This window comes from Vreelandella olivaria (genome assembly GCF_023507745.1).
Taxonomy (GTDB): domain Bacteria; phylum Pseudomonadota; class Gammaproteobacteria; order Pseudomonadales; family Halomonadaceae; genus Vreelandella; species Vreelandella olivaria_A.
The window spans coordinates 1-221,037 of sequence record NZ_JALPZO010000112.1; the positions used below are offsets into that span (position 1 = coordinate 1).

The 221,037-nt window shown below is 53.9% G+C and carries 196 protein-coding genes, 16 tRNA genes, 1 pseudogene and 1 CRISPR repeat array; of the genes and pseudogenes, 105 read left to right on the forward strand and 108 right to left on the reverse strand.

The features are described from left to right. From HP566_RS09595 to HP566_RS09615, 5 genes and pseudogenes are all read right to left on the reverse strand, one after another. A pseudogene (locus tag HP566_RS09595) lies at positions 1 to 274 on the reverse strand (hypothetical protein); the annotation flags it as partial. Between the two features lie 453 nt (positions 275 to 727). Beyond that, positions 728 to 1,768, reverse strand: a complete 1,041-nt coding sequence (locus tag HP566_RS09600) for a YcjF family protein (RefSeq protein WP_249977041.1) — start codon at positions 1,766 to 1,768, stop codon at positions 728 to 730. Then, a complete protein-coding gene (locus HP566_RS09605) occupies positions 1,765 to 3,153 on the reverse strand; it encodes a YcjX family protein (RefSeq protein WP_249977042.1) in 1,389 nt (462 codons plus the stop codon). Before HP566_RS09605 ends, HP566_RS09600 begins: the two co-directional genes overlap by 4 nt. A gap of 53 nt (positions 3,154 to 3,206) precedes the next feature. Further along, entirely contained in the window at positions 3,207 to 3,398 is a 192-nt protein-coding gene (locus HP566_RS09610; RefSeq protein WP_249977043.1) for a hypothetical protein, read from the reverse strand. A 61-nt stretch (positions 3,399 to 3,459) separates the two neighbouring features. Then, positions 3,460 to 4,329, reverse strand: coding sequence for a D-hexose-6-phosphate mutarotase (locus tag HP566_RS09615; RefSeq protein ID WP_249977044.1), 870 nt, complete (start codon positions 4,327 to 4,329; stop codon positions 3,460 to 3,462). A gap of 144 nt (positions 4,330 to 4,473) precedes the next feature. Between HP566_RS09615 and HP566_RS09620 the strand changes: the two genes are divergently transcribed. From HP566_RS09620 to HP566_RS09635, 4 genes are all read left to right on the forward strand, one after another. Next, on the forward strand, positions 4,474 to 4,716 hold the full coding sequence (locus HP566_RS09620) for a GlsB/YeaQ/YmgE family stress response membrane protein (RefSeq protein ID WP_249977045.1): 243 nt from the start codon (positions 4,474 to 4,476) through the stop codon (positions 4,714 to 4,716). A gap of 232 nt (positions 4,717 to 4,948) precedes the next feature. Beyond that, complete coding sequence (locus HP566_RS09625) at positions 4,949 to 7,414, forward strand: DUF1266 domain-containing protein (protein ID WP_249977046.1); 2,466 nt, start codon at positions 4,949 to 4,951, stop codon at positions 7,412 to 7,414. A 107-nt stretch (positions 7,415 to 7,521) separates the two neighbouring features. Continuing rightward, the gene (locus HP566_RS09630; protein ID WP_249977047.1) at positions 7,522 to 8,160 is read left to right on the forward strand and encodes a C40 family peptidase; all 639 of its coding nucleotides are present in this window, start codon (positions 7,522 to 7,524) and stop codon (positions 8,158 to 8,160) included. Between the two features lie 37 nt (positions 8,161 to 8,197). Further along, positions 8,198 to 9,394 carry an MFS transporter gene (locus HP566_RS09635; RefSeq protein WP_249977048.1) on the forward strand — a complete coding sequence of 399 codons (1,197 nt, stop codon included), beginning with the start codon at positions 8,198 to 8,200 and terminating at the stop codon, positions 9,392 to 9,394. Here HP566_RS09635 and HP566_RS09640 read toward each other — a convergent pair. Genes HP566_RS09640 through HP566_RS09660 form a run of 5 tightly spaced genes read right to left on the reverse strand, consistent with a single transcriptional unit; the run spans position 9,317 to position 14,188 of the window. Continuing rightward, on the reverse strand, positions 9,317 to 9,994 hold the full coding sequence (locus HP566_RS09640; protein WP_249977049.1) for an ABC transporter ATP-binding protein: 678 nt from the start codon (positions 9,992 to 9,994) through the stop codon (positions 9,317 to 9,319). The two genes, HP566_RS09635 and HP566_RS09640, sit on opposite strands and share 78 nt — an antisense overlap. Continuing rightward, positions 9,987 to 10,811, reverse strand: coding sequence for an ATP-binding cassette domain-containing protein (locus HP566_RS09645; protein ID WP_249977050.1), 825 nt, complete (start codon positions 10,809 to 10,811; stop codon positions 9,987 to 9,989). The genes HP566_RS09640 and HP566_RS09645 overlap by 8 nt, the downstream gene beginning before the upstream one ends. Positions 10,812 to 10,830: 19 nt before the next feature. After that, positions 10,831 to 11,631, reverse strand: a complete 801-nt coding sequence (locus tag HP566_RS09650; RefSeq protein WP_249977051.1) for an ABC transporter permease — start codon at positions 11,629 to 11,631, stop codon at positions 10,831 to 10,833. Continuing rightward, positions 11,628 to 12,602 carry an ABC transporter permease gene (locus tag HP566_RS09655; RefSeq protein ID WP_425348183.1) on the reverse strand — a complete coding sequence of 325 codons (975 nt, stop codon included), beginning with the start codon at positions 12,600 to 12,602 and terminating at the stop codon, positions 11,628 to 11,630. Before HP566_RS09655 ends, HP566_RS09650 begins: the two co-directional genes overlap by 4 nt. Continuing rightward, positions 12,599 to 14,188: an ABC transporter substrate-binding protein gene (locus HP566_RS09660; RefSeq protein WP_249977053.1), complete on the reverse strand. Its 1,590-nt coding sequence runs from the start codon at positions 14,186 to 14,188 to the stop codon at positions 12,599 to 12,601. The genes HP566_RS09655 and HP566_RS09660 overlap by 4 nt, the downstream gene beginning before the upstream one ends. A gap of 110 nt (positions 14,189 to 14,298) precedes the next feature. On the opposite strand from HP566_RS09660, the gene nikR reads away from it, so the two are divergent. Beyond that, complete coding sequence (gene nikR, locus HP566_RS09665) at positions 14,299 to 14,700, forward strand: nickel-responsive transcriptional regulator NikR (RefSeq protein ID WP_249977054.1); 402 nt, start codon at positions 14,299 to 14,301, stop codon at positions 14,698 to 14,700. Positions 14,701 to 14,796: 96 nt separating this feature from the next. Here the strand turns inward: nikR and HP566_RS09670 are convergent, their stop codons facing one another. After that, the gene (locus HP566_RS09670) at positions 14,797 to 15,279 is read right to left on the reverse strand and encodes an FKBP-type peptidyl-prolyl cis-trans isomerase (protein WP_249977055.1); all 483 of its coding nucleotides are present in this window, start codon (positions 15,277 to 15,279) and stop codon (positions 14,797 to 14,799) included. A 180-nt stretch (positions 15,280 to 15,459) separates the two neighbouring features. Here HP566_RS09670 and HP566_RS09675 point away from each other — a divergent pair, with 180 nt between their 5' ends. Further along, on the forward strand, positions 15,460 to 15,741 hold the full coding sequence (locus tag HP566_RS09675; protein WP_249977056.1) for a hypothetical protein: 282 nt from the start codon (positions 15,460 to 15,462) through the stop codon (positions 15,739 to 15,741). A 70-nt stretch (positions 15,742 to 15,811) separates the two neighbouring features. Here the strand turns inward: HP566_RS09675 and HP566_RS09680 are convergent, their stop codons facing one another. The 9 genes from HP566_RS09680 to HP566_RS09720 all read right to left on the reverse strand — a co-directional run bounded on the left by HP566_RS09680 (position 15,812) and on the right by HP566_RS09720 (position 24,553). Continuing rightward, positions 15,812 to 16,279 (reverse strand): glycine zipper 2TM domain-containing protein, encoded by a 468-nt coding sequence (locus HP566_RS09680; protein ID WP_249977057.1) that lies wholly within the window; start codon positions 16,277 to 16,279, stop codon positions 15,812 to 15,814. Positions 16,280 to 16,546: 267 nt separating this feature from the next. Next, on the reverse strand, positions 16,547 to 18,145 hold the full coding sequence (locus HP566_RS09685; protein ID WP_249977058.1) for an isocitrate lyase: 1,599 nt from the start codon (positions 18,143 to 18,145) through the stop codon (positions 16,547 to 16,549). A 369-nt stretch (positions 18,146 to 18,514) separates the two neighbouring features. After that, positions 18,515 to 18,880: a GNAT family N-acetyltransferase gene (locus tag HP566_RS09690; RefSeq protein WP_284041408.1), complete on the reverse strand. Its 366-nt coding sequence runs from the start codon at positions 18,878 to 18,880 to the stop codon at positions 18,515 to 18,517. Between the two features lie 59 nt (positions 18,881 to 18,939). Next, positions 18,940 to 20,118, reverse strand: a complete 1,179-nt coding sequence (locus HP566_RS09695) for a cupin domain-containing protein (protein WP_249977060.1) — start codon at positions 20,116 to 20,118, stop codon at positions 18,940 to 18,942. Between the two features lie 42 nt (positions 20,119 to 20,160). Next, entirely contained in the window at positions 20,161 to 21,549 is a 1,389-nt protein-coding gene (gene purB / locus HP566_RS09700; RefSeq protein ID WP_249977061.1) for an adenylosuccinate lyase, read from the reverse strand. A 71-nt stretch (positions 21,550 to 21,620) separates the two neighbouring features. Next, positions 21,621 to 22,262, reverse strand: coding sequence for a high frequency lysogenization protein HflD (gene hflD / locus HP566_RS09705; protein ID WP_249977062.1), 642 nt, complete (start codon positions 22,260 to 22,262; stop codon positions 21,621 to 21,623). Then, a complete protein-coding gene (gene mnmA, locus HP566_RS09710; protein WP_249977063.1) occupies positions 22,259 to 23,401 on the reverse strand; it encodes a tRNA 2-thiouridine(34) synthase MnmA in 1,143 nt (380 codons plus the stop codon). The genes hflD and mnmA overlap by 4 nt, the downstream gene beginning before the upstream one ends. An 85-nt stretch (positions 23,402 to 23,486) precedes the next feature. Then, positions 23,487 to 23,957, reverse strand: a complete 471-nt coding sequence (locus HP566_RS09715; RefSeq protein WP_249977064.1) for an NUDIX hydrolase — start codon at positions 23,955 to 23,957, stop codon at positions 23,487 to 23,489. Continuing rightward, positions 23,954 to 24,553 carry a pseudouridine synthase gene (locus HP566_RS09720; protein WP_249977065.1) on the reverse strand — a complete coding sequence of 200 codons (600 nt, stop codon included), beginning with the start codon at positions 24,551 to 24,553 and terminating at the stop codon, positions 23,954 to 23,956. Before HP566_RS09720 ends, HP566_RS09715 begins: the two co-directional genes overlap by 4 nt. A gap of 253 nt (positions 24,554 to 24,806) precedes the next feature. Between HP566_RS09720 and HP566_RS09725 the strand changes: the two genes are divergently transcribed. The 3 genes from HP566_RS09725 to clpA all read left to right on the forward strand — a co-directional run bounded on the left by HP566_RS09725 (position 24,807) and on the right by clpA (position 30,043). Continuing rightward, positions 24,807 to 27,041 (forward strand): NADP-dependent isocitrate dehydrogenase, encoded by a 2,235-nt coding sequence (locus HP566_RS09725; RefSeq protein ID WP_249977066.1) that lies wholly within the window; start codon positions 24,807 to 24,809, stop codon positions 27,039 to 27,041. 278 nt (positions 27,042 to 27,319) lie between these two features. Beyond that, positions 27,320 to 27,628: an ATP-dependent Clp protease adapter ClpS gene (gene clpS / locus HP566_RS09730; protein WP_249977234.1), complete on the forward strand. Its 309-nt coding sequence runs from the start codon at positions 27,320 to 27,322 to the stop codon at positions 27,626 to 27,628. Between the two features lie 138 nt (positions 27,629 to 27,766). Next, positions 27,767 to 30,043: an ATP-dependent Clp protease ATP-binding subunit ClpA gene (gene clpA / locus HP566_RS09735; protein ID WP_249977067.1), complete on the forward strand. Its 2,277-nt coding sequence runs from the start codon at positions 27,767 to 27,769 to the stop codon at positions 30,041 to 30,043. Between the two features lie 189 nt (positions 30,044 to 30,232). Here the strand turns inward: clpA and infA are convergent, their stop codons facing one another. The 3 genes from infA to aat all read right to left on the reverse strand — a co-directional run bounded on the left by infA (position 30,233) and on the right by aat (position 32,106). Next, positions 30,233 to 30,451, reverse strand: coding sequence for a translation initiation factor IF-1 (gene infA / locus HP566_RS09740; protein ID WP_007111068.1), 219 nt, complete (start codon positions 30,449 to 30,451; stop codon positions 30,233 to 30,235). 139 nt (positions 30,452 to 30,590) lie between these two features. Beyond that, positions 30,591 to 31,325, reverse strand: coding sequence for an arginyltransferase (locus HP566_RS09745; RefSeq protein WP_249977068.1), 735 nt, complete (start codon positions 31,323 to 31,325; stop codon positions 30,591 to 30,593). A 34-nt stretch (positions 31,326 to 31,359) separates the two neighbouring features. Further along, positions 31,360 to 32,106 (reverse strand): leucyl/phenylalanyl-tRNA--protein transferase, encoded by a 747-nt coding sequence (aat, locus tag HP566_RS09750; protein WP_249977069.1) that lies wholly within the window; start codon positions 32,104 to 32,106, stop codon positions 31,360 to 31,362. Between the two features lie 118 nt (positions 32,107 to 32,224). On the opposite strand from aat, the gene HP566_RS09755 reads away from it, so the two are divergent. Both HP566_RS09755 and lolA read left to right on the forward strand, forming a co-directional pair. After that, entirely contained in the window at positions 32,225 to 35,335 is a 3,111-nt protein-coding gene (locus tag HP566_RS09755) for a DNA translocase FtsK (RefSeq protein ID WP_249977070.1), read from the forward strand. Positions 35,336 to 35,554: 219 nt separating this feature from the next. Further along, the gene (gene lolA, locus HP566_RS09760; RefSeq protein ID WP_249977071.1) at positions 35,555 to 36,208 is read left to right on the forward strand and encodes an outer membrane lipoprotein chaperone LolA; all 654 of its coding nucleotides are present in this window, start codon (positions 35,555 to 35,557) and stop codon (positions 36,206 to 36,208) included. A gap of 31 nt (positions 36,209 to 36,239) precedes the next feature. Here the strand turns inward: lolA and HP566_RS09765 are convergent, their stop codons facing one another. After that, positions 36,240 to 37,574: a replication-associated recombination protein A gene (locus HP566_RS09765; RefSeq protein ID WP_249977072.1), complete on the reverse strand. Its 1,335-nt coding sequence runs from the start codon at positions 37,572 to 37,574 to the stop codon at positions 36,240 to 36,242. 281 nt (positions 37,575 to 37,855) lie between these two features. On the opposite strand from HP566_RS09765, the gene HP566_RS09770 reads away from it, so the two are divergent. From HP566_RS09770 to HP566_RS09790, 5 genes are all read left to right on the forward strand, one after another. Then, positions 37,856 to 38,401 carry a hemerythrin domain-containing protein gene (locus tag HP566_RS09770; protein WP_249977073.1) on the forward strand — a complete coding sequence of 182 codons (546 nt, stop codon included), beginning with the start codon at positions 37,856 to 37,858 and terminating at the stop codon, positions 38,399 to 38,401. 124 nt (positions 38,402 to 38,525) lie between these two features. Next, the gene (gene murI / locus HP566_RS09775) at positions 38,526 to 39,350 is read left to right on the forward strand and encodes a glutamate racemase (RefSeq protein WP_249977074.1); all 825 of its coding nucleotides are present in this window, start codon (positions 38,526 to 38,528) and stop codon (positions 39,348 to 39,350) included. Positions 39,351 to 39,414: 64 nt separating this feature from the next. Continuing rightward, positions 39,415 to 40,530 carry a tRNA (uridine(54)-C5)-methyltransferase TrmA gene (gene trmA, locus HP566_RS09780; RefSeq protein ID WP_249977075.1) on the forward strand — a complete coding sequence of 372 codons (1,116 nt, stop codon included), beginning with the start codon at positions 39,415 to 39,417 and terminating at the stop codon, positions 40,528 to 40,530. A gap of 185 nt (positions 40,531 to 40,715) precedes the next feature. Continuing rightward, on the forward strand, positions 40,716 to 45,539 hold the full coding sequence (locus HP566_RS09785; RefSeq protein WP_249977076.1) for an NAD-glutamate dehydrogenase: 4,824 nt from the start codon (positions 40,716 to 40,718) through the stop codon (positions 45,537 to 45,539). A 186-nt stretch (positions 45,540 to 45,725) separates the two neighbouring features. After that, positions 45,726 to 46,739: a quinone-dependent dihydroorotate dehydrogenase gene (locus HP566_RS09790; RefSeq protein WP_249977077.1), complete on the forward strand. Its 1,014-nt coding sequence runs from the start codon at positions 45,726 to 45,728 to the stop codon at positions 46,737 to 46,739. Between the two features lie 76 nt (positions 46,740 to 46,815). Here HP566_RS09790 and rmf read toward each other — a convergent pair whose 3' ends face one another. Beyond that, on the reverse strand, positions 46,816 to 47,025 hold the full coding sequence (rmf, locus tag HP566_RS09795) for a ribosome modulation factor (protein WP_249977078.1): 210 nt from the start codon (positions 47,023 to 47,025) through the stop codon (positions 46,816 to 46,818). A gap of 366 nt (positions 47,026 to 47,391) precedes the next feature. Here rmf and rlmKL point away from each other — a divergent pair, with 366 nt between their 5' ends. Then, positions 47,392 to 49,623, forward strand: a complete 2,232-nt coding sequence (rlmKL, locus tag HP566_RS09800) for a bifunctional 23S rRNA (guanine(2069)-N(7))-methyltransferase RlmK/23S rRNA (guanine(2445)-N(2))-methyltransferase RlmL (RefSeq protein WP_249977079.1) — start codon at positions 47,392 to 47,394, stop codon at positions 49,621 to 49,623. A gap of 20 nt (positions 49,624 to 49,643) precedes the next feature. Then, on the forward strand, positions 49,644 to 49,979 hold the full coding sequence (locus HP566_RS09805; RefSeq protein WP_249977080.1) for a glutaredoxin family protein: 336 nt from the start codon (positions 49,644 to 49,646) through the stop codon (positions 49,977 to 49,979). Here the strand turns inward: HP566_RS09805 and HP566_RS09810 are convergent. After that, entirely contained in the window at positions 49,976 to 50,257 is a 282-nt protein-coding gene (locus tag HP566_RS09810) for a hypothetical protein (RefSeq protein ID WP_249977081.1), read from the reverse strand. The genes HP566_RS09805 and HP566_RS09810 overlap by 4 nt on opposite strands. A gap of 84 nt (positions 50,258 to 50,341) precedes the next feature. On the opposite strand from HP566_RS09810, the gene pdxB reads away from it, so the two are divergent. After that, entirely contained in the window at positions 50,342 to 51,487 is a 1,146-nt protein-coding gene (pdxB, locus tag HP566_RS09815; protein WP_249977082.1) for a 4-phosphoerythronate dehydrogenase PdxB, read from the forward strand. Positions 51,488 to 51,579: 92 nt separating this feature from the next. On the opposite strand, the gene htpX is transcribed toward pdxB, so the two are convergent. The 8 genes from htpX to HP566_RS09855 form a co-directional block, all read right to left on the reverse strand. Then, complete coding sequence (gene htpX, locus HP566_RS09820; protein ID WP_249977083.1) at positions 51,580 to 52,485, reverse strand: protease HtpX; 906 nt, start codon at positions 52,483 to 52,485, stop codon at positions 51,580 to 51,582. Positions 52,486 to 52,590: 105 nt separating this feature from the next. Further along, on the reverse strand, positions 52,591 to 53,838 hold the full coding sequence (locus HP566_RS09825; RefSeq protein ID WP_249977084.1) for a pyridoxal phosphate-dependent aminotransferase: 1,248 nt from the start codon (positions 53,836 to 53,838) through the stop codon (positions 52,591 to 52,593). A gap of 56 nt (positions 53,839 to 53,894) precedes the next feature. Continuing rightward, positions 53,895 to 54,848 carry a ribosome biogenesis GTPase YlqF gene (gene ylqF / locus HP566_RS09830; RefSeq protein WP_249977085.1) on the reverse strand — a complete coding sequence of 318 codons (954 nt, stop codon included), beginning with the start codon at positions 54,846 to 54,848 and terminating at the stop codon, positions 53,895 to 53,897. A gap of 95 nt (positions 54,849 to 54,943) precedes the next feature. Continuing rightward, a complete protein-coding gene (msrB, locus tag HP566_RS09835) occupies positions 54,944 to 55,342 on the reverse strand; it encodes a peptide-methionine (R)-S-oxide reductase MsrB (RefSeq protein ID WP_249977086.1) in 399 nt (132 codons plus the stop codon). 275 nt (positions 55,343 to 55,617) lie between these two features. Next, positions 55,618 to 57,204, reverse strand: a complete 1,587-nt coding sequence (locus HP566_RS09840) for a gamma-glutamyltransferase family protein (RefSeq protein WP_249977087.1) — start codon at positions 57,202 to 57,204, stop codon at positions 55,618 to 55,620. A 29-nt stretch (positions 57,205 to 57,233) separates the two neighbouring features. After that, positions 57,234 to 58,559, reverse strand: coding sequence for a TRAP transporter large permease (locus tag HP566_RS09845; protein ID WP_249977088.1), 1,326 nt, complete (start codon positions 58,557 to 58,559; stop codon positions 57,234 to 57,236). 3 nt (positions 58,560 to 58,562) lie between these two features. Further along, on the reverse strand, positions 58,563 to 59,072 hold the full coding sequence (locus HP566_RS09850; protein ID WP_249977089.1) for a TRAP transporter small permease subunit: 510 nt from the start codon (positions 59,070 to 59,072) through the stop codon (positions 58,563 to 58,565). A gap of 1 nt (position 59,073) precedes the next feature. Further along, entirely contained in the window at positions 59,074 to 60,177 is a 1,104-nt protein-coding gene (locus tag HP566_RS09855) for a TRAP transporter substrate-binding protein (protein WP_249977090.1), read from the reverse strand. 309 nt (positions 60,178 to 60,486) lie between these two features. On the opposite strand from HP566_RS09855, the gene HP566_RS09860 reads away from it, so the two are divergent. The 12 genes from HP566_RS09860 to HP566_RS09915 all read left to right on the forward strand — a co-directional run bounded on the left by HP566_RS09860 (position 60,487) and on the right by HP566_RS09915 (position 65,426). Then, positions 60,487 to 60,562: transfer RNA gene (locus tag HP566_RS09860), tRNA-Glu, on the forward strand. Between the two features lie 23 nt (positions 60,563 to 60,585). Then, a tRNA-Gly gene (locus tag HP566_RS09865) sits at positions 60,586 to 60,660 on the forward strand. Between the two features lie 7 nt (positions 60,661 to 60,667). Then, positions 60,668 to 60,743, forward strand: a tRNA-Glu gene (locus HP566_RS09870). A gap of 26 nt (positions 60,744 to 60,769) precedes the next feature. Continuing rightward, positions 60,770 to 60,844 (forward strand) — tRNA-Gly (locus HP566_RS09875). 82 nt (positions 60,845 to 60,926) lie between these two features. Then, a tRNA-Glu gene (locus HP566_RS09880) sits at positions 60,927 to 61,002 on the forward strand. A gap of 30 nt (positions 61,003 to 61,032) precedes the next feature. After that, a tRNA-Gly gene (locus tag HP566_RS09885) sits at positions 61,033 to 61,107 on the forward strand. Positions 61,108 to 61,510: 403 nt separating this feature from the next. Next, positions 61,511 to 62,476 (forward strand): ABC transporter ATP-binding protein, encoded by a 966-nt coding sequence (locus HP566_RS09890; protein WP_249977091.1) that lies wholly within the window; start codon positions 61,511 to 61,513, stop codon positions 62,474 to 62,476. Continuing rightward, positions 62,473 to 63,246 carry an ABC transporter permease gene (locus tag HP566_RS09895; RefSeq protein WP_249977092.1) on the forward strand — a complete coding sequence of 258 codons (774 nt, stop codon included), beginning with the start codon at positions 62,473 to 62,475 and terminating at the stop codon, positions 63,244 to 63,246. The genes HP566_RS09890 and HP566_RS09895 overlap by 4 nt, the downstream gene beginning before the upstream one ends. A 35-nt stretch (positions 63,247 to 63,281) precedes the next feature. Beyond that, positions 63,282 to 64,115, forward strand: a complete 834-nt coding sequence (gene queF / locus HP566_RS09900; protein WP_249977093.1) for an NADPH-dependent 7-cyano-7-deazaguanine reductase QueF — start codon at positions 63,282 to 63,284, stop codon at positions 64,113 to 64,115. A 48-nt stretch (positions 64,116 to 64,163) separates the two neighbouring features. Continuing rightward, on the forward strand, positions 64,164 to 64,724 hold the full coding sequence (locus HP566_RS09905) for a nitroreductase family protein (RefSeq protein ID WP_249977094.1): 561 nt from the start codon (positions 64,164 to 64,166) through the stop codon (positions 64,722 to 64,724). A gap of 15 nt (positions 64,725 to 64,739) precedes the next feature. Further along, the gene (locus HP566_RS09910) at positions 64,740 to 65,246 is read left to right on the forward strand and encodes a YiiD C-terminal domain-containing protein (RefSeq protein ID WP_249977095.1); all 507 of its coding nucleotides are present in this window, start codon (positions 64,740 to 64,742) and stop codon (positions 65,244 to 65,246) included. 92 nt (positions 65,247 to 65,338) lie between these two features. Next, a tRNA-Ser gene (locus HP566_RS09915) sits at positions 65,339 to 65,426 on the forward strand. 955 nt (positions 65,427 to 66,381) lie between these two features. Here HP566_RS09915 and HP566_RS09920 read toward each other — a convergent pair. The 4 genes from HP566_RS09920 to HP566_RS09935 form a co-directional block, all read right to left on the reverse strand. Continuing rightward, positions 66,382 to 68,040, reverse strand: a complete 1,659-nt coding sequence (locus HP566_RS09920; RefSeq protein WP_249977096.1) for an alpha/beta hydrolase — start codon at positions 68,038 to 68,040, stop codon at positions 66,382 to 66,384. A 71-nt stretch (positions 68,041 to 68,111) separates the two neighbouring features. After that, positions 68,112 to 68,909 carry a MipA/OmpV family protein gene (locus HP566_RS09925; protein WP_249977097.1) on the reverse strand — a complete coding sequence of 266 codons (798 nt, stop codon included), beginning with the start codon at positions 68,907 to 68,909 and terminating at the stop codon, positions 68,112 to 68,114. A gap of 446 nt (positions 68,910 to 69,355) precedes the next feature. Continuing rightward, positions 69,356 to 70,807: an SLC13 family permease gene (locus tag HP566_RS09930; protein WP_249977098.1), complete on the reverse strand. Its 1,452-nt coding sequence runs from the start codon at positions 70,805 to 70,807 to the stop codon at positions 69,356 to 69,358. 200 nt (positions 70,808 to 71,007) lie between these two features. Next, a complete protein-coding gene (locus HP566_RS09935; protein WP_249977100.1) occupies positions 71,008 to 72,267 on the reverse strand; it encodes a M20/M25/M40 family metallo-hydrolase in 1,260 nt (419 codons plus the stop codon). A gap of 240 nt (positions 72,268 to 72,507) precedes the next feature. Here HP566_RS09935 and HP566_RS09940 point away from each other — a divergent pair, with 240 nt between their 5' ends. Continuing rightward, the gene (locus HP566_RS09940) at positions 72,508 to 73,971 is read left to right on the forward strand and encodes a sodium-dependent transporter (RefSeq protein ID WP_249977101.1); all 1,464 of its coding nucleotides are present in this window, start codon (positions 72,508 to 72,510) and stop codon (positions 73,969 to 73,971) included. Here the strand turns inward: HP566_RS09940 and HP566_RS09945 are convergent. From HP566_RS09945 to HP566_RS09955, 3 genes are read right to left on the reverse strand one after another with little or no spacing between them, the layout of a single operon-like run. Next, on the reverse strand, positions 73,968 to 75,077 hold the full coding sequence (locus HP566_RS09945) for an LBF_2804 family protein (protein WP_249977102.1): 1,110 nt from the start codon (positions 75,075 to 75,077) through the stop codon (positions 73,968 to 73,970). The genes HP566_RS09940 and HP566_RS09945 overlap by 4 nt on opposite strands. Before the next feature lie 41 nt (positions 75,078 to 75,118). Further along, positions 75,119 to 76,417 (reverse strand): Y-family DNA polymerase, encoded by a 1,299-nt coding sequence (locus HP566_RS09950; protein ID WP_249977103.1) that lies wholly within the window; start codon positions 76,415 to 76,417, stop codon positions 75,119 to 75,121. Further along, the gene (locus HP566_RS09955; RefSeq protein ID WP_249977104.1) at positions 76,414 to 76,857 is read right to left on the reverse strand and encodes a LexA family protein; all 444 of its coding nucleotides are present in this window, start codon (positions 76,855 to 76,857) and stop codon (positions 76,414 to 76,416) included. The genes HP566_RS09950 and HP566_RS09955 overlap by 4 nt, the downstream gene beginning before the upstream one ends. Before the next feature lie 315 nt (positions 76,858 to 77,172). Here HP566_RS09955 and HP566_RS09960 point away from each other — a divergent pair, with 315 nt between their 5' ends. Both HP566_RS09960 and HP566_RS09965 read left to right on the forward strand, forming a co-directional pair. Further along, positions 77,173 to 78,081 (forward strand): alpha/beta fold hydrolase, encoded by a 909-nt coding sequence (locus HP566_RS09960; RefSeq protein ID WP_249977105.1) that lies wholly within the window; start codon positions 77,173 to 77,175, stop codon positions 78,079 to 78,081. A gap of 14 nt (positions 78,082 to 78,095) precedes the next feature. Next, the gene (locus HP566_RS09965; RefSeq protein ID WP_249977106.1) at positions 78,096 to 79,136 is read left to right on the forward strand and encodes a patatin-like phospholipase family protein; all 1,041 of its coding nucleotides are present in this window, start codon (positions 78,096 to 78,098) and stop codon (positions 79,134 to 79,136) included. Between the two features lie 5 nt (positions 79,137 to 79,141). On the opposite strand, the gene HP566_RS09970 is transcribed toward HP566_RS09965, so the two are convergent. Then, positions 79,142 to 79,717 (reverse strand): Smr/MutS family protein, encoded by a 576-nt coding sequence (locus HP566_RS09970; protein WP_249977107.1) that lies wholly within the window; start codon positions 79,715 to 79,717, stop codon positions 79,142 to 79,144. Positions 79,718 to 79,904: 187 nt separating this feature from the next. Here HP566_RS09970 and prmB point away from each other — a divergent pair, with 187 nt between their 5' ends. From prmB to phaC, 5 genes are all read left to right on the forward strand, one after another. Beyond that, positions 79,905 to 80,864, forward strand: a complete 960-nt coding sequence (prmB, locus tag HP566_RS09975; RefSeq protein WP_249977109.1) for a 50S ribosomal protein L3 N(5)-glutamine methyltransferase — start codon at positions 79,905 to 79,907, stop codon at positions 80,862 to 80,864. A 13-nt stretch (positions 80,865 to 80,877) separates the two neighbouring features. Further along, positions 80,878 to 81,969: a chorismate synthase gene (gene aroC, locus HP566_RS09980; protein ID WP_249977110.1), complete on the forward strand. Its 1,092-nt coding sequence runs from the start codon at positions 80,878 to 80,880 to the stop codon at positions 81,967 to 81,969. 60 nt (positions 81,970 to 82,029) lie between these two features. Further along, positions 82,030 to 82,407 carry a hypothetical protein gene (locus tag HP566_RS09985; protein ID WP_249977111.1) on the forward strand — a complete coding sequence of 126 codons (378 nt, stop codon included), beginning with the start codon at positions 82,030 to 82,032 and terminating at the stop codon, positions 82,405 to 82,407. 130 nt (positions 82,408 to 82,537) lie between these two features. After that, entirely contained in the window at positions 82,538 to 82,948 is a 411-nt protein-coding gene (locus HP566_RS09990) for a phasin family protein (RefSeq protein WP_249977112.1), read from the forward strand. A gap of 93 nt (positions 82,949 to 83,041) precedes the next feature. Next, positions 83,042 to 84,907: a class I poly(R)-hydroxyalkanoic acid synthase gene (gene phaC / locus HP566_RS09995; RefSeq protein WP_249977113.1), complete on the forward strand. Its 1,866-nt coding sequence runs from the start codon at positions 83,042 to 83,044 to the stop codon at positions 84,905 to 84,907. A gap of 91 nt (positions 84,908 to 84,998) precedes the next feature. Here phaC and lnt read toward each other — a convergent pair whose 3' ends face one another. The 5 genes from lnt to miaB form a co-directional block, all read right to left on the reverse strand. Beyond that, positions 84,999 to 86,456, reverse strand: coding sequence for an apolipoprotein N-acyltransferase (gene lnt / locus HP566_RS10000; protein ID WP_249977114.1), 1,458 nt, complete (start codon positions 86,454 to 86,456; stop codon positions 84,999 to 85,001). A gap of 36 nt (positions 86,457 to 86,492) precedes the next feature. After that, the gene (locus HP566_RS10005; RefSeq protein ID WP_249977115.1) at positions 86,493 to 87,377 is read right to left on the reverse strand and encodes an HlyC/CorC family transporter; all 885 of its coding nucleotides are present in this window, start codon (positions 87,375 to 87,377) and stop codon (positions 86,493 to 86,495) included. Positions 87,378 to 87,467: 90 nt separating this feature from the next. Next, positions 87,468 to 87,929, reverse strand: coding sequence for an rRNA maturation RNase YbeY (gene ybeY, locus HP566_RS10010; protein WP_249977116.1), 462 nt, complete (start codon positions 87,927 to 87,929; stop codon positions 87,468 to 87,470). Beyond that, positions 87,926 to 89,035 (reverse strand): PhoH family protein, encoded by a 1,110-nt coding sequence (locus tag HP566_RS10015; protein WP_249977117.1) that lies wholly within the window; start codon positions 89,033 to 89,035, stop codon positions 87,926 to 87,928. The genes ybeY and HP566_RS10015 overlap by 4 nt, the downstream gene beginning before the upstream one ends. 86 nt (positions 89,036 to 89,121) lie before the next feature. Beyond that, positions 89,122 to 90,465: a tRNA (N6-isopentenyl adenosine(37)-C2)-methylthiotransferase MiaB gene (gene miaB / locus HP566_RS10020; RefSeq protein WP_249977118.1), complete on the reverse strand. Its 1,344-nt coding sequence runs from the start codon at positions 90,463 to 90,465 to the stop codon at positions 89,122 to 89,124. A 190-nt stretch (positions 90,466 to 90,655) separates the two neighbouring features. On the opposite strand from miaB, the gene HP566_RS10025 reads away from it, so the two are divergent. The 4 genes from HP566_RS10025 to HP566_RS10040 all read left to right on the forward strand — a co-directional run bounded on the left by HP566_RS10025 (position 90,656) and on the right by HP566_RS10040 (position 91,560). Continuing rightward, positions 90,656 to 90,731, forward strand: a tRNA-Asn gene (locus HP566_RS10025). A gap of 66 nt (positions 90,732 to 90,797) precedes the next feature. Next, positions 90,798 to 90,873 (forward strand) — tRNA-Asn (locus HP566_RS10030). A 39-nt stretch (positions 90,874 to 90,912) separates the two neighbouring features. Then, positions 90,913 to 90,988, forward strand: a tRNA-Asn gene (locus HP566_RS10035). A gap of 209 nt (positions 90,989 to 91,197) precedes the next feature. Next, positions 91,198 to 91,560: a metalloregulator ArsR/SmtB family transcription factor gene (locus tag HP566_RS10040; protein ID WP_249977119.1), complete on the forward strand. Its 363-nt coding sequence runs from the start codon at positions 91,198 to 91,200 to the stop codon at positions 91,558 to 91,560. Between the two features lie 84 nt (positions 91,561 to 91,644). Here the strand turns inward: HP566_RS10040 and HP566_RS10045 are convergent, their stop codons facing one another. Next, entirely contained in the window at positions 91,645 to 93,729 is a 2,085-nt protein-coding gene (locus HP566_RS10045) for a carboxy terminal-processing peptidase (RefSeq protein ID WP_249977120.1), read from the reverse strand. A 138-nt stretch (positions 93,730 to 93,867) separates the two neighbouring features. On the opposite strand from HP566_RS10045, the gene HP566_RS10050 reads away from it, so the two are divergent. Then, the gene (locus HP566_RS10050; RefSeq protein ID WP_249977121.1) at positions 93,868 to 95,172 is read left to right on the forward strand and encodes a M18 family aminopeptidase; all 1,305 of its coding nucleotides are present in this window, start codon (positions 93,868 to 93,870) and stop codon (positions 95,170 to 95,172) included. 61 nt (positions 95,173 to 95,233) lie between these two features. On the opposite strand, the gene HP566_RS10055 is transcribed toward HP566_RS10050, so the two are convergent. From HP566_RS10055 to HP566_RS10095, 9 genes are all read right to left on the reverse strand, one after another. Beyond that, positions 95,234 to 95,310: transfer RNA gene (locus tag HP566_RS10055), tRNA-Met, on the reverse strand. 231 nt (positions 95,311 to 95,541) lie between these two features. Further along, positions 95,542 to 96,633, reverse strand: a complete 1,092-nt coding sequence (gene ychF / locus HP566_RS10060; RefSeq protein ID WP_249977122.1) for a redox-regulated ATPase YchF — start codon at positions 96,631 to 96,633, stop codon at positions 95,542 to 95,544. Positions 96,634 to 96,716: 83 nt separating this feature from the next. Further along, entirely contained in the window at positions 96,717 to 97,298 is a 582-nt protein-coding gene (gene pth / locus HP566_RS10065) for an aminoacyl-tRNA hydrolase (protein ID WP_249977124.1), read from the reverse strand. Between the two features lie 199 nt (positions 97,299 to 97,497). Then, positions 97,498 to 98,139 (reverse strand): 50S ribosomal protein L25/general stress protein Ctc, encoded by a 642-nt coding sequence (locus HP566_RS10070; protein ID WP_249977125.1) that lies wholly within the window; start codon positions 98,137 to 98,139, stop codon positions 97,498 to 97,500. A 95-nt stretch (positions 98,140 to 98,234) separates the two neighbouring features. After that, the gene (locus HP566_RS10075; RefSeq protein WP_188638138.1) at positions 98,235 to 99,176 is read right to left on the reverse strand and encodes a ribose-phosphate pyrophosphokinase; all 942 of its coding nucleotides are present in this window, start codon (positions 99,174 to 99,176) and stop codon (positions 98,235 to 98,237) included. Between the two features lie 59 nt (positions 99,177 to 99,235). Further along, positions 99,236 to 99,310 (reverse strand) — tRNA-Gln (locus HP566_RS10080). A 31-nt stretch (positions 99,311 to 99,341) separates the two neighbouring features. Continuing rightward, positions 99,342 to 100,202 (reverse strand): 4-(cytidine 5'-diphospho)-2-C-methyl-D-erythritol kinase, encoded by an 861-nt coding sequence (gene ispE / locus HP566_RS10085; protein ID WP_249977127.1) that lies wholly within the window; start codon positions 100,200 to 100,202, stop codon positions 99,342 to 99,344. A 20-nt stretch (positions 100,203 to 100,222) separates the two neighbouring features. After that, positions 100,223 to 100,870, reverse strand: coding sequence for a lipoprotein insertase outer membrane protein LolB (gene lolB / locus HP566_RS10090; protein WP_249977128.1), 648 nt, complete (start codon positions 100,868 to 100,870; stop codon positions 100,223 to 100,225). A gap of 66 nt (positions 100,871 to 100,936) precedes the next feature. Next, positions 100,937 to 102,715 carry a tetratricopeptide repeat protein gene (locus HP566_RS10095; protein ID WP_249977129.1) on the reverse strand — a complete coding sequence of 593 codons (1,779 nt, stop codon included), beginning with the start codon at positions 102,713 to 102,715 and terminating at the stop codon, positions 100,937 to 100,939. A 228-nt stretch (positions 102,716 to 102,943) separates the two neighbouring features. Between HP566_RS10095 and hemA the strand changes: the two genes are divergently transcribed. The 5 genes from hemA to HP566_RS10120 are packed head-to-tail and all read left to right on the forward strand — an operon-like array spanning position 102,944 to position 107,472. After that, positions 102,944 to 104,254 (forward strand): glutamyl-tRNA reductase, encoded by a 1,311-nt coding sequence (gene hemA / locus HP566_RS10100; protein ID WP_249977130.1) that lies wholly within the window; start codon positions 102,944 to 102,946, stop codon positions 104,252 to 104,254. Next, positions 104,251 to 105,339 (forward strand): peptide chain release factor 1, encoded by a 1,089-nt coding sequence (prfA, locus tag HP566_RS10105; RefSeq protein ID WP_249977131.1) that lies wholly within the window; start codon positions 104,251 to 104,253, stop codon positions 105,337 to 105,339. Before hemA ends, prfA begins: the two co-directional genes overlap by 4 nt. After that, positions 105,339 to 106,184, forward strand: coding sequence for a peptide chain release factor N(5)-glutamine methyltransferase (prmC, locus tag HP566_RS10110; RefSeq protein WP_249977132.1), 846 nt, complete (start codon positions 105,339 to 105,341; stop codon positions 106,182 to 106,184). The genes prfA and prmC overlap by 1 nt, the downstream gene beginning before the upstream one ends. Positions 106,185 to 106,217: 33 nt before the next feature. After that, entirely contained in the window at positions 106,218 to 106,718 is a 501-nt protein-coding gene (locus HP566_RS10115; RefSeq protein ID WP_249977134.1) for an Lrp/AsnC ligand binding domain-containing protein, read from the forward strand. Between the two features lie 4 nt (positions 106,719 to 106,722). After that, positions 106,723 to 107,472, forward strand: a complete 750-nt coding sequence (locus HP566_RS10120; RefSeq protein WP_249977135.1) for a HesA/MoeB/ThiF family protein — start codon at positions 106,723 to 106,725, stop codon at positions 107,470 to 107,472. A gap of 1 nt (position 107,473) precedes the next feature. On the opposite strand, the gene HP566_RS10125 is transcribed toward HP566_RS10120, so the two are convergent. Next, positions 107,474 to 108,043, reverse strand: coding sequence for a bactofilin family protein (locus HP566_RS10125; protein WP_249977136.1), 570 nt, complete (start codon positions 108,041 to 108,043; stop codon positions 107,474 to 107,476). A gap of 213 nt (positions 108,044 to 108,256) precedes the next feature. Between HP566_RS10125 and HP566_RS10130 the strand changes: the two genes are divergently transcribed. Next, positions 108,257 to 108,886, forward strand: coding sequence for a bactofilin family protein (locus HP566_RS10130; protein ID WP_249977137.1), 630 nt, complete (start codon positions 108,257 to 108,259; stop codon positions 108,884 to 108,886). A 90-nt stretch (positions 108,887 to 108,976) separates the two neighbouring features. Here the strand turns inward: HP566_RS10130 and ahpF are convergent, their stop codons facing one another. Beyond that, positions 108,977 to 110,533 carry an alkyl hydroperoxide reductase subunit F gene (gene ahpF / locus HP566_RS10135; RefSeq protein WP_249977138.1) on the reverse strand — a complete coding sequence of 519 codons (1,557 nt, stop codon included), beginning with the start codon at positions 110,531 to 110,533 and terminating at the stop codon, positions 108,977 to 108,979. A gap of 203 nt (positions 110,534 to 110,736) precedes the next feature. After that, positions 110,737 to 111,300, reverse strand: coding sequence for an alkyl hydroperoxide reductase subunit C (gene ahpC / locus HP566_RS10140; protein WP_249977139.1), 564 nt, complete (start codon positions 111,298 to 111,300; stop codon positions 110,737 to 110,739). A gap of 350 nt (positions 111,301 to 111,650) precedes the next feature. On the opposite strand from ahpC, the gene HP566_RS10145 reads away from it, so the two are divergent. From HP566_RS10145 to HP566_RS10160, 4 genes are all read left to right on the forward strand, one after another. Continuing rightward, a complete protein-coding gene (locus HP566_RS10145; protein ID WP_249977140.1) occupies positions 111,651 to 112,754 on the forward strand; it encodes a polyamine ABC transporter substrate-binding protein in 1,104 nt (367 codons plus the stop codon). A gap of 94 nt (positions 112,755 to 112,848) precedes the next feature. Continuing rightward, on the forward strand, positions 112,849 to 114,027 hold the full coding sequence (locus HP566_RS10150) for an ABC transporter ATP-binding protein (RefSeq protein WP_249977141.1): 1,179 nt from the start codon (positions 112,849 to 112,851) through the stop codon (positions 114,025 to 114,027). Positions 114,028 to 114,058: 31 nt separating this feature from the next. Further along, complete coding sequence (locus tag HP566_RS10155; RefSeq protein WP_249977142.1) at positions 114,059 to 114,970, forward strand: ABC transporter permease subunit; 912 nt, start codon at positions 114,059 to 114,061, stop codon at positions 114,968 to 114,970. Beyond that, positions 114,967 to 115,809: an ABC transporter permease subunit gene (locus HP566_RS10160; protein ID WP_249977143.1), complete on the forward strand. Its 843-nt coding sequence runs from the start codon at positions 114,967 to 114,969 to the stop codon at positions 115,807 to 115,809. The genes HP566_RS10155 and HP566_RS10160 overlap by 4 nt, the downstream gene beginning before the upstream one ends. Position 115,810: 1 nt before the next feature. On the opposite strand, the gene HP566_RS10165 is transcribed toward HP566_RS10160, so the two are convergent. Next, entirely contained in the window at positions 115,811 to 116,020 is a 210-nt protein-coding gene (locus tag HP566_RS10165; protein WP_249977235.1) for a CPXCG motif-containing cysteine-rich protein, read from the reverse strand. Between the two features lie 123 nt (positions 116,021 to 116,143). Between HP566_RS10165 and HP566_RS10170 the strand changes: the two genes are divergently transcribed. Next, positions 116,144 to 116,572, forward strand: a complete 429-nt coding sequence (locus tag HP566_RS10170; RefSeq protein WP_249977144.1) for a DUF3617 domain-containing protein — start codon at positions 116,144 to 116,146, stop codon at positions 116,570 to 116,572. A gap of 112 nt (positions 116,573 to 116,684) precedes the next feature. On the opposite strand, the gene HP566_RS10175 is transcribed toward HP566_RS10170, so the two are convergent. Continuing rightward, complete coding sequence (locus HP566_RS10175) at positions 116,685 to 119,822, reverse strand: efflux RND transporter permease subunit (RefSeq protein ID WP_249977145.1); 3,138 nt, start codon at positions 119,820 to 119,822, stop codon at positions 116,685 to 116,687. Continuing rightward, a complete protein-coding gene (locus HP566_RS10180; protein ID WP_249977146.1) occupies positions 119,822 to 120,889 on the reverse strand; it encodes an efflux RND transporter periplasmic adaptor subunit in 1,068 nt (355 codons plus the stop codon). Before HP566_RS10180 ends, HP566_RS10175 begins: the two co-directional genes overlap by 1 nt. A 208-nt stretch (positions 120,890 to 121,097) precedes the next feature. Here HP566_RS10180 and HP566_RS10185 point away from each other — a divergent pair, with 208 nt between their 5' ends. Further along, on the forward strand, positions 121,098 to 122,282 hold the full coding sequence (locus HP566_RS10185) for an NAD(P)/FAD-dependent oxidoreductase (protein ID WP_249977147.1): 1,185 nt from the start codon (positions 121,098 to 121,100) through the stop codon (positions 122,280 to 122,282). Between the two features lie 89 nt (positions 122,283 to 122,371). Here the strand turns inward: HP566_RS10185 and HP566_RS10190 are convergent, their stop codons facing one another. From HP566_RS10190 to HP566_RS10205, 4 genes are all read right to left on the reverse strand, one after another. Then, complete coding sequence (locus HP566_RS10190; RefSeq protein ID WP_249977148.1) at positions 122,372 to 122,671, reverse strand: YqjK family protein; 300 nt, start codon at positions 122,669 to 122,671, stop codon at positions 122,372 to 122,374. Continuing rightward, positions 122,646 to 123,050, reverse strand: coding sequence for a phage holin family protein (locus tag HP566_RS10195; RefSeq protein WP_249977149.1), 405 nt, complete (start codon positions 123,048 to 123,050; stop codon positions 122,646 to 122,648). Before HP566_RS10195 ends, HP566_RS10190 begins: the two co-directional genes overlap by 26 nt. After that, positions 123,050 to 123,382, reverse strand: coding sequence for a DUF883 family protein (locus tag HP566_RS10200; RefSeq protein WP_249977150.1), 333 nt, complete (start codon positions 123,380 to 123,382; stop codon positions 123,050 to 123,052). Before HP566_RS10200 ends, HP566_RS10195 begins: the two co-directional genes overlap by 1 nt. A gap of 75 nt (positions 123,383 to 123,457) precedes the next feature. Further along, positions 123,458 to 124,489, reverse strand: a complete 1,032-nt coding sequence (locus tag HP566_RS10205; protein WP_249977152.1) for a phospholipase A — start codon at positions 124,487 to 124,489, stop codon at positions 123,458 to 123,460. A 162-nt stretch (positions 124,490 to 124,651) separates the two neighbouring features. Here HP566_RS10205 and mscK point away from each other — a divergent pair, with 162 nt between their 5' ends. Next, positions 124,652 to 127,993 carry a mechanosensitive channel MscK gene (gene mscK, locus HP566_RS10210; RefSeq protein ID WP_249977153.1) on the forward strand — a complete coding sequence of 1,114 codons (3,342 nt, stop codon included), beginning with the start codon at positions 124,652 to 124,654 and terminating at the stop codon, positions 127,991 to 127,993. A 12-nt stretch (positions 127,994 to 128,005) separates the two neighbouring features. Here mscK and HP566_RS10215 read toward each other — a convergent pair whose 3' ends face one another. Genes HP566_RS10215 through HP566_RS10225 form a run of 3 tightly spaced genes read right to left on the reverse strand, consistent with a single transcriptional unit; the run spans position 128,006 to position 132,094 of the window. Next, on the reverse strand, positions 128,006 to 128,758 hold the full coding sequence (locus HP566_RS10215) for a TlyA family RNA methyltransferase (protein WP_249977154.1): 753 nt from the start codon (positions 128,756 to 128,758) through the stop codon (positions 128,006 to 128,008). Positions 128,759 to 128,814: 56 nt separating this feature from the next. Next, entirely contained in the window at positions 128,815 to 130,839 is a 2,025-nt protein-coding gene (locus HP566_RS10220) for a hypothetical protein (protein WP_249977155.1), read from the reverse strand. A 31-nt stretch (positions 130,840 to 130,870) separates the two neighbouring features. Then, positions 130,871 to 132,094: an ATP-grasp domain-containing protein gene (locus HP566_RS10225; RefSeq protein ID WP_249977156.1), complete on the reverse strand. Its 1,224-nt coding sequence runs from the start codon at positions 132,092 to 132,094 to the stop codon at positions 130,871 to 130,873. 211 nt (positions 132,095 to 132,305) lie between these two features. On the opposite strand from HP566_RS10225, the gene HP566_RS10230 reads away from it, so the two are divergent. The 3 genes from HP566_RS10230 (at position 132,306) to HP566_RS10240 (ending at position 134,018) form a co-directional block, all read left to right on the forward strand. Then, the gene (locus HP566_RS10230; RefSeq protein ID WP_249977157.1) at positions 132,306 to 132,635 is read left to right on the forward strand and encodes a DUF1820 family protein; all 330 of its coding nucleotides are present in this window, start codon (positions 132,306 to 132,308) and stop codon (positions 132,633 to 132,635) included. Between the two features lie 87 nt (positions 132,636 to 132,722). Further along, positions 132,723 to 133,358 carry a TIGR04211 family SH3 domain-containing protein gene (locus HP566_RS10235; RefSeq protein WP_249977158.1) on the forward strand — a complete coding sequence of 212 codons (636 nt, stop codon included), beginning with the start codon at positions 132,723 to 132,725 and terminating at the stop codon, positions 133,356 to 133,358. A gap of 27 nt (positions 133,359 to 133,385) precedes the next feature. Beyond that, positions 133,386 to 134,018 (forward strand): thiopurine S-methyltransferase, encoded by a 633-nt coding sequence (locus HP566_RS10240; protein WP_249977159.1) that lies wholly within the window; start codon positions 133,386 to 133,388, stop codon positions 134,016 to 134,018. 33 nt (positions 134,019 to 134,051) lie between these two features. Here HP566_RS10240 and HP566_RS10245 read toward each other — a convergent pair whose 3' ends face one another. The 5 genes from HP566_RS10245 to cysP form a co-directional block, all read right to left on the reverse strand. After that, positions 134,052 to 134,645 carry a YajG family lipoprotein gene (locus HP566_RS10245; protein ID WP_249977160.1) on the reverse strand — a complete coding sequence of 198 codons (594 nt, stop codon included), beginning with the start codon at positions 134,643 to 134,645 and terminating at the stop codon, positions 134,052 to 134,054. Between the two features lie 162 nt (positions 134,646 to 134,807). Further along, positions 134,808 to 135,902 carry a sulfate/molybdate ABC transporter ATP-binding protein gene (locus tag HP566_RS10250; RefSeq protein ID WP_249977161.1) on the reverse strand — a complete coding sequence of 365 codons (1,095 nt, stop codon included), beginning with the start codon at positions 135,900 to 135,902 and terminating at the stop codon, positions 134,808 to 134,810. Beyond that, positions 135,902 to 136,726: a sulfate ABC transporter permease subunit CysW gene (cysW, locus tag HP566_RS10255; protein ID WP_249977162.1), complete on the reverse strand. Its 825-nt coding sequence runs from the start codon at positions 136,724 to 136,726 to the stop codon at positions 135,902 to 135,904. Before cysW ends, HP566_RS10250 begins: the two co-directional genes overlap by 1 nt. Next, complete coding sequence (gene cysT, locus HP566_RS10260) at positions 136,726 to 137,580, reverse strand: sulfate ABC transporter permease subunit CysT (RefSeq protein WP_249977163.1); 855 nt, start codon at positions 137,578 to 137,580, stop codon at positions 136,726 to 136,728. Before cysT ends, cysW begins: the two co-directional genes overlap by 1 nt. A 9-nt stretch (positions 137,581 to 137,589) precedes the next feature. Then, positions 137,590 to 138,642 (reverse strand): thiosulfate ABC transporter substrate-binding protein CysP, encoded by a 1,053-nt coding sequence (gene cysP, locus HP566_RS10265; protein ID WP_284041405.1) that lies wholly within the window; start codon positions 138,640 to 138,642, stop codon positions 137,590 to 137,592. 205 nt (positions 138,643 to 138,847) lie between these two features. Here cysP and rpe point away from each other — a divergent pair, with 205 nt between their 5' ends. Then, positions 138,848 to 139,549, forward strand: a complete 702-nt coding sequence (gene rpe, locus HP566_RS10270) for a ribulose-phosphate 3-epimerase (RefSeq protein ID WP_249977164.1) — start codon at positions 138,848 to 138,850, stop codon at positions 139,547 to 139,549. Between the two features lie 9 nt (positions 139,550 to 139,558). On the opposite strand, the gene HP566_RS10275 is transcribed toward rpe, so the two are convergent. Continuing rightward, positions 139,559 to 140,857 carry an NAD(P)/FAD-dependent oxidoreductase gene (locus tag HP566_RS10275; protein WP_249977165.1) on the reverse strand — a complete coding sequence of 433 codons (1,299 nt, stop codon included), beginning with the start codon at positions 140,855 to 140,857 and terminating at the stop codon, positions 139,559 to 139,561. A 150-nt stretch (positions 140,858 to 141,007) separates the two neighbouring features. Between HP566_RS10275 and HP566_RS10280 the strand changes: the two genes are divergently transcribed. Continuing rightward, positions 141,008 to 141,676 (forward strand): phosphoglycolate phosphatase, encoded by a 669-nt coding sequence (locus tag HP566_RS10280; protein WP_249977167.1) that lies wholly within the window; start codon positions 141,008 to 141,010, stop codon positions 141,674 to 141,676. Positions 141,677 to 141,696: 20 nt separating this feature from the next. Here HP566_RS10280 and HP566_RS10285 read toward each other — a convergent pair whose 3' ends face one another. Beyond that, positions 141,697 to 142,611, reverse strand: a complete 915-nt coding sequence (locus HP566_RS10285) for a metal ABC transporter solute-binding protein, Zn/Mn family (RefSeq protein WP_249977168.1) — start codon at positions 142,609 to 142,611, stop codon at positions 141,697 to 141,699. Positions 142,612 to 142,982: 371 nt separating this feature from the next. On the opposite strand from HP566_RS10285, the gene HP566_RS10290 reads away from it, so the two are divergent. From HP566_RS10290 to trpC, 3 genes are read left to right on the forward strand one after another with little or no spacing between them, the layout of a single operon-like run. Then, entirely contained in the window at positions 142,983 to 143,588 is a 606-nt protein-coding gene (locus tag HP566_RS10290) for an anthranilate synthase component II (RefSeq protein ID WP_249977169.1), read from the forward strand. A 36-nt stretch (positions 143,589 to 143,624) separates the two neighbouring features. Further along, a complete protein-coding gene (gene trpD, locus HP566_RS10295) occupies positions 143,625 to 144,644 on the forward strand; it encodes an anthranilate phosphoribosyltransferase (protein ID WP_249977171.1) in 1,020 nt (339 codons plus the stop codon). An 8-nt stretch (positions 144,645 to 144,652) separates the two neighbouring features. After that, positions 144,653 to 145,456, forward strand: coding sequence for an indole-3-glycerol phosphate synthase TrpC (trpC, locus tag HP566_RS10300; RefSeq protein WP_249977172.1), 804 nt, complete (start codon positions 144,653 to 144,655; stop codon positions 145,454 to 145,456). Positions 145,457 to 145,534: 78 nt separating this feature from the next. Here the strand turns inward: trpC and ydiJ are convergent, their stop codons facing one another. The 9 genes from ydiJ to HP566_RS10345 form a co-directional block, all read right to left on the reverse strand. Continuing rightward, positions 145,535 to 148,633 carry a D-2-hydroxyglutarate dehydrogenase YdiJ gene (gene ydiJ, locus HP566_RS10305; RefSeq protein ID WP_249977173.1) on the reverse strand — a complete coding sequence of 1,033 codons (3,099 nt, stop codon included), beginning with the start codon at positions 148,631 to 148,633 and terminating at the stop codon, positions 145,535 to 145,537. A gap of 89 nt (positions 148,634 to 148,722) precedes the next feature. Further along, positions 148,723 to 149,313 carry a DUF4202 domain-containing protein gene (locus HP566_RS10310; RefSeq protein ID WP_249977174.1) on the reverse strand — a complete coding sequence of 197 codons (591 nt, stop codon included), beginning with the start codon at positions 149,311 to 149,313 and terminating at the stop codon, positions 148,723 to 148,725. 153 nt (positions 149,314 to 149,466) lie between these two features. Continuing rightward, positions 149,467 to 150,586: a CRISPR direct-repeat array (repeat unit 33 nt; unit sequence GTTTCTATCCGCACGCCCCGGGCGGGGCGCGAC). A 190-nt stretch (positions 150,587 to 150,776) separates the two neighbouring features. Beyond that, positions 150,777 to 151,067 (reverse strand): CRISPR-associated endonuclease Cas2, encoded by a 291-nt coding sequence (cas2, locus tag HP566_RS10315; RefSeq protein ID WP_113270882.1) that lies wholly within the window; start codon positions 151,065 to 151,067, stop codon positions 150,777 to 150,779. An 18-nt stretch (positions 151,068 to 151,085) separates the two neighbouring features. Continuing rightward, on the reverse strand, positions 151,086 to 152,126 hold the full coding sequence (gene cas1c, locus HP566_RS10320) for a type I-C CRISPR-associated endonuclease Cas1c (RefSeq protein ID WP_249977175.1): 1,041 nt from the start codon (positions 152,124 to 152,126) through the stop codon (positions 151,086 to 151,088). A gap of 5 nt (positions 152,127 to 152,131) precedes the next feature. Beyond that, a complete protein-coding gene (cas4, locus tag HP566_RS10325) occupies positions 152,132 to 152,770 on the reverse strand; it encodes a CRISPR-associated protein Cas4 (RefSeq protein ID WP_249977177.1) in 639 nt (212 codons plus the stop codon). A gap of 10 nt (positions 152,771 to 152,780) precedes the next feature. Further along, positions 152,781 to 153,650, reverse strand: coding sequence for a type I-C CRISPR-associated protein Cas7/Csd2 (gene cas7c / locus HP566_RS10330; RefSeq protein WP_249977178.1), 870 nt, complete (start codon positions 153,648 to 153,650; stop codon positions 152,781 to 152,783). Then, positions 153,647 to 155,452 (reverse strand): type I-C CRISPR-associated protein Cas8c/Csd1, encoded by a 1,806-nt coding sequence (gene cas8c / locus HP566_RS10335; protein ID WP_249977179.1) that lies wholly within the window; start codon positions 155,450 to 155,452, stop codon positions 153,647 to 153,649. The genes cas7c and cas8c overlap by 4 nt, the downstream gene beginning before the upstream one ends. Further along, the gene (cas5c, locus tag HP566_RS10340) at positions 155,449 to 156,117 is read right to left on the reverse strand and encodes a type I-C CRISPR-associated protein Cas5c (RefSeq protein WP_249977180.1); all 669 of its coding nucleotides are present in this window, start codon (positions 156,115 to 156,117) and stop codon (positions 155,449 to 155,451) included. The genes cas8c and cas5c overlap by 4 nt, the downstream gene beginning before the upstream one ends. Before the next feature lie 27 nt (positions 156,118 to 156,144). Next, positions 156,145 to 158,397: a CRISPR-associated endonuclease Cas3'' gene (locus tag HP566_RS10345; protein ID WP_249977182.1), complete on the reverse strand. Its 2,253-nt coding sequence runs from the start codon at positions 158,395 to 158,397 to the stop codon at positions 156,145 to 156,147. Between the two features lie 204 nt (positions 158,398 to 158,601). Between HP566_RS10345 and serS the strand changes: the two genes are divergently transcribed. After that, positions 158,602 to 159,879, forward strand: a complete 1,278-nt coding sequence (gene serS / locus HP566_RS10350) for a serine--tRNA ligase (RefSeq protein ID WP_249977183.1) — start codon at positions 158,602 to 158,604, stop codon at positions 159,877 to 159,879. Here the strand turns inward: serS and HP566_RS10355 are convergent. After that, positions 159,824 to 160,651: an SIMPL domain-containing protein gene (locus tag HP566_RS10355; RefSeq protein WP_249977185.1), complete on the reverse strand. Its 828-nt coding sequence runs from the start codon at positions 160,649 to 160,651 to the stop codon at positions 159,824 to 159,826. The two genes, serS and HP566_RS10355, sit on opposite strands and share 56 nt — an antisense overlap. Before the next feature lie 202 nt (positions 160,652 to 160,853). Here HP566_RS10355 and HP566_RS10360 point away from each other — a divergent pair, with 202 nt between their 5' ends. After that, the gene (locus HP566_RS10360) at positions 160,854 to 161,960 is read left to right on the forward strand and encodes an AI-2E family transporter (protein ID WP_249977186.1); all 1,107 of its coding nucleotides are present in this window, start codon (positions 160,854 to 160,856) and stop codon (positions 161,958 to 161,960) included. Between the two features lie 39 nt (positions 161,961 to 161,999). On the opposite strand, the gene trxA is transcribed toward HP566_RS10360, so the two are convergent. Continuing rightward, the gene (gene trxA / locus HP566_RS10365) at positions 162,000 to 162,323 is read right to left on the reverse strand and encodes a thioredoxin (RefSeq protein WP_016914369.1); all 324 of its coding nucleotides are present in this window, start codon (positions 162,321 to 162,323) and stop codon (positions 162,000 to 162,002) included. Positions 162,324 to 162,667: 344 nt separating this feature from the next. Between trxA and cysB the strand changes: the two genes are divergently transcribed. Beyond that, the gene (cysB, locus tag HP566_RS10370; RefSeq protein WP_249977187.1) at positions 162,668 to 163,642 is read left to right on the forward strand and encodes an HTH-type transcriptional regulator CysB; all 975 of its coding nucleotides are present in this window, start codon (positions 162,668 to 162,670) and stop codon (positions 163,640 to 163,642) included. An 89-nt stretch (positions 163,643 to 163,731) separates the two neighbouring features. On the opposite strand, the gene HP566_RS10375 is transcribed toward cysB, so the two are convergent. Together HP566_RS10375 and pabB are read right to left on the reverse strand one after the other, a co-directional pair. Beyond that, positions 163,732 to 164,352: a phosphoadenosine phosphosulfate reductase family protein gene (locus tag HP566_RS10375; RefSeq protein WP_249977188.1), complete on the reverse strand. Its 621-nt coding sequence runs from the start codon at positions 164,350 to 164,352 to the stop codon at positions 163,732 to 163,734. 117 nt (positions 164,353 to 164,469) lie between these two features. After that, complete coding sequence (gene pabB / locus HP566_RS10380) at positions 164,470 to 165,825, reverse strand: aminodeoxychorismate synthase component I (RefSeq protein ID WP_249977189.1); 1,356 nt, start codon at positions 165,823 to 165,825, stop codon at positions 164,470 to 164,472. 251 nt (positions 165,826 to 166,076) lie between these two features. Here pabB and HP566_RS10385 point away from each other — a divergent pair, with 251 nt between their 5' ends. The 5 genes from HP566_RS10385 to prpF all read left to right on the forward strand — a co-directional run bounded on the left by HP566_RS10385 (position 166,077) and on the right by prpF (position 172,901). Next, positions 166,077 to 166,820 carry a GntR family transcriptional regulator gene (locus HP566_RS10385; protein WP_249977190.1) on the forward strand — a complete coding sequence of 248 codons (744 nt, stop codon included), beginning with the start codon at positions 166,077 to 166,079 and terminating at the stop codon, positions 166,818 to 166,820. 42 nt (positions 166,821 to 166,862) lie between these two features. Beyond that, entirely contained in the window at positions 166,863 to 167,765 is a 903-nt protein-coding gene (gene prpB, locus HP566_RS10390; protein ID WP_249977191.1) for a methylisocitrate lyase, read from the forward strand. Positions 167,766 to 167,827: 62 nt separating this feature from the next. Beyond that, on the forward strand, positions 167,828 to 168,955 hold the full coding sequence (prpC, locus tag HP566_RS10395) for a bifunctional 2-methylcitrate synthase/citrate synthase (RefSeq protein WP_249977192.1): 1,128 nt from the start codon (positions 167,828 to 167,830) through the stop codon (positions 168,953 to 168,955). A 31-nt stretch (positions 168,956 to 168,986) separates the two neighbouring features. Next, positions 168,987 to 171,626, forward strand: a complete 2,640-nt coding sequence (acnD, locus tag HP566_RS10400; protein WP_249977193.1) for a Fe/S-dependent 2-methylisocitrate dehydratase AcnD — start codon at positions 168,987 to 168,989, stop codon at positions 171,624 to 171,626. Positions 171,627 to 171,722: 96 nt separating this feature from the next. Next, entirely contained in the window at positions 171,723 to 172,901 is a 1,179-nt protein-coding gene (gene prpF, locus HP566_RS10405; protein WP_249977237.1) for a 2-methylaconitate cis-trans isomerase PrpF, read from the forward strand. Positions 172,902 to 172,960: 59 nt separating this feature from the next. Here prpF and HP566_RS10410 read toward each other — a convergent pair whose 3' ends face one another. Further along, positions 172,961 to 173,245, reverse strand: a complete 285-nt coding sequence (locus tag HP566_RS10410) for a ComEA family DNA-binding protein (protein ID WP_249977194.1) — start codon at positions 173,243 to 173,245, stop codon at positions 172,961 to 172,963. 245 nt (positions 173,246 to 173,490) lie between these two features. On the opposite strand from HP566_RS10410, the gene pyrF reads away from it, so the two are divergent. Continuing rightward, a complete protein-coding gene (gene pyrF / locus HP566_RS10415; RefSeq protein WP_249977195.1) occupies positions 173,491 to 174,192 on the forward strand; it encodes an orotidine-5'-phosphate decarboxylase in 702 nt (233 codons plus the stop codon). Between the two features lie 12 nt (positions 174,193 to 174,204). On the opposite strand, the gene lapB is transcribed toward pyrF, so the two are convergent. The 3 genes from lapB to HP566_RS10430 form a co-directional block, all read right to left on the reverse strand. Next, positions 174,205 to 175,404 (reverse strand): lipopolysaccharide assembly protein LapB, encoded by a 1,200-nt coding sequence (gene lapB, locus HP566_RS10420; protein WP_249977196.1) that lies wholly within the window; start codon positions 175,402 to 175,404, stop codon positions 174,205 to 174,207. After that, entirely contained in the window at positions 175,405 to 175,710 is a 306-nt protein-coding gene (locus HP566_RS10425) for a LapA family protein (protein WP_249977197.1), read from the reverse strand. It lies immediately after the preceding gene. A 98-nt stretch (positions 175,711 to 175,808) separates the two neighbouring features. After that, entirely contained in the window at positions 175,809 to 176,105 is a 297-nt protein-coding gene (locus HP566_RS10430; RefSeq protein ID WP_030070297.1) for an integration host factor subunit beta, read from the reverse strand. Between the two features lie 206 nt (positions 176,106 to 176,311). On the opposite strand from HP566_RS10430, the gene HP566_RS10435 reads away from it, so the two are divergent. Together HP566_RS10435 and HP566_RS10440 are read left to right on the forward strand one after the other, a co-directional pair. Then, complete coding sequence (locus tag HP566_RS10435) at positions 176,312 to 176,605, forward strand: succinate dehydrogenase assembly factor 2 (protein WP_249977198.1); 294 nt, start codon at positions 176,312 to 176,314, stop codon at positions 176,603 to 176,605. Positions 176,606 to 176,666: 61 nt separating this feature from the next. Next, complete coding sequence (locus HP566_RS10440) at positions 176,667 to 176,963, forward strand: hypothetical protein (RefSeq protein ID WP_249977199.1); 297 nt, start codon at positions 176,667 to 176,669, stop codon at positions 176,961 to 176,963. Here HP566_RS10440 and nadB read toward each other — a convergent pair. The 7 genes from nadB to uvrY all read right to left on the reverse strand — a co-directional run bounded on the left by nadB (position 176,940) and on the right by uvrY (position 182,244). Beyond that, on the reverse strand, positions 176,940 to 178,544 hold the full coding sequence (gene nadB, locus HP566_RS10445) for an L-aspartate oxidase (protein WP_249977200.1): 1,605 nt from the start codon (positions 178,542 to 178,544) through the stop codon (positions 176,940 to 176,942). The genes HP566_RS10440 and nadB overlap by 24 nt on opposite strands. Positions 178,545 to 178,705: 161 nt before the next feature. Beyond that, positions 178,706 to 178,792: transfer RNA gene (locus HP566_RS10450), tRNA-Leu, on the reverse strand. A 42-nt stretch (positions 178,793 to 178,834) separates the two neighbouring features. Further along, positions 178,835 to 178,908: transfer RNA gene (locus tag HP566_RS10455), tRNA-Cys, on the reverse strand. Between the two features lie 12 nt (positions 178,909 to 178,920). Next, positions 178,921 to 178,995: transfer RNA gene (locus HP566_RS10460), tRNA-Gly, on the reverse strand. Positions 178,996 to 179,081: 86 nt separating this feature from the next. Continuing rightward, a complete protein-coding gene (gene pgsA / locus HP566_RS10465) occupies positions 179,082 to 179,630 on the reverse strand; it encodes a CDP-diacylglycerol--glycerol-3-phosphate 3-phosphatidyltransferase (RefSeq protein ID WP_249977201.1) in 549 nt (182 codons plus the stop codon). Positions 179,631 to 179,732: 102 nt separating this feature from the next. Next, positions 179,733 to 181,547, reverse strand: a complete 1,815-nt coding sequence (gene uvrC / locus HP566_RS10470; RefSeq protein ID WP_249977238.1) for an excinuclease ABC subunit UvrC — start codon at positions 181,545 to 181,547, stop codon at positions 179,733 to 179,735. Positions 181,548 to 181,593: 46 nt separating this feature from the next. Continuing rightward, the gene (gene uvrY / locus HP566_RS10475; RefSeq protein ID WP_249977202.1) at positions 181,594 to 182,244 is read right to left on the reverse strand and encodes a UvrY/SirA/GacA family response regulator transcription factor; all 651 of its coding nucleotides are present in this window, start codon (positions 182,242 to 182,244) and stop codon (positions 181,594 to 181,596) included. Between the two features lie 176 nt (positions 182,245 to 182,420). Between uvrY and HP566_RS10480 the strand changes: the two genes are divergently transcribed. Then, positions 182,421 to 182,496, forward strand: a tRNA-Ala gene (locus tag HP566_RS10480). 131 nt (positions 182,497 to 182,627) lie between these two features. On the opposite strand, the gene argF is transcribed toward HP566_RS10480, so the two are convergent. Further along, the gene (gene argF / locus HP566_RS10485) at positions 182,628 to 183,548 is read right to left on the reverse strand and encodes an ornithine carbamoyltransferase (protein ID WP_249977203.1); all 921 of its coding nucleotides are present in this window, start codon (positions 183,546 to 183,548) and stop codon (positions 182,628 to 182,630) included. A 221-nt stretch (positions 183,549 to 183,769) separates the two neighbouring features. On the opposite strand from argF, the gene grxD reads away from it, so the two are divergent. The 8 genes from grxD (at position 183,770) to HP566_RS10525 (ending at position 189,658) form a co-directional block, all read left to right on the forward strand. Further along, positions 183,770 to 184,120: a Grx4 family monothiol glutaredoxin gene (grxD, locus tag HP566_RS10490; RefSeq protein ID WP_249977204.1), complete on the forward strand. Its 351-nt coding sequence runs from the start codon at positions 183,770 to 183,772 to the stop codon at positions 184,118 to 184,120. 108 nt (positions 184,121 to 184,228) lie between these two features. Then, positions 184,229 to 186,127 carry a DNA polymerase III subunit gamma/tau gene (gene dnaX, locus HP566_RS10495; protein ID WP_249977205.1) on the forward strand — a complete coding sequence of 633 codons (1,899 nt, stop codon included), beginning with the start codon at positions 184,229 to 184,231 and terminating at the stop codon, positions 186,125 to 186,127. A gap of 56 nt (positions 186,128 to 186,183) precedes the next feature. Beyond that, positions 186,184 to 186,510 carry a YbaB/EbfC family nucleoid-associated protein gene (locus HP566_RS10500; RefSeq protein WP_249977206.1) on the forward strand — a complete coding sequence of 109 codons (327 nt, stop codon included), beginning with the start codon at positions 186,184 to 186,186 and terminating at the stop codon, positions 186,508 to 186,510. A 3-nt stretch (positions 186,511 to 186,513) separates the two neighbouring features. Further along, a complete protein-coding gene (gene recR / locus HP566_RS10505) occupies positions 186,514 to 187,119 on the forward strand; it encodes a recombination mediator RecR (RefSeq protein ID WP_249977207.1) in 606 nt (201 codons plus the stop codon). Between the two features lie 52 nt (positions 187,120 to 187,171). Continuing rightward, positions 187,172 to 188,305, forward strand: a complete 1,134-nt coding sequence (rnd, locus tag HP566_RS10510) for a ribonuclease D (protein WP_249977208.1) — start codon at positions 187,172 to 187,174, stop codon at positions 188,303 to 188,305. Next, complete coding sequence (locus tag HP566_RS10515; protein ID WP_249977209.1) at positions 188,302 to 188,595, forward strand: YcgL domain-containing protein; 294 nt, start codon at positions 188,302 to 188,304, stop codon at positions 188,593 to 188,595. The genes rnd and HP566_RS10515 overlap by 4 nt, the downstream gene beginning before the upstream one ends. After that, positions 188,592 to 189,170 (forward strand): ACP phosphodiesterase, encoded by a 579-nt coding sequence (locus tag HP566_RS10520; protein WP_249977210.1) that lies wholly within the window; start codon positions 188,592 to 188,594, stop codon positions 189,168 to 189,170. The genes HP566_RS10515 and HP566_RS10520 overlap by 4 nt, the downstream gene beginning before the upstream one ends. Before the next feature lie 32 nt (positions 189,171 to 189,202). Then, entirely contained in the window at positions 189,203 to 189,658 is a 456-nt protein-coding gene (locus HP566_RS10525; RefSeq protein WP_249977211.1) for a YcgN family cysteine cluster protein, read from the forward strand. A gap of 61 nt (positions 189,659 to 189,719) precedes the next feature. Here the strand turns inward: HP566_RS10525 and HP566_RS10530 are convergent, their stop codons facing one another. Together HP566_RS10530 and HP566_RS10535 are read right to left on the reverse strand one after the other, a co-directional pair. After that, positions 189,720 to 189,878: a hypothetical protein gene (locus HP566_RS10530; RefSeq protein WP_249977212.1), complete on the reverse strand. Its 159-nt coding sequence runs from the start codon at positions 189,876 to 189,878 to the stop codon at positions 189,720 to 189,722. Positions 189,879 to 190,044: 166 nt separating this feature from the next. Next, the gene (locus HP566_RS10535; RefSeq protein WP_249977213.1) at positions 190,045 to 192,135 is read right to left on the reverse strand and encodes a S9 family peptidase; all 2,091 of its coding nucleotides are present in this window, start codon (positions 192,133 to 192,135) and stop codon (positions 190,045 to 190,047) included. Positions 192,136 to 192,197: 62 nt separating this feature from the next. On the opposite strand from HP566_RS10535, the gene HP566_RS10540 reads away from it, so the two are divergent. The 8 genes from HP566_RS10540 (at position 192,198) to HP566_RS10575 (ending at position 203,225) form a co-directional block, all read left to right on the forward strand. Further along, a complete protein-coding gene (locus HP566_RS10540; RefSeq protein WP_249977214.1) occupies positions 192,198 to 192,623 on the forward strand; it encodes a hypothetical protein in 426 nt (141 codons plus the stop codon). A gap of 31 nt (positions 192,624 to 192,654) precedes the next feature. After that, positions 192,655 to 193,434, forward strand: coding sequence for a class II glutamine amidotransferase (locus tag HP566_RS10545; RefSeq protein WP_249977215.1), 780 nt, complete (start codon positions 192,655 to 192,657; stop codon positions 193,432 to 193,434). Positions 193,435 to 193,638: 204 nt separating this feature from the next. Then, positions 193,639 to 195,312, forward strand: a complete 1,674-nt coding sequence (locus tag HP566_RS10550) for an AMP-binding protein (RefSeq protein WP_249977216.1) — start codon at positions 193,639 to 193,641, stop codon at positions 195,310 to 195,312. Between the two features lie 89 nt (positions 195,313 to 195,401). Beyond that, complete coding sequence (hrpA, locus tag HP566_RS10555; RefSeq protein ID WP_249977239.1) at positions 195,402 to 199,406, forward strand: ATP-dependent RNA helicase HrpA; 4,005 nt, start codon at positions 195,402 to 195,404, stop codon at positions 199,404 to 199,406. A 126-nt stretch (positions 199,407 to 199,532) separates the two neighbouring features. Next, positions 199,533 to 200,654, forward strand: a complete 1,122-nt coding sequence (locus HP566_RS10560) for a beta-ketoacyl-ACP synthase III (RefSeq protein ID WP_249977217.1) — start codon at positions 199,533 to 199,535, stop codon at positions 200,652 to 200,654. 60 nt (positions 200,655 to 200,714) lie between these two features. Continuing rightward, entirely contained in the window at positions 200,715 to 201,515 is an 801-nt protein-coding gene (locus HP566_RS10565) for an MlaA family lipoprotein (protein WP_249977218.1), read from the forward strand. Between the two features lie 8 nt (positions 201,516 to 201,523). Next, on the forward strand, positions 201,524 to 202,717 hold the full coding sequence (locus HP566_RS10570; RefSeq protein ID WP_249977219.1) for a PP2C family protein-serine/threonine phosphatase: 1,194 nt from the start codon (positions 201,524 to 201,526) through the stop codon (positions 202,715 to 202,717). Then, the gene (locus tag HP566_RS10575) at positions 202,707 to 203,225 is read left to right on the forward strand and encodes an STAS domain-containing protein (protein ID WP_249977220.1); all 519 of its coding nucleotides are present in this window, start codon (positions 202,707 to 202,709) and stop codon (positions 203,223 to 203,225) included. Before HP566_RS10570 ends, HP566_RS10575 begins: the two co-directional genes overlap by 11 nt. Before the next feature lie 85 nt (positions 203,226 to 203,310). Here the strand turns inward: HP566_RS10575 and tal are convergent, their stop codons facing one another. Next, the gene (tal, locus tag HP566_RS10580; protein ID WP_249977221.1) at positions 203,311 to 204,249 is read right to left on the reverse strand and encodes a transaldolase; all 939 of its coding nucleotides are present in this window, start codon (positions 204,247 to 204,249) and stop codon (positions 203,311 to 203,313) included. Between the two features lie 160 nt (positions 204,250 to 204,409). Here tal and HP566_RS10585 point away from each other — a divergent pair, with 160 nt between their 5' ends. The 8 genes from HP566_RS10585 to arsJ all read left to right on the forward strand — a co-directional run bounded on the left by HP566_RS10585 (position 204,410) and on the right by arsJ (position 213,578). After that, the gene (locus tag HP566_RS10585; protein WP_249977222.1) at positions 204,410 to 205,597 is read left to right on the forward strand and encodes a multidrug effflux MFS transporter; all 1,188 of its coding nucleotides are present in this window, start codon (positions 204,410 to 204,412) and stop codon (positions 205,595 to 205,597) included. Between the two features lie 19 nt (positions 205,598 to 205,616). Further along, positions 205,617 to 206,348 (forward strand): sulfite exporter TauE/SafE family protein, encoded by a 732-nt coding sequence (locus HP566_RS10590; protein WP_249977223.1) that lies wholly within the window; start codon positions 205,617 to 205,619, stop codon positions 206,346 to 206,348. 147 nt (positions 206,349 to 206,495) lie between these two features. Then, positions 206,496 to 207,512 (forward strand): substrate-binding domain-containing protein, encoded by a 1,017-nt coding sequence (locus HP566_RS10595; RefSeq protein WP_249977224.1) that lies wholly within the window; start codon positions 206,496 to 206,498, stop codon positions 207,510 to 207,512. Between the two features lie 98 nt (positions 207,513 to 207,610). Then, on the forward strand, positions 207,611 to 208,990 hold the full coding sequence (gene pstC, locus HP566_RS10600) for a phosphate ABC transporter permease subunit PstC (RefSeq protein ID WP_249977225.1): 1,380 nt from the start codon (positions 207,611 to 207,613) through the stop codon (positions 208,988 to 208,990). Positions 208,991 to 208,996: 6 nt separating this feature from the next. Further along, on the forward strand, positions 208,997 to 210,355 hold the full coding sequence (gene pstA / locus HP566_RS10605) for a phosphate ABC transporter permease PstA (RefSeq protein ID WP_249977226.1): 1,359 nt from the start codon (positions 208,997 to 208,999) through the stop codon (positions 210,353 to 210,355). A 21-nt stretch (positions 210,356 to 210,376) separates the two neighbouring features. Then, the gene (gene pstB / locus HP566_RS10610; RefSeq protein ID WP_425348182.1) at positions 210,377 to 211,195 is read left to right on the forward strand and encodes a phosphate ABC transporter ATP-binding protein PstB; all 819 of its coding nucleotides are present in this window, start codon (positions 210,377 to 210,379) and stop codon (positions 211,193 to 211,195) included. A 135-nt stretch (positions 211,196 to 211,330) separates the two neighbouring features. After that, positions 211,331 to 212,362, forward strand: a complete 1,032-nt coding sequence (locus HP566_RS10615) for an ArsJ-associated glyceraldehyde-3-phosphate dehydrogenase (RefSeq protein WP_249977227.1) — start codon at positions 211,331 to 211,333, stop codon at positions 212,360 to 212,362. Between the two features lie 49 nt (positions 212,363 to 212,411). Then, positions 212,412 to 213,578 (forward strand): organoarsenical effux MFS transporter ArsJ, encoded by a 1,167-nt coding sequence (gene arsJ / locus HP566_RS10620; protein WP_249977241.1) that lies wholly within the window; start codon positions 212,412 to 212,414, stop codon positions 213,576 to 213,578. 63 nt (positions 213,579 to 213,641) lie between these two features. Here the strand turns inward: arsJ and arsC are convergent, their stop codons facing one another. Then, positions 213,642 to 214,052, reverse strand: coding sequence for an arsenate reductase (glutaredoxin) (gene arsC, locus HP566_RS10625; RefSeq protein WP_249977228.1), 411 nt, complete (start codon positions 214,050 to 214,052; stop codon positions 213,642 to 213,644). A gap of 162 nt (positions 214,053 to 214,214) precedes the next feature. After that, positions 214,215 to 215,402 (reverse strand): acetyl-CoA C-acyltransferase, encoded by a 1,188-nt coding sequence (locus tag HP566_RS10630; RefSeq protein WP_249977229.1) that lies wholly within the window; start codon positions 215,400 to 215,402, stop codon positions 214,215 to 214,217. 127 nt (positions 215,403 to 215,529) lie between these two features. Here HP566_RS10630 and HP566_RS10635 point away from each other — a divergent pair, with 127 nt between their 5' ends. The 4 genes from HP566_RS10635 (at position 215,530) to HP566_RS10650 (ending at position 220,771) form a co-directional block, all read left to right on the forward strand. Further along, positions 215,530 to 216,093 carry a TetR/AcrR family transcriptional regulator gene (locus HP566_RS10635; RefSeq protein WP_249977242.1) on the forward strand — a complete coding sequence of 188 codons (564 nt, stop codon included), beginning with the start codon at positions 215,530 to 215,532 and terminating at the stop codon, positions 216,091 to 216,093. A gap of 185 nt (positions 216,094 to 216,278) precedes the next feature. Continuing rightward, entirely contained in the window at positions 216,279 to 217,949 is a 1,671-nt protein-coding gene (locus HP566_RS10640; protein WP_249977230.1) for an AMP-binding protein, read from the forward strand. Between the two features lie 17 nt (positions 217,950 to 217,966). Then, positions 217,967 to 218,734 (forward strand): SDR family NAD(P)-dependent oxidoreductase, encoded by a 768-nt coding sequence (locus HP566_RS10645; RefSeq protein ID WP_249977231.1) that lies wholly within the window; start codon positions 217,967 to 217,969, stop codon positions 218,732 to 218,734. Between the two features lie 231 nt (positions 218,735 to 218,965). After that, positions 218,966 to 220,771: an acyl-CoA dehydrogenase C-terminal domain-containing protein gene (locus HP566_RS10650; RefSeq protein ID WP_249977232.1), complete on the forward strand. Its 1,806-nt coding sequence runs from the start codon at positions 218,966 to 218,968 to the stop codon at positions 220,769 to 220,771. Between the two features lie 45 nt (positions 220,772 to 220,816). Here HP566_RS10650 and HP566_RS10655 read toward each other — a convergent pair. Then, a partial coding sequence (locus HP566_RS10655) for a hypothetical protein (RefSeq protein ID WP_249977233.1) occupies positions 220,817 to 221,037 on the reverse strand: 221 nt, incomplete at its 5' end.

Below are 221,037 nucleotides of genomic sequence, written 5' to 3' on the forward strand. Positions count from 1 at the left end.
GAAGATGGAAGTCGCGGGTGATAGGCTGAAGCAGCGCATTGGCTTTTTGGCCAAGCGCCTTCCGGTCCAGGCTGGCATCGCGTTCTTCGGCACGTAGGGCGCTGTCGCTTAACTGCTGGGCCAACGTTGAAAGTTGACTGGCTGGCTTTGAAGAATCAGATGACGAGGTTGTGTTTTCGCTCTGTTCGGTTCCCTTGGCTGATACGTCCTGAGTGCGGCTACCAGACGTCGTTTGCGATATCGCCGGGGTAGTGGGTCCAATGCTGATTGTCATGGCAATACCTCCTTGTCATTTTGCTGAATCGCCATCAATGATGTGGCCGATGGTAGTGACTGAGACGTTGGTTATTTCTCGGTGCCCCACTTAGTAATCGGCAGGGAAAACTAAAACGTTAAGTAAATATTGTAATTTTTTTGTTAGCGTACTTAATCAATGTACGCACATATCCCGCCATAGGTGGTTTCATCGTCAGTCGCAGGGGGGCTTGAGATACTTGAACTCCTCGACCATCATCAAAGCCCGATAATGACAGTCGTATAGGGCTGATCCCGTTGCGATGATGTTAGCGGATTATAAAATGATCGGGGGGAGTCGTCTCACCAATCCTTAGGCGGCTGTGCTGCTATCGCTGAAGTATTATCCAGCGATAAACCCAGCTCCCACAACCAAGGCATTCGTTGCTATTGTGTGGGAGTGAGCGTTAGTTTACGTTTAGATGGTTTATGGTTACGGACGTTTGGTGGGCGCTGACTCTTTATCCAAGCGCTTAATTTGTCGCCATAAGTCCTGGCGTAGGTCGGCAAGCTTGGGTTGCTCTTCTGGGGTGAACGCCACCGGGCGGCACAGGCGTTGAGCGCGCAGCCCCAGGCGTGCGCTGAGCAGCCCGGTGGCCAAGCCCTGGCCTGCCCGCATCGAAATCCGGCTTGCCAAATCCATGGAGAGCATATCCATGCTGGCATCCGTTGCCAGTTCGCTGGCGCCAGCAAAGGCCATATTGTGCAGCACATTGCGAAACAGCCGCAGACGGCTGGCGTAGCCAAGCTCCAGCCCGTAAAGTCGGCACAGCCGGTCTACCATCGCCAAACTGCGCCAGGCAACCAGTGCCATATCAACCAGCGTAATAGGGCTTATTGCCACCATAATGGCGGTTTCACCTGACATTCTGGTGATCAGCCGCTGTGCCTCTCGGTCTCTCGGCGCAAGCAGGTGGTAGCGCAGCAGCGTCTGGATTTCTTCGCCGCTATGGTGCGGTTGGCACGCTCTCTGGAAAGCCTGCCAATGTGGATCGTCATCGGTTAGTTTCAGCTGTTTGCGCAACTGCTCTGCCATGGCCTGAGCTTGTTTGGCAGAGCGCTGTGGGAGTTCGGCGAGATTGTTACGCAGGCGGTCGTGGCGCTTTAAGCGACGTAGGCGGCCAAGCTCTTTAAGCAGCGATATCCCCCCCAGGCCAATCAGGCTGATGCCAAACAATTGCCAGGCGATAGCCATCCACTGCGACTGGGAAAGGGCGTCTGGAATACCGGTAGCCAGCTCAATGGTTCCCAGGGTGGCGGCGCCTGCCAGGGCAAACATCAGCCCCCAGCGGCGCTTGCGTGGTGTGCCAAGGCTGGCCTCGGGCAGGGCCTGCTCTTCCACTGATGGGGCGAGTGGCTGATGCTTGTCGGTGGCGGGAAAGGTTTCCCGCTGGCGTAGTGAGGGCTCGTTTGGCTGGGATGAGTCGGATGACTTATCCAATTGAAAATGCCGACGTGGCTGCGGATTACTCATGCCAGTTTATCTCCCATCAGCCAGTCGATGGCGGCGTCCATGCGAATATGAGCGAGTGCATCTGAAGTTGACAGCATAGGGCGAAAACTCGGGAAGTCGAACCCCTGTTGTTGCCAGAATTCTGCTTGCGGCAGGCGAGAGGGTACATCACCTGGGTATACCAACACATCTTCGCCCTCCATTGTGGTGCCCTTTAGTGCAGGCGTTCGTTTACCTTCGTGAAGTACTTCCCGTGCTTCAGTGGCGCGAATGGCTGCCAGGGAGAGCGCCTTCACTGGTATATCGGCAAAGCGTAGGTCTTTGAGTGGCTCTGCCAGCAAGGATTCAAGCAGTTGAACAACGTTTCCATGCTGGTCAGGCGTAACGTGGTCAGCCTTTGTCGCTGCAATGGCCAGACGGTCAATCTTGGGCGCAAACAGGCGCGTCAGCAGGCTACGCTTGCCGTAATCGAAGCTTTGCATCAGTTGCTGAAGCGCGCGGGAGAGGTCTTCGAAGCGCTCTGGCCCGGCATTAAGCGCACCCAGAATATCCACCAGCACAATCTGCCGGTCGAAACGGCGGAAGTGTTCGCGGTAGAAGGGGCGCACCACTTGCTGCTGGTAGTAGCGAAAGCGGGCTGCCAGCGTTGCGTAGACACTGCTATCAGGTAAGGCCTCAAGGGTTTCTTGCGGTATGGAGAGCGTCGGCAGCGGGAAAAACTGTAGGACAGGGGCGCCGTCCAGCTCTCCTGGTAACAAAAAACGACCGGGCTGAAGATCTGAGAAGCCAGCCTGCTTAGCTCGCCTAAGCCCCTGGGCATAAGCATCGGCAAGGGTTGCCAGCTTTGCCTCATCGGCCTCGTCGGCGGGGTCAAGATGCTCAATACCCGTGAGCCACTCTTTAAACAGCGCTTTGCGGTGCGGCCCCTCATGCAGTGATTGGGACTGGCTCCAGCTATAAAAATTGTGTTGCAGCAGGGGCAGGTCAAGGAGCCACTCGCCGGGATAATCGAACAGGTCGAGGGTTAAATGGGCAATATCTGGCGTAAACCAACCCTGGCGGGCAGGGCGATAACGTAATTGCAAACGCAGTTCGCTAATGCCGCGGGTGGGGTCTGGCCAGCGGGGAGGAGACTCGCGCAGGGCGGCCATGCCGGGGTCGTAAGGGAAACGCGGTACCCCTAGGTCGGGCTGGTTAAGCCGCTGGGCGCCCAGCAGGCGTCCTTCCCGGGCGGCGGGCAATAAGTCCAACTGAGCCTCAACGCCCGCGTGACGCAGTTGATTAACCAGCGACGTCAAAAACGCCGTTTTTCCTGCCTGGGAGAGCCCGGTCACGGCCAGTCTTAGCTGACGGTCACGGCCACGCTCCAATAAATTGCCAAGTTCGCGACTTAACGGCTGGCGCATAAAGCATGCCTCTTAAGCATTACATGAAGAGTTCTAACACCGCAGTGAACAGGCTATTGACGTAACATCAGTACTAGCTGATAAAACATGGGCATGGTGGCGATTTGAAAGCCGATGACGGCGATGACATAACCCGGCCATTTGCGGCTCATTTTTTGGGCGAGTGTCAGGCCAATCAAACATACCACCATGCCTACCAGGTTAAACGCAAGCGTAGCTGCCTCAAGCAGGTCTTGAGGGTTCATGTAAGCTCCTTACTCTAAATCATGTGGTACCCACCATACCAAGTTATGGATGAACCCAGTATTAACTGCGGCTCAATGTCGTACCGAGCAGGTGCTGTGCTCCGGGTACCAGCCAAACCGGGTCGAGGCGGGTGTTTGCGGCTTCCACGCAGAGAAAGTGACGGCCAGCGTCGGCTGGGGTATCGCTGGGCAGCTTGCTATCAGGGTGCCATACCACGGTGGAGTCGCTGGACTGCTTGGCAATGCGTAGTGTGCGCTCACCATCGTTTAGCACGACTGCTTCGTTAGTGTGGTAGATGCGGTCTATCGCCCCGCGAATCGCCAGCGTGCCTTGCTGCTCAGCTTCGGCAAAATCGCGTAACTTGTCTAAATAACGCGCACCGGACAAGCCTTCCAAACGGCACTGGTGAGCATCGCTAACCGCCAGATAGGTATGTAGCGCACCGCTGGTCTTGACCGGAGTGTCGCCAATGTTTTCGCTAATAAGCTCAACATTAAGGCGCTGTGCATTGGCTTGAATGACCACTCGGGCCGTCAACTGGCTATGCAGGCGCTCTATGGGTGAGAGATGCGCTTCAATGCCTTCCGCGTGTTCATCAACAGCGTCCAGGCGCCACTGGGCATGGCGGGCAAGCCCGTGAAAGGCACCATTACGCTCAGGACTCTCATCGGCATAGCGCTCGTCAGCAAACCAGGGCCAGCACAGTGGAATACCGCCACGAATAGCGCCAGGAAGCGCCTGGGGCGTGGGGGTAACCCACAGCCAGTTATCTTCGCCAGCAGGCTGAAAGTGCAGTACCTGCGCGCCCTGCAGGCTAATGATCATTTCTCCCCATGCCATGTTAAAGAGAACCACCTCGCGCCCCTGCCAACTAGCCTGCTGCTGGCCATCCAGGTGGCTAAGCAATTGTTTGAGAGAGTCGGGAATCATAACGTTTCCTTAGTAAGGGCTGGCATCTATTACGCAGAACAGTAGCGCTGTGTGCTATGGTAGGACAAGCACGACTCATAGGTAAAACACGTAGTTGGTACACATAGCTAAAACCCTGAAAAAAGTGAAAACCAAGGAGGTACTATGGGCTTTATTGCATGGTTGATTATTGGTGGTTTGGCTGGCTGGATTGCTGGCAACATCATGCGCGGCGGTGGCTTTGGCGTATTGGGCAACATTGGCGTCGGCATCGTGGGTGCCGTTATCGGTGGCTTTATGTTTAGCCTGTTAGGGCTTCAGGCAGGTGGTTTTGTAGGCTCATTAGTAACGGCCATCGTGGGTGCAGTTGTGCTGCTGTGGGTGATTAGTAAAGTTAGAAAAGCGTAGTATGTAAAACAGGCATCACTATGAGAGTCGTAATGTTGTTTAGCATAGCGCTCTGCACCCTTTGCTGCCCGGCCCTGCGCCGGGCAGTATCGTTTTGGTCGAATGGTTGCATATAGGCTATCGGCCTTGGCGGTACTTTCCGTTACACTATTGCGCCTTTAAAGCAGCCAACGTGATGGCCGCTCGATCTATCAGCTTTCATCGTTAGCATCATGTTTCTTCGAGGTGTCTTTTGGTCGATGCATTAAATGCCTGGTGGGCCCAACAGCTGGTGCTGTGTGATTGGGCGTTTACTCCTCATCCGCTGGCGGTGGATGCAGGGGCGGCTGAGCAACGTCTGCTGCAACTGGGTATTGCGCATCGTGGTGAGCTTGCCGAGCAGCTGTTTCATGGCCTGGGTGCGCCCGCTGGGCGGGCAGACCGGTTGTTGGGGGCACTTGAATGGGTTGCATTGGCCGGTGCGGCGGGGTGGTTAACGCCTGATCAGGCCGCTAACTGGGCACATCATGTTATACGCCGGATTACCTCTGAATACAGCGATCTGCGTGCCTGGCTGTCGGGGCTGCGTCAGGCACTGGGTAAGAAAGGCTGGGAAACAGGCGCTGATGACCGCTTTATTGATGCCTGCCAGGCATTGGCGGATTTGGAAAGTCAAGGTGAAGGCATTACCTGGGAAGCGCTTGAGCAGGTGCTTTTGCAATTACCGGCGCCTGCATCGCTGTGGCCACAAACACCTGCGGCGCAGCCCTGGCGCTTGTGCGCATTATTCCGGCCAGTGATTAGTTATCCGGCCCATGTTGCTGACTGGCCTGATGCCCGCCAGTGGCTGGAGCGGATTTGGCAGGTGCACGACCGTGAACACTTATTGGAAGTGATTTTGTGGCTAAGCGCTCAAGGAGAACGGCAGCGCTGGGATATTGAAGCCCGCGAACTGCTGGCCATGGATAATGCCCAGCGCCTGGAGTGGCAGCGTGGTGCAGTTGAGGATTCTCCTTACGCCCCCGTGCTTATCAAGTTTATCAGCCAGGGGGAGCCGCTTGATTGGGCCGCATGGGATTGGTTGCGTCTGGTTGAATTGGCCTGGGCAGGTGCCTGCTGTGGTTGGCTAAGCCAGGAAGAGAGTGATGATTTGGCTGGGCATGCTGCTGATCTCATCAGCCGTCGCTACCACGACTGGCATGCCGTGATAAAAGCCTATATGCGGGGGCAAAGCCTGTTTGAGGGGGTGGACCGGCGAGGCATGACACCCAGTACCCGCCATAAATTGCTGATGCAGGCACCCCATAGCCCCTGGACACATGCGCCCGGTGTATTGCTGGACGATACCACGCGCAACGCTTCGCGGGAGCGTATACGGCAGTGGCGCAATACCCCACACCACTGGCTATTGGCCCTGGCGGGTGTGCGTGAGCCGGATGTCATGCTGCGTCAACTGAATCCCGCTGCGCCTATCGCTGAGCAGCGTCGTGCTGACGCGGCTATCTATCTGCAGGATTCCCTCGGGCTACATGCGGACGAGGGGCCGCAAGCCCTGGCCCGTTACTGGTTACCCGCCCAGGCGCACCACCTTAATCAACTGGCTGCTGATGCAGTGCATGGGGTGATGCCCCCATCGCAGACACCGTTTGGGCAGCCCACCTCTGACGAATTAAAGCAACGCAATGCGGTGAAAGGCGTTAGCCGTCATGCCGCCACTATCCACATGGCGGAGAAATTTGCGTTTTACTTGCATATGGCGCTGGACAGTGGATTATTCGAGCATGAACCGCTGATGGAGTATGCCACTGCCTTGCGTAGCTGCCTATGCCGCTTTTATGCGTCGCCCAAGCGTCTGCTGGATGCCTGGTTTGCCTGGGAGAGTTGCCTGCCCGAGCCTGAGCACGACTCCCTGATCAATGAAATTGCCTGGCATCTGGATGACCCTGGTAGCCTGTTCCACTGGCTTGACTGGCGACATGATGCCTGGTGTGAACCCGGTGAGCGCCCAACCCTTAGCCACTTCACGGCCATGTCCCTGGTGGGCCCGCTTAATAGCGCGGTGTGGAGTGAACCTCAGCCAGAAAGTTTCCGAGAGTGTGCTGATATCCGCGAGTGGGTGGAGAGCCATTACCATCTCAGTAGCGCTGATGACATGCAGGAGTTTTTGACCTTTATGTTGGAGGCCGGTGATCGGCAGGAGTATCAGATCAATTATGCCCCTTATACCCTGAACCCTGAGCGACTAGAGGCTGAAATCGCGATTCTGGAGTCGGGTGACTGTGCAGAGGAGGAGCGCCACCATCTCCAGCGCTTGCGTCGGGTGCGGGCCAATGAGGATGGCTGTAACGAGGTCGATATGGCGGCTTGGGATATCGCTCAGCTGGTTGACCTTGCCATTGCGGCGCGCCAGCTGGGCTGGTTGGATCGGCAAGCCTTTGCGACAGTGTTGGATCGTGCGTATCTGCTGGCTGCCGACCATTACGCAGGCTGGCAAGAGTACGCTGCTGGGATGTATGCCGGTTTCTCGTTCTTTATGGGTGAGACCCCTGAGCGGGAGAGCTTTTTAGCTGGCTTTCGTCAGGCGCTGGTGGCCTGGGTATGCGGCGCGCCCATCCTGGCGGGTCCTTGGGCAAGCCTCGATTTTCCGGGTAATAAGCCACGCCATTTTGCCCCGCTGCATATTGATACGCTGCCGGGTGACCAACGTACATTACATTGATGCTCGCCAAGCATATGATAATTGGCTTATAGTTCTAGTTTTGGAAAAAATGAGTTTGCTTATATTCTGCTTACTTTCACCATCAATCTTGTTATGAGGTTAATCGCATGGTTGCGTTGCCACACCCCGCTGTGACCGCTGTCCGTGTTGTAAGTGTTTGTGTTACCGTCGCTTTTTTAGCTGGGTGTGCAGGCTCTGCCTCACGCCAGAGTATGGAACCCCCTGAGGATTATTTCTCGATGACGCTACCGGGGATGGGGCAGGGACTCAACCCGCAAATGTCCCCGGTTGATAATTCCATTGCTCAACTGCGTAGCCTGCAGACACCTCCGCCAACAGTGGTTCGACAGGCATTACTAGCACAGCATCAGCGATGGGCAGGGACGCCATATCGGATTGGTGGTATCTCGGAACGCGGCATGGATTGTTCCGGGTTTGTTAAAACCATTTTCCGTGACACCTTCGATTTAGAGTTACCCCGTTCTACCCAGGATCAAGTACATGAGGGACGCCCGATCGACCGCCAGGAACTGCAGGCGGGCGATCTGGTCTTCTTCCGCCCACCAGGACGTTATAACCATGTGGGCATTTACGTGGGGGATGGTTATTTTCTCCACGCCTCCACCTCTCAAGGGGTGATTATCTCCAGTCTGAATAACAGTTACTGGCAGCGTTACTACTGGCAATCACGGCGTGCTCTGGAACCGACTAACCTGGCACAACTGAGTAATAACTTTACCCAGTAAGTGCCAGACGGAAGCGCCGCTTAACGTTAGGAATGGCATGATTGAAGCCAAAACGCGTGCCTGGTGGCGCGCTACTGCTGCCCTTTGTTTAGGGTCGTTTCTTGTATTTATCAATTTGTATGTCCCCCAGCCGCTACTGCCTGGCCTCAAGGAAGCCTATGGGGTATCCACCCTGATGGTGAGTTTGTTGATGTCAGTGTCAACACTCTCTCTTGCGCTGGCGCTATTGGTTTTTGGGCCGCTTTCTGACGCGATCGGGCGTGAAGCCATTATGCGCATCACGCTGTTTCTGGCAGGCTGCTTTTCACTGGCGCTGGCATTTGCACCCACTTTTGAAACGTTGCTTCTGCTGCGCTTGCTGCAAGGCTTTGTATTGGGCGGCTTGCCCGCCGTCGCCATTGCCTGGATGGGGGATGAGTTCGACAAGCCCGCCCTGCTTAGTGCCGTTGGCTTATATATTGGTGCTAATACGCTGGGGGGCATTAGCGGGCGGATTGTAGGCGGCGGTGCTGCAGAGCTGGGTGGGCCTACGGCCGCGTTTTTATCCGTGGGAGCGATGACGGTGGTTGGGTGCGTTGTTTTCTGGCGCCTGTTGCCCACTAGCCAGGCCTTTACACCTAAACGCTTTCAACTGCGCCACGCCATAGGGGATTTGATAGGTCACTTGCGTACCCCGGTATTGCTGGCCGCATATTGTCTGGGTGGCATCAACTTTCTGATCTTTATTAATCAATACAGCTATATCACCTTTCGTTTAGCCAGTGAGCCTTACCAATTGGCCGCCAGCAGTTTGGGGCTGATCTTTTTAACCTATTTGGGGGGCACCTTCGGTTCCACGGTTTCGGGAAGGTTGGCAGAGCGCTTTTCGCCAGCAGGCTGCATAAGCGCTGGAATTATTATTTTAATGTTTGGCACGGCGGTGACACTGGCAGATTCACTGATGCTGATTGTGGTCGGTTTAACCATCAACGCCTTTGGGTTTTTCCTGGCTCACTCTCTGGCATCCAGTTGGGTGGGGCGCTATGCTCAGGGCGCGCGAGGCAGTGCTTCTTCACTCTATCTGGTGTTTTACTACCTGGGCGCCAGTGTGGGAGGTTTCTGGCTTGAGCCTTTCTGGCGCTGGGGTGAGTGGCAGGGGATTGCTGTTGGGTCTTGGCTATTGTTGGGTGTTACGCTGGGCATTGGTATTGGTATGTGGTGTTTCGAGCGTCGCAGCCGTCAGGTTGGTCACTAGTTGCCCATGGGTGAGGTGATAGCGCTGTGGGCATAAGCGCTCCACCAGTGCTGTATCATGGCTGATAACCAATACCCCTATCTGCCGACTTTCTGCATACGTCTGCAATGCTGTCCATAACTCCACCTGTGTGATGGGGTCCAGCATCGTTGAGATCTCATCAGCAATAAGGTAGCGAACGCCAGGAGCCAAAGCCCTCAGGACACATACCCGGTGTAACTCTCCGCCGGATAATGACTGGGGAAAGCGCTTTAGCCAGCCAGGCTGAATGCCAAAGGCTTGGAGAAGCGCCTCAGGTGGTGACCATGCTTCGTTTAGAATTTTACCCACCCGCCAGCGGGGGTTAACCGCCAGCTCAGGCGCTTGGGGTAACCACTGTACAGGGCCCAGCCCACTCGGTAAGAGGGGTATACCATCAACGGTAATATGCCCGCTCCATGGGCGGAGTTGCCCGGCCAAGAGCTTACCCAGGGTTGATTTTCCCGCACCGGAATCCCCGCTTAGCCCCAGCCATTGGCCTTTATGAAGAGTCAGTGAAAGCTCTTTTAAAAGCGGCTTGTCGGTACGAAAACCAAACGTCAGTAGGCTGGCTTCAAGCAACACTTGGCTCCTCTAAGGCATTCATGATGATAGGGCTGGTAAAGGCATTGTCAGGCAGTGCGTGCCAGAGTGCTTTTGCATAGCCACTATGCAACGCGTCACCATGGCCCTGAAAGGCAGCAGTGGTGGTGGTTTCGACACATAGCCCCTGGCGCATAATGGTCACATTATCAGCAATCGGCAGAGCATGGCGTAAGTCATGGGTAATGAGGATGACCGCCTTCCCCTGGTCGGCCAGCGCTTTGAGTGCCATCAGTACCCGGTCACGCTGCTGCGGGTCTAAGCCAACGCTGGGTTCGTCGGCAATAATCAGGTTGGCGTGGCTAACGTGGGCCATGGCGGTGAGTACCCGCCGGGCCATGCCGCCGGACAGCTCATGGGGAAATGCACGCTGGGCGTGTTCATCCAGCTGGTAGTGAGTGAGTGCCTGATGAGCACTCTGCCAGGCAGTCGCTTTGGGCTGCCCTGCTCGAAGGGCAGCCCAACTGACCTGGCGTTGGCTACGCGCTAAAGGATCAAGAGCGTTTAGCGACTGAGGTATTAACGCCAGCTCCCGTCCTCGAAGCCGCTGCTGACGGGCTGGGGTTAATGGTTCGGATTGAAAAAACAGCTGGCCGTTTGTTTTCGCGCCCTCCGGGAGCAGGCCCAGAATTGTATAGGCGAGCAAACTTTTCCCTGCGCCGGAAGCGCCCACAATGGCATGTACTTCCCCAGGCAATATGGTTAACGATATGTTTTCAAAGCAGGTGGCCCAGTCCCGTTGCCACCATCTTCGGTAGTAGGGCAGTTGCAGCGTGAGTTGATCAATATGCAGCACAGCAAACTCCTTGAGGCACCTATAATGCCCGCCGTAGATGAAAAGCCAGGCGATCAATGCATAGCACCATCATCAGCAGCCCCAGCCCAGGGAATACCCCTAACCACCAGTAGCCAGCCGTTATATAGCGCATGGCTTCAGCCAATAACACCCCAATGGCTGGCTGGCTGGGGTCCAATCCAACACCTAAAAAGGTCAGGGCGGCTTCGTGCAAAATGGCGTGGGGGAAAAGCAGTAGCGCACCGACCAGACAGTGGGGCAGCACATGGGGCAGTAAATGGTGAAATAAGATAAACCCGCGGGATTTCCCAAGTGAGCGTGAAATACGTATGTACGGGGCGTGGCGAAGCGTCAACAGCTCCGCGCGTAGCACTCTTGCCAGGCTTGGCCAGTGGGTAAGTGCTACGGCAATAATGACGGCCTGGGTGCCTCCACCTAACGCAAACGCAATTAACAGCAGCAAAATCAGGTGCGGTACGCTGAGCAGGGTATCAATCAGTAAGCTGACCAGTGCATCCATCTGGCGGGAAAGTGTTGAGAGGGCGGCGAGCGATAAGGCAATGGTGGTTCCCAGCAGAGCGGCGCTCAGGCCTACCCAAAAGCTGATCCGTAGCCCCGCCAGGGTACGTGCCCACAATTCCCGGCCCAGGGCATCGGTACCCAGCCAGTGGTTGCCTCCAGGTGGTATCAGGCGCGCATCAAACTGCATGTGTGCAGGCGTTGTGCCCAACCACCAATGGCTACTGATTAATAGCGCGAGCAAACTGCCCGAAAGCAATATATAGCCCAGTGTATACAGGTGCGGTTGTGTCGGCCTCATGAGCTAGTCTGCCCAATACGCGGATCAACCAGACGATAAAGCGTGTCTGCGATGAGGTTACCTACGCTGACAAACAGAGCCGTAAACAGAGCAATGCCCAGTAGCAGTGGTACATCGCTTCTTAACCCCGCTTCAACCGTGGCTTGGCCAAGGCCAGGATAGGCAAACACCTGCTCAATCAGAATGGAGCCACCAAACAGCTCACCCAGAGAGGCAAACGCCAGTGTCAGCGCCGGTAGGCTGGCATGGCGAAGGCCTTGGCGCCACGCCACATCAAATCGGCTGGCCCCTTGCGCGAAGGCATGGGTGGCAATATCCGAACGCATGAGTGCAACCATACGGGAGCGAGTGTGCAGGGTAATATTGGCAATACCCAACAGTGTGAGTGTGGCCACGGGGAGGGCAAGGTGGTGGAGCCGGGTCAGCGTACTGACATCCTGGCTTAAGGTACCCGTGGGGCCTGCACAACAGACGGGTGTCCAGCCGAGGTACACTGAGAATAGGAGCAGACCCAGTATGCCCAACCAGAAAGTTGGCGTTGACGCTGTAATATAGGCGTAGGCGCTAATTAATCTGTCGAGCAGTGACCCCTCTTTTGCCCCCGCCATAACGCCAAGCACAAAGCCAACCAGCGCCGACAGTAGCCAGGCGCTCCCCAGTAACGCAATAGAGCGGTAAAAGCGCTCGCCAATGACCTCGCTGACTGGCCGGTTGTATATATGGCTCCAGCCCAGATCTCCGCTAAGCAACTGGCGTAACCAGTGGCCAAACTGAGCCGCCGGTGGGGTATCAAAGCCCCAGCGGTGCGCAATGATAGCGCGTTGCTCAGGGCTAACCTGCGCCATCTGGGGGCCAAGATAAGCATCCACGGGATCGATAGGCGACAACATAACAAGCCCAAACGATAGTGTGGCAACACACAGCAGCACCAGCCCCAGGCGCAGTAAGCGAAAAGCCAGCCACTGGGTCACTCGCACGACCAGCGCCACTCCAACAGGTTCGCGGTAATCGGCCAGCCGTGCCCATGGGGAGCGATGCCTAACTCCCCAACGTCCAGGCAGGCATCCGCTGCATAAACGTGCTCCAGGTTAACCATCCAGGCCCAGCTCACATCACCACGGGAGCCGTAACCCGTTTCCCCATCCCACTGAGCAGCCTGCCAATGCTGATTGGCCTCTTCCACCGTTGCGGCTGACTGCGCTGCGTCTAAATGGCTATCGACAGTCTCATTAGCGTAATAGCCGCTGTTGTAGTAACCAAAACCGGCATGCTGGCTGTGAAACAGGTAGTAGACTTCCTGGGGGCTATGGCTGCCAAAGCCAAATACAATGGCATCCTGGTGCAGCGCTTCGCGTTGGATTTCATCCCAATGGCGCCCCGTGGGCTGCATCTCTATACCCAACGGGCGCACCATTTCCGCGCTGGCCTGGGCCAGCAGTTGCCGGGTGGTATCGCTGGCGGGATAGGTTAGCCGAAAGCGGGCAGGCTGGCCCTCTTTGTATCTCAGCCCATCACTATTCAGTTGCCAGCCTGCGGCATCCAGCAACTCACTGGCCCGTGCTATATCTGGAGCTTCAAAGGCCTCATCGTTCAGGCTCCAGGGCAGCCCATCGGCAGGACCAAAAGCTGGGCGCCCATAGCCGTGTAGCGCTACTTCCACCAGCGTTTCGCGATCCAGAGCAAGATCGACCGCCTGGCGAATGGCTATGTCCGCTGTTACATCGTTGCCTATGGGGGCACCTGAAGGTGCATGTTCGCCACTGGATGGCTGTATGGGAAATAAAATGCCTCGGTTATCAACACTTTCCATAATAACACGCTGCATCTGGGGCGGAAGGTTCGTGGCCAACGCGGGGGGTAAGGCTGCCAGATCTACCTGCCCTGCGTGGGCCGCGCTAAGCGTGGCGTCTTCGCCGGTAAATAAAAACACCAATCGCTCAAACGCGGGAGGAGTACCGTAGAAGTAAGGGTTACGCTCAACAATAAGTTGTTCGCCCTCCTGCCACTCAACCAATTGATAGGGGCCGGAGCCGAGTGGTTGCCTGCCATAGGCGTCGCTATAGCCATTCTCCCGTTCGGCTGTAGGTACGATGCCTAAGGTGATGAGTTGTTCGATAAAGGTAATACGTGGCGTGTTAAGTGAGAGTTCAACCGTCACTTCATCAATCGCACGGGCTTCCTTCAGTGCGCTTAAATCTGCCCGCCCGCCTGCTTGCGCGGCAGCATTGAAGGTGTAGGCTACATCTGCTGCGGTAAGGGGAGTACCATCGGAGAAATAGGCATCGTCGCGCAGGGTTAGTGTCCAGGTTAGCCGATCCTCTGAGAGCGACCAGTCTGTGGCCAGTTCAGCTTTCGGTGTCAGGTCACGGTCACGGGATAGCAGTGTGGACTGAAATAGAGGGTTGCCATATTGCCCCCAGCCCAGCAATGGATCAAACCCCTGCTCTGGCTCACCGCCAATGGCAAGTACCAATTGATCTTTTGCATAGGCGTTGACGGTAAGCGCTAAACAAGCGGTAGCCACCCCCAGTAAAATGGAACGACGTAAGCGGAACATAATGTGAATCCGTGGATAGTTTGTATGATGTTTTTACAATAACATCATACCTTGTGGTTCGAAAGCCACGGGATCGTAGAGCAGGTGGCTGCCTGGAATAAGGAGAAGAGATGCAACGCGTAACGGTCACCCTGGATGAAGAATTACTCAGCGAAGTGGATGCGCTAATGCGTATACGTGGCTACCAAAACCGTTCGGAAGCCATCCGCGATTTAACGCGTAGCGGCTTAAAAGAGGCCAGGGAGGAGGTCGCACCTGAGGCTCCCTGCATGGGAGCGCTTGTTTACGTTTATGATCACGCAGCACGAGATCTATCCAAGCGGCTAACCCGGCACTCCCACGACCACCATGATTTGACGCTATCCACTCTGCATGTGCATATCAATCACGATAGCTGCCTGGAGGTGGCCCTGTTAAAAGGGCAGGGCAGCGTGTTGAAGCAATTTTCCGATGAGGTGACGTCTTCCCGCAGCGTACGCTATGGGCAATTGGTGTTGATTCCAGAGGAGTAATTCAACAGCGCCCACTAACGACCAATAAAAAAGGGCGACCCTTTAATCTCAGGGCCACCCTTTTAGCATACGTGTAGCAGCTTAGACGCTAGAGAATTAGTGCTCTACGCCGCCTTCTCCGTGCACGTGCCCGTGCTGGACTTCTTCCTGGCTTGCTTCACGTACTGTAGCGATCTCAACATCAAAATTGAGGTGTTGCCCCGCCAGCGGGTGGTTGCCATCAACCACCACGGTATCACCTTCAACTTTCTTCACGGTGACCATCAGCGGGCCGCCCTGAGTTTGAGCTTGAAACTGCATGCCTGGCTCGATGCTTTCAACACCTTGAAATGCATCGCGCGGTACTTCTTGCATCAGTTGCTCTTGAACTTCGCCATAACCTTCTTCAGGAGATACTTTAACGTTCAGCTTATCGCCCGCAGCGCGGCCTTCGAGTTCTTTTTCCAGGCCGGGAATGATGTTGCCAGCGCCGTGGAGGTACGTCAGCGGCTCACGGCCTTCGGAACTGTCTAGCACTTCACCTGCATCGTTGGTCAGGGTGTAGTGGAACGCGACAACCGAGTTTAGCGCAATTTGCATTGAATAACCTTTCGGTGAGTGCATGTCCCAACATGGTAACGCGTGTAGGCTGGCTTGTCAGGGGGTAAGCCGGGTTTTTCCCGCTACTCGCCTTTGGCGGTATTGCGCCGTGCTGTGTGCGGGGATACTCTAGTTCGACAACTTTTTCACCCTTGAGATAACCTTCTATCGGAGTTTTCTATGACGATCCTTTTGCTTTGGCTTATCGCTTTTGTCCTAATCGTTTATTTTGCCAATAAACGCTGGGACAGCGGCGTAAGCCAAGGGCTTGATAAAATGCTGCCCAGCGCTTTAAAAACCCACGGCGAGAACCGTTATCTTTGGATTGGCGCGTTAGCCATATTGGGCGCAACAACCCTGGTTCGCCCGGTTGAGATTTTGTTAGTGGGTATCCTGCTGGCACTGATTGGGTTAGTCGTTATGAAACTGGCGAGCTGGGCAAGCAACAACATATCCCACTAGCTGTTACTGAATAGTATAAAAAGCGCCCGGCCAGTAAACTGACCGGGCGCTTTTGCGCATAAGCGCAGGTTTAGTAAGGTGCAACGCTTAAGTTGGCACCGCTGCCGATCAGGCGAACCCGTTGGCCCGCTTGGTACTGATGGTCTGCGCGCTGTACAACCACGACATCGGTGCCGTCATCACGACGGATTTCCATTTCCAGGGCGTTAACGCGGTTAGCACGATCTTCGGCTGCAGTACCCGCCACGGAGCCACCCAGGGCACCGGCAACAGTTGCCAACTGGCGACCTGAACCGCCACCCACCTGGCTACCCAGCAGGCCACCGATCACAGCGCCACCACCCGTTCCGAGCAGGCCTCCGGCACGGCTGTCTGCCTGAATTTGTACCGGGCGCACTGCGACGACCGTTCCATACGCAACGCTTTGGCCAGTTTGCGCCTGGCTACCGCGATATACATCACCCGAATAGGTAGAGGTGTTGGCACAGCCTGCCAACGTGAGAATGCTTAACGCAGCAACAGGTAATAGGCGTTTCATTAAAACCTCCAGGGTGTATCAGCTCAAATAGCTGTCGCGAACAATATGATTATAGAACAGCGTTCGTTAAAAGATAACGGAAGCTCCTCGCTTTGACCAGCCATCAACCAAAAAGATCACAAAGTAGAGTGTAGCCACCCATTAAGAAAACAGTGTGCAAATACTTTGCAGGCGTGCTCATAGTGTATGTATAACAGAAATTGCCTTGCAAGAGGCGCAAAAAAGGGGGCTGGCGCCCCCTCGGTATACGGCATGTTCAATAAAATGCTAGCCGAACTGGTTCATGGTGTTGTCCTTACCACCGGCTTTTAGTGCTGCATCGCCGTGGAAGAACTCTTTATGGTCGTCGCCAATATTAGAGCCTGCCATATCCTGGTGTTTAACCGTTGCGATGCCCTGACGAATTTCCTGGCGTTGAACGCCGGCTACGTAAGCCAGCATGCCCTCATCTCCGAAGTAGCCCTTCGCCAGGTTGTCGGTAGAGAGTGCCGCGGTGTGGTAAGTGGGCAGGGTTATCAGGTGGTGGAAAATGCCTGCTTCGCGGGCGGCGTCGCGCTGGAAGTTACGCGTCCACTCGTCAGCCAGTTGACCAAGCTCGGTATTGTCATACTCGACACTCATTAGCTTGTCGCGTTGGTAAGCAGAAACATCCTTGCCCTCTTTTTCCCAGGCGTCGAACACCTGCTGGCGGAAATTGAGTGTCCAGTTGAACGATGGAGAGTTGTTGTAGACCAGCTTCGCGTCGGGGACAACTTCACGAATGCGGTTAACCATGCTGGCAATTTGACCAACGTGGGGTTTTTCGGTTTCGATCCAAAGCAGGTCTGCACCGTTTTGCAGGCTGGTAATACAGTCCAGAACAACGCGGTCTTCTCCGCTGCCCGCCTTGAACTGATAGAGGCCTGATGCCAGCCGTTTTGGTTTCACCAGTTTGCCATTCTGCTTGATAACCACATCGCCGTTGTTGATATCGCCAGCGCTCTCAATCACATCACCATCCAGGAAGCTGTTGTACTGGTCGCCCAGATCCCCCGGCTCATTGGTAACGGCAATTTTCTGGGTCAGGCCCGCGCCCAGGGAGTCGGTACGCGCCACAATAACGCCATCTTCAACACCCAGCTCCAGGAAGGCGTAACGCACAGCATTGATTTTTGCCAGGAAGTCTTCATGGGGAACGGTCACTTTACCGTCCTGGTGTCCGCACTGTTTCTCATCAGATACCTGGTTTTCAAGCTGAATGCAGCAGGCACCCGCCTGAATAAACTTTTTCGCCAGCAGATAAGTGGCTTCCGCATTACCAAAACCGGCATCAATATCGGCAATGATCGGTACGATATGGGTTTCATAGTTGTCAATTTGGCTGATCAGCTCTTTCTCTTTAGCACTATCGCCAGCCGTTTTGGCATCGTCCAGAGCACGGAAAAGGTGATTAAGCTCCCAGGCGTCCGCCTGTTTCAGAAAGGTGTAGAGTTCTTCAATCAGGTCGGCAACCGAGGTTTTTTCATGCATGGACTGGTCGGGCAGTGGGCCGAACTCAGAGCGTAGGGCAGCCACCATCCAGCCAGAAAGGTAGAGGTAACGGCGTTTGGTGGTGCCAAAGTGCTTTTTAATTGAGATCAGTTTTTGCTGACCGATAAAGCCGTGCCAACAGCCGAGGGACTGGGTGTATTGAGATGTGTCGGCATCGTAGGCTGCCATGTCTTCACGCATAATCCTGGCAGTATAACGGGCGATATCCAGCCCGGTGTGGAAGCGATTCTGGGCACGCATACGGGCAGCGTATTCAGGTTTGATCGCTTCCCATTTACCACCTTGAGCTTCGCGTAGTTGGGCCATGGCTTTAATATCGTCGAGAAGTCCTGACATGAGCTGATACCTCCGGGGTCGTGTTAGCCAGTCGCAAGTTCGCTTATTTTTATGCTGCACCTGCGAAGTTGTTTCCAGCATTGGTTACGTTTATTGCACTGTCTTTACGTCAATCGTCTGATAACGAAGCGTCGCTAATTACAACGTCGCAGGCGTTTTCTCTACCGAACGCGCTGTAACGCTGCAGTGCAATAACTATCAACGAGGATGAGGCATCCAACAATTGTCACTTGGGGGCAGGCGGGGTTGTAACTCGACTACAGTGGCTAAGCATAACGCCGGGTTTATGTAGTCGTTTTTCGTCAAGCAAGCGAAATGGTGACCAAAAAAAGCGCCACACAGTGGTGGCGCGATAGAGTAGTGGTATGTTTAAAGGGTTAGTGTCATTTCTCTATGAGGAATGCCCGCATCCATAAATACTTTGCCGTGGGCTTCAAACCCCAGGCGTTCATAAAAGGGCAGGGCATGCACCTGGGCACTTAACTCAGCCTTTGCATGGCCTGCCTGACGAGCGGTGTGAATCGCTGCTTCCATTAACTGATAGCCGATGCCAGTACCACGGGCGTTGGCAAGCACCGCAACGCGCCCGATATGTCCATCGGGCAGCAGGCGTGCGGTGCCTACTGGCTCACTCCCAAGCGTGGCAATCAGGTGTATGCTTTCGCTGTCATGACCATCCCACTCTTCTTCCTGTGGAACCCGCTGTTCCTCAATAAATACAATACGCCGAATCATGCTGGCGGTTTGCCCAAGGGTATCCCAATCGCCGGTACGTATTTCCACAGTAGGCACGGTTACTCCTCGTCCTCTTCACCCATAAAGCCCAGGTTGCCTGTATTGACGAGCTGAGTGATTAATGCTGTTGCACCACTAAGCTCTAATACGTCCTCGTATAACGGTGCCGGGTCGGCAAGGCGCTTGGCAAGTTCCTCTGAGCAATGATGCCCATCGCCATCTACAAACAGGGTGGTGCCACTTACACTATGGTGCCATGCAAAGCGTGAGCCTGGCATATGGAACAGGGGGGCGCCTGCGTGTAGTTGCGCAACAAGGTCCTCTTCACTCATGGGTTGCTCTAGTGGCGCAAGTTGATCGATATATTTGGGCTGGGTCATCACCCGGCCGAACCATTGGGCAATTTGGGCCGGTTGATCCAGTGTTGCCAGCATAAACTGTCGCATGCGTTCAATGGCGGCGTCATCCAGTTCGCCTATCTGGCTGGCAGGCGCCATACCAGCATCGCTGTAACGCATGGAGGCGGGCAATTGCTCGCCTAAAAAGTCAGCATAAGAGGTGATAGCCTCGTCTGCTGAGGGAGCCCGAAAACCTACCGAAATGGTCATGCAGTCGTCGGTTTGGCTAATGCCGTGATGTGCCCAGCCCGGCGGCAGATACAGCATATCTCCGGGTGCCAGTGTCCAGTCGGAATCAGGCTCAATCTCAAATGTTTCCAGGATGCGCAGGTCGATGCCCTGGATAATGGGGGCGTCGTCAGACTGTTTGCCGCCCAACTGCCAGCGGCGGTGGCCACTGGCCTGAAGCAGGAAAACATCATATTGGTCAATATGTGGCCCGACGCTACCGCCAGGAGGCGCATAGCTGACCATGATGTCATCCAGGCGCCAGCGGGGTAGAAAGTCGAACTCATCCATAAGCGCAGCGATGGAGGGCACATAGTGATCCACTGCCTGAACCAGCAGGCTCCAGTTGCCTTCAGGAAGACGCTCAAAGGTGGCATCGTCAAATGGCCCATGGGAAACCTGCCAGGGGCCATCGGGGCCTTCTTCCTCCACCAGCCTTGCTTCCACGCCCGGCTCGCAGGCAAGGCCTGCCAGCTCATCTGGGTCGATTGGGCTGATGAACTCGGGGATAGCGCCACGAATCAGCAGCGGTTTCTGTTGCCAGTAGTTGGCCAGGAAGTCTGCGGGTGTTAAATCGCCCAACAGGGTTAGTGGCTTATGGGGTTGGCTCATGGCGGTATCCTGGTAGGTGAACGCTGCGCTGTTGCAAGTGCGTTATGACAGTGAGGCAAGCCGCTGGTTAAGGGCTTCGGCCTGTGCTTTGGCATTACCAATATAGCGGGCCGGAGAGAGTGCTTTCAGCTCATTTTTTACCGCCTCGGGTAATTCAAGCGTATCAATGAAGGCGGCAAAACCAGCCTGATCGATCCGCTTGCCACGCGTTAGCTCTTTGAGCTTTTCATAGGGTTTTTCGATGCCGTAGCGACGCATGACCGTTTGAATAGGTTCAGCAAGGACTTCCCAGCTATTGTCCAGGTCTTCGTTCAGACGCTCAGGGTTGGCTTCCAGTTTGCTGATGCCTTTAAGGCTGGCGTGGTAGCCAATCAAACCATAGGCCAAACCAACACCCAGGTTACGCAGTACGGTGGAGTCAGTCAGGTCACGTTGCCAGCGGGAGATGGGGAGTTTTTGCGCCAGATGGCTGAGCACTGCATTGGCAAGCCCCAGGTTGCCTTCAGAGTTTTCAAAGTCGATGGGGTTGACTTTGTGCGGCATGGTGGAAGAGCCGATTTCTCCCTCCACGGTGCGCTGTTTGAAGTAGCCTAGCGAGATATAGCCCCATACATCACGGTCAAAGTCGATCAGAATAGTGTTAAAGCGGCATACGGCATCAAATAGCTCGGCGATGTAGTCATGCGGTTCAATCTGAGTGGTGTAAGGGTTAAAGCTTAAGCCCAGACCTTCCACAAAAGTGCGCGCATTGGCTTCCCAGTCGATGTCCGGGTAGGTCGCCAAATGGGCGTTATAGTTGCCAACGGCGCCATTGATTTTGCCCAGTATCTCAACGCCTTCAATTTGTTTGAGCTGGCGTTTTAGGCGGTAGGCTACATTGGCCATCTCTTTGCCCAAGGTGGTTGGGCTGGCCGTTTGACCATGGGTGCGGGAGAGCATCGGCTGGCCCGCATGGGCAATGGCCAGTTTGGCAATTTCATCGGCCACTTCGTGCATGGTTGGCAGCATCGCTTTCAAACCATCAGCCAGCATCACGCCATAAGAGAGGTTATTGATATCCTCGCTGGTGCAGGCAAAGTGAATAAACTCAGTGACGGCGTTGAGTTCGGACTGACCGGCAATCTTCTCCTTCAAAAAATACTCAACGGCTTTGACATCGTGATTGGTGGTGCGCTCAATTTCCTTGATGCGTTCGGCATCCTCCACTGAGAAGTCGCGAATAAGCTGCTCAAGAAACGCGGTCGCCTGGGCAGAGAGCGGCGGCACTTCGACAATTTGGCTGTGTTCCGCAAGGCGCTGCAGCCAGCGCACTTCCACAATCACGCGCGCACGGATCAGACCGAATTCGCTGAAGTGTTCACGTAGCGCAGCGGCTTTAGCGCCGTAGCGGCCGTCAACGGGGGAGAGGGCGGTCAGAGCAGAGAGTTGCATGGCTTGGCTTCCAGATGGTCAAAGGTCAGTGTGTCGAAAGGGCGTGTCGCTAAAATACGTGTTTTAAAAAGTCAGCCGAGGCTGTCCAGGGCGCGGCGCAGGGCTTTACGCTGGAACACCAGTTTCCAGCGGCGGCCTCCCTGCTGGTGCCATAGCAGGGCAAAGCGAATGCCTGCCATCAAACAGGCGCGTACCCGTTCGGGCATCATGCGGGTCTGGAGTAACGAAGGATCACCTTGAACCACAATACGGGTTTTAAAGGTGGAAAGCGTTTCCTGGTAGGCTTCGCCGAGGCTGGCAACCACATTTTCATGGGTAGCCCCGAAGTGCTCCGCCTGCCCTTGGATATGGCTCAGTTTTTGGCCCAGTATATCCATCATAGTGCGGTCGGAGCGCAGCTTGTTCATCAGTAGAAGCAGTGAAAAGCCATAGCGTAGCACCACGGGGTTGGCCTGCTTACGGCCAACCAGGGCTTCGAGGGTTTCAAGGCCCCGGCGTAGATTGTTGGGGTGGCCCCCATAGATGGCTTCAAAGCTTTCAGGGTTGGTGTCTACGGTGGCATTTATCAGCGTTTCCCAGGCGCGGGTGTCGACCTGGCCCGTTTTGGCCAGCTCATCTACCAGGCTGGCCGCTTGAAAAACCCCTGCCAGGGCAAGTGCCTGACGCGCTGCGGGCGAGTCAGGTGCACGGTGTATGGGGGTGGTAGAGCTCATGCGGCAGCCTCCGAGGCTTTCCAGGTGGTGCGGATAACGCCGCCGCCTAAACAGATATCACCATCATACAGCACCAGTGATTGGCCGGGTGTGACTGCCCACTGAGGGTCATCGAAGTGGACCTCTACGCTGCCATCCGGTAATGCTCGGATTTCACAAGCACAATCGCTTTGACGATAGCGGGTTTTGGCGGTAAAACGGCCTTGCTGGACAGGCGGCTTTCCGGCCACCCAGTCCATCGTTTCAGTGGCCAGTGAGTCGGTATAGAGCAACGCATGGTGTTTACCCTGAACCGCAATCAGTACATTGCGCTCCAGATCTTTTGCTGCCACGTACCAGGGGTCTTCCGGATAGTTGGCCAGACCACCGATGCCCAGCCCCTGCCGCTGGCCAAGGGTGTAGTACATCAGCCCCATGTGTTTGCCGATAACATCCCCTTCCGGTGTTTCGATAGTGCCGGGCTGAGCAGGCAGGTACTGCTGGAGGAAGTCGCGGAAGCGACGCTCACCAATAAAACAGATACCGGTGGAATCCTTCTTTTTGGCCGTTACCAGACCGTGCTGCTCGGCTAGAGCCCGCACCTCCGGTTTTTCCAGTTCACCGACAGGAAACAGTGTCCGGGCGATGGCTGCCTCAGGAACCGCGTGCAGAAAATAGCTTTGATCTTTATTGTTATCCAGGCCCTTTAACAGGCGTGGGCGGCCGCCGCGAAGCCCTTGGCGCACATAGTGCCCCGTGGCGATTTTTTCCGCCCCCAGCATCTCGGCGTACTCCAGAAAGACTTTAAATTTGATCTCCCGGTTACATAGGATGTCTGGATTGGGTGTTCGGCCCGCCTTGTATTCTGCAAGGAAGTGCTCGAACACGTTGTCCCAATACTCGGCGGCGAAATTGGCTGTATGCAACTTAATGCCCAGCCTGGCGCACACCGCTTCAGCGTCAGCGAGGTCTTCTTTCGCTGTGCAGTACTCTGTGCCGTCGTCCTCATCCCAGTTTTTCATAAACAGGCCCTCAACCTCATACCCCTGTTGGAGTAGCAGGAGAGCGGATACGGAAGAGTCGACACCACCCGACATGCCGACAATCACTTTGCCGGTGTTGGGTGTCGTGGTGGTGGTTGTGCCATCGGTGGATGTCATTGGCATCCTCAGTTGAACTAGTGTGCGAGAGAGTGTGCAATTGGTCGGGGATTATACACGATGGGGGCTTAACGCTTCGAGTGCTTCACTCCTGGATAACCAACAACGGAAAGTGGCGGCCATTAATGGCATCTTCAATGCGTTTTAATACCAGCGGGCTGCGCAGTCGCTGAACGGCATCCAAGGCTTTAATCTCGTCCAGTGTCAGCCAGTGAATGGCGGTTATATCGCTGTCAATAGGTGTGGTTAGGCGGGTTTCAGGCGTCGCGATAAAACCATGGCTATGAAACGTGAGGCCATTGGCAGTATGAAATACGTAAAGCCCCAGATAGCCCGTCAGGGTGACCTGCCAGGCTGTCTCTTCCTGTACTTCCCGCAGTATGGCGGTAATCGGGCCTTCCCCCGGCTCCACATGCCCAGCGGGTTGATTAAAAACAGTGGCTGCCACGCCCTGCATCTCCTCCACCATAAGAAAACGCCCGTTGCGCTGAATAACACAGGCAGCCGTCGTTCTAATGGCGGAGTGCTGAATGGATGAGTCGCGAACCGGGATCATGAACGTCTACGCCTGGGGGTTGTGGTACGGTTGATGTTCCTGGCTGGGCGTGGGGCGTGCAGAGTTTCTTTGCGCCACTCGCCAGGCTGCAGGTCGCCTAGTTGCCAAGGCCCTATCGCTGCCCGTACCAGCCGTAACGTAGGGAACCCCACATGGGCCGTCATACGCCGCACCTGTCGGTTGCGGCCTTCCGTGATCGTCAGTTCCAGCCAACTGGTGGACGGATGACGCTTGGGGTCAATTGCTGGCTCACGGGGGTTAATGGCGGGTGGTGCGATGCGACGTGCTTTGGCAGGTTGGGTTGGGCCATCTTTTAACACAAGACCATTACGCAGGGCGTTGATGGCTTCGTCGCTAATTTGCCCTTCAAGCTGTACCCAGTAGGTTTTGGGCTGCTTGTGGCGAGGGTGGGCAATGCGGTGAATCAAACTGCCATCGTCGCTTAGCAGCAGTAAACCTTCCGAATCGTAATCAAGCCGTCCCGCCGCATAGACGCCAGGGGCGTCAATCACATCGGCCAGAGTGGCACGGCCTTGGCGATCGGTAAATTGGGAGAGCATACGGTAGGGTTTATGCAGTAAATATAACGTGCTCATGATTCCTCTTCGCTGGCACTCTTAATTTGTCGACAATCGCCCATGCGATTACAGTTCAGCGCTGGTATACTTCCGCACTACCGCTTGAACCGTGTTGGAGTCGTCGTAACCACCATCGCAGTAAACCACCGAGTGATACCTGGGGCAGTTAACAGATTGCTCCGCCTGCTTCGCGGCATGGTCTCTCGATGAATGAGCCGCGTAGCTTGATTTTTTTATAATCACAGCGACAGAAAAAGAGGTTAACGCAAAAATGTCCAAAACGCCGAAGATCATTTATACGCTCACCGACGAGGCCCCAGCACTCGCGACATACTCTTTATTGCCGATTATTGACGCCTTCACCGATTCAGCTGGTGTTGAAGTTGAAACGCGGGATATCTCTTTGGCGGCGCGGGTGTTGGCGCAATTTCCTGACGTGCTTAGTGATGAGCAGCGCGTTAGTGACGATCTTACTGAACTTGGCCAACTGGCGACCACGCCGGAAGCCAATATTATCAAACTGCCGAACATCAGTGCTTCAGGCCCACAGCTGAAAGCGACGATCAAAGAACTACAAAGCCAGGGCTATCCGTTGCCTGACTACCCGGATGAGCCTAAAAACGACGCAGAGGCTTCTGTTAAAGCGCGTTACGACAAGGCCAAGGGAAGTGCGGTAAACCCGGTTCTGCGTGAAGGTAACTCGGACCGCCGGGCGCCGAAGTCAGTAAAAAACTACGCTCGCAAATATCCGCATCGCATGGGTGAGTGGAGTGCTGACTCCAAGTCACATGTGGCGCACATGAGCGAAGGCGACTTCTATGGCAGCGAGCAGTCTGCCGTGATGGAGACGGCAGGCAAACTCAAGATTGAGCTGCAACAAAAAGATGGCACCAACGTTGTACTAAAAGAAGCCCTTGCCGTTAAAGAAGGCGAGGTAATTGACGCAGCCAGTATGAGCAGCCGTCGCCTGCGCAGCTTTATCGATAGCCAGATCAGTGATGCCAAAGCCCAAGGCGTGCTGTTTTCCCTGCACTTGAAAGCCACCATGATGAAGGTTTCTGACCCTATTATGTTTGGCATCGTTGTGGAAGAGTTCTACAAAGATGTGCTTGAAAAGCACGCCGATGCGCTAAAAACAGCGGGTTTCAATTCCAATAGCGGTATTGGTGATCTGTACAGCGCTATTGAAACACTACCCGGCGACCAGCAGGAAGCGATCAAGAGTGATATCGACGCGCTCTACCAGGAGCGTCCGGCAATGGCAATGGTGAACTCCCATAAAGGGATTACCAACCTGCATGTGCCGAGCGATGTGATCATTGATGCCTCCATGCCAGCGATGATTCGCGATTCAGGCAAAATGTGGAACGTGAATGACGAGCTTCAAGACACCAAAGCCGTCATTCCGGATCGCTGCTACGCCACCATTTATCAGGCAGTCATTGAAGACTGTAAGCAAAATGGCGCTTTTGATCCGACCACAATGGGTAGTGTGCCCAACGTTGGCTTGATGGCGCAGAAGGCGGAGGAGTATGGCTCCCATGATAAGACCTTCCATATTCCTGCTGACGGTACTGTCGTCGTCACCAACGACGCTGGTCAAACGTTATTCAGCCATGACGTGGAAGCTGGCGATATCTGGCGTATGTGTCAAACCAAAGATGCGCCGATTCAGGACTGGGTAAAACTAGCGGTTACCCGTGCCCGTGATAGTGGTACGCCCGCAATCTTCTGGCTGGATGCTAACCGCGCACACGATGCTCAACTGATCAAGAAGGTGGAAAACTACCTGAAGGATTATGACACCAGTGGCCTGGATATCCGCATTCTGGCGCCTGTTGATGCCATGCAGGTCTCCCTGGTGCGTATCCGTAAAGGCGAAGACACCATTTCTGTGACGGGTAACGTGCTGCGTGACTATCTCACCGACCTGTTCCCGATTATGGAGCTGGGTACCAGTGCCAAAATGCTCTCCATAGTACCGTTAATGAGCGGTGGTGGTCTGTTTGAAACAGGAGCTGGTGGCTCTGCGCCAAAGCACGTTCAGCAGTTCCTTGAAGAGAATCACCTGCGTTGGGATTCGCTAGGTGAATTCCTGGCCCTGGCAGCATCGCTTGAGCACTTGGGCAGCACCTTCGGTAACCAGCGTGCCACCTTGCTGGCAAAAGCACTCGACGAGGCGAACGGCAAGTTCCTCGACAGCAACAAGTCGCCATCGCGCAAAGTAGGTGAGCTGGACAACCGTGGCAGCCACTTCTATCTGGCGCTATACTGGGCAGAAGCTCTGGCGGCTCAGGATCAGGACGCAGAACTGAAGTCTCTCTTTACCCGTCTGGCAGAAACATTAACAGCCAACGAAGCAACTATCGTTGATGAGCTGAATAGTGTTCAGGGCCAAGCGGTGGACATTCAAGGCTATTTCCATCCGAACGGTGAACTGGCCAGTCAGGCGATGCGCCCGAGCAAAACATTTAATGAAGCGCTTGCCATGGTTGCTAAAGGCTAACGCTTTCCCCGGCAGCGGTGCATGCTGCTGGGTTTGGCGTATTCGAAATACTGCATCACCCCTCGTCCGCTCTAGGCGGGCGGGGGTTTTTTGTCTCGCCCAGTATGATAATTTATTTTTTCCATGAACCCTTGCTGGTGATGCGCGTCTTAGTGAAGTAAGCCATACGTATAGGATGTTGCCCGTCAGCTGAGAGACGATAACCCTTGCTGCTTATGCCCAATACTGACAGCCCATATCTGGCGGTTACCCTGCAAGCAGGAATGACACGCCCTGATATGCCTGAACATGATGACGATCTGGCGGTGCAGCCAGCAGAACCCGAGCTGGCCCAGCCCCCGCTATACAAAGTGGTGCTGCACAACGACGACTACACACCTATGGAGTTTGTCGTCGAAGTTTTACAAGGCTTTTTTAATATGGACAGTGAAAAAGCCGTACAGGTAATGCTTGCAGTGCACACCCAGGGTAAAGCAACCTGCGGTATCTTTACCCGTGATATTGCGGAAACCAAAAGCTATCAAGTAAACGAGTACGCCCGTGAGTGCGAGCACCCATTGATGAGTGATATTGAAGCCGCTGACTGAAAGCGTTGAAAAAAAGTAGCGGAGGGGCTTGCAACCGTGCCATTTGTACCCGATGTTGGAAGTGCCGGTCGATTAAACTGATCCGACGCAAGCCCTAGGTGGCTATATGCCCTAGGTAGCAGCGAAAAGGGGACTGCCATGCTGAGCAAAGAACTTGAACTGACCCTGAACACGGCCTTCACTGTGGCTCGCTCCAAGCGCCACGAATTTATGACCGTTGAGCACCTGCTGTTGGCGTTGCTTGACAATGCCTCTGCGGTAGACGTGTTAAAGGCGTGTGGGGCAAACCTCGACAAGCTGCGGTCCGATCTGCAGGATTTTATTAACTCGACCACGCCACTGATCCCAGAAGGTCAAGGGGATCGTGAAACTCAGCCCACGCTAGGTTTTCAGCGTGTGCTGCAGCGTGCGGTGTTTCATGTACAGTCATCCGGTAAAAGTGAAGTGACTGGCGCTAATGTGCTGGTGGCGATCTTTTCCGAGCAGGAAAGTCAGGCGGTATACTTCCTGAAACAACAGAGCGTGGCGCGTGTAGATGCGGTTAACTACATTGCCCACGGTATTTCGAAAGTATCAGGTCATGGCCCCTCGCCGTCTCCTTCCTCTCCAGAGAGCGAAGATGCTGAAGAGGGCAGTGCTGAAGGGGCTGCACACCCGTTAACGGGGTATGCGACGAACCTGAATGAACAGGCGCGACAAGGCAAAATTGACCCGCTGATTGGTCGTGATCACGAGCTGGAGCGTGTGGTACAGATTCTTGCCCGTCGTCGTAAAAATAACCCGCTGCTGGTGGGTGAGGCTGGTGTAGGTAAAACGGCTATCGCTGAAGGCTTGGCCAAGCGCATCGTAGAAGAGGATGTGCCTGAAGTCATCGCTGACGCCGTGGTTTACTCGCTGGATATGGGCGCGCTTTTGGCGGGTACAAAATACCGCGGTGATTTCGAAAAACGCCTTAAAAGCCTGTTGAGTGAGCTGCGCAAGCAGCCCAATGCGGTACTGTTTATTGATGAAATTCATACCGTGATTGGTGCCGGTGCGGCATCTGGTGGCGTTATGGACGCATCCAATCTGCTTAAGCCGCTGCTCTCGTCTGGTGAGCTGCGCTGCATTGGCTCAACAACGTTCCAGGAATTCCGCGGTATCTTCGAGAAAGACCGGGCTCTCGCTCGTCGCTTCCAGAAAGTGGACGTGCTGGCACCGTCGGTTGAAGACACCATTAAGATTCTCAAGGGGCTGCGTTCGCGGTTTGAGGAGCACCATGAGCTTAAATACACCGACGGCGCATTGGAAAGTGCGGCACGTTTGGCTGATCGTTACATTAATGACCGACACATGCCTGACAAGGCCATTGATGTCATTGATGAGGCGGGTGCACACCAGCGTATGTTGCCACCTGAAGTACGTGCAAACACTATCGATGTAGAGCAGGTTGAGGCTGTGGTGGCATCCATTGCGCGCATTCCACCGAAGAGCGTCTCCAGCTCTGACCGTAAGCTGCTTGCAAAGCTTGACCGTGATCTGAAGATGTTGGTGTTTGGCCAGGATGAGGCCATCGACACACTGTCTGCCGCCATCAAGTTATCCCGTGCAGGGCTGAAGTCACCGGATAAACCGGTGGGTAGCTTCCTGTTCGCTGGCCCGACAGGGGTGGGTAAAACCGAGGTGGCCAAACAGCTGGCGCATATCATGGGCATTGAGCTGGTGCGTTTTGATATGTCCGAATATATGGAGCGCCATACGGTATCCCGGTTGATTGGTGCACCTCCCGGCTATGTAGGTTACGACCAGGGTGGCCTGTTAACCGAGGCAGTAACCAAACAGCCGCACTGTGTACTGCTGTTGGATGAGATTGAGAAGGCGCATCCTGAAGTCTTTAACCTGTTATTGCAGGTTATGGATCATGGCCGGCTGACGGATAACAATGGTCGTGAGGCGGATTTCCGCCACGTTATCCTGATCATGACATCTAATGCAGGCGCTGAGCAGGCGTCTCGCCGCTCAATTGGTTTCCAGCATCAGGATCACTCGACTGATGCAATGGAAGTTATTCGCCGTACATTCTCACCAGAGTTCCGCAACCGCCTGGATGGCATTATCCAATTCCATGCGCTGCCAACATCTGTGGTGCGTAACGTGGTCGATAAGTTCCTGATTGAGCTACAGGCCCAGCTAGACGAGAAACGAGTGCAGCTGGATGTGGACGATCTCGCTCGTGATTGGCTGGCAGAGAAGGGCTATGACCCGGATATGGGTGCTCGCCCAATGGCTCGCCTGATCCAAGAGAAGCTGAAAAAGCCGTTGGCTGAGATGATTCTCTTTGGTGAGCTGTCTGAACATGGTGGTATTGTGCATGTCAGCCTTGAAGAAGGAGAGCTACACCTGTCCACCGAGTCTGAAATGGCGGATGCGCCCTGAAAAGGGCGCTAAGATAGCCTATGGAGGTTACGCTTGGCAGCATGTTATAAGGCGTAAGGGCAAAAGCAACCCTTCAACGCACAGCGCCCTGTCATCGACGGGGCGTTGTCGTTTCCAGGGAGCGGCGCCGTATTTATTTCAGAAGTGCATGCGCTAGCAGAGAACTGGCTCAACAGGCGTCATTAAGGCTTAGCGCGAACGGTAGACAATACGGCCTTTGGAAAGATCGTAAGGTGTCAGTTCTACTTTCACCTTATCGCCGGTCAGGATGCGGATATAGTTTTTACGCATCTTGCCGGAGATGTGAGCGGTAACGACGTGGCCGTTCTCAAGCTCAACACGGAACATGGTGTTGGGAAGGGTATCAACAATAACGCCTTCCATTTCAATATGATCTTCGCGTGCCATATAGGCAGATCCTCACTTGTTTAACGTAGTGGATAGTCGAGCAGTGTCGCTTCAAGCGGCGTGATTATATCGCAGGCGCCAAAGAAACAGCGCTATATTGTGCCGTAAGCCCGCCGTCAAGGCAAAAAAGCTGGGTGGTTTAGCGAATTAAAGGCCGCCAGTGCCGTCCATCAAGAACCTCAACCGGTGTGAAAGCCTGCTTGTAACGCATTTTACGGCACTCCTCAATCCAATACCCAAGGTATAGGTGAGGCAGTGTCTTATGACGGCAGAACTCAATCAGTTTAAGAATGGCAAAGGTGCCCAGCGAGCGTTTATCCAGCGCTTCACTAACGCCGAAAAAGGTATAGATGGCTGAAAGCCCGTGCTCTAACTGATCAAAGGCGGCAACAGCGACCAGCTCTTCACCGAGATACAGTTCCATCAAATGCGCATACGGCTCCTCCAAGGTAAGAAATGTGCGGTACTGGTCTCTGCTGGGAGGATACATATCACCATCTGCATGGCGTAAACGAATATAGTCAGCGTAAAGAGCGTAGTGCTTAGATGAAAAACGTGCGGGTATTACCCGCGTAGTGATGTCACTATTGCGGCGTAAGATTTTTCTCTGTGTGCGGTTGGCCATAAAATGGCTGACCGGAATGCGCACAGAGCGGCAAGCGTTACAGCCTTCACAGTGCGGGCGATACAGGTGGCGCCCACTACGTCGAAACCCCAGCAAGGAAAGCGAGTCATACACACCTGGAACTGGCGACTCCTGAGGATCCAGAAAGAGTGTTGTAGCCTCTCGGTCTGGCAGGTAACTGCAAGCGTGGGGCACGGTCAGGAAGAAGCGCAAATCCCGCACGGGGCGGCGAGGAGCGTTACTACTCACGGCTTGCCTCCTAGGTTAATCTGGCATTCAGTTATTATGTCTCATCAGCCGAGGCAATGGCACTAAGCCACGGCGATATGGGTACAGTAGGTGCCCCATGGGTTGGAGATGTTAAGCTAAAAGCCTTTTCAGGCAACCACTGTTCAAGATAGTTGATGAACGTCTCACGGGCGACCGTTGTTGCGCCAAGGCTGGCTAAATGCGGTGTGTGCATTTGGCAATCAATGAGTTTGCCATCATGACACTGCATCGCGCGGGCGAGGTGGGCCAGCGCTATTTTTGAGGCGTCCGGTACGCTTGAGAACATGGACTCGCCAAAAAATACGGGGCCCATGGCCACACCGTACAGGCCGCCCACTAAATGACCTGATTGATACACTTCGATGCTATGGGCAATGCCCAACTCGTGTAAATGTTGATAGGCGCGGCGCATATCAGCGTTTATCCAGGTGTCGTGTTCACCGTGACGGGGGGCAGCACAGGATTCAACAACGCGTTGAAAGTGTTGATCCAGGCTGACAACAAAGCCACCATTACGCAAACGTTTGGCAAGACTGCGCCGCAGTTTAAATTGTGCTGGCTCCAGAACCATACGTGGGTCTGGGCTCCACCAAAGGACCGGATCGCCGTCGCTGTACCAGGGGAAAATTCCCCGCCGGTATGCCTCAACCAGCCAATGGGGGGAAAGCTCTCCTCCAGCTGCCAGTAGGCCATTGGGCGTCTCCAGAGCCAGCGCTGTGGATGGAAATGTTGGATATGGCGATGAAAGCCAGGGTAGCATCTTTTGCTCCTGTTACTGACCGCTTTAATGGAAGCTCTGTGACGGCGGAAGGATGCTCGGTATGATGCAAACTCGCAAGTGGATTAAAGACGCCATCGAGGTGTAAAGGGAGAATCGCTTGAAAGTAAATAAGGCGGTAGACAAGCGAAGGCAGCGTAATTCGCGTCAACCATCAACATCAGCCTCGTCGGCCAGGGTTAAAGCCGCAAAGGATAAAGCCCGCCGGTTTGGTCTGCGCTTGCAAGGCTCGGTACGCGAAGGCGTGGTCGTGGTGTTGCTTGCGCTATGTGTATTCTTGCTGTTGGCTCTGTTTAGTTATCACCCCGCTGATCCTGGTTGGTCTTATCAGGGGCCGGAAACGGATGTTCGAAACTGGATGGGGCCTGTTGGCGCCTGGCTGGCTGATGTGCTGTATTCGCTACTCGGCGCCAGTGCATTGTGGTGGCCAGGTATGTTTGGTTACGGGGCGTGGTGGCTAATGCGCTCTCGTCAGGTGCGTTTTGAGCTGGACCCGGTTGCTATTGCTGTACATGCTGGTGGATTGGTATTGCTAATGTTTGGCACCACCATGTTGGGCGCGCTGCATTTTTACCACCCCAATAGCATGCTGCCTTATGCTTCCGGTGGTATTTTGGGAGAAGGGCTGGTTGGAACACTAAAGCCACTGGTCAGCAGTGGTGGCGTTGGTTTAATTGCTGCCGCGCTTATTTTGATTGGTTTTCCGCTGTTTAGTGGAATGTCGTGGTTGCAAGTGGCGGATGAGATAGGCCGGCGGCTGTGTAAAGTGGGTGGCTGGTTCAGCGCCCGCCGAGCAAAAGGGCGCGAAAAGCGTGCCGAGCGTACGGCAATACGTGCTGCTGCCAAGGCGGCTTCTCAAAAAGTAAAAGAGAGATCCCTGGCCGAGGCCAAACCCGCTGACATCAGTGCCGCTGCCCCCCCGTTATCCACCCAGAAGCGTAATGCGGACAGTGTCAAAAGTGGCGTCACTGATGAGCATGCCTGGAAGCGTGGTCGTGAACGCCACGAGCCGAGCTTCTCGTCATCGTTAATCGGTGATGATGAAGCGTCAGCAGCTACAGATACGTCCATCCCCTGGGAGGTTGCTAGCGCACCCAGCGCTTTCAAGGCGGAGAGCATGGAAAGCACGCCCAAAGCGCCCCGTGAAGATGCATTTTCAGCACGCATACCAGCCGATGAAGAGCCTGTCGCTCCCTCGGTACCACTTTCCGCCAAAGAGCCTGCGCCACCTGCGGATGAGGTGGCGTTCAGCGCAGCGACCGCCTCTCAAGCAGCGGACGATAGCACCCATGATGTGCCTGTGGAGCCGCAAGGCGTTAAAAGCGACGAGGCCCCGGTTACTGATGAGGCTCCAGCCATTTCGCTGCGTGCCACACGCAAGAACGCTGCTCCCACGATACCACTGCTCACCGGGACCGACCCCGAAGACGCGGCTACTGATGATTCGTCGACTGATGAAGTGCCCACTCACCCGGCGCCCATTGCCGCTGAGCCACGCCGGGAACGGGTACCTGAGGTGGTGCCAGAGCCGGTTTGGAATGACGACGAGGATGATATGGTGTTGCCATCTTCGGTTACCCCGGCGCGTCATGAGCCAACGTTCTTTGCTGAACCAGCAGAGGAGGAGGCCGATAATGGCCCGACACTCTGGACGGTGGAACATTTGCAAAGCCAGCGCCCGGCATTTGAGACCGTTGATGAGCCGGAAGGGGATGTTCCCAGCTTGCAGTTGCTAACACCACCAGAGCCGCACCAGCCAAACTATACCGATGAACAGCTGGCGGACATGGCGGAACTGCTGGAGGTCCGGTTGCGGGAGTATGGGGTTAAAGCGGAAGTCGTGGATACCTGGCCTGGGCCGGTCATTACCCGCTTTGAAATTAAGCCAGCGGCGGGCGTGAAGGTGTCGAAGATCAGTAATCTGGCGAAGGATCTGGCCCGTTCACTGATGGTGAAAAGTGTGCGGGTGGTCGAGGTGATTCCTGGCCGCCCCACGGTGGGTATCGAGATTCCTAACCCCCATCGGGCGATGATTCGTCTGCGGGAAGTCATCGACTCCGAGCGTTATCAGCAGGAGAGTTCGCCACTGACCATGGCACTGGGCCAGGATATTGGTGGTGGCCCTGTCGTCGCCAACCTCGGCAAAATGCCCCACCTTCTGGTGGCAGGCACCACCGGTTCCGGTAAGTCGGTGGGGGTCAACGCCATGCTGATTTCCATGCTGCTGAAAGCCAAGCCTGATGAGCTCAAACTCATCATGGTGGATCCGAAGATGCTGGAGTTGTCGGTGTATGACGGTATCCCGCACTTATTGGCGCCCGTCGTCACGGATATGAAAGAGGCGGCTAACAGTCTGCGTTGGTGTGTGGCGGAAATGGAGCGTCGTTATAAGCTGATGGCGGCCATGGGCGTTCGTAATATCGCCGGTTTTAATGCTCGCCTGGATGAAGCTGAATGCGCCGGGGCTCAGGTGGCTGACCCGCTTTGGGAGCCTCAGCCATGGGAAATGCATCAAACACCCCCTGTGTTGGAAAAACTGCCCTACATCGTGGTTGTGATTGATGAGTTTGCCGATATGTTTATGATTGTTGGCAAAAAAGTCGAGGAACTTATTGCCCGGCTGGCCCAGAAAGCGCGTGCGGCGGGGATTCACCTCATTCTGGCGACTCAGCGTCCTTCTGTTGACGTGGTAACCGGTTTGATTAAGGCCAACATTCCCTCGCGGATGGCATTCCAGGTATCGTCACGGATTGATTCGCGCACTATTCTGGATCAGGGCGGTGCCGAAAGCCTGCTGGGGCATGGTGATATGCTTTATTTGCCTGCTGGCTCCGGGCCGCCCAATCGCGTCCATGGTGCCTTTGTGGATGACGATGAAGTGCACCGTATAGTGGATGACTGGAAGCGCCGTGGAGAACCTGAGTATATTGATGAAATTCTCTCCGGTGGTGTCTCCGCAGATGCCTTGACTGGTCTGGAAGCTGAAGGTGTGGATGGAGATGATGCTGAGCAGGATGCACTCTATGATGAGGCTGTTCAGTTTGTCACTGAAACGCGCAAAGCGTCGATTTCTGCGGTACAGCGCCGCTTCAAGATCGGCTATAACCGAGCGGCTCGCCTTGTCGAGGCCATGGAGGGGGCCGGTGTGGTTTCCTCTATGGGCTCTAACGGTGCTCGCGAAGTACTAGCGCCACCCCCGGTGGGGCATTAGGGCTCTGGTCGCCTGGCTCTGGAATCTTTAAATCATGCAATAAGCGTGAAAGTCGCGCCGCAGGTGAAACCCTGCGGTGCTTTTCGCGTCTGAGAAGCACATGGAACGTCTTAACGCTTTTCGGCTGAGGAATGATCAATAATGCGTCAGTATGGATCATCAAAAGCAATCAGCTTAAGCACGACCGCTTTTGGCAATAGTTGCCTAGGGAGTACTGTAATGCGCGATACCAACACACGACGACCTTCATCTTTGGCATTGGCTGCCAGTGCATTTGGTTTGACCTTTGCTGCCCCCGCCGTGTGGGCGAATGAGGCTGCCGAGCGTTTAACTGAGCGGCTTGATCCATTAGAAAGTTATCAAGCGACCTTTGAACAGCAAATATTGGGTAGCAGTGGTGAGCGTTTGCAAAGCGCGCGAGGCGAAATGTGGCTCTCGCGCCCTGGCATGTTGCGCTGGGAAGTGGAAGCTCCCTATTCACAAATCGTCGTCTCAGATGGTGCTGATGTTTACTTATATGACCCTGACCTGGAACAGGTGACGGTTCAGACGATGGATGATCGTGTGACTCACACTCCAGCATTGCTGCTCTCGGGCAGCGCTTCTGATGTGACTGCCAGTTACGATGTCTTTTACGAGCAAGAGAACGGAGATGATGTTTTTACGTTAATACCTTCTTCGGCAGATACCCTGTTTGAAGAGTTGAGCATGGTGTTTGATGGCCAAACGCTCTCTGAACTATGGATGATGGATAGTACCGGGCAGCGCACTGCGATCACATTCAGCAACATAACGCATAATGGCAATATCGACCGCAGCCTGTTTAACTTTGACATTCCCGAAGGCACTGACGTGATTCGTGAAGGGTTCTAGCCCTGCTGCATCTATCGCTGGATCAGGCGCCTTAGGGCGCCTGATCTGCTTCCTGGTCACGCTGTTCACGCCACGCCATGATTTCCCCAAAACGCTTCTCCTGCCCTAGCGCGCTGGGTTCATAAAAGCGCGTTTTGGGTATCGCTTCCGGCCAGCAGTCGTGGGCACTGCCTGCCGGGTAGCCGTCGGGTTCATTATGGGCATAGCGGTATCCCTCACCATGGCCTAACTGCTCCATTAGCCTGGTTGGCGCATTGCGCAGATAATTGGGAACCTCAAGCTGAGGCTGCTGCTGGACAAACTGTTTGGCTGCATGCCAGGCTTGGTCGATCCGGTTGCTTTTAGGTGCTATCGCCAAGTGAATCGCCGCGTGGGCGATAGCCCGCTGCCCTTCGTAGTCGCCCAGGCGTAAATAGGCATCCCAGGCGGCAATCACCAGCGGCAAGGCGCGCGGGTCGGCATTACCCACATCTTCGGAGGCGATGGCGGTTAAGCGGCGCACAATATCTAGTGGGTCGCCACCGCCCTGCACAAAACGCGCCATATAGAGAAGTGCTGCGTCGGGGCGTGATGAGCGAATGGATTTATGTATTGCGGAAAGCAAGTCGTAATAAGCGTCGCCCTGCTTGTCAAAAGCACTTGACTGATGACCAACCACATCGGCCAGCACGGATTTTTTCAGTACTTCCTGATCATTATACTTTTCGGTAAAGTCACAAGCTGTTTCCAGCAGCCCCAATGCGCGGCGCGCATCGCCAGCGCTGGCATGTGCCAGTGCCTCCAGTACGCCATCTTCAACCGTGATGTGACGCTTACCCAAGCCGCGGGGTTTGTCGCCCAGTGCTTGCTGCATGACCGCTATTAGCTCGTCCTGGGTCAGCGACTTGAGCACATAGACTCTGGCACGGGAGAGCAGTGCGGAATTCACTTCAAAGGAAGGGTTTTCCGTTGTGGCGCCAATCAGGGTTAACAGGCCTGATTCTACATGAGGTAATAACGCGTCCTGCTGACTCTTGTTTAAACGATGAATTTCGTCTAAAAACAGCAGTGTGGGCGATATGCTCTGTTGGGCTCGTTCTACTGCTGCCCTAATCTCCTTAACTCCCGCCATCACGGCACTGAGATGCTCAAGGTGAGCGTTGGAGGCGCGCGCGAGCAGCTCGGCCAGGGTCGTTTTACCTACACCGGGTGGTCCCCATAAAATCATTGAACGCACCACGCCTGATTCCACCATGCGCCGCAATGGCTTATCAGGTCCTATCAGCGCTTGCTGACCGATATAGTCATCAAGGGTCAGTGGGCGCATACGGTAAGCGAGAGGCGCATCCTCACCAGGCGAGGCATGCTGTCGATCAAAAAGATCCATGTAAACTTCCGTTGTAAATCGAGACGTTGAACAACACGTTATTAACAAGTGTCTGTGGCAAACAGTGTACTGTGAGACTACCTTTGGCATAACCCAAGAGGGAAAGGGTGTTACGCAACTTTTGCCCACACTTTGGATAATAGCGCCCACTTGCCAATAATAAGTGATGAGCGCATGGTAAAGATTAACGCTAGTGTAGTAGAAACCAGCTCATGATCGCGTGCCTAACGCTCCCATTGGGAGGGGGCGGCAGGCATGACACTCATAAAGGAGACGGCACGATGTTAAACCAACTGCGTCTAGATCATGCCAACATGGCGCGTATGCTCCATGTGCTGCAGCTCAAGCAAAAAACCTTGGCACAAGGGGAGCGCCCTAACTTCAAGTTAATGCGTGAGGTGGTGGATTACATCCTGTCTTACATGGACGATTTTGCCGCGCCACTGGAAAAAATCTGCGTTGACCGACTACAGGTGAAAGCACCTGAGCATCTTCCACTGATGGAGCAGATGGCCACTGATTATCGAGAGCTGAAACCGCGACTGCTGCAGCTCTCTGGCGATATCGATATGATTCTGATGGATAATATTCTGCCAATGGATCGTTTCGCGGACGATTTGAAGTCCTATCTGGAAGCTCATCGCGCTTATTTGCGTCACGAGCGTGAAGGACTTTTTCCCCTGATTGACCAGCACTTCAGCCCCGAAGATATGGAAGAGCTTCGTGAGGCCTTACCCGAAGGGGCTGAAAAAGAGCTGGAGCGTCTCCAGCTTGCCTATCCAGAACTCTATGCCGAGCTTTGTGGTGCCGAGGTGCCGTCGGTTTAAGAGGTGATGGGCGAACCATTCAGAGCGTAGCGGGGCGTGTTAGACTAGCGCCCCGTTTTCTGTTGATGGCGTGGAGAGGGAGGGCTGGTGTGGAAAGAGCGTCTTTTAGGGTAGGTAGGCAATAATGGTTGGACCAATACTGGTTTTTGATTCAGGTGTCGGTGGTCTTTCAGTCGCAAACTCCCTGCGCCAGCACTACCCTGATGCAGCGATGTGCTACGCCTGTGATAATGCGTGGCTGCCCTATGGCCTGCGGGATGATGAAGCACTCGCCGAACGTATCGTGGCGGTTTGCCAGGCAGCGGTTGATGCCTGTCAGGCCAGTGTGTTGGTCGTTGCTTGCAACACTGCCAGCACGTTGGCGTTGGAAGGGCTACGTCAAACTCTCTCTATTCCTGTTATTGGTACTGTGCCCGCCATCAAACCGGCAGCCCTGATCAGCCAGACACGCCATATTGGCCTGCTTGCCACCACCGCAACGGTAAACCGGCCCTATACCCAAAGCCTGGTTGACGATTTTGCCAGTGATTGCCGTGTGAGCAAAATAGCGGCTGATGCGTTGGTCACTGAAGCGGAAGCATGGCTGGCGGGAGCCACACTCAGTGAAGCGCGCCTCAATCAGGCACTGCTGCCGTTGTGGCAGGCTATGCGGGCAACCCCCGCCCTTGATACCGTGGTACTGGGGTGTACTCACTTTCCGCTGCTAAAACCGGTATTGGCATCGCTGGCGCCTATATCTGTTCAATGGGTGGACTCTGGCGATGCGATTGCCCGCCGAGTGGGGCAGGTGGCCAATATACTCGCCAGTGGCTCATCCGATGGCCGTTGTTATACCACTGCCGCTGCTGATCCATTAGTCGATGGATTTGCTCAGTATGGCTTTCAAGCGCCTCAGCGATTGATTCTGTCTGGGAGTGAGGCAGTTGTTTATGGGGCCGGGCGCCCATAGTCATTATTCATAGTCATTAATAGTAGTTACACGACTATCGTTACGATGTAAAAGAGGAGCCATCTTGGCTATCCCTACTGTAGATCCAGAACGCTATGCTGAGCAGCTAGCCGAAAAACGTGCTTACGTGGAAAGTACCTTTGCGTCCTTCGCACCGCCAGCACTGGAAGTATACCCCTCGCCAGCGAGCCACTACCGGCAACGCTGTGAGTTTAGAATCTGGCATGAACAGGATGACCTGTTTTATGCCATGTTCGAAGTGGACCCCGAGCACCCCAAAAACAAAAAAGTAATACGTTTGGATCAGTTCCCCGTGGCCAGTGCCCACATTAACGCTTTGATGCCGCGCCTGCGCGAGGCTTTCCTCACCAGTGATGAGTTGCGCCGTCGACTGTTTCAAGTAGAGTTCTTAACCACCCTGTCCGGCGAGGCCCTGGTAACGTTGATTTACCACCGCCCGCTGGGAGACGCCTGGGAAGCGGAAGCCCGTGCCCTTGAAGAGGCGCTGGGCATTATGATTATCGGAAGGTCCCGCAAGCAGCGTATTGTGCTGACCCGTGACCACGTGTGGGAATGCTTAACCGTGGATGGCCGCACGCTGCACTATCAACAGGTGGAAAACAGCTTTACGCAACCCAATGCGCATATTTGCCAGACGATGCTTAGTTGGGCGAGAGAGGTAACCGCAGGTCGTACCGATGAGGATTTGGTCGAGCTGTATTGCGGTAATGGCAATTTTACCATTGCCTTGGCCGAGAACTTCCGTCGAGTATTGGCCACTGAGATCTCGCGTACCTCAGTAGCCAGCGCCAACGTTAACCTGGAGGCGAATAGGGTGACCAATGCCCAGGTGGTCAGGATGTCGGCAGAGGAGTTTGCCCTGGCGCTTAAAGGTGAAAAAACCGGCCGCCGGGTGGCTGAGATGGCGCTGGATGAGTACCACTTTTCCACCGTATTGGTTGACCCACCAAGGGCGGGGTTGGACGAGCAGAGCTGCCAACAGATCAGCGAGTATGATCAGATCGTCTATATTTCATGCAATCCGGCAACGCTTGCCGAAAACTTAGCCATACTGACCCAAACCCATACTATTGAACGGTTTGCACTATTTGATCAGTTCCCCTTTACCCATCACTGTGAGTGTGGGGTGTGGCTTACCCGGCGTGTTGCCAGTCAGTAGCTCTTGCGAAAAAGTGTGTATGTCAATAGTGCTTATGATGCATAAGCGGCATACACCATGAATAACCTGTCAGTTGGTTAGGGCAACGATCATGAGTAGCGTAAGCTAGCAGGTAAAGAGGCCTAACGGCCTATTGCCCTTCGTTTTTTTGGCCTGATAGTGGCCCCAGGTAGTCGAGGTGATGGATGCATTACGTTGCGATTGAAGAGAGTCGGCAGGATCTTTTAAAGCAGCTACAAGAACGCATGGAAGCGCGACTGGAGCCTGCACGAGCGGCAGAGATTGAAGCCTTTGCCCGGCACTTTTACGCTACCGTACCACTGGAAGACCTGGTTGATCGGCGGCTGGATGATCTCTATGGCGCCACGCTGTCGATTTGGCAATTTCTGCAGCATCATGATCCCCAAAGCCCCAAGATCCGGGTGTTTAACCCGGATTTTGAGGAGCATGGCTGGCAGTCGACCCATACTTTTGTGGCAGTATTGCATGAGGACATGCCATTTTTAGTCGACTCAGTACGCATCGAACTCAACCGCCGGGGCCTGACTGTTCACGCCATCCAGAATGCCGTGTTTACCGTGGAGCGCGACGGCCAGCATCAATTGCAACAACTTACTGCGCCGCGCTATGAAAGTGCTCCCGACATGCGGGAATCACTTATTGTGATAGAGGTGGATCGCCACACCGACCCAGCACTACTGGCGAAAATTGAGCGTAAACTGCACGAAGTGCTGCGGGATGTACGCACTGCTGTCAACGATTTTGAGCCAATGTGTGGTCAGATTACCTCTGCTATTCAAGAGCTTGAGAAAAACTGTCCGCCCCAGATAGATCCTGACGACCATGAGGAGGCCATTGCCTTCCTGGAGTGGTTGCTCAAGGATAACTTTACCTTCCTCGGTTACGATGAATACCTGTTGGAAAATGGTGAACTCCAGCGTGACCCCAACAGTGTGTTGGGGGTATTCCGCCTGGATCAGCCGCGTTACCGCGAGCGTATCCGTACTGAAGAGGGCATCGACGAGCACGATGACTATGTGCTGGTGCCCCAGTTATTGTCTTTTGCCAAAAGTGCTCACCACTCTCGTGTTCACCGGCCTACCTATCCTGATTACATCACCGTTGACCGCTACGATGACAGCGGTAATGTGATTGGTGAGCGCCGCTTTTTCGGCCTGCTTACCGCCACGGTGTATAACGAGTCGCCGCGTAATATTCCGTTGTTGCGCCGCAAGCTGAGGGCGGTAATGGATATTGCCGGCTTCAACCCCCAGGGCCATAACGGCAAACAGTTGTTACAGGTGCTGGAAGTGTACCCCCGTGATGATCTGTTCCAGATCAGTACGGAATCCCTGGCCAGTACAGCGCTTGGCATTTTAAACATTCGCGAGCGTCGCCAGGTACGTCTGTTTATCCGCGCAGATGTGAGCGGCAAGTTCTACTCCTGCCTGGTGTTTGTACCAAGGGATGTTTTCTCCACCGATCTTCGTCAGCGCATCCAATCCATGCTGTGCGATGAACTGGATGCCCATTTCGGCGACTTCAATACCTATTTGTCGGAATCGGTGCTGGCACGTATTCAACTGATTTTACGCTTTAATGGCGATGCTCCCAGCCAGTACGACCTCAAGCGCCTGGAAAGCAAAGTGGCTCGCTTGGCACGCAGCTGGCGTGATGACCTGCAGGCGGCGATGGTTGAAGGCTTTGGTGAAGAGCGTGCCAATCACCTGACTGACCAGTTCCAGAATGCGTTTTCGGCCAGTTACCGTGAAGACTTCAATGCCCGTACGGCCGTGTTTGATATTCAGCACCTGTTAAACCTGGATAGCGGCGAGGATCTGTCGCTATCACTTTACCGCCCCCTCGAAGAACAAGCGGGCGGTATGAACCTGAAGCTGTTCCACCGCGGATCACAGATACCGCTGTCCGACGTCTTGCCGATGATGGAAAACCTGGGGCTACGGGTGATCGGTGAGCGTCCTTATGAGATCAACGCTCCCCAGCAGCGTTACTGGATTCATGATTTCGAACTGGAGCATAGTCGTGAAGGCGTTAATTTAAGCGACATGCGCGACACCTTTAGCGAAGCCTTCAAGCGTATCTGGGCGGGCGAGGCGGATAACGATGCCTTTAACCGCCTGATTATTGGTGCCGGACTGGATTGGCGTGAAGTGGCAATGCTGCGGGGTTATGCCCGTTACCTAAAGCAGATCCGCTTTGGTATGTCCCAGGACTATATTGCGGCGACGCTGGCAAATTACCCGGCCATTACCAAAGAACTGGTTGAACTGTTCCGGCTGCGTTTTGATCCTGCACGCCAGTCCAGCACCTCAGATGACTGCGTTGCGCGTTTGAATGAGTGCCTGGAAGGTGTTGCCAGTCTCAATGACGATCAGTTGCTGCGCCGCTTTATGGAGCTTATTCAAGCGACACTGCGTACCAACTACTACCAGCAAACCAGTGATGGCCGCTTCAAGGATTACATTGCCTACAAGCTTGAGCCATCAAAAGTCACTGGAATGCCCAAGCCGCGTCCGGCGTTTGAGATTTTTGTTTGCTCGCCGCGTGTTGAAGGTGTGCATCTGCGTGGTGGTAAAGTAGCGCGGGGCGGGTTGCGCTGGTCTGACCGGCTTGAGGATTTCCGTACAGAAGTCCTTGGTCTGGTGAAAGCTCAACAGGTGAAGAATGCGGTCATCGTACCGGTAGGCGCAAAAGGCGGTTTTGTGTGCAAGCGCATGCCCGAAAATGCCGACCGCGAAACTCAGCAGAAAGAAGGTATTGCCTGCTACCAGATTTTTATTCGCGCCCTGCTGGATGTCACCGATAATCTGGTGGGCGGTGACGTGGTGCCACCGAAAGATGTGGTTCGCCACGATGATGATGACACTTACCTGGTGGTGGCCGCAGATAAAGGCACGGCAACGTTCTCAGATATCGCCAATGCCATATCCGTGGAGTATGGTCACTGGCTGGGGGATGCCTTTGCCTCGGGTGGAGCCAATGGTTACGACCATAAGAAAATGGCCATTACTGCCCGCGGCGCCTGGGAATCCGTTAAACGCCACTTTAAAAATCTGGGCGTTAATACCCAGCAGGATCTGTTCACGGTTGTCGGTATTGGTGATATGGCCGGTGATGTGTTCGGTAACGGTATGTTGCTATCGGATAAGATCCAACTGGTAGGGGCGTTTAACCACCTGCACATTTTCGTAGACCCGAATCCTGATGCTGAAGCGTCGTTTGCAGAGCGTAAGCGCCTGTTCAACTTACCCCGTTCCAGTTGGGAGGATTACAGTCCTGAGCTGATTTCACAAGGTGGTGGTGTATTTAGCCGTAGTGCTAAATCAATCACTATCACCCCTGAAATGCAGCAGGTATTTGGCATTCAGGAAACACGTCTGTCACCGAGCGACCTGATTCGCGCCATGCTGAAGGCGAAGGTTGATCTGATCTGGAACGGTGGCATCGGCACTTACGTGAAAAGCTCTGATGAAACCGACGCTGACGTGGGCGATAAAGCCAATGACATGCTGCGCGTTAACGGCGCTGAGCTGAACTGCCGCGTGGTAGGCGAGGGCGGTAACCTGGGGCTGACCCAGCAGGGCCGCATGGAGGCTGCTGCCAACGGTGTGCGTGTTTATACCGACTTTATCGATAACGCCGGAGGCGTTAACTGTTCTGACCACGAAGTTAATATCAAGATATTAATTGATGAAGTGGTTAAACGTGGTGATATGACGGATAAGCAACGTAATCAGCTGTTGGCGGAAATGACGGATGAAGTCGCCAAGCTGGTCATTCTGGACAACTACCGCCAGACCCAGGCGCTGGATCTGTCCGAAATCCTGTCCCATCAGGGAATGAGATCCTATCGCCGCTTTATCAGCGAGTTGGAATCCGCCGGTCAAATTGATCGTGAACTGGAGTTTCTGCCCACCGATGAGGTGCTTAAAGAGCGTGCCAGTAATCACCAGGGCATGCGTCTGCCGGAGCTGTCGGTACTGATTTCCTACGCCAAAAGCACCTTGAAGGGCGATTTGATCAATTCAGATGTGCCCGATGACCTCTACATACACCGTCATCTGGAGCGCCTTTTCCCGGCGGTATTGACGGAGCGCTATCAGAGCGAAATGTATGAGCACCGCCTGAAACGCGAAATCGTTGCCACCCAGGTTGCCAACGATCTGGTGGATCATATGGGGGTCATATTTGTACGTCGCTTGAGGGACTCCACCGGCGCAGGTCGTGCTGATATTGCCCGTGCCTACGTAGTGGCCCGTGATGCGTTCAACCTGCCTGCCCTATGGGCACAGATCGAAGCATTGGACAATCAGGTGTCCAGCCGTGTGCAGTACTCCATGATGCTTGATTTGATGCGTATGATTCGCCGTGCAACGCGCTGGTTCCTGCGCCAGCATCTGGGGCTTTCCACCCAGGATGCCATTGAGTACTTTGGTCCCCGTTTGGCCCAACTGCAGGAAGGTATCGGTGAGCTGTTGAGTGGTGAAGAGCAGTCAGCCTGGCGTAAGCGCTGTAACGAATTGCTGGAAGCGGGTGTACCCGAGACGCTGGCCTCTACGGTGGCCGCGGCGCCAAGCCTGTATGCTGGCCTGGGTATCATTCAGGCAGCACGTATCACTAATGAGAAACCCCAGCGTGTGGCCGAGGTATTTTACGAAATTGGCAGCCGTCTGGAGCTTCCCTGGATGAGTCAGCAGGTCACTCGCCTGGAAGTACGCGACGCATGGCAGGCTCAGGCACGGGAAACGTTCCGTGATGATATCGACCGTCAGCAACTGGCCCTCACCACCAGTGTGCTTAAGCTGGAGGCGGGCAGTCGTGATACCCAGGAGCGGGTCGCCCAATGGCTGGAGCAGCATGCCGATCTGCACCGTCGCTGGTGTCGGCTGATTGAGGAAGTGCGCGGTGGCAGTGAAGGTGGTTTTGCGCTATTTGCGGTAGCGGTGCGCGAGCTGGTGGATCTTGCGGAAAGCGATAGTGAGGCATGATAACCTCTTAACTAACACTCTTGAAGCCCTTATCGACCGCGCTCTGGCCAGCCCCAGGGCGCGGTTTTTTGTGCTGAAAGACCTGCCCATGTTGAAAGACCTGCCCATGCGCATGACGTACGATTTGCGCTATACTGCGCCCGCCTCGCATTGCGCCCATGCCAACCGCCCAGGAGAGACCCACCGATGTATAACCTTGCCCGTTCATTGTTGTTTCGTCTGGACCCGGAAACGTCGCACGGTATGGCGCTAAGTGCGTTAGAAGCATTGCACCGGGTGGGGGGCATAAAACGCGTATATGGTGAGCCTGTCAGCGATCCCGTTGAAGTGATGGGGTTACGCTTTGCCAACCGGGTTGGCCTCGCGGCTGGTCTGGATAAAAACGCTGACCATATAGATGCTCTGGGAGCCTTGGGATTTGGTTTTATCGAGGTGGGTACGGTAACCCCCAGGCCGCAGCCCGGCAATCCCAAACCACGCCTGTTCCGGCTGGCCAGCCACCAGGCCATCATCAATCGCTTTGGTTTTAACAACAAAGGGGTTGAGCATTTGGTGCGGCAGGTAAAGCAGCGTACCTACGACGGTGTTGTCGGTATCAATATTGGCAAGAACCTGACCACGTCGGTAGAGAACGCCCTGGATGATTACCTGGTCTGCCTGGAAGCTGTCCATGGCGTAGCTGATTATGTTGCGGTGAATGTTTCATCGCCCAATACTCCAGGGCTGCGCACGCTACAATTTGGTGAGCAGTTGGATGTGTTGCTGGCGCCTATTCGTGCCCGTAGCCAGGAGCTGGATGCTGAGACGGGGCGAAAAGTACCGCTACTGGTGAAAATCGCCCCGGATATGAGCGAAGAAGAGGTGGCGTTGGTGGCGGGTAGTATTGCGCGCAATGGATTAGATGGTGTCATTGCCACCAACACCACCGTTTCCCGCGAGGGGGTGGAAGGTGACCCACAAGCCGATGAAACGGGTGGGCTCTCTGGCAAACCGGTATACGAAGCCTCTAATACGGTTATTCGCCTGTTGCGTACGCACCTGCCGACGCTGCCGATTATTGGTGTGGGAGGTATCGACAGTGGTGAGGCAGCAAACGCAAAGATTGCCGCAGGTGCCGATCTGGTGCAGCTCTATTCCGGGCTGATTTATCAGGGACCTGGACTGGTGAAAACATGTGCGGAAGCGTTGAGGCAAGGGTAGTAGAAGGGATATAAAAAGCCCGCCTGATTAGCGGGCTACGTACTCCTAACGTAATTTGCGAAAAGATGTTAATTCGTCAGGTCAAAACCATGGGATTTTTGTGGATACCGGAAACGCCGGTCATGCCGTCCCACTGGTCGCCGCGACCTTCACGCCAACCGCTCATCCAGTATTCGCGTAAATTAATATCTTGGCTGGGACAATCATCACGGGAGCGACCCGTAATGCCCGCTTTATAACCGTGAACATAGGCCCGCTGGAAGCGATCACGTTTTTGTCGTTTCATTGGCTAACCTCTTTTCATGAAAGCCTTTGATAAGAAGTAGTGAGCTGTGCAGTAAGATCCGTTGCGCAACAGCATCGACTACTTCGAGAGCTGACTTCAAGAGCGAGCCTCCGCAAAGCGCTAATGCCTAGCACTCACGTGCTGAACGGGCAAAGCGGCAGGCTCGACAAGCCATTGGTCTTTAAGTGGCTGGCCAGTTGATGACAAACCCATTAATGACCATGACAGACAACGCATGCGTTTTTCAGTAGCTACTCTCTTATTGTTAGACCATGATGGGGTCACTTGTCGACCATCAAATTGTCATAAGACGTAAACACATTTGCCATACATAGGAATATCGCGCCTTTACGCGCGGCGATCATCATGACTGAGTCGAGCCAAATTGCCCCTCTAAACCTCCTTGCCACGTGCCCTAAAGGCATCGAAGGCCTGCTGGCGGATGAATTAATGGCCCTGGGCGCTGTACCGGGCAAAACCACGGTGGCAGGTGTTTATTTTTCTGCCAGCCAGGAAACTGCTTACCGGGTATGTCTTTGGTCCCGGCTGGCCAACCGCGTCATACTGCTGCTGTCCAGAGAGGCGATGGTGGGTACTGCCGAGCAGGTGCGCGACGTGGTTGCCCGCCTTGACTGGGGGCGGCACTTGGCTGTTGGCAAAACATTGGCCGTCGATTTCCATGGGCGCAGTGACCACATTCGCCATACTCGTTTTGGCGCCCAAACGGTAAAGGATGGCATCGTTGACGCGCTACAACTGGCAGGGCAGGTACGGCCTGATGTCGACACCAAATCCCCCGATCTACGCATTTATGCTCATCTTCACCGTGCCAATCTGACCATTGGCATTGACCTGGCAGGGGAGAGCCTGCATCGCCGTGGCTATCGCCGCGATGTGGGCCATGCTCCATTGAAAGAGAACCTGGCGGCCGCCTTGCTGGTACGTGCAGGCTGGCCAGAGCGGGCTAAAGTGGGCGAGCCGCTGCTAGACCCCTTGTGCGGCGCAGGAACGTTGCTGATTGAGGCGGCGCTGATAGCCGCCGATCAGGCGCCTAACCTTAACCGGGAGCGCTTCGGCTTCCATGGCTGGGCTGGTCATAACGAGCCCATGTGGTGTGAGTTGAAGCGTGAAGCTGAAGCGCGGGCTTCGATAGGCCGTAAACGCTGTAAAACACAGCTGATAGGCTTTGACCAAAGTCCGGCGGCACTGTCGGCGGCAAAAGCGAACGCGATGCGGGCAGGTATTCCAGCGCTGCTCAGTCTGCATGGGCAAAGCCTTATCCAGCTGACCCGGCCAGAGTCGCTGACGGCTGAGCAGGGGTTGCTGATCACTAATCCGCCTTATGGTGAGCGCCTGGGCGAGCTGCCTGAGCTGGTGCGGCTCTATGCGCAGTTGGGTGAAAAGACCAAAGCGCTATTTCCTGGTTGGACGCTGGCGCTATTTACCGGTAATCCCGATCTGGGCCACCGCCTGGGACTGCGTGCCCACAAGCAGTATGCGCTGAAGAATGGCGCTCTGGATGCCAAATTGCTGCTTATGGAGATTGGCCTTCCCAGGGCCAACGACGTGGTGAGCAAAAATGGCAAGCCAGAGCAAAGTGGCCAGAGCGGCGCTAATGTGGGACAACCTGCCGGGGCTAACGGCAAACCTGCCGTATCTGAAAATGCGCAGATGTTTGCCAACCGCCTGGCGAAAAATCAAAAACGTCTGAAAAAGTGGCTAAAGCATAGTGGTGAAGCCTGTTACCGCATATACGATGCCGATATGCCGGAGTATGCACTGGCGGTAGACCGTTATGGCGACCGGGTTCATGTGCAGGAGTATGTGGCTCCCAGCTCCATCAACCCTGCTCAGGCCCAGAAGCGGTTGTTCGATGCGCTGGAGGTATTACCCGATGCGCTGGAGGTGGACCCCAGTAACATCTATGTGAAACGTAGAGAGCGGCAAACCGGCACTACTCAATACCAAAAACGCGATGCCAGTGGTGAACGCTTTGAAGTGCGGGAGGGGAGTGCGCGGCTATGGGTCAACCTGCGTGATTACCTCGACACCGGGCTGTTTCTTGATCATCGTCCTGTGCGCCGTATGCTGGGTGAAATGGCCAGTGGCAAGCGCTTCCTGAACCTGTTCTGCTATACCGCGACGGCAACCGTACAGGCCGGTTTGGGAGGAGCAAGTGACAGTGTCAGCGTGGATATGTCCAATACTTACCTGGAGTGGGCGCGTGACAATTTCGCGTTGAACAAGCTCGATCCACGCTTGCATCGTGTGGTGCGTGATGACTGCTTTCGCTGGTTGGAAACCGCCAATGCCGAGTTCGATTTAATCTTCATGGACCCGCCGACTTTTTCTAACTCCAAAAAAATGCGCGATACGCTGGATATCCAGCGTGACCACCCACGGTTGGTAGAGCTGGCTATGGCGCGCCTTGCACCAGGCGGTACGCTGGTTTTCTCTAACAACCAGCGGCGTTTCAAGTTAGACGACGCGCTTGCCGAGCGCTATCAGGTGGAGGAGATTACCTCTCGCACTTTTGACCCTGATTTTCAGCGCCGTACTAATCTGCACCATGTATTTCTCTTGCAACATAAACCGTAGGGGGCAACAGAGCGCCGGTTATGATTCAGCTATCAATTTACACTACCCTAGGGTGTCATCTGTGTGCCCAACTGGAGGCATTGGTGGTTGCACTTGCCAACCAGGAGGTGGTCTTAACGCGCATTGAGATCAGTGACGACGATGCCCTGGTGGAGCGTTATGGCATACGTATCCCGGTCTTGATGGATAACAAGGGCATGGAGCTGGACCGCGGGTTCGATGTGGAACGGCTGAGTAGTTGGTTGCGTGAACGTGGCTGGCTGGATGAAGCGAAGCTGGGCGCACTCACCACTCCACCAGACAAAACACCGCCCGTTGGCGCACACCAGCGTGATGGGCGGCGTTTTCTGGGCTAAAGAGCATCGAGCAGTGATAGCTGACGCATGGCGGCCTGCCCCTCGGGGGTATTATCGGCAGCCTCCAGCACCTTGCGAAAGCCGCGCGAGGTTTGGATCGTGGCCTCATCATCCAACCACATCTGCGCCTGCTCCCGAGTATCGGCCAATTGGTGCTTTAGCCCGCCAAACTGGGTTCCAATCTGCCCCCAGGCGCGGCTAAAAATCCAGTCGCCAAACATATCCTGGTGAATATGAACCAACACATAGTCATGGTCGGTTTCCCAGCGTACGATCACAACACTCTCCTTAAAATGCCCCCGAACTCGCCTGCACAACAAGCGATTGCGGGCGTATTGTAAAGCCCGGATACGAAAACGCCTATGAAACTTGTAATCGACGCTAACATCCCTGCTGCTGACATCTGCTTTGGCCCATTTGGCACCCTGCATCGTCTGCCGGGGCGTGAGATTGGGCGTGCTGATATAGCCGATGCCGATGCGCTGATTGTGCGTTCAATCACACAGGTTAACGAAGCGCTGCTCCACCAAAGTCGGGTGCGTTTTGTCGGCACCTGTACGATTGGTACTGACCATATTGACCGCGCGCTATTAGCGCAGCACGGTATAGGCTTTGCCAGTGCCCCAGGCTGCAACGCGGAAGCCGTCGTGGATTACGTGCTTAGCAGCCTGCTGACCTTGAGTGAGCAGGGAGGCTGGCCGTTTCTGGAGCGTACCGTGGGCATTGTGGGCGTCGGTAATGTGGGGAGTCGGCTACAGCAGCGCTTACAGGCGCTGGGGGTGGAAACTCTGGTCTGTGACCCCCCACGAGCTGAGATGGAGGGTCAGCAGGGCTTTGTATCATTGGATACGCTTATCAGAACCTGTGATGTGCTATGCCTACATACACCGCTGGTTCAAGATGGCCCTCATGCCACCTATCAGTTATTGGATGCCCAGCGCATCAATGAGCTGGCGCCAGGGACGGTACTGCTGAACGCGGGTAGGGGGGACTGTATCGACGGCCTGGCGCTGCGCAGCCGGTTATCGGGTAAGGGAGATATTACTGCCGTACTGGATGTATGGGAGAGCGAGCCGGATATTGATGCGGGGCTACGTGATTTAGTGACGCTTGCGACACCGCATATTGCTGGGCACAGTCTGGACGGAAAACTGCGCGGTACCTGGATGATTCAAGAGGCGCTTGCCCGGCAACTGGCACAACCCAGCCACACGGCGTTCAGCGCTATCTGCCCTCCGCCCGCTTTGGCCTCATTAACATTACAACAGGCGTTACCGGTAGAAGATGCACTGCGCTTGTGCGTGCGTGCTGTCTATGATGTACGCCGCGATCATGATGCGCTACAGCGTCAGGTGCTTCAGCAGGGGGTGAGAAGAGGCTTTGATGACTGCCGTGCCCACTATCCTCTGCGCCGGGAGTTTGCCACGCTGAAAGTGGTGTTGAGTAGCGAAACAGAGGTCTTAAAAGGGCCGTTGAAAGCGGCGGGTTTTCAGGTAAGCGTTGGATAAATTCTGGTTGACGTAATGACCAGACACAGCAAGGCCCGCTATTGCGGGCCTTGCTGTTTATGTATGCTTTGTTAGGGGCTAGTTAGCGTTACTTACTGGCGATAAGCGGCTTCTTTCAGTGCACGAATACGGTCATCCAGCGGTGGGTGGCTGGCGAATAGACGCTCCACCAGCGAGCGTGTCTGACCTTTGGTAATCGCCATGGCGCGCATGGTGTCGGGCATTTGATCAGGCATTTCGGTTTCCGCTTTTAAGCGTGCCAGTGCATTTACCATGGCGCCAGTGCCCGCCAGACGCGCGCCTGCTTCATCGGCACGGTATTCGCGGTAGCGGGAGAACCACGCCACGATGGCCGAGGCGATGATGCCAAAGACAATTTCTGCCACCATCACCACCGCAAAATAGCCCATAAAGCCCAGGCCGCCTTCACCACCGCTACGGCTTTTCAGGAAACCATCAATCAAATGGGCAACCGCACGGGCAAAGAACATCACAAAGGTATTCACCACCCCCTGTATCAGGGCCAGTGTTACCATATCACCATTGGCAACGTGACCAATTTCGTGGGCCAGTACCGCACGTACCTCTTCCGGGCGCATACGATTCAACAAGCCCGCTGAGACGGCAACCAGGGACTCATTTTTATTCCAGCCCGTTGCAAACGCATTCGATTGCTGGGCGGGGAAAATACCCACTTCCGGCGTTTTGATACCGGCTTCCCGGGAAAGCTCTGCCACGGTATCCACCAGCCACTGCTCGGTCGAGTTGGATGGCCTTTCAATAATTACTGTGCCGGTCGACTTTTTAGCTAGCCACTTCGACATAAACAGCGAAATGATGGAGCCTGCCATGCCAATGATAAAGCAGAAGATCAGCAGACCTGAGAAGTTAATGCCTTGGCTGCGCAGGTAGCCCTCCACGCCAAACAGCCGAAGCGTAAAGCTGGCCACCAGCACCACCGCCAAGTTGGTGGCTAAAAACAGCAAAATTCGCATCATGGTTCAGGTTCTCCCTCAAAGGTCGTAGAAGCGGTTCTAGAATAATTGCTTAGATACGTGCAGTGGATCTCAGTTTCAAGTCCCCGCTGTGACGGTTGATCAATACTATTGGCGGTAGCGGGACAGGAAATTTGCGAAACGATCCAGGGCATCACCCAATTGGTCTGCCCAGGGCAGCGTCACGATGCGTACGTGATCCGGCTCTGGCCAATTGAAGGCGGTGCCCTGCACCAGTAGTATTTTTTCCTGCAGCAACAGGTCCAGTACCAGTTGCTGGTCATCTTTGATATTGAACACCTTAGGATCCAGGCGCGGAAATGCGTACAGCGCTCCTTTGGGGGTGACACAGGATACGCCAGGGATAGCATTGAGCTTTTCCACGGTGATATCCCGTTGTGCCAGCAGACGGCCCCCCGGCAGGATCAAATCATTAATGGATTGGTAACCTCCCAGTGCTGTTTGGATAGCGTGCTGGGCTGGCACGTTAGCGCACAGGCGCATGGAGGCCAGCATGGTCAGCCCCTGGATAAAATCCGCGGAACGCTGTTTAGCCAGTGTGCCTGAAATGGTCATCCAGCCTGAACGGAAACCTGCACAGCGATAGCTTTTAGAGAGGCCGTTCATGGTAATGACCAACAGGTCGTCATCGGCCAGGGCGCCTGTGGCGGTGTGCTCTACATCATCATAAAGAATCTTGTCGTAGATCTCATCGGAGAACACCACCAGGTTATGCTGTTTGGCGATATCCAGTACGCCGCGGACGACCTCCGGTGGATAGACCGCGCCAGTGGGGTTGTTAGGGTTAATCAGCACGATGGCACGTGTACGGCTGGTGACTTTATCACGGATGTCGGCCATATCCGGTGCCCAGTCGGCTTGCTCATCGCACAGATAGTGAACGCCGTGCCCGCCGGAAAGGTGAGCTGCCGCAGTCCATAACGGGTAGTCGGGGGCGGGAATCAGCACTTCATCCCCATCATTCAACAGCGCTTGCATGGACATTACAATCAGCTCAGAAACGCCGTTGCCAATATAAATATCTTCAATGCCCACCCCAGGGATCTGCTTGCGCTGGCACTCCTGCATAATGGCCTTGCGCGCTGAATACAGGCCTTTGGAATCACAATAGCCCTGGGCCGTGGGCAGGTTACGCATCACATCCTGCAAAATCTCTTCCGGCGCCTCAAAGCCGAAGGGGGCCGGGTTGCCAATATTAAGCTTTAAAATCCGCTGGCCTTCGTCTTCCAGGCGTTTGGCATGGTCGAGAACGGGGCCGCGGATGTCGTAGCAAACATTGTGCAGTTTGTGTGACTTCTTAAGTGGTTGTGATTCGGTAGGCTGCGAGGTGTCCATTAGGTGCGTTATCCAAAAAGTCCAGTGGCCGTTAGAGGATGTTGATTGTCAGCCCATTATGCGTCGGATGGTGCCGGGTTGTCTTCGTCGTTTTGTAGAGGAGGTGGCGGAATATCAGCAGGTGTTTCCAGGGTCAGCCGACCGAGTTTGCCATCCCGCAGCTCATGCAGCAGCACCTCAGCGCCACGGTGCAGATCGACTTCTCCGCCTGGGCGCAGTCCGCCCCGTTTTCCCGCGATCTCTGTTAGGATGGCATGGCCATCGAAACCGGCAATGGCCAGAAAATCGGGTTTTGGCGGGCCATCGGCATCCACCTCTTGCACAACTGGGGCAGCGTAGGTTGGTAGCGCTTTAAGCTTGTAGCGTGTGGTTAACTCCGCTGGGTAGCGTTTGGCCAGCTCGGCGCTGGTAACTATCGCGACATCGGTGTACTCAATGGCCGTATCACGAATCGCGCCACTGGCCGCCAGCCGGTAGGCACTCGCCTGATCTTCAATCTTGGGCCATAGCACTCCAGGGGTATCGATCAAGGCGACGCGGCCATCAATACGTACCTTCTGCTGACGCTTGGTCACCGCCGGCTCGTTGCCGGTTTTGGCGATTTTACGGCCAGCCAGCCCGTTGATGAGGGTTGATTTTCCCACATTGGGTATACCCATCACCATCACGCGTACATCGCGGTCGGCACGTACTGCCCCGGCCAGTTCATGGCAAAGCCTGGGGATTCTTTTTAGTTCGCGTGTATTGGTGGTGGTAATCGCCAGCGCGCGCATATCTTTCTGAGCGTCAAAGAAGGCCACCCATTCGGCGGTTCGCTCAGGATCGGCCAGATCCGCCCGGGAAAGAATCTTTAACACCGGCTTGTGGCGTGTCAGCTCGGCCAGCATCGGATTGGCGCTGGAGTAGGGCAGCCGTGCATCAAGCACTTCAATCACTACATCAATTTCGGGCAGCGCATCCTTGATCTGGCGGCGGGCCTTATTCATATGTCCGGGGAACCAGCCGAGCATGGGTTTCTCCTACAAGCACAAAAAAGCGGGCTGCCATTCTAACAGATGACACCCGCCTCGCCGGGGTTGATCAAGCCAACAATGATGAAATTGCCCTACTCGTCGGGGTGAAACTCCAACGCGACCGAATTAATACAGTAGCGCAACCCTGTCGTATCTGGTGGCCCATCAGGGAAAACATGGCCCAGATGGGCGTCGCAGTGAGAGCACACCACTTCCGTGCGTGTCATGTCATGAGAGGTATCCGCATGCTCTTCCACGCAGCGGGTACCTAGCGGGCGATCAAAGCTTGGCCATCCGCAGCCGGCATCAAACTTGTGCTCGTTCTCAAACAGCGGCGCATGGCAGCAGATGCAGTGGTAGATGCCCTGGGCATCACTGACCTGATAATCACCTGTAAACGGGCGTTCAGTGCCCTTCTCCCGTGCAACACGATACTGCTCCGGGGTGAGTTGCTTGCGCCATTCGTCTGGGGATTTCTCTATTTTCGCCATGGAGGTCTCCTTCTCCTCTGGTTGCTGTTAAGCAGAGGTTTTAGGCTTTGTCTGAAACGTCAGCGAGCGAAGGCCAGACAAGGCAAAAATCGGCGTAAAGACGGAGTTTACATAGTGTAAATGAGTACTTTGAGCCGATTTTTAACGCCGTGTGGTCGAGCACAGCCAGTTTTCAGACAGAGCCGCCTAGGCTAGCGTATCACTCTTCTTAGTGACAGCGGGCACTCGCCCAGGTTCAGCATGTGCGAAAGATCAACAAACCGCCAGGCCCGGTATTACACGCTGGCTGCACCACCATTGCTACGTGGGTCGTGGGCACTCTCAATCAGCCCATCGGGGTGTCGCACAATGCCCCCTGCGTGCCCCATGGTGTCGCTAAATGCTTCGGGCAGCACTTCAACATCATGCCCGGCAGTGGCCAGGGCGGTTACCAATGCGTCGTCAAAGCGATCTTCAAGTTTTAAGTTGGTGCTGGACTCCCCCCATGTTCGCCCCAGTAACCAGCGTGGTGCTGTAATGGCCTGTTGTAGAGGCATACCATGTAGCGCGTAACGGGAAAACACTGCCGCCTGGGTTTGCGGTTGTCCTTCGCCCCCCATGGTGCCATACACCATGGTGCGCCCATCGTTAAAGGTGGCTAAGGCTGGGTTGAGGGTATGGAAGGGCTTGCGGCCTGGAGCCAAACCGCGTAAATCGTCAGGGTTGAGTGAAAAGCTGATACCACGATTTTGCCACAGAACGCCGCTTTCCGGCAGTACCACACCACTGCCAAATTCCCAGTAAATGCTTTGGATAAAGCTGACCGAACGCCCTTCGCTGTCTACAGTGCCCATCCAAATGGTGTCGCCAGGTGCTGGATTAAAGGGCCAGGGGAGGGCTTGGGCGCTGTTGATCTGAGCGGCTTCAGCGCTAATGCGTTCTTCGTTTAGAAGCCCCTGTAGAGGCACTGGAACGCGATTGGGGTCGGTGACATAGCGATCGCGGAGTAAAAATGCACGCTTGGTAGCCTCAATCAGGCCGTGCAGATGGTCAAAGCCATTAGGTTCGGCGGCTTTTATGCGCTCGTAGATGGCTAAAATCATGAGTGACGCCACTCCCTGGGTGGGAGCGGGGAGGTTATACAGCGTAGCGTCCTGCAACGATACCTGTAGCGGTGTGACCCGCTGGGCGCGATAGGCATGGAAATCATCCAAACGCAGCGGGCTGCCTAATGTTGCTAACTCTTTGGCCATGCCCGTCGCGAGTTCTCCACGGTAGAAATCATCCAGCCCTGCGGTGGCGAGACGGGTGAGCGTAGCTGCCAGACGTGGTTGATGTAGTCGTTCGCCTTCGCGAGGGACTTGACCATTAATCAGGAGCGCTTCGCTAAAGCCTGGGCTTTGCAGCAGTCGCTCTAAATGCTTGGCTGTCAGCGTTTCCTGGCTTTGGGAGACCGCTACACCTTGATCCGCATGGCGAATGGCATCGGCCAGTAGCGTCGATAGCGGTAACGCTTCACCCCAGCCTGAGGCAACCTTTAGCGCTTCCTGCCAACCACCAATGGTGCCTGCCATGGTAAGCGCTGCTTTGGGGCCACGCTCAGGGATATGTGTGTCGCCTGCGTAAAAATCGCCGTTAGCCAGCGCTGCCGCAGGGCCGCAGGCATCGATGGCGACGGGTACTTGACCGGGTTCGTGGATGAGCCAAAATCCATCACCTCCCAATGCATTCATATGGGGATAGACCACCGCGATGGCCGCCGCAGCGGCTACCATCGCTTCTACCGCATTGCCGCCTTGTTTCAATATATCGCGCCCTGCGCTGGCAGCGAGATGATGCGGGGCAACACAGCTGCCGCCATAGCTACGTTGAGTGTAAAGCATGACTCCAAATCCTTTGTTATTGGTGATGGTTACCAACCAATGGCATCAGGCAGCCAAGTGGCAATGCTTGGAAAAATAAATACCAGCGCAACGGCCAGAAACTGTAGCGCGATAAAGGGAATCGCGCCTTTATAGATATCCAGCGTGGACACTTCTTTCGGGGCAACGCCTTTCAAGAAGAACAGTGACCAGCCAAATGGCGGGGTCAGGAACGAGGTTTGTAGTACCAACCCCACCAAAATGCCTAGCCACACCATATCGGTCCCCGTTTGAACAAAAAAGGGCAGAAACAGTGGCAAGGCAATATAACTAATTTCGATCCACTCCAGGAAAAAACCCAGCACGAACATAAGTAGCAGCATAAAGAGCAGTGCGCCCCATTCGCCCCCAGGTACCCACTCCAGCATACGGCCTACCAGATGCTCGCCGCCTAATCCACGAAAGGCCAGGCCAAACACCTGAGCGCTGATAAGAATAAAGAACACCATGGCGGAGATCACCAGGGTTGCCCTGGCAACATCGCTTAATAGAGCCATTGTTAAGCGACCGGAGCAGGCCACAAATACCAAGGCTCCCAATGCTCCCATGGCGGCGGCTTCAGTAGGGGCGGCAATGCCACCAATGATGGAGCCAAGCACTGCAAATACCAGCCCTACCGGTGGGCCCACCACGGTGACCACCTTGCGTAATAGCTGCCCTTTGTTCAGCTGGGCGCGCTCTTCAGCGGGAATAGGTGGCATCAAGTGGGGGGAGAACTGAGCAATGATTAAAATGGCGACAATGTAAATACCCGCCAATGCCAAGCCAGGCACCATGGCCGCAGCAAACATGGTGCCTACCGACTCGCCTAAAATTTCTGCGAGCAGGATCAGCACCAGACTGGGTGGAATAATTTGCCCCAGGGTGCCCGAGGCACAAATCATGCCGGTGGCGAGGGTTTTCGGATAGCCCCTGCGTAGCAGGGTGGGCAGGGTTAACAGGCCAAGGGTTACAATGGTGGCGCCCACAATGCCCGTGGCGGCACCCAGTAGCACGCCCACAAAAATAATCGCCACCCCCATGCCGCCTGAAAGCCCCCCAAACAAGTGGCCAATCACATCAATCAACTCTTCTGCCAGTTTCGACTTCTCAAGCATCACCCCCATAAACACAAACAGGGGGATTGCCATAAAGGTGTAGTTGGTGACCACACCATAAATACGCGAGGGCAAAAGGTTGAACAGCATCGGGCCAAAGCCCAGGTAGCCAAACACAAAGGCGGTAACGGCAATGCTGATGGCGACGGGAATACCAATCAAGAGCAGCACAAAAAAGGCAGCGATCATGCCGATCGCAAGCCATTCATTAGGAGACATGCGTTATTCACCTCGGCTGGGAAGGGAAAATCCTTGGCGCAGTGCATGGGCCAGGCCCTGCAGTGCAAGCAACAGAAAACCAAGCGGGATAAGGGATTTAAGTAGCCAGCGAAAAGGCAGGCCGCCAGGGTTGGGGGAGGATTCGCCACGAACGAACGATTGTGCAACCCAGGGCAGCGTCAACCATGCGATGTAGAGCCCCATGATGAGTAGCAGTAAACCGCCAAGTACCTCAATGGCACGCTGCACATTGACAGGTAAACGCTCATAAAAGACATCGACGCGCACCTGTTCGCCAACGAACAGCAAATATGACATCCCAAATAGTGCAATGGGAGAGATCAGGTGCCACTGAAGCTCCTGGAGCCATACGGCGCCAATGCTGAACAGGTAGCGCATTACCACATCGCCTGCCACCAACGCGACGAGCACCACGCAGGTCCAGGCAGCAATCCAACCAAACAGTCGGACCACTGCCTCGATCCCGTGGACAACACGTTCCACGGTACGCATATCACACCCCGATAATGTCGTTTAACCAGGCGCGCTCACTAGGGCCTGCCCAGCGGTCATGATTGGCTTTGAACGCCATATAGCTGTCGTGTACTTTGCGTACCAGCGGATCGGCCGCTGCTTCGCTGGAAAGCGTATCCATGGTTGCTTCACGCAGGGCGCTGATCACTGGTTCTGGCAGCATGCTGGCGGTGACACCATGGTTTTCCACCAGGTCAGCCATGGCTTCACCATTGACGGCTTCTGACCAGGTCAGGCTTTCCAGGCAGGCGGCCATACAGGCGCTTTTTACGATCATTTGCAGGTCTTCGGGTAGATTATCCCAATGCTGTTTGGAGATCAGTAACTCACCGGTGGTGGCGGGCTCATGCCAGCCGGTGGTGTGGTAGTACTTGGCGGCATTATGTAGCCCCATGCGACGGTCTTGGTAGGGGCCTACAAACTCGGCAGCATCGATAACACCACGTTCAAGGGCTGGGAAGATCTCACCACCGGGCAGAACGCGGGCATCGACACCCAGGGAGGCGTAGACCTGTCCAGCCAGTCCAGGAATGCGCATCCGCAATCCATTGAGTTGGCTGATATCCTCAATTGGCTCACGGAACCACCCCGTCATCTGAACGCCCGTATTATTAAGTGGCAGGGCGACCAGGCCGTAAGGCTCATACACTTCTTGCCAAAGCTCCAGGCCGCCACCGTGGTAAAGCCATGCCATGTGGCCCATAAAGCTCATGCCAAAAGGCACTGTGGTGAAGTATTGCGCAGCAAAGGTAGTGCCCGACCAGAAATAGCTGTTCGCGGCATTCATTTCGATAGTGCCGCTTTGTACCGCCTCAAACCCCTCAAAGGCAGGGATAAGCTCACCCGCGGAAAAGTGCTGGATGTTGAGACGCCCACCTGACATGGCATTAATTTTCGCAATGACGTCTGTTGGGCTGCCTGGGCCTTCCACATAAAACGGGGAGCCTGGGCTATAGGCATTGGTCATTCGCCAGTTAAAGCTCTCGGAGCTTTGGGCTTTGGCGATGCTGGGGGCGCCCAGCACCAGCCCAGCGGTGGAGGAGAGCGCAGCGGTAGTCAGAAACTTGCGGCGAGTAAAGGACATGGGAAGACCTCATGGCTAAAGGAAGGGGAGTAGCGAAAGCACTAATGAGGTAGCAAGGGTTATGCCAAAAAATCGATTTATTTTAAATAAAAGATTTTTAGAGGAGTTGTCGGTTGTAGTAAGCACCTAGTAAGAGACAGAAAAATAAGCGAGCGCATCAAAATGAAGCATCCTAAATTGGTCAGGCACCTTCTAAGGTCATTTAAGGTATGCAGTTATTTTTGCGCTAAAAACGTTCCGATATCAGAGCGCTTGACAGCCAAGTGAGGGCTGAGTAATATACGCGCCACCTCGACGAGGCAATGAAACGTCCCATTCGTCTAGTGGTCCAGGACACCGCCCTTTCACGGCGGGAACAGGGGTTCGAACCCCCTATGGGACGCCACTTCATCGTCAGGTAATCGGAATGCGGGAATAGCTCAGTGGTAGAGCATCGCCTTGCCAAGGCGAGGGTCGGGAGTTCGAATCTCCTTTCCCGCTCCAAAAAAACGTCCCATTCGTCTAGTGGTCCAGGACACCGCCCTTTCACGGCGGGAACAGGGGTTCGAACCCCCTATGGGACGCCAATTAGATAGCGAGTATCAGAGTTTAAGCGGGAATAGCTCAGTGGTAGAGCATCGCCTTGCCAAGGCGAGGGTCGGGAGTTCGAATCTCCTTTCCCGCTCCAGTTGGTATGCGTGATAGAGCAGATGAGGGTCGTGAGCTGGAGCGCCAGCCCGGTCGAATCTCCTTTCCCGCTCCAAAAAAACGTCCCATTCGTCTAGTGGTCCAGGACACCGCCCTTTCACGGCGGGAACAGGGGTTCGAACCCCCTATGGGACGCCATCTCGCTCTTATTCGCACTACTTTTATGTTGCGGGAATAGCTCAGTGGTAGAGCATCGCCTTGCCAAGGCGAGGGTCGGGAGTTCGAATCTCCTTTCCCGCTCCAGTTGGTATGCGTGATAGAGTGGACGAGGGTCGTGAGCTGGAGCGCCAGCCCGGTCGAATCTCCTTTCCCGCTCCAGTTGGTATGCGTGATAGAGCAGATGAGGGTCGTGAGCTGGAGTGGCAGCGCGGTCGAGTCTTCCTCCCCGGTAACTCTCTTCTCTTTTGATCTTTTTTCCGCCGTTATGGCTAAATGAGTGTACTGCTCATTGTTGAATGAGCCCACGCTCTCGCCATGTGCTATTTGCCTCCTTAATAATCAGAAGATCTTGCTGCCGTTAAGTGCCAGAGCAGGGAAATAGCTAGCAGTGATGCCACCATGCTGGCTTGAAAAAATATATGCGTGCCCCGATATCCTCTTTTCCAGTTCTTTTCTTATGCCCCCCATTTGCTGACAGGACATGTTTATGGCCGAACCGGCATTGTCTATCCGTGGCCTCACCAAAGTGTATGGCAACGGCTTTCAGGCGTTAAAAGGTATCGATTTAGACGTCCAGCAGGGCGATTTTTTTGCATTGCTGGGTCCCAATGGGGCGGGGAAGTCGACCACGTTGGGTGTCGTGTGCTCCCTGGTGCAAAAGTCAGCAGGCAAGGTGTCAATTTTCGGGATTGATATCGATAAGGACTTTGCCAAGGCGAAGTACCAGCTTGGCGTGGTGCCTCAAGAGTTCAACTTTAACCAATTCGAAAAAGTGATCGATATCGTGCTGGCCCAGGCGGGTTATTACGGGATGACGCGTAATGAGGCGTTACCCCGTGCGAAGCAACTGCTAACCGACCTGGGGCTTTGGGATAAGCGCCATGGCAACGCGCGGATGCTTTCAGGGGGGATGAAGCGGCGCCTGATGATTGCCCGCGCGTTAATGCATCGTCCAAAACTGCTGATTCTTGATGAGCCGACGGCAGGTGTGGATATCGAGCTGCGCCGGAGTATGTGGGAATACATGCGCCGCATTAACCGTGATGAAGGTACTACCATTATCCTCACGACCCATTATCTGGAAGAGGCTGAGAGCCTGTGCCGCAATATCGCGATTATCAATCATGGCGATATTGTGCGTAATACCAGTATGCGTGAGCTACTGGCAGAGCTGGATACTGAAACCTTTCTTTTAGACCTTGCTAAGCCTGTGAGTACCGCGCCTGAAGTGGAGGGGTTTGAGATCCAGCAGCTTGAACCTTCCCAGTTGGCACTGGTGATTCACCGTGGTCAGCAGCTTAATGGCGTATTCAGTGCGCTGAGCGAGCAGGGTATCAATGTGGTCTCCATGCGCAACCGCGCTAATCGCTTAGAGGAGATGTTCGTATCCATGGTGGAGGGTAGCCAGCGGGCCATTGACCAGCGCGCATTTGAGCAGGAGGCACAGGTATGAATGCCACTCAAACGTTCATTGCCTTATGGACGCTGGTGCTGAAAGAGATCAAGCGCTTTACACGGATTTGGCCTCAAACGCTCTTACCGCCCTCCATTACCATGGCGATGTACTTCATTATCTTCGGTAATCTGATTGGCCCACGTATTGGCGATATGGATGGCTTCAGTTACATGGACTTTATTGTCCCTGGGTTGATTATGATGTCGGTGATCACCAACAGCTACTCTAATGTTGCCTCAAGCTTCTTTTCCAATAAGTTCCAGCGTTCCATTGAAGAGATGATGGTATCACCCATGCCCAATTGGGTGATTTTGGCGGGCTTTATTTTTGGCGGTATGGCGCGTGGTTTGGGGGTCGGGCTAATTGTTACGCTGGTCTCTCTGTTCTTTACCCGTTTAACCGTAGAGCACCCGTTACTAACCATACTGGTGGTGGTATTAACCTCAGCACTGTTTTCTATCGGAGGTTTTATCAATGCACTGCTGGCCAATAAGTTTGACGATATTTCTATCGTGCCAACGTTTATTCTGACACCGCTCACCTATCTTGGTGGTGTCTTCTACTCTATCTCGATGCTACCCGACTTCTGGCAGGGCGTATCGATGCTCAACCCGATTCTGTATATGGTGAATGTGTTCCGCTACGGTTTCCTGGGGGTGTCCGATATCCCGGTGGGTTGGGCACTGGCTGCTATTTTTGCCTTTATTATTGCGCTATTTTTGGTCGCGCTGACTATGCTGGAGCGTGGCAAAGGCATTCGCAGTTAAGCGTTCGATGGAACATTTTTAGAGAGTTACCTTGTATGGCACATCGCCCCGCAACCTTAGAGAACGCGCCCCTGGGACGCGATTCCTCCTATCCCGAGCAATACGATGCCGGGCTACTGTACCCCATCCCCCGGGCCGCAAATCGTGCTCCCCTGGGGATTACTGAAGATAGCCTGCCATTTGTGGGAGAAGATGAGTGGTATGCCTTCGAAGTTTCCTGGCTAAACGCACGAGGCAAGCCCATTGTGGCGGTGGCGCGTTTTCGTTTGCCTGCCCGCTCACCCAATTTGATTGAGTCCAAGTCCTGGAAGCTCTACTTAAACAGTTTTAACCAAACCCGTTTTGCAAGCCGTGATGAGGTACGGGCGACGCTGGCACATGACCTGGCTGGCGCTGCCGGTGCCACTGTTAGTGTAGAGCTGTTTGGGGTAGACGATGCAGTCCTCGCGCCGCAGCGCCTGCCTGGAACATGCCTGGATGATCTGGATATTGAAGTCAGCGACTATACGCCCAGTGCTGAGCATCTGACGGTAAGTGACGAGATGGTGGAAGAGACGCTGCACTCACATCTGCTCAAATCCAACTGCCCGGTCACGGGGCAGCCGGACTGGGGGAGTGTGATGATTCGTTATAAAGGCCCTAGGCTCGATCGGGAAGGGCTGCTGCGCTACCTGATTGGCTATCGCCAGCACCAGGACTTTCATGAACACTGTGTGGAGCACATCTTCACTGACCTGATGCAGCGCGCCAATCCCAGTGAACTACTCGTACTGGCACGCTATGTACGTCGTGGTGGTCTGGATATCAGCCCCTGGCGCGCCACGCCAGGGCTTACGCCACCCAGCCCGCTGCGTCTGGCAAGGCAGTAAACGACTGCGCTACAGTAGCGCCCAACGATGAAAACTACGGGAGTCACCATGGACGCACTTACGCTACTTTACGAACGCAGCTCTATGGGGAAGCTGACCGAGCCGGGCCCAAGCGCCGAGCAACTCAACACGATTTATCAGGCGGCGCTGCGCGCTCCGGATCATAAAGAACTGCGTCCTTGGCACTTTATTGAGTTCACCGGGGAGGGGCGCGAACGCCTGGGTGAACTGTTCGCAGAGGCCGAGTTTCAGGAAGACCCTCATGCCAATGACGAGACGTTGAATTCCGCTCGTAAGAAACCACTACGGGCACCGATGGTCATTGCCGTCATCGCCAAAGTAACGCCGGATATTCCCAAAGTGCCTAAAATGGAGCAGGTGATTTCCGCTGGTTGCGCTGCCCACGGTATCCTGTTGGCTGCTCATGCGCTTGGCCTCGGGGCAATGTGGCGCAGCGGCAAGTACGCCTTTGACCCCGTGGTGCGTAAAGGGCTGGGCCTTGATGAGGATGATGAGGTGGTGGCGTTTATTTACCTGGGCAGTCTGGCCGGACGTCATAAGCCATTACCGCAGCACAGCGTTACCGACTTTGTAGAGCATTGGAACTAGGGTAGGGAGCCTGCTGTGAGTCAGCTACGCGAGCCAGGAGTACCGCACCCACGTTTGCCGTTACCTACCGGTAAGGAAGATCTCCTCGCATTTCAGCGCTGGCTGGAAGAGGCTATTCCTATGGTGGGCGCGCTGGGGATTGAGCAAGTGGCGATGGAGGGGCATAGGCTTACGTGGCAGTTAGCGCTTACCCCCAATCTAAACGATAAGGGCACAGGCTTTGGTGGTGCGCTTACCGCGCAAACCACGCTTCAAGGGTGGTGTTGGGTAACATTATGGCTGCGAGAGCGGGGGCTGGCCCAGGATGTGGTGGTGGCCGAAGCCAGCCAGCGTTTTCTTGCGCCGGTCACCGGTGACTATCGTATCATCTGTACTCCCGGCGACTCCCATGGCTCTGAGCAACTGGCAGATAAGCTCAAAGAGCGGGGTAAAGGCCGTATAACACTTACCCAGCAGCTTTACTGCGGTGATACGCTCTGCCTGGAAGCCAGCGGTAACTATGCCGTATTGCCAAGTCCCTAAATCTGAAAAAGGCTTGCTATTTCACGGCTTAGACCATAAGATATGCGCCGTTCTGTTGGGAAAGGCAGCGCCTTCCCGCTGAATGAAAATGTGGAGAGGTGTCCGAGTGGTCGAAGGAGCACGCCTGGAAAGTGTGTAAGTCGAAAGGCTTCGAGGGTTCGAATCCCTCCCTCTCCGCCACAGAATATAGAAGGGGAATCAAGTGTTTAGCTTGGTTCCCCTTTTTCGTTTTGGGTGTTTGAGCCGCCTTGGAAGTATTTCTGGGAGTGCCATATATCCTACTAGGCAGTGCCAAAGCTAGCACGCTTACAGTACGTTTGCCGGGCAGCACGAACGAGTTAAGTGCTCTTTTCTAACGCGATTTTGAGAAGGGCGCCGGTACGGCCGCGCGCTGTATGGCTCTTGGCATGAAACCTGTTAATGAGCACAGCAGATGAGAGCGTTTTTAAAAGGGCAGGCCGCCGCTAAAGCCGACAACGGCAACGGCGATAACGACAATAATAACAACGATAGTGGTGGTAGAAGGCATCTTCTCTTCCTATGAGTAATGAGTGTTGTCACAGCCTAGTAGAATGAGCATCAAGTCACAAAGCGCATCATGAAAGAGCTCTGCGGCACAGTTGCGTTCACTGATGGTCAGCCAACGCCCTAGCGGAAAGCAAAGCTGCTGGCATTTCCTGTACAGTGCGGCGGGCCATTTTGGTAAAACTCCCGTAGATGGATACGCACAGGACTCTCGCTTGCTCATCTTAGGCCGTTATTGCAATTGGAAAAGGTTACCCAAGCTTCACATACGAAAAAACACCCTAATCTAAGGGTGCTTTTCCGTCGCTTCGCTTCTTTCCCTGAATTATGCAAGCTCTTCCTGAGCTGATCCAATCCTTGAATAACACCGCTCATCCTGAGCGATCATTCCCTTGCGTAGCGGCTTCCTTACCGCGAACACTATAGACTATAGAAGAGAGTTAAGTAATGTACAAGATAAAGTTGTATTTTTATTGTACTTGCATAGTACATGAATGATTCTTATACGAAAGATGTGTGGCCCAAGGCTGCCCGAAAGCAGTACTCCTGGGCAGCTTCATCTAGGGAGCATGGCTGGGAGAGCGCGGTTGTGCAGATTACTTTTGGGCACTTAACGTGCTTGGGTAAAGTGAGCACGCAAGCGGGCAAGTTCCTGCTCGTCCCAGCCCGGTGGTTCTGAAAGTGCTGCCCAGGCGTCGATATAATGCTCAGCTGCTATTTCGTGGCCAAACCCCGGTGGTGTACTGCCAGTGGCTAAGTCTGCCAGTAGCTGCAGCATGGTAACCACGGGATACCAGCGTAATTGTGGTGAAACATCCGGGCCGCGAGGAGAACGCATCCATTCCGGTTCGCGCCAGAATGCTGCTGGTTCAAAAAAAGTGATTGGGTCACTGGCATATTGCAGGTAAGCGATTCGAAAGTCGCCCCATTCTCCTGGCGCCGCTTGAAGCCCTTGGAATTGATTCATAAAACGTACCACCGAGCCTTCTCTGAACGTGGGAAGCCAAGCAGGCGACCCAGGGTCCCGATCAGCCGTGACGGTTCGCCATGTGTCGCTACGAAAGGGAGGGCCACTCCACAATGCACCATGGAAAGGGTCATCAATAATGTCGTACAGATCAAATGAGAGGTCTGAATTGAGCGCTCCCAGGCTCAGGCCAAACAGGTAGAGTCTTGGGCGTTCATTGCTGGGCAGGGAAGACCAGTAATCGTATACCGTGGTAAATAGCGCCCGTGCGTTTTCAACTCCATACTCTGCTTCGGAAATAAGTGATAAATGGCTGGGCAGGTAAGAGTACTGGGCCGTCACCGTGGCAATGTCGCCCCGATGCAGATACTCGACTGTGTCTTGGGAGCCGGGGTCTACCCATCCGCGCCCGGTGGGGGTGGCGAGTATCAATACTGAGCGTTCAAAACCACCTACCCGAACTAGTTCTGCAAGTGCCAGCTCTGCCCGTTCAGCAGGTGATTCGGCAGCATTGAGTCCAACATACACGCGTATTGGGTCAGGCACTTGTTCGCCGAGAAACGCGCTGATTTGGTTGCCGCTGGGACCTTGGGTAACAAAGCGCCGTCCACGGCTACCCAGTGCTTCCCAACTAATTAACGACTCCGCGCTGCCTGGTTTCATTGGGTCTGTAGGCGGTATCAGGTCATCCTGCATTAACTCATCAACCTGCTGGTACGAGCGGTCGGCGATCTGGAGGGCATAGGTAAAAATGACGCCTTCAATCACCAGCCAAAACAGTGCAACGGCAGTGATTGTGCCCAATACATAAGCCGTTCGGCGCGGAAGAATATGCGACAACTTGCGAGACAGCAGACGAAAAGTGCGCCTGAATAGCCAGACCATGAGCAGTAAAAAGGCAAAGACACCGACCGCAATCAATGCCACCGAGAAGGGGCGTGAGCCGCTGGCGGGTTCCATGGCCATCAAGTCGCGAATACTGTTCTGCCATTCAGTGGCGCGCCAAAGAAAAATCGTGCAGATACCCAAGCAGGCCAGGGCGGCCAGCCATTTCATGTATCGTTCTATCCAGGGGGCAGGTTCGGGTAAATGCAGGTAGCGCCACAGCGAGTGGCCTATTACCCCCAGGGCGTAGCCAGCAGAGAAGCTCAGTCCGGAAACAACACCTTGAGCTACTAGTGGGCGGGGAACAAGGCTGGGGGTTAGCGAAAAGGCGAAGAAAAGGGTTGCCAATACCAGCCCTACGCCTGAGAAATGGCTCAGGCGTGAGACTATCCATTGTCGCTGAACGCTGTTTTCCATTAACTACCCACTAGCCGACTATAAGATGTGTTAAGAATCCGGCCTACCAGGGCCGTCTCAATAGTAGAGCATTAAAAGCGGTAGCTTAACGATACGCCGCCAAGGGCTTGCCATTCGCTGCCTAGCTCATCAACAATCGGGCTATCCGATGCATTATCGGTAAGGTAGCTGGCACCTACGAAGCCAGTCGCCGACCACTCAGGGGTTAGGGCGTAGGTAAGGCTGGCGTTAGCGCCTATCCGCCAGTAGCCACCATCAGGGACGTAGGTGGCAATACCGCTTTGGGCGCTATCTTGCTCAGAAACGCCAAACAGTGATTCCGTCCATCTTTCATTGGAATAGTGGATGCTGGGTGATAAGACGAAAAAGGTGCGTTCACTGAGAGGTTGTCGCAGTGTGGCGACTGCTTCAAACTCTGCGCCTTCAACATCCCCGGTAACGGGGGTTCGGCCTGCTACACTGTAGTGCCATAACCCTTGTTGGAGACCAACTCGCAGACCAAGTGTCGCCCCACCACTGACTTTTTCAAAGCGGCTTATATCGCCGGTATTGTCTCGTCCAAAGGTGTAGCCAATGATAGGCGAAATGGTCCAGTTACCATGACGAATGGCGTGCCACTCAATGCCATTGCGTGGACTAATGGAGAGGGTATCTCCATAGGAGAGGTTAAGTACTGGCCAGAATGATGTGTCGTAGTCATTGCTACCCAGGTAGTCGGGGGCGTAAACCGCGCCGACACCGATACTGCCCTGCCAGCTTTCTCCCCACACCGAGGTGGAGAGTGCTATCCCCATGGTGGCAGCCAGCAAAGCCTTGATTGGCGGGAACGTTACATACGTCACGGGAGTGGCACGACATGGGGTTGGCATCAGGTATTCCTTGTCATTAGTTAAACGTACGTGATTGTATGTTTTTGTTGGTTAAATGCGCAACTCAAACAAAATGCCAATGTTTTGAAATATGCTGGCTGGAAATGCGGCGAAGTTTTTTAATGTTTCATATCCCAGGTTAGATAACTCAACCGCTTAAAGGCGCACTGTGCTTATAACGCAGGGATGGCGTTACATGAAAGTGTCAGCAGGAACGCTTGCGGCGCACCTCTGCTGTGTTTTTATTATCCTACGTTAATGTTTTTGACACATTAGGGGTTCAAGGTGGTAAGAACACAATGAAGGTGTAAAGAGCAGGCTTAGGCAGGGAGTGCCTGAAACCAGGGAAGTGCGACATGGATGTTTGCGAGGATAGATCAGGGAGGAGTTGCTACTACCCCGACCAGCGATGGTCGGGGTTTTTTACGTATGCCAGCCTTTGCTTTCTAGGGCATCGGTAAGAATAACGGCATTACGAAGTAGACAAACAGGGTAATCACAATCGCGCTGACCACATTCATTGCAAAGCCTGCTTTTGCCATTTGCTTGATGGTAATGCGTCCGCTGGAGAATACTGCTGCATTGGGTGGTGTCGAGATTGGCAGCATAAAGGCACAGGTTGTTGCCAGTGCCACGGCCACCATCAGACCCAGGGGGTTACCCGTGGTAATGGCGGCAGCCAGTCCAGCGGTAATGGGGAGCGCCATATTGGCAGTTGCGGTGTTGGAGATGATCTCGGTGAGAAACAGCATTAACACAACCATAAAGAGCAGCATCCAGAAGTAGCTGACACCATCCAGCAGTTGCAGCTGTTGGCTGATCCAGCCGGTTAGATCGCTGGCGCTGAAGGCCGCAGCCAATGACATACCACCACCCCATAGAATAAAGAGTCCCCAGGGAAGGTCTTTCATATCGTCCCAGATTAAAAGGCTGCGTTTTTCGCTGTGAGCGGGGATGATAAATAGCGAGACGGCAGCAATAACCGCGATCAGGGTGTCGTTAATAGGCAGGTCGAAGAAAGGAGCCAGCCAGCCACGCAGCGCCCAGGCCAGAGCCGTTAAAATAAATACCGTCAGTACGCGCTTTTCATCCCTGGTAATCGGCCCCAGTTTCTCCAGCTCCTGAGCAACAAAATTTACTTCAAGGCGGGTGTTGGGCACTTTGGCATAAATACGGGTGAGGTAGATATAGAGCACTACCAATAGTATCAGGGACAGTGGCAGGGCAAAGATCATCCACTGCAGGAAGCTGATTTCTACATCAAAGAATTGAGGAATCATTGCCACCACAATAGCATTGGGCACTGACCCGATAATGGTCGCCAACCCGCCAATGGAGGCTGAATATGCAACCGTCAATAGCAGTGTGCGGGCAAAGGCATCTCGCTCATTGGGGGCAAATTGATCGCGTTCATCTAGCTCACCCAATAGTGCCACCGCAATAGGCAGCATCATCAGAGCCGTGGCTGCATTGGATATCCACATGGAAAGGAATGCCGAGGCGATCATCACACCGAGCACAATGCTGCGTAGGCTGTTACCAATACGATTAACAATGGAGAGTGCAATGCGGCGATGCAAATTCCAGCGCTCAATGGCAATGGCCAGAATAAAACCACCCATATACATATAGATAACGGGGTTGGCGTAACCGACGACCGCATCGTTCATCGGCATGACGCCGGTCAGCGGCAGCAAAATCATGGGCAAGAAAGAGGTGACCGGAATAGGCACCGGCTCGGTTACCCACCACACCGCCATCCATGCCGTGAGGCCTAATACAATGCGTGGCATTGGGTCGATCAGTGTGCTTGGCATCGCAAGCTGTATCAAGATAAACAGCAACGGCCCCGCAAGGAGTGGCGTCCAGCGTCGCCAATCCTGAGTTATTGCACTCATAGATAGCTCTCCAGATTTAAAGTTAACTGAATTAGAATGGATAAATTTAGGGAAGCATCCTACCACTTAGGTTTATTAAACGTTGGTTGTAATGCTAAGACTTTGGTCTGATGAGGTGGTGCGGGCGGGTCGGGGAGCTTGCAGTTACTACAGCAAAAACCCCGGCTGCAAAGGCCGGGGCTGGTCTGGAGAGTTTGAGGTTAAGCGGGTTTCTCTTCGCTCTCCTCAGGCTTTGCACTGCCTTGATGGCTAAGCGGGCTGGCTTGATCCAGTCTTGGGTGATTATCGAGGAATTCCCGTTCAAGATTGGGTAGGGCATCCAACGCTTTTAAAGTATGCGTGAGTGCATGAATGGCGGCCAGTACATCCTGGGTATTGCCGGTTTCCGAAATGGTATGCATGTTTCGGATGGGGAAGCCAATAGAGGTGGCAGCACTATCGATTGATGCCAATACACCCGCCATACCGTCGGTACCAGTATCAACACCGACCATATCCCGTTGCATGGGAATATCGTGCTCTTTTGCGGTACTGGCAATAATGCGATTTAATTGCTCGCTGGCAATAGAACCTACCGACATTGTAAAGCCTTTACCCATCTCCAGCGGTTGCATGCGTTTGTCGCCAATGCCGGGAGCCGCTACATAATCGTGGTTGACATCGACACCAATTAGCACATCCGGCCTTAACTCACCTGCCAATACCCGGCTGCCAAAACGGCCGATCTCTTCGTAACTGGCAATGGCAAACAGCACGCGTACCTTTTCAGTACCGCCTGCTTCCGCAATCAGGCGAGCTACTTCCGCCGTCACGAAGCATCCCAGGCCATTATCCAGATAAGCGCCGTAGAACGTGTTTGGGCTAAAGCCAGGGCGGATAGGGCGGTCGAAAATAATCGAGTCGCCTGGGCGAACCCCCAGGTTGAGTACCTGCTGTTTCTTATTTTCGCCATGGATCTGCAGGTCCAGATAGATTTGCTCTTTCTTGATACCTTTGCTGCCATCGCGCTGCGCCGGGTCGGAGAAGTGAATAGCCCCTAGTGCTTCTACCGTGCCGCCTTCGATAATGCGATAGCTACCGGGAGCGTCGGGATTTTCGCTGAACAGTTTTACCTCATGGCCGATCAACACTGTGGGCAGAAAGGAGTCAGTGTTGATCCAGATTTTGCCATCTTCGCCAATCGAACGTACCTGCATACGGATTTTATCTGCGTGCCCGATGATCATGACGGTGAACATGTCATCTTTGCCTGGGTGTGTATCCAGCACTACACCCGCGTTGCCCTTAAACTGGTGCAGGTACCAATCACTGGGCGCGAAGCTGTCGAAGTAGGGCTTCAGTACACCGTAGGTCATCGCCCCTTCAAGCCCTACGGGGCTTGGTGCGGCAAGAATATCGCGCATCAGTTTGAACTGCGCATCGGGCATTGGTTGCGTCCAGGGTTGTGCGGTATCGCTCATACCAGCATTCTCCGTTGTAGGGTGATTACGTCATACCTAGTTTGCCAGATTCTTGGCTTTGGTGCGCTGATTGCCACTCTCTTGTTCGGGCGCTGATGATGCAGTCAACGCCTACAGGCCAAACCGCTTTGCGGTTAAGTACCATAGCCCTTTATGTGGCTGGGAGGTGACGAGATACTTGGGCTTTCACCAAAAAATCCTCTAGGATAGGCGCCTTTTTCTAACAGGATAACTGGGCACATGACCTCTTCTGGGCAACCTCGCATCCAGTGGCTGGGCCGCTGGGGGTTTATGTTGGCAGCCACAGGCTCTGCCGTGGGGCTGGGCAATATTTGGAAATTCCCCTATATCACCGGGGAGTATGGCGGGGGCGCCTTCGTGCTGGTTTATTTGGCGTGTATTTTTGCCGTTGGTGTGCCGGTGATGATGACCGAGATCTCCTTTGGCCGCCGTGGTCGCGGTAGCCCAATTGATGCGATACGGCGCGTGGTGAATGAGTCGGGCCGCTCCTCTGCTTGGTCGCTAATTGGCTGGATGGCCATGCTTTGTGGCTTTATGGTGCTGTCGTTTTATGTGGTCGTTGCAGGATGGTCGTTCTCTTACCTATGGAAAATGCTCTCCGGTGGTCTGGCTGCCGGTAGTGTTGATGATATCGCGGCGGTGTTCGGCGCCAACAATGCGAATCCTGTCAATCTCGGTTTTTGGAGTACCCTGGTTACGCTGTTAACCATGGTGATCGTTGGGAAAGGGGTGCAGGAAGGCATTGAGAAAAGTGTCAGTTGGATGATGCCAGGACTGGTACTGATGCTGGTGCTGCTGATTGTCTTCGGAGTGTTTTCCGGAGGGTTTGGTGAGGCGGTAAGCTTCCTGTTTTCATTTAACGTTGGCAGTCTTTCCAGCGAGGGGATGCTGGCGGCCCTTGGGCATGCGTTCTTTACCCTTTCTCTGGCTTCCGGTGCGATTCTTACCTATGGCAGTTACTTACCCAAAGAAGCATCTATTGGCCGTACTACGGTCAGTGTGGCGGTAGCGGATACGGTTGTGGCGCTCATGGCTGGCCTGGCTATCTTCCCGGTCATTTTTGCTAATGGCATGGACCCTGGGGAGGGCCCAGGATTGATCTTTATGAGCCTGCCGCTGGCTTTCCAGGCGATGCCGCTGGGCACACTGTTCGGCATTCTATTCTTTCTGATGCTCTCGATGGCGGCGCTGACATCCTCCATTTCCATGGTGGAGGCCACTGTGTCCTGGCTATGCGATAATAAAGGCATGTCGCGTCAGTCGGCCTCCTGGGGGACAGGCACTATATTGTGGTTGATCAGTACCCTGGCAATGCTGTCGTTTAACCTTGGCGCCGACTGGACTCTGGCAGGCAAAACCGTTTTTGACTGGCTTGATTACCTGACATCACGCTGGATGATGCCTCTGGGTGGCTTAGGCATGGTTGTCGTGGCTGGCTTTGTGCTGAAAAGTGAACTATTCCGAGAGGAACTGGGGCTGCCGCCGCTGGCCTATGCGCTATGGCTAATGATGGTGCGCTACGTTAGCCCGCTGGGCATCTTGATTATTTTCGTTGATGCACTGGGGGTTTATCCAGTTTCGTTTGCTGCTCACTGGCCTTGGCTGTTGGCGATGCTGGTGGCTATGGCGGTGGTGGGCGAAGCGTTAAGCCCACGGTTACGTCAGGCGCTAACATCGGATTAAAGTGTCTGTTCCGATAGCAAGCGCTGCTGCTGGGCGATGATATCAGCCTTTAGCAGTGGCGTTTGGCAGGTTGCAAACACTTCGCTCAAAAAGCGTTTCCGTGAGCCGCGGTAGTTGCCGCTAAGCAGTGTGGCCTGAGTGAGTGCGTTGAGCAGCGCCTGACGCGATGAACTCGTCAACTGTGCATAGTCGCGCAATGCGGTTGGCCAATCGACCTCCAGGGTGTGGGGCTTGGCCGATACACTATCCAAGAGACGGGCCAAAAGCAGTACCAGGTTTGGGTGAGGGTGTTGGTTACGCATTATCAGCTCACCCACGCCTTGGGCTACCAGAAGCCGTGTACGTTCGTCGCTGTTGTCCAGCGCAGCCATTAGCTGTTTAACCAGTGCTGGCCCACTCGCTTGTAAGTGAGCCTCTTCCGTTATGCGCCAGGCTATCCAACCATTCCATATGGCATATAGCGGCCCCGTGAATATGGGAAGAAGACCGCGCAAGGTGAGCCGACCGAGTAGGCGGCGTAGTACCAGGCGCAGAATAAAACTGCTTAAGCTGATTTTTAAGCGATAGAGCAGAGCCCTAAGCGTTAGTTTCCAGCCACGTAAATAGGCGTGGGGGTCAACACCATAAATAAGGCTGCCTGGGCTAGGGTATTCCAGGGCCACCCTGGATACGCCATGAACCGTCAGTTGAATCTCAGGTTCTAATGGCACTGTCTGGCGGTATCCGAGTCCTGCCAAGCGGCTGACACTCGCCACGCCTCGCAGCGCGTTCCAGTATAAAAAACCAATTTCCAGTACCGTAATAACCCCTGCGAAGGCCATATAGCCAGCCCAGTAAGGGAGCTGTTCCCTAAGGTTCATGGCTTCCCAGTTATCCGTTGCAAACTGGCGCATCCACCATTCAGCGCCACCAATCAGCGAGCCTGACATAATGCCAGCCAGGGCTGCCCAGACGATAATCCAGCGCTTTGCATGCTTTAGAGCCAGAGGGTTAGGCGATTCAAGTGCAGAGTGGCGGCGAAAATAGCGCTGTATGTAGCAACCAGCCCAGCGCTGTGCCAGGTCAGGGGTGGGAGCGTACTCTTTATCAGGGCGGGTAAGCGACATAAGGACAGGATTTTCCGTGCATTTTACGTCCAGATTAGCGGTTACGGGCGAGAAGTAAACGCCTGGATGGCTCCTGGGTAGGTGCCAGCCTCCATCAATTCATCCCATCGGGTGGTATAGCGCGGTGAGCGATGGGCGCAGCGTAACTGCCATGGTGCGTCGGCATCGGTCATGCCGAACCTGATCATGCCCTGCCCCATGCGCTGGTTGATCGTATCCACGGTTTTCATCAAGGCAGAGTGGTGCGGGGAGGGCTGTTGCAGCAGTGACAGCTGATGGTGTTCGGCATCTATCAGGTCAAGCAACATGACGCCTGCCTTCATAAACTGGTGATGGGGGCGGTATATCTGTGTTAGCCCCTGGCGTACTGCGTCAAGAATGACCCGCGTATCATCGCTGGGAGAGGTGAGAGGGATCATTGCGCGGGGAAAGTATTGTGGCAGATCTTTACGGTGCCGGTTAGTGTTTAAAAACAGTAGTACGGCGTGGGCAAGGCTACGCTGTTGGCGCAGTTTTTCAGCGCTACGCTGGGCATGTTGGCAGAGCGCGCTATATAGCTCTTCCTTTACGCCTGTGGGTTGACCAAACGAGCGTGACGTCATAATCCGTTGGCGTGGCTCTTCCAGCGCGTTCATATGTAAGCAAGGAGTACCGCGCAGTTCCAGCGCGGTACGTGCCAGGACCACAGAAAAGTGTTTGCGCAGCTGTTTTGTATTGGATTCCCGTAAATCCCAGGCAGTATGGATGTCGCTAATAGAGAGCCGTTCGGCAAGTTTCCGGCCAATCCCCCAGACGTTGTTGACGGGCGTTCTTTTGAGCAATGCGCGGGTAGTGTTGCCATTTGCGTTCAGCAGGCAAACGCCCTGGTAGTGAGGTTGCTCTTTGGCAAAGTGATTGGCGAGTTTTGCCAGCGTATGGGTAGGCGCCAGCCCTATACATACCGGTAGTCCCAGGTGGCGGCGAATGCGCCGCCGCAGTGCTTTACCAATCGCCTGGCACTGCTGGTCGCTTAACCCATCCAGATAGACAAACATCTCATCAATAGAGTAGGGAGCAACGCCTGGGCAGGCATCTCGCAGCAACTGGGCAAGCCGCGCCGACATGTCGCCATACAGCTCATAATTGGATGACAGCAGGTGGATATCGCCACGGCGGCGCAAACCTTCCAGTTTGAAGGCGGGGGCGCCCATGGGGATATCCAGCGCTTTCAATTCCGCAGAGCGGGCGATAATACAGCCATCGTTGTTCGACATAACGCCCACTGGCTTGCCTTCCAGCGAAGGATTAAAGACCCGCTCGCAGCTGACATAAAAATTATTGGCATCAACGAGTCCGATCATGGCAGATACTCGTGGACCACGGCCCTTACCACACCCCATAGCTGGCAGTCACTCCCTTCCAGGGGCAGCGGTGGATAGTGGGGGTGGGCGGAGCAGAGGTGTGGTGTGTCGTGATACAGGGCATAGCGCTTAATCAGCACTTCACCGTTCAACATGGCCACCAGTATGTGGCCCAGGCGGGGTTGCACACTGCGGTCCACAATCAGCAGATCGCCGTCGAAGATGCCCCATCCCTCCATACTGTCGCCTCTTGCCGTGAGATAAAACGTCTGGGTTGGATTTTTGATAAGTCGCACATTGAGATCCAGTGTGCGTTGTTCGTAATCCTGGGCGGGAGAAGGGAAGCCGCTAAAGCCAGCGCGCCCCTGTAGTGCAGGGAAAGGTAACGGCTGATACGTTAACGGCAAGGCTGTCGCAACATAGGGGGGTTGAGACGGCATCGTCGGTATCCTCAAGAATAAATAGTGTGTTTATATCCAGTATTTGTTCTTGAGTAAAAAATTGCAAGCACTAGGCTGGTGCGGGTGTCAGCGGACAAGCCAAAGGCCGACTATCAGGGCACTGATAACAGCAATTAAAAAAACAGCATTGCGGGCACGGGTATCACGGCGTGGTTTCATTAGAGCACCAATCGTCAATGTGGCAGTAAAAGCGGCGGAAGCCTTGCGCTGGGCATGGTAACGTTTACGCCGTATAGCGTCATCCTATAGCTTGCTTATTCACAACGAGTACCCAGGACGACAGAGCAACTGTTTATGAACGAACCTACTAATGTGAAGGCAATTGGCATCGCCGCACAGCCGCTTTCTCTTGCCCAGGGGCGTTTGGCGGCGCTGAGCTGGGGGCGTGCGAATGCGCCTACCTGGCTTGCGCTACATGGCTGGCTGGATAACGCGGCGAGCTTTACACGCCTTGCTCCGCGCCTGGCAACGGCGCTGGATATCCGCATTGTAGCCCTCGACTTTCGTGGCCACGGGCACTCCGCTCATATTCCCGCAGGTAGTGACTACGCGCTATGGGATTATGGTCACGATGTGCTGGATGCGATGGAGGCTCTGGGCATTGATCAGGCTGTTTTACTCGCCCATTCCATGGGTGCGGCGGTGGCTTGCCTGATCGCGGCAGCCTTACCAGAGCGAGTCATTCAATTACTTCTGCTGGACGGACTGGGCGCGCTGAACACCCCGGCAGACGAGTCCGCCAGCCAACTGCGTAAAGGCTTGATCGCCTACCGGCGCCCACTTTCCAGCCCGCCCCGTTATCCTGATATGGAAAGTGCGGTGGCCGCCCGGGTGGCAGGGGGAGTAACACCACTGGACAGTATGACGGCAACACCGCTGGTGGAGCGTAATACCCAAGCCACTGCCGATGGGCGTGTACAAATGCGTACTGACAGCCGCCTGCTAAAACCTTCGCTGGTACGCTTTACACCCCAACAGGTATTGGCGTTACTGGCAGAGGTTAAGGCACCGGTGCTATTGATAGAAGGAGAGCGAGGTATTCTTGGAGAAAGGGATTGGGCGTCCAGAGCACGTCAAGCCGTGCCTCACCTACAACGCCATGTACTGGAGGGTGGGCACCATTTGCACCTGGAGCCACAGGCTGTTGAGCGCGTAACCGATGTGATTGTTGAGCATTGGCACCAAGTGCCCGCTGGACCGTAAGCAGGAAGATAAATATGCAGAAACTAACTCGCGTAGAGGGAAGCCATGTGAGTGGTATTAGCCCGTGCGATGGTAATAAGGTGGCGCTGGTTCTGGGCAGTGGAGGAGCCAGGGGCTATGCCCATATTGGCGTGATTGAAGCGCTGGAAGCGCGTGGCTTTGAAATTATCTCTATCGCCGGATGCTCCATGGGAGCGTTGATTGCTGGTATTTATGCATCGGGAAAGCTGCCAGAGTATCGCGACTGGGTGTGTAATCTGGATTACCTGGACGTGCTGAAACTGGTGGATGTGACCTGGAGCCCCATGGGCGCCATGCGGGCGAATAAAGTGATGAGCAAGCTGGAAGCGCTGGTGGGCGATAGGCTGATTGAAGACCTGCCTATTCCCGTGACCACCGTTGCCACCGATTTGGTGCGTCAGCGTGAAGTATGGTTTCAAAACGGCCCCCTCTTAAGAGCTATTCGTGCTTCCATTGCGGTGCCCGGTGTCATTACGCCAGTGCATATTGGTGAGCAGGTGTTGGTGGATGGTGGGCTGCTTAATCCGTTACCCATGATGCCTATTCTCGCTGCCCATGAAGCTGACTTCGTGGTGGCTGTGAACGTAACGGCCCACAGCCCCCATCCAGTGACACTGGAAGAGTTACTGCCCCGGGAGAATACCTGCGACAATCGCACGGATCAGGAGCGTGAGCGCGATGCCAACATCGGCGGCTGGATGAACGACGTTCGCGAGGCAACCAAACGGCTTTGGGATGGGTTAGGTGGCAATAGCGATGAAGGCAGCGAGGAGGAGGAAACCCCAGACGCGCGTGGTAAGCGCGAGTGGGGCAAACTGGACATCATTCTGGAATCATTTGATATTACCCAGGCGGCGCTGGCCAAGTATAAAATCGCTGGCTACCCGCCTGATGTGTTGATCGAAATTCCCAAAACCGTATGCAGTACCTATGAGTTTCACCGCGCCAAGGATCTTATTGGCCTGGGTAGGCACCTGGCTGACGAGGCGCTGGAGCGCAGGATGCCCAGCATTGCCTCGGATGCTGCCGAGTAACCTGGTTACTGCCCTCGTTTACGCAGCAGAATATAAACCGCCCCGGTGCCGCCATCGATATCGGTGGCAGAACAAAAGGCCAGCACCCCCGGCCACTCTCTTAACCACGCATTCGTGTGGCTTTTTAAGACGGGGAAATCCGAGGTGGTGCCCCATGCCTTGCCATGCACCACCAGAACGCAGCGCAACCCCTGAGCGGCGGCATCACGCAGGAAGCTCTCAAGCTCTGAGCGAGCTTCTTCCAGGGTATAACCATGCAGATCCAAACCTGCCTGCCATGCTGTCTGGCCGCGCTTTAATTGGCTGAAGGTGCGCCATGGCAGATCGGGAACACTGAATTCCAGATATTCAGAGGGCCGTACGGCCTCCACGCGCCCATCAGAGGTGCGGCCACTGGTCTGTAGCGCACTACTTTCCACCGCCGCCTGTCGTCGCGCTTGCTGGGCATCGTGATGGGGATGGCGCTTTGGCTTGCCGGGGTCTGCCTGGTTGGTAGCAATGCGGCGCACACCCGCCGCTTGCAGTGCTTGGCGAAAGGCACTGATATCGTCGTCATCGGGCAGGTGGCGGCGTCGCGTCATGGTAGGCTCAAATGGCAAAATAAAGGGTCACAGTTAACATGATGAAAAGCGCACAGTATAGCGAGCTGAGCGTTGCTGTGAACCGGGCAGCGTCAAAGGTACAATCATTACATATAATCATTGCTCGTTATCAGATAAGTGTAGCCGTAAAGTCGGCCATACCACTATTGTTTAGCCAGGAGTCGCTGTGACCACGCACCTAAATGCTGAAACCTCTCACTCAACGCTTTCCCTGCCAGATACGGTGCTGGTGAGCGATCTTTTGACGCTGCGTGACTACCTGCGTTGGGTGTCCAGCGAGTTCTATCTGGCGGGGCTGCACTTCGGCCATGGTACTGAATCGCCGTGGGATGAAGCAGTGGCGCTCTGTTTAGGAGCACTGCATTTACCCTGGAATATTGATCCAGGTGTACTGGATGCAAGGCTGCTGCCTATCGAGCGTCAGCGTATTATTGGTTTTGCACGGGAGCGTATTACCACCCGTCGTCCACTACCTTATCTGCTGGGCGAGGCGTTTTTTGCCGGCTATCCCTTTAGCGTCGATGAACGGGTATTGATTCCACGCTCACCGATTGGCGAGCTGATTGAAAATGGCTTTGCCGCCTGGTTCCCGGAAGAGCCACCTGCCAGCGTATTGGATTTGTGTACCGGCTCTGGTTGTATCGGCATTGCCACCGCACTGATTCTGCCCACCTGCGAAGTCACGCTGGCAGACATAAGTCAGGATGCCTTGGCCGTCGCACGGCAAAATATCACCCGCCACGATGTAGGTGATCGTGTGCGTGCGCTGGAGTCCGATGTATTCGACGGCCTGCCAGGTCAACGCTTTGATCTGATCGTTTCCAATCCACCCTATGTGGATGCCCGTGATCTGGCCACCATGCCCGTAGAGTTTCGCCACGAACCTGCGCTTGCATTAGGTGCAGGTAGCGATGGCCTGGATATTGTCCGGCGTATTCTGCGCGAGGCGCGGCAGCATTTAACTGATGAGGGCTGGCTGATTGTTGAAGTCGGTAACTCTGACCGCCATGTAGAGGCTGCTTTCCCTGAAGTGCCTTTTATATGGCTTGAATTCGAGCGTGGCGGCCAGGGTGTTTTTGCCTTGAGCGCCGCTGAACTCGACGCCCATGCGGCGTCTTTTGCGTAAGGAATTAACGCCCATGTCTGGCAATACGTTTGGCAAACTATTCACTGTCACCACCTTCGGAGAGAGCCATGGCCCTGCTTTAGGTGCCATTGTGGATGGCTGCCCGCCGGGTATTCCGCTGAGTGAAGACGACCTGCAAGGCGATCTGGATCGCCGTCGCCCCGGCAGCTCACGCCACACCACTCAGCGCAAAGAGCCCGACCAGGTAAGGATTTTATCGGGAGTGTTTGAAGGTAAGACCACGGGTACCTCCATTGGCCTGTTAATTGAGAATACGGACCAGCGCTCCAAGGATTACTCAAAAATCAAAGACCAGTTCCGGCCCGCTCACGCTGACTACACCTACCATCATAAATATGGTCATCGCGATTATCGTGGGGGCGGTCGCTCCAGTGCCCGTGAAACGGCAGTGCGTGTGGCGGCCGGGGCTATCGCCAAAAAAGTGCTCGCCACTCAGGGGATACGAATTCGTGGTTACATGAGTCAGCTTGGCCCAATCAAAATCGATTTCAAAAGCTGGGAGTCGGTAGAACAAAACGCCTTTTTCTGCCCCGACCCGGCTAAAGTTGCCGAGCTGGAAAGCTATATGGATCAATTGCGCAGGGATCAGGACTCGGTAGGCGCGGAAGTTACCGTGATTGCAGACGGTGTGCCGGTAGGGTTGGGAGAGCCGGTATTCGATCGTTTGGATGCTGATCTGGCGCACGGACTAATGAGTATCAATGCAGTAAAAGGTATTGAGATTGGTGCAGGGTTTGGCTGTATTGCACAGCGTGGCAGCGAACACCGCGATGAGATGACGCCGGAAGGCTTTCTTTCCAATCATGCGGGTGGCGTGCTGGGTGGTATCTCCAGCGGTCAGCCGATAGTGGCCCGGCTGGCGCTGAAGCCAACATCCAGCATCACCACTCCGGGGCGCTCGATTGATGTACACGGCCAACCGGTTGAGGTCATTACCAAAGGGCGTCACGACCCCTGTGTAGGCATCCGCGCTACACCAATAGCAGAAGCCATGATGGCAATCACACTACTGGATCACTGGCTGCGTCACCGTGGACAAAATGGCGATGTCAGCGTTGATACACCACGTTTGGTTCAGCGATAACGTCGCGGTGAGGTTGACGTAAGGCTGCTACACTCAAGGAAGCTGGTTAAGGAGCCGTCTATGAAAATTAACATTGAGTTTGACCTGACGCCGGATGAGTTTCGGCAATCGCTGGGGCTGCCCGATGTTGAGGCGTTTCAGCAAAGTCTGCTGGAAAACATTCAGCGCCAAATGGAGTCTGGCGTAGACGGCTATGACCCTATGAGTTTAATGCGCCCCTTTTTGCAGCAACCGATGATGCAGCAGGGGCTGTCACAGGGGCTTGCCAACTTTGGCACCTATCAGCAAATGATGCTGGATATGTTGCGCCAGGCAGGCAGCGCCAGCGGGAGTACTGAAAGCAGCAAAGCAAACAGTAGTAGCACGAAAAGCGCGGCGAGTGAGAGGAGTGCCAAGGCAAAAGCCACCGCTTCCTCGCGCTCCCGGGCAAAAGGGTAGCTGGTAAAGGCGCTATCCTTAAGGGTGTTGCAAAGCCCAACGCCAGCGATTACTCTTTTTGCAGTGCAGCAATTTGCGGTGTGATGAGCCACTCCAGGCTCAAAAGGATCACGAGACAGGAGCAAACAGCATGCAAGATAAAATAATGGATGCCTTCAACGCCCAAACCCGTCAGATGTTTGAGCCAATGCGTAAAATGAATTCGCTGATGCTCAACAACATGGAAAAGCTGACCCAGTACCAGTTGGAAGCGATGAAACGCTATAGCCAAATGGGAACCGAGCGTATCCGCAGTGCTACCGAAATCAAAGACGCAGAAAGCCTGCGTGATTTTGGCACCAAGCAAGCGGAAATGATGAATGAGCTGTCCCAGCAAATGCAGGAAGATGCCCGGGTAATGGGGGAGATGAGCCTGCAGTTTAAATCCGAAATGGAAAAGCTCTTCAGCGAAGCAGGGCAAAAGATGAGCGAGCAAGCGACCTCCGCCGCTAAAGGTGAGCGGCCCGCTAAAGCTTCCAGCCAATCATCTCGTAAAAGCTAGCGGTTGGTAGTGTTCGCGGCGCCTTTGAGGCGCCGCGTTCTTTTGGATGAGTTGCCTGGGCGAATAATGCCCGGTAGTGAGGGGGGAGTACATATGCAGCCAGGGTGGAAAATGCCGTCTCAGTGCATGTCCCAGGAAGATATGGAAGCATGGAAGACGCAGCTTGATGACATCGGTGAACAGTATAAAGGCCTGCTGGAGGATCTACTGTCGCGGATGGCACCCAGCGAAGCTGCCAACTCCGTCTATAGTGATATGCGCGAAAGCTTTGAAGCCGCTGCGCAGTCGTTAATGAGTAACCCCTGCCTACTGTGGCAAACCCAGTCGCGCTTGATGCAGGACCAGTGGCTACTGTGGCAGCAGGGTGTTCGTGCGATAGCGGGAGAGCAGGTGACACCGCTGATTACTCCTGACAAAAATGATCGCCGCTTTAAGGACGAGGCCTGGACGCAAGACCCGTATTACATGGCGATTATGCAGCAGTACCTGCTGTTTTCGCAGATGGTGGAGGAGCTAATTGACAGTCTGGATGGACTGGACCCCACCCATAAACGCAATCTGGCGTTTTATGCGCGTCAATTGGTCAACGCCATGTCGCCTACCAATTTTGTTGCAACTAACCCTGAGGTGATGCGGCGCACGCTGGAAACCCGCGGACAAAATCTGGTAGACGGTTTAATGCGCTTGCGAGAGGATCTGGCCAATTCTGCAGAAGGCATTAATGTCCGCATGACGGATAGCAGCGCCTTTGGTGTAGGGGAGAATATTGCCGTTACCCCAGGTGCAGTGGTATATGAAAATGAGCTGATACAGCTTATTCAATATACGCCGACCACAGAAAAAACCTTTAAAACGCCGTTATTAATCGTGCCGCCGTGGATTAATAAGTATTACATTCTTGACCTGAGAGAGGATAACTCCCTGGTCAAATGGCTGGTGGGCCAAGGGCACACGGTATTTCTTATCTCCTGGCGTAACCCCGGCCCCGAACAGCGGGATATTACCTGGGCGGATTACATGCAGATGGGCCCGATCAGCGCCATGGAAGCGATTGAGCAGGCTTGCGGTGAGAAGTCGGTGAATTTTCTGAGCTACTGTGTGGGGGGAACCTTAACAGCGTCTACCGTGGCTTACCTCACCAGCACACGACGCGGACGTAAAGTGAAGTCCGTTACCTATATGGCGACACTTCAGGATTTTCGCGACCCAGGGGATATTGGTGTTTTCCTTAACGAACGGGTGGTTGAAGGGATCGAGCAGACCATGCAGATAAAGGGCTATCTGGATGGCCGTTCAATGGCTTATACCTTTAATCTGTTACGTGAGAATGACCTTTTCTGGTCGTTCTATATCAATAATTACCTTAAAGGTGAAGTTCCCGCAGCCTTTGACCTGCTGTATTGGAATACCGATGGCACCAACCTGACCGCAGCAACCCATGCTTGGTACCTGCGGCATATGTATCTGGAAAACCGTCTGGTGGAGCCTGGTGGCATTGAGCTTGACGGCGTCAAAATAGACCTGCGTAAAATTTCCGCTCCCAGCTACTTTGTATCGACTAAAGAGGATCATATCGCGAAATGGAACAGCACCTATTATGGTGCGCTGCTGCCCAAAGGACCGGCTACCTTCGTGTTGGGCGGTTCTGGCCATATTGCCGGTATTGTCAATCCACCGCAGAAAAACAAGTACGGCTACTGGAGCAATACGGAGTTGCCCGATAGCCATGATGCATGGCTGGAAGGGGCAACCTTTCAGGAAGGCTCCTGGTGGCCTCACTGGCAGGCATGGGTAACCGAAAATGGCTATGCCAATCCGGAGCCAAAGAAAATGGTGGCAGCACGTCAGCCTGGAGAGGGTGGTCTCACGGTGATTGAGGATGCGCCAGGGCGCTATGTGAAAACGACCATTCCAGAGGTGCTGGGTGAAATTCCTTCGCTGAATATCAACGCAAAATAACCTTTGATGTGCGCTTCGCATCAACAAGCCCCGCTTCCTGTTAGGTCGCGGGGGCTATTTTTGAATAGAACAGGCTGTTAACCGTAATGGATTAACGGCGGCGCGCTAACCCTGGTAGCAGCAACAGTCCAGCAAGTAGCCAGGCAGGCCAACTGCCGGTGCGGGTGAAGGGGGTGAGCCCTTCCATGGCGTAAAATTCGCCGGTCAGTGAGGTTGTTTCAAATTGTGGTGCGCGATCAACCACTTCCCCTCTTGGATTAATAATTGCTGTAATGCCATTACTGGTAGCGCGAACCACATAGCGCCCATTCTCCAGTGCCCGAAGCCGGGCCATTTGCAGATGCTGGTGCGGGCCAATGGAGGCGCCAAACCAGGTGTCGTTAGATACCGTCACAATGACACCGCTATCCGCGGCACGACGCGCCACTAACTCCGGGTAAATGATCTCATAGCAAATAGCGTTGCCAATATTGATCCCCGCAGCCTGCATGGGCGCTTGCTTGGAAGCCCCTTTGGAAAAGCTCGACATAGGTAAATCAAAAAAGTCGATGGCACCCCGCAGAATACTTTCCAGTGGCAGGTATTCTCCAAACGGCACCAGGTGCTCTTTCTGGTAACTGCCGGCCACATTGCCAACACCAATAACACTGTTGAAGTAGCGGTTTTGCTCGTCGAGTTGAACAATACCGGTCATTAACGCAACTTCAGGTGGAATAGCGGATTGGATCCTTTCCAGTACCGGGCGCGCCTGATATTCGGTCATGGGCAGAGCGGTTTCGGGCCATAAAACAAGATCGACATCATCGGCCACGGTCCGGGTTAAGTCGCTGTAGGTATTGGCCGCTATTCGTTGGCCCTCAGGCGTCCATTTCAATAGCTGTGGCAGGTTGCCCTGGAGCAGCGCAACGCGGGTGGGTTCGCTAACTGGTGTGGTCCATTGGCTTGGGAGGGCAAAAGGGGTCAGCCAGATGACCATGAGTGGTATGACGGCCCACCAGCGACGGCGCAGTAGCTCAGCTCCCAAAGTGCCGGTCAGCACCACTAATAGCGAAAGCAGGTAAACGCCACCCACTGGCGCCCAACTGGCGAGGGGGGAGTCGACATAGCTGGAACCGACCAGTAACCATGGAAACCCGGTAAACAGGTAAGTGCGCAAAACCTCACCCAGTACCCAGGCACCCGAAAACGTAAGTAGTGCCCAGCGAGGGCCAAAAAAGCGCCGGTAAAGCCACAAGGTTCCTGCATAGAAGAGCGCTAATACCGCCACAAAGAGCGCAGTAAGAAACACCGCCAGCGGCATGCCAGTATAGCCATAATCATGAATAGAGACGTACACCCAGGAGGTCCCGCTGGCAAACAGCGCGACACCATACAGCCAGCCTTTTAATGCCGCCTGGGGCGGGCTCAAGGTGTGCAAACCTACGTACATAAGGCCAATGGACACTGGGCCTAACCACCATAATTCAAAGGGAGAGGCGGTTAGCGTTGTAAAGCCACCGGCTACCAGTGCGGCCAGTAGCTGTAGCGTAAAAGTGGGCATCAACCCCATGGTGATATCCTATCAAAAGGTGATGTGAACAATTGGTTACTCGTCGGCAGCGCTATCCGTGCCTGAGCTATCATCCCGGTAAGCTTCAAGTAAACGAATTCGGCGATTGTCTGCGTTGAGTACCACAAAACGCCAGCCTCCCAAGCTGGTGTGCTCGCTGCGACCGGGCAGATGACCAAATTGCTGCATAACCAGGCCGCCAACGGTGTCGAACTCATCATCAGAGAATTCAGTGCCAAAGCGCTCGTTGAAGTCTTCAATGGGAGTCAGGGCACGAATGGCAAAGTGGCCGTTTTCCAGCGGGCGGATATCCTCCTCTTCATCGGTGTCGTGCTCGTCTTCAATATCACCGACAATCTGTTCCAGAATATCCTCAATGGTAATGATGCCTGCGGTTCCGCCGTACTCATCGACCACAATGGCCATGTGGTTATGGGTATCGCGAAACTCTTTTAACAGACTGTTCAAGCGTTTGGACTCAGGGATGAACATCGCCGGGCGAAGCACATCTTCAAGCTTAAACGCATCGCGGCTCTCCTGGGATTGGGAGAGTAGCGGCAGTAAGTCTTTAACCAGCAGAATGCCTTTGACATCATCCAGGTTTTCACCGATGACCGGATAACGCGAGTGGCCTGTTTCCTGAATCAATGGCAGATAGTCGCCGCTGGTCTGATCAAGGGTGATCGCCGACACCTGAGAGCGTGGAATTAAGATTTCACGCACCTGCTGATCGCTGATCTCCAGTGCGCCTTCAATAATCATGATGGCGTCCTGGTCAAGCTTCAGTTTCCCTGCGGTGTGGCGTAAAAACGTCATCAGCTCATCCCGGGAGCTGGGTTCGTCATTGTCTCCGGAAAGGGCGCCAAAGATTTTCTCGAGCCAGGATTTTTGATTGGGGTTGCTCGATCGGTCTTCGCTCATTGCGTCAAATCTCTTGGTTACAGGCAGACAGTTTGTCGTTTTATCACTGACGGGGGGGAACACACCACCCCCAATAGTGGTTATCTGTGCTTATACGTGATAAGGGTCAGGAATATTCAGCGTGGCTAACAGCTCTCGTTCAAGCTGCTCCATCTCTTCTGCTTGCTGCTCTTCAATATGGTCGTAGCCCATTAAATGCAGAATACCGTGAATCACCATATGGGCGTAATGGTGGCTCAGCGGTTTGTGCTGCTCACTGGCCTCTTGCGCCACAACGGCATGGCAAATAACCAGATCCCCTAACAGCGGCAGGGTAATGCCAGGCGGATTCTCGAATGGGAAGGAGAGCACATTGGTGGGCTTGTCCTTTCCACGGTAGTCGCGGTTTAGCGCTTTACTTTCGGTTTCATCCACAAAACGGATAGTCAGCTCCTGGCGTTCATCGTCGGGATGATAAGAAAACACACAGCTCACCCATTGGGTGAGCTGTTCCATCGAGGGCAGCTGTGGTTCGTTGATCGCAGCCTGGCGATCAATCACGATACTGTTCATCGTGATGTTTCTCCCCGGCGTTCGGAAGAGTAATCGCCTGCACGATCCTGATCACGGAATTGCAGGCGCGCTTCACGCTCCTGCTGGCGGGCCTCGCGACGGGCGCGCTCTTCCACTTCCTGCTGGGATTCGAACATGTCATATGCTTCGATAATGCGCTGTACCAACGGGTGGCGAACCACATCTTTGGCGGCAAAATGGGTTACCCCTATGCCCTGCGTATCTTTTAGTACATCCAGTACTTGCGAGAGACCAGAGCGTTGGCCGCGGGGCAGATCCACCTGGGTAATATCGCCGGTAATCACGGCAGTAGAGCCAAAGCCAATCCGGGTCAGGAACATCTTCATCTGCTCCGGGGTGGTATTTTGGCTTTCATCCAGAATGATGTACGAGTTGTTGAGTGTACGGCCGCGCATATAGGCCAGCGGGGCGATCTCGATCACCTGGCGCTCAATCAGCTTTGCCACCTGCTCGAAACCGATCATTTCGTATAGAGCGTCATACAGTGGGCGCAGGTAGGGGTCGATTTTCTGAGCGAGGTCCCCTGGTAGGAAACCGAGCTTCTCACCCGCCTCTACGGCTGGGCGCACCAGCAGAATGCGGCGCACCTCCTGTTGGTTCAGCGCTTCGACGGCTGCGGCGACAGCCAGATACGTTTTACCGGTACCGGCAGGCCCAATACCAAAATTGATATCGTGCTCGCGGATGCTTTGTACATAACGCTGCTGATTCAGGCCGCGGGGTTTGATCATGGTACGCGGTGTGCGCATGATCACTTCATCGCTGCTGCCTTCACCATCCTCTTCTTCCTCTAGCGCTTCCAGACCAGACTCCTGCAAAAACAGGTGAACGGTATCGGCGGTTAGCTCATCCGCTGCGGTTTCACGGTAGAGGTGTTCCAGTACGTTAGCGGCCGCTTTAATGCGGTTAGCGGCACCGGCCAACTGAAATATATTGCCCCGGTTGCGTAACGTCACGTCCAGGCGGCTCTCAATCAGCTTTAGGTGCTCGTCCTGCTGGCCGCACAAGCTGGCAAGCCGCTGCGGATCATTGGGTTCAAGGCTTAGGGTAATAATGCGATTGGCCTGAGGTGATGGCTGGCTCAAGAGTAGGAAACCCTTTCGTTGGTGTGTGTGAGTCTCAGCTTACTGCCCCGGCGGGGCCGGGGCAATTACTCAGGATAAGTGAATCACTAATAACGCTCTGGGGAAGCTAGATCACCACGCAGGGAATTGGGGAGTGCTTCGGTGATTTCCACATCGACAAAATAGCCGATCAGCTCGGTGGGATTGGCGGCGCGGAAGTTAACCACCCGGTTGTTTTCAGTGCGCCCGGAGAGCTGGCCAGGGTCTTTGGGTGAAAAGCCTGTGACGAGAATGCGCTGGGTAGTCCCCACCATGCGACGGCTGATGTGTGCCGCTTGCTGAAGAATACGCTCCTGCAAAATTGCCAGACGCTGTTTTTTGACGCTTTCCGGCGTGTCATCCGCGAGTCCCGAGGCCGGTGTACCAGGGCGTGCTGAGTAAACAAAGCTGAAAGAGTGATCAAAGCCGATACGGTGGATCAGCTCCATGGTTGCTTCAAAATCTTCTGCGGTTTCACCAGGGAAGCCGATAATAAAGTCAGAAGAGAAGCTGATATCCGGCCGGTTGGCACGAATACGCTCCATCTTGGCAATGTACTCCTCAGCGGTATGGCCGCGCTTCATGGCGCTAAGGATACGGTCTGACCCGGACTGGACAGGTAAATGCAGGTGGCTGACCAACTCGGGAATATCGGCAAAGGCGTCTATCAGGCTGTCAGTGAACTCCACCGGGTGGGAGGTGGTAAAGCGGATACGGTCGATACCCTCTACGGCAGCCACGCAGGCAATCAGCTCGGCGAGGTCAATCTCATCGCCATCGTCGTTTTCACCCCGGTAGGCATTGACGTTTTGCCCCAGCAGATTAATTTCCCGCACGCCCTGGTCGGCAAGGTGGATCACTTCATCCATGACTGCTTCAAAGGGGCGGGAGACCTCTTCACCACGGGTGTAAGGCACCACGCAGAAGGTGCAGTACTTTGAGCAGCCTTCCATGATCGACACAAACGCCGTCGCACCGTCAGATTTTGGCTGCGGCAGGTGATCGAACTTCTCGATTTCCGGGAAAGTGACATCCACGGCCGCAATCTGGTTGTTGTTGCGGGCGTCGAGCATCTTGGGAACACGGTGCAGGGTTTGCGGACCAAAAATCATATCCACGAAGGGCGCGCGCTTGCGTAACGCCTCACCTTCCTGGCTAGCCACGCAACCGCCTACGCCAATTACCAGATCTGGGTTGGCATCTTTTAGCTTTTTCCAGCGTCCCAGCTGATGGTAGACCTTATCCTGCGCCTTTTCACGAATTGAGCAGGTGTTCAGCAGGATAACGTCGGCTTCTTTCTCGTTATCGGTCAATTCCAGCTGGTGAGATTCGCCGAGCAGATCCGCCATGCGGGAGGAGTCGTACTCGTTCATTTGGCAGCCGTGCGTTTTGATGAAGAGCTTCTTCGCCATCGGTACCTGTCATCTATGGGTCGTCGGGGGACGAGGGATGAATGAAGTGTCGGTTTGGTGGCCTATCAATTAAGCGACCAGTGAATGGAGCTATTATACGGACACAAGAAATCAGGGGCCAGCATTCACCAAGAATCGAGACTTGACCCGAACGTTTCTATCAGTATACTACGCACCGTGTTTGAGCAGTTCCTCGATAGCTCAGTTGGTAGAGCAAATGACTGTTAATCATTGGGTCGCAGGTTCGAGTCCTGCTCGAGGAGCCAACACGCTAAAGGTATCAGTATGGTACCGATGGCTCCGTTATCGAACACAACAGCAAACTATGATGTTCCTCGATAGCTCAGTTGGTAGAGCAAATGACTGTTAATCATTGGGTCGCAGGTTCGAGTCCTGCTCGAGGAGCCAAATTGCTGTTCTGCCATATTTGCCTCTCAAGGTAACCGTTCCCCGATAGCTCAGTTGGTAGAGCAAATGACTGTTAATCATTGGGTCGCAGGTTCGAGTCCTGCTCGGGGAGCCATCTTTTTTCTATCTTCTCGTTTAATTGGGTTTTCATACTCTTATACAGAGTACAGCCTTTACATAGCGATGTCTCTGGCAGTTTTATCTATTAATGCCTGTCGATTTTATCGCCTGCTGCTGTAGCATTTCGGTGGTCTTGTTCGTCTCACCGTCAGTGGCTCTTGTAACGTAAACTCTATCTGTTAATCATTGCTCGGGAAGACGGTCATGGGCAAAGCAGCCAGCCTGCATGCGCTGCAGGTATTTAAGTGTTTAAGTGATGAAACGCGTCTCATGCTGGTGCTCCTGATTGCAAAAGAGCAGTCACTTTGCGTATGCGAAATGACCTATGCATTAGAGGAGTCGCAGCCTAAGGTGTCACGTCATTTAGCCCAGTTGCGCCAGTGTGGCTTGCTTAGCGATCAGCGGGAGGGGCAGTGGGTTCACTACCGCCTGGCCGCGCAGCTGCCTGAGTGGGTGTTAGAGATTATTCGTGCAGGAGCGCAGGGCAGTGCGTTACGTTTGGAGGCGCTGGGCCAGCGGTTGGAAAAGATGGGTGATCGTCCCACTCGGCGGGCAGCACTTTGCTAATCTGATAATGTTTGCTTCAAGGCAATGAATAACGCCAGCTCTTGAGCTGGCGTTATTATGTAACGTCTAGTTCCAGTTGTCTGATTAACGTTTTGCCATCCGTTGTATGTCTTGCAGATGAGCGTAGTCAAGCAGTACCTCGGCGGCTTCCAGTACATGGGCTCGATCAACGGGCATTTCATCGCCGTTATCATCCTCATCGGAAGTGCCCGATTCGGTGCCGTCGCCTCTGGCATCCATCCACTCTTCCAATTGTGGTAGGCCCAGGGCACGGCGGCGCTGATTTTCGAGGGAAAGTTGCTCAGCTTCCTGGGCTTCCAGCTCGCGCTGTCGCTGGTCACGGTTCAGGCTCACGCTGGTGTGCTGCTCACGTAGCTGGCGTGCCAGGGCCGACTGGCGCTCAAGGTAGCGGAAGTTGGGGTTCTCTTTGGCCCGTGCCTCATGCTGGGCTATGAGCGTAGGGAGCGCATGTTCCGGCGTACCATAGCGGCGATATTGAACATTTTGCACGGTATCCCAGGGCAGGGCGTTATCCAGGCTGCTTTCGCCAATCCGCTCAGGGTCTATGAGGCTGGGGAAAATAATATCCGGTTCTACGCCGCGGTTCTGGGTGCTATCCCCGGAAATACGATAGAACTTGGCGCGGGTCAGCTTGATTTGCCCGTGGCTAAGTTCGTTAAGCGTTTGTACGGTGCCTTTACCAAAGGTAGGGGTGCCTACCACAATGCCGCGGCCATAATCCTGAATGGCGCCGGCAAAGATTTCTGATGCAGAGGCAGAGAGGCGGTTAACCAGAACGGTCAGCGGTCCGTCGTAAAGGGTACCTGCTTCGGTATCACCATAGAGCTGAATACGGCCCTGGGCATCCCGTACCTGAACGGTGGGGCCGCGATCAATAAATAACCCAATCAGTGAGTTGGCTTCCTGTAATGCACCACCGCCGTTATTACGCAGGTCAAGTACAATCCCTTCGATGCCTTCTTCCTTAAGGTGTTCGATCTCGCGGGCGACATCACGGGTAGTGCTGCGGTACTCCTCTTCGCCCGCCTGCCAGGCGTCGAAGTCAACGTAGAACGTAGGGATGTTGATCACACCAATGCGGTGGGGCTTACCATCACGCTCTACTTCGATAATGTCACTGTGGGCGGCCTGATCTTCCAGGCTGACCGTGTCGCGGGTGATTTCCACGATTTGCGAGCGTGTCATATCCACTGCTTGGGCGGGGACGACATCAAGCCGTACCACTGAGCCTTTCGGACCGCGAATCAGGTCGACCACATTATCCAGGCGCATGCCGACAACGTTAACCATGTCGCCATCTTCCTGGCCGACAGCAATGATCCGGTCCGCGGGTTCCAGGACTCCTGCGCGGTCAGCCGGCCCTCCGGGTACAAGACTTGAGACCTTGACGTATTCGCCATCGGCTTGAAGCAGAGCACCAATCCCTTCAAGTGAGAGGCTCATCTGAATATCAAAGGATTCACCCTGGCGAGGGGATAGATAACCAGTGTGCGGGTCGATGGTACTGGAAATAGCCGCCATCAGTAGACCAAATACATCTTCAGGCTCAGCCTGTCGGAGTCGTGTAAGCTGGCCTTCGTAGCGTTGGCGCAGGTTGTCCTCAATCTGCTGGTCGTCCTGACCTGTGAGTGACAGGGTCAGGGCATCGTTTTTGAGCCGTTTGTTCCATAGCCTGTCCAGCTCGCTTTCGCGGGTGGCCCATGGTGCATCTTCCCGGTCGATTTCGAGACGCTCATCACTTTCAAACTCAAATGAAAGACCTTCATCAAGGTGCGCTAACAGCCACTCAAGCCGCGCGGTGTGCCGGTCGCTTAACTGGTTGTACAGAGCAAAAGCATCGTCCAGATTGCCGCTGAAAAGTGCTTCAGCCATCTCGTTTTCAAGATGCCGATAGGGCTCAATATCGCGGTTAAGCAAATACGCACGCTGCCCATCCAGAATGTCCAGATAGCGCTGGAAAGCTTCCTGCGACCACTGCTCGTCGAAATTAATATCAGCATAGTGGCCATAACGGAGCGAATCCGCTATTTCCATTGCCGCTTGGCGTTGTTCGTCGGTCGGCGCGAGTTGCGCCAGCGCTGCCGGGCTGGTAATTACCAACATCACAGCAAGGGCGACCGAGCGCGAAAGCGTTGCAAACAAGCTCATCAGTCAAGCTCTCCCGGATTTGTGTACACTCATTCTTCCCTAGACATGCTGTTAGCCTATGAGTTGCGTAGGCCAGGGGAGCATTGTAGCAGGTCATTTACCCTGTGAGACTCAATCATTACTGTTATGAGGATTTCCATGTCCGAAGCTTTCAACGCAGAACGTTTAACCAGGCTATGCGATTTTCTACACCACTCGCCGACTCCCTGGCATGCAACGTACAACATGATACAGCGTTTGGAGCAGGCGGGCTTTCAACGCCTGGAAGAGACAGAAAACTGGCACCTTGCGCCAGGAAAGCGTTATTACGTGACGCGTAACGACTCGTCTGTGATTGCCTTTCAACTGCCGGTTGGAGCGTTAACCAGTTTGCGGATGCTGGGGGCTCATACTGATAGCCCAGGGCTACATTTGAAGCCCCATGCCACGCAATATGCAGCAGGCTGGTTACAGTTGGGTATACAGGTGTATGGCGGTGTGCTGTTGGCACCATGGTTTGACCGTGACCTGGGGTTGGCGGGGCGTGTTCATGTGCGCCACGCAGATGGCAGTCTGGAAAGTGTACTGATCAATGTTGATCGTCCTGTGGCGATGATCCCGAGTCTGGCGATTCATATGGACCGGGATGTCAATGCCGGGCGTACGATTAACCCGCAAACACAAATGTCACCGGTATTAATGCAGAGCGATACCGATAGGCTCAATGATCTGCTTGCTCTGTGGCTTGAAGAGCAGCATGGGCTGCGCGCGGTTGAAGTGGTGGATTTTGAGCTGGGTTTCTACGATGTACAGCCGCCATCACTGTTGGGGGTGCGGCGTGAGCTAATCGCCAGTGCGCGCCTGGATAACCTTTTGTCATGCTTTGTTGGGCTGGAGGCGCTGCTTGACTGTGATGGCAGCCAGGGGGCGCTACTGGTGGCCAATGATCATGAAGAAGTCGGCAGTGCCAGTGCCTGTGGCGCGCAAGGACCGTTTTTGGGTGATGTGCTGAAACGACTGAATGCCCAGGTGGGCGGGGCGACCGAAGAGTCGTTGATTCAACTGATTCAGTCATCGCTGATGATATCCTGCGACAATGCCCATGCGCTGCACCCCAATTTCCGGGATAAACACGATGAGCATCACGGTCCGGCCATTAATGGTGGCCCGGTCGTTAAAGTGAATGCCAGTCAGCGCTATGCCACGAATAGCGTGACTGGGGCGCTCTTCCGGGATGTGTGTCGCGAGGCTGATGTGCCGGTGCAATCTTTTGTAACTCGGGCGGATATGGGGTGTGGCAGCACCATTGGGCCGATTACCGCGACAGAGGTGGGGGTGCCCACCATTGATGTTGGGCTGCCCCAGTGGGCGATGCACTCGATTCGTGAAACGGCGGGCACACGCGATGTGGATTACCTCACCCGCGCGCTTACGGTGTTTTTAAACCGTCCTGTGTTGCGCTAGTCGGCGCCCCGCCTGTACACGAAAAAGCCCACTGACAGTGTCGCGGGCTTTTGAATTCGGTTGGTGGCTACGCCCTGATTTGAACAGGGGACCCCATCATTATGAGTGATGTGCTCTAACCAACTGAGCTACGTAGCCTTTCAACGGGGGCGAATGATACCAGAGTTTTACCGCTCGTCAACCGCTTTAAGGTGAAGAAGTTGAGCGTAGGTCGAGAACGCACCATATTTCCATGGATAAGACCTGCCAGCAGGATAAGCGCTGGGTCGCGTGCCGGTTGGTTGATGGCGAGATGAGGCGAGGTCAAGAGTGAATTGCCCTAGGCATACAAGTGCGCCCAGGGCAGCAATCACAACGTTGCGGTGGCTGCTAGACGTTAAAACGGAAATGAATAACATCCCCATCCTTGACGATGTACTCTTTGCCTTCCAGGCGCCATTTACCGGCGTCTTTGGCACCTTGCTCGCCGCCGAGTGATACAAAATCCTCGTAGGCAATCACTTCTGCACGAATAAAACCTTTCTGGAAGTCGGTGTGAATAACACCTGCTGCTTCAGGCGCACTGGCGCCCTGCTTAACTGTCCAGGCGCGCACCTCTTTTACGCCAGCGGTAAAATAGGTTTGTAGGCCCAGCAGGGAGTAGCCCGCACGGATGACGCGATCCAGGCCGGGCTCTTCCATACCCATTTCTGCCAGGAACATGCTGCGCTCATCGTCATCCAGTTCGGCAATTTCTGCCTCCAACTGGTTACATACAGGCACGACCACTGCGCCTTCTTCGGCAGCGATTTCCTTGACGATATCCAGGTAAGGGTTGTTCTCAAACCCATCTTCATTGACGTTGGCAATGTACATGGTGGGTTTAAGCGTTAAGAAACCGAAGCTCTTGATCTGGCGCTTTTCGTCTTCGTTCAGCTCAAAGCTACGCAAAGGCTGGCCTTCAGCCAGATGGGGCTGGATTTTATCCAGGACGGCCTTGGTGGCAATCGCCTCTTTATCGCCGCCTTTCACCACGCGCACAAGGCGCTGGCTGGCTTTTTCAACGGTATCCAGGTCAGCCAGGGCAAGCTCAAGATTAATCGTTTCGATATCGGCCCTGGGGTCAACTTGGTTGGCCACGTGGATAACATTGTCGTTATCAAAGCAGCGCACTACATGGGCAATCGCCTGGGTTTCACGGATATTGGCCAAAAACTTGTTGCCTAGCCCTTCACCTTTGGAAGCACCTGCCACCAGGCCCGCAATATCAACGAACTCCATGGTGGTGGGCAGTACCCTTTCCGGCTTTACGATCGCCGCCAGCTTGTCCAGACGCGGGTCTGGCATCGGCACGATACCCACATTGGGCTCGATGGTGCAGAAGGGGAAGTTTTCAGCATCAATACCTGACTTGGTCAGCGCATTGAAAAGCGTGGATTTGCCTACGTTAGGTAGACCAACGATGCCGCAGTTAAAGCCCATAAATTACTTCCTGGCCGCTAGGGCAGCACCGCTGTGGGGCGCTTGCCTAAGTTAAAAAAGAACGTTTAAAAAAGAGTATGCCGCTATTTTATGCTATGCAGGCGGTTCATGGCCGTGGCCCAGTCACCTGCCAGTGCGAAAGGCAGCGTGGCCTGACACTCATCCAGGGCATGTGCAATGGCCTCCAGCTCCGCTTTGCCGGGGCGGCCAAGCACGTAGTTGGTAACCTGACGTGCTTCGCCAGGATGACCAATACCAATACGCACGCGATGAAACTGTTTTTGATTACCCAAGGTGCTAATAATATCACGCAGTCCATTATGGCCGCCGTGGCCGCCGCCTGTTTTATAGCGTGCCTGACCGGGGGGGAGGTCCAACTCGTCGTGAGCGACCAATAAGTTGTCGGGCACAAGTTTGAAAAACTGTGCAAGGGCGGCAACCGCAGCACCGCTGCGATTCATAAAGGTGGTGGGATTGAGCAGGTGCAGTTCATGATCGCCAATACGAGCTTTGGCGTATAAGCCTAAAAACTTCTTTTCGGGGCGAAGCTCCGTATGGGCGCTGCGGGCAATGGCATCCACCAGCCAAAAGCCAGCATTATGGCGTGTGGCCTCGTACTCTGGACCGGGGTTGCCCAACCCAATAATGGCCGTTACCTGGCTCATCTTCCCACCTCCAAAAAATTTCTGGGAGAAATTTTTGACATTACGTCAGCGGCTGGCCCCAAGGGCAACTGCCCTGGGTGGCAGGCCGCAAAAAAAATCAAGCGCCGAAGCGCTTGATTTTAACATTACTGGGCCATGAGAGCATGGCCCAGGTGGCACTGCACAAGCAGAGTTGCATGTTGCAGTACCTCACCAGGGCTTATTCAGCGCTGGTGTCTTCTTCGCCTTCACCTTCGCCTTCTTCTTCATCACCGCCACGTACTTTCACTTTGGTGATGCTCAGAACGGCGTTGTCATGCTCTTCACCGTGAGACAGGTCAACGGATGTAACGCCGGCTGGCAGAGCCAGATCAGACAAGTGCAGGGTAGTACCCAGCTCAACCTTGGTGATATCGACTTCCAGGAAATCCGGGAGATCTTTCGGCAAGCAGCTAATCGCTACTTCGTTCGCCAGAACGTGCAGTTCACCGCCTTGATCCTTGATACCCACACACTTCTCTTCGCCTACCACGTGCAGCGGCACGTTGATGGTGATGGCATGTGTGGCATCAACACGCATGAAGTCAGCATGTGTCAGAAGCGGTTTGAACGGGTGACGTTGCAGGTCACGAACAACGACTTGCTCTTCTGTGCCGTCGATAACCAATTTGATAACCGAGGAGAAGAAGGACTCATCTTCGATCGCTTTGTAGAACGCAGTTTTTTCTACAGCGATAGATTGAGCACCTTTTTCACCGCCGTAAACAACGGCCGGTACTTGTTGGTTCGCACGACGCAGGCGGCGGCTCGCACCTTTCCCCAGGTCGTTACGAACGCTGGCTTTCAGGATAAAATCAGACATGGAATTTGCCTCTTGGTTTAAGTAAGGAAACGCCATTGCCCGCGACCAGACAACGACGTTTCCAGGGCCCCAGAAGGGGGCTGCTACGTCAGCCGTTAATGGAACATTGCGCTGACGGATTCTTCGTTGCTAACCCGGCGGATAGCTTCCGCGATCAGGCCGGCAACGCTCAACTGGCGAATTTTTCCGCTACGGCGCGCATGATCGGCCAGCGGAATAGTGTCGGTCACAACGACTTCGTCCAGTACAGAGTTGGTGATGTTGTCGACCGCAGGGCCAGACAAGATCGGGTGTGTTGCATAAGCGACAACGCGGGCGGCACCATGCTCTTTCAGGGCTTCGCCAGCTTTGCATAGTGTCCCTGCGGTATCGATCATATCGTCGACCACGACACAGGTACGACCTTCAATTTCACCGATAATATGCATGACCTGGGCCTGATTGGCCTGGGGGCGGCGCTTATCAATGATGGCCAGGTCGGCGTTCAGTTGCTTGGCGATAGCGCGGGCGCGTACAACGCCGCCGACATCAGGAGACACCACAACAAGATCGTCGTAATTCTGACGCTCAATGTCATCCAGTAGAATCGGTGAGCCGTAAACGTTATCAACCGGCACGTCGAAAAAGCCCTGGATTTGGTCAGCATGCAGGTCCATGGTCATTACGCGGTCAACGCCCGCTTTTACCATCATGTCAGCAACCACTTTCGCTGAAATGGGGACACGGGCGGAGCGCACGCGACGATCCTGTCGGGCGTAACCAAAGTAGGGAACCACTGCCGTGATACGGGCAGCCGAGGCACGACGCAGGGCGTCCACCATCAGGATCAGTTCCATCAGGTTGTCATTCGTAGGTGCACAGGTGGATTGCAGGATGAAAACATCCTTACCGCGCACGTTCTCATTGATCTCGACCGCGATTTCGCCGTCACTGAATTGACCAACCGTGGCATTGCCCATACGGCTGTCCAGGCTCTCGGCAATCTTTTGAGCGAGTTCGGGGTTGGCATTCCCGGTGAAAACCATCAATTTTGACACGCGCAGCCACCTTTGCAGTGTTGGGGATCAGGGGAGAAAACGCAGATCATAATCAGGTTTGGCTGGGGTACCAGGATTCGAACCTGGGAATGCCGATACCAAAAACCGGTGCCTTACCACTTGGCGATACCCCAGCAGTTAACCTAATGCGATGACCGGGCGCTCTCAGCAGCCCAGAGCATCTTGTAGGGGAGAGGTATTGAGTCCGCGTGCGACCCATGAATGCCAATACTGACCTGCCTGTTTAGCGACGTCTTGTGCGGCCTGCTGTGAATCAAATGCCGCAAATAAACAGGCGCCGGTGCCGGTCAGCCGACTACTAGGTGCATGCTGTGCGAGCCAATCAAGCGCTTCCGCTATTTGCGGGTAGCGTTTTCTAACGATAGCTTCGCAGTCGTTACGCCACTCAGGCGCTCCCCCCTGCAGTGCGCGCGCCATAGTAATGGCGTGGCTGTCGCGTGTCAATTCCGGGTCTTGGAAGACCGCAGGTGTAGAGACGCTGACATGGGGGTGGATAACTACAAACCAGGGGGTATCCAGAGTGATTGGCGTGAGCTTCTCTCCAACGCCTTCTGCCCAGGCGCTATGGCCATGGATAAATACCGGCACATCAGCGCCGAGGCCAAGCCCCAGCTCGGCAAGAGCCGTACGTGAGAGGCCTGTCTGCCACAAGTGGTTAAGCCCGATCAGAGTGGTCGCTGCATTGGAACTGCCTCCGCCCAGTCCCCCTCCCATGGGCAGGTGCTTCTCCAGGGTGATCAAAGCGCCTTTATCCGTTCTGGTTGCCTGCTGGAGTAGCCGGGCAGCCCGCACGATTAAATTATCGTCATGGGCAACGCCATCTACCTGGCTGGTGAGCTCAATGGCGCCATCGTTGCGCGGCATAAAACTCAGTTGGTCACTCAGATCGATGATCTGAAAGATCGTCTGCAATGCGTGATAGCCGTCTTGACGACGGCCCACAATATGCAGCATACGATTTAGCTTCGCGGGGGCGGGAAGCGTAAGTGGTACCTCTGTATACATGCGCACTCTCTATCGACCCATTAGTTGCCTGAAGAGCGCCACTGGTTAATCACCAGCGTAATGCGGATGTCGTCGTAGTTCATAACCATCCGGCGGGGAAGCCACTTGCCTTCCACTTGTTCCCAGTCCCGGTAGTCGATTTCCCAGCCATCCTGCTGTAAATGACTGGGGAAGCCGAATTCATCCGTCTCCATTTGGTAGCTGGCGTGGTCACCTGGCAAACCGCGTACCCAGTCGGGCATGGCGCGCACAGGGAGTGACCAGCCAAGCTGCTCATCCATCAGGGCTTCAGGGGTTTCAGCCTCAAAGCGCCCATCGCTGGTGGTCAGTGAGAAGCGTCCTTCACGGCCCTCCAGTACGCTGCGCCCACCACCGAATGGGCCGCTAATCAGCATGCGGAAATAGTGAGGGTGCTGGTTCCAATCCAGGTTGGCGCTGGTGCTTTCCTGAGGCGTGCGCAGCCCGGCTTTACCCACCATTGTCCAGGTATCAAACGCCTCTACCTCTGCCTGTTGGTGTTCCCACTGGCCTGCTTGGCGGCCCCCTTCATCAATGGGTACCTGGCTGGCACAGCCTGCCAGTACCAGTAGCGTCAGGCTGGCCATCCACAGGCGAGCTGGGCGCGTTGCCATGAACAAGCGTGAAGTGGTGGGCAACAAGGTCAACATAAAAGGGCTCCATGTCAGTATGGCGTAAGGGTATCTGGTCATTATTCGGTATCAACTGGTAATGCATTAGGGCGTACTTGGCGGTGTTAGTTCAGGGTGGCGCTCAAGTAACTCATCTATATGTGGATGCTGGGAGGTGCGTTGATGCATTTGTTGGAGCAGGTGACGCGCTTCATCACTGCGTTCAAGGGCATGTAGCACTTCGGCCAAATGGGCAGCGATTTCCTGGTCAGGCATTTGCGCGAAAGCGCTTTCCAGCCAGGAGAGCGCTTCATCAGGCTTGCCTAAGCGGAAATATACCCAGCCCATGCTGTCAAGCACCGCAGGATTGTCAGGATCGAGTTCATAGGCGCGTTCAATTAGCTCACGGGCTTCTTCAAGGCGACCCGGTAAATCAAGATCAGCCAGTGTGTAGCCCAATGCGTTTAGCGCCATGGCATTATCAGGCTCAGTCTCAAGGATGTGGCGCAAGTCTTGCTCCATGGTGGCAAAATCCTCCATCTCCCACGCGCGCATTGCTCGCATATAGAGCAGTCTGGTGTCGTCGGGAGTGCGGGTGATTTCCCGGTCCAACAGGGCCGTTGCATCCTCTTGTAGGCTGAGTTCGTCTAACAGCTGTACTTCCAGCAACACCAGCTCTCCGAAGTAGGCATCGTGGCGCATTCGCTCAATACGCAGCATTGCCCGGGCATCCAGTAATCGGTCATCCTCAATCAGCATATGCGCTGCGGTAGCTCTGGCGGGCAGAAACTCATCACCTTCGTGTACCTGACGGTAGTAAAGTAGGGCGTTATCGATTTCACCTTCCGACTGGGCAATAGCTCCCAGCAAGTAATAGGCGATATTGGGGACTGTGTCCTGACCGATCAGCGGCTGGAGCAGCAGGTAAGCCGGTTTGGTATGACCCTCTTCCAGGTAAAGCTGGGCAAGCGCAATGCGTAAATCCTGATTGCCGCTGTGCTGTTCCAATAAGGTATTGGTTTGTTCTTCAGCCGCAGCAATGTTATTTAAACGAATTTCAGCCTGTGCAAGCATCAGGACAAAGCGCACATCGTCAGGCGCCAGGCTTAGCCCTTGCCGAGCGGCCAGCTGAGCTGCCCGGTGATCGCCGGTTTCCAGGGCAAGACGCGCCTTGGCTAACCACAAGGCTGTGGATTCCGGCTCGTTTCGGGTGACTTGCTCGAGCATTTGCTGTGCCTGTTGGGTATTTCCCAAGGCTGCTTCCATTAGGGCTGTGCCAAGCAACACGTCACTATGGAACTCCAGCTGCTCAGCGCCGGGTTGCGCAAGATGGGCTCGCAGGGGCTGAACCAGCAGTTCAATGGGGCCTTCTTCGGCCACAGCCACTTCAGAAAAGGCGGCTATTTCACCATTGCCGCCTGCCTGAGCAATGGCCAGACGTTGCTCCAGGCTGCCCAGCCAGTCCCCCCGCTGTAAGGAAAGAGTGGCCAATAGGCGGTTGGGTATTTCCGCTTGTGGGGCCAACTCATGCCACCGCAGTGCGGATGCCTCTATCAGCGCCATATCATTGCTAAACCGTGCGGCAAACGTTGCGCGCTCGGCAAGCGCCGGGGAACTGTAGCGTTGGGAAGCGTCCAGGTAACCCTGGCTGGCGTAACGGTAATCACCACGCTGACCTGCCAGCTCAGCGGCCAACAATGCGCTAAGCCCATCAGCGTCAAGCCCACGGGTAATCGGTGGTGCCAATTGCATAGGGTCGCTTGAATGGGGGGGAAGCCCGTTATCATGAAAAGAGGGCGAAGATTGGCAGCCGCTTAACAATAGCGTGAGCGTGGCGGCCAAAGGCAGCAGGGGTAAACCTGATAATGGTGCGCGAAGGGGCATGCGTCTCTCGATCAAGTGGCCGAATGTTCAGCATAGCGGCTTGGTTGCCTGCGGCAAAGTGGTGTGCGCCAGAACATGGTGTGCTGTGATAGTATACTTCACCTTGAAAAAGATGAATGTCAGCACAACGTTGGTGCTGCTTTGCCTTATAGACTTGCTTTAGCAAGCCCTGAACCGACAGACCGACAGTGATGTGACGACCGATCCACTAGCGAAGACGCATAACGCATGACGCTTCTTGCCCTGGGAATAAATCATCGTACTGCCAGCGTGGCCGTGCGTGAACAGGTAGCTTTTACGCCAACGCAGCTTGATAGTGCGTTGGCTGAGCTGCGTAGTTTGCCACAAATCAGCGAGGCGGCAGTGCTTTCGACGTGTAACCGCACCGAACTTTATTGTGTGACGGATGCCGCTGGTGAGCAGGCCGTGCTGGATTGGCTTGGGCGCTTTCATAATTTGCGTGTCGAAGACCTTTCCCGCTGTGCCTACCATTATCTTGACAACGATGCTGCGCGCCACTTGATGCGGGTTGCTGTTGGCCTGGATTCGATGGTGCTGGGCGAGCCGCAGATACTTGGGCAGTTGAAGGATGCCTACCAGCAGGCCCGCCAGTCGAAAGGTTTGGGCGGTGAGTTGGAGCGTCTTTTTCAGCATACCTTTGCGGTGGCCAAGCAAGTACGCACAGAAACAGGCATTGGTAAAAACCCCGTGTCGGTGGCGTATGCCGCGGTCAGTATGGCCAGCCGTATTTTTGATGACTTTAGCCGTGCAAGAGCCCTGTTGATTGGCGCGGGCGAAACCATTGAGCTGGTGGCACGGCACCTTCATGAAGCAGGGGTTCGTCAGTTAACGGTTGCAAACCGTACCCGTGAGCGTGCTGAGCAGGTCTCTTCTGTGTTGGGTGGCACGGCGATTACGCTTTCCGAAATCCCTGATGCGCTGGAGTATGCGGATATTGTTATCTCATCTACCGCCTCTCCATTGCCCATTCTGGGTAAGGGGATGGTGGAGCGAGCGCTTAAAAAGCGTCGTCACCGCCCTGTGTTTATGGTGGATATCGCGGTCCCCAGAGATATCGAACCACAAGTAGGCGAACTTGCTGATGTCTTCCTCTATACCGTTGATGACCTTGAAGAGGTCATTGAGGAGAACCGCCGCCACCGCCAGGTGGCCGCTGACCAGGCTGAGTCGTTAATTGAACACGGCGTGGGCAGTTGGCAGCATGAGCGCCGGATTCGTAAAGGTGGTGAGCTGATTCGTGACTATCGTCGCCACGGTGAGGCTATACGTGACCATGCACGCGATCAGGCACTTGAGCGTCTGGCGCGGGGTGAGGACCCTGCCAAGGTAATTGAACGACTGGCCCATCAACTGGCCAATCGCTTGATGCACCAGCCTACGCTGGCGTTACGGGAAGCTGCCTCCCAGGAAAATCACGAACTGCTGAACGCCGCACCGTGCTTATTGCTACCCATGAAACCCGCGTTTGAGCAGCCTGCGCCCTTGGTAAAACGCCAGAAGGATGATACACCCGCATGAAAGATACTTTGCGCCAACGCTTAGATAGCTTTGCTGACCGCTTTGAGGAGCTGGCAATGCTGCTGTCTGATCCCGCGGTGATTAATAACCAGCAGCGCTTCCGTGACTACTCGCGTGAGTATTCCGAGTTAGAGGAGCTGGTAGCCGCCTGGCAGCGTTATCGTGAGGTTGAGAGCAGTATGGAAGAAGCTGAGCTGCTTAGCCGCGACAACGACCCAGATATGCGCGAGCTGGCGGAAATGGAGATCAGTGAGGGGCGTGAGCAGCTTGAAACCCTGGATGTTGAGCTAAAGCGCCTACTGGTACCAAAAGACCCTGACGATGACCGTGGCGTATTTTTAGAGGTGCGCGCGGGTACGGGGGGCGATGAAGCGGCAATCTTTGCAGGCGACCTTTTCCGGATGTATTCTCGTTATGCTGAAAAACGCGGCTGGCGGGTTGAGGTGGTTAGCGCAAGCCATGGTGAGCAGGGCGGCTACAAAGAAGTTATTTCCCGCGTAAAGGGGGATGGCGTTTATGCGCGTTTGAAGTTTGAGTCTGGCGCGCACCGCGTACAGCGTGTGCCCGCCACTGAGTCCCAGGGGCGAATTCATACGTCAGCCTGTACGGTCGCGGTGATGCCGGAAGTCGAGGATGTGGGGGATATCGATATCAACCCCTCTGACCTGCGTGTAGACACCTATCGCTCCAGCGGCGCAGGGGGGCAGCACGTTAACACCACGGACTCCGCCATTCGTATTACCCACCTGCCCACTGGTGTCGTCGTGGAGTGTCAGGAGGAGCGTAGCCAGCACAAAAACCGTGCCAAGGCAATGTCGCTGCTGGCCGCCAAGCTCAAGCGCAACGCGGTTGACTCGCAGCGCCAGGAGCAGGCAGATGCCCGGCGCTCCCTGGTTGGCTCGGGTGATCGAAGTGAACGTATTCGTACCTATAACTTCCCCCAGGGACGGCTTACCGACCACCGCATCAATCTAACACTATATAAGCTAACGGAAGTGGTCAGTGGTGAGCAGCTTGATGAGGTTATTGAGCCATTGATCCACGAGTATCAGGCGGAACAGCTATCGGCCCTGCAGGATGGCTGATGACCTTTGATACCCTATTACAACAGTCGACCCAGCGGTTACAGGAGGCTGGCTCGCCGTCTCCGAGGATTGATGCTGAAGCACTGCTTGCTTTTGTAACCGGGCATGACCGCACCTGGCTCTATACGTGGGGTGACCGTGAGTGTCCTGTCGAAGCGTATACGCAGTTTGAAGCTCTGCTGGCGTTACGGGTCCAGGGGCAGCCGGTGGCTTATCTAACCGGTGAACGTGAGTTTTGGGGCCTGAGGTTGGCTACTTCCCCTGACACGCTTATACCGCGCCCAGATACCGAAACGCTGGTCGAGGCCGCACTGTATTGCGCGCAGAACGTGACGGGCAGGTTTCTTGACTTGGGTACGGGCACCGGGGCGATTGCGCTGGCCTTTGCCAGCGAAAAGCCTGGCTGGCAGGTGTTAGGGGTGGATATACGCCCGGAAGCAGTGAGTACCGCGTCCAATAATGCGTTAGCCCTTAAGATTAGCAATGTGCAATTTGTACAGAGCGACTGGTTTAGTGCCTTAACGCAGGCGGGGCAAAGGGATACATTCGATATTGTTGTCAGTAATCCGCCTTATATCGCCGCTGACGACCCACATTTGTGCCAGGGCGATGTTCGCTATGAGCCGCGGTCTGCGCTGGTAGCTGATGCTGGCGGCATGGCCGATTTATTGCATTTGGTCATTGCGGCCAGGGAACACCTGGACATGGGAGGCTGGCTGGTGTTGGAGCATGGCTACAATCAAGCCTCCCTGGTGCGTGAAGCGCTTGTAAGAGCTGGCTATCAAAACGTTGAAAGTGTGCAAGACGTTGGTGGCCATGAACGGGTTACCCTGGGGCTCCTCTAATCACTGCCCGATTCATCAGTAATGGATCCTGCCATGAAACCTAAAAATAGAACGCTGGACCGTATCGACCTTAAAATTTTGCGCTGTCTACAGGAAAATGCACGGATCTCCTATGTAGACCTTGCTTCAGAAGTTGGTTTATCCACAACCCCTTGCCTAGAGCGGGTCAAACGCCTAGAGCGGTCGGGTATCATTCGCGGCTATCAGGCGGTCCTTGATCCGAGGGCCTTGAAAGCAAATTTGCTGGTGTTTGTAGAGATTAGTCTGGAAACCCAGTCCCCTACGGTATTTGACGAATTTCGCCGTGCCGTGGAAAAACTTCCGCAAATACAAGAGTGCCATTTGGTATCGGGCCAGTTTGACTACATTTTGAAATGTCGGATTCCTGAAATGTCGGCCTACCGCCAACTACTTGGCGACGTAGTGTTAACACTTCCTGGCGTGAAAGAGTCGAAAAGCTACGTGGTAATGGAGGAAGTTAAAGAGAGTTTTAGCTTGCATATACCCGATTTCGAGGAATTTGAGGATAAATAAAGCGATGATGGATGATCAGGCACTCTTGCGCTATAGCCGCCATATTATGCTGCCCGAAGTGGATATTGCAGGGCAGGAGCGGCTGCGTGGTGCCCATGCATTAATTATTGGTGCTGGCGGGCTAGGCTCGCCAGCGTCGCTTTATTTAGCCGCCTCTGGGGTAGGGCGTATCACTATTGCCGATGCGGATGTGGTCGAGCTGTCTAATTTGCAGCGTCAAATTGCTCACCAGCAGGCTGACATTGGTGCCAATAAAGCATGCTCGGCCAAGGCCAGTATGCAAGCACTCAATTCAGAGTGTCAGGTGGCCGCTATTGAAGATTACGTTGATGGAGAACGGCTGGCACAGCTGGTCGCGGCTGCCGATGTGGTGCTGGACTGCACTGACCGCTTTTCGAGCCGTTATGCCATCAATGCAGCCACTCAAAAGGCTAATGTGCCACTTGTATCCGGTGCGGCGATTCGTTTTTCCGGACAGTTGGCAGTTTTTGACCCACGCAATCCGGCTTGCCCTTGTTACGCTTGCCTTTACCCCGCTAATGAAAGCGACGATGACGCCTTGAGCTGTGCAGAAAGTGGTGTAATGGCACCACTGGTAGGGTTGATCGGCTGCTTTCAGGCGGTTGAGGCGTTTAAGTTGCTTAGTGGGGTGGGGACTGCCCATCACGGGCTGTCCACCTTCGATGGCCTGAGTGGTCAGTGGCGGCACTTTCAGGTGCTGCGGGACCCAGCCTGCCCGGTATGTGCCCGTTAAATCACTCGGAGGATGATGTTTCCGTACGTGGCTGTTCGCTGGATACGGTTTCTACCGGGAGCGTGCTCTTCGTCGATGTTGCCTGGCTGGGTGTTTTTCTTGTTGACGAGGTGGGTTGTGATGCAAACACCTGCTCGAAAATCTCGTTATCGGGGTTCATGTCAATGTTGCCGTGGAACAGGCTGCCATCCTCCAGCACCAGACAGGGGGTAATAATAGCGCCAATCACTTCTGCGCCTTTATGCACGGTTGCCTTATGCAGCGCCACCAGATTGCCATTGACCTTGCCGGATACGTGCAAGGTGTGGGCGTGAGCATCACCCTCCAACTCGCCCTGGCTGCCAAGGGTAACGGTATGTTGCTTACAGGTTACCGTTCCCTTCACGCGTCCTTCGATCCTTAGATCTTCCTCGCTATGAATATCCCCCTGTACTTGTGTGTTGGCACCAATGATGGAGGTGCTGGGGCGAGCGCTATGGGCAAGAGACTGAGCGTCGGTGGCCTGGGGAGAGGTCTCTGGGGCTACCACGGGTGGCTTGGAAACAGGTATGGACTTGGTTTTACTGAACATTTGAGGCTCCAGTGGAAACAGGTTAAGCACTAATAAGTCAGTGTTGGTTGCTGTCTGCCTTGACTGGCCTCACCGACTTTTCGGATAAACCCTAATTTACGTTGCTTGCCTGATAAATAAAGCCAAGAGATGCCGGGTATCTCACCATGTATTCAGGCTGATGAAGAGGGTGGGAACGGTTATAACAATTAACTTATTACGGCTAAGAGGTGTATGACGGCTATGGGCACCGAAATATGGCTGATTTTCTTTGGTGTTGCCATCATGACGCTGATTATTATGGATGGAAAACGGCAAAGAAAAAAGTTCACGGCAACTTCACCGCAGAGGCAGAGAGGCATTTTACAAGGGCCGGGAGCTGCTCCGAAAGTCCGGGTTGTAACGTGGCAGGGTCAGGGGGAAGTGCTTGGGCTAAAGCATGAAGCGTGGCATTCACCCATGGCGCTAGTACATCCTGTGAACGAGGGGTTCCCTTGGCAGTCAGAAAAAGCACTCAATGAAACGGTAGAGGGGGGAAGCCATATTGGTTCTGCCACCTCTATTCAGGGGAGGATAATCGCGAATGAAAAGGTGTTGGTTAAGGGATGTATCGATGGTGCAGTGGTGGCCGAGCGCCACCTTATTCATCTGACCGCCAGCAGCTCTGTAACAGCGACCATTCAGGGGCGTCTGATCTGGGTTGATGGGAGCGCGACAGGCACTTTATCTGCCAGCGAACGGTTAACACTGATGCCTGGTGCCAGGGTACAGGGGGATATAAACGCCGTGCAGTTGGAGTGTCGGGCGGGTGCCCGTTTCAGTGGCAGCGTAAGCCAATACTCAGCCGTGAAACTGGTGAGCTGAAAAAAAGCCCGCTGAGAGCGGGCGTGACGTCACGGTCTTTGCGTCAATAGGAATACCGGGTAGGGCGGTGGGAGCCGCCCGGTCGGTCAATTAGTTACGAATCAGATAATCAAATGCGCCCAGAGATGCTTTCGCGCCTTCCCCCATGGCAATAATAATCTGCTTATAAGGCACGGTGGTTACATCACCTGCGGCAAAGATGCCAGGAACCGAAGTCATACCGTGGGCATCAACGATGATTTCGCCACGGGGTGACATCTCGATGGGTGATTCTTTCAGCCATTCGGTGTTAGGCACCAAACCTATTTGTACAAAAATACCTTCCAATGCAATGTTTTTAATTTCATCGGTATTGCGGTCTTTGTAGGTCAGGCCGTTTACACGGCTGCCATCACCGGTGACTTCGGTGGTCTGAGCATTCAGAATAACATCGACATTCGGCAGGCTCTTAAGCTTGCGCTGCAGGACGGCGTCAGCACGCATTTCACCCATGAATTCAAATAGCGTTACGTGGTCGACAATGCCGGCAAGGTCAATAGCGGCTTCGACACCTGAATTACCGCCACCAATTACCGCCACGCGTTTGCCTTTAAACAACGGACCATCGCAGTGAGGGCAATAAGCAACACCCTTGTTGCGATACTCCTGTTCGCCGGGCACATTCATTTCACGCCACCTTGCACCGGTCGCGAGAATTAGCGTTTTGCTCTTCAGTTTCGCTCCGGATTCAAACGTCACTTCATGCAAACCGCCTTCTGCTTCAGCAGCTTGGAAGGAGATGGCGCGCTGAAGATTCATCACATCGACATCGTACTCTTTGACGTGCTCTTCAAGAGCACTCACCAGCTTCGGTCCTTCGGTATGGGATACGGAAATAAAGTTTTCAATACTCATGGTATCCGATACCTGGCCGCCAAAACGCTCGGCAGCGACACCGGTGTTAATACCTTTGCGGGCGGAGTAAATAGCGGCAGCAGCACCAGCGGGGCCGCCACCGATGACGAGGGTATCAAAGGCAGCTTTTTCACTCAGCTTTTTCGCCTCACGTTCAGCGGCACCCGTGTCAACCTTGGCAAGAATCTGCTCCAGGGTCATACGGCCCTGGTCAAACGGTTTACCATTAAGGTAGATGCTGGGCACTGACATGATTTCCCGCGCTTCCACTTCATCCTGGAACAGCGCACCGTCGATGGCCACATGGCGGATGTTGGGATTGAAAATGGCCATCAGGTTGAGTGCCTGGACGACGTCCGGGCAGTTCTGGCACGAGAGTGAATAGTAAGTTTCGAAAAGCATATCGCCTTCGAGGACCTTAATTTGATTAAGTACCTCTTCCGACGTCTTGGGCGGGTGGCCGCCCACTTGCAGCAGCGCCAATACCAGCGAGGTGAACTCGTGGCCCATGGGGATGCCTGCAAAGACCACTCCGGTGTCTTCACCGGGGCGGTTTAGCGCAAACGATGGCTTGCGATCATCCTGACCATCTGTCTGCAGCGTGATTTTATCACTCAGGCTGCTGACATCTTCCAGCAAGCCCAGCAGTTCCTGTGACTTGGCACCGTCATCGAGGGACGCAACGATCTCGAACGGTTGAGTCACTTTTTCCAGATAAGCTTTCAACTGATTTTTTAAATTGGCGTCCAGCATGACAGTGTTTTCCTCGCAATCAACTGATAGATGTTCTCAATCCGGCGCTACCATGACCGTGAAGTCGATAACCACGTACACGGGCATAGAGAGAACAGTGGGTGCATGAGAAGCGGCGTTTAGAAACGCAACACCCGGGCTCAGCACCCGGGTGTCGCGCTGAGGCTCAAGCCCGAAGACTTAAGACATCAGTAATAGGCAGTTTAGATTTTGCCTACGAGATCCAGGGAGGGAGCCAGTGTCTCTTCGCCTTCTTTCCATTTCGCCGGGCAAACTTCATTCGGATTTGCACGCACGTACTGGGCAGCTTTTACCTTGCGTAGCAGTTCTTCAGCGTTACGACCGATGTTGCCAGCGTTGATTTCAACAATCTGGATTTTGCCATCAGGGTCAACAACAAAGGTGCCGCGCTCTGCAAGACCAGCTTCTTCGATGAGTACTTCGAAGTTGCGGGAGATTTGCAGTGTTGGGTCAGCAATCATCGGGTATTGAAGCTTGCCGATGGTTTCTGAGCTGTCGTGCCATGCTTTATGGGTGAAGTGCGTATCGGTTGAAACACTGTAAATCTCAACGCCCAGCTTTTTGAACTCTGCATAGTTGTCGGCCAGATCACCCAGCTCGGTTGGGCAAACGAAGGTGAAGTCAGCCGGGTAGAAGAAGAAGATAGACCACTGGCCTTGCAGGTCTGCTTCAGTTACGTCAACAAACTCACCGTTCAGGTAAGCAGTGGCTTTAAACGGCTTTACATCAGTATTGATCAAAGACATTTAATTCATCTCCATATGGGGTGGGTGATAGCTGAAGGTGTTGATCGTCATAGTAACGATCTACGACTAATAGATAAAATTGAAAAAAAGAATTTATCCGATAGTTTTTTTCTATAGTAGCGCCTTCTCATTTGACGCTAACCAGGAGGTGGGGACGCCGTGGGCATAATACAAGAGTTTTTCACATGGACTTGCGATAGAAGACGCGGCGCCGCAAAATTCGCACGGCTCGCATAATCGCCTAAGCTGCTTTTAGCCTACCTATAATGGCTAGGCGGTTGGATGAGGATGACGATGTTGGTGACATGTGCGTTTGGTGTTCGTTGGATTTTAAGATGAGGAGCAATGGAATGGGGAACATTCACAAACTTTCCGGGGCCGTTACGGCCATCTCTTTTGCCGTAGCGGCCGCAGCAGCCCACGCTGATGAGGTGCGGGTTTATAACTGGTCAGACTATATTGCACCAGAAACGTTGGCAAAATTCACCGAGCGTACCGGTATTGCAGTCACCTACGACGTTTATGATAGTAACGAAGTTCTGGATGCAGCGCTTTTATCAGGCCGTTCCGGGTACGATGTGGTTGTGCCGTCTAACCACTTTCTGACACGCCAGCTAAATGCAGGCGTCTATCAACCACTCGACCATGCGTTGTTAGACAATCTTGGTAACCTTGACCCCGAGTTGATGACAAGCCTGGAAAATATCGATGGGGGTAGCGAGTACTCTGTGCCTTATATGTGGGGCACGAACGGTATTGGTTATAACGTCGAACGTATTGAGCAGATTCTCGGCGAAGATGCACCTGTCGATAGTTGGGCGCTGCTGTTTGACCCTGAGATTACCAGTGCGCTGAGTACCGCCGGTTGTGGTATCTCCCTGATGGACTCCGGTATGGAGATGCTGCCGGCTGCCATGTCTTATCTGGGATTGGATCCGCAAAGCAACGATAGCGCTGACCTGGAGGCTGCCGGGGAGGTCATTACCCGCATTCGCGACGATATAACCTACTTCCACTCCTCACGCTATATCTCTGATCTGGCGAATGGTGATATTTGCGTAGCGGCTGGTTATTCCGGCGATGTCTTTCAGGCTGCGGAGCGTGCAGAGGATGCCGGACGTGATTTCACGATCGCTTATAGCATTCCCAAGGAAGGTGCCGAGCTATGGTTCGACATGATGGCGATTCCGGCAGATGCCCCCAATCCTGACAATGCGCATGCGTTTATCAATTTTATTCTTGATCCGGAAATTGCGGCAGAAATCACGGATTATGTGCGCTATGCCAACCCGAATAGTGCTGCAAATGCTTACTTGTCGGATGAAATACTTGAAGACCAGGCTATTTATCCTGAAGCCGAGACCATGCAGAATTTGTTTGTGCCCTTGGAAAAGCCGCAAGACGTCCAGCGCGTACTGACTCGTACTTGGAACCGCGTTAAGTCTGGCCGTTAATCATCGCCGCCTAACGGCGGGCTGAGCGACATGCTTGGCCCGCTGTTTGTTTTTTTAACGCCCGGTTAGCCGGGCCTGTTGATGGGAGTGGCGAATGGTCACTACGCCCCTGTCGAACGAGCCGTCATCTTCTGCGCAGGTATCTCCTGTCTCACGTTCTCAAGGTAAAACCCCGCGGTTTGCCGAGGATATTGTGCTGGAGGTAAAGCGCTTAAGTAAGCGTTTCGATGATGCCCTTGCGGTGGATGATGTCAATCTGAAGGTAAAGCGTGGAGAAATCTTTGCGTTATTAGGAGGCTCGGGGTCGGGCAAGTCAACACTGCTGCGTATGTTGGCAGGCTTTGAAACACCCAGTGAAGGGCGGATTCTATTGAGTGGCGAAAACATTACCAATGTGCCGCCCCATAAGCGTCCCATTAATATGATGTTTCAGTCCTATGCCCTATTTCCGCACATGACGGTAGCGCAAAATATTGCGTTTGGACTGAAGCAGGACAAACTGCCAAAGGCAGACATTGAATCCCGCGTGGCCCAAATGCTGAAGCTGGTGCATATGGAGCGTTTTGCCAGGCGTAAGCCGCACCAGCTTTCCGGTGGGCAGCGTCAGCGTGTGGCACTGGCACGTTCGCTGGCTAAGCGCCCAAAACTACTGCTACTCGATGAACCCATGGGGGCGCTGGATAAAAAGCTGCGTACGGAAATGCAGCTTGAAGTGGTCGAGATTATTGAGCAGGTAGGGGTTACCTGCATCATGGTGACCCACGATCAGGAAGAGGCCATGACAATGGCCGACCGGGTGGCGATTATGGCCGATGGCTGGATCGAACAGGTGGGCTCACCGGTTGATATATATGAAAGTCCCGCTAGCCGCATGGTGGCGGAATTTGTCGGTACCGTGAACCTGTTTGAAGGCGAGATTATTGAAGACGCTGCCGATCACTGTCGTATCGCCGCACCTGCGCTCTCGCGGCCGATTTATATCGATCATGGTATTACCACCCAAGCGGCGGATCGGCGAGTATGGGCAGCGCTGCGCCCTGAAAAAATCTGGCTAACCCGTGAAAGGCCTGCGGCAGAGTACAACTGGGAAGCGGGCAAAGTCGACGATATTGCTTATTTGGGTGGCTACTCCCTTTACTACGTGCGCACTGCTTCCGGGCAGTTGATCAAAGTCAGTATGGCGAATACTGAGCGACGGGGTGATCGCCCTACCTGGGAGGATAGCGTTTATGTCTACTGGGAAGACCATAGCGCTATCGTACTCAATCGTTGATGCCAGCTTGGCTGTTGGGAGATCGCCTTAAATGATGCCATCTCGTATTGCAGGTTTTGTGAAACGCATGCAACTGGGTAAGCGCGCAGTTATTGCGTTTCCACTGGTGTGGCTGACGCTGTTCTTTTTACTGCCTTTTGCACTAGTGCTCAAAATCAGTCTGTCGGAATCAGCGATCGCCATTCCGCCCTATGGGCCATTGATGGAGTACGCCGATCAAACGCTGCATGTATTTTTGAATCTTGGTAATTATCTATTTTTGTTATCGGATTCACTGTATGTTGCCGCGTATTGGGGGTCGATCAAGACCGCATTTATTTCCACTACTGTGTGTCTGCTGATCGGTTACCCAATGGCTTACGCCATGGCCCAGGCCCCTGGGCGCTGGCAGCTTATTCTGTTGCTGTTGGTGATGCTGCCCTCCTGGACCTCTTTTCTGATCCGGATATATGCCTGGATGGGCATTCTCAGTAACAGCGGGTTGATCAATAACTTACTTATTGGCGTAGGGTTGATTGAGTCGCCGCTGCGTATGATGAACACCCAGTTTGCGGTCGTGATCGGTATTGTTTATGCCTACCTGCCATTTATGGTGTTGCCGCTATACGCTCACCTGACGCGGCTGGATAACGCGTTGTTAGAGGCAGCATCCGATCTTGGATCGCGTAAGTTCAATACCTTTTTAAAAGTAACGCTACCGCTCTCTATGGGAGGGATAATGGCAGGGTCAATGTTGGTCTTTATTCCTGCCGTAGGGGAATTTGTGATTCCCGAACTCCTCGGCGGCCCAAATACATTGATGATTGGCAAAGTGCTGTGGGAAGAGTTTTTCCTGAATCGCGACTGGCCGGTGGCGTCGGCACTGGCGATGGTAATGCTGCTGCTATTGTTAATACCCATTGTGTGGTTTCACCGCTATCAATCACGGGAGCTTGAAGAATGAGCCGTGTTCGACGTCGTCCCAGTTTTACGACTGTGATGCTGGTGGTGGGCCTGCTGTTTCTGTATCTACCGATGGTGGTGTTGGTGGTTTACTCGTTCAACGCCTCAAGGCTGGTCACCGTTTGGGCGGGGTTTTCCACCCAATGGTACGCCGAGTTGTTCCGTGACAGGCAAATCCTGTCAGCGGTTTGGACCAGCCTGAAAATCGCTTTTTTTTCGGCCAGCATGGCGGTCTGCCTGGGCACTGTCGCGGCATTTGTCATGACGCGCTATGGTAACTTTCGCGGTAAGACAGCTCTCTCCAGCATGGTCACTGCGCCGCTGGTCATGCCAGAGGTGATCACCGGACTTTCATTGTTGCTGCTATTTGTGCAAATGGCCCAACTGATAGGCTGGCCCGCTGATCGTGGTATGGCAACCATCTGGATTGCACATACGACCTTCTGTAGCGCTTACGTGGCGGTGGTGGTGGCTGCGCGTTTGCGTGAGGTAGACCGATCCATCGAAGAAGCGGCGATGGATCTGGGATCTCCACCGGTCAAAACCTTCTTTTTTGTCACGCTGCCGGTCATTACGCCAGCCTTAGCAGCTGGCTGGTTGCTAGCGTTTACACTATCGTTGGATGATCTGGTGATTGCCAGCTTCGTATCCGGCCCAGGAGCCAATACGTTACCCATGGTGGTGTTTTCATCGGTGCGTATGGGGGTCTCGCCAACGATTAATGCGTTGGCCACATTGATTATCCTGGCCGTATCACTTGCCACCTTGCTGGCGTGGTACTTGATGCGCCGTGGCGAGGCTAAGCGGCAGATGCTGTTGCAGCAGACCGATAGTGCTTAAATTACAGTACGTCGTCGTCCCGGCCAGTGCTAATGTCGTCCAGTTCACCGGTAATGGGCGAAACAGTGACCTGTAGCTGGATGGGGGCACAGCACTGATGGCAATCCTCCCAGGTGGAATGGCTTCCTTGGGAGGTGTCGATGACAAAGGTCAGCGGCGTATCGCAATAGGGGCAATGAAAGTTGTGATTCACTAGTGCTTCATTTTGCATCATTGTTCCCCTTAGGTGGGTATTTGAAGATTGAGTGTAGCAGTGGGGCGCCTGATCGGGCATTGCCCTGATGAATCAGGTAGGATATTGGCGGGTTTCTTAAGCAACGCAGTGAGAGTAGCGATGATGATACGTAACATGGCAGTAGCGGCCGTACTGGCCATCCCGATGGTCGCCCAGGCAGAAACGCCTAATTTAACGCCTGGCGAGTGGGAGTTCGTCAGCGTGACCAGTATTAGTGGCGATATGCAGATTCCGGATCAAACGGAAACTGAGCGCCAGTGTATTACCCAGGAAGAGCTGGATGGAGCCGAGTTTGGCTTTATTGAAGAGGAAGAGGGCTGTGAGCTACTCAACCAGGATATGAACGCCGATGGCCTTTCCTATAGCATGATCTGCCGTGCTGAAGGCGGTGAAGCCACTATTGATGGCGAAATGCGCTTTATGGGCGAGCAGATTGAAGGCTCGGTAGACATTTTTACCCAGTCGCCCATGGGTGAGCTGACCATGAATACGGTGATTGAAGGTGAGCGTATTGGTGATTGCCAATAAGCTTGCGCGGTTAGCTGGCACTTGGCGGCTGGCAGGTAAACAGCGTTAGCCTGAAATGGGCGCTCCTGCAGGAGCGCCCTTATTTCGTTTTAACGGTTACGTCGCGTCGCTATCATTCAGGTGTCTGCAGAGGTTCATGCGGCGCAATCGGCGCACTTGCAATCTCATCTTCCAATTGACGTTTTACAGCGCCCGGTGAGCCTGTGTAGCGAGCCAGCAGGTCGTAAGCAACTGGCACTACAAACAGGGTGAAAATAGTCGCGGCTCCCACACCGGCCATAATCACTGTGCCTATCACCAGACGAGACTCCGCTCCTGGCCCGCTTGATATAATTAATGGAATGGCCCCGGCCATCGTGGTTACTGCCGTCATAAGGATTGGCCGCAGGCGTGTGACCGAGGCTTCAATCAGGGCGGAGCGAAACGCCTGCCCCTCATCGCGCAGTTGGTTGGCGAACTCAACGATTAAAATACCGTTTTTGGCGGCAAGGCCGATTAACAGTACCAGCCCCACCTGGCTATAGATGTTCAATGACTGCCCGCTCAAAAGTAGGGCGAGCAGTGCACCACTCATCGCCAGGGGAACAGTCAGCATAATCACAAATGGGTGGATCAGGCTTTCGAATTGCGCAGCGAGCACCAGGAAAACAACCACCGCCCCCAGCACCAGCAAGAACATAGTGGCGCCGCTAGCCTGCTGGAAGTCACGTGAGGGGCCTGCCACGTTGGTTTGCACTTCTTCCGGCAGAATCTCATCCGCGGTTTGTTGCAGATAGGCCAATGCTTCACCCAATGGGTAACCATCGGCCAGGTTGGCTTCAATAGTAATGGCCCGAACCCTGTCAAAGCGGTTCAGTGTGCTGGCGCCAGCAAAGTCGGTCAATGTTACCAGACTTGAGAGTGGGATGAGTTCTCCAGAGCGTGCCGAGCGAACCTGGATGTTATCCAGTGCCCGGGGGCTGTTCTGACGTCCCCGATCGCCCTCAAGGATGACATCATACTCTTCACCCTCGTCCACGTAGCGGGTGACATTACGCCCACCAAGCAATACTTCAAGCGTCCTGCCTATTTCAGTAACGGTAACCCCCATGGCGGCTGCCCGCTCATAGTTAATATCGATCCGCAATTGGGGCTGGGTTTCGTTATAGTTGCTTTCCACGGCAGTCAAACGCGGGTTGTCTTCGCGTATATAATTAACCAGGGTATCGCGCCAGCGGGCCAGATCTTCATAGGTGCCACCGCCGAGCACAAATTGCACCGGTTTTTGGGTACGTTGGCCAAACCCTTGGCGCATGACAGGAAATGCCTGTACGCCCGGCAGCGTGCTGAGCGTTTGGCGAACATCGTCCATAATTTCCCAGGCGCTGCGGCGACTGCCCCAATCCGCCATGTTGACGATAATAAAGCCGCTATTGAAGTTTTCGATATTGCCAAAACCACGGGGCGCCCGGACCACCACACGTTCAAGCTCGCCACTTTCAACAAAGGGCATTAAACGCGCTTCGATTTCGTCCATATAATCCATCATATAGTCAAAGGTGGCCCCTTCAGGGCCGTTGACCAGTACGATGAAGTTACCGCGGTCTTCCTGAGGGGTATATTCATTGGGTAGTGCGGACGCCAGCCATGCCGTGGCAGCGATCAATAAGCCAAATAGTACAACGACTACCCACTTGAACCTGAGCACCACTTCCAGTGCGCGTTGGTAGCGCCGTTGTGTCCCCTTCAGCAACCACTGAACACCCTGGCCAACGCGACTATCGTGCATACCCGGTTTGAGAATTTTTGACGCCATCATGGGCGTTAAGGTAAGTGCTAATAAGGTTGAAACGACAACTGCGGCTGCCATCGTTAACGCAAATTCTGAAAATAACCGCCCGATATCGCCTTGCAGCATGCTCAGCGGCACAAAGACGGCGACCAGCACTAACGTGGTCGCGATAACGGCAAAAGCAATTTGTCGCGTGCCGCGAAAGGCTGCTACCAAAGGCGTTTCACCGTAATCGTGCATGCGTCGGTTAATGTTCTCGAGCACCACGATGGCATCATCGACAATCAACCCAATGGCCAGCACCAGGGCCAGCAAGGTGAGCAGGTTGATCGAAAAATTCATCGCTGCCAGGGCAGTAAAGGCGCCAATCACGGCAATGGGTACCGTCACAGCAGGCACAAGGGTGGTGCGTAGGTTGCCCAGAAACAGGAAAATCACCATCACCACCAGTCCCATGGCGATAAATAGCGTCATCACCACCTGATCAATAGCGCCCGATACGAAAACTGATGCATCGTAATTGAGACTAAGTGACATCCCTTCAGGCAGTGTGCCTTGTAGCCTGTCCAGCTCTTGTTGCACTGCTTCAGATAGCTCAATCACATTCGCGGTGGACTGCATTATCATGCCCAGCCCGACCATGGGAATGCCATTGGCTCTGAACACAGAGCGGTCTTCGACGGAACCAACCTCCACTCTGGCGACATCGGCTAAACGCACCAGATAGCCGTGACTGCCCTGGCTTAAGGCCAGGCGTTTAAAGTCATCTGCGGTGGCAAAACTGCGCGGCAGGCGAACAATAAACTGTCGATCATCGGATTCAATGGAACCCGCAGGTAACTCAACATTTTCGGCGCGAAGCGCGTCTTCAATGTCGCCTACCGTGAGACCCCGGGCGGCCATCGCATTGCGATCCAGCCAGACCCGCATGGCATAGTCCCGGCCGCCACCTATGCGTACCCTGGCCACGCCAGGTTGTACCGACAGGCTATCCACCAAGAAACGATTGGCGTAATCAGTGAGCTCTGTGATGGAGTAGTCTGCACCCGACAGACTCAGCCACACGACGATTTCATCGCTACTGTCGGCTTTGGTTACCTCGGGGTTGTCGGCATCATCGGGCAGGTTGCGCAGTGCACCGGAAATACGGTCACGGACATCGTTGGCGGCTGAATCGATATCCCTGTTGAGTGAGAATTCGATTTCAATACGTGAACGGCCATCCTCGCTTTGCGAGGTGATTAATTCAATTCCCTCTATGCCCGCAATTCGATCTTCAAGCACTTGGGTGATACGGGTTTCCACGACGCTGGCAGATGCCCCAGGGTAGCGGGTATCAATACTAACCACCGGGGGATCAACGGTAGGATACTCCTGGAGGGGAAGCCGGTTGAGCGCCAGTAAGCCAAAAGCAATGATCAATGCTGAAATGACCATGGCCAGGACAGGTCGCTGAACCGAAATGTCTGATAAACGCATTAGCGGTCAGCCTCCAGCAGCGCACGGATGCCTGTTTCGCTATCAGCCACACCCAGTAAGCGTACCTCCTGCCCATCCCTGGCCAGCTGTAAACCGTGCACAACCACTAAGTCTCCCGGGTCGACCCCTTCCAGTATTTCCACCTGGCCATGGCGGCGTTCTCCAATGACAACTTCACGCTGCTCAAGGCGTTTGGCATCATCCTGTTTATGGATCACCATCACATAATGGCGATCACCACTGGGCTCAAGCGTTGCTTCAGGAAGTACGATCGTGTCGCGTACCCGCTGTTGCACAATAACTTCCATCAGCATACCAGGGCGAAGCCGTAGGCCTGGATTATCAAGTTCGGCGCGTACACTGACGCTTCTGGAGACAGGATCAATACGTGTGCCGATACTGGCGATTTGGCCGCTGAAAACTTCATCAGGAAAAGCTGCTGTTTTGGCACTGAGTGAAAGCCCTTTGGATAAACGACCTAGAAACACCTCAGGAACGCCGAAGTCGAGCTTCATGACATCCAGTTTATCCAGTGTCACCAGCTCCATACCTGGTGTCACCAGAGTGCCTACACTGACATTGCGAAAGCCCACTCGTCCGCTAAACGGTGCATGTATACGATAATTGGCAAGGCGTGCTTCCTGCGCCTGTACATCGGCTTCAGCCTGGCGAAGGCGAGCCTGGGTATCTTCAACATCTGCGCGGGCTGCCAAGTTACGCTGCTGCAATTGAGACGCTCGACCGGACGCATTGCGACGTTCGTCGGTGATCGCCTGGGCAGCTCGTAGCTGTGCCTGTTCTTCAGCATCTTCCAGGTGAATCAGCAACCTCCCACGTTCCACCTGCTCACCATCCTGGAAATTGATCTCGGCGATGGTTTCCGTCACCGTCGCTGAAAGGGTGACACTCTCATCAGCGCTAAGTGTACCCAGTGCTTCCAGAGGGTCCGACCATGTGGTGATTTCGGCATGACTGCCGATCACGGAAGGTAAGGATTGGGCAAAGGCAGTGGAGGAGCAGAGCAGCGTAACCAGGAAAAAACCAACCGTGCGTCTATCAACGTACATGAGCATCTCAGCGTTATGAGCAATGAATCGCGTTCGTGAAAAAGTACCCGCCTGGGGCTGTGAACTGTCTTCTATAAGCTGTGTAGGATGGCTTATACCAAGACCTTATTATTTTGTACCTTAATTGTACGATCTATTTTTGATGTAAAGCAATTTGTTCCCTTTTACCTGTTAGAATGCTCGCCTTTAATATGCAGGAGTCATTTTAATGGTCTACGACGTCGTGGTGATTGGCGCTGGTGCTGCCGGGTTAATGTGTGCGGCTCAGGCAGGCTATGCCGGACGTCGTGTGCTGATACTTGATCATGCCAACAAAGCAGGCAAGAAAATTCTTATGTCAGGCGGTGGTCGTTGCAACTTTACCAACCTTGGCACAACTCCTCAGCATTTTTACTCTGAAAATCCTTATTTTTGTATTTCTGCATTAAAACGTTATCGGCCAGAACATTTTGTATCTTTGGTTGAACGGCATGGTGTTGAGTACGTAGAAAAGATGCCGGGCCAGCTATTTTGTGCCTCCTCTGCCAAAGAGATCTTACGTGTATTATTAACTGAATGTGAGTGGGCGGGCGTAGAAATAAGGCTTGGTACCCAGCTTTCCCGGGTTGAGCGTGTGGGGGAGAGTATGCGTTTGGCAACGTCCTTGGGCACTATTGATGCAGGGGTGGTTGTAGTAGCGACGGGGGGGCTGTCTATCCCAACCATGGGAGCCACAGGCTTTGGGTATGAGGTTGCCCGCCAGTTTGGCCTGGAGGTACTGCCCACACGGCCAGGTTTGGTACCCTTTACCTTAAGTGATACCTGGAAAGCCCGGGCTGCGGAACTTTCGGGAGTGAGTTTGCCCACAGCGGTTAGCTGTAATGAGCGTCGCTTTGTGGAACCCATGTTGTTCACCCACCGGGGGCTGTCCGGCCCTTCCATGCTGCAAATTTCCAGCACATGGCAGCCGGGCAATTCCATTGAGATTGACTTATTACCCCATGAAGATGTGGCTGAATCGCTACGCGACGCCCGTATAGTCACGCCAAAGCGACAGCTCTCAACCTGGTTGGGGGAGCGCTTTCCCAAACGCTTTGCTCAGTCGTTGATGGAGTGGTATCCCGATAGCAACCTATCTCAACCTTTGGCCCAGTACAATAATGCTGCGTTGGATCGTTGGGCAGAGCGGCTTAATCGGTGGCAATTGAAGCCTGCGGGAACTGAAGGGTGGAGAACTGCTGAAGTGACCATGGGCGGTGTGAGTACCGAAGCAATTTCTTCAAAGACATTTGAAGTTAAGAATCTGCCACAACTCCGATTTATTGGTGAAGTGCTGGATGTGACCGGGGAGTTGGGAGGGTACAACTTTCAATGGGCGTGGGCGAGTGGCGTGGCGTGTGGGCAGTCCTGCTAGCCGAATGGCTGCTGTATGTGTAACTAGGTCGCTTAGGGTAAAAGCCTAAGGCGACCCAGTATAGCGGGCACTATTGGTGGTATTTGCAATCAAGATGTTGCTTTAGCAAGCAGTTTAAACTTACGAAACAGCATATAGCCTGCTAATGCTTTACGGCCTGCTGCTATGACACCGCCAGGGCGACGCATAAGACGGAAAGCCACCACACCGCCGATAGCATAGAGGGGCAGCTTAAGGCTGCGCCAATGGTTATCCAGCGGGGCGGTTACACGTAGCAGATAGTCGCTATCCACAAGCATATCAATTCTCTGCTGCTCTAAGTCAGCAAGCAAAGCAGCTTTACGCTCGGCACGGGTCAATGGTCTATCGGCGGCTTTGGGGGTTGTCATCGTCCTTTGTCTCCAGCAACGCACGATCAGCGGCTAGCTGTTTTAAGGTCTCTTTTAACAGCGTATGTTGCTTAGCCTGACGGATGGCAATCAACGCCAGTAACAGGCTGGCACCTATGAGAACGCCAGCACTGACGCCAATGGCTGTCAGGCGGTAAGTATCCCAAAATAGTATTACTACCAAAGCAGTTAACGTAGCAATCCCTAGCAGTAGCAGTAGTAAGCTGGCCCCCGCCAATAGTATCAGGGTCAGTAAACGTGCGCGTTCCTCTTCGAGCTCCAAAACCGCCAAACGCAGGCGGGTTTCACCATTAGCAATCAGTGATTTCAGCAAGCGTTTGGCGGCAGAGAATACGCGTTGGGTTGGCCCCAAAGCCATTAGCGGCGTCCGAGCAGCATACCAACAATTAAGCCCGCAGCAGCACCGATACCAATACTGGTCCAGGGGTTATCGTGTACGTAGCGGTCGCAGCACTCAACCTGGTGAGAAAGAGTTTCACGGGTTTCGTCATACAAACGCTCACCTTTTGCCTCAAGACGGGCCCGCGTGTCCTTCAGGCGACGCTCGGCACGCTCACGTAGATCCCGCATTTCGCCGCTGGCATCCTTTGAGGTTGCGTTTACCAGCTCTTCAACTGTTTCACTAAGATGGCGTAGATCTTCTTTGAGCTGATCAGCGCGTGTAGATGTATCAGAGTTGCGTTTAGCCATTTTGTCTTCCTTTGACGAATGAATGTGTGACAGTTCTTAGCATAGCAGCCACCAACATATAGACAACCTTGAAGATTATCGGTTCAGTCCGGTAGCACTGAATAAAGGATTTAAGCTAAACCCAATACTTAGCCTGTGAACGCGGTTGTCGTAATCAATCATGCTCTCGCCGTAACCATAGTAATACTGCACGTGTGCACGCAGGCCGTTGAAGGCGGGCCAGCTGTAGTCAATTTGGGTGCCGTAGTTACCCGCGCTGGGGTTGCCACGCAGCAGTCCCTCAATTTCATGATTATTACTTAAACGTCTGGCCAGCCGTATGTCGCCATAGCCCATAAAACGCTCAATATCTGGGTTGTCGTCGTCATTATCGGACTCAGGAACCCGCCAGTGAGGGGCCAGGCTAAGTGCCCAATCACCGCGCTGGAATGTGCTTTCAAGGTAAACACGGTTCCAACTGCGTGACAGTGGATCAGAGCGACCGTTCGACTGATGGTTAAAGGAAACGCGGTTGCGTGTATTGACCCAGCCCAGGGCGCGCCAGGCATTATCAAAATCGATAAAAATTTCGGGCTCGTAATTGGTCTCCCTAAACGGGGAGGAAGCATCGGTATTATAAGCTTGCCACCAGCTACGCTGGGTATAGCCAAAATACAGATCGCCAACGTCGCCAAATAGATTTTCAGCAAGGTTGAACTTGGCACTGAATTGAAACTTCACTTCATTGCTGTCGGCTGAGCTGTCTTCGGTGATATTGTTAAAGTTCTCAACATTTTGGTGAGGGTTATAGCTAATCGGGAATAAGTAGTTGGCACGGTGGGTGGTAATGGCAAAGGGGTTCCGAGACGACGCTTGTTCCAGTTGACGGCGGTCACTGAGGTCTTCCAGCGCTATCTCTTCGGGTAAAAGCTCCACGGCGAGGTCAGGCGACTCCCCTTCAAGCGCATCAGCTTGCTGCAACTGTTGGCGCAGTTGAGATAGCTCGGCATCAAGAGCACGAATACGTGCTTCAATATCCTCTCGTGACTCAGCTAGTGCATTATTAGTCAGCGTTTGGGCGCCTAACAGTACGACCAAGCCTGTATAAAGCAGTTTTCGGGTGACCATCAAAGTCGCTCGCAGATAAATAAGAGACAGTTATTAGCGTCGTTTCTATACATGCTGCCAGTGTAAGTCAACTACTCTGGATTGCGCTTGCGAAAAGAAGGCCTGACAATGGCGCTCTCTCCCGAAACATCGGGTTTTCAGTGTCGATGAGGCATAAAAGACGTGGCGAGATTTGCCGTAAAGGTGCTAGTAAAAGCCGCATGGGCAGTAGCGTTAACCCTAAGTGTCTGCGCCAATGTTGCTTTGGCCAGTATCCTTGAAGGGGTGCCACCCAAGGAACAGCTGAGCGAACGCCTGGTAGAGCTGGAGGCTCAGGAAGGCGAACCGAGCACTTCGCTAACCCGTGACAAAGAGGCGCTGGAGGCTGCCCTACAGGCCTATGAAAGATTAACTACTGTCGACGAACGGCTAAGCAATCTTGAGGATCGTATCGCGCAAGCTCCAGAGTTACTACTGCGTTTAGAGCGTGAGTTAAACGAAGTAGCGGAGGAAGGTCAGCAGCTATCGGTAGATAACCTAAGCGATATGCCTCTGGAGGCGCTGGAAGCCCAGCAGGCCAATGCGGTCGTGGAGCTGCAACAGCTTCAGAGTCAGTTGGCTGACGTAAATTCACAGCTCCTGGCCACGCAAACCTTGCCTGAGCGTGCTCAACAAGCGATCTCCGATGCACTGCAGCGGGCCGAAGGGCTGCGTCGTGACCACGATGAGCGCGAGGCATTGCTGGCAGGTCGGCAGCTTTCTGCCCTCAGTGATGCACGGTTGATCCAGTTGCGCCTGGAGCGTGCAGTGGCGGATCGAGAGGTTAGCCTTAATCAACGAGAGTTAGGCGCTAATAGCCGGTTGCGTGAACTCGCACAGCAACGTCGTGATCTGCTGGCGCTGAAAATTGATCACCAGGAGCAGCAACTTAACCTGCTTCAAGGCGTCATTGATCGCCAGCGGCGTCTACAATCTGAACAGGCCATTGCCGACGCTGCTAGAGATGACCCGCTAATTGCCGAAGGGCACCCCGTTGTGTTGCGCGCCCAGCAGGCCAACCAAGAGTTAAGCCTGGAGCTTTTACGTGCCACGGACCGCGCTAACAGTATTGTACGTGAAAACATCGAAGCCCAGCGGCAGCTGGATCAGGTGCGTCAACTCCAGCGAAGTTTGAACGAGCAGCTTGATGCTATTCGAGGCAGTCAACTGCTGTCCCGCATTTTGCGGGAGCAGCGTCAGTCGTTACCATCCATAGCCCCCCGTCGGGATTTGCAGGATGAAATCGCTGACCTGCGCCTGAAACAGTTTGATTTGATCCGCCAGCGGGATCAACTGCGTCAAGGGGAGCGTTTAGCTACCCAGCGCTTACAGGAAGCCGGTGTGGAGGTGACTCCAGGGCTGGTTGACTCCCTCTCACGCCTGTATCAGTCCCGCCGTGAATTGGTGGAGCAGCTGGAGCAGTCGTACGGTAGCTTATTAAGTGCTGCCATTGAGTTACAGCTCAATCAGCAGCAGTTGTTAACCACGACGCGTAGCTTACGTGCCACCATTGATGAGCAGCTGTTCTGGGTGGCGAACAGTCGTCCGCTGGATTTTAACTGGCTGCGTCAGTTGCCAAATAATCTGCACTTGGAGTGGAGTGAGGGGGAGTGGCGCGCCATTCTGCCCACTCATTGGCAGGGGCTTTCCTGGCAAATGCTGATTGGGGCACCAGTGGTGCTCACCAGTCTGCTTTTGGTTGGGTTGCGCCGTCGGATCAAAGCACGCTTGGCGTTGATTCATTCTCAAATCGGGCGCCTGAAGAGTGACACCCAACTGCACACGCCAAAGGCGGTACTGCTAAATGCCTTGCTGGCAATACCGGGCCCACTCGCTTTGGCGGGTATGGGGGTAGGGTTGCAGGCATCGGAAGGTACGCTTGCCACGAGTGTGGCGCCAGCACTGCTACAGCTGGGCCTTAGCTGGGGAGTGGTGGCTTGGGGGCGTCGTCTACTGGTGCCTGATGGTGTGGCAGAGCGCCACTTTACGTGGTCGCCAGGCTATAACGCCAAGCTACGCCAGTTGCTGGGGGGGCTGGGAATAGCGCTGGTACCCGTGGTCGCTATTGCCGCGATGTCTGGCCAAATGGAAACACCGTTAGCGATGCGCCCTGTGGCGATAGGGCTATTTTCAGCCGGGCTACTGGCGATGAGCTGGTGGCTGGCAAAATTAATTTTATCCCATGTACCATTTTTCGGTGTGCGGCTGTTTCGCCTGGTGTTGGGTCTCACCATGGCGTCTGTACCACTGGTATTACTTGGTCTGGTGACGTTGGGTTATGAGTATACGGCCCTGCGCCTGGTAGGACGCTTTGCGATTACTCTCTACCTGCTTGGGTTATGGGTTGTCGTTGAAGCGACGGTGGTACGTAGTCTGGCGGTTGCTGCCCGAAGGCTGGCTTATCGCCGTGCCTTGGCCCGGCGTCGGGCACAGGTTCAGGAAGGCGCTGAAGGTGGGTTGGAGGTGGTTGAAGAGCCGCCGCTGGATATGGAAAAGATCAACACTCAGTCATTGCGTCTCTCCAAGCTGATATTGCTCATTGGCTTCAGTGCGTTGTTGTATCTGGTGTGGGCTGACCTGCTCACAGTGCTGGGTTATTTGGATCAGGTCTCGTTGTGGAATGCTGAAGATGGCGATTTGGTTGGCAATATACTATCAATTTCCGATGTCTTCACCGCACTGCTGGTAATTGCTATCACCTTTATTATGGCCCGCAACCTGCCGGGTTTGCTGGAAGTAATGGTGTTATCGCGTTTGGCGCTCAAGCAGGGCAGTGCCTATGCCATTAGTTCGTTACTCTCGTACACTATTGTGGGTACGGGGGTCGTGATGGCACTGGCCACACTTGGCGTATCATGGGATAAGTTGCAGTGGTTAGTGGCGGCGCTCAGTGTGGGCTTGGGTTTTGGCCTGCAGGAGATTTTCGCCAACTTTATTTCCGGCCTGATTATTTTGTTTGAGCGGCCGATTCGGATTGGAGACACCATTACGCTCGGTAATTTGCATGGTACGGTCAGCCGGATACGCATTCGGGCTACAACGGTGACTGACTTTGACCGTAAAGAGATCATTATTCCCAATAAAACCTTTGTTACCGATCAACTGATTAACTGGTCACTGTCAGATAACGTTACCCGTGTAGTGCTTACCTACGGCGTAGCCCACGGGTCCGATTTGGTGAAAGTGCATCAGTTATTGCGTCAGGCGGCAGATGAAAACGAGCGGGTACTGACTGACCCCGAACCCCAGGTATTCTGCTTAAGCTATGGGCAGCACAGCCTGAATTTTGAGCTGCGTATTTTCGTGAATGATCTGCTTGACCGGTTATTTGCGGCAGATGAAGTGAACTGCCGGGTGGATGAGTTGTTCCGTGAAGCGGGTGTACGGGTGGCATTTGAACAGATGGATGTATGGTTGCATCCCGATGACGGAGATGCCGTCAAGGTGCAGTCTGCCAGGCGGCTGCCACCCGCCAATCTTAGTTAAAGGGTTGGTGGGTTAACGTTTAGCCGCCAGTAGCAAAAACTCCCGATTACCGTCGCTGCCGGTAATCGGGCTCTCCTGCCAATGGCTGATGGTAAACTCACTGAGTTCACAGGCAGTGCGGATTTTTTGTTCCACTTCTGCATAGTAGCGCGGATCACGCACGATACCTCGCTTATCCAAGGCGCCCGGTTCAAGCTCAAATTGCGGTTTTACCAGTGAAAGAAGCAGGCCGCCCTGAGGCAGTAGCGCAGCAATTTCCGGCAAAATCAGCGTTTGCGAAATAAATGATACATCCATAACGGCCATGTCAATGGGATGCTTTGCCAGCACTTGCTGAAGCGCAGGGGCAGTACTCATATGGCGTGCGTTCAACCCTTCCAGGCATGTTACGCGTGGGTCGATGCGCAACGTGCTGGCTAGTTGACCATGGCCCACTTCGACGCCCACCACATGGTGTGCACCAAAGCGCAGCGCGCAGTCGGTAAAACCGCCGGTTGATTGGCCTATATCTAACAGGCACCGGCCATCCAGGCGTATGGCTAATGCGTTAAGTACCCCCTCCAGCTTTAAACCGGCTCGGGAGGCATAACGCTCTTCGGGGTCTTCTTCAATCTGTAACAAGGTATCGGTTGACCATTTCTCGGAAGGCTTAACAAGGGGGGTACCATCCTGCAGACGCACGCGTCCATTGCGGATAAGCCGCTGGGCACGGGTACGCGAATTGGCCAGCCCTTGGCGGACCAGCAATTGATCAAGTCGTATCATCTGCGTCATATGTGAAGGATTTAGTCGTCAGGCCGCTGTGGTGTCAATGGCATCAGCTAGTGTGGCCCTTGGCTTGCCTGAAGTTCGGTCGCTGGCAATCGTGTCGCCCCCCAGCTGCGGTGAAGGTAGCCTTCCACGCTCTCTAACTCATCATCCGTGACCGTAGCGAGTTCACCTCTTTCCAGCGGGTCGTAGTGATAAATATACAACCGGGAGGTAAATTGGTCGAAGGGGAGGGAAGCTTCGCCGAAACGTTCCCCGTTGCCCGAGGTGCTTACTTTTACACCATCGCCCCAGTCCTGTCCGCTATCGTTATTGGGGTTGTAAAAGTAGATGCGCATCACGTCAGATGGGTCCAGCGAGGCACGTAAAATGGTAATGGCATGCCAGCCAATAAACTGGGCGGCGCTATTCGTCACCGCAATACCTGCCGGCTGCGGATGGATGAGTGGCTGATTGCCATTGTAGTAAGGATGGTAACTGGCGTAGAAGTGGCGCACAAAGTGATCAACACCGCTCAGTTTCCCCGTCGCAACGTCAACATTGATGCTAAAGCCCCTGCCAGACCACCAGCCATGAAACTCTGGATTAACCCAGCGGTGGGGGTCGCCTTCGCGGCCAATACAGCGCCTGCCCATTTCCGCATAAATACGGTCCAGGTGCGGTACCACGATAAGCGAAACAGGGTCCAGATCCATTGGTAGCTCAGTGGCAACGCCAGAAGCACTCTCCATTGAGGAGATCGGCTGGCCTTCGAAGTGCATGATGATTTCGTTATCCCTGGCAGCCCAGGTGACCATCTGTAGCAGGTAGTCGGGGTCGTTGTAGGCCCACATGGAAAGTGCCCTGGCTGATTGGCAGGTGGGGTTATTGCCCTGTCCCACCCCCAATGGTAACCCTAGCATGCATAGCACCCCTTCAATCAAACGTGCCCGTGGTGAGGCGATATCCCCATAGGCGAGGGTTAGCCGTGCTTCAGACCACTCCGATAGCTGCAGGTTAAGCTGGCGCCACATGGCGGGGGCAACGGGGGGCTGGTAAAGGATTCCCCGTTCGAGTAGCAGGGCCAAGCCGTACACAGCCTGGGCGGTCGCCGGATAAACACCACTGCGAATCAGGGCATGTACCAGTTCGCGATAACAAAGCAGGCAGTCGCGGCCAGTGGAAGAGAGTCCCAGCGCTTCTGTTAGCAGGTGGTCCCCTTCTTCCAGCAAATATCGCAGCAGAACCGCGTGGTAGGGAGATACCAGGCCCGTGTCGTGCATGGCACGGGCAAAGCCCGTGGACTCCGCCTGAAGCATGGTGCTATCCATATGCTCAAGGCGGGTACGATAAACATCGATACCCGGGTCTTCACGACAGGCCTGGGTAGGCCCATAAAGCGAGCTAACCAACCGGTCGGCACCGTGACCGCTGGCCCCTAAATCAAGCTCAGGATTCGCCTGGCAGAGTGCAATCTGGGTGATCATCTGTTTAATGGCATCTACCTGGATCGGGCGCTGCTTCAGTATCCGCCAGATTTCATCAATCAACTGATCAATCACATGCTCATAGCCAATACGCTCGGCCAGGTGCTGAAACAGCTGGCGGGAAATACCCGCCAGGCGCCCCTGGGTTTCGCGCTCGGCTTCGCTGGGCGCATTAAACAGCAGCCAGAGGTTAATCGCCATTACCTGGGTCAGGTAGTGGTGAGCATGCTCCTGGGAAACCAGCGCGTGAATATATTCGCCTTTGGCAACCGCCAGCAGCCGTAATTCGCTTAAGGCCTCAATCACTACCACATTGGCATCGGCGCTTTTCAGCGACAAGGTAGTGAGTGTGGGGACAAGGTATTGCGGTGTTTCCCAATCCGAACCAGCAAATACCCCCGCCGCTTCATAATCAGCCGCGCGTGTTTCAAGGGCGGCACAGCCGCCCTCCTGCATCAAGATTCGGCGCGCGGTATCCATTACGCGGGGCAGTTTTGCCGGTTTGGAAAAGGCTGGCGCCTGCGAAAGCAGGCGTACCGCATCATCAAATTTGCTCAGCAATCCGTTGAGCTTGCCATCTCCAGTGGAAGATGCCTCTTGATTGATCGTCACGTAGACTCCTTATTCCCAGCCGAAGCGGGGATTATACATAGAAGTCGAGGTCTTCTTGGCGTTTAAGCAGATCGCGAATCGTATGCGCATCCTCGCCTTTAAAGTAGACCAAGCCCCAGTGGGTACCAAACGCGGTGCGTTTGGTGACCGTTTCTTCAACGGGCGGTGTTAATTCATGGGATTCAAAATAGGGATGATCCTCGGTTTCCTCGGGGATCTCCAGACGGCTGACCACCCGCCGGCGTGGGTAGACACCAAAGCAGCCCGCGAAGCCGTCGGCATCGACAATCTCTTGCGGGAAGAATGCGGCCACTTCCTCTTGGGTGCTTTTGGGGTCAAACACCAGCATAGAGGCTTGATAGGCATTGAAGCCATAAACCCGCTCAAGTAATTCAAACACTTTAAAGCCGGGCGGGCGGTAGGCTACTTCGCCGAAGTACATTTCGCCATCGCTGGTGACAAAGTACTCTGGGTGTATGAGGCCAAACTCAATATCAAATGCCTTGATCAGCTTTTCGATCTGAGTAGTAATTTGCGCACGATACTTCTCAAGCTCTGGCGAGGCGGGTACGAAGACCGAATAGCCGAGCGTTACGTATTCAGAGATGTTGAGGAAGGCTATTTTGCCATCATAAATCCACGCTTCGACGGCAAATTCCCAGCCATCAAGGTGAGATTCCATCAATACCGGAAACTCTTCTTCCGGAATGGTATCAACTTCATCCGGTGTGCGGATTACCCGGTGGCCCAGGCAGCCCGCTTTATCAAACGCTTTCAAGTGAATAGGGTCATTGGGGTCACCATCCAGCTTGAGCAGCGTTTGGTTAACGCGCTTCAGAAAGCGGATAACGTCCTCTTTATCGTGGGCTTCTTCAAAAATACCTACCCGGATACCGCCCAACTGCGCACGACGCTTCATCAGTGCCTTATCACGCAGCAGAAGTGATTGGCCATAGAGGCGTGGATTGTCCAGCAGCACAGAGTTAATTGCTCCAGCCCACTCCACGGTTTCTTCAAACAGGGGGATAGCTACGTCCACACCTTTGTCTTTAAGTGTCTCCGCAATTTCCATGGAGCGATCGTTAAGACGCTCAAAGTTCCAAGGCACATAAGGGATATTGTGCTGCTGGCAATACTCTTCTGCCCAATCGGGTGCAACCACGATGTAGCGCCGGTCAAAACTTTCCGCCGCTTCGATCGCATTGAGGCTCCAACCTAATAGGGCAATATAGCCCTTATTGGGATCCTTTTGCATGATGGGGACTCCTATGAGTGAGTGAATAGAATTGCCTTACCACTCACTTCACCATACACGACCGGGCCTGCCATCGGCTAATTAGGGCCTTCTGAAAGGAAGGAGGAGGGAATTCGCCACTTTCGATGATGTCTGGTAAAGGGGTAACCTGGAATTATGATAGGCTAGGCGCATAAACGTTACCTTCAAATGGCAAGAGGAATAGGCCAAGATGGCGGCCAAGCCGATCTACCGTGTGGTGGTTCACCAGCAGGGTGAAATTTGGGATTTATATGTAAGAGAGATCTTTCAAAGCGAACTCTGGGGCTTTATTGAAGTCGAGGAGTTTGTCTTTGACGATGCCTCACGGGTAGTGGTTGATCCAGGAGCGGAAAAACTGCAGCGTACCTTTGAAGGAGTCAAGCGCAGTTACCTGCCGCTTAATGCCATTGTGCGTATTGATGAGGTAGAGCGCGAAGGCCCTTTAAAGGCGGTGAAAAGCGATACCCGTGTTGCGGAGTTTCCTCGTCCCTTTCCGTTGCCTCCCCGCGGAGAAGGGTAAGCGCCTAAGACAAGCGCAACGCGTTAAGCGATACGTGCGGATGGCTTCGTCGGCCAACGCACGTTTTTACGATCAGGACATGACGTTATGCAAGTAGAAAAACTTCGTTCGAGTTGTTACGCCGCCGCCCTTGGTGTTTTGCTTGGTGTCAGTGGTACATCAGCATTCGCTCAATCCGATAGCCAAGCCTGGGTAAGCGATGAGTTGAGCACCTATGTGCGCAGCGGTCCCACCGATGGTTATCGCATTGTTGGAACGTTGAATGCCGGTGAGCAGGTGGAAGTGCTCGAAACCAGTGGTAACTATACCCGTGTACGCAGCAATAGCGGCGACACGGTATGGGTGCTGAGCAATGAATTGCAGCAAACCCCCAGTGCCCGTGAACAGTTACCGGTGTTGGAGTCCCAGGTGGGCGAACTGACGGAAGAGCTCGATGGCATCAACGCTACCTGGGAGCAGCGGGTTAGCTCCATGAGAGAAACCCTGGAGGTTCGTGAGCAGCGGATTGCCGAGTTGGAAGCACGCAACCGGGAGCTGGATAGCGAGGCAGAGCAATCACGGCAGCAGGTTCGTGCGCTGCAAGCTCGCCTGGACACCCAGGAAGAGGATCTGCTCATGCGCTACTTCATGTATGGCGGTGGTGTGGCTGGCGCCGGCCTATTGGTTGGCTTGATTGTCCCGCACCTGCCGCGTCGTCGTAAAAAGCGCGACCGTTGGTTTTAACCGCGTTTAACGTGAGAGGTGGCGATGATGGAAAACCCCTGGCGTCAGCGCTGGCAAGAGGGGCGTATTGGCTTTCACCTGTCTGAGACGCACCCTGCGTTGGCCCATTACTGGCCAGCGTTAGGTGTGACTCCGGGCGCCAAAGTGCTGGTGCCTTTATGCGGCAAAAGCCTGGATATGCGCTGGTTGGCTGAACAAGGGCATCCAGTGCTGGGTATTGAGCTGGCGCCAGAAGCGATCGAGCAGTTTTTGGCCCAGCGAAGTGGTGGTGTTTCCCGCTATACCCAGGCAGGCTTTGATGTGTCCCGCCAGGGCAATGTTGAATTATGGTGCGGTGATTTCTTCCATTTACACATTCAGCAAGCGGCAGAGGTTGGCGCGTTTTATGACCGTGCCTCGCTGATAGCGCTCCCTCTGGCTACCCGGGAGCGCTATGTGTTCCATCTGGCACAGTTAGTACCGCCAGGAGCGCGTGGTCTGTTGGTAAGCCTAACCCATGACGGAGGGGATACGGGGCCTCCTTTTAGTGTTTCTGACAGTGAAATTGAACGTCTATTAACGCCGAATTTTCGAGTTGAGCTACTGGAGAACGGGGAGCCAGATGAACGGGAGCGGCATGAAAGCGTTTGGGCGCTGGAGCGGCGCGGGCCACGCATATAGCAAGCCCGCGCTGCCAAATGACCGATTGATGATTTATCGAGCGAGCAGTTGGCCCAGCTCCGGGTCGCTGAATGCACGGTTCAATCCATCGCTTAACAGGTCGTTCAGCATACGGGTATTGGCGTCTTCCCCTGGCTTAATAGCATAGCCCTGGGTGCGGCGTGAGGTGTAAGTACCCGTATAGGTGGTGCCTTTATTCTGTGCGATGGCCCGAAACACCCCTTCAATACGTGCTTCATCCACTAATGGTTGGCCGCTATCACCCCGTGCATAGTTCAGGCTGGCTAGCTCAAGTTTTAACGAAGGACGACCCTGGGCAGCTTCACGGGTTGGATTAAAGCCCATTTCGCGTACGGCGCGCTCAGCTTCTTCCTGTAATCTCGGAATCAGTTCGTGGCTGTTAACGGTGATCTGTGCCGTTGACATACTGCCGCCGGAACGCGTACCGATGACTTCGCTCTCCCTGGCATCTACAGCGACCACGGTGACCTGTTGCCCTGAGCCGGTTTGAGGCACACTGGCACTGCGTTCGGGGCTAAGCTGAAGGTATTGAGGGCTTGCACAGCCTGCTAACAAAACGCCAGCCAGCAGCGCTCCAGACAGGCGTAAAAAATGACGCCGACGCATATGATTCTCCACTATAGTCGCATGGTCAAAGGCAATGGCTTTTTTAGAGCGCGAAGCGACATTATGCAAAAATACGTGTTTCGACAACACGCTGGTTTAATTTGTATGACTGCTCTGGCATTAGTATAGCGTCCAGTGCGCCGATGGGTAAGGCGCCAGCCTTTATGCTGCGCGACCTTGCTTCGCTGGCGCTTTAGTGTCCTCCTTAAAACGGTGCCAGTGGCGTGGGTGGGCAAAGAGGCGCTGTCCCCGGCTCATCTCCAAACGCTCAAAGTCTGCATGGCGTACCGTTGCCAGCCAGGGCTTGACCAGCCAGTCTGCTTCCAGCTCGACGCGTACCTCCGCTCCCACGGGTGAAATAGCGGTGATCGTAACCGGTAAATGGCTCTCGGCACTGGGTTGTTCTGTCAGCCTGATTTCATGGGGACGTAGCAACAACTCTTCGTCGCCATTGGGAAGATCGACGTTAAGATGAGCATCGCCGCAGGTGAGCACACCGTTGTGCACTTTGCCTTCAAGGTGATTAACATCCCCCAGGAATTCAAACACAAAACGGTTTTTCGGTGAGCGGTAGAGTGTGTCAGGAGTGTCGATTTGCTCAATCCGGCCATTGCTCATTACCACCACGCGGTCAGAAAGCTCAAGGGCCTCTTCCTGGTCGTGGGTAACGAAGACGCTGGTGAAGTTAAGCTCGTCGTGCAGGCGGCGCAGCCAGCGGCGCAAGTCCTGGCGCACTTTGGCATCCAGCGCCCCGAACGGTTCATCCAGCAACAACACATCTGGTTCAACCGCTAGCGCGCGGGCGAGCGATACACGCTGCTGCTGCCCGCCAGAAAGCTGTGCAGGTAAGCGGTTGGCCAGATGCTGTAGTTGTACCATTTCCAGCAATCTAAATACCCGCGCGCGAATCTCGCCACTGGAGGGGCGGCGCTTTTTCGGCATGACGGTAAGGCCGAATGCCACATTGTCGTACACGCTCATATGGCGGAATAGCGCGTAGTGCTGAAAAACAAAGCCGATACGACGGTCACGCACGTGTACGTTGGTGACGTCGCGGTCGCCAAACAGGATTTTACCCGCCTGTGGAGAGCGGTCTGCACTCTCCAGGCCAGCAATAATCCTGAGTAAGGTGGTTTTCCCCGAACCTGAAGGGCCAAGCAAGCCCACCAGTTCGCCTTCGTGAATATCCAGGTTAATCGGCTCAAGTGCCTGGGTACTGCTAAAGTGCTTGGCAATATTTTGCAGGCGAATACTCATTAAAATGCCTCCCGGCGCGACGCGCGCCATTCCAGGCCTGCCTTGGCCGCAAGAGATAACAGGGCAATTAAAGCCAGTAGTGCGGCGCTGGCAAATGCCCCCACGGCGTTGTAGTCCTGGTAGAGTTGCTCAAGGTGCAGGGGCAGTGTATTGGTTTGCCCACGGATAGCGCCTGAAACCACCGATACCGCGCCAAATTCACCTACTGCGCGTGCATTGGTAAGGATAATGCCATATAGCAGTGCCCAGCGAATGTTAGGCAATGTAACGCGCCAAAAGGTGGTCCAGCCGGATGCCCCCAGGGTAACGGCCGCTTCTTCTTCACGTGAGCCCTGGGCCTGCATCAGTGGGATGAGTTCCCGTGCCACAAAAGGACAGGTGACGAAGATGGTGACCATTAAAATGCCCGGCCAGGCAAACATTAACTGAATGTCATGGGTGTCGAGCCAACTGCCAATCCAGCCGTTACGCCCGTATAGCAGTAAGTAAATAAGGCCTGCTACCACCGGTGAAACAGCAAATGGAATATCAATCAGTGTTTGCAGCACACGCCGTCCGGGAAAGCTGAACCGGGTCACCAGCCATGCCAGCGCGACGCCAAATACCAGGCATACCGGGATGGTCAGGAGTGCGATCATTAACGTCAAACCGATGGCGTGCAGGGTAAAGTGGTTACTAACGTTAGACCAGAATACCGCAACGCCCTGGGAAAACGCCTGAGCAAAGATAGCGATTAAAGGCAGCAGCAAAAAGAGCGCCGAGAGCAAAAGTGCTGCGCTGATTAATAAACGCCGAACATGGGGCGCATCACCAATTCTGCGCATTAACCTTTTCCTCCATGCAATCGGCGTACAAAGCGACCCTGCCAGATATTGATCAGCAGCAGCAGGGTAAGGGATACGAATAGCACAACCGATGCAACGGCAGAGGCGCCGGCGTAGTCGTACTCCTGCAGCTTGACGAAAATCATCAATGCTGTGATTTCAGTCTCATAGGGCATATTGCCGGCGATAAAAATAATCGCGCCGAATTCGCCCAGCGAACGAACGAAGGCAAGCCCGGTCCCCGTGACCAGCGCAGGCCACAGATGAGGCATGATGACGCGGCGAAAGGCCACGCCATCAGTGGCGCCCAGGGACATAGCGGCTTCGTCCACTTCTGCTGGCAGGTCTTCCAGTACAGGTTGTACGGTACGCACCACAAAGGGAATGCTGGTAAACGCCATGGCTAGCGCAATACCCACCCAGGTGTAAGCGACCTGGAAACCCAGTGGCTCCAACAGGCCACCCATCCAGCCGCTGCCAGCATACAGCGTCGCCAGAGTAATGCCTGCCACTGCCGTTGGCAGTGCGAAGGGAAGGTCCATGAGTGCATCCAGCAGACGTTTACCCGGAAACTCATAGCGCACCAGTACCCAGGCCATCAGTAACCCGAACACTGCGTTCACTACGGCAGCAACCGCAGCAGCGCCTATGGTGACCATATAGCTGGCGACCACGCGGCCTTCGCTGATAATGGCCCAGTATTGGGCAAGACTCAGCCCCGCCAGCTGACCAAATAATCCGGTGATCGGTAGTAGTAGTACCAGCGAGATAAACAGCACGCTGATACCCATAGATAGGCCAAAGCCCGGCAGCACTCGTGTGCTGCCGGGCCGCCATATTGCTAGTTGGCGCATGGGTTTCCGTTAACGACGTTGCAGTTGATCAAGTAGGGCACCGCCTTCAAAGTGTGTTTCCATTGCTTCTTCCCAGCTACCGAAAACATCCTCAACCTTGAACAGCTCAGTTTCCGGGAACTGATCTGCAAATTCCTCAACTACCGTCTCGTTGTGGACCCGGTAGTTGAAGCTGGCCAACAGCCGTTGTGCCTCCTCGCTATACAGGTATTCCAAGTAGCTTTGGGCCAGGTCGATGTTTCCGTTACGCTCGGCATTCTGGGCAACAACAGCGACAGGGAACTCGGCCAGTACGCTCATCGGTGGCACGATAACTTCATAGTCGTCGCTGCCGTACTCACTGCGAATGTTATTAACCTCAGACTCAAAGCTGATCAGCACATCGCCGATGCCGCGTTCGATAAAGCTGGTAGTGGCACCCCGGCCGCCGGTATCAAATACCGCCACGTTGCGCAGGAAGGTACGCATGAAGTCCTGTACCTGCTCGTCGTCACCGTCAAACTCATCTTCGGCAAACCCCCATGCCGCTAGATAGGTGTAGCGAGCATTGCCAGAGGTTTTTGGATTAGGGAAAACAATACTAACGTCTTCTTTTACCAGATCATCCCAGCTTTCAATGCCTTTGGGGTTATCTTTGCGTACCAGAAAAGCCGTAGTGGAATAATAGGGTGACGCATTATTCTCAAGTGCTTCCTGCCAATCTTCATTAACCAGACCTGCATCGGCGAGTACCTGGACATCGGTGACCTGATTAAATGTCACCACATCGGCACGCAGGCCTTGCAGGATAGCGCGTGCCTGAGCAGACGAACCACCGTGTGACTGGCTAATGGAAATTTCTTCGCCATGCTCTTCCTGCCACCATGCCTGAAACTCCGGGTTAATCGCGGCGAATAGTTCACGAGCGATATCGTAAGAGGAGTTCAACAGTTCCCGCTCCTGTGCCATGGCCGTGCCGGAAGCCATTGTGCCTGCAACCGCTGAGCTCAGTGTGATGGCGAGCAGGCTGCGGCGGAAACGTGTACGTAACAAAGTTGGTAAAGACCATGTTGGTAGAGGCATAGCAGGCTCCTTGAATCCGAAGGCGATCAGGTCGCAATGGCACTAAGGTTATACCTGTAATTGTGGAATTACAATTGTGTTTTATATTCTTTTTAAGAATATGTGTGTATGGCTTCACAAGCTGTGCCGGGTCTGTGGAGATAGGGCTTCACGAGTGGCTCTGGTAAGATATGCGGCTCTCCTTTCGTTAACCAAGGATCGCGATATGACCGCTGCGCAGGATTTTTTGATTGCCCCTTCGATTCTCTCCGCTAACTTTGCGCGGCTTGGCGAGGAGGTCGACAATGTATTGGCCGCTGGTGCTGATATTGTCCACTTTGACGTTATGGATAATCATTATGTGCCCAACCTGACCATCGGACCGATGGTATGCAAGGCATTGCGCCAGCATGGCGTTACGGCGCCCATTGATGTGCATCTGATGGTGAAGCCGGTCGACCGGATGATTAGTGACTTTATTGAGGCAGGGGCAAGCTACATCACCTTCCATCCCGAGGCGTCTGAGCACATCGATCGCTCTTTGCAACTGATTCGTGATGGTGGTTGTAAAGCGGGGCTGGTGTTTAACCCGGCGACACCACTTTCATACCTGGATTACGTGATGGATAAGATTGATATGGTGTTGTTGATGAGCGTTAACCCTGGCTTTGGTGGCCAGTCGTTCATCCCTGGTACGCTGGACAAGCTGCGTGAGGCGCGGGCACGCATTGATGCTTCTGGTCTCCCAATTCGCCTGGAAATTGATGGCGGGGTGAAAGTGGATAACATTGCAGAAATTGCCGACGCCGGTGCTGACACCTTCGTGGCTGGCTCTGCCATCTTCAATGCTCACCAGACTAACGACCCCTACGGTTACGATACTGTCATCCAGCAACTGCGTACCGAGCTGGCCAAGCGAAACGGCTAAGTTACCTGTTCAATGCAGTTTCATACGGGGTTTTAGGTAACGGTTTAGCTTATCGACCAGCCACGCCAGCCCCGTTTTCGGTGCACCATGAATAGAGAGCTGATGCATACGGTAAAGCGATGCATAAGCTTGTCGCGCCAGCCAGCCTTCCAAAAATAAGCCACGAGACGCGGAGCTGCGCATCAGGTTTCCTACTGCATCATAGCGGGCAAGGGATACCAGCGAGCCGTGGTCGCGGTATTTAAATGTATGGAGCGGTTTGCCTGCCAGCAGATTGGTAAGGTTTTTGGCCAGGACTTTCGACTGCTGATGCGCTGCCTGGGCACGGGGAGGCACTGTACCGTCTTCCCCCTGAGGGCAGCTGGCGCAATCGCCTATAGCAAAAATATACGGATCATCCACGCTCTGTAGGGTTTGCTTGACGTTGATTTGGTTTTTCTTGTTCGCCGTCAGGCCCAGTTCTGCCAGTAAAGGCGGCGCTTTTATGCCCGCTGCCCAAACGTTAAGGTCAGTTTCGATGACTTCACCACCCTCGGTGACGAGCCGGTACTCCTGAGCCTCCTGAATAGCGGTATTCACATGGATTTTGACCCCCAGATTCTCCAGCTCTTGCTGAACAGTCTGGCTGATTCTTTCTGATAGACCAGGTAGCAGGCGCGGTGCGGCTTCTATCAAGTGCACACTAATATTTTGATTATCAATGGCAGTGACGCCATAGGCATTGAGCAGGCGCGTAGCATCCAACAGCTCCGCAGATAGCTCTACACCGGTTGCGCCGCCGCCCACGATACCAATAGTGAGTATGGTGTGCTGGCGCAATTTGGGGTCGGTGTAGCGCAAAAACGTGTTGATCATATCCCGCTGAAACGCTTTGGCCTGCTGGGGAGAATCCATAAAATGGCAGTTTTCAGCCACCCCCTTGGTACCGAAATCGTTTGATACGCTGCCCAGGGCCAGTACCAGATAGTCGTAGGTTATCTCCCTGGCGGGGAGCACTTCTTCACCCTCTTCATCCAGAATCGGTGCCAAGTGGATCACTTTTTTCTCGCGGTCCAAGCCGTTTAAAGAACCGCGCTGGTATCGATAGTAGTGAGCCGATGAGTGCCCGCGGTAACTCACTTCATCCATACTGGAGTTCAGCACCCCAGTGGCGAGTTCGTGTAACAGTGGCTTCCACACATGGGTGACGTTACGATCCAGTAATACGATTTCTGCGCGCTTCTTTTTGCCTAATGTATGCCCAAGACGTGTCGCGAGGGCAAGTCCACCTGCACCGCCACCAACAATCACAATTCGTGGAATGGCCATTATGCTCTCCTTGGCTAATGTAGCCTCAGCATAGAAGCTTATGCAGCGTATGACGAGTAGGTAACGCTGTGCTGAGAAGGTAAGATAACTGAAAACTTCAGGTGCAAACAGCTGAACGATATCGATACGTCCACTTAGGGAGCAGGCCGCGTGCATTCCATCTTGCAGGGTAAGCACTTAATTACATTCGATTTAGATGGCACCTTAATCGACTCGGTACCGGATTTGGCAGTGGCCGTCCGGAAAGCTCTACACGAAGTAGCACTGGCGGCACCAGACGAGGATGCTGTGCGTGACTGGGTGGGCAACGGCGCCCAGGTGTTGATGGAGCGTGCGCTACGCTGGGCATTAAATAGCGCTCCGGAAGAGAGCCTGCAAACCGCCGCCTATGAGGCTTTTATGCGCCACTATGGAATGGCGCCCAATGCCTTGACCCAGCTTTACCCAGGAGTAGAGCAGGCACTCCGTGCATTGAATGGTGAAGGGTATCGCTTGGCGCTGGTTACCAATAAACCTAAGCGGTTTATTGCGCCTATCCTGAGCCATTTTGAGCTATTGCCGCTGTTTACACTGTGCATTGGTGGTGACACTCTCAGCGAGAAAAAGCCGAGCCCGATACCGCTTCTGCATGTGGCGAACCAGTTGGATATCTCCCCCTCAGCCAGTGTGATGGTCGGTGATTCCCAGCACGATATCGTGGCTGGAAAAGCAGCGGGATTCACGACTATTGCGCTGCCGTATGGGTATAACCATGGGGAGCCGATCCAATCCAGCCAACCCGACCTACTGATCGCATCACTTGTAGAACTGGTTGAGTAAGTAGGTTGTGTGCCTGTTGGCTACTCCGCACGGGCCCCACCCAAGGCTTCATGTAATTGTTCGGCATTATGACGCAGCATCGCCGGGTAGTTATAGGCAGGGCCGTCTGGCTCCCCTAAGGTATCCACGTATAGTGGGCCACCCAGCTTTATTCCGGTTTCTCTGGCAAGTGAGTCCATATGGATAAAAGGCACGGTACTTTCATAAAACAGGGCTGGTGGACGCTTCTCCGTTAACCGCCTGCTCATTGACTCCATCGCCTGGGCACTACCTAACGTTTCATGATTGACGCCCCAGATGGAGGCGTACTCAAATTGGTAAGCCTGGGCGAAGTAGCTCATGCCAGCCTCGCTGGTATAGAGCACGCGATTGGTTTGGGGAATACCTTGCAAGCGCTCCTGTAAACGCTGATCCAGTAGTGCGAGGGCCTCATGCGCTTCCTCCGCCCGTGCGTTAAAAGCCTCTGCCTTCTCTGGATAATGCTCAATCAGTGTTTGCGCAATCACATCAATGTAAGCGGCAGCTCCCTTCGGGTCCATCCACATATGGGGATCAGGACTGCCTTTGTATTGCCCCGTCATAATCGCTAGCGGTGTGTAATCAGCTTTTTCGGCAAGTGCGGTAAGGGTCAGGCCATCGTCGGCCATTGCTTCAACATGGCGTATCCAGGGCTCTAAGCCAAAGCCGTTATAAAAAATGATATCGGCTTCTTCAATAGCCAGCACATTGGGAGGTGTCAATTCCCAGCGGTGTACATCTTCGCCGATTGGTACGATGGTTGTAATGCGTACATCATTACCTGCAACACGTTTGACCAGATCCTCTATCACCGAAAAGGAGACAATAACCTTTAGCGACGAGGCGGCGAATGCCTGTGGGGAAGTAACCAGGGTGATAAATAAGAGCGCGATTACCCAGATTGCCCGCTTGTCCATGCCACGCTCCTAACCTATTAAAAATGATGATAAATAATAAAGATTGTCCATGCCCGATGCTAGCTTGACTAGAGCAAATGCCAGTGACCACCTTTGGTCTTTAATAGCGAGTTACGTCCAGGCATTGGCTTCACCTCTATAGGACAACACGCTACAGATAGACATGCCGACGCATAAAATGTTGCTAAAGCGGAGCCTGATGCCTCATTAGCTTAGTCTCTTGGCCGGGGTATGTCGTTTTCCTGCTGGTGTAGTTGGTTGCCCTGGGTGCTTGACGCGATGTTCGTTAACATCACCTCTGCAAGCATCCCCAGGGTTGGGGTATCATCCCGGGAGTGCGTTTCGATCAATGTAACGGAGTAAGCGGGGCGATGGCGCAAGGGCAAGCAGTGCAACGGGTGTTGATGATTGATAACTACGACAGCTTCACCTTCAATATCGTCCAGTATCTTGGTGAGTTGGGTGCCGATGTGATGACGTACCGCAATGATGAACTTACCATCGAACAAATAGACGCCTTGGCACCTACCCATCTGGTGATCTCGCCGGGGCCATGTACGCCTAACGAGGCGGGTATCTCGTTGGCGGCCATTGCTCATTTTGCGGGCAAGTTGCCTATTCTGGGCGTGTGCCTTGGGCACCAGGCCATTGGTCAGGTGTATGGTGGTAAGGTGGTGCAGGCGCCAGAGGTAATGCATGGTAAAACCTCTGCTGTTGTACACCAGCAACAAGGGGTCTTTAAGGGGCTTGTGAACCCGTTGGAGGTGACCCGTTACCACTCATTGGTAGTGGACGAGCAAAGCCTGCCCGATTGCTTCGAGGTGACAGCACGCACAGCAGAGGGTGATGTAACGCCGGGGCTGATTATGGGCTTTCGCCATCGTACCCTGGATATTGAAGGGGTGCAGTTTCACCCTGAGTCGATACTCACGTGCCAGGGCCATGCCTTATTGGCTAACTTTTTACAACGCGGCTGATTGCCAAATTCATACGCTTTAGGGGCTTTCCTGCTCATGCAAATGCGAGATGCAATTAATGCGGTAATGCGCCGCGAAGACCTCTCTTTCGATGCGATGCACGCGCTAATGCGCCAGATCATGACCGGCGAAGCCTCTGATGCGCAAATTGGTGGCCTGCTGGTAGGGCTTGCCATGAAAGGGGAGAGTGCAGAAGAAATTAGCGCCGCTGCCCAAGTCATGCGTGATTTAATGAAACGGGTCGAACTGCACACAGAAAATGTCGTGGATATTGTGGGGACCGGCGGTGATGGAGCCAACCTGTTTAACGTCTCCACCGCCTCCAGTTTTGTAGCGGCGGCGGCGGGTGCGCATGTTGCCAAGCACGGCAACCGTAGCGTTTCTTCATCATCGGGCAGTGCTGATTTGTTTGATATTGCCGGTATTTATCTCGACCTTAAGCCTGAACAGGTGGCGCGCTGTATTGAGCAGGTAGGCGTTGGCTTTATGTTTGCCCCCAATCATCACCCGGCAATGCGTTATGCTGTTGGTCCTCGTCGCGAGATGGGGGTGCGCACGCTGTTTAATATTCTTGGCCCGCTCACTAACCCTGCTGGCGCGCCAAATCAGGTGCTGGGTGTTTATGCGCCTTCTCTGGTTCCCCTGATGGCTGAGGTATTGCGCAAACTTGGTAGCCGGCATGTGCTGGTGGTGCACTCTGAGGATGGCCTGGATGAAATTTCACTGGCAGCCCCTACTCTGGTTGCTGAGTTAAAAGATGGTGACATCACCGAGTACACTATTACTCCGGAGGAGTTGGGCATTGAGCGCCAGAGCCTGGCCACGCTTAAGGCGGCCAGCGCGGAAGATAGCCTGCGGTTGGTCAAAGCTGCGCTGAGTGGAGAGGGCTTAGCAGCGGATATGGTGGCCCTGAACGCAGGAGCGGCGCTTTACTGCGCGGGTGTGGCCGATAGTTTGAAAGAGGGCGTAATAGTGGCTCAGGATGCCCAGGCTTCCAAACTGCCGCTCGAAAAGCTGAAAGAGCTTGCGCACTTCACCAGTGTCTTTAAAGAGTAAATGTGCCAATGACTGACCAAGCAACACCGACCATTTTAACGCGCATTCTGGCCCGTAAAGACCAGGAAGTGGCAGAGCGCCGACAAGCAGTGTCGGAAGCCGACCTTCTGGCACTTGCCGATCAACAGAGCGCCCCGCGTGGTTTTATCGATTCGCTGAATGCCCGCATTGCTGCCAGTGATGCTGCGGTGATCGCAGAAGTAAAAAAAGCGTCGCCTTCCAAAGGGGTAATGCGTGAGGAGTTCCATCCGGCAGACATCGCCAAAAGCTATGCCCAGGGTGGTGCTGCCTGTTTATCGGTGCTTACCGATGCGGACTTTTTCCAGGGCCACGAAGATTATCTGATTGCCGCCCGTGATGCTTGTTCACTGCCGATCATCCGTAAAGATTTTATCACCCATGGCTACCAGGTGACGGAAGCCCGTGCCATAGGGGCTGATTGCATTCTGCTGATTGTTGCTGCGCTGGATGATGCCCAACTGCGTGATCTGCACCAGCAGGCCAACGCCTTGGGGATGGATGTGTTGGTGGAGGTTCATGATGCCCAGGAGCTAGAGCGTGCTCTGGCGCTTAATCTCAAGCTGGTGGGAATTAATAATCGCAACCTGCACACCTTTGAGACAAGCCTGACGACCACCTTGGATCTGCTACCGCGTATTCCAGAAAGTGTGACGGTGATTACCGAGTCAGGCATTCACACTCGCGATGATGTGGAGTTGATGCGCCACCATAACGTCAATGGTTTTCTTGTGGGCGAAGCATTTATGCGTGAAGAAGACCCTGGGCAGGCGTTGAGAAAACTGTTTTTTTAGAACGTTTCATCAACACCTGGCAGTCCTCCTGTTAAGCACTTGGTCTGCAACCTTGGCGGCGGCTGCCCCAGGCAAAGCCTAACGGCTGCGCAGGCACTCCAAAAGCGCCTGGAGTGGATGGGGCAGGGCCTGGGTAGAGTAGCGTTTCACCTGGCTGCGACAGGAGTAGCCCGTAGCCAGCAGCTTGCCCGCATTCTCCTGTGCCTCCACCTGAGGCTGCCAGGACTGCGCGTAGATTGTTTTGGAGGTGACGGCATTGCGGGTTTCATGGCCGTAAGTGCCGGACATACCACAGCAGCCAGTATTGACCAGCTCAAGTTGCAGGCCAAAGGCGGCAAATATTTGTTGCCACGCTTTGGGGCTGCCCGGCGCATTGGTTTTCTCCATGCAGTGGGAAAGCAGCTTAAAACCAGGGTCTGTTAGTGACAGCTGACTTGGCACCAGGGCGTTTAGTTGAGTCGCTAGCCACTCCTGGAGCATGAAAACCGTTGGCACATGCTGACTGCCCAGGGCTTTGATATACTCCTGGCGATAAGTCAGCGTCATCGCAGGGTCAATGCCTACCATTGGTACCTCGAACTCTTCCAGCGCACGTAGACGCCTGGCCTGCTTTTCAGCCGTTCGCTCGAATGCACCTAAAAAGCCCTGGACGTGTAGTGGCTTGCCGTTGGCCGAAAAAGGCATCACAAAGACCCGCAGGTTCAGTCGCGATAGCAACTCCACTACATCTATCACCAGCTTGGCTTCAAAATGGGTGGTGAATGCATCCTGTATGATAATAATGCTATTGGCACGCTGTTGTTCGGTGAGCAGCGCCAGCGATGTCGGGGTGGCCTCTGCCACGCCCCAGGCGCGTAGCTGCTTTTTGACGCTGGCGCGGGACAACTGTGGAGAGTCGCTGATGCCCACACTACAGCGCATTAACTGCTCCACCCAACGCTGGCCCATCACTGCATTATAGAGCGGGGCGGCCTTTGCCAGGACAGGCAGCATCCACTCGGTGCCACCAATCACATAGTCCCGCAGGGGGCGTAAATAGCGGCCATGGTAAACCTCCAAAAACTGAGAACGGAACTGGGGTACGTTCACCTTGATGGGGCACTGGCCTGCACAGGATTTGCATGCCAGACAACCCGCCATGGCGTCGTAAACCTGATGAGAGTAGTCGTGCTGCTGCTGTTTGCTGAACGTGTTCATGACCCGGCGCGGAAAGCTTGTTACAAAGCCCCAGGTGCGCTCGGCTTTTTTCTTGCGCGACTCCTCGACGACATCAATGCCCGCCTGAGACTGCAGGCGCAGCCACTCGCGAATCAGGCTTGCGCGGCCCTTGGGGGAGTGTACTCGGTCGCGGGTAGCCTTCCAGGAAGGGCACATGGGGTCATCAAGATCGTAGTTGTAGCAGGCGCCATTACCGTTGCAATACACCGCTGCGTCGTAAGCCTGCCACGCACGTTCATCAATGGTGCGGTCGAACTGTCCACGCATGGGTACGCCATCAATCGTTAACAGCGCGGGATCACTTGTTTTGGCGATTAATTCATCTTTATCCGCTGGCGAGGCAATTTTGCCGGGATTTAGCTGGTTATGAGGGTCGAAGGCTGCCTTTACCCGTTGGAGGCTGGGATAAAGTTCACCAAAGAATTTGGGGCCGTACTCTGAACGCACACCTTTACCATGCTCACCCCACAGTAGCCCACCATATTTTTGAGTGAGCGCTGCCACTTCATCGGAAATCTCTCGAATCAGCGCTTCCTGGACGGGATCTTTCAAATCCAAGGCTGGGCGTACATGCAGTACGCCGGCATCCACATGGCCAAACATGCCATAGGAGAGCTGTCGGGCATCCAGTGCTGCGCGGAACTCGCTAATGTAATCGGCCAGATGCTCAGGCGGCACGGCGGTATCTTCCACAAATGGCAATGGCCGTTTTTCTCCCTGCACATTACCGAGCAAGCCCACTGAGCGCTTGCGCATGCCGTACACTTTTTGAATCTGAGTACGACCCTCGGCCAGGGTGTAGCCCAGCCGCTCTACGCTGGTATCCTGGCTCAAGTGTTCGGTGAACGCGCGTACCCGTTCAGCCAGGGAAGTTTCATCGTCGTCGTTGAACTCAATCAGGTTGATACCACGAATGGGAGTGTCACTTGCTGGGAAAAACTCCGCGACGCTGTCCCAAACAAAATCCTCCATGGCAAGCTGTAGCACGGTGTCATCGATGGTTTCAATCGAGGTGGGGCTGGCGTTGCCAGCCATCAGTGACTTGGCATCCCGTAGCGCATCCATAAAACTTGGGTAGCGTACGTTCACCAGGGTCGAGTGCTTGGGAATCGGCAATACATTGAGCACGGCTTCGTTGAGGAACCCGAGCGAGCCTTCTGAGCCACAGAGCAGACTGTTAAGATTTAGTTGGCCCTGGTCATCCCGCAAATGGGCCAAATCGTACCCCGTCAGGCAGCGATTGAGCGGCGGGAATTTCGCCTCAATCAGTTCCCGCTGCTGATCGATAATAGTTGCCGCGGTACGGTGTACGTGTCCCAGAAGCCCGTCCTGGTGGTAGCTCTGCTGCTCTTCTTCTTCGCTAAGCGCCCGGCTTAGCAGGTGCTTGCCTCCCAGCAGCACGGTGTCGAGTTCCAGCACGTGGTTTCTGGTTTTGCCATACTGGCAACTGCCCTGGCCGCTGGCGTCAGTGGAAATCATGCCGCCGATAGTGGCGCGATTTGAGGTGGAAAGCTCAGGGGCGAAAAACAGCCCGTGAGGCTTGAGTGCTGCGTTCAACTGATCCTTTACCACGCCCGCTTGTACGCGCACTCGCCGTGCTTCAACGTCGATCTTAATAATCTGATGCATATGACGGGAGACATCGACCACAATGCCATCTGTCAGCGACTGACCATTGGTACCTGTACCGCCACCGCGGGGGGTCAGCACAATATTGCGGTGGGGAACTTCCGAGGCCAGTTTAGCCAGCCGCTCCAAGTCTTCTGAGTGCTTGGGAAAAACGACAGCCTGAGGCAGGAGTTGATAAATCGAGTTATCCGTCGCCAGCACCGTACGGTTGGCATAATCCGGAGTAATCTCGCCTTCAAAGCCACGGGCACGGAGGGCTTCAAGAAAACGTACGTAATGGGTGCCGAGACGTTCAAATGGTGCCTTGCGCGAATCCAGGGATGCAATCATAGTTGGTCAAGCCGTCACTGCTGGGAGCGGATATAAATAAGCGCTCTACTTTACCGTAGCCGCCGCTTGACTGCACCTTAGTGCTATCGTCAGCCTGCTGCCAGCGCTTCTTCCACCAGTGCCGCAGAGGTGGGCGACATGGGCATTTCCAGGGCAAGGGTATGGGCTTGGGGTGACATTTTTCGCCAGGTTTTTTGTATAATCCGTACCATCTGGCCATGCTCGACCTTACGTGTGAAATCAGCGAAGTAGTTTTCCAAAAATACCAGGCAGGCGCAGTCTTCAAGTGCCTGTACCTCTGGGTCTCGCCCCAATCCTTGTTTTCGAATCATGCTGGCAACCCGCTGTGCTTCTTCCGTTGAGTAGCCTGCCTGCTTCATCAATGCGGCAGTGGTATCTCCGGCCTGAGCACTTTGATCGCGACGCCAGGTTAAGTAGCCAATACGCCCTTCGGGGTAATGGTCCCGAGGGACTTGCCAGCGTTGAAGGTGCTGGGCGCGAACCGCCAGGCGTAATAGCTCGCTGGGGTGATCGTGAATCTGCTCCAGCCACGTGCTCATACGCTGGGCGTAAGCAAGCTCCTGAGGCACGCTTTGCCCATCGGTAAACGTGGTATCGCGCGGGTCCTGGGCATGCAGCGCGTCAATGGCTGTCAGCGTTTGTTCAAAAGCGGTAGGCATAAACAGTTCGCTCAGCTAAAAAGAGGGTGTTCACGTTATGCTAGCAGGTCCGGCTGGAAAAAAGAGCGCCCGCTGCCATTGGCAGCGGGCGTAGAGGAATATCAAAGCTAATAATGAGGGGGGTGTTTACTGCCTGCCTCGGTCATTGGCCGAGTTTTTATCCGCATGCCCCGGGCGGGGCGCGATTCACTCGGCACGTTGATGCCAGCTGCCTGGATTGGCGTTTCTATCCGCACGCCCCGGGCGGGGCGCGACATCGGTAAGGGTGCAAGCGCTGGCTATCTAAGCCAGTTTCTATCCGCACGCCCCGGGCGGGGCGCGACAAATATAAACCTGATGCCTGGTCCAGAAGAGATTGTTTCTATCCGCACGCCCCGGGCGGGGCGCGACGCTGCTTAACTACTACCCGCCTGTTGGCAGCAAAGAGTTTCTATCCGCACGCCCCGGGCGGGGCGCGACCTTTTCCGCAAATAGAGAAACATCGCCCACTATTAGTTTCTATCCGCACGCCCCGGGCGGGGCGCGACTGCCGTTTTCAGTTTCCTCGACCTGAGTGTTGCCAGTTTCTATCCGCACGCCCCGGGCGGGGCGCGACACGGCACGCCCGTTTTTGGGTATAGCATGATAAAGTGTTTCTATCCGCACGCCCCGGGCGGGGCGCGACTGCCATGCTAGCGCGTGGTACTAATCCGATATTTGTTTCTATCCGCACGCCCCGGGCGGGGCGCGACCGATGTATTCGTTTGAAGTATATGGTGATATTGAGTTTCTATCCGCACGCCCCGGGCGGGGCGCGACATACCCGGAGAGGACACTGTGATGCGCTCGGGTTGTTTCTATCCGCACGCCCCGGGCGGGGCGCGACCCGCCGTGCGGATATACAGCGAGCCGCTATTGCTGTTTCTATCCGCACGCCCCGGGCGGGGCGCGACGCTAATAGTGTGGCCTTTGGTCGTTTCATAATCCATGTTTCTATCCGCACGCCCCGGGCGGGGCGCGACCAGCTTAGCAACACGTCGCGCTATCCCGCTGAGATGTTTCTATCCGCACGCCCCGGGCGGGGCGCGACCCAACATAATTAGAGTAGAGAGCAAACGACTATGGTTTCTATCCGCACGCCCCGGGCGGGGCGCGACGAGAGCAAAAGTTATTCTTTCCACCAAGATCTCCACGTTTCTATCCGCACGCCCCGGGCGGGGCGCGACACCGCTGAAATAGATAGTATCGATTGCGACGCCGAGTTTCTATCCGCACGCCCCGGGCGGGGCGCGACAGTTCTGTTTATAACATTATGAAAAATCAAAGCAAAATGGCATATATTTGCGGAGTACTGATTTTTAATAGAGATATGTTGGCTAAGTTGAGGTGGGAAAATAATTTAATTATCTAAATCAATTTGTTAAAGAGCTGCGAACCTAGCAGGGTTTGGCAAGACACTTGTGGTTCGCAATTGAGGGAAACTACTAGAAAACTAACGGGCCATTCATATCTAAGGCGGGCTTGGCTCCAATATGTTCGATGCGGTTTTTCCAATTTCGGCCTAGAAAGTAAAAGCGTAAGCTGTCCACCTCGTCATCAATCAAGTCGATCAAACGTTGGCGAAAGCGTACCCATTGATCGGGATCTACTTCAATTTCAAATACGGAAAATTGTACTCGCTGCCCTACATCTCGACACGCTTTTGCAACTCGACGCAGCCTACCTTCGCCGCCTTCTGAAGAGGTGCTGACATCGTAACTGACCAGTACCATCATAGTATTGCCCTCAAGCCGCTATTTCCAAAGGAAGGGTGGGTAAGCATCTAAGTCTCCCCGCAGGTGACGTGCCATTAATTGAGCTTGCAGTATGGGTAGCATGCCTATAGGTGCTTTTTCATCAATAAACGTATGCAACAACTCTTCACGCTTGCGCTCCTGGTAAGCCGTCAGTACCAGCTTGCGGGCATCGTCTGTCATAACGACACCATTACTTTCAGTGATGTTAAAGTCTTTTTCGCGTAACTGGCGGCGATTGATAAGCGAGAGGGCTAAGCGATCACCCAGCAACGGGCGAAACTCTTCGGCAAGGTCAAGTGCAAGACTGGGACGCCCTGGGCGATCCCGGTGTAAAAAGCCTACGGATGGGTCTAAGCCAACGCTTTCTAGTGCGGAACGGCAGTCATGGGTGAGCAGCGTATAAAGAAACGACAATAATGCATTAATGCGGTCTCTCGGCGGGCGGCGATTACGGCCTTTAAACTCAAAGGCATCACCTTCTTGGCGCACTAATAAATTGAAGACGCTGAAATATACTTGAGCGGCTTCTCCTTCCAGGCCTCGTAGCTCATTGGTTGTGGCAGGTTGCAGTAAATTACGTGCGATGCGACTTAGCCGGTCACGAGCCGCTTCCAGCCGCTGGCGATCTTGAAGTGGCATCTTGCTGCCATAATCGCGAATGCTCCGAGCGAGAACAGCGCGCTGATTATGGACTTTACCAATCAAAAGACTACTGACTAGGCTCGAACAGGATATTTCGTTATCACTGACGCGATATTGAGTTCTCCGCAGCAATACATTGCCAGACACAGGACCTTCAATACGTGCTAAGAATTTTCCGTAGGGCGACAGATGGGTAATCGTCACGCCTTGTTCGGCACAGAAGCCCATTAAAGGCGGGGACACTAGTACACGTCCGAAGCATACAAGGGACTCCAGCATATGAATGGGAAGCCGGGCGCGCTCTTTACCTTCTACCTGCATTACAATGTTAGCGCCTTCTTTTTTAAGCCAAGCGCCTTCGGTGGTGATGTACAGCGAGTTTAATTGACGTCGCATGGGCGTTATTCATCTAAAGCATTGAGTTGGCGCGCGAGCCAGCGGCTTGCGGAACGCTGTTTGCCAAACACTTGAGGTTGGCAAATATCGACAAGGGAGCAGTGATCACACTTTTTTGCATCGTAAGTGGCAGGCGGTGTCTGCTGCCCATCAAAAATAGCGCGGGTTTGCTCAATAAGTCGATGAGTTAAAGCGCGCAGAGTATCGTCAAACGCGACTTCTTTGCGTCGTCGTGTTTTCCCATAAAAGAGGGCACCAGAGTCGATGTGGGTATCTAGCATCTCTTCCAGGCAGAGTGCTTGGGCACAGAGTTGAACCTCGTCTGCGCGGTGTGCTTTGGGTCGCCCGCGCTTGTACTCAATAGGCCGTATTGTTAGTGGGGCTTGACGTTCGTCAAACTCTACAACATCGGCAATACCGCTTAAGCCCAGCTGTTCACTTGCCAATGGCAAGGCCATGGAGGTGTGTACGCCCCTTCGGCGTTGATGCCCCAACTGGTCAGCGCGCTCGTGCAACAAGCGGCCTTCTGCAGTATAGCGGTTTTCTGCCCATTGTTGTTCTACATGAATCAGTGCGCATTGGCGCGGGCAGAACAGCGTATGTTGTAGGGCCGAAAGCGGAATAGGGCGTGCCTCTTCTTCCATGGCATTTTACCTATAAGTGTTCTTCTACAGTAACACCAGAAGGCAGTGACTCTTGGGCGATGCTGACTTGATAGTCGCTGTAGTGGCGTGCCGGAGTATTTTCTTCCCCTTCGACACGTTGCACTTGAACACTATCGAAAAGAACATGGGCTGGTGCGTTACCCATAGGGTGATCATGTTTGAAAACGACGAGCTTACGGGTAGACATCTCACCACGCGCGGCAGAGCGGTCGTGTTCAAACATATTGATCAAAGAGCGCCATAGAAGGGCTAAATCGTCTTCAGAAAAGCCGGTGCGTTCAGCCAGCTTCGCAGAGACGTAGCCATGAACGCGGTATAGGCCATAAGGAATGATGTGCTTGCGCCCCATAGTGCGCTCTTTTTCAAGATCCTTTTCGTTGGTAACCGCCATACGGGTAATGGAGACTTCCATGGGGATGACGGGGTCGATAGAACTTGCAAAGGCCACCTGGACAGGGCCGCGAACTTGGCCTGAATTGACTTCGGTCGTCATGACAGCACCAAAGGTACGAACATCGAAAAAGTTATTGCACATCCATTCGGTGACTTGGCGTGCTTTTTCTGCTTCCTTGGGGAGCTTTTTAGATTCAGGTTTGATATCCAGCGCTTCATAGGCTTTTTTATGCTGGTTGTTGAGCACTGACTTCTCCTGCATATAGATAGCATAGCCAGCGTCGTGTTCTTTTTCGAGCGCCACGTAGTTGCGAATTTTACGCTTTAGGCAAACATCCGTGATAAGCCCCTGGTTGGTCTCTGGGTCGAGCCGGGGCAGGTTGCCTGCATCAGGGTCGCCGTTGGGGTTGCCGTTGGTGACATCAAATAAAAGGACAAATTCATAACGGTTAGCAATGGTGCTCATTCTGAGTCTCCCTGTTCAGATTGTTCATCACTATTCGCGTTATCTTTTTTAGCGAATCGCGTTTGTGATTGGTGGTAGTAGCCGATAGCAAAACGGCCTTGTTCTTCGATGCGCAGGCTGCGCGGGAAGGTATCGCCTAACCCGCCAATAATTTCGCTGATTTCGCTTTCAATAGTGTGGGCAAGGCCGCCTTTGTCTTTTTTGCGCATGGATGAAAGATGGTTCTGCACATTGCGCAACAGCATAGGGAACACACTGGCGGGCGTCGCGGACGCGGCACCGTAGTAGCGATCCTTAATGGTGGCATTCAACTCTCTACCAAGCGCGCCACGTTGGGCATTTTCTAATTCGGCAAATAAGCGGCCCAATAAGTAACCTGGATGGGTGGAGCTTTTATCAAGACTCACGGAAACCTCCTGTTTGTTCGAGTTTGAATGCGTGGCTAAGCGAGCCTCTCTGGCTAGCACTGCTTTGCAAAGCGCGACGCGCAAGCCGTTGATATTGCCATCACTGCGAAAACGCATAACAACACTGGTAAGTAGCGGTCGGGGATAGCGCTGCCCCGTGATAATGGCGCGCATCATTTCGCCAGCAAGCTGGGGCAGTACATCATCCGTTTTCGGATCCTTGTTTTTACCCCGGATAGGCGCTGTTTGCCGGGCTAACCACTCAACGCTAGGGGCAATGCCTTTCCATGGCGCAGGCTGAATATCTAGATCCCGATAGTGCTGGGCGTAATGCCTGGTTAAGTGCTCTAAACTATCTACCATCCAAAATCGAACGGATAGACGAGCGGCATTGGGAGCAAGGCCCAGTACGTAAAATTGCGTTTCGGGTTCTAGTTCTGGAGCGATGTCCTTGAGCGGGCGGCCATCAGCTATCTTGGCAAGTAGGGAACCGAGCTTGCTCGCTTCTTGTTCATCGCTGGGTGGTTGGTTGAGTACTGCGAAAAATCTTTCCGCTGCTTGCGCTGCCTGTGATGTTTGCGCAGTTGCCCAGAAAACCAGCGTGGTATCGCCTATTTGCAGGCGTTGTTGGTTGTCTGCATCGCCACGCAGTAAATAGTTAAGCGCCGTTGTATAGCCAAAAATCGCTGTTGTGGAGATAGCCGCGTTTTGGTTTTTACGAAACCCGTAAGACTCATACGCCTCGCTATTAAACGAGACTAGCGAGGCACCCGACGATTGTGCGTCTCTAACGCCTTTAATGGCAGGGTGATCAGTACCTAGTATGGCGTCTTCGCCGGTGATTAAGCATTGCCCGAAAATACCGGTATTTTCTTCGAGAGCACTACTCCATATTTGGCGAGCGTCATCGTTTTCATGTAGATATTGTCGTTGTCCGTCTAGCCGAAAAATAATATTGCTATCTAATACCTCCTCGCTGTAACCGGGCAGTGAGGATAGCTTTTCAGGGTGCCATTGATCTAAGAACTTCAAAAATGCCAGGAGTGATTTGTCATCACTGTTATGGAAAAGGTCAAGTTGGCGGGCTTTGAATGCTGCATGTTCATCGCATAAACGTTTGCCTTCTCCGGCGGTTACACCTAAAGAGTAAGCGGTTTTATCCCACAGCGGATAAGCGTGAATGCCTGATGTGCGTCGTTTATCAACAGGTACTTGATAAGGGTGAGCGCGGGGCTTTTTGCCTGAGGTGTCACGTAGATCATCAATCTGCTGCGGCACACCATGTTGATCGAATACCAGGCCAAAACTGATTTTTTCTGTACTAAAGCCTGGCTGCGGTACCTTGTCTTCCTTGGCCAGCCGCTGGTAGTAGTCATTGAGGGCGGTCAGTATCATGCGAGTGTCTCCTGGAAGGGAGGCACTTCAATCACGCCATTTTGCATCTTGGCGCGGAAAAATCGCGATGTTTTGCCGTTTGCAAAATCAATATCGTGCAGCATATAGCCAAGGTCTTTTTCACCGGTTAATGCTGGGGCAAAAGAGGGGAGAGGCTGTTCAGGTTCAATGAGCGCAAAATTCGCCGGGAATTCGCGGGTGCCCATACAGGGGGTGTGGAAGCATTGGCCCTGGCGGGCGCGGCGATTGAAAATATCCAGGTGTTTGCCGGGTGTGTCGCTATCATCCGCACGTGGGGTGAATTCAAAGTGTGCCTCAATAACGTACGCGACATTGCGTAAAATAGTGGCGGCGCGCTGTTGGCGGTTCTGGTCAACAAAATAGGCGACATCATCAACGCGCCCCACTTTCATAGCTTTTGTTACGGAGGCGGCTGAGAGCTTGCCGCCGACTTCATTGCGCCGCAGCGACTCAAATTGAATGGGCTTGAGTACATGGATACGGTCTACGCACCAGCGAATGGCGGGTTTCCAGTGGATGGCTTCCAGAATGCCACGTGCCGCTGAGGGTGTGATCACATCATAGGATACACGCTCCACTTTCATCTCTGGCCGTGTAAAGCAGGCCCTGTCTCCCCAGATATGCAGTCGAACTCCGTATGACATAACGACTCCCTATTAATGTTTGTATGTTTACCACTGTAAGCTTTCGGCTCGCATAAAGGTTGGGTCGCTCCAGTTTAACCCTAGTGCATCATCGTAAAGATCTTCATTGACCAACAGCATGAATTGATCATTAAATTTATCCGGCTCGATGGGGGCAATGGCGCCTACTTTCTCTAAGGCTCTAAAGCCGTTATGAGGCACTTGTACTGTATAGAGCTGCAGTTTTCGGGCAATTCCGCCAGGGCTTGTGGCAAAGGAGAGATCTTTAATCGCTTTGCGTGCGTCATCGTCTCTGGGAATAATGACACTGCGTTGATTGTTGTCGATGAGGCGAAATTTCTTTTCGAGGGTTTCAAAGGGCAGGCCGTCAAGCCGACCGTTTTCAATCAGTGAGAGTAGTTGGTGCTTGTCGAGTTGGTCAGGCCCCTGCTGCCAGTAAAGTAGCGTGAAATACGCCTCTATTGCTGCAAGCGAAAGCGGGTCGTGACCGTGTTGGCGTAGCACTTCACGGGTGGCTTGGGCGAACTGTTTTAGCTCGGGCGGCGGCGCCCACTCCTCATTGGCGGTGGCAAAAATACGTACCTCGCTCTCTTCTGAGGTTCGTTTACCTTCGCGGTTACAGCGCCCTGCGGCTTGGGCTATAGAGTCTAGCCCCGCTTCGGCGCGCAGCACTCTCGGAAAGTCCACATCGACGCCCGCTTCTATTAATGAAGTAGACACAACGCGGCATGGTTTGCCTTCTTTAAGTGTTTCACGAATATGGTGTAATACCTGCCGTCGATGAACGGCGCACATAGCGGTGGTCAGATGAAAAGCGCCTGGCTGATCGGCTATGGATTCGTATAGGGCTTTGGCGTGGCGTCGGTTGTTGACGATGCAAAGTACCTGATCGACGTCTAATAGTTCGTCGCGTAATTGAGTATCATCTAAGCAGCCAATGTGCTTTACCGTCACCCGTTTTAACTCTTGATACAGATTTTTTGGATCGGGGGCCAGCTCCTCAACGTCTTTGAAACCACCCGCGAAGCTGTGTGCTGCATCACCGGTTTCAATTAGGGCTGGCTGGGTAGCGGTGCAGAGTACAACGCTAGCGTGATAATTCAGCGCGAGTTCATCCAACGCGGCCACACTTGGCCGCAGCAAGGGCAGGGGCATTGTCTGTGCTTCATCCAGGATAACGACACTACGAGCAATATTGTGCAACTTACGGCAACGCGATGTTTTGGCGGCAAATAGGCTTTCCAGGAACTGCACCGATGTAGTTACGATAATCGGTGCATCCCAGTTTTCGCTGTCGCGTCTGAGTTTATCAAGACTAGCTTTGTCGCCTTTTGACGCTTTTTCAGCATCAAAGGTGCTGTGGTGTTCGAGCACTGCTTCAGCGCCATATTTGCCCAGCGCCTTCCGAAACACCGCAGCGTTCTGCTCGACGATGCTGGTAAAGGGGATAACGTAGATAACGCGATCCATACCGTGGGTGATGGCGTGATCCAGCGCGAAGGCTAGGGAGGCCAAAGTTTTGCCACCGCCAGTGGGCACTGTAAGGCTGAAACAGCCGGGTCTCATTCCCGCTTTGTTACGTACCTCACGCAGGATATGCCCACGTAATCGGTTAATACCTTTTTCGGTGTCGAAGGTTTCCAGATGTTGACTGAGCGCTTCGCGAAGCAGCGTTAGCGAAACGCCGCCCCCGCGTTGCCGTGCCAAGCCGTTTTCATGTTGGGCGTAGAAGGTTTCAGTATCGATATAGTCCGCATCGACCAAGCATGAAAATAGCATTCTGGTGAGAAACGCAAGCTGAAAGAACCCCCGTTCTGAACGCTGGGTAAATGTGCCGGGAGGAAGTAGCTCCTGTGGAAGCGTAAGCTCATCTTGCCAAGCGCTATCTATCGCAGGGATGTCCGCTTTAAGGCGCTCACTAAGCGGGGAGCGTTCACCTGAATCACGGCCATTGGCTAAGCCAGCATGGTGCCCTGCAATGGCATAAGCTAGCAGGTCGCCTACCCCCCCTTCGAAGCGTTGTTTAGCGATAATAGCGCCTGCGGTGGAATGATCAACTCGTTCCGGGGAGCCTTCCAGCCGCCGCTGAAAAAGCGCGCTGTATTTGCCTAAATCATGCAAAAGACCCGCTGCATAACCGGCATCAGCCATACCGAAGCGTTCGGCGCGTGTTGCTGCCATCTCGGCGACACACTTTAAGTGATCATCTAGTGCCTGCCAGGATTGCTTGTCTGTTTTGGGAAGTGAATGAGCGTAAAAGCGTGGCGTTTTATATGGCATGATGCATGGCTCATTATGATTAGTCGTTTGGTTACCTTAGCCTTAAAGCGTAGGCTTTTGCCATAGCAAAATGCTTACATCATTCAAGCCACTGTTACCCATCAAGGCAGCCATGGCTCCCCGCCGCGCTTTTGCCTACAATAGGTTCCTTTGTCACGGGCGGTATGTGCCGTGTTTCACTGAATTCAGGTCAAGGGATAACTCATGCTCGATCCGAAACTGCTGCGCGGTGATCTTGATGCGCTAGCACAACAACTGGCCCGGCGGGGCTTCGAACTCGATAAGGCGGCACTGCAGGCGCTGGAGTCACGCCGTCGTGAGTTGCAGACCCAGACCGAGCAGCTGCAAAACGAGCGCAATATGCGCTCCAAAGCGATTGGCAAGGCGAAGGCTAACGGTGAAGATATTCAGCCGCTGTTGGATGAAGTCAGCGATTTGGGTGAGCGCCTGGATAACGCCAAGCGTGAACTGGCTGACGTGCAGGCTGAGTGGGATGATGTCATCAGTGGCATACCCAATGTGCCTCATGACAGTGTACCGGAAGGCAAAAGCGAAGATGACAATGTCGAACTGCACCGCTGGGGTACGCCGCGTGAGTTTGATTTCCCGGTGCTGGATCATGTTGACCTGGGAAAAAAGTCCGGGTACCTCGATTTTGAGCTGGCAGCCAAGTTAACGGGTGCGCGCTTTGCGGTAATGCGCGGGCCCATTGCTCGCCTGCACCGTGCTCTTGCCCAGTTTATGCTGGATACCCAAACCCAGCAGCACGGCTATGAAGAGTGCTACGTGCCCTATATGGTGAATCGGGATTCGCTGATGGGCACTGGTCAGTTGCCTAAGTTTGGCGAAGATCTGTTTAAGCTAAACGATGAGCGGGAATATCACCTGATCCCCACCTCAGAAGTGCCATTGACGAACTTCGTGCGTGACGAGATCGTGGAGCAGGCATCACTGCCTATAAAGCTGACTGCTCATACACCTTGTTTTCGCAGTGAAGCCGGGTCTCACGGGCGCGATACGCGAGGTATGATCCGTCAGCACCAGTTCGACAAGGTTGAGATGGTACAGATCGTTGAACCGGAAAAAAGCTATGATGCCCTGGAAGAGATGCGCGGCCATGCCGAAGCGATTCTGCAGGCGCTGGAATTGCCTTATCGGGTGGTAACGCTGTGTACTGGCGATATGGGCTTTGGTGCCGCGAAAACCTACGACCTGGAAGTGTGGTTACCCAGCCAGGAGACGTATCGGGAAATTTCATCGGTTTCGAATTGCGAAGACTTTCAAGCCCGGCGCATGCAGGCCCGCTATCGCCATCCAGATGCCAAAAAACCGCAACTGCTGCATACCCTTAACGGTTCAGGGTTGGCGGTAGGCCGCTGCCTGCTGGCGGTGCTTGAGAACCACCAGCAGGCCGATGGGTCAGTGACTATTCCTGCGCCGCTTCAGCCCTATCTGGGTGGCCTTGAGCGTCTTGCCCTTTAAGTGTCCACTCTACATTGACTCCGGCATCAATACGAATGGTGCCGGGGCGGTAGTCGCTGGCGGAACCGCTGCCCACGGCATCGCTTTCAGCGCGCATGGCCATCATGCGAGGTTGGAAGATGGGCGATTGGGTCTCTTCGATACGCTGTACATGGCCCAGCTCAGTCTCCAGTGTGCTCGCCATGAGTTCTGCTTTATGGTGGGCTTTTTCCAGCGCTTTGGTTAATGCTTCATCGGTGGCGCTTTCGCGGTCTTGCAGATCGAATTGAACGCCATCCAGCGCATTAACACCCGCGCCAATCAGCGCATCAAACGCATCTCCCAACTGGTCTAAATCGGTTAGCTCAATGCTAAACGGGCGCTCCAGACGTGTACGAATCAGCGTGTCGCGTTCGCCGTTGTCGTTACGTGGGCCAGCAATATGGTCTGGGTAAACGTTAAGCGAGCCTGCACTGATAGCACGTTGCTCAATACCAATGGCTTCCATAGCTTCAATCAACTGGCTGGCACGGTTTTCAAGCCGCTCACGTGCTTCACCCAGCGCTTCGCTGTCGGTATCTTCCAGTGATGAAACGGCTGGCGTGTTTTCCCACAGTCGGGCGGTAAGTGTGGCTTTGTCAGGTTCTACTTCCACCCAGGACTGGGCCTGTACATGCAGGCTGGGTGGGGCTGGTGGGGCAGCCTGAGCTATCGGGGCGGCGAGAAGGGCGAGCATTGCACTGCCGAGTACGCCATAGCGCAGCCACTGTAAATGTTTTGGTGCCGTAGTCATAAGTACCTTCCTTGCTTGTATAGGCATTCGCCGGTGGTATATACGAATTGGTATATGCGAATGTGACGTTGCTTGGAATCAAGCGATTCAGGAAAGTTCACTGGCTAAGAGTGGATCAAAAACAGTTGCTTATTGTTTGCATGGTTTGTGCATTATCCTACATGCAGCCATTATGTATGGGTAATACGCTAAGGATAGGCTTATGTCGAAATTGTCGGATGAGGATTATCGCAGTATTCCTTTGAATGCTACGTTGGCTATTGCAGCGCTGGTAGTGATCATTGCGGGCATGAAGGTCGGTGCAGACCTGCTGGTACCCCTGTTGCTGGCGATATTTATTGCGGTGGTATGTACATCTCCTGTGCAGTGGCTACATGGTTGGGGGCTGAATCTTCGTGCTGCTGTATTTATTACCCTGCTGGTGTTGTTGGGGTTTATATCCCTTATCGGCATACTGGTGGTCAACAGCTTTGGTACATTTATCGAAGCGCTGCCCGATATAGAGGCGCGCCTATACGAGCACTATTGGCATCTGCTCAATACCCTCGCTGCACATGGTATGGCGATCAACCCCGATCAATTGGGGCAACTGTTCAACATGGAAGAGGATGAGTCGTGGGTGCCTAAGCTGCTGGGTGAGCTTGGCAACCTGTTTATGCAGGCCAGTGTTGTGGCGTTGCTGGTCATTTTCATGCTGTTCGAAACACTGAATTTTCGAGCCAAAATATCCCGTGCGCTTGAAAATCCAGCGCCAAGCCTGAAGCGTTTTAGCGAGTTTAGCCTGACGCTGAAGCGCTATCTGGCGGTTAAAACGGTGATTAGCCTTGCTACAGGGGTGCTGGTGTGGCTCGCCTGTCTGATCGTGGGGGTTGAGTTTGCACTACTGTGGGGTGTGCTGGCTTTTGCACTTAACTTTATTCCCAATATTGGCTCGGCACTTGCGGCGATTCCGCCGGTACTGTTGTTACTGGTCGCTCAGGACGGCGGGGTATTCCAGGCGCTCATACTTGCATCGGCTTACCTGGTCATCAATTTTGTGTTGGGAAACCTTATTGAACCGCGGGTAATGGGGCAGGCACTGGGACTTTCCACGTTTGTCGCGTTTCTTTCTCTTGTGGTGTGGGGATGGATCTTTGGGGCTGTTGGAATGCTGCTTTCGGTCGTCCTGACCATGACACTTAAAATTGCCTTGGACAGCCATCCACAAACGCGTTGGATGGCCCATCTTTTGGGGCCAGGTAAACGCAGAACGAGCGAGAAGTGCCGCTCGGTTGAAGCGCGTAAACCACCTTGGGAGAGGGAAAACTAGCTACCGCCGACTCTGTCGGCGGTAGTAGGGGGGGCTGACTTATGCGTTTTGGTCGATGAACTGGGTCAGCTGTGATTTAGACTGGGCGCCGACCAAAGAGGCGACTTTGGTACCAGACTTGAACAGCATGACCGTTGGAACGCCGCGTACACCTTGCTCAGCAGCAATTTCAGGTGCGTCATCCACGTTAACGCTAACCACTTTCAGATTGTCGCCACGCTCAGCAGCAACTTCATCAACAACAGGTGCCATTACTTTGCAGGGACCGCACCAGGGGGCCCAGAATTTCAGCAGGACAGGCTGTTCGGCGTTGAGGACTTCTTGCTCGAAATTGGCGTTGGTGACATCAACATTATTAGCCATTTGCATCTCCCGTTTTGCGTTGCTCTTGCTGTTTCGTTGCCTCAAATGGAGCAACGGTCATTACGCGATTTACCAGCGCACTTGCACCGCGCCAAGTTGCCAGATGTTAGCGGGCGCAGAGAGTGCTGGCAAATTTCCTGCTGTGGTTTGACATCGCATAGGTAAAATTAATAGATGCTCATAGTCTCTATTTTTTATACTATAAGCGAATTATGGGGAGTTTTTTTATTCAAATTAGTGCTCTATAAGTGTGTGGGCGAAAGACGCCTGGGGTGAAGCGCGAAACCGCAGCGGCGCAAAGGTGCGCTTCAGCGTGCTTCCTGCATAGATAATTAGGTGAGGATATGAAGCTACAGCAACTTCGCTATATCTGGGAAGTCAACCGACATAATTTGAACGTATCGGCCACTGCGCAGAGTCTGTTTACGTCTCAACCGGGTATTTCCAAGCAAATACGCCTGTTGGAAGACGAGTTGGGTGTTGAGATTTTTGCACGCAGCGGTAAGCACTTAACCCGCGTAACTCCTGCCGGCCAGTCAATCATTGAGCTTGCAGGCCAGGTGCTCAAGCTAACGGAAAATATCAAGCAGGTAGCACAGGAGCACAGTGATGAACGCCGGGGGAGTTTGGCGCTTGCCACGACCCATACTCAGGCTCGCTATGCTTTACCGCCGATTATCAGCGAATTCACTCAGAAGTATCCAGACGTTGCCCTGCACATGCAGCAGGGGACTCCCAAGCAGATTGCGCAAATGGTTAGTGAAGGGCAGGCGGATTTCGCTATTGCCACCGAGTCGCTGGAACTGTTTACCGATCTGGTGCTGCTACCCTGCTACCGCTGGAATCGCTGTGTGCTGGTGCCGAAAGACCATCCCCTGGCAACGTTAAACAGGCCGCTAACCTTAGAGGCGTTGGCTGAGCATCCTCTGGTTACCTATGTCTTTGGTTTTACCGGGCGCTCACAACTGGATGATGCCTTCAAGGCGAAGGGGCTGACGCCAAATGTTGTATTGACCGCTGCAGATGCCGATGTCATTAAAACCTATGTCCGGCTGGGCATGGGGGTTGGCATTGTTGCCCATATGGCCTTTGACCCGGTGCTTGATGGTGACTTGGTTGCACTGGATGCAAGCCACCTGTTCGCCAGCTCAACCACGAAAATCGGTATTCGTCGGGGTACCTTTATGCGTGGTTACATGTACGATTTTCTGGCGCGCTTTGCACCACATTTAACCCGCGATCGGGTCGATGAGGCGCTAATGGCGGGTCCGCGTTATGAGCAGGCGTTGTTCGAGAGCGTTGAACTGCCGGAATATTAGACAAGTGAGCTCCACTGCACCCAAAAAAGATGAACCATAGTACCCAGAGATATTGGCCCTGGGCGCTATGGATCACTCATTGCTGTGTATCAATGCTGCAGATGCAGGCCGCATTCGCGTTTATCTTCCACTTTGGTGGGGTCGAAGTAGTCGAAGTTGTTGGGCAGGTCATGGGCTTGCAGGTACTGATACATGTCTTTGGCGCTCCACTGCAGTAGCGGTGCTACTTTTAACAGGCCGTCGCTGTTGCGGCTAACCACCTGCATTTTTGCGCGCTCGGGCGTATCTTCTGCGCGTAGCGCCGTAAACCAGACATCTGGCTGCATTTCTTTTAGAGCGCGCTCAAACGGTTCGATTTTCACTTCCTGGGTAAACGCGGCATGGCCTGGATCGTCGATGCCTGGCATGGGTCCCTCCAACGCTTCGCGGTGGGCGCGTGTTCGTTTGGGTAGAAAGCTCACCATATTTAGCTTAAGGCGTTGAATTAACTCATTGGCAAATTGGTATGTTGCCGCTGTGTTATAGCCGCTGTCCATCCATACGATGGGAGTATCAGGGCGCACCTGGGTCACCATATGCAGGATAACTGCCTCAAATGGACGAAAGTTGGTGGTGCAGATGGGGTGCTTGCCCTGATGAAACGCCCACTCAATCAAGGCTTGGGGGTTATTGGCAAAGTCACGGTTGATCACTTCAAGTGATGAGGACATGCTGCCTCCTTGTCGTAAAAACATGGTTAGCCATAGGCTACCAAAGGGGAGGTGCTTCTCCCCAATACCGTTTAGTTAGGCTTTTATATTTCTTTTTGATTTAAGACGCTTTAGTGTTTATTCCAATGCACCGATGAGGTGGCGGATTTTATCCAGTGTTTCGGTGTACTCCTCTTCCGCCTTTGAGTCTGCGACAAGCCCGCCGCCGCCCCACACGTGCAGCGTACCTGCATCCGCCACCATGGTGCGGATGGCAATGGAAGTGTCCATGCTACCTCTGGTATCAATATAGCCCAGGCTGCCGCAGTAAACACTGCGCTGGCAAGGCTCCAGCTCATCGATAATCTGCATGGCACGTATTTTGGGCGCACCGGTAATGGAGCCACCAGGGAACGCGGCAGACAGAAGTGAAAGCGGCGTGTGCTGCTTTGAAAGCTGACCCTGTACCACACTGACGAGATGGTGGACATTGGGGTAGCTCTCTAGCTGGCAAAGCTGAGGAACACGGATGGTGCCAGGGTCGCATACCCGGCCCAGGTCGTTGCGCAATAGATCCACTATCATGACGTTTTCGGCACGATCTTTAGTGCTGCTGAGTAACTGCTCGGCGAGGGCAAGATCTTCTGCCGGTGTGGCACCTCGTGGGCGAGTACCTTTAATGGGACGGGTTTCCACCACTCTGTCCCGACACTGAATAAAACGCTCTGGTGAGAGTGACAGTACCGCCTGGTTTTTCCAGGCCATAAAACCAGAAAAAGGTGTTGGTGTTGCCTTGCGAAGACGTAAGTAGGCTTGCCACACATCCCCTTCATAATTGGCTGAAAACCGCTGGGCGAGATTGATCTGGTAGCAATCCCCCGCTCGTATATAGCGTTGCACGATAGTAAATCGCTTGGTGTACTCTGTCTGGCTAAGCTCCGCTGCAAAGGGGCTGGTCAGTTGAAAAGGAGTTCCTGGCGCCGTTGGTGCGCTCAGCCACTGTATGACCTGTTTGCGTCGTTGAGGTGTGGCAACCAGCCATGCCTGTTGTGTCTCGTGATCGAACGTAATACACCAGTCATATAGGCCCAAACGTGCCATAGGCAGGCGCGTGACATGAGTGTGTTGGCTGGAGATGGCCAAGTGGTCGCGGCCCAAGTCATAGCTCCAGTAGCCAATGAGGCCACCTAAAAATGGCAACTCGCTGGAGAGCGGGCAGATGGGCAGCTGGTCAAGCATCCACTGTTGTTGTGCCGTAGGGTCTCCCGCCAGCGTCTCAGGTATTTGGAGTTGGGAGGAGTTAAACACCGGCTCTCCGTTAGGCATGATTTCCAGCGTTGCCAGTGCATCACTACTCATAATGTCATAACGCCCTGAGGCGGCCGGACGGCCACTATCCAATAGCACTGCGCCTGGGCGTTGGCGCAGTCGTGAAAACGTCTCCAGCGGAGCGGGAGAGTAGGGCAGGGCTGTAATGGTCAACGCCGATGTCATGAAGCAAACGCCTAGCCAGGGGGGGCGGCACATTTTAGTGGTCGTTAATCCTGCATACCAGCAAAGGCTTTGACGCCTTTCTCACGCTTTATCAATCATTCCTCATGTTGTCTGTAGGATTGTTGACATTTGCAGGGGTACCTATACTTAATTTACAACGAAAGACGTATAAAATCTGGTATTTTGCATGGTTGACGGCACAATTATGTCAGGCTAAAGTTCTTCTATTCCATAATTGTCGACAATTAGCCATGACCTTACTTGTTTCTCCTTCCTGCCAGTCGGCTGATGCCCCCTTCGAACAGGTGTCACCAGAAGTTCGCACGCTGGCCGAGCGGGTATTTCACCAATTACAAGATGCGATTGTACGTGGTGAGTTGGCTCCCGGCAGTAAAATTACCGAGCCGGGGCTTTCCAAAACGTATGGTATTTCCCGTGGGCCGCTGCGTGAAGCCATGCGCCGCCTGGAAGCTCACCGGCTAATTGAACGGGTGCCTCACGTGGGTGCGCGGGTCGTTAAACTTTCCATGAAAGAGCTGTTAGAGCTTTTCGATGTACGTGAAGCATTAGAGAGTATGGCGGCACGTTTGGCTGCTGAGCATATGTCGCCGGAAGAAATACAGGGGCTGCGCGATGTGCTGGCGCTGCACGAAGGTCAGGCTGATTTAAAGCGGGGTGAAGCCTATTACCAAAGGGAAGGTGACCTGGATTTTCATTATCGCATTGTGCAAGGCAGCCATAACAAAATGCTGATGAACCTGTTATGCGATGACCTCTATTATCTGGTGCGTCTCTACCGCACTCAGTTCAGTGCCAGTGGCACGCGGCCCCAGCGGGCGTTTGTAGAGCACCACCGTATTGTGGACGCCATTGAAGCGGGTGATGCCGAGCTGGCCGAACTGCTCATGCGCCGCCATGTCAGTGCCTCCCGAGCCAACGTGGCAGACCGCTACGCCGCCATTCTCGAACAACAATCAACAACACCTGCGGATTAAGTCAGTCTTGACCCGAATATCCATGTTTAGGAGTTAACGCCCATGTCTACAGCCAAACCCACCACACTTACTCCTGGTGCTCGCTTTCGTGCAGCGCTGGAGAGCAGTCGCCCGTTGCCTATTTTGGGCACAATTAATGCGTATACGGCAATGATGGCCGAACGCGTGGGGCACCAGGCGATTTATCTGTCCGGCGGAGGCGTGGCAAATGCTTCATTTGGCCTGCCGGACCTGGGCATGACCACCATGAACGACGTGGTAGAAGACGCCCACCGTATTTGCGGTGCAACCGATCTGCCGTTGCTGGTAGATATCGATACTGGCTGGGGTGGTGCCTTTAACATTGCGCGTACTGTCAAAGAGATGCAGCGCGCAGGCGTTGCCGCAGTGCACTTGGAGGATCAGGTAGCCCAAAAACGCTGTGGTCACCGCCCCAATAAGGCCATTGTGTCCCAGCAAGAGATGGTTGACCGCATCAAGGCCGCCGCAGATGCCAGACTGGACCCGGATTTCTATTTGATAGCCCGCACTGATGCGTTCCAAAAAGAGGGGTTGGATGCGGCGATTGAGCGTGCTAACGCCTGCGTTGAAGCTGGTGCTGACGCCATCTTTGCTGAGGCGGTCCACACCCTGGATGACTACCAGGCGTTTTGTCAGCGGGTAAATGCTCCCATTCTGGCTAACATCACTGAATTTGGTGCAACGCCTCTGTTTACTCAGCAAGAGTTGGGCGAGGTTGGTTGTCGCATGGTGCTCTATCCGCTTTCGGCGTTCCGTGCCATGAATGCTGCAGCACTAAGAGTTTATCAAAGCATCTTCGATAACGGTCACCAAAAAGAGGTGGTGGATACCATGCAGACCCGCGATGAACTTTATGGCTTTTTGAACTACCACGATTTCGAGCAGAAACTGGACGCACTTTTTGCAGAACAGCAGGACACCTGATGGCCGTTATTCACCATTTTAAGAACTAAAAATACAAAACAAAGCACAATAGGAGACACGACATGGCTGATAAACCCCTAGCAGGAGCAGGATTGCGAGGCCAAAGCGCAGGCGTCACTGCGCTATGTACAGTAGGTAAAACCGGTTCAGGATTAACTTATCGCGGTTTTGATATTAAAGAACTGGCCGAAAAGGCCCAATTTGAAGAAGTGGCCTATCTATTATTGAAGGGTAAGCTACCGAACCGTACAGAACTGGATCACTATATTACCAAGCTAAAAGGGCTGCGCGGGCTGCCGGATGCGTTGAAAACCGTGCTTGAGCAGATTCCGAAAGAGGCCCATCCGATGGATGTAATGCGCACCGGTGCATCCATGCTGGGTAACCTGGAAACAGAAGAGAGCTTCGACGAGCAGCAGGATGTTGCCGACCGACTGTTGGCCGTGCTGCCCTCCATCATTTGCTACTGGTACCGCTTCAGTCATGACGGCGTTCGCATTGATACCGAAACCGATGATGCCTCCGTAGGTGGTCACTTCCTGCACATGTTGCGAGGTGAACCGGCGTCTGAGCTGCATGCCCGCGTCATGAATGTTTCGCTGATTCTCTACGCCGAGCACGAATTTAACGCATCCACCTTTACCGCCCGTGTGTGTGCCTCGACGCTTTCCGATATGCACTCCTGTGTAACTGGCGCGATTGGCTCGCTGCGTGGCCCGTTGCATGGTGGTGCTAACGAAGCCGCCATGGCAATGATTGAGAACTGGGTATCACCAGAAGAGGCCGAGAGTGAAATGCTGGGCATGCTGGAGCGCAAAGAGAAAATTATGGGCTTCGGCCACGCCATCTACCGGGAGTCAGACCCGCGTAACGAGATTATTAAAGAGTGGTCGAAAAAATTAGCTGATGACGTGGGCGATACCGTGCTGTATCCCGTTTCCGTGCGCTGTGAAGAGGTTATGTGGCGCGAGAAGAAATTGTTCTGCAACGCGGATTTCTTCCATGCCAGTGCGTACCATTTTATGGATATTCCCACCAAGCTGTTCACACCGATTTTCGTTATGTCTCGGGTGACCGGCTGGGCAGCCCACGTGTTTGAACAGCGTGCCAATAACCGCATTATTCGCCCCAGCGCTGATTATATTGGCCCTGAGAAGAGTGAATGGGTGCCCATCGAAGCGCGTGACTGACCGAGCCTGTGGTGACTAAGTGAGAGGCGTTATGAACACGAATTATCGCAAGCCACTACCGGGCGTGATGGTAGATGGTGCGCCGGTAGAGTTCTTTGATGCGCGCCAAGCCATCGATGATATTCAGCCGGGTGCCTACGCCACGCTACCCTATACCTCCCGGGTACTGGCCGAACAGCTAGTGCGCCGCTGTGACCCAGGGCTGCTCAACGATGCGCTGAAACAGCTGATCGAGCGCAAGCAGGAGATGGATTTTCCATGGTACCCGGCGCGGGTGGTATGCCACGATATTCTTGGCCAAACCGCACTGGTTGATCTGGCAGGCCTGCGTGATGCAATTGCAGAGAAGGGCGGTGATCCGGCTAAAGTGAATCCTGTGGTGCCCACACAGCTGATTGTTGATCATTCATTGGCGGTTGAGCATCCAGGCTTTGAGAAGGATGCCTTTGAGAAAAACCGACAGGTAGAAGATCGTCGTAATGATGACCGTTTCCACTTTATCAACTGGACCAAAGTGGCTTTTGAGAACGTCGACGTGATTCCGCCGGGCAACGGCATTATGCACCAGATCAATCTGGAGAAAATGTCGCCGGTGGTGCAGTGCCGTCCAGATGACAAGGGCGCGCTCATTGTGTATCCGGATACCTGTGTGGGTACTGATAGCCATACCCCTATGGTAGATGCCTTGGGCGTTATTTCGGTAGGGGTCGGTGGCCTGGAAGCAGAAAGTGTGATGTTGGGGCGCGCATCAATGATGCGTCTGCCGGATATCATTGGTGTGGAGCTAACCGGCAAGTTGCAGCCGGGTATTACCGGCACGGATATGGTGCTGGCGATTACTGAGTTTCTGCGCAAAGCGCGTGTGGTAGGGGCCTACCTGGAATTTTACGGTGAAGGTGCTGACGCGCTTACGGTGGGGGATCGTGCGACGATCTCCAATATGACGCCGGAATATGGTGCCACAGCAGCGATGTTCTACATCGACGAGCAAACCATTGAGTATCTCAAGCTCACTGGGCGTGAAGATGAGCAGGTAGCACTGGTAGAGGCCTATGCCAGGCAAACCGGCTTGTGGGCCGATAGCCTGAAAACCGCTGAGTATGAGAGAGTGCTGACGTTTGATCTCTCCAGCGTGACGCGCACCCTGGCGGGGCCATCTAATCCCCATGCCCATTTGCCCACATCCGAGCTTGCTCATCGTGGCATTGCCATTGATCTGGACAAAGCCAGGGCCGATGAGCAGGCAGGCAGAATGCCGGATGGCGCGGTGATTATTGCCGCAATTACCAGCTGCACCAACACGTCTAACCCACGAAATATGGTGGCGGCTGGATTGATCGCTCGTAATGCCAATCGTTTGGGGCTGACCCGCAAAACCTGGGTGAAGTCATCGTTGGCGCCCGGTTCTAAAACCGTCAAGATGTACTTGGAAGAAGCCAACTTGATGGGTGAGCTGGAAGATCTTGGTTTCGGTGTGGTGGGCTATGCCTGTACGACCTGTAACGGCATGTCCGGCGCGCTAGATCCAAAAATTCAGCAGGAAATTATCGACCGTGATCTTTACGCCACGGCGGTGCTTTCCGGTAACCGTAATTTCGATGGGCGTATTCACCCTTACGCTAAGCAAGCATTTTTAGCATCCCCTCCGTTGGTGGTGGCTTACGCTATTGCGGGTACCATTCGGTTTGATATCGAAAAGGATGTGCTGGGCGTTGACCATGATGGCAACCCCGTCACGCTGAAGGATATCTGGCCTGACGACAGCGAAATTGATGCCATCGTAAAAGCGGCGGTTAAGCCGGAGCAGTTTCGGCAAACCTATATCCCGATGTTTGACCTCGATAAGAGTACACGCTCCCAGGTCAGCCCGTTGTATGAATGGCGCCCCCAAAGCACCTATATTCGTCGCCCGCCTTATTGGGAGGGCAATATGGCGAAGGAGCGGGGATTGAAAGGGATGCGGCCACTGGCTATTTTGCCGGACAACATCACCACTGATCACCTCTCGCCTTCGAACGCCATTCTGCTCGACAGTGCAGCAGGTGAGTACCTGCATAAAATGGGCCTGCCAGAGGAAGACTTTAACTCTTATGCCACCCATCGGGGGGATCATTTGACCGCACTGCGCGCGACGCTGGCGAATCCGAAACTGTTTAACGAAATGGTTCATGATGAGCAGGGCAAGGTGCTACAAGGCTCGCTTGCGCGTATTGAACCGGAAGGCGCCGTAACGCGTATGTGGGAGGCCATTGAAACCTATATGGAACGTAGGCAACCGTTGATAATTATTGCCGGTGCTGACTATGGCCAGGGATCTTCCCGTGACTGGGCGGCAAAAGGGGTTGCGCTGGCAGGCGTTGAGGCGATCGTTGCTGAAGGTTTTGAGCGGATTCACCGTACCAACCTGATTGGCATGGGGGTGATGCCGCTACAGTTTGAAGAGGGCACCACGCGTAAAACCTTGGCGCTGGATGGTACGGAAATTTTCGATGTGGAAGGCGCCCCCGAGCCGCGTGGCATGCTAACACTGGTGATTCACCGCCAGAGTGGCAGCCGCGAACAGGTGCCAGTGGTATGCCGCCTGGACACTGCCGAAGAAGTGACGATTTATTCTGCAGGTGGGGTACTGCAGCGTTTTGCCCAGGACTTCCTTGCCTCCACTGCGGCCTAGCGTTATCGCTCGGCTGCATGATTCAACGGGTGTGAGCGCAGTAGCCCGGTACCAGATGCCGGGCTATTTTATTGGAGTGTTGCTATGTCAGTTGCTATGTCACATGTTGCGCAAATTAGTATTCCTGCCACTTACATGCGCGGTGGTACCAGTAAAGGGGTGTTCTTTACGCTTAATGATTTGCCTAAAGCCGCTCAGGTACCGGGTGAGGCTCGGGATAAGCTTTTACTGCGGGTGATTGGTAGCCCCGACCCTTACGAAAAGCAGATTGACGGGATGGGAGGAGCTACCTCCAGTACCAGTAAGACGGTGATTCTGTCCAAGAGTGAGTCATCGGATCATGATGTGGATTATCTGTTTGGTCAGGTGTCCATTGATAAGCCCTTTGTGGACTGGAGCGGCAACTGCGGTAACCTTTCTGCGGCGGTGGGGCCTTATGCCATTGCCAATGGATTAGTGAACCCGGCCAAGGTGCCCGAAAACGGTATGGCGGAAGTGCGTATCTGGCAGGTTAATATCCAGAAAACCATTGTGGCCCAGGTGCCGATCACAAATGGTCAGGTTCAGGAAACTGGTGATTTTGAGCTGGATGGTGTGACCTTTCCCGCTGCTGAAATTCCCGTGGCCTTTATGGATCCTGCCGATGGTGAAGGAGCAATTTTTCCTACCGGAAATCTGGTTGATAACCTGGAGGTGTCGGGGGTGGGCGTTTTGAAAGTAACGCTGATCAATGCCGGTATCCCAACCGTATTTATCAATGCTGAGGATATCGGTTATACCGGATGCGAGCTTCAGGAAGAGATTAATGGTGATGCCAAGGCCCTGGCAATGTTTGAGGCGATTCGTGCCTATGGTGCTGTGCGTATGGGGTTGATTAACCATGTGGATGAGGCAGTCGGCCGGCAGCATACGCCTAAAGTGGCCTTTGTTGCTCCGCCATCCGGCTATACGGCTTCAAGTGGTAAGCGGGTTAACGCGGATAGTATTGATTTGCTGGTACGGGCGCTGTCAATGGGTAAGCTACATCACGCCATGATGGGGACGGCAGCGGTGGCGATTGGTGCGGCGGCGGCTATTCAGGGGACACTAGTGAACTTGGCGGCAGGTGGGGTTGAGCGGGAGGCGGTCACGTTCGGGCATCCTTCCGGCTCGCTGCGTGTAGGGGCCAAGGCCAGTCTGGTGGATGGGCGCTGGCAGATTGATCAAGCGGTGATGAGCCGCAGTGCACGGGTGTTAATGGAGGGCAGGGTTCGTATCCCCGGTGACAGCTGCTAAATGGTATATCTCTTTACAACCGCTCGGCGCTGGCCGTCGAGCGGTTGGGCGACATGGTATTACTCGTCAAATGTTATTTGATCGCGCATACGGTCAACAGTGGCCACACCAATACCACTGACACGGGCTAAATCATCGGCATTTTCAAATGCACCATTGGCCTCTCGCTCTTCAATGATGGCGGCAGCACGGGTAGGGCCAATGCCCGGTAGCTCTGCCAGTAACTCTTCATCCGCAGTGTTGATATTGATAGGTGCTACTGTTTGCGCCAGGGCAGTACCAGAAACACCCAGGCAGAAACTTAACAGCAGGGCAGCCAATACTCTTTTGAACGTAGTTTGCATCGTTTATTTCCTTTGCGTTAACTGACAATAGAGCACTTTAGGTGAGTTGCCTAAAAGTGCGACGGTTAGCGTTGTCTCACTGTCTTGACTCCGCTTGGTTAATTTAGCTTGGTAAGCACTTGGTTTCTGTCAGCGATTGACGACACGGCGTGTAAGTTTTTTGCTATACAGGTATGGCAAATTGCTTACACAGCTAGGGATGGGAGACTGTTACAATACGGCAAAAATATATCTGGAGTGAGCGTGTGACCACCGAATCCCCGTTGATTATCGCCTTGGATTACCCCTCCCTTGACGCTGCTTTATGTATGGCCGATCAGTTAGATCCTGCCCGCTGCCGTGTGAAGGTGGGTAAGGAGCTGTTTACCCGTAGCGGCCCCGCTATTCTGGAGGCCCTGCACGGGCGCGGGTTCGAGGTGTTTCTTGACCTCAAGTTTCACGACATCCCCAATACCGTGGCGGGCGCGGTGCAAGCGGCTGCCGAGCAAGGCGTATGGATGGTGAATGTGCATGCCTCGGGAGGGCGCAGAATGATGGAGGTAGCCGCCAAGCGTCTACAGGATCACAACTTTTCTACCCACCTGATTGCGGTCACTGTGCTGACCAGCATGCAGGCCGAGGATTTAAATGAAACCGGCGTGGTGGCCATGCCGGAAGAGCAGGTGATGCGCTTGGCCATGCTAACTCAACAGAGTGGTTTGGGCGGGGTGGTATGCTCCGCACAAGAAGCAGCACAGATCAATGCACAGTGTGGTAGTGACTTCCTGAAGGTCACCCCTGGTATCCGGCCGGGCTTCGCTGCCGCCAATGATCAGCAGAGAATTATGACTCCCAGTGATGCAATGCGGGCGGGAAGTAGCCATTTAGTAGTGGGGCGACCGGTCACTCAGGCAAAAGACCCCATGATGGCGTTGGCCGCTATTGAAACGGAGCTGGGTGCTTCGTGAGAGTGCTTTCCGCTATTCACCTTCAACACCGGTAATGGGCTTGATGGTGCCCCAACGACGGCAACTGGGGCACTGCCAGGCCAGGCTATCACTGGCGAAGCCGCAGCGGCGGCAGCGATGGCGGGGCCTGCCTTCCAAGAGCGCGTTGGTATGGTGTTTGAGTAACAGCAGGCGGGTATCAGGGGGTGTTTTGCCACTTAAGCGCTGGCTTTCGAGGTAAAGATCGATCAGATAATCAAGCCCACCCAGGCTGGGAGCTTCTCTGAGCCACTCACCTGTGCACTCTATAGCGCTATCCACGCCGTCGCGATGGTGAATAAGCTCGCCCAGTGAAACAATGACACTGGTATAGGGGGCCTGACCAAGCAATTGGTAGAGGTGGGTCTCAAACCCAGCCGTATCATTGTTACGTTCATAAGCGCGTTGTAGGGCAGGAATCATGGTGGGAATATGGGCAATATCTTGCCGAGGAATACGGCTCAGATATTCAATGGTGCGGCTATAATGGCCGTTCTCCATTTCCAACTCAGCCAGAAGTAGCGTGGCACGTACACAGCGCTCATCCAGTTGCAGAGCTTTCTTTAAGTGTTTTCGCGCCAGTGCCCGGCTAGCCTGCTGAATCTCAACCTGGGCCAGCTCGCATAGCCAGTGGGCGGCGGGGCGGCGCATGCCTGGCTGCTGTTTAAGCATGGGTTGCACCACATCCAGAGCGTCCTGCCACTCTTTTTCGCGCTCCAGCAAGTCAACCAATAAGCGCTTGGCTGCTTGGTGGTAGGTGCTGTTAACAGATTGTTCTAACAGTGTGCGTAGCAAGCGTTGAGCGCGATCATGAACGCCCAGCGCCATAAAATCCCGGGCCAGCTCGAGTTGGATGTGCTCGTTTGTGGCAGGGGATAACGCCGGGCGGGCAAGAAGGTTCTGGTGGATGCTGACCGCTTTATCAGCCTCGCCTCGTGTGCGAAAAAGCTTACCGAGAGCAATATGTGTTTCCACGGTATCGCTATTTACGTCGAGAGCATTGATAAATGTATTAATGGCTTCGTCGGGCTGCTCATTTAACAGGTAGTTGAGCCCAACGAAGTATTCCCGCGATAAGCTGGGTGATCGGGATGCGGCGGAGGTTCGCCTACGACGAGAGCCATGGCGCATACCCAGCCCGAAGCCTATTGAAATGGCTGCCAACAGCACGCCCAGCAGCACGGCATCATGCATTTACGCCAGTTCCTTGAACTCCTGAGTGCGTAAGCGATCCAGCTCCTTACGCTGCTGTTTATTATGGCGTTCGCTACGTGCAAGGCGTGCTTTAAGCCTAATATAAACGCCCAGCATGGCTAACATGCCCAATATGACACCAAAGGCTAGTGTGGCCAGCAGCCATACGGAAAGCGAAACAGGGGGCAGTTCGGCCCAAATCAGATTCAAGGCAATGGTTTGCTGGTTGTTAACGGCAAACAGAATGCCGATTAGCATCACAACCAGCATGATAACGGCCAGAATCAGCCCTTTGATCCAACGCATGAGAGTTTCCTAGTCAGTGACATTCACGGTGGCTCTATTGTGTCTGAGTCGGAGCGTGACGTCATCCCGCAGAAGGTCGCAAGCTAGCTTAAAGCTTATTAATAGCCCAGTGCACGACTCGCATCGACCTGCTCTCGTAACTCTTTACCCGGTTTGAAATGGGGTACGTATTTGCCATCCAAATCGACAGGGTCGCCGGTTTTTGGATTTCGCCCGGTGCGTGGTTCACGGTAATGCAGTGAAAAACTGCCAAAGCCGCGAATTTCCACACGCCCGCCACTGGCTAAGGCATCGGTCATATCATCCAGGATAATACGCACCGCCGTCTCAACTTCTTTGGCGGATAGCTCCGGTTGACGCATCGCAATTTGTTCGATTAGTTCAGATTTGGTCATCGGTTGGCTCCCTGCGAACTTTAAAGGCCGTACGCGCATGCGACCTCGATAACATCGAGTTCAGCATACTGCGCATTACGACATAAAACAATTCAGATAAAACAAGGTACTAGACTGAATTACAGCATAGGCGAAGGACGGCGCTGGCGCGACCCTGTGGCTTCGGTATACTGGCTTCTCATTTTACCTATCATGAGAGGCTGACCTTGAGCGACGATACATCCCCCGCAGCCATACTGCGCAAGCGGCTTTACTGGCACTCACGACGTGGAATGTGGGAGCTGGATTTGCTGCTGATCCCCTTTCTTGAGAAACGCTTTGATGCGCTTAGCGAAGAGGACCAGCTGGCTTATGAGCGTTTAATTACCGAGGAGGATCAGGATCTGTTTGTATGGCTGATGCATCGGGAATGGCCCGAGGAGCCTTCCCAGCGTCGTATTGTTCAAATGATCGTTGAACATGCTGAGACCACCGATAACTCTGCTTATCGTACGCTCTAAATATCAAAGCTGCGTGAATGCTTCTTTGGCCATTGGGTTATGCATAACAGGTGCCTGGGTGATGCCACTCTGGGTGGTGGCAGGCATTGCCCTGATCATGGCATGTGTCCTGTGGCGCCAGTATAAAGCTCAGCCGGTAGGTACCCTACAGCTTATGAAAAACGGCAGCCGGCTTTCGGGACGCTGGGTGCTGATGGGGGGCGAGCTGGAGGAGGAGCAGTCAGTGCGCTGCGACTATGTAGGCCCTTGGCTGCTTGGTTTATATGTTGGGCCACAGCGGCTATGGCTATGGCCCGATAGTTTGCCACCCCATAGCCACCGCGCCCTGCGTCGATTATGCCATCGTCCTGGGCGCTAGTTTGTCAGCTGCATCCTTCAGGCTGAGCTTGGATGCGCGGGCATTGTCTTGCGTACCAGGCCAGTCAATAGTGTAGTGAAGCCCCCGGGACTCATGGCGTTGGCTGGCGGCCAGTACCGTCAGTTGGGCAAGGCTAACAGCCTGCCAAAGACGGATACTCTCCGGGTGAGCGCACTCCCTATCGATATTCTGCAATTGCTCCTTGATGCTTTTCAGCGTTTTGTACGCGGCAGCCAGCCCTTGGTTGCTGCGTACAATGGAAACATGCTGGCTCATAACGCTGCGCATGGTATTGCGCAACTGCGTTAGCATTTGCGTATCGACCTGAGAGGGTGGGTGCAAGCGCTGCAGAGGGGATTGGCGACTGCGTGTCTGGATACGTGGCTGCGTAAGCAAGTATTGGGCGCAGCTACGTGCATATACCAGGCATTCCAGTAATGAATTACTGGCCATGCGATTGGCGCCATGCAGGCCTGTATAGGCTGTTTCACCAATAGCGTAGAGATTGGCAACATCGGTTGCGCCACGATGGTCGGTGGCTATACCGCCGCAGCTGTAGTGTGCGGCAGGTACCACGGGGATCGGTTGGTGAACGATATCAATACCCCGCGAGGTACAGTGAGCAAGGATGGTGGGGAAGTGGTGGCGAATAGAGGCCTCCCCGAGATGGCGTATATCCAGCCACACATGCCCTTGGCTACTTTGCTGAATTTGCGTGTCAATTGCTCGGGCCACCACATCTCTGGGGGCCAACTCGGCACGGGGGTCAATATCGGGCATAAATCGATGGCCCGCATCGTTGAGGAGATAGCCGCCTTCTCCGCGTACGGCTTCGCTGATTAAAAAGGCCGGCCCCTCTGGGTCATATAGGCAGGTGGGATGAAACTGCTGAAACTCAAGGTTCATCAGGGTGGCGCCGAGTTCCGCCGCCATTATCATGCCTTCGCCACTACTGGGGGAGGGAGTGGTCGTGTGCCGGTATAGTCCGCTGGCCCCCCCGGTTGCTAGCACCGTATGGCTTGCCAGTAGGGTGTGGTAGTGCTGCTGCGTATCAACCCCTTGTGCCCCGAGGCAACGTCCTGCAGCATCGCTGAGCAGGTTTAGTATTGTCAGATCGTTGCGCTGGGTAATATTGGAGTGGGCGTTAACCTTGCCAAGGAGCGTATCTATAACGGCTCGCCCGGTAGCATCATCGGCGTGGATGATGCGTCGGGCATTGTGGCCCCCTTCGCGGGTAAGATGATAGGGGTAGCGCGCGACTGGGTCTGTATCCGGTGTAAAAGGCACGCCATTCTCAATTAGCCACTGAATGGCAGCTGGGCCGTGGTTTACCGTATAGCGAACAGCTTCTATGTCGCATAGCCCGTCACCGGCCACAAGAGTATCGCGTATATGGGCTTCCATATCATCATCTGGAGAGAGTACGGCGGCGATGCCGCCTTGTGCCCAACGGCTGGCCCCATTGTCTTCAAGCGCTGGACGTACTAACGTCACTGACAGGTGGTTAGCGACTTCAAGCGCAAGGCTTAAACCGGCGACGCCGCCGCCGATAATAAGTACGTCGGATGTTGGCGTGCTCATGGGGGCCGCTCCTTCTTCGTTCAAGCAATCGCTATGTATATAAAGGCAGGCATCATAGCGTGACCATAAACGCTTGGCGATGAGCAAATATAAAATAACGCCACTTATGTCAGCAGTGGGACAGACGAGAGAGAAAGCAGAAGGGTAATAAGAGGAAGATATGGTGCCCGGAGCCGGACTTGAACCGGCACGGGGTTGCCCCCGAGAGATTTTAAGTCTCTTGCGTCTACCAATTTCGCCATCCGGGCAGTGTATCGCAGGTTATCAAATCACCAACGCTACAGAGGAAATGGAGGCTGGAGTCGGAATCGAACCGGCGTACACGGAGTTGCAGTCCGCTGCATAACCACTCTGCCATCCAGCCTTATGGAGTCGTTGGAGCGGGAAAGGAGATTCGAACTCCCGACCCTCGCCTTGGCAAGGCGATGCTCTACCACTGAGCTATTCCCGCTCGACTCGAGGGCGAATTATACGCACCAAAACGAGCTTGTCAATCAATGAGTTTGTTAGCCAGTACAAACAGATATCGCTCGTCGCTTACATTGAACGGCTAAGGTGTGGCCAGGCTGCTTTTAAATACTGGATCATTGACCACAGGGTCAGAATGGCTGCCGCATAAAGCACCACAACGCCTAAGAGTGCCATATCGTGCCCTGGAGGGAAGGCCAGTAGAACAAGTATGGCGACCATCTGTAGCGTGGTTTTAAGCTTCCCAATCCATGACACAGCCACCATGCCACGTTTGCCCATTTCCGCCATCCATTCACGTAGGGCAGAAATAACGATCTCACGGCCAATAATCACCAGTGCAGGCAACGTTAAAAACAGGGTGTCGAAGCGTTCGATAAGCAGTGCCAGTGCGACTGCGACCATCAGTTTGTCGGCAACGGGATCTAAAAATGCACCGAAGGGTGTTGACTGGTTCCAGCGTCGGGCGAGGTAGCCATCCAGCCAGTCGGTGACGGAGGCTAATGCAAATAACCCCGCTGCAAGTGGCATGCTCCAGCTAAAAGGCAGGTAAAAAAGCACTACCAATAGCGGAATAAAGACGATCCTAACCAGAGTCAGTATGTTGGGTATATTCATCGCAGGGCGCGATCCTTGCCGGAGAATCATTGGAGTCGGAATGTATATGCTAAGGGACATTCTATCCCCCTTGGCGCACAGCATCCATGCCAGTAAGTAGGTTTATCCATTAAGCGCAGTATGAATAGCTTCTGCAAGTGCAGCGTTAATGCCGGGTACCCTGGCCAGTTCGTCGCGGCTGGCTTTTTGTACGCCCTGTAGTCCACCAAAAAAGCGTAGCAGCTCGCGCCGTCGTTTGGGACCAATGCCGGGAATATCCTGCAACGTGGAGGTGCGTCTTGCCTTGTCGCGCTGGGCACGGTGTCCTGCGATAGCGAAACGGTGGGACTCATCGCGAATATGTTGGATCAGGTGTAGAGCCGGAGAGGCTGGGTCCAGCGGCAATGGGTTGTCAACGGTTTCGAGAAAAAGTGTCTCAAGGCCGGCTTTTCGAGTGGTGCCTTTGGCAACACCGAGCAAAATAATATCCGTTATTTCCAGTTCGTTAAGCACGCTGCGTGCCATATTCAGCTGCCCTTTGCCGCCATCGACAATAAGGATGTCAGGGGCAATGGCTTCGCCACTTTTTACCCGCTTCAGACGCCGTGTTAATGCCTGCTGCATAGCGGCATAATCATCTCCTGCCGCGACCCCTTCTATGCGGAAATGACGGTAGTCGCTTTTACGGGGCCCCAGGTGATCGAAGACCACGCAGGAAGCGACTGTGGCTTCACCGTGGCTGTGACTGATATCAAAACACTCAAGCCTCTCAGGAACCTTTTTCAGTGCCAGTGCCTTTTGTAGCGCTTCAAAGCGTTGGGTCAGTTGGGTTTTATTCGCCAGTTGCGATGCAAGCTGCTGTTCGGCATTGGTCATCGCCAGACGTTGCCACTGTGCCCGCTGCCCGCGCACCTGACTGGCAACACGCACGCGTTTGCCCGCCTGCTCTGACAAGGCGCTGGCGATTAATTCGCTATCCTCAAGCGGATGGCTGGTAATGACTTCTCCCGGCACATTATGAGGTTGGCCAAAGTAATACTGGCTGACGACTTCGGCCAGGAGCATTTCCGGTGGGAGATCCAGGTCATTTTTAGGCGCATGGTGGCGTGCGCCAAGCAGGCGCCCATCGCGCACGCTCAGTACCGAAATGCCTAACCCTCCAGGCCGCTGGGCAAGCCCAAAAACATCGGCATCACCACTTTCGTTATCAACAAACTGACGTTGCTGCAGTTGCCTTAGTTGTTGTATCTGGTCACGCAGGCGTGCAGCCTCTTCAAAATTTAATGCCTGACTGGCGGCCTCCATCTCTTCAGTCAAAGCCTGGGTCACACGCTCGCTTTTTCCTTCCAGACACATTACTGCGTGTTCTACATCCCGGCGATAATCGGATTCGGAGATATAGTCGACACAGGGGGCACTGCAGCGTTGGATTTGATACTGGAGGCAGGGGCGAGAGCGATATGCAAAAACACTGTCTTCGCAGTTGCGAATGCGGAAGATCTTTTGCATTAACGCCAGGCTTTCTCTGACCGCGGCGCTACTGGGATAAGGGCCCAAATAGCGTCCGTCGCCACGGCGCTGGCGCGCCCGCTTATATTCAAGCGCAGGGTAGGGGTGGCGGTCCGTCACAAATACAAAGGGGTAGGATTTATCATCCCGTAACAGAATGTTATAAGGTGGCCGTAGCTCTTTTATCAGGGTTTGCTCAAGCAGCAGGGCTTCGGTTTCGCTACGGGTAACCGTAATTTGAATATCGGCAATACGGGCCACCATGGCTTGTGTTTTGGTATTAAGCTGGCCACGAAAATAACTGGCAAGACGCGCTTTCAAGCGCTTGGCTTTGCCGACATAAAGGGTGTTGTGCTGCTCATCAAGCATCCTGTAAACACCGGGCGAGGTGCTTGCTGAGCTTAGAAACTGCTTGGCATCAAAAGTCATGGCTGGGTGTCGGCGCTTCAAAACGGCAGAGGCTGCGATGGTAGGATTATCCCAGGCTTGCGTCAAAACCCTCTACCAGGCCGTGGCGCAGGGCAAGGTGGGTAAGTTCAACATCGGTGGCAACCTGCAATTTGTCAAACAGTCGATAGCGGTAGGTGTTGACGGTTTTGGGGCTTAGGTGCAACCGGTCTGAAATGTCCTGTACCCGCTGACAGTTAACAATCATCAACGCAATTTGTAGCTCGCGATGAGAAAGATGGCTGAAAGGGTTATCGTCATCGTCGAAGTGGGACAAGGCCAGGCGCTGGGCGATTTCCTGACTGACGTAGCGCCGACCATGAAACACCTGACGGATGGCATCGGTCATTTCTACAGCATCCGCTCCTTTGCTTAAAAAGCCTGAAGCGCCAGCCTCCAGCATTCTGCGCAGTACGCTGTCTTCCATATGAGCGGTCAGGATGATGACCTTCACATCGGCTATCTTGCGATGAATTCGTCGTGTTGCCTCAAGGCCGCCGATACCCGGCATACGTATGTCCATCAGTACGATATCAGGCTTCAAATGACGACATTGAGTAACGGCGCTTTCGCCATCGTCTACTTCGCCTATAATTTTGATATCGCACTCTTCATTCAGCAGGTGAGCAATACTGGTTCTCACCAGATGGTGATCATCGGCGATTAAAACGTTGATCAAGGGGCTGGCTCCTGCATGTAATCGTCTCGGACTCTCGGCGATAGCCTCGTATGCTAGAACATAGAGTGCCACAGCTCTTGGCAAAGGAGAATTAGTAGATGGTGGTTTATGCTATATCTTGACGTCTGGCAATAACTGAAGTAGTATTCGCCCCGCTGCTTCGAAAGGCAGTTCGTGGGGCCTTAGCTCAGCTGGGAGAGCGCAACACTGGCAGTGTTGAGGTCAGCGGTTCGATCCCGCTAGGCTCCACCAATTTCGAACGCCTCGTTACCTGTAACGAGGCGTTTTTGTATGTCCACCTCATATGCCATCAGGCTTGCATCTCTATGATGTATTGGGGGGGAAGGCCAGCCCTGGGCTGCTAGCTTAGGGCTGGCGTATTGTTAGTCGTCTATTTTACCCAGCAGTAAAAACTCAATCAGCGCTTTTTGGGCATGTAGACGGTTGCCTGCTTCCTGCCATACCACGGCTCGTGGGTCATCCAGTAAGGTGTGGCTTATTTCTTCACCCCGGTGGGCAGGGAGGCAATGCAGGAACAGTGCATCAGGTTGAGCGCTATCCAGCATCGCTTCGGTCACCTGGAAGCCGCTGAAGTCTGCTTCACGCTTGGCCTGCTCCTCCTCCTGCCCCATGGATGCCCATACATCGGTGGTCATCAGGTCTACACCTTTTGCTGCTTCCTCCGGGTCATGGAGCAGTGTTACCCGCTCGCCAGCGGCTTGCAGGATATCGGCGCGTGGCTCATACCCTTTCGGGCAGCAGACGCGCAGATTGAAATCGAATTGGCGAGCCGCATTGATCCATGAATGGCACATGTTGTTGCCATCCCCAATCCATACGGCTGTTCGACCCTGAACGCTGCCGCGTAACTCTGTCCAGGTCATTACATCGGCCAATAGCTGGCAGGGATGATAGTCATCGCTAAGGGCGTTGATGACCGGTATGCTGCTGGCGCTGGCGTAGGTTTCCAGGCCAGCATGTGAGAAGGTGCGGATCATGACGGCATCCACCATCTCCGACAAAACCCGGGCAGTGTCTTCAACAGGTTCGCCGCGACCAAGCTGGGTGTCGCGGGGAGAGAGGAACAGCGCATGACCACCGAACTGTGCCATACCGGTTTCAAACGACACACGGGTACGGGTGGATGATTTCTCAAAAATCATTGCCAATGTGCGATTGGACAGCGGCGTGTATACCGGTCCATTGGCTTTTAGGTCGGTTTTAATCTTGATGGCACGCTGAATCAAATACGCCAATTCATCCGAGGTTAAATCCAGTAGGGTAAGGAAATGGCGTGTCGCCATGATGACTTCTCTCCGCGCAAAAACACCATCCTAGCGATGCAGCAGGGGATGCGCAACGCGAACGGCACGCGTAGAATGGCGGCCACAGAGGAAGGCCGAGTGGTTTGCTCAAGTATTAACTTGCATTGTAAATCGCAGGCCGCATTTGGCTGTGGGGTTAAAGCGGGTTGACGAATTGCGTAAACTGGTCTCGACCACACTATTTATCTAAGGAGTATCCTATGAGCACTACTGCCGAGAATATTCAGCGCCAGATCAGTGAAAACCCCATTCTTATTTATATGAAGGGCACCCCCCAACTGCCGCAGTGTGGGTTCTCAGCGCAAACGGTTCAGGCGCTAATGAGCTGTGGCGAGCGCTTTGCTTTCGTGAATGTACTGGATAATCCTGATATCCGTGCAGAGCTGCCCAAAATTGCCAACTGGCCCACCTTTCCACAGTTGTGGGTTGAGGGTGAGTTAGTGGGTGGCTGCGATATCGTGATAGAGATGCATCAAAACGGTGAGCTGGAGAAGCTGATTAAAGAGGCTGCACAGCGTGCCGGTGCAGCCGAAGGTGGTGATAACGCCTGATTACTTGCTCTGCCTAATTGGCTGTGCGGTTGGCGGGCTGCGGTGCAGCCGCTAGAATGGTGTTTTGTCATGTATCGATAGTCAGCCCGCCAAAGGAAATTCTGCTCAATGAGCTATCAGGTTCTGGCCCGCAAATGGCGCCCGCGTACATTCCACGAGCTCGTGGGCCAGGCCCATGTCCAACGTGCCTTGGTCAATGCTCTTGATCAAGGCCGTTTGCATCATGCCTATCTCTTTACCGGAACCCGCGGTGTAGGTAAGACAACCCTGGCGCGCATTTTAGCCAAATGCCTCAACTGTACGGCCAATGGCCGTGGTGATGAAGGCATTACCTCGACGCCATGCGGTCAGTGCGACAGCTGTAAAGCCATTGATGAAGGGCGGTTTGTCGACCTGATTGAAGTGGATGCTGCTTCGCGCACCAAGGTTGAAGATACCCGCGAGTTACTGGATAACGTGCAGTACGCCCCCACTCAGGGGCGCTACAAGGTGTACCTGATTGACGAGGTACATATGCTCTCGACCAGCAGTTTTAATGCGTTGCTAAAAACGCTGGAAGAACCACCTCCCCACGTCAAATTTTTGCTGGCAACCACTGACCCGCAAAAGCTGCCAGCGACCGTGCTGTCGCGCTGTTTACAGTTTACCCTCAAGCATATGCCGCCTGAACGTGTCGTTGAGCATTTAACCTATGTGCTGGGCGAAGAGGGGGTAGCGTTTGATGAGAGTGCGCTTTGGCTGCTGGGCAAGGCTGCTGAAGGTTCCATGCGTGATGCCATGAGCCTCACCGACCAGGCCATTGCCTTTGGGCAGGGGGCGGTGCGCCATGCCGATGTGGCCGCTATGTTGGGCACTCTGGACCATCGCCACATTTTAGCCCTGATAGAAGCGCTTGCGGATGTTGATGTACAGCGCCTGCTGGCTGAAGTGGCTCAACTCTCTGAACAGGGGCCTGACTTTGCTGCCGTTCTTGATGAGCTAACCGCCGTTTTACACCGTTTGGCAGTGGCGCAAATGGTTCCTGATGCAGTGGACAACAGCCATGGTGATCGTGAGCTTATCCAGCAGTTGGCAGGTCGTTTCACGGCAGAGGATATTCAGCTCTATTACCAGATCGGTATTCAAGGGCGCGGTGATATGGTGCATGCACCTGATTTACGCAGTGCGCTTGAGATGACGCTACTGCGTATGTTGGCGTTTCGCCCCCAAGGGGTGCCAAGGCCGCCACGCACGCCGTTGCCACTACGCCGGGAGCCAACGCAGGGGGGCGTAGTCACACCCTCAACTGAGCAAGCTGCATTATTAAAAAAGCCTGAGCCTGCTACGGTGGCAGAGCAAGAGGAGAGACAGGAGCCTGCCGCTATGCAGGCTGTTACTTCAGCGCCGGAACCGGAACCAACGTCATACGCTGAGCCAGAACAGGCGCCGCCCTGGTCTCTTGAAGAGGTCGAGCAAGTGGCTACCCTAGCTTCTGAGCCAGAGCCAGAGCCAGAGCCAGAGCCAGAGCCAGAGCCAGAGCCAGAGCCAGAGCCAGAGCCAGAGCCAGAGCCAGAGCCAGCACAGGCGTTAGAAACTCAGCCGGCTGCTGAACAGGTTGCTGCTGAGAATCAATGGCTGGATCACACGCAATGGCTGGCACGCTTTAACTCACTGGGTCTTGGTGGTCTTACCCGTAATCTGGCGGCACACTGCCAGATTGAGAGTGACGATGGCCACACGCTTACCTTGCGGCTTGATCCGAGTCAGGCTGCCATGCAGGCGGAAGTGCATCAAACCCGGATTGAACGGGCACTTAAAGAGCAGGGGCTGCCCCGCCGCATTGAGTTTACAGTGGCTGAATTGGCTACGAATATTGAAACCCCGCGTCAGCAGGAAGAGCGCCTTCAGCAGGAGCGCCATGCCCAGGCTGTTGATCTATTGCAGCGCGACCCCAATGTACAGAAGTTGCAGCAGGCGTTTGGGGCCACCCTTATTGAGTCAAGCGTGAAGCCAACGGTAGAGCCGTAGTCATGACAGATGACGTTTGACCTCACACAAGAGTTACCACATTAGGAGAGAGCACCATGTTTAAAGGTGGAATGGGCAATTTGATGAAGCAAGCCCAGGAAATGCAGGAAAAAATGCAGCGGGTACAGGAAGAGGTTGCCAAAGCCGAGGTGCAGGGTGAAGCAGGTGCTGGCATGGTGAAAGTCACGATGAATGGTCGCCATGACGTCAGTAATGTCACTATTGACCCGAGCGTATTGGAAGAGGACAAAGAGCTGCTGGAAGATCTGCTTGCTGCTGCGGTTAACGATGCGGTGCGTAAAGTGGAAATAAGTTCCAAGGCAAAAATGGAAGAGGCAACTGCTGGGCTTAATTTACCGCCTGGCTTTAAGATGCCATTTTAAACAATGCGATTCTCCCCTCTTGTTGAGCAGCTTATGGACGCTTTCCGCGTATTGCCAGGTGTTGGGCCTAAAACGGCTCAACGCATGGCGATGCACCTGCTGGAGCGCGAGCGTCCTGGCGGTCAGCGTCTTGCCACTGTGATACAGAAAGCGATTGAAGAGGTGGGCTACTGCCAGCGTTGTCGCACCTTGACGGAAGCTGAGACTTGCGTTCTGTGTGAAAGTCCACGGCGTGATGATGCGCTACTGTGCGTGGTTGAGTCCCCGGCGGATCAGCTGGCGATTGAAGAGGCGGGTGGCTTCCAGGGGCGTTATTTCGTGCTGCACGGCCACCTTTCTCCCCTGGATGGTATTGGCCCTGAAGCGATTGGCCTGGATCTGCTGGAAGAGCGTGTGGCGCAAGGGGCTATTGTCGAAGTAGTGCTGGCAACCAATCCAACGGTGGAAGGTGAGGCAACCGCGCACTATATTGCGGCCCAGTTAGCGCATTACGGCGTTAAGTTTTCCCGCTTGGCTTATGGTGTACCAATGGGGGGAGAGCTTGAGTATGTGGATGGTGGCACCTTAAGCCGCGCATTTAACGGTCGCCAGCCCTTCGCCAGCGATTAAACTTTATAAAATCGCAAGCGCTACGGCGGTTGTGCCAATCTGGAAAACTACCTTGTCCTCTTTAACAGCCCCTTTATATCAATGGATTGATAATGCCGAGGCGCTTGACTCCGCCTGCGAGCAGGTTGTAGATGCACCTGTTCTTGCCTTGGATACCGAGTTTTTTCGGGAAAATACCTTTTTTCCCATACCGGCACTCATCCAGTTCACCGCAGGGGAGCAGGCTTATTTGGTGGATCCGGTGGTCACTCCCTGTACCGCTGCGTTTCGCCAACTTATGCAGAATAGCGCGATTAAGTTGCTGCATGCCTGCAGTGAAGACCTGGAGGTTTTTCAGCATTGGGCTGGCATATTGCCAACACCATTAGTCGACACTCAAGTGGCTCAAGCCTTTCTGGGAGAAACTCCTGGGATGGGTTACCAGAAGCTGGTTGAGCTATGGATGGGTGAAACATTGCCAAAAGAGGAGACACGCTCCAATTGGTTAGAGCGTCCATTAACCCCTGCGCAATGTGAATATGCCGCCCTCGATGTAATTTATTTACTGAAAGTGTGGGCATTGCAGTCAGAAAAGCTCTCAGAGTTAGGGCGGTGCTCATGGGTAGCGGAAGAGTGCGCCACGCTAATCGAACAGGCAGGCAGAAGTGTAGAAAATGATGGCCAGTGGTACACCCGGCATCGTCAGCTATGGCGGCTTACGCCCCGGCAAATAGAGGCTTATCGCCTGATGACGATATGGCGTGAGGGAGAAACTCGCCGCCGTGACTTACCACGCAATTGGCTGATGAGTGACAAGCTGCTATTCGCCGTGGCAGAAGCGATGCCCAAAAATCGTTATGAGCTGGCAGAGATTGAAGGCGTTAAGCCTATGCTGGTTAAAAAAGAAGGTGACTCACTGCTTGCACTATTAAAGCAGGCTCATCACTGTGATGAGCAGGATTTGCCAGCCAAATGGCCAGATCCGATGCAGTCCGATTTTAAGCGTTGCTTCAAAGCAGTGAAAAAAGTTGTGACTGATAAAGCTGCTGAACTTGGGATTGCGCCTGAAGTGTTGATACGCCGCCGCGATATCGAAGCCATGGTGGTACAACTACTGGCCGGAGATCAACCCAGCCCTTTAAGCGGGTGGCGTGATGAGTGCTTAAATGAAGGGCTGCAACAGGTGTTTAAGGAGTCCTTCCAATGAACGAGAAAGTTCTGTGTGAGGTTTTTAAGAGCACCCGTAAAGAAGAGATGTACCTATACGTTGATAAGCGTAAAGGGTTCGAAACCGTACCTGATATGTTGATGGAAACCTTTGGTAAGCCAGTGGCCGTGCTGACGATGATCCTGACCGCCGATAAACCGCTGGCGCGTGCCAATGCGGCAGATATCATGGCATCGATCAAGGAGCAGGGGTTTTATTTGCAAATGCCGCCAGCGAAAGAAGCCTATTTGCTCGATATTCATCGTGCTCAGGTTAACCATCGCCAATGAATTTTCTCGCTCACGCCTGGCTTGCCCATCGCGGAAGCGACGAATTCCTTTATGGCAACTTGATTGCTGATGGAGTCAAGGGCAGTGATCTGACGGCATGGCCGCAAGAGGTGGCGAAAGGCATTCGTCATCATCGCCGAGTGGATGTCTGGGTCGATAAGCATCCAAGTGTACAGGGTGCCAGGCAGCGGGCGCCGAGTCCTCAGCGGCGTTATGCGGGCATCGCTTTGGACATTGTCTGGGATCACTTCTTAGCCCGTCAACAGGCAGGGGGTGCGCTGAATGAGGCGCTTGTTGAGCGCTGCTATCAATTACTGACGGAGTGGCCTGCACCCAATCGACTTGCAGCCATGATGCCGTTATTGGTAGAGCATGACTGGTTGCGTGGTTACGCTGACTTTGAATTTACCTGTCGAGCAATAGCTGGGGTGGGAAAAAGGTTATCGGGTCCTAATCGCCTTGCCGAACTGGTGCCTTGGCTTAATGACAACTACTACCTTCTCGAACAGGATTTTCAGGCGTTATGGGTAGAAAGCACATCGCTACTCAGCTACCCGCTGAGTCAGGTCGATTGATAGCCCATGAGCCAATGGCAAGGTATCTCAACATGGTAAACACAATGCGTGAACGCTTTTGGGAAAAATATGCCCTTGAGGAGTTGACTCCTCAGGAGTGGGAGGCGCTTTGCGACGGTTGTGGACAGTGTTGTTTGCTGAAACTACATGATGACGATACCCAGGAACTGGCTATTCTTAATGTGGCGTGCCGGTTACTGGATATTTATAGTTGCCAATGTAGCGACTATGGAAACCGCTTCGAGAGCGTGCCGGACTGCACGCAGCTAACGCCTGAGCTGGTTAAAGAGTTTACCTGGCTACCGCAGACCTGTGGTTACCGACGCGTGGCGGAAGGCCGTAAGCTGGCTGGATGGCATCCTTTGCTTAGCAACGATGCGGAGCGGGTGCATAGAAAAGGTGTTAGCGTGCGGGGTTTTGCCGTCTCGCAGGATGATGTACCTGAACGGCGGCTGGAAGAGCATATTATTGCTGTACTTCCCATGTAGGTGCCTGTGCTATGCCATCCATGGCACAGAGTTGGCAATAACGAGCTGAATCCATCATCACTTAAGCCGCAGGCTTGCGCTTAGCGGTATCCCAAATTGTCAGGAAGGCTTCTTTGAGCGAAGCCGGTGACAACTTCCTCTCGTCTGCCTTTGGAGCTTTGCCAGCCTTCGTTTTTAACGGGGTATCCCAAATGGTGGGGAATTGTTCCTGATATTTCATAGCATTCTCCTGGATTTGTATCGCAACGCCAGCTGCGATGGTGATACGTTGGTATATGCAACTAAAGACTAGTGTAGCGTAAAATGTATTTTTGTGGAATTTTTTTTCATAAAAATGAAAAAGCAGCGCTTGGCGCTGCTTGAATAGATAGGGTGGGGGAGTAATGTCAGGTTGAGGTGGGGGTTAAACCCAGCGCCCAAAGGATAAAAGCATCCTGGCGTGCCGTATCGCACCAAGCTTTAAACCGCCCTGAGGCGCCACCATGGCCACTGCTCATATCCGTATGTAGCAGGATAGGGGCATCGTCCTGCTGGGCCTGTGTCACCCGGGCATAGAATTTGGCAGGTTCCCAGTAGCTAACCCGGGTGTCATGCCAACTACCTTCGATCCATAGGGCTGGATAGGCTTGTGGGGTGATATTGTCAATCGGAGAGTAGTTGCGAATACGTTGCTCTACTTCAGGGGCGTCGGGGTTACCCCACTCACTATATTCAGCGGTTGTAAGGGGGAGTGCCGGGTTTTGCATGGTGCGCAATACGTCCAGGAACGGCACTTCCAGTACGGCGGCGCAAAAGGCTTCCGGCACCCGGTTGATCGACGCTCCGACCAACAGGCCCCCTGCGCTGGCGCCGCACGCCACAATGCGCTCAGGCTGGCTAATGCCCTCCTCCACGAGTGCCTCACGAGCGGCTAAAAAGTCATTAAAACTATTCTCTTTGCATGCCATTTTGCCCTGCAGGTACCAGGGTTCGCCCCGTTCGCCGCCGCCACGTACGTGGGCCACTGCAAATGCAGCGCCCCGTTCCAACAGTTCCAGTCGGGCAATGGAAAACCAAGGGTCCAACGCTTCACCGTAGGCACCATAGCCATAGAGCAGTGTTGGGAGTGCCTGGTTGGCCAAATCAGCACGCATAACGACGGAGACAGGTACCTGTTCGCCATCCTCGCTGGTAGCCCAGATACGGCGCGAAACGAGCTGTTCAGGGGATAAACTGCCATAGACAGGCACACGCTTAAGTAGCGTACGGTCACCACTTGACAGGTTCAGTTCAAACCAGCTGGGCGGTTGGGTAAAGGATTCTTCTCTGAGCCGTACACGCTGTGTATCAAAGTGAGGAGAGTCTTCAAGTAATTGAGAACAGGGCGTTTCCGGCAGCTCAATATAGGCATCAATCACAGCGCGTTGCTGCTCATCCAGAACCAGGCGACGCAATCTTACCTGTGCGTCACGATGGTTGCGCTCTGCGACGATTAATCCCCATGCAAAGGCATCCACCCCCTCTAGTGTTGCATTATCCCGATGCTTGATTAGTGGGGTCCAGGTGGCGTTATCTTTCCCCAGTTCAGCTTCATCCAGTGCGTCGAGTTGGAAATGAGGCCCTGCTAGGTTTTGCAGCCGATAAAATGCCCCTGGCCGATGGTCGATGCTCACCTCAATTCCAGGTTTGCGAACATGCAGGTAGTGGGGCTTGGCTGCAGGGTTATGGGCGGGTAGGGCGGTTACCTCAGTAGTATCTTTAGAGCCGCTTTCAATCAGGAGCCATGCTTTGGAGCGGGTTTTTCCAATACCGATCCAAAACTCCGGGTCGTCCTCACGGATTATCTGCTCGGGGGGCTTGATAGCTTCCGTAGCGGTGAAGGGGACCCACAAGCGCCAAATGCTATCCGGGCGCTGGGTGTCATCAAAACGAGAGAACAGTAGGGTCGCGCCGGTTGATGTTTGATCTTCCGCCCAACAGAGGCCTGGCCCAATGTCGCTTAACAGCTTTTGGGGCTCTCCGTTTGGCAATGCTTTTAACCAAAGGGTGAAGCGTTCATCCCCCTGGGTATCCTCGGTCCAGGCAAGCCACTGCTCATCAGGCGTTAATGCCATATCCCCCATGTCGTAAAAGGGGGCGGCGGCAGCCCGTGCTCTGACGTCTAAAAAGCACTCCCGCTGTTGTGGTTGGCCGTTGGGAAAGCGCCACCAGCACGGGTAATCATCGTTCGCACCGGTTTCGCTCCAGAACGTATAGTGATCCAGTGATGTCTCAAGACTGGTAACGGCAAGTTCACGGCGTGCCAGGTGGCTATGGTAGAGGGTGTCGGCCAGCGGAGCCAATGGAGCAAACCAGTGGCTATGCTGCTGGTTGGCTTCAGCTAGAAACTCCTTCACTTCCGGCGCTTCGCGTGATTCTAACCAGTGCCATTCGGGATCATTAGCGCGATAATAGCGCTCAACGGGTGAGCCTTCGTGCATGCCGGGCTGTGCTTTCATAAATTGATAGGTACCATAACGGGAAATCAACGTCGGGTGAGTCCACCCACATGAGGAGTATTATGCTGTTTGCAAATTCAATGTCACTGCTGTGGTTAAGTTATTACGGCCTTTCGCTGCTGGTATTGGTGGCCACATATTTTGCGTTGGCATGGTTACCACGCCTGCCGCGTCTAGTGGTGACCTGGTGTGTGGCCGGTGCTATGTGGGTACCCGCCAGCTTCCGTTTACCACTGGTAGAGGAAGGGGAGTTTTATACCGGATGGGCTCCGGCGGCAATGGTGGCAGCGGTTGGGTTTCTGGAACATAACACCACTGCTTTGCGTGGTGGCCTACTGTGGTTAATTCTTGGAGTGGCCATAGGGGCTTGTGTGGGTATTGCACTGTGGTGGTGGCGTCGCTCCCAGCCTATCCATGACACACCCCAGCGTCGTCAGGTGGAAGAGAGCCCCCAGCCAGCACGCCGCCGCGAACCTGTTATTAATTAATGATGATGTCCGCCACTGAAGGAGCCCATTAATGTGTGAGTTGTTGGGCATGAGTGCCAACGTACCCACGGATATCTGTTTTAGTTTTTCCGGGTTTTTGCACCGTGGCGGGGGCACTGGCCCCCATCGTGATGGTTGGGGTATTGCCTTCTACGAAGAAGGGGGTTACCGCGAATTTCGAGACCCGCATCCATCAGTAGGCTCTCCTATTGCGCGATTGATTTGTGACTACCCCATTAAATCTAACGTTGTCATTAGTCATATCCGACAAGCCAATGTGGGCGGGGTGCGGCTCGCTAATACCCATCCCTTTACACGGGAAATGTGGGGCCGCCCCTGGTGCTATGCTCACAATGGGCAGTTAACCGACTGGCAGCAACTGCCCCTTGGTGTTTATACCCCTGTGGGCAATACAGATAGTGAACATGCGTTCTGTTGGCTAATGGGGGAGCTACGGCGCTGTTTTCCTACCCCGGCGGCAACACCTGAATCTCTCTGGGAGCGTCTACACGCCTTATGTGAGCAACTGCGCGCCCTGGGGGTATTTAATATGCTGCTATCCGATGGCACGTACCTATATTGCTACTGCTCCACCAAACTTGCCCATATTACCCGTCGTGCCCCCTTTGGTGAAGCAGAGCTATCCGATGCCGATATTACGGTGAACTTTATCGAACACACTACGCCTGATGATGTTGTTTCAGTCGTCGCCACCGAGCCTCTTACCCAAAACGAAGCCTGGGCGCGGATGGTGCCGGGCGAACTTTTAGTTTGGCGTGAGGGAGAAATCAAGGCGCGTTACTGTCCATAGCCTCAACAGTCACTACAGTAAGTAAGTAGCCGTCGGGCGAAAGGTGATGCTATGCATAGGGTGCTGAGGTATAAGCTAAAGTTGAAACAGAAGTTTCAATCGATCGTTTTACAGCGTGGTGCCCGTCGTATATCGTTGTTCCTTTCACCCTCACGACAATAACAAGGTCGGTAAAATCATCGACACGGATAGCGGAGATTGCCCATGAGCGAATACGCCAATGCCCCCATTTTACGTGGCCCAGCGCTTGAAGGGTTGGATCAATATGATTCAGTCACTGATGTTTTCCATTCGGCGGTAAAGCGCTTTAACGATAAACCCGCGTTTACCTGCATGGGAAAAACGCTGACGTTTGCCGATCTGGATCGCCTCTCGGCGGATTTTGCAGCCTGGTTACAGCATGAAACGGATCTTGTGCCCGGTGATTGTATTGCCATTCAACTGCCCAATGTACTGCAGTTTCCTGTTGCAGTATTTGGAGCACTACGAGCAGGTTTGGTAGTGGTTAACACCAACCCGCTATATACCGAGCGGGAAATGGCGCATCAGTTTAAAGACTCCAATGTCAAAGCCATTCTGATTCTGGCGAATATGGCGGACAAGTTGGAAAAGGTGCTGGATAAAACCGATATCAAGCACATATTGGTCACCCAGCTTGGGGACCTGCATGATGTGCCAAAACGCTGGCTGATCAATGCAGTGGTCAAGCACGTTAAGAAGATGGTGCCTGCCTATTCACTGCCAAGTGCTGTCAGCTTCCGTGGTGCGTTAAAAAGAGGTGCCTCGCTCAGCCACACTGAAGTGAAGCGTGGTCTGGATGATCTGGCAGTATTGCAGTACACAGGAGGTACCACCGGGCTGCCCAAAGGAGCAATGCTTACCCACTGCAATTTGGTGGCCAATATGCTGCAGGCACGTGCTGCTATAGGTGAGCATCTAACCGATGGTGAAGAGCTGGTGGTTGCGCCACTACCTGTTTATCACATCTATACGTTTACCGTTAACTGCTTGTTTCTTATGGAAACTGGTAATCATTCGCTGCTTATTACCAACCCTCGGGACTTACCCAGCTTTGTTAAGGAGCTGAAAGGGCTGCCGTTTACCGGCTTTATCGGTTTAAACACCTTGTTCAATGCATTGTGTAATCGTGAAGATTTCAAGCAGCTCGACTTCTCAAAGTTAAAGCTTACTATTTCGGGTGGGATGGCACTAACCAAAGCGGCCGCCCAGCGCTGGGAGGAAACCACCGGTTGTCCCATTGCCGAGGGGTATGGGCTAACGGAAACATCTCCTATCGTAAGTTTTAACCCCACCGATGCCATCCAGCTGGGCACCATTGGCAAACCTGTGGCGGGCACATCGGTTAAAGTGATGGATGCCGATGGTAACGATGTGGCGTTGGGTGAACCAGGAGAGTTGTGTGTACAGGGCCCGCAGGTGATGAAAGGGTACTGGCAGCGCGAAGAGGAAACGCGTAACGCCATTGATGAAGATGGCTGGTTCCATACCGGCGATATCGCCGTCCTTCAGGAGGATGGGTATATCCGCATTGTGGACCGTAAAAAAGATATGATCCTTGTCTCCGGTTTTAATGTCTATCCGAACGAAGTCGAAGACGTTGTGGCTGCTCACCCCGACATCCTTGAGGTTGCAGCGGTTGGTGTGCCCGATGAAAATGCCGGCGAAGCAATCAAGATATTTGTGGTTTCCAAAAACAGCCAGCTCGATGCGGAAACGCTGCGTAGTTGGTGCAAAAAAGAGCTGACAGGCTACAAAGTACCCCGTTACGTTGAGTTTCGTGATGAGTTGCCCAAAACCAACGTCGGGAAAGTGTTGCGCAGGCAGTTGCGTGACCAGGAGACAAGTACCAACGAATAAACGCGCCCGTGTTACGTTAGGCGTCGCGTTACTGAAAGCGTTACAATGGTCGACCCGCTCTAATAAGCGGGTCGACTTTTATTTATGTGATGGAAACTGAGCCTAACGTGACCACCGACACGCACTCCCCCCGCACTGATGCCCAACAACTTACCGCGCTGAACGAGGCATTAAGCCAAGTGATGTTGCGTGATGCCCAGCGTCTGGAGCGCCGTGTTCATGGCCTGAAACGTCGGCTGCGGGAAAATAAGCCGATAGAGCGTGGTCTGGCTGAGGTATGGCGTGATCTTGAGAAGGCGAGGCAAACGCTAGAGCAGCGCGAGGCCCAGCCGGTAGTATTGAATTATCCAGGCGAGCTACCTGTTGTCGAGCGTCGGGAGGATATCCTCAATGCAGTGCGCGAGCACCAGGTGGTTGTGGTGGCCGGGGAAACCGGATCGGGTAAAACGACCCAGTTACCTAAAATATGCCTGGAGCTGGGGCGGGGTCGACGTGGATTGATTGGCCATACCCAACCCCGCCGACTGGCAGCTCGTAGTGTGGCCGCGCGACTGGCAGAGGAGCTTGAGGTTTCACTTGGTGAGCAGGTGGGCTATCAGGTACGGTTTGCCGATCAAAGCACGCCCAATACATTAGTCAAGCTAATGACCGATGGCATTCTGCTGGCTGAAACCCAGCATGATCCGCTCTTACAGCGTTATGACACCCTCATTATTGATGAAGCCCACGAGCGCAGCCTCAATATTGACTTTCTGCTTGGCTACCTGAAGCGTTTGCTGCCGCAGCGCCCTGATTTAAAAATCATCATTACTTCAGCCACCATTGATGTTGAGCGTTTCGCCGCTCACTTTGGCAGCGTTGATGCCCCTGCACCTACGGTTGAGGTGTCTGGCCGCACGTTTCCAGTGGATGTGCACTACCGCCCTTTAGTGCGTGACGACGAGGATGAGGAAGATCGTACGCTGCAAGAAGGGATTTTGCATGCGGTGCAGGAAATTGAAACGCTTGAACGGGAGAAAGGCTGGTTGCATGGCCCACGGGATGTGCTGGTATTTCTACCTGGGGAAAGGGAAATACGTGAAACTGCGGATACGTTACGACGGGCCGATTTAAAAGGTACGGAAATATTACCGCTGTATGCACGTTTATCGAACGAAGAACAGAATCGAGTGTTTGCCCCCCATCGCGGGCGCCGCATCGTACTTGCCACCAACGTGGCTGAAACCTCGCTGACGGTGCCTGGGATCCGTTATGTTATCGATCCCGGTCTGGTGCGCATCAGCCGCTATAGCTACCGTGCCAAAATTCAGCGGCTGCCTATTGAGCCTATTAGCCAGGCCAGCGCCAACCAGCGTAAAGGCCGCTGTGGACGGGTTGCAGAGGGCGTGTGTATTCGCCTGTACGATGAAGAGGATTTCCTCTCTCGCCCGGCATTTACTGATCCTGAAATCCAGCGCACCAATCTGGCCTCGGTCATTCTTTCCATGCTGGCGTTAAAGCTTGGGCATATTGAAGATTTTCCGTTTGTAGATCCGCCGGATAGCCGCTTCATCAAAGATGGTTTCCGTTTGTTGTTTGAGCTGGGTGCGGTGGATGAGCAGCAGCGCCTTAGTTCACTGGGGCGTAAGCTTGCCAAACTGCCCATTGACCCTCGTCTGGCACGCATGGTGCTTTCTGGCGCCGAGCGGGGCTGTTTGCGTGATGTACTGATTGTTGTATCAGCACTGGCTATCCAAGACCCCCGGGATCGACCTGCTGACAAGCGCCAGGCCGCTGATCAGGCCCATCAGCGCTGGCATGACCCGGACTCCGATTTTGTTGCATTGCTAAATCTTTGGCACGGCATTGAAAATGCGCGCGAGGCGCTGTCTGGCAATCAATTGCGCCGCTGGTGCCGCGAGCACTACATCAATTATCTGCGTATGCGGGAGTGGCACGATACCTTCCGCCAGCTTCGCCAGCTGTTACGTGACATGGACATCAATGTCCCAGCGCCGCTTCCCAGGGATGAGAGCGAAAGTGAGGAGCAGGCACGGCAAGCCCGTCGAAAAACTTCCGGAAAGTTACATCAGGCGCTGCTCTCCGGTCTGCTATCCAATCTGGGAACGCTACTGGAGAACCGGGAATACCTGGGAGCGCGTAACCGAAAGTTTATGATTCACCCAGGCTCTGGGCTGGCTAAGAAAACCCCCAAATGGCTGATGGCCTTTGAACTGGTGGAAACCACCAAACTGTTTGCACGTACGGTCGCCAGGATTGACCCTCAGTGGATAGAGCCCCAGGCGCAACATCTTGTTAAGCGTACCTATAGCGAGCCGCATTGGGAAATGAAGCGGGCGCAGGTTGTGGCCTTTGAGCAGGTCACGCTGTTTGGCCTGCCTATCGTGGCGCGTCGCCGTGTGCACTATGGCTCCATTGCTCCCCAGGAGTCCCGGGAGCTGTTTATTCGCCGTGCTCTGGTTGAGGGAGAGTTCCAGACCAAAGGGGGGTTCTTTGCCCATAACCGTGCATTGATAGAGGAGGTTGAGGCGTTAGAAGACCGTGCCCGCCGGCGAGACATTCTGGTGGATGAGGAGACGCTGTTTGCGTTCTATGATGAGCGGCTTCCGGATGACATCGTCAATGGCAAAGGTTTCGAACATTGGCGTCAACAGGCTGAGCATCAAAACCCAGGATTGCTAAAGTTTGATATTGACGCTCTTAAAGCACGCGAAGCGACCGATATTACCCAGGCTTCTTATCCCAACCATCTGATATTGGCAGGTGTTGCCTATCCGGTGAGCTACCACTTTGAACCTGATGCTGAGGATGATGGTGTCACCATTACGGTGCCCGCTGCGATGTTACCTCAGTTGCCAATACATGCACTTGAGTGGCTCGTCCCTGGATTACTGCGTGAGAAGTGTATTGCACTACTAAAGTCGTTACCTAAAAGCATTCGCCGGCAGGTCGTTCCAATCCCAGATTGGGTGGACGCTGCTTTGGAAACGTTAGTGCCTGATCAGCGCCCGCTAACGGAGGCGCTGGGCGAATTTGTGCGTCGCCGCACTGGTACCCGCGTACATCCCGATGACTGGCGTCTGGATTTACTTGAGCCCCACCTGGTCATGAATGTTCGTGTGGTTGACCACGCAGGCAAGATGCTCGGGCAGGGGCGTGACGTGCGTGTGATGGAAAAACGCTTTGAAGCGGCCGCCAGCGCTGGTGCACAAGCCTTGGCCGAGCAGGCTACCCAGGCCCCAACGCTTGAAGGCTTGCCAGACGAACCGTTACCCGACTCCCGTGTTACTACCCAGGCCGGTATTCGTGTAGAAGCGTACCCGGCGCTAGTGGCAACTGAAAGTGATTTCAAAGTGACGCTCTTTGACCACCCGGCAAAAGCACAGGCGGCACACCAAGAGGGTGTTGCCCGATTGGCCATCTCCAAGCGGCCCGAGCATGTAAAAGCGATCAAGCGTCTGGCAGATGTGGAAAAATGCGCCCTGCTCTTTGCCAAAGTGGGTAGCAAGCAGGCCCTGATTGATGATCTACTGCTGGCGGTATTTACGCAGGTGGTGGCTCAACCACCATTGCCGCGTTCATCAGGGACCCTCGAAGAACGCCTTAAAGCAACTGACAGCAGGTTGGTTGATCATGCAGCGACGCTGCTCCAGGAAGTAGAAAACGCGTTAAAGGGACATCTGGCCGTGAGCAAGCTGCTCAAGGGGAAGCTTAACTTTGCATTGGCGTTGGTCTATAGCGATGTTAGCGCACAGATGCAGCGCTTGGTCTATCCTGGCTTCATTTGGGATGCGGGCGAATGGCTTACAGAGTATCCCCGTTATACAGAAGCGGCTCTGATTCGGCTTGAAAAGGCCGCAAGAGAGCGTGGGCGCGACCAAATGCTGATGCATGATGTCCAAGCGTTAGAGGCAAAATTTGATGCGCGCCGCAAAAGTGAGCGTAGAGGTAAGGCGGAAGACCCTGCGCTGGTGGAATTTGGCTGGTGGATACAGGAGCTAAGGGTCTCATTATTTGCGCAGCAACTGGGTACCAGGCTCCCCGTATCGGTGAAACGTCTTGAAAAACGTTGGCAAGAGATAACCAGTGTTTAGGGGCAGAGTGGCAAAACAGGCAGTTAACACACACAGTAATATTATCAGTGAGCGTTAGGCCCACACGCTATTTTACTAATGATCGAGTGCCGAAGATCAGCAGCAGGTCGCTAAAAGGAGATAGGCATGACACATGTGGTGATAACCGGTACAGGACTCTATACGCCGGAACACGCCATCGATAATGAGGCTTTGGTCGCCGCATTTAATACTTGGGTAGATAATCAGAATTTGCGCAGTGCAGATGCCATCGCCCGGGGCGAACGGCTGCCATTAGCTCACTCCAGCAGTGAGTTCATTGAGAAAGCGTCTGGGATCAAAAGCCGTTATGTGCTCGATGCCTCTGGAATTCTTGACCCTGAGCGTATGCGGCCTAAACTTCCCCAACGCGGTAATGATGAACCCTCAATTCAGTGTGAGATGGCGACTGCAGCGGCCCGGGAAGCGCTGGCAATGGCAAATGTCGATCCAGCCGATATTGAGTTGGTGATCGTTGCCTGCTCAAACTTGGAGCGTGCTTATCCGGCAGTCGCGGTGGAGGTGCAGCAGGCGCTTGGTACAAGCGGTTATGGTTTTGATATGAATGTTGCCTGTAGTTCTGCCACCTTTGCGCTCGAAACGGCGGCGAATGCTATCGCCTCCGGAAGTGTAAAGCGGGCTTTGGTCGTCAACCCTGAAATTTGTTCGGCACACTTAAACTTTACAGATCGTGACAGCCACTTTATTTTCGGCGATGCTTGTACTGCGCTAGTGCTGGAAAATAGCGCTTGTGCTGTCGCTGTGCAGCAATACGAGATTCTCGGTACTCGCTTGGCCACTAAATTTTCTAATGCCATCCGTAATAATGCTGGCTTTTTAAATAGAATTACGGATAGCGATCCCCTTGCCGTCGATAAACTATTTGTTCAGGAAGGTCGCCGCGTCTTTAAAGAAGTGTGCCCCATGGTGGCTCAGTTGATTTCTGAGCATCTGGCATCGCTGGAACTGTCGGGTAGCGACTTAAAGCGGATGTGGCTTCATCAGGCCAACCGGCATATGAACGACCTGATTGCCCGTAAGGTGTTGGGTAGCCAACCCAGTGAAGAACAGGCGCCGATTATTCTTGATCGCTACGCGAATACAAGTTCGGCAGGGTCTATCATTGCTTTTCATCTTCACCGTGAAAAACTTGAAGAAGGTGATATCGGTGTTATCTGTTCGTTTGGAGCAGGTTACAGTGCTGGCAGTGTGGTCATCCGTTGTCAGTGATAGGTGCTAGGTTGGTACAGAATGCGTGAGAGCGTAAAACAAGTTGAAAGAGGAAAAGTCATGCTGAGGTTGTTAGCGAAGCAAGCGCCTGCCTGTGGTATGCGTAAAGGGGTGCTGCCTATATTGCTGCTAGCCACGCTAGGCATGGGGGGGTGCGCTAGTACTGGTTCACAAATGGCCGAAGAAGCCCATCCAGAGGATCCATGGGAAGGGTTTAACCGTCGCGTGTTTGCCTTTAACGATGTGGTTGATCGCTACGCGTTGAAACCAGTGGCCACAGGTTATCGCCATGTGACTCCAGAGCCTGTTCAAATAGGCATTGGCAATTTCTTTTCCAACCTGGGTGAATTACGTACGGCAATTAATAGCTTGCTGCAAGGTAAGCCTGCTAACGCGGGACTTGCCACATCACGTTTCTTGATTAACTCAACGGTAGGGGTTGGCGGTTTATTGGATTACGCTACCTTGATGGAAATTACCGCGGATGATGAAGATTTTGGTCAGACCCTGGCCGTCTGGGGGTGGGATGACTCACGTTATTTGGTGCTTCCATTTATGGGGCCAAGTACGTTGCGTGATGCTTCGGGGTTACCGTTCGATATAGCGGCTCACCCTATCTATTACCTGGAGGATGATGTGGCACGTGTGGGGTTGGCGGCATTGGATATTGTCGATATACGCGCAGGTTATCTTGACCAGGAAGAGCTAATCCGTGGTGATCGATACCGGTTTATACGTGATGCCTTTTTGCAGCGCCGTCAGTTCGAGATTAATGATGGTGAGTTAGGGGATGACCCTTTTGCCATGGACGATTTTGAATTCGACGATACCGATTTTGGTGACGACGATTTCGCCGATTGAGGCTTAACATGGATCATTCCAAGCAGTTGATCGCGGTAATCGATGAACCTGGAGCGGAACGTAACGCGCTTGCAGAAGCGATTACCTGTGATGGCATGGGGGTATTTGCGGCAGAAAATATTGAGCATCTGCCTGATAATACCGCGCTGATAGTGGCCCATGCCCGCACGGTGCCGCGTCAGCAGTGGTCTCAGTTGGCTCACCGCTTACCAACGCTGGTGGTGAGTGACTCCCGCCAGGATGCTGATCTTATCAAAGCGATTGATGTGGGGCTGGTGGATTATATTGTGCACCCGCTTCGCCATGCTGAACTATTGCGTCGAATGATTCGCAAAGCCATAGAGCTGCACCTGGTTGCTCAGGAACGGGATAGAGACCGTGAGCGTTTAGCAGAATTAAACGAAAGCCTGGAAACCCATCTTGCCCTGCTGCGCATGGATCAACAGAGCGGCGGCCATATTCAGCGCCGCCTGTTACCGGTGCATCCCAAGGTGATCAATGGTGTTTATTACGACTATTGGTTTGCCCCGTCGCTTTATTTATCGGGAGATTTTCTCGATTATCAACGTTACAACGAACGTTACAGCACCTTCTATTTTGCCGATGTATCAGGCCATGGAGCCTCTTCGGCTTTCGTAACCGTGTTACTGAAATATCTATGTAATCGGTGGCTTAGCGAGTGGGATGGCCGTGAGCCTGAGCGCTTGGCACCTAATTGGCTGGCCGCTTTGAACCGCGAACTGCAAGATACCGATATCGGTAAACATGCCACCTTATTTGTTGGTGTTATTGACCATGAGGCAAAGACTCTGCACTATTCGCTCGGTGCGCAGCTGCCCATGCCGCTACTCGCCACGAAGGATTCGCTGGTGCGTTTGGCAGGAGAGGGAATGCCAGTAGGCCTTTTCCCTGATGTGGAGTATCCTTCGCTTAGCTGTGTTCTACCATCGGAGTTTCGTTTATGGCTATGCTCAGATGGTGTACTGGAATGCTTGCCGGGTAAAACGCTCGACACGCGGCTCACGGAACTTGAGCAATTAGTAAGCGAGAGTGTCACGCTTGAGCAGTTGCGCGACCGGCTAGCCCTAACGAATGCGCTTCTGATGGAAGGGAGCGTAGAGAGTGAGGCAAACCAGGACCGCGATGCTTTACCCGATGACCTGACAATCATGATGGTGAGCGGATTTGGTCATGCTGATTGAAGAAGGCCGTATTAAGGCGGCGTTCGACTCTGGTGTTTTTGTTCTAAAGCTGTGTGGCGATGTGCGTCTAACGCTATGCACTACTCTTGATACCCAAGCGCAGCGCCTGGCTGAAACCCCGGGTTTGCAGGCGGTGATGATTGATCTCCGTGAGGCCACTAACGTGGACTCCACTGCGTTGGGTTTTCTTGCCAAGGTTGCGATGGCGGTAAAAGGGCGCTTGGAGCAGCCGCCAACGATCATTGCCGACAACCCAGACGTCCGGAAAATGCTTGATGTGATGGGCTTTGCACGGTTTTTTACATTGATGGAAGCGCCTTTGCAGCAAGATGCGTCTCTCAACGATGCGCTTGAAGAGCTGCCTGAGGAACCCGCAGATGAAGAGGGGCTGCGGGACAGAATACTGGAGGCACACCGTATTCTGATGCATATGAATGAGCATAACCGTGAGCAGTTTCAGCCATTGGTTGAAATGCTTGAAGCGCAAAATGCGGCGACTCACCACTGACCTGCACCCTAAACCTGGCCCCCTACGCAACTCTGTAAAATTGCTATCCTGCATATGGTTGCAATGCAGGGGGCAGTGCTACCCTTTAGCCTTGTCGCAAGGCACCTAGCAGCTCTTCAAGTTTGCGCTGGTCTGCCATAAATTTTCTAATGCCTTCTGACAGTTTATCGCTGGCCATCTCATCCTCGTTCATCTCCCAGCGGAAATCTGCCTGTGCCAAAGGCTCGCTGGGTAAACTGCTGGCTTGCATGGGGGTAAGCTGACGGGGTAGTTCTCCCTGTTGCTCATTCAACTCGGTTAGCAGTGCGGGGGAGATTGTCAGTCTGTCACAGCCCGCCAAGGCTTGAATTTCACCTACGTTACGGAAGCTGGCGCCCATCACAATAGTGGGGTAGCCGTGGTCTTTGTAGTAGTCGTAAATACGCTTAACGGATTGAACGCCAGGGTCATTGGCGCCACTAAAATCAGCGTTGGGATCTTTTGCCTTATGCCAATCCAGAATGCGCCCTACGAAGGGGGAGATCAGCGTTGCACCTGCATCGGCGCAGGCTTGTGCCTGGGCGAAGCCGAACAGCAATGTCAGATTGGTACGAATACCGTCCCGCTCAAGTTGTTGGGCAGCTTGGATACCTTCCCAGGTCGAAGCCATTTTTATCAGGATGCGATCAACACCTACCCCGTGTTTGGCATAGCGATCAATCAGGGAGTGTGCTTTGGCAATGGTGGCATCACGATCAAACGATAATCGCGCACTAACCTCAGTAGAGACGTAACCAGGTACAAGTTCGCTGATTTCGCTGCCAATATCCACCGCCACACGGTCAACCGCTTCATCAATGTCGGTGCTCTCTTTTGCAATGCTGGCTAAACGCTCGCGGCGTTCTTGCTGCTGTGCTGCTTGCAGGATCAGTGATGGGTTAGTGGTAGCATCCTGTGGCTGGAAGCGGCGGATAGCCTCAAGGTCGCCTGTGTCGGCAACCACGGTGGTCATTTCTTTTAATTGGGTTAGTAGGCTGGTAGCCATGCTGAGCTCCTTGCATTGTGTTAACACTACTCTAGCAAGGCTGGCTCTCGTTGAATATCGTTTGTCGGCACTGGTGCCCGGTGCGCGCCGTTCACGTTGAGTGTATGATTAGCGGCCTATCTTTTCTCCGTATTCGCGTTTAGAGACACCAAGGATCCCTATGGACCTGAATCCTCGTCGGGTAGCGCTTTTGGTGGCAGCCAATACAGCGCTTGCACCGTTTGCAATTGATGCCTATCTACCTGCGATAGGCATCATGGCGGACAGTATTAATGCCAGTATTCACCATACTGAACTGTCTATTAGCATGTTCCTGTTTGGTTTTGCGCTGGGGCAGCTCTGTTTTGGGCCGGTGTCGGACCACTTTGGCCGTAAGCCTGTCCTGCTAAGTGGCTTGGTGGTCTTTATGCTGGCAAGCCTGATGATCACCACCGCCGATAGTTTAACCTCTCTGCTGGTATGGCGATTTGTCCAGGCGCTGGGGGGCGGGGCATGTGTGGTCAATTCAGCAGCGATTGTACGAGACTGCTTCAGTGGGCGTGAAGCAGCCAAGGTGATGTCTACCATGGCCATGATTATGATGCTGGCACCGCTGGTGGCGCCGGCCGTGGGAAGTGTGTTGTTACACATAGCGGGATGGTGGTTAATTTTTGTTTTCCTGGCGGTTTATGCGGGCTTTTTACTTTGGCTGTTGGGTACCCGGTTACCTGAAACCCGGGATACCCGTTTGCCTGCTTCGTCTCCTCGGCAAGTTGTGCGCAATTATGCAAGTGTATTGCGTCATCGGGAGGGAATGGGGTACATCTGCGCCGTGGCTGCCTCGTTTGCTGGGTTGTTTGCCTTTGTGACGGCATCACCGTTCCTTTATTTAGATTACTTCTCCTTATCGCCAGGCGTTTACCCGCTGGTATTTGGCGTTAATGTGGTAATGATTGCGTTGTCTAACCGCGTCAATATCCACCTGTTGCGTAAGCGCACGCCCCAACAAAACTTAAGATTGGGACTGGCAGTGCAGTTTATTGCAGCGCTGGGGCTTGTGATAGCTGCGGCGCTCAATCTCGCCTCACTTTATGTAGTGGTGCCACTGGTGATGTTGTTCACCGGTATGATTGGTTTAATTACGCCTAATGCGATTTCATCGCTGTTGGACCACTTTGGCCATATTAGTGCCACGGCCACAGCGTTATTAGGTGGAATTCAGTTTAGCTGTGGCGCGCTGGCAGGCGTACTGGTAGGCGTGTTTCAAGTGGAGAATCTGTGGCCGATGGTCTTAACGATGCTTGCAGCGGCGTTGCTGGGCAATATCGGTGTTAGAAAGTTGACGCAGGCACCCACTGTTGATGGATAGTTATTGATGGATAGTGCAGATGAGTAGCCTGCAGCAGTGGATTGATATGCCCCTGAACATTTGGCTGGCTTGTTCAGCAGTGTTGCTACTGGGTGCATTTGTGCAGCGTGCAACGGGGTTTGGTCTCGCAGTGGTGGGGGCACCACTGCTATTGATGTTGGAGCCACGGCTGGTACCTGTTGTGCTGGTGCTGTTTGGGCTAACCGTGTCGCTGATGATGGTGCGCCACTATTGGCATGACGTTCGGTTAGATGCTATCGGAGTGGCGTTAATCGGTCGATTACCCGGCAATGCATTGGGTATTTGGTTACTATTGGCCGCACCGATGGTAGTGCTTGAAAAGCTGATTGCCGCTATTGTGCTATTTGCTGTACTGGTAACCCTGTGCCGCTTTCGGTTACCGGTTAACCGCGTTTCATTGTTTATTGCCGGGGTGCTCTCTGGGATTTTTGGCACTGTTGCGGCCATTGGTGGTCCACCCATCGTTCTCTTGATGCATGGCCTGCCACCTGACCGTGTGCGAGGTAACCTGGCTGCCTTCTTTATTCTTACCTCTACGCTCACCCTCATTACCCTGGCGTTTGCGGGACAAATCAGCCTATGGCATTTCAAGCTTGCCTTAACCTTCCTTCCTGCGGTGTTAATCGGTAATGCTTTAGCGGATGCGATAGCGCATCGTTTGGATAGACGGTTGCTGCAAGGCGCTTCGTTAGCCCTCTGCACCCTGGCAGCGTTGGGGCTGCTGATTTAACGCTGTATCGCTTATATAGGCAAAAATTTCACGCTGTCATATTTCTGCAATCGTTCATGTGCAGACTCCTCGTTGTAAAAGGTCATCAGGCCGACTCTTCCGGAAAGCCGATGCTGACCGGACTTCATACCAGAGGGGAATATGACGATGAATGTAACCAAAAAAGCATTAGGTGTCGCTGTAGTGGCTGCCCTGTCAGCAGGTGTCTCCACGGCTGCCATGGCTCGCGAAACCATCCAGATGGCTGGTTCTTCTACCGTGCTTCCGTTTGCCAGTATCGTCGCTGAAGAATTCGGTAATACCTACTCCCAGTTCAATACGCCTGTGGTCGGTTCTGGTGGCTCGGGTGGTGGTTTGCGTCAGTTCTGTCAAGGTGTTGGTGAAAACACCATTGATATTGCCAATGCTTCCCGCGCTATCCGCAGTGGCGAAGTGGCTAATTGTAATGAGAATGGTGTTAACGACATTCTGGAAGTCATGTTTGGTTACGACGGCATTGTGTTTGCGTCGCGCATCGACCGTGAAGAGTTTGCCCTGATGCCTGAACATGTCTTCAAGGCAGCGGCTGCCCAGATATCTCAGGATGGTCAACTGATCGACAACCCCTATACCCGCTGGAACGAAGTTGACAGCAGTCTGCCGGATCAGGAGATTGTGTTGGTTATCCCGGCTTCTAACCACGGCACCCGAGAAGTGTTTGAAGAAAAAGTCATTCATCCCGGCTGTGAAAGCATTGCCGAGATTGAAGGCGATGCCTGTAATAACCTGCGTGGCGATGGCCGTATCGTAGAAATTGCTGGCGATTACACTGAAACACTGGCTCGTCTGGATGCCCAGGCTGATGCCGTTGGTGTATTTGGTTTGAGTTTCTATGACCAAAACCGTGACCGCCTACAGGTCGCAACCGTTGATGGTGTAACGCCTAGCCTTGAAACCATTGGTTCCGGTGAATATCCCGTCTCCCGTCCGCTGTTCTTCTACGTGAAAGGTGAGCACCTGGATGTAATTCCTGGCCTGGCGGAATACACTGAGTTCTTCCTGAACGAGATGGTTTCCGGCTACGGCAGTCCGCTTGAAGATGCGGGCCTGATTCCGATGGATGATGAGGAGCGTGCGTCAGCTCTTGAGCAATTTCAGGCTCGTACGGTGGTAAACCCAGAGTAGGTGTACGGCTGCTGACAGCCAGAGTAGTTACAGCTATTGCGCCAGCATCAATTGTTTGATGCTGGCGTTTAAACGTAGGAAATCGAAGGCGGAGAAATATGAGCAACCTTGCCTTGATCGCCACACTGCTGCTGATAATGGCCATGGCGTACCATCTGGGCCTTACACGTAGCCGTGCGGTTGCGGCAGAGCAAGATGTCAGAATGCACTCGCGGCCCGGCTACTATGGTGCACTGGTTGCGCTTTGGTGTGGGTTGCCAGCGTTTGGGCTATTTTTATTGTGGTCTTTCTTGGCGCCTCAGCTTATTGAGATGCTGGTCACTCAACAACTGCCCACCGAACTTGTGGCTAGTATGAGTGATCGAGAGCTGACAACGATGTTACGCCGCATATCTGCCGTCGCGGAGGGGCGCAATGTCGCTGGAGGAGCCACACCAGAAGAGCTGCTGGCGGCAAACCATATGGCTCGCCTTCAGACATTTGAGCTCTATAGCCTGGTGGCTGTGATGGCCGTGATGGCAGTGGGAGGGCTGGTTTATGCACGGCGCCATATCTCCCCTCAATGGCGTGCACGGAACCACGTAGAGCGCGTGATTACCTGGGCATTAGCGGCAAGCTCAGCCGTTGCAGTTTTTACAACGGTTGGCATTGTGCTTTCCATGCTGGGTGAGGCGCTGAAATTTTTTAGTTTTATCAGCCCGGCAGAGTTTTTTCTGGGCACCACCTGGAATCCCCGTTTTAGCACCTCCGGTGCCGATGCCCAGGGAGAGTTCGGGCTGCTTCCACTACTGTGGGGCACCATGATGGTGAGCATCATTGCGTTACTGGTGGCCATTCCGGTGGGTTTGATGACCGCTATTTATATGGCTGAGTATGCACCTCCATGGCTGCGCAATGTGGCAAAACCGATTATTGAGGTTTTGGCAGGTATCCCGACCATTGTTTACGGCTTTTTTGCACTTATTGTCATTGGTCCGTTTCTGTCGAACCTAGGGGATATGATCGGTATTAATATCCGCACCACCAGCGCCTTAACAGCGGGATTGGTGATGGGGATAATGATCATCCCGTTTGTATCCTCGCTTTCTGACGACATCATTACCCAAGTACCCAAGTCGCTCCGGGATGGGGCGTTGGGCCTGGGCGCGACCAAATCGGAAACCATTCGTCAGGTGGTGTTACCCGCAGCATTGCCGGGTATTGTCGGGGCCTTTTTGCTCGCCGCCAGCCGTGCCATTGGGGAAACGATGATTGTGGTATTGGCTGCGGGCAACAACCCTGTGTTACACGGTAACCCTTTCGAGGCTGTTTCCACCATTACGGTGACTATCGTCAATCAGTTGACGGGTGATATGGACTTTGCAAGCCCTCAGTCGTTGGTGGCGTTCGCACTCGGTTTGACGTTATTTGTGATTACCCTCGGTTTAAATGTCATCGCACTGATTGTGGTGCGTAAATACCGCCAGCAATACGAGTAAGCGACTATGTCCATAACGATTGAGCAGCGCCGTCAGCATCGCCTGATGACAATCGAAAAATCGCTGGCAAAACGGCATCGCCAAGAAAAGCGTTTTCGCCGTACTGGCTTGGCGGCGGTTGTCACAGGAATGACGCTCGTGGCTATTTTGTTTGTCAGTATTTTGATAAGAGGGGTCCCTGCCTTTTGGCAAGCCACTATATTTGTAGACGTCTATTTTGACCCGGACGTCATTCAGCTGGAAGAGAAACCTCAGAAGGTAAGTGGCGAGAGCCAGTCGGCGTTTGAGGAGCGTTATGCTGCATGGCAGTCTCAGGCAGGCTTGGTGAATTGGCAGGCCTTGATTGATAGTGCGCTTGAAGATGCCATTGGCGACGAGGTTGAATCGCGCCAATTGCGCGATCTGAGAGCCTTGGTCTCTTCAAGCGAACGCTTTGCCCTTCGTAACCGCTTTGTGGAAGACCCTTCACTGCTTGGCCAAACGGTGGAGCTCAAAATGCTCGCCAGCGCTAATGTAGATGTATGGATCAAGGGTAATATTGATCGGAACCTGGATGATTCACGCCAGCAATTAAGTGCGCAGACACGTGCCTGGGCCGACCAGCTTTATGATGACGGCATCATCAAAAATGCATTTAGCACAGCACTGTTCTTGAATACCGATTCTCGTAGCTCGCCCGCCTCAGCGGGTCTGGCCGGGGCCTTTATGGGTTCGTTGTTCATGATGATGGTGGTGATTATGCTCTCTGTGCCATTGGGCGTTGCCAGTGCTATTTATCTTGAGGAATTTGCCCCTAAAAATCGCCTGACAGATCTGATTGAGATCAACATTAACAATTTGGCCGCGGTACCGTCGATCGTGTTCGGCTTGCTGGGTGCATCGATTTTTATCGGTTATTTGGGATTGCCGCTTTCAGCACCGCTGGTAGGTGGCTTGGTACTTACATTGATGACGCTGCCGACCATTATTATTGCAACGCGCGCTTCGCTACGCTCCATTCCTCCCTCCATACGTCAGGCTGCCTTAGGCATTGGTGCATCGCGGGTGCAGACAGTTTTCCATCATGTGTTGCCGCTGGCATTGCCTGGAATTCTGACTGGGTCAATTTTGGGTGTCGCCCAGGCGTTGGGCGAAACGGCGCCGCTGCTGCTCATTGGAATGAATGCCTTTGTGGCGAATGTGCCTGGAACCCCATTGGAGCAATCGACAGCTCTACCTGTACAGATCTACCTCTGGCAGGGTAATGAGTTACGCAATTTTTTCGAAGCACGCACGTCGGCAGCCATCATTGTGTTGCTGGGACTGATGCTGAGCCTAAATGCATTGGCGATCTGGTTGCGTAAAAAATTCGAGACGAGGTGGTAAGTGAATACTTCAGCAGAGCCTATGACAGCATCACCGCTGGTAAGTGTTGGAAGCGGAGAGAGCCGCACCAGCAAAGCCAAAGATAAAGTGAAAATGAGTGCCGAAGACGTCAAAGTGTTTTATGGCAACGCTCAGGCGATTAACGGTATCCATCTGGATATTTACGAAAATGAGGTGCTGGCCTTTATTGGCCCCTCTGGCTGCGGAAAGTCGACGTTTCTACGCTGTTTGAACCGTATGAATGACACCATCGATATTTGCCGGGTCGAAGGTAAGATCACGCTGGATAAAAACGATATCTATGCACCCGACCGTGATGTAGTGCTATTACGCGCGCAGGTGGGTATCGTCTTTCAAAAACCTAACCCGTTTCCCAAGTCGATTTATGAAAACATTGCCTACGGACCCCGTTTGCATGGGCTGGCCAGGCGCAAGGCTGAGCTGGACGATATCGTTGAGAGCAGTCTGCGTCGAGCAGGGTTATGGGATGAGGTGAAAGATCGCCTGGATCAGCCCGGCACAGGTTTGTCGGGTGGACAGCAGCAGCGTCTTTGTATTGCCAGAACGGTTGCAGTGAGCCCGGATGTGATTCTAATGGACGAGCCATGTTCGGCACTCGACCCCATTGCAACGGCAAAAGTAGAACAGCTCATAGATGAACTGAGTGAAAGCTATACCATTGTGATGGTGACTCACAATATGCAGCAGGCGGCTCGGGTTGCTGATCGCACCGCATTCTTCCATCTGGGTGATCTGGTCGAGGTTGACAGTACCGATCAAATCTTTACCAATCCCAAGGACCAGCGTACCCACGATTACATTACCGGACGTTTCGGATAGATCGTTCAGAATGATGTGGCAGGTAGTGAATGTCGAAGGTATTAGCAGGCCTTCGACATCTCTGGCTGTATTTTTTTGGCTATTTATATATGAATTTCCATATGTTTTGGATTGATAATGGCAGGGAGTGATCTTATGGCACTACGTATTGGTATCAACGGATTCGGGCGTATTGGCAGGCTGGTGCTGCGTTCCTTGTGGGAGCAGATAGCGAGTGGAAAGGTGGCACTGGCCAGGATCAACGACCCGGGTGGCGATACGGCTACCTTTGCCCACCTGTTAATGTTCGACTCAGTACATGGACAGTGGTCGCCGGGGCAGGGGATAGCGCCCCATCAGGATGCCCTGATGATTGATGGCCATAAAGTGCCCTTCAGCAAAAATGAAGTGATTGCTGATAGCGACTGGTCCAGCTGCGATGTGGTGATCGAGTGCTCCGGCAAGATGAAAAGCTCCACCAGGCTTCAGGCCTATCTCGACCAAGGCGTGAGTCGCGTGGTGGTGAGTGCCCCGGTGAAAGAAGAGGGCGTTTTAAATGTGGTCGTAGGGGTTAATCACCACCTTTATGATCCCACTAGACACCATATTGTAACGGCGGCCAGCTGTACCACTAATTGCTTGGCGCCAGTGGTCAAAGTAATTTTGGAGCACTTTGGCATCCGCCATGGTTCAATGACCACGGTACACGATATCACCAACACCCAAACCATTCTGGATGCTCCCCATAAAGACCTGCGCCGTGCCCGTGCTTGTGGTATGAGCCTGATTCCCACCACGACGGGGTCGGCAAAGGCGATTACGGCAATTTTTCCGGAGCTGGAAGGCAAGCTCAACGGCCATGCGATTCGCGTACCGTTAGCTAATGCATCACTCACCGATATAGTGCTTGAGCTTGAGCGTGAAGTAACGCCGGAGGAAGTCAATGAGACGCTGAAAGCCGCTGCCAATGGCCCGCTTAAGGGAATTTTAGGGTATGAGGAGCGCCCGCTGGTGTCGATTGATTACCGTAGCGATCCACGCAGCGCGGTTATTGATGCGCTCTCTACCATGGTGGTCAATGGTACCCAGTTGAAGCTCTACGCCTGGTATGACAACGAATGGGGCTATGCCAACCGCACTGCCGAGCTGGCCCTTATGGTAGGGGGTAAGCAGGTGCTAGGTGGGTAACGTAGTGTTGGGGAGAGTCAAGGCGCTGCCGTTCGAAGTACGCCAGTATATGCTGATTACTGGTAACTATTGGGCATTCACGATTACCGATGGCGCACTCCGCATGCTGGTGGTGATGTATTTCCACCAGTTGGGCTACTCGCCCCTCGCGATCGCCATGCTGTTTCTATTCTATGAAGTGTTTGGTGTGGTGACGAACCTGGTTGGCGGTTGGCTCGGAGCCCGTTTAGGACTCAACCGTACCATGAACGTAGGGCTGGGGCTGCAGATCATTGCGTTGGCAATGCTGATGGTGCCTGCGGGAATGCTAACCGTAGTCTGGGTCATGGCTGCCCAGGCGCTGTCAGGGATTGCAAAAGACCTCAATAAGATGAGCGCGAAAAGCGCGGTAAAAGTGCTGGTGCCCACTGATAGTGTAGATGTCAACAGCGCGCTTTATCGCTGGGTGGCAATGCTGACGGGCTCTAAAAACGCTCTGAAAGGGCTTGGGTTCTTCGTAGGCGGGGTACTGCTGACGCTGATAGGCTTTCGAGGAGCGGTGATAGCCATGGCGGTCATGCTCTGTGCGGTACTTCTATTGTCGCTATGGCGCTTAAAAGCCGATCTTGGCAAGCAAAAAGTGAAACCAAAGTTCTCGGAGATTTTCTCTAAATCTCACGCTATTAACGTGCTGTCTGCCGCGCGGTTTTGCCTGTTTGCCTCTCGAGACGTGTGGTTTGTGGTGGCGTTGCCGGTATTTCTCTACGACCAGCATGGTTGGAGTCACTGGACAGTAGGTGGGCTACTAGCCGCCTGGATTATTGGCTATGGCGGTGTACAAACCCAGGCGCCTAAACTGACTGCTTTAGTGAAAGGTGATGTCCGCACGTTGACGGCAGGTTGGGCAGCGGCCCTGGCTATGGTGGCTATTTTACTGGCCGTGTTGCCGCTGGCTCAGGTGGGCTGGCTGGTGGTTGGGCTGTTTGTTTTTGGCGTACTGTTTGCGGTGAACTCCAGCTGGCATAGCTACTTGATTGTTCACTATGCACGGGCGGATGGTGTTTCGATGGATGTCGGCTTTTACTATATGGCTAACGCCATGGGCCGTTTAGTGGGCACGATACTGTCTGGCTGGCTATATATGGCGTATGGGTTAAGCACCTGCCTATGGGTGGCTGCTGGGTTAGTTGCAGTAAGCTCAGTGATGGCATTGGCTCTGCCTGGGCAAGATAGTTAACAACTGGTTGGATGCTATTCTTGGCTTTAGCGTTATCGTTTATTCATGCTTGCTTTCCTGTTACTACGCCTGACGCGCTGAATAGTAAACGATTTTGCCATCCTCTTTAGTAAAGTGTGAGACGGGTTGCCTTAGCAGACCCAATACCTGCTCGGGTGGACGGCACAGTCGCGCACCTTTTTGAGTAACGACGATAGGGCGATTAATAAGAATTGGGTGAGCCACCATGGCATCAATCAATTGATCATCGTGTAGCGATGGCTCACCAAGATTCAGTTCAGTAAAGATGGCCTCTTTACTGCGTAGCAGTTCCCGCGGTGAGATTTTCATCATACTCATCAATGTCACCAGCCGCTCACGGCTGAGAGGTGTTTCAAGGTAGTGGATAATCTCAGGGGTTTCGCCTGATGCTGTGATCATCGCCAGTGTATTGCGAGAAGCACTGCAGCGTGGGTTGTGGTAGATGGTTACCATGATGTGGTTTCCTTTATGAATACGTTAAACCGCCGGTTCTGGAAAATGCTGGCGCGTGTTTGTGGGGGTGGCGGCTGAGTTACTTTCATATGCCTTATATAAAGCGCCTGACGAGCCGTATGTCAGAGATGCTAGGCACAGCTGTCAGGCGCATCATTGGTATTAATCGATTAGCTCAACCGCGACAGCGGTGGCTTCACCGCCACCGATGCAAAGGCTGGCAATACCGCGCTTGCCACCTGTAGTGCGTAAAGCATGAATCAGTGTGGCAATAATGCGTGAACCCGTTGAGCCGATGGGGTGGCCCTGGGCGCAGGCGCCCCCAAATACATTGACTTTCTCATGGGGCAGGCTCAGGTCGTCCATTGCCATTAAGGTCACCACGGCAAACGCTTCGTTAATCTCGAACAGATCAACGTCGTTAACGCCCCACCCAAGCTTTTTCATCAGCTTTTCAATGGCACCGACCGGCGCGATGGTGAATTCACTCGGGTGGCGCGAGTGCGTGGTGTGCCCGAGCATTTTTGCCAGTGGTTTTACACCGTGACGCTTGGCGGATTCATGGCTGGCCAGAATAAGTGCAGAGGCGCCATCAGAAATGGAGCTGGCATTGGCAGCGGTAATAGTGCCGTCTTTGGCAAAGGCGGGACGGAGTTGGCGGATTTTATCCAGCTTGGCCTGAAAAGGCTGCTCATCATGCTCTACCAGGGTGCCACCATGACGGGAGGTAACGGTTACAGGGGCCATTTCAGCCTTTAAGTGGCCGCTATTGGTAGCCGCCATGGCACGCTCAAGCGAGGCAATAGCGAAATCATCCAGTCGTTCACGAGTATAGCCACGTTCAGAAGCCACTTCCTGAGCGAAAACACCCATTAGCTTGCCGGTTTCTGCGTCCTCCAATCCATCCAGAAACATGTGGTCTTTCAGCTCTCCGTGTCCCAAACGGTAGCCGCTGCGTGCTTTGGTCAATACATGGGGCGCATTGGACATGGATTCCATGCCGCCTGCGAGCAGTATTTCGCCCGTACCTGCTTTAATCAAATCATGAGCGAGCATGGCAGCTTTCATGCCAGAGCCGCACAGCTTGTTAATGGTGGTGGCACCACTGGCATCGGGAATACCTGCCTGGCGCATTGCCTGACGTGCAGGGCCTTGCTTAACCCCGGCGGGTAACACACAGCCCATAATGCCTTCTTCAATCGTGGTGGGTTCGAGACCTGCACGTTCAATCGCGGTGCGAATTGCCACGGCTGCAAGCTCTGGGGCGCTCATGCTGGACAGGCTGCCCATCATACCGCCCATGGGTGTGCGGGCTGCGGCTAAAAATACAACGTCGGTGGTGGTGCTCATGGTTCATCTCCTGCTGAATTTATTGTGATTATCTTACTGAGTGATCAGTGATGCGTTGACCCGTTGTCAGGGCTGTGGTCTTCTCCTAAATAACCAAGCAAGCGCTAGTGTGAATGACATGAATGTAATGAATGCATCCCCTCGCCGCAAGGAGTTGACGCGTTTAGCTGCTCAGCTATTCGTTCAAGAAGGCTTTGACCGCACCACGGTGCGTATGTTGGCGCAGGAAATGGGTATTAAGTCCGGCAGCTTGTTCCATCACTTTAAGGATAAGCAGGAAATTCTGGCGGCGGTCATTGAGGAGGGCACTCAAAATGCATTGAACATTGCCAGAGCAGCCCTAAGCGAGTGCGATGCGAACCCTGAAGCACGCTTACATGCCATGGCACGGGCACATCTGGAAACATTGTTTGCCGATCGCAACGCCCATGTGGTTGCACTATTTGAGTGGCGCCGACTGGACCCTGCCGCCAGTGCACACTTGAGTCACCTTCGAGATGCCTACGAGGCGCTTTGGGTAGATGTGATTGATGATGCGTTAAATGCCGGGCTGGTTCGCGGTGATTGCTTTCTCGTCTCCCGTTTTATCCTGGGTGCACTGAACTGGACGGTGCGCTGGTATGACCCTAACGGCCCGCGTACGCCCGATGATCTCGCCGACGAACTGGTGGCGATGATTACCGCTCGTTAATCGTATACGTTGATCGACCAACGTCTAACCCTTTTGTTTGGCTGGCTACTTGCGCTTATGTGCAAATGCTTTTAGCGTTGGTTGTAACAGTAGGCTTCCGTTAACGTAAACGGATAATAATAAAACTGTTAATTAAAAGCCTCCGTCATTCATCTGCTCACGACTAACAACATAAGAGAGCCATCATGACAGCAGCTTCAGCCTCACTACCCAAGTACTCGACATTTCTAGAAAGTTTTTCGGTTGACACCATGATTGCCAGGTTGGATGACCATCAGGATGGCCTTCTCAATGCGTACGAGGCATGCTGTGGGCGGCATGTACGCCAGGGGCAAGGCAACACACTGGCGCTGGTGCATGAAGATACGCAAGGGCAAACGCATACCCTGACCTATGCTGAGTTAGATGAACAAAGCAGCCACTTGGCTGGGTGGTTCAAAGCACAAGGGTTAGGTGAGGGGGACCGTATCGCCTGCATGCTGCCGCGCTCGGGGGCACTACTCGTGGCGGTGCTTGCCACCTGGCGCATAGGCGCGGTTTACCAGCCACTGTTTACCGCGTTTGGGCCTGATGCGGTGGACTATCGTTTAAGCCGGGCGGATACCAGGCTGGTGATTACCGACCATGCCAATCGCTATAAGTTTGATGGGTTGAGCCAGTGCCCATCGGTCTTGGCAGTGGGTGGACCGACCAGTGAACATCCTGACGATTATCACTGGCAATCTGCGTTGACGTATACGTCAATGAGCGAAACGCCACCACGACTAGCACCCGAAAAGCCTTTTTTGCAGATGTTTACCTCTGGCACGGTTGGCAAGCCAAAAGGTGTGGCGGTACCACTTTCCGGTATGGTTGCTTTTGCACTCTACATGGAATTGGCGGTCGATTTGCGTGAAGACGACCGGTTTTGGAATATGGCGGACCCAGGGTGGGCGTATGGCCTTTATTACGCCATTGCCGGGCCGTTGTTACTGGGAGTGACAACGCATTTTTGTGAGACGGGCTTTAGTGCTGAAGAGGCGCTGGCGTTTATGCAGCGCCATCGGATTACCAATTTTGCCGCGGCGCCGACTGCCTATCGCTTGATGAAAGCATCAGGATTGTTTGATAACGCTTACCAAACATTGTCGCTGCGTGTCGCCAGTTCCGCAGGGGAGCCGCTTAATACGGAAGTGGTTACCTGGGTTGAGAAATCCCTGGGTTGTACGGTGATGGATCACTACGGGCAAACCGAAACGGGGATGACCTGTAATAACCACCACTCTCTGGATCACCCTAAGCACATTGGAGCCATGGGCGTACCCATGCCGGGGTATCGGTTGGCGATACTGGATGCCGAGTATAACGAACTGCCACCCGGTGAGCCGGGTGTGCTGGCGGTGGATATCAAGAACTCACCTGCGCATTTCTTTCAGGGCTATACCTGGCAGGAAAAAGATCCTTTTGTAAAAGGCTACTATTTGACGGGGGACGTAGTCATTCGTAATGAAGACGGCTCGTTCCGGTTTGCCGGGCGCGATGACGACATCATCACTACCGCTGGCTACCGGGTTGGCCCTACGGATGTTGAAAACAGTGTCATGACGCACCCAGCAGTGGCGGAGTCTGCGGCTGTCGGTCAGCCAGACGAGATTCGTGGTGAAATCATTAAGTCCTTTATTGTGCTGCGCGAGGGGTATCAGGCAAGCGAAGCTCTGGCCGAGGAAATACGCCAACAAGTGCGTGAGCGACTATCGGCCCATGCGTTTCCGCGGGTGATAGAGTTTGTCGATGAATTACCCAAAACCCCCAGCGGTAAAATTCAGCGCTTCAAACTGCGTGCCCAAGCCGCTGAGCAAGTGCGCACCGATAAGTAACCAAAAGGAAAACTGCAATGCAGGTAAAGGATCGTACTTTTTTGATTACAGGAGCTGCTTCGGGCTTAGGGGCGGCAACGGCAGAACGCCTGATAGCGGCGGGTGCCTGTGTGGTGCTTTGCGATTTGAGTGACGGTATGAATACCCAAGCCGATCAGCTTGGTGAGCGCGCAAACGCGTGCATGGCAGATATAACCTCCTCAGAGCAGATGCAGCAGGCTATTGATGTGGCGGTGAAGATGGGAGGCGACAGCGGCCTCTCAGGTGTCATTCATTGCGCGGGTGTGGTGAGCGTTGCAAAGCTGGTTGATCGTGAAGGAAGGCCAGCCGATCTTGAAAGCTATGCTCGAACCATCAATATCAATTTGGTCGGTACGTTTAACGTGATGCGTCTAGCCGCTGCGGCGATGGCCAAAAACACGCCGGAAAGCAGTGGTGAACGTGGCGTGATTATTAATACGGCATCCATTGCTGCCTTTGATGGTCAGGTTGGTCAGTGTGCCTACAGTGCTTCTAAAGCAGGTGTTGTCGGTATGAGTTTGCCCGCAGCAAGAGAGCTGTCGCGCCACGCTATCCGCGTTATGGCAATTGCACCTGGCGTATTTGAAACCCCCATGATGAGCGAGATTCCTGATGAGGCTGCTCAGGCACTGGCAGCAGCTGTGCCTTATCCTAAGCGGTTAGGTAAGCCTGATGAGTTTGCCCAACTGGCTGAGCAAATCATTATTAACCCCATGCTTAACGGAGAAGTGATTCGTTTGGATGGTGGTATACGCATGCAGTAATAAACAGGCTTTTGTGCGCACATATAAACAACCTGCTGGCGATTTGCTGGCAGGTTTTTCTATTTTTAATCAAATATTTATTTTTCAAACTACTAAAGTAGTAGGTGATTGTTCCGATTAATTCAAACGCTCGCTTGACTCGGCAAGGTGTGCGCGCTAGTTTTCAAACATGTGTTTGAAAGTTGTTTGATGTTAAAAGCGGCTTTCGGCCCCCTGTTTAGGAGAAGTGACATGCCCAGCTATCAGGCCCCCCTGCGTGACTTACGTTTCGTAATGGACGAAATGTTTGACTATCCCAGCCACTATGCGGCGCTACCCAATGGGGATGACGCCTCCCCCGATGTGGTGAGCGCTATTTTGGAAGAGGGAGCACGCTTTACTCGCGATGTCCTGCTGCCGCTTAACCAAAGTGGTGATGAGGAAGGGTGTCGGTTGGAGGGAGGGGAAGTAAAAGCGCCTCAAGGATTTAAAGAGGCGTATCAGCAGTACGTTGAGGGCGGATGGCCAAGCCTGGCAGCCGATGTGGAGCATGGAGGTCAAGGACTTCCTCACTCCTTGGCCATGGTGCTCTCAGAAATGATATGCGCCACTAACTTGGCATGGGGAATGTACCCTGGGCTTTCGCACGGTGCGGCGGATGCACTCAGGCACCATGGAACCGATGAGCAAAAGGCGACTTATCTTACCAAGCTGGTGGAGGGTGTATGGACAGGCACCATGTGCTTAACCGAGCCCCACTGCGGTACCGACCTTGGGTTAATTAAAACCCGTGCCGAACCTGGGGAGGGCGATGCATTCGCTATTACCGGCACCAAGATCTTTATCTCCGCTGGCGACCATAATCTGGCTGAGAACATCGTCCACCTTGTGCTCGCCAAGCTGCCTGATGCGCCGGAGGGTTCCAAAGGTATTTCACTGTTTGTAGTGCCTAAATTCTTACCTGATGCCCAGGGTAATCCAGGTGAGCGCAATGGCGTCAGTTGTGGCTCTCTGGAGCACAAGATGGGCATACACGGTAACGCCACCTGTGTAATGAACTTTGATGGTGCTATTGGCTACCTGGTGGGGCCGCCCAATAAGGGTTTAGCCTGTATGTTCACGATGATGAACGCAGCACGCCTTGGGGTGGGTATCCAGGGGCTTGGGTTAATGGAAGCCAGTTTCCAAAACTCACTGAGCTATGCACGTGACCGTTTACAGATGCGAGCGCTTTCTGGTCCCAAAGCGCCCGAAAAGGTAGCAGACCCTATTATTGTGCACCCGGACGTGCGGCGAATGCTGCTAACCCAAAAAGCCTTTGCGGAAGGGGGGCGTATGTTGGTGCTGTACGCTGCTCAGCTGCTCGATGTTGTTGAGCAGGGCAAGCTGGGTGAGGAGAAAGAGCGTGCAGAAACGCTGCTGGGTCTGCTGACACCTATTGTGAAAGCATTTCTTACTGAGATTGGATTTGAGTGCACCAACGAAGGTGTGCAGGTTTTTGGTGGCCACGGCTTTATTAAAGAGTGGGGTATGGAGCAGTTAGTGCGGGATGCTCGTATTACCCGGCTTTATGAAGGCACCACTGGTATTCAGGCACTGGATCTGTTGGGCCGTAAAGTGCTGATGAGCCAGGGAGAGTCGCTTAAAGTATTTACCAAAGAGATTCATAAATTCTGTAAGTCGGAAGCAGATAACCCAGCGCTTAAGGAGTTTGTTGAGCCATTGAGCAAGCTCAATGCTGAGTGGGGCGAGCTGACCATGGGCGTGGGTATGAAGGCCATGCAGGAGCGCGAGGAGGTCGGGGCGGCCAGCGTCGATTACCTGATGTACTCCGGCTATGTCACGCTAGCTTATCTATTTGCTCGTGCAGCCAGGCAGGCCTCAGCCTCTTTAGACAGTGACGACAAGGCCTTTTATGCGGCCAAGCTAAATACTGCGCGCTTCTATTATCAGCGCTTGTTACCCCGTACCAAGGCGCATGCGCAAATGATGCGTGCAGGGGCTGAAAGCCTTATGGCTATTTCTAGCGAAGACTTCGGCTTGGGTTTTGAAATTTGATGGATGTAAACCACTCGATGTCAACAGCTTGATGTCGTTACATCCTTAACAGAGCACTCTCTGGTCAGGAGTCCTGATCGGTGGTTTGCGGCAGGTCTGTTCTATGAATGGTGCCTGCCGCTTTTTTATTTTAAAAAAACCTTGCCAAGCCGGCAGCGAATCCGTAAAGTACGCATCCGCTGCCGGGGACGCATGGCGTTGCCAGCGGTGCATAAGGTTGAAAAAACCTTGGTTTGTCAGAGGGTTGGCGAAAACGCTGCCATGCT

Coding starts and splice junctions, on each gene's coding strand:
- HP566_RS09965 (WP_249977106.1), top strand. CDS start 78,096: ATGCAGAAACTAACTCGCGTAGAGGGAAGCCATGTGAGTGGTATTAGC.
- hflD (WP_249977062.1), bottom strand. CDS start 22,262: ATGAGCTCTACCACCCCCATACACCGTGCACCTGACTCGCCCGCAGCG.
- HP566_RS10385 (WP_249977190.1), top strand. CDS start 166,077: ATGACCTTACTTGTTTCTCCTTCCTGCCAGTCGGCTGATGCCCCCTTC.
- HP566_RS10530 (WP_249977212.1), bottom strand. CDS start 189,878: ATGAAATATCAGGAACAATTCCCCACCATTTGGGATACCCCGTTAAAA.
- cas8c (WP_249977179.1), bottom strand. CDS start 155,452: ATGATACTGACCGCCCTCAATGACTACTACCAGCGGCTGGCCAAGGAA.
- HP566_RS09850 (WP_249977089.1), bottom strand. CDS start 59,072: ATGCGTACCGTGGAACGTGTTGTCCACGGGATCGAGGCAGTGGTCCGA.
- HP566_RS10585 (WP_249977222.1), top strand. CDS start 204,410: ATGGACCTGAATCCTCGTCGGGTAGCGCTTTTGGTGGCAGCCAATACA.
- HP566_RS10630 (WP_249977229.1), bottom strand. CDS start 215,402: ATGAGCACCACCACCGACGTTGTATTTTTAGCCGCAGCCCGCACACCC.
- HP566_RS10575 (WP_249977220.1), top strand. CDS start 202,707: ATGCTGATTGAAGAAGGCCGTATTAAGGCGGCGTTCGACTCTGGTGTT.
- HP566_RS09985 (WP_249977111.1), top strand. CDS start 82,030: ATGAAAATTAACATTGAGTTTGACCTGACGCCGGATGAGTTTCGGCAA.
- HP566_RS10040 (WP_249977119.1), top strand. CDS start 91,198: ATGGGCAAAGCAGCCAGCCTGCATGCGCTGCAGGTATTTAAGTGTTTA.
- HP566_RS10230 (WP_249977157.1), top strand. CDS start 132,306: ATGGCGGCCAAGCCGATCTACCGTGTGGTGGTTCACCAGCAGGGTGAA.
- HP566_RS09630 (WP_249977047.1), top strand. CDS start 7,522: ATGGTTGCGTTGCCACACCCCGCTGTGACCGCTGTCCGTGTTGTAAGT.
- HP566_RS09675 (WP_249977056.1), top strand. CDS start 15,460: ATGACGATCCTTTTGCTTTGGCTTATCGCTTTTGTCCTAATCGTTTAT.
- HP566_RS09920 (WP_249977096.1), bottom strand. CDS start 68,040: ATGGAAAACAGCGTTCAGCGACAATGGATAGTCTCACGCCTGAGCCAT.
- HP566_RS09960 (WP_249977105.1), top strand. CDS start 77,173: ATGAACGAACCTACTAATGTGAAGGCAATTGGCATCGCCGCACAGCCG.
- HP566_RS09955 (WP_249977104.1), bottom strand. CDS start 76,857: ATGCCGTCTCAACCCCCCTATGTTGCGACAGCCTTGCCGTTAACGTAT.
- trxA (WP_016914369.1), bottom strand. CDS start 162,323: ATGGCTAATAATGTTGATGTCACCAACGCCAATTTCGAGCAAGAAGTC.
- HP566_RS09715 (WP_249977064.1), bottom strand. CDS start 23,957: ATGATCCCGGTTCGCGACTCATCCATTCAGCACTCCGCCATTAGAACG.
- HP566_RS09695 (WP_249977060.1), bottom strand. CDS start 20,118: ATGAGCCAACCCCATAAGCCACTAACCCTGTTGGGCGATTTAACACCC.
- arsC (WP_249977228.1), bottom strand. CDS start 214,052: ATGGTAACCATCTACCACAACCCACGCTGCAGTGCTTCTCGCAATACA.
- hemA (WP_249977130.1), top strand. CDS start 102,944: ATGACGCTTCTTGCCCTGGGAATAAATCATCGTACTGCCAGCGTGGCC.
- pstA (WP_249977226.1), top strand. CDS start 208,997: ATGTCCATAACGATTGAGCAGCGCCGTCAGCATCGCCTGATGACAATC.
- pstC (WP_249977225.1), top strand. CDS start 207,611: ATGAGCAACCTTGCCTTGATCGCCACACTGCTGCTGATAATGGCCATG.
- HP566_RS09685 (WP_249977058.1), bottom strand. CDS start 18,145: ATGTCAGGACTTCTCGACGATATTAAAGCCATGGCCCAACTACGCGAA.
- aat (WP_249977069.1), bottom strand. CDS start 32,106: ATGCTACCCTGGCTTTCATCGCCATATCCAACATTTCCATCCACAGCG.
- HP566_RS10245 (WP_249977160.1), bottom strand. CDS start 134,645: ATGCGTCGGCGTCATTTTTTACGCCTGTCTGGAGCGCTGCTGGCTGGC.
- clpA (WP_249977067.1), top strand. CDS start 27,767: ATGCTGAGCAAAGAACTTGAACTGACCCTGAACACGGCCTTCACTGTG.
- HP566_RS10150 (WP_249977141.1), top strand. CDS start 112,849: ATGGTCACTACGCCCCTGTCGAACGAGCCGTCATCTTCTGCGCAGGTA.
- HP566_RS09945 (WP_249977102.1), bottom strand. CDS start 75,077: ATGTCGCTTACCCGCCCTGATAAAGAGTACGCTCCCACCCCTGACCTG.
- HP566_RS09690 (WP_284041408.1), bottom strand. CDS start 18,880: ATGATTCGGCGTATTGTATTTATTGAGGAACAGCGGGTTCCACAGGAA.
- cas7c (WP_249977178.1), bottom strand. CDS start 153,650: ATGAGCACCATTGCTAACCGTTATGAATTTGTCCTTTTATTTGATGTC.
- HP566_RS10200 (WP_249977150.1), bottom strand. CDS start 123,382: ATGGCTAAACGCAACTCTGATACATCTACACGCGCTGATCAGCTCAAA.
- HP566_RS09890 (WP_249977091.1), top strand. CDS start 61,511: ATGGCCGAACCGGCATTGTCTATCCGTGGCCTCACCAAAGTGTATGGC.
- HP566_RS10215 (WP_249977154.1), bottom strand. CDS start 128,758: ATGATACGACTTGATCAATTGCTGGTCCGCCAAGGGCTGGCCAATTCG.
- HP566_RS10425 (WP_249977197.1), bottom strand. CDS start 175,710: ATGCGTTGGATCAAAGGGCTGATTCTGGCCGTTATCATGCTGGTTGTG.
- trpC (WP_249977172.1), top strand. CDS start 144,653: ATGACTGACCAAGCAACACCGACCATTTTAACGCGCATTCTGGCCCGT.
- HP566_RS09990 (WP_249977112.1), top strand. CDS start 82,538: ATGCAAGATAAAATAATGGATGCCTTCAACGCCCAAACCCGTCAGATG.
- mnmA (WP_249977063.1), bottom strand. CDS start 23,401: ATGACATCCACCGATGGCACAACCACCACCACGACACCCAACACCGGC.
- HP566_RS10525 (WP_249977211.1), top strand. CDS start 189,203: ATGGTAAACACAATGCGTGAACGCTTTTGGGAAAAATATGCCCTTGAG.
- HP566_RS10590 (WP_249977223.1), top strand. CDS start 205,617: ATGAGTAGCCTGCAGCAGTGGATTGATATGCCCCTGAACATTTGGCTG.
- HP566_RS10645 (WP_249977231.1), top strand. CDS start 217,967: ATGCAGGTAAAGGATCGTACTTTTTTGATTACAGGAGCTGCTTCGGGC.
- infA (WP_007111068.1), bottom strand. CDS start 30,451: ATGGCACGCGAAGATCATATTGAAATGGAAGGCGTTATTGTTGATACC.
- HP566_RS09605 (WP_249977042.1), bottom strand. CDS start 3,153: ATGCGCCAGCCGTTAAGTCGCGAACTTGGCAATTTATTGGAGCGTGGC.
- HP566_RS10240 (WP_249977159.1), top strand. CDS start 133,386: ATGGAAAACCCCTGGCGTCAGCGCTGGCAAGAGGGGCGTATTGGCTTT.
- HP566_RS09680 (WP_249977057.1), bottom strand. CDS start 16,279: ATGAAACGCCTATTACCTGTTGCTGCGTTAAGCATTCTCACGTTGGCA.
- HP566_RS10540 (WP_249977214.1), top strand. CDS start 192,198: ATGCTGTTTGCAAATTCAATGTCACTGCTGTGGTTAAGTTATTACGGC.
- cas1c (WP_249977175.1), bottom strand. CDS start 152,126: ATGCGACGTCAATTAAACTCGCTGTACATCACCACCGAAGGCGCTTGG.
- HP566_RS10290 (WP_249977169.1), top strand. CDS start 142,983: ATGGCGCAAGGGCAAGCAGTGCAACGGGTGTTGATGATTGATAACTAC.
- HP566_RS10640 (WP_249977230.1), top strand. CDS start 216,279: ATGACAGCAGCTTCAGCCTCACTACCCAAGTACTCGACATTTCTAGAA.
- ydiJ (WP_249977173.1), bottom strand. CDS start 148,633: ATGATTGCATCCCTGGATTCGCGCAAGGCACCATTTGAACGTCTCGGC.
- HP566_RS10500 (WP_249977206.1), top strand. CDS start 186,184: ATGTTTAAAGGTGGAATGGGCAATTTGATGAAGCAAGCCCAGGAAATG.
- HP566_RS10550 (WP_249977216.1), top strand. CDS start 193,639: ATGAGCGAATACGCCAATGCCCCCATTTTACGTGGCCCAGCGCTTGAA.
- HP566_RS10115 (WP_249977134.1), top strand. CDS start 106,218: ATGAAACCTAAAAATAGAACGCTGGACCGTATCGACCTTAAAATTTTG.
- HP566_RS10410 (WP_249977194.1), bottom strand. CDS start 173,245: ATGCAAACTACGTTCAAAAGAGTATTGGCTGCCCTGCTGTTAAGTTTC.
- HP566_RS10225 (WP_249977156.1), bottom strand. CDS start 132,094: ATGCAAAAGGATCCCAATAAGGGCTATATTGCCCTATTAGGTTGGAGC.
- rlmKL (WP_249977079.1), top strand. CDS start 47,392: ATGACTGAGTCGAGCCAAATTGCCCCTCTAAACCTCCTTGCCACGTGC.
- HP566_RS10120 (WP_249977135.1), top strand. CDS start 106,723: ATGATGGATGATCAGGCACTCTTGCGCTATAGCCGCCATATTATGCTG.
- HP566_RS10170 (WP_249977144.1), top strand. CDS start 116,144: ATGATGATACGTAACATGGCAGTAGCGGCCGTACTGGCCATCCCGATG.
- ahpC (WP_249977139.1), bottom strand. CDS start 111,300: ATGTCTTTGATCAATACTGATGTAAAGCCGTTTAAAGCCACTGCTTAC.
- cysW (WP_249977162.1), bottom strand. CDS start 136,726: ATGCGCAGAATTGGTGATGCGCCCCATGTTCGGCGTTTATTAATCAGC.
- dnaX (WP_249977205.1), top strand. CDS start 184,229: ATGAGCTATCAGGTTCTGGCCCGCAAATGGCGCCCGCGTACATTCCAC.
- HP566_RS10520 (WP_249977210.1), top strand. CDS start 188,592: ATGAATTTTCTCGCTCACGCCTGGCTTGCCCATCGCGGAAGCGACGAA.
- HP566_RS09725 (WP_249977066.1), top strand. CDS start 24,807: ATGTCCAAAACGCCGAAGATCATTTATACGCTCACCGACGAGGCCCCA.
- ispE (WP_249977127.1), bottom strand. CDS start 100,202: ATGTATACAGAGGTACCACTTACGCTTCCCGCCCCCGCGAAGCTAAAT.
- prpF (WP_249977237.1), top strand. CDS start 171,723: ATGTCACATGTTGCGCAAATTAGTATTCCTGCCACTTACATGCGCGGT.
- HP566_RS10190 (WP_249977148.1), bottom strand. CDS start 122,671: ATGACAACCCCCAAAGCCGCCGATAGACCATTGACCCGTGCCGAGCGT.
- HP566_RS09840 (WP_249977087.1), bottom strand. CDS start 57,204: ATGCTTTACACTCAACGTAGCTATGGCGGCAGCTGTGTTGCCCCGCAT.
- ylqF (WP_249977085.1), bottom strand. CDS start 54,848: ATGCTCGGCTGGTTCCCCGGACATATGAATAAGGCCCGCCGCCAGATC.
- HP566_RS10650 (WP_249977232.1), top strand. CDS start 218,966: ATGCCCAGCTATCAGGCCCCCCTGCGTGACTTACGTTTCGTAATGGAC.
- HP566_RS09930 (WP_249977098.1), bottom strand. CDS start 70,807: ATGAGTGCAATAACTCAGGATTGGCGACGCTGGACGCCACTCCTTGCG.
- pabB (WP_249977189.1), bottom strand. CDS start 165,825: ATGACATCGGCGTTGACCATTACAGCCCTGCCCTACTCTCCCGCTCCG.
- rmf (WP_249977078.1), bottom strand. CDS start 47,025: ATGAAACGACAAAAACGTGATCGCTTCCAGCGGGCCTATGTTCACGGT.
- HP566_RS09825 (WP_249977084.1), bottom strand. CDS start 53,838: ATGGACACCTCGCAGCCTACCGAATCACAACCACTTAAGAAGTCACAC.
- HP566_RS10205 (WP_249977152.1), bottom strand. CDS start 124,489: ATGGTCACCCGAAAACTGCTTTATACAGGCTTGGTCGTACTGTTAGGC.
- lnt (WP_249977114.1), bottom strand. CDS start 86,456: ATGGGGTTGATGCCCACTTTTACGCTACAGCTACTGGCCGCACTGGTA.
- phaC (WP_249977113.1), top strand. CDS start 83,042: ATGCAGCCAGGGTGGAAAATGCCGTCTCAGTGCATGTCCCAGGAAGAT.
- HP566_RS09950 (WP_249977103.1), bottom strand. CDS start 76,417: ATGATCGGACTCGTTGATGCCAATAATTTTTATGTCAGCTGCGAGCGG.
- HP566_RS10045 (WP_249977120.1), bottom strand. CDS start 93,729: ATGAGCTTGTTTGCAACGCTTTCGCGCTCGGTCGCCCTTGCTGTGATG.
- rpe (WP_249977164.1), top strand. CDS start 138,848: ATGACCGCTGCGCAGGATTTTTTGATTGCCCCTTCGATTCTCTCCGCT.
- HP566_RS10275 (WP_249977165.1), bottom strand. CDS start 140,857: ATGGCCATTCCACGAATTGTGATTGTTGGTGGCGGTGCAGGTGGACTT.
- HP566_RS10615 (WP_249977227.1), top strand. CDS start 211,331: ATGGCACTACGTATTGGTATCAACGGATTCGGGCGTATTGGCAGGCTG.
- miaB (WP_249977118.1), bottom strand. CDS start 90,465: ATGGCGAAGAAGCTCTTCATCAAAACGCACGGCTGCCAAATGAACGAG.
- HP566_RS10570 (WP_249977219.1), top strand. CDS start 201,524: ATGGATCATTCCAAGCAGTTGATCGCGGTAATCGATGAACCTGGAGCG.
- serS (WP_249977183.1), top strand. CDS start 158,602: ATGCTCGATCCGAAACTGCTGCGCGGTGATCTTGATGCGCTAGCACAA.
- HP566_RS10345 (WP_249977182.1), bottom strand. CDS start 158,397: ATGCCATATAAAACGCCACGCTTTTACGCTCATTCACTTCCCAAAACA.
- htpX (WP_249977083.1), bottom strand. CDS start 52,485: ATGATGCGAATTTTGCTGTTTTTAGCCACCAACTTGGCGGTGGTGCTG.
- acnD (WP_249977193.1), top strand. CDS start 168,987: ATGAACACGAATTATCGCAAGCCACTACCGGGCGTGATGGTAGATGGT.
- HP566_RS09845 (WP_249977088.1), bottom strand. CDS start 58,559: ATGTCTCCTAATGAATGGCTTGCGATCGGCATGATCGCTGCCTTTTTT.
- grxD (WP_249977204.1), top strand. CDS start 183,770: ATGAGCACTACTGCCGAGAATATTCAGCGCCAGATCAGTGAAAACCCC.
- HP566_RS09650 (WP_249977051.1), bottom strand. CDS start 11,631: ATGAGGCCGACACAACCGCACCTGTATACACTGGGCTATATATTGCTT.
- cas2 (WP_113270882.1), bottom strand. CDS start 151,067: ATGATGGTACTGGTCAGTTACGATGTCAGCACCTCTTCAGAAGGCGGC.
- HP566_RS10160 (WP_249977143.1), top strand. CDS start 114,967: ATGAGCCGTGTTCGACGTCGTCCCAGTTTTACGACTGTGATGCTGGTG.
- lapB (WP_249977196.1), bottom strand. CDS start 175,404: ATGCATGATGCCGTGCTGCTGGGCGTGCTGTTGGCAGCCATTTCAATA.
- HP566_RS09660 (WP_249977053.1), bottom strand. CDS start 14,188: ATGTTCCGCTTACGTCGTTCCATTTTACTGGGGGTGGCTACCGCTTGT.
- HP566_RS09670 (WP_249977055.1), bottom strand. CDS start 15,279: ATGCAAATTGCGCTAAACTCGGTTGTCGCGTTCCACTACACCCTGACC.
- HP566_RS10430 (WP_030070297.1), bottom strand. CDS start 176,105: ATGACCAAATCTGAACTAATCGAACAAATTGCGATGCGTCAACCGGAG.
- ybeY (WP_249977116.1), bottom strand. CDS start 87,929: ATGAACAGTATCGTGATTGATCGCCAGGCTGCGATCAACGAACCACAG.
- HP566_RS10545 (WP_249977215.1), top strand. CDS start 192,655: ATGTGTGAGTTGTTGGGCATGAGTGCCAACGTACCCACGGATATCTGT.
- HP566_RS10235 (WP_249977158.1), top strand. CDS start 132,723: ATGCAAGTAGAAAAACTTCGTTCGAGTTGTTACGCCGCCGCCCTTGGT.
- HP566_RS10180 (WP_249977146.1), bottom strand. CDS start 120,889: ATGTACGTTGATAGACGCACGGTTGGTTTTTTCCTGGTTACGCTGCTC.
- queF (WP_249977093.1), top strand. CDS start 63,282: ATGGCACATCGCCCCGCAACCTTAGAGAACGCGCCCCTGGGACGCGAT.
- HP566_RS09940 (WP_249977101.1), top strand. CDS start 72,508: ATGACCTCTTCTGGGCAACCTCGCATCCAGTGGCTGGGCCGCTGGGGG.
- HP566_RS09620 (WP_249977045.1), top strand. CDS start 4,474: ATGGGCTTTATTGCATGGTTGATTATTGGTGGTTTGGCTGGCTGGATT.
- HP566_RS09785 (WP_249977076.1), top strand. CDS start 40,716: ATGCATTACGTTGCGATTGAAGAGAGTCGGCAGGATCTTTTAAAGCAG.
- HP566_RS10560 (WP_249977217.1), top strand. CDS start 199,533: ATGACACATGTGGTGATAACCGGTACAGGACTCTATACGCCGGAACAC.
- clpS (WP_249977234.1), top strand. CDS start 27,320: ATGCCTGAACATGATGACGATCTGGCGGTGCAGCCAGCAGAACCCGAG.
- prmC (WP_249977132.1), top strand. CDS start 105,339: ATGACCTTTGATACCCTATTACAACAGTCGACCCAGCGGTTACAGGAG.
- HP566_RS10005 (WP_249977115.1), bottom strand. CDS start 87,377: ATGAGCGAAGACCGATCGAGCAACCCCAATCAAAAATCCTGGCTCGAG.
- HP566_RS09765 (WP_249977072.1), bottom strand. CDS start 37,574: ATGGATCTTTTTGATCGACAGCATGCCTCGCCTGGTGAGGATGCGCCT.
- HP566_RS10095 (WP_249977129.1), bottom strand. CDS start 102,715: ATGCCCCTTCGCGCACCATTATCAGGTTTACCCCTGCTGCCTTTGGCC.
- HP566_RS10285 (WP_249977168.1), bottom strand. CDS start 142,611: ATGGACAAGCGGGCAATCTGGGTAATCGCGCTCTTATTTATCACCCTG.
- HP566_RS10050 (WP_249977121.1), top strand. CDS start 93,868: ATGTCCGAAGCTTTCAACGCAGAACGTTTAACCAGGCTATGCGATTTT.
- murI (WP_249977074.1), top strand. CDS start 38,526: ATGGTTGGACCAATACTGGTTTTTGATTCAGGTGTCGGTGGTCTTTCA.
- HP566_RS10310 (WP_249977174.1), bottom strand. CDS start 149,313: ATGCCTACCGCTTTTGAACAAACGCTGACAGCCATTGACGCGCTGCAT.
- HP566_RS10125 (WP_249977136.1), bottom strand. CDS start 108,043: ATGTTCAGTAAAACCAAGTCCATACCTGTTTCCAAGCCACCCGTGGTA.
- HP566_RS10185 (WP_249977147.1), top strand. CDS start 121,098: ATGGTCTACGACGTCGTGGTGATTGGCGCTGGTGCTGCCGGGTTAATG.
- nadB (WP_249977200.1), bottom strand. CDS start 178,544: ATGAGCACGCCAACATCCGACGTACTTATTATCGGCGGCGGCGTCGCC.
- argF (WP_249977203.1), bottom strand. CDS start 183,548: ATGGCGACACGCCATTTCCTTACCCTACTGGATTTAACCTCGGATGAA.
- HP566_RS10440 (WP_249977199.1), top strand. CDS start 176,667: ATGCCACTCTGGGTGGTGGCAGGCATTGCCCTGATCATGGCATGTGTC.
- tal (WP_249977221.1), bottom strand. CDS start 204,249: ATGGCTACCAGCCTACTAACCCAATTAAAAGAAATGACCACCGTGGTT.
- HP566_RS09770 (WP_249977073.1), top strand. CDS start 37,856: ATGTTAAACCAACTGCGTCTAGATCATGCCAACATGGCGCGTATGCTC.
- HP566_RS10565 (WP_249977218.1), top strand. CDS start 200,715: ATGCTGAGGTTGTTAGCGAAGCAAGCGCCTGCCTGTGGTATGCGTAAA.
- HP566_RS10535 (WP_249977213.1), bottom strand. CDS start 192,135: ATGAAAGCACAGCCCGGCATGCACGAAGGCTCACCCGTTGAGCGCTAT.
- HP566_RS09905 (WP_249977094.1), top strand. CDS start 64,164: ATGGACGCACTTACGCTACTTTACGAACGCAGCTCTATGGGGAAGCTG.
- HP566_RS09855 (WP_249977090.1), bottom strand. CDS start 60,177: ATGTCCTTTACTCGCCGCAAGTTTCTGACTACCGCTGCGCTCTCCTCC.
- HP566_RS09610 (WP_249977043.1), bottom strand. CDS start 3,398: ATGAACCCTCAAGACCTGCTTGAGGCAGCTACGCTTGCGTTTAACCTG.
- msrB (WP_249977086.1), bottom strand. CDS start 55,342: ATGGCGAAAATAGAGAAATCCCCAGACGAATGGCGCAAGCAACTCACC.
- ychF (WP_249977122.1), bottom strand. CDS start 96,633: ATGGGCTTTAACTGCGGCATCGTTGGTCTACCTAACGTAGGCAAATCC.
- prfA (WP_249977131.1), top strand. CDS start 104,251: ATGAAAGATACTTTGCGCCAACGCTTAGATAGCTTTGCTGACCGCTTT.
- lolA (WP_249977071.1), top strand. CDS start 35,555: ATGCGCGATACCAACACACGACGACCTTCATCTTTGGCATTGGCTGCC.
- HP566_RS10195 (WP_249977149.1), bottom strand. CDS start 123,050: ATGGCTTTGGGGCCAACCCAACGCGTATTCTCTGCCGCCAAACGCTTG.
- HP566_RS10165 (WP_249977235.1), bottom strand. CDS start 116,020: ATGCAAAATGAAGCACTAGTGAATCACAACTTTCATTGCCCCTATTGC.
- uvrC (WP_249977238.1), bottom strand. CDS start 181,547: ATGACTTTTGATGCCAAGCAGTTTCTAAGCTCAGCAAGCACCTCGCCC.
- ahpF (WP_249977138.1), bottom strand. CDS start 110,533: ATGCTGGACGCCAATTTAAAAAATCAGTTGAAAGCTTATCTGGAAAAA.
- HP566_RS10155 (WP_249977142.1), top strand. CDS start 114,059: ATGATGCCATCTCGTATTGCAGGTTTTGTGAAACGCATGCAACTGGGT.
- HP566_RS09895 (WP_249977092.1), top strand. CDS start 62,473: ATGAATGCCACTCAAACGTTCATTGCCTTATGGACGCTGGTGCTGAAA.
- prpB (WP_249977191.1), top strand. CDS start 166,863: ATGTCTACAGCCAAACCCACCACACTTACTCCTGGTGCTCGCTTTCGT.
- cysT (WP_249977163.1), bottom strand. CDS start 137,580: ATGCGCCAACTAGCAATATGGCGGCCCGGCAGCACACGAGTGCTGCCG.
- pstB (WP_425348182.1), top strand. CDS start 210,377: ATGACAGCATCACCGCTGGTAAGTGTTGGAAGCGGAGAGAGCCGCACC.
- HP566_RS09970 (WP_249977107.1), bottom strand. CDS start 79,717: ATGACGCGACGCCGCCACCTGCCCGATGACGACGATATCAGTGCCTTT.
- cysB (WP_249977187.1), top strand. CDS start 162,668: ATGAAGCTACAGCAACTTCGCTATATCTGGGAAGTCAACCGACATAAT.
- HP566_RS10635 (WP_249977242.1), top strand. CDS start 215,530: ATGAATGCATCCCCTCGCCGCAAGGAGTTGACGCGTTTAGCTGCTCAG.
- trpD (WP_249977171.1), top strand. CDS start 143,625: ATGCAAATGCGAGATGCAATTAATGCGGTAATGCGCCGCGAAGACCTC.
- HP566_RS10375 (WP_249977188.1), bottom strand. CDS start 164,352: ATGTCCTCATCACTTGAAGTGATCAACCGTGACTTTGCCAATAACCCC.
- HP566_RS10145 (WP_249977140.1), top strand. CDS start 111,651: ATGGGGAACATTCACAAACTTTCCGGGGCCGTTACGGCCATCTCTTTT.
- HP566_RS09615 (WP_249977044.1), bottom strand. CDS start 4,329: ATGATTCCCGACTCTCTCAAACAATTGCTTAGCCACCTGGATGGCCAG.
- HP566_RS10130 (WP_249977137.1), top strand. CDS start 108,257: ATGACGGCTATGGGCACCGAAATATGGCTGATTTTCTTTGGTGTTGCC.
- nikR (WP_249977054.1), top strand. CDS start 14,299: ATGCAACGCGTAACGGTCACCCTGGATGAAGAATTACTCAGCGAAGTG.
- pdxB (WP_249977082.1), top strand. CDS start 50,342: ATGAAACTTGTAATCGACGCTAACATCCCTGCTGCTGACATCTGCTTT.
- HP566_RS10175 (WP_249977145.1), bottom strand. CDS start 119,822: ATGCGTTTATCAGACATTTCGGTTCAGCGACCTGTCCTGGCCATGGTC.
- aroC (WP_249977110.1), top strand. CDS start 80,878: ATGTCTGGCAATACGTTTGGCAAACTATTCACTGTCACCACCTTCGGA.
- HP566_RS10250 (WP_249977161.1), bottom strand. CDS start 135,902: ATGAGTATTCGCCTGCAAAATATTGCCAAGCACTTTAGCAGTACCCAG.
- prpC (WP_249977192.1), top strand. CDS start 167,828: ATGGCTGATAAACCCCTAGCAGGAGCAGGATTGCGAGGCCAAAGCGCA.
- HP566_RS10360 (WP_249977186.1), top strand. CDS start 160,854: ATGTCGAAATTGTCGGATGAGGATTATCGCAGTATTCCTTTGAATGCT.
- cysP (WP_284041405.1), bottom strand. CDS start 138,642: ATGCCTCTACCAACATGGTCTTTACCAACTTTGTTACGTACACGTTTC.
- cas5c (WP_249977180.1), bottom strand. CDS start 156,117: ATGTCATACGGAGTTCGACTGCATATCTGGGGAGACAGGGCCTGCTTT.
- HP566_RS09635 (WP_249977048.1), top strand. CDS start 8,198: ATGATTGAAGCCAAAACGCGTGCCTGGTGGCGCGCTACTGCTGCCCTT.
- HP566_RS09790 (WP_249977077.1), top strand. CDS start 45,726: ATGTATAACCTTGCCCGTTCATTGTTGTTTCGTCTGGACCCGGAAACG.
- HP566_RS10595 (WP_249977224.1), top strand. CDS start 206,496: ATGAATGTAACCAAAAAAGCATTAGGTGTCGCTGTAGTGGCTGCCCTG.
- purB (WP_249977061.1), bottom strand. CDS start 21,549: ATGCAACTCTCTGCTCTGACCGCCCTCTCCCCCGTTGACGGCCGCTAC.
- HP566_RS10070 (WP_249977125.1), bottom strand. CDS start 98,139: ATGTCTGATTTTATCCTGAAAGCCAGCGTTCGTAACGACCTGGGGAAA.
- HP566_RS09935 (WP_249977100.1), bottom strand. CDS start 72,267: ATGAGCGATACCGCACAACCCTGGACGCAACCAATGCCCGATGCGCAG.
- recR (WP_249977207.1), top strand. CDS start 186,514: ATGCGATTCTCCCCTCTTGTTGAGCAGCTTATGGACGCTTTCCGCGTA.
- HP566_RS09600 (WP_249977041.1), bottom strand. CDS start 1,768: ATGAGTAATCCGCAGCCACGTCGGCATTTTCAATTGGATAAGTCATCC.
- hrpA (WP_249977239.1), top strand. CDS start 195,402: ATGGAAACTGAGCCTAACGTGACCACCGACACGCACTCCCCCCGCACT.
- HP566_RS10515 (WP_249977209.1), top strand. CDS start 188,302: ATGAACGAGAAAGTTCTGTGTGAGGTTTTTAAGAGCACCCGTAAAGAA.
- HP566_RS10355 (WP_249977185.1), bottom strand. CDS start 160,651: ATGACTACGGCACCAAAACATTTACAGTGGCTGCGCTATGGCGTACTC.
- cas4 (WP_249977177.1), bottom strand. CDS start 152,770: ATGGAAGAAGAGGCACGCCCTATTCCGCTTTCGGCCCTACAACATACG.
- HP566_RS09720 (WP_249977065.1), bottom strand. CDS start 24,553: ATGAGCACGTTATATTTACTGCATAAACCCTACCGTATGCTCTCCCAA.
- pth (WP_249977124.1), bottom strand. CDS start 97,298: ATGAGCCAGGTAACGGCCATTATTGGGTTGGGCAACCCCGGTCCAGAG.
- arsJ (WP_249977241.1), top strand. CDS start 212,412: ATGCTGATTACTGGTAACTATTGGGCATTCACGATTACCGATGGCGCA.
- HP566_RS09925 (WP_249977097.1), bottom strand. CDS start 68,909: ATGCCAACCCCATGTCGTGCCACTCCCGTGACGTATGTAACGTTCCCG.
- pgsA (WP_249977201.1), bottom strand. CDS start 179,630: ATGAATATACCCAACATACTGACTCTGGTTAGGATCGTCTTTATTCCG.
- lolB (WP_249977128.1), bottom strand. CDS start 100,870: ATGTTGACCTTGTTGCCCACCACTTCACGCTTGTTCATGGCAACGCGC.
- HP566_RS09805 (WP_249977080.1), top strand. CDS start 49,644: ATGATTCAGCTATCAATTTACACTACCCTAGGGTGTCATCTGTGTGCC.